Source organism: Gluconobacter sp. OJB, from assembly GCF_039638275.1.
GTDB lineage: Bacteria > Pseudomonadota > Alphaproteobacteria > Acetobacterales > Acetobacteraceae > Gluconobacter > Gluconobacter cerevisiae.
On sequence record NZ_JBDIWH010000001.1, the window covers coordinates 689,467 to 920,152 of the forward strand.

Genomic DNA, 230,686 nt, shown 5'->3' on the forward strand with positions numbered 1-230,686 from the left:
AGGAACCGGAAGCTGGGCGCACGCTCCAGTCTCAGCACACCGTCCGACGCAGCGCTGAAAACCTCTCCGTCGAGCACAAAATCGCTTTCCGTCACCAGCGTCATGTCATCCGTACGGCCACTGACGTAATCGGGGTGACGACGCAGCCAGCGCGGTGCACGACCACACAGGAGCGCCCATGTGGCTCGCAGGAGATTTTCGGGCTGTGCGCTGACATCAAGGTATCGAAGACCCTCAACATTGGGTTCAGCATCCCAGAACGGCCAGATCCCACGTGACAGACATGACAGCCCCGTTGCAAGAAACATGAAGCTCTGCCCGTCATAGACATGCCCGCCCGTTTCGATCCGGAGCGGATCTCCCCGGAGCCACGCTTCGCGGCTTTTGCGGAACATGAGGCTGACGAACGTGGTGAGAAGGGTGATCCCTACGGCCAGATCATGCGGCGCAAAACGCAGGACCGTTGGTGAATGAGCGATGCGAACGGCCCGCGCAAATCCGGCACATCCCCCGAAAAGCCCAAGTACAGGCATGCGGTCGGTTCCGGGCCAGGACAGGCGGATCGGTGTGCGGATGCTGGAGCGCAGGGCGCCTGCCTTCAGGCGACGGATGGCTTCCATACCCCGCAGGCCGAACCCAACGTCACTGGCAATCAGGTTCGTATTACCCGACGCCAGAACCACAATATCGGGCAGACGGTCGGGAGGGTAGGCGCGCGCGATCGCAGTCAGGGCCGTACTGACCGTTCCGTCTCCGCCATCGATGATGATGGTGTTGATACCCCGTTCGTAGAGCTGGCGAACATGAGCAGTGGTCCCTTCCCGACTGTCGGAGGGAACGAAATCCTTCCCCAGAAGGGCCTGGGCCTCGACAGCAAAACTGGAACCGTTCCGGCGGTTTTTCCGGCTACGGGCATTATGGATCAAGGCTATGCGCACTGGGGAGGCAATCTTCATATGGCGTTCGGCTATGCGGGCGGGTCTAGCACGGCTATGATGGAACTGCCAGAACGGCACATCCCGGCAGTCCCGGGTGCCGTCTCATGGCGTGGATACTGACAAGGCCTCTTTCTGATCATGACCCCTGACCTGCCCGCAGATCCCCTCTCGTCGCGGCACACGTCCCCTGTCACAACGCCTCATGTTACATTGGCCCATATTTCAGACCCGCACCTGCCTCCACCGCCGGTTCAATGGCGTGCGGCGCTCAACAAACGCGCCCTGAGCCTGCTGTCGTGGAAAAAACACCGCCAGTACGTCCATCTCGCTCAGACCTGTGCAGCATTGGTGAAGGATATCGGACGCGCAGGCGTGGATACCATCCTCGTAAGCGGGGATCTGACCAATTTCGGAACGCCGGACGAATTTTCAGAGGCCGCCCGCTGGCTTGAGGCGCTCCCCGCCCCGGCCCTCGTGATTCCCGGCAATCATGACTGCATGGTCCGGCAACCGGCTTCAGCCGGGCTCGAGCAGTGGGAACGCTGGTCCGCGCGGCAATATCCGTATGTCCGTATCCAGAACGGAACTGCGATCGTAGGTGTCAATTCCGGCATTCCCACAGCCCCCTTCATGGCATACGGCCGCGTTGGGCGCAGACAGCGGGAGCGGCTCGAAGCCCTGCTGACGCGCCTTGGAGAAGAAGAGCTGTGCCGGGTCGTGATGATCCATCATCCGCCGAAGCGCGGCCTCGTTCCCTGGCGCAAATCGCTACTGGATCACCGCCAATTTGCAGCCCTTCTGCGACGGGCCGGAGCAGAAATCGTCCTGCACGGCCATTCCCATGATGCGACGCTGACCCATATCGCCGGAACGGACATTCCACTGCTGGGCGTGGCGTCGGCCTCTCTGACCGATGACCGCCCTCATCGACAGGCCTGCTGGAATCATCTGACGATCCACCCATATGAGGAGGGCTGGCACATTGATCTGGCCCGCCACCGGTTGGATGGTTCGGTCAGCGAGCGCGCTTCATGGAAGCGAGCCGGATGGAAGCACACTGGAAGGACAGACGCGTGAAACAGCGGGCCAATATTCTGGACCGCTATCTGCTGACGCAGATGGCGCCGCCATTTGCGATCGCGCTTCTGGCGATGCTGGTCGCCCTGCTTCTCGAGCGCCTCCTATCGCTTTTCGACTATCTCGCATCCGCAGGAAGTTCCCTTGCGACCTGCATCGCGCTCCTGACGGATCTGCTGCCTCATTATTTCGGCATCGCCCTGCCTGCGGCCTTGTGCATCGCGGTCTTCCTGACTGTTCGCGGCATGAGCGACAACAACGAGATTGACGCCCTTCAGGCCGGTCGCGTCTCGCTCATGCGGATCAGCCGCCCCTTCATGATCGTCGGCCTTCTTCTTGGTGCTGCAAGCGTGTTCCTGTACGGCTATATCCAGCCCGTGGCCCGGTACGACTATCGCGCAGGCTTCTATTTTGCCGAGCATACCGGCTGGGCACCCCATCTTCAGGCCGGGATGTTCGCCTCCACCTCCAGCAAGGCCGTCATGACCGCAGACAGCGTGAGTCATGCCGGAACCCGCCTCAAACGCGTTTTCATTCGTGAAGTCAGCGCAAATGGGGTGGCCCACATTATCACGGCCCAAACCGGCGCGCTGACCATTTCGGAAAAAACGCGCAGCACGCGCCTCGATCTGTGGAACGGAGAAATCGTGGACGATCCGTTTCAGGCCACCCACCCCCACAAACCGACGGTCACACATTTCGAACATGTCGTTCGCGTCATTGACCGACCAGATAAGGAAACCGCTTTCCGAACACGCGGAGCCGACGAGCGTGAACTGACTCTGCTCGAACTTGCCCACGACCTGCGCTACGGCCTGCCGGGCATCGAATACCGTACACTCCGGGCTGAAATGGATTTCCGCATGGCGCGCGCCATCGCCATTCCCTTCATTCCCCCGCTCGCAGTCGCACTCGCCATCAGCGCGCGACGCCGGAAATCCGTCTGGGGTCTGATCGCCGTCGCCGTCATCCTGATCGGCTTTGACCAGACCCTGATGTTCGGGCACAGCCTGGCCTCAACAGGTCGTCTGCCAATCTGGCTGGCGATATGGGTGCCGGAAGCCATATTCTGCATAGGCTGTCTGGCGGCACTGCTGCGTCGGTCCCGCGGCTCATGGCGCCGCCGCTTGCTGAAGCGGGTTGCAGCATGAGCGACTCCCAGTCTTCCATGCCCCGCTTCGTGCTGCTCAGAGCGCTCAACCGGGCCCTGCTGGGACGGTTCATGCTCTGCGGTGTTGTGCTCGTCTCTCTGCTGGAAATTCTGGCACTCATGGAGAAGACAACACCGATTCTGAACCGGCACCTTGGTCTCCGCGGAATTCTGACCTTCGCCTTCCTGCACCTTCCGGCACTGAGCATCGACATCATGCCGCTGGCCTTCATGGTCGGCGCGCTTTTCCTCCTCACGCAAATGACGCTGTCGAGCGAGATCTCGGCCCTGCGTGCAGCCGGACTTTCAACAATTGCGCTGTACCGCCTGCTTCTGCCCGCAGTCCTGATTGTTGGTATCGGCGGAACCTGTGCCCAGTACTGGCTTGTTCCTCCTTGCGAAAATGCCCTTACCACATGGTGGAACCGAACGGACCCTCTGGCTGGACAGGCCGGGCAGCCAGAAGATGATATCCTCTGGTTTCGCGCGGGGCCAACACTGGTCCGGATTGGGCAGATCGCCCAGGGAGGATACTTCCTGCGGGACGTGACAATCTATCATCGTGACTCCACGGGGCTGCTTACAGGCACCGAACACACGAATACGCTGACCTACGCACAGGGTCAGTGGCACCCGGATGGGGCGCAGGACCTCTCCCTTTCCGAAGACAAGTCCTTCGTGAACGTCACCACGGGCGACAACACCTTTATTATTCCCGCCACCCCATCGACCATCATGACGCTGTCCCAGAGCGGGGCTTTTGTCACGCCAGGTCAGATCAGCGCCATTCTGCACAGGGGCGCCGCTGCAAGCCTGCCAAGGGCCACTTACCGTATGGCCCTCTTTGGCGGCATGATTTTACCGTTTGAAATTGCAGTAATGCTTCTATTGACGCTTCCGGTGATCTATATCCCTCCCCGTGCAGGACTTCGAAATCCTCTTCCGGTGTACGTTCTTGGCGCCGGAATGGGGTTCGTCATCCTGCAGGGAATGATTTCCGCACTTGGAAACGCAGGCACGCTGCCAGCCCCGCTGGCTGTCAGCGTCGGGCCACTGCTTGGCGCCCTCCTGGGTTTGACCTGGCTCCTGCGGATGGAGGAACGATGAGCATTTTCACTGCACCGTGGCGCAACATGTCCGCCATCCGGACAGGCCGCAGCTTTGATCTGGGAAAGATGAACCTCTCCCAGCTCTGGTTCGCCTATCTGACCTATCCGACGATCCTGCTTTATTTCGCCCTGATCGCAGGCGCGGCCTGGGCAGCCCTGCATTTCTCGGTCTCCCTGTGGGTGACGCTCCTTCCCGTCCCCGTCGTGATCGTGGTTTATCCGCTGGCCTGGTATGCGATCCACCGCTTCATTCTTCACGGACGCTGGCTCTATCGCAATCACTGGACTGCGTCCCTATGGAAACGCATCCATTTCGACCATCATCAGGACCCGCATCTGTTGGACGTTCTGTTCGGCTCACCGCTGAACACGGTACCGACGATGGCCATCATCACGATGCCGATCGGTGGTCTGATCGCAGGCTGGAGTGGTGCGTTCTGTGCGCTTTCAACCGCGCTGATCATGACCTGCGTCTATGAATTCTTCCACTGCATCCAGCATCTGGCCTACAAGCCGCGCTGGAAATGGGTGGCGGACATCAAGCAGCTGCACGTCCTGCATCATTTCCATGACGAAGACGGCAATTACGGCATCACAAACTATGTGCCGGACCGCCTGTTCAGCAGCTTCTACCGCGAAGCCCGCGACCGGCCCCGCAGCAAGCACGTCTTCAATCTCGGCTACGATCTTGAAGAGGCGCACCGCTATCCATGGGTCATGGACCTGACCGGCTCGCCGCCGAAAGATCGTCCCGACGGGGCCCGTCCGGCAGCATCGCGCAAAACGTCAGACCGTAACCCCGCGTCATGAGTCTTCCGGTTCTGGTGCTCGCTGGTTCGCGTGACGGCGAAAATGATGTTCTCGCAAAACTCGGGCGGGTTTCTCACAAAGCGCTTCTTCCCGTCGCGGGCCAGCCCATGCTGGCCCGTGTGCTGGACACCATTGCCCGCACGGCGGGCCTCGGCCCCGTCACGATCAGCATCGAAAACCCCGCCTGCATCAAGGACCTCGCTGGCAATGCCACGATCCTGCGCTCAGCCCCCTCTCCCAGCGAAAGCGTTGCCGAAGCTATCGACAGGATCGGCACGCCCTGTCTGGTGACAACGGCCGACCATGCGCTTCTTCGTCCGGAATGGATTGAAGAATTTCTGGCCAAGGCACAGGGTTGCGATCTGGCCGCCGGTGTGGCGTTACGTGCGACGGTTGAACGCGACGTTCCCAGCACGAAGCGCACCTATATCCACCTGTCAGATATGAGCTTTTCAGGCTGTAACCTGTTCCTGATCGGCACCCCAAAGGGGCGGAACGTCATTGCGCTGTGGAAGCGCCTTCAGCAGAACCGGAAGCGCCCGCTCCGGATGGCATTGACGCTCGGCCTCGGCACGCTGCTGCGCGCCATAACGCGTACGCTGGATTCCAACGCACTTTACGGCCGTATCCAGAAGCTCACCGGCGCGAATGTCCGGCTGGTGACACTATCGGACGGGCGCGCGGCGGTGGATGTGGACAAGCCGTCCGACCTGACGCTGGCTGAACAGATCCTGGCCCAGACGACCCCATGAAAATCGCCTACATCATCAATTCGCTCGAATGCGGCGGCGCACAGCTTCCCATTCCGGATATTGTTTCCGTCATGCGCGCCCGAGGCGGGGACGTGACTGTCTTCGCGCTGGCCCGCAAGGACGGATTGGCCATTCCGTTGCTGGAAGCCGCAGGAATACCCGTGCGAGTGCGCGAAGGCACAACGCGTGACCATATCGCGGCCTATCGCTGGCTGAGGGATGAAATGGAGGCATTCCAACCAGATCTGATCTGGACATCGCTAAGCCGTGCCACGCTTTTGGGACAACTGATCGCACTACGCCACAAGACCCCGACGGTTCACTGGCAGCATTGCGGACGTCTGAAAAAGGCCAACGCGTTCCTTCTCAGACTCTGCCGTCCCTACACCACGCTCTGGGTCGCCGACTCCCAGTCCGTCATCACCTTCGCCGCAAAAGAGCTCGGTCTCAGCGATAATTTCGTGGCCTGGCCCATTTTCCGCGCTAATCCTGACGCGCCCATCGCAACACCCTGGAAAGAGGACGAGGTCATTCGGGTCGGCTCTCTGGGACGGCTCAATCCGGTCAAAGCCTATGACATCCTCTGCGAGGCCGTGTCCCTCCTGAAAGATCATCCGGACCTGCCGCCGTTTCGTCTTCAGATTGCAGGCGACGGCCCTCTTCACGCGGCGCTTCAAGCCCGCATCACAGCCGGAAATCTGCCGATCGACCTTCCGGGCTATACGTCAAAGCCCATGGATTTCCTGAAAACCCTGCACCTCTACGTCCAGTCGTCGCACTGGGAGGGCATGTGCGTAGCAGGACATGAAGCCATGACCTGCGGGTTGCCTGTTGTCGCGACCCCGGCGGGAGAACTGCCGTCCAGCATCCTCGACGGCGAAACGGGTCGCATCGTGCCATTCGACAACGCCCCCGCACTCGCAGCCGCTCTGGCGGATCTGATTGGCAGACCCGCCGATCTGGCAGCAATGGGTGAACGCTCCCGCAAGCGGGTTCTGGAGCGCTTCGGCCCAGAAGCCTTCACCCGTAACGGCAATGCCGTGCTGGACCGTATTCCGGGCTTCTGAACGCCCGGAATACACGCTTTCAGGCCCCGAAGAGCCGCCGCTTCACATTCAGCAGGTCGCGCTTCGGGCCAAGTCCGATTTTCTTGACGTCAATCAGCGTCACCTGTCCGGCTGCGGAAAGCGTGTGCATTCCGTCCCCAAATCGCCGACGCAGGGAGGCTGGAATGGAGATCGTCAGCCCGGGCGTGACTTTCGGCAGACCACGCTCCAGCCCTTCAATTTCCAGCAGTCGAATGCCGCGCCCATAGGTTCCCTGACAGTCCTGCGTCGGCAGAATGATCTTTCCATCCACGACAACCGGCGTCCCTGCCGGACGCGCACCCGCACGGTCATTCAGAAAAAGTCCAAGATTTTTCCATGCACCCGTCAGCGTATCAGCCACGGAGATGTTCAGCAGACTTTGCCGCTCGGCTTTGCTGCCCGCAGGAGTCCAGAACATCCACCACCGACCGGCATGATGGAACGGCGTGGCGTCGATCGCGGCTTCAGGGAAATCGAAGGCCTCGACGCGCTCCCATCCCCGGGGAAATGACGTCGCACGATACAGCGAGAGACGCCCCGAGGCGCTCGCTTCCGGCAGCAGATAGATGTCGCCCTCATGCTCGAACACGAAGGGGTAAGACAGGTGCCAGGGCTCTTCCAGAACGGTCTCGCGGGACAGCATCCGCCCCGTACCGTCATAGATCAGAACTTCGATCGTGCCTTTTGGGTGGCGATAATCAAACGCTTCAGCAAAGACATACAGCTTTCCGTCTCGCCACAGGCCGAAAGGGTCCGCCAGAAAACGATGGTCCCCGATGTCGGGCAGCGTCGTGATAGGAAAACCGTTCAGACTGGCCGCATCGACGATCTCCGCCAGAGGCGCATGAACGATGGCGCATCGCCAGTGATCTGTCCGCAGAAATGGCATGAGGCACTCCTCCCGCAAAAATACAGCTTCAAAAAAATATCTGCCGGGGCAGACGTAGAGCGCAGATCGGGGCAGGATGGAACCATGAGTGAGGCTCTTTCCGCAATTCCCGCAGACATCGCCTGTGGTCTGCCCGAAACGCAACTGGCCATCCGGCGCGCCGTTCTCGGCCTGTGCCGGACGATGAACTGGGCGGCCATCAATGAATTTTCCCTGCCCGCCGGAGGCCGTCGCGCGGACGTGATGGCGCTGCTGCCCGACCACTCCCTGATCTGCATCGAGATCAAGTCCGGCCTGCGCGACTTTCAGACCGATCAGAAATGGCCCGAATACCGTGACTGGTCCGACCGCCTGTTTTTCGCCGTGGATGACGGTTTTCCCGTGAACCTCATCCCGCCGGACGTGGGTCTGATCGTCGTCAGTGTCAGCGCCGTCCCCCCTGCCTTGCGCGATGGCGTTCTGGCAGAATGCACGATCATCCGGGAACCGGCACTCCACAGACTCGCTCCCGCCCGGAGGCGGACGCTGCTGCATCTGTTCGCAACAACGGCCGCCAGCCGACTCATGGGCCTTGAAGACCCCGCCATCACGTCATCCCTTCGCGCTGCACGACGCGCTGAATAGGACTGTTCCATGACTTTTGATCCAATCGCCGTCCGCCTCGAAGCCGCCCGCAGCGTCGTCCGCGACGCAGCACAACTGGCCCTCTCCCTCCGCCCCGCTCCGGGTGGCCCGAGCGGAACTCTCAAGGGACGGCAGGACTATCTGACCGAAGCAGACGGCGCTGTCGAAGCCCTTGTCAGTCGTCGCATTCAGGAGCTGTTCCCCGAAGACGGTTTTCAGGGCGAAGAAAATGGCGCCACGCGTCAGGGCCGCTTCCGTTGGGTTGTGGACCCGATCGACGGCACATCGAACTATGCCCGCGGTCGTGACCGCTGGTGTGTCTCCCTCGGCCTTCTGGAAGGCGACGAACCTGTTGCGGGCGTGATTGAAGCCCCGGCTCTGGGTGAAGTCTTCACCGCCAGCAAAGGCAAGGGCGCGTTCCTTAACGGCAAGCCCATCAAGGCCTCTCCCATCACCAATACGCAGGAAGCCATGATCGAAATGGGCTGGTCTTCCCGCGTCCCTGCCGAAATTTTCAACGAAAAGATTGCCGCCATCATGGCGCTGGGTGCCATGCCACGCTCGGGCGGCTCCGGCGCGCTGGCTCTGGCGGATGTGGCCTGTGGACGCTCCGACGGCTATCTGGAAATTGTCATCCAGCTCTGGGATGTGGCCGCTGCGCTGGCCATTCTCGCGGAGTCCGGCGCGGCCATCTCACCCTTCCTCCGGACCGGCGGCCTGACGGGAGGGGCGACCATCCTCGCAGCCGCTCCGGGCGTCGCCAAGGCCCTTTCAGCCGCGGTTAACGTGGAAATCTGACATCTCCTTTCCCGCACTCGTGATTTGGCCGCATTTGGCGCATAGTGCGGGAAACGTCTTTTCGATGACTGCAGAAGGTATCTTCCATGACCCTGTCCGGTCTCCTGCGTACGACCACGCTCGTCGCTTCGGGCTGTATTGCCCTGTCGGCCTGCTCCGACGCACCCCAGACCACGGCCAGCCAGCAGCAGCTCGTGGTTGATCGTGCCACGCTGGCTGTTCAGGATCTCTTCGCGGGTACCACGCCCCAGTCGCGCTCGCAGAAGCTTCTTGCAGAAGCAAAAGCCGTCATGGTCTGTCCGTCCGTGCTGAACATGTCCTTCGGCATCGGCGGCTCTGGCGGGCGCTGCCTGCTGCTCAGTCGTGATGCACGCGGATCCTGGTCTGATCCGGCGTTCTATCGTCTGAGCACGGCCTCGCTGGGATTACAGGTTGGCGTCCAGAGCGCGGAAACCATTCTGTTCATCATGTCCCAGCGCGGCATTCAGGCCATTCTGGACAGTCAGTTCAAGTTTGACGCCTCTGCTTCTGCGTCCTTTGCCAGCATCGGTACGGGTGTCGAAAACAGCACGGCCGGCGCACACAACACCGATATTTATGCTGCCCAGAAAAACGAAGGCCTTTATGCTGGCGCCGCTCTGGGTGGCTCGAAACTGACCGTCGATAGCGGCGCGAACCGTGCCTATTACAACCAGACGGTCGGTCCTGAAGACATCGTTGTGACGATGCGCGTCAACAATCCGTCCGCTGATCCGCTGCGCCGCGCCCTTATGTCGGTCGCCCAAACTCCAGCAGCCTCCACAGTCTCATCGCGCGCAACGCAGGCGGCCACCACAGCCGCACAGGATGTGGTCGGCAACAGTCCTTACCCGACGACCTACGATGCGTCGCGCCCCTACTCGGCGCAGGCCGCAGGCGTCCAGAGCCAGAGCCTCGATCCGTTGAAGCACTGAAAAACCCGTCCCGCTCTCTTCCAAAGAGCGGGACATCAGTTCGGGTTCTGCGTTGCCCCGGACAGATGCGCGCGATAGGCGCGAATGTTTTTATCCTGATCGGCAAGGGTTTCGGCAAAATTATGCCCGCCCGACCCTGTCGCCACGAAATACAGCATTTTGCCATCAGCCGGATGCGCCGCCGCATCCAGAGAACTCTGCCCGGGTGAGCAGATGGGTCCGGGGGGCAATCCGGCCTGAAGATAGGTATTGTACGGCCCCGGTGTTTGCAGGTCCTCATGGGTCAGAGGCGCATCAAGCGTCCCGGCCCCGTTGCTAAGCCCGTAAATCACGCTCGGATCTGTCTGTAGTCGCATTCCCAACTTCAAACGGTTGAGGAATACGCGCGCCACCATGGGGCGTTCCGACGGCACCGCCGTTTCGCGCTCGATCAGGGACGCCAGAACCAGCAACTCCTGCGGAGACTGAATCAGTCCGTCCAAGGCCTCGACATTGCGCCCGTCCCAAGCTGCGGCCAGTCTTGTCGACATCATTTTCTGCAATTTTTCGGCCAAAGCCTGACGTGACGTTCCCCAGACATAAGAGACCGTCTGCGGAAAAACTGTTCCTTCAACGAGCGTCGGCAATTCACCACTCAGGGCCGGAGCCTTATCGAGAATGGCTGTGATTTTCAGCGCCGTCAGTCCCTCAGGCACCGTCACCTGATGGGAGACAGGCTTGCCGTGACGCAGGATTTCAAGAACGTGCGCGACCGAGACGCGAGAGGGAAACTGGAGTTCCGCCGCATGGATCTGGCCGTCGCGATGCGTCAGAAAGGCCGCGATCCGGAAAAAAGTGCCGGAAGCCCATGTCGGCGACAGGATGCCATCATCCTGAAGGGCTTTTGTCACACGGGCATTGTTGCCGTGCGGGATAACGAAAGTCTTCGGATCCTGTAGTGGCCCCGGATCGGTGTAATGACCATATCCCGCGACCAGTCCGGCCACGAGGAGCAGCGGCGCCCCGAAGAGCGCCAGCTTGCGGCCAGCCTTTGGGGGAAGAACGAGCTTCCGCGGTTCCTCGCTGTCAGACTGGCCTTCAGACATGGGAAACGAACCCTTCCTCAGTCCTTGAAGCGCTTGAGGATGATGCTCGCATTCGTGCCGCCAAAGCCGAAGCTGTTGGACAGGGCGACGTCGATCTTGCGCTGCTGGGCGACATGCGCCACGCGGTCGATCACGCTCTCACGCGCCGGATTATCGAGGTTCAGAGTCGGCGGCACGATGCCGTCACGGATGGCCTGAAGGCAGAAGATCGCCTCAACCGCACCGGCCGCCCCCAGAAGATGGCCAATGGCCGACTTCGTGGAGGACATAACCAAACGCTTGGCGTCCTCGCCGAAGAAACGCTCGACCGCATCCAGCTCAAGGTCATCCGCCATCGTGGAGGTACCGTGGGCGTTGACGTAGTCGATATCGGCCGTAGTCAGGCCACCGCTGTTGCGCAGCGCGGCCTTCATGGCACGGAACGCACCCTCATGCCCTTCAGCCGGAGCCGTGATGTGATGGGCATCGCCGGACATGCCGTAGCCGCCGATCTCACCATAGATCTTCGCACCACGGCGTTTAGCGTGCTCAAGTTCCTCAAGCACAACCACACCGGCACCCTCACCCATGATGAAGCCATCGCGGTCCTTGTCCCAAGGGCGAGAAGCCTTGGTTGGATCATCGTTGGAGGCAGTGGACAGGGCGCGGGCCGAGCAAAATCCGGCAATTCCGAGCGAGCAGATCGCGGCTTCCGCACCACCAGAGATCATAACGTCCGCATCGCCATACTGGATCAGGCGCGAGGCATCGCCGATGGCGTGAACGCCCGTCGCGCAGGCCGTTACGACCGCATGGTTCGGACCCTTGAAGCCGTAGCGGATCGAAAGATGCCCAGAAATCAGATTGATCAGAGCCGAAGGAATAAAGAACGGCGACAGACGGCGGGCTTTGCCGCTCGAAACCGTCAGAGAACCGTCATAAATCGTCTGAAGACCGCCGATACCCGAGCCGATCATAACGCCAGTGGCACAGCGATCGTCCTCGTCCTCAGGCTTCCAGCCTGAATCCTCGACAGCCTGAATGGCTGCGGCAAGGCCCAGATGGATGAAGCGGTCCATCTTCTTCTGGTCCTTGACCGGCACCCAGTCGGACAACGTGAGACCGCCCTCCGCCGTCGGGCCGTCCGGAACCTGTCCGGCGACCTGGGCAGGAAGTTCGGAGGGATCGAAATGCGTGATCCGGCCAATGCCGGACTGTCCTTCGATCAGCCGCTTCCAGGTCAGTTCCGCGCCCACAGCCAGTGGGCTGACAACACCGATACCGGTTACGACGACACGCCGCCCGTTAGTTGCAGTCCCGCTCATCGATGCCTCTTGTCTCACGTTATGTCCGGGTCTTGCAGCCGGGCCTCATGACAAGGCCTGACTGACCTCCCGCTCCATGGCGGAGCAGGAATCCGGAGCCAGAAAACCGGCCCCGGTCAGCTTGAGGACTAGCCTCAGGCTGCCTTCTGCTTTTCGATGTAGTCGATGGCATCCTTGACGGTTGCGATCTTCTCAGCTGCATCTTCCGGGATCTCGACGGAGAAGGCTTCTTCAAAAGCCATGACCAGCTCGACCGTGTCGAGGCTGTCTGCGCCCAGATCGTCGATGAACGACGCGTCCGGCGTTACCTTGCTTTCGTCCACACCGAGGTGCTCGACAACGATCTTCTTTACCTTGTCAGCAATGTCGCTCATCTGTTCGTTCCTTCTGCCCATCCGGGACCCTGTTGCCCGTCCGGTGCGTTACATCAAAACTCGTACTGCCGTCTGCCAGTCCGGAAGCCCAGTGGTTCCTCCAGAGCAGGGCCGCCCCCGTTGAAGGGGAGACGTTGCCGCCGGAAGAACCGGACATCAGCCTTCAGCAGGCCGGGCAAAGCAGCGCGCGATTAGCATGCTTTAACCAAAAAGGCCAAGCATTCACACCATCGCCATGCCACCATTGACATGCAGGGTCGTACCCGTGACCCATGCTGCCTCTTCGGAAGCCAGATATACCACTGCGGACGCCACGTCACCAGTATTCCCCATCCGACCGAGCGGAATAGAGCCGACCAGCTTTTCACGCACCGCGTCCGGCAGCACATCCGTCATCGGCGTTTCGATGAAACCGGGCGCCACGACATTGACCGTCACACCACGCGGACCGGCTTCCTGCGCCAGAGATTTGCTCATACCCACGATGCCTGCCTTGGCGGCGGCATAGTTGGCCTGACCGGCATTGCCCGTTGTTCCCACCACAGATGCGATCGAAATAATCCGCCCCGCACGACGGCGCAGCATCCCCTTGAGGGCTGCGCGCGCCAGACGGAACGGGCTTTCCAGATCCACGGTCAGAACCTGCGACCAGTCGCTGTCCTTCATGCGGATGGCGAGCGTATCGCGCGTCAGACCGGCATTATTGACAAGAATGTCCAAGGGAGCGCCCGCAACGGCTTCGGCCTTCGCCACAAGACCATCGGCCTCGGCAGGGTCGGACAGGTTGGCGACGGCGATATGGGCGCGTTCGCCGAGGCTGTCGGTTAGTTCCTGAAGGGCCGCTTCGCGGGTACCGCTGAGCACGATGGTCGCGCCCTGAGCGTGAAGCTGGCGGGCGATGGCAGCACCGATACCACCTGATGCGCCCGTCACGAGGGCCGTCTTGCCGGAAAGAGAAAACATGATCGGTTGTCCTTAAAGGGTCTTGAGCAGGGCTTCGATTTCGGCAGGCGTCCCGGCATTGCTGGTGGCCAGTTCGGGAGCAATACGACGCGCCAGACCGCACAGGACCTTGCCCGCGCCAAGCTCGTGCATGTTCGTCACGCCCATCGCCACCATGGCCTCCACACTTTCGCGCCAGCGCACCGTGCCCGTCACCTGCTTGACGAGCAGTTCGCGGATAACGGCAGGATCGGTCACCTTGGCAGCCGTAACATTCGCAATGACAGGAACGGACGGTGCGTTCAGCGTTACGGTCTCCAGAGCATCTTCCATCTCACGTGCAGCAGGCGCCATCAGCGACGAATGGAACGGTGCCGAGACCGGCAGCTTCACGGCGCGCTTGATGCCATGTTCCTTGGCGATGACGATGGCGCGGTCGATCGCACTCATCACGCCGGAGACTACGATCTGACCGCCTCCATTGTCATTGGCGATTTCCAGCGTCTCGCCCTGAGAGGCTTCATCACAGATCGCACGAGCCTGCGACGCATCCACCCCCAGCAGCGCCGCCATTCCGCCTTCCCCGGCCGGAACAGCGCGCTGCATGGCCTGACCACGCAGACGCAGCAGACGCGCACCTTCCGCAATTCCCAGCGTACCAGCAGCGGCGAGCGCGGAATATTCACCCAGCGAATGCCCGGCCAGCAGAGCCGCCTTGTCCGCCAGTTTGAAGCCGCCTTCGCTTTCCAGAGCACGCACGGCGGCCAGCGAAACCGCGAACAACGCAGGCTGGGCATTTTCCGTACGTGTCAGTTCATCCGCATCACCAGTAAACATCAGGCGCGACAGATGATTGCCGAGCGCCTCATCGACTTCCTGAAAAACGGCGCGAGAGGATGCAAAAGCCTCGTGAAGGGCCTGTCCCATCCCGACGGACTGGCTCCCCTGTCCCGGAAAGACGAACGCGTGAACCGACATGGATCCCCCTGCTGGCAGTGAATTTAAGGTTTCGCGTGATGCGTCCTCACGGTCCATCTGTCAAATCCCGCATCAGTTTTTGCGCTTGAGCGTGAAGAATTCATCCGTCGGAATCTTCACGCGGATCATGGAAAATGGCCTGTCGGAGCGAAACACGGTTCCGTCCTGATAATTCTGAGGATGGAGAATGAATGTATAGGGCGCGGCACTCTGATTATCGACCAGAAGCCGTGCCTTGTCGTTTTCCACAGCTTCAAAATGCGCGCCGGGAGCGACATCAACCTTCAACCGGTGTGCATCAGGCGCCAGAAAGGCGAGGATCACGCCAAAGAAATCGCGAATGGCGGCATTGATCTCACCGAGCCATCCCTCAGCCTGCTCTTTCGTAAAAGACGGTGCCGGAAGAGGGTCAACCTCGATCGCCAGCTCAAGCTGGACTTTTCTGTTGGGCGGCAGGGTCAGCAGAACGGGAGGGTTTTCTGCCAAAAGCGCCACGGAACGGGGAAAGTGCATTTCCCGGTCCTCACCAACGAAAAGGGGAATATCGCCCTCTTTGGTATGGAGTACGACCCGCGCCTCAGACGGCACGGCATGGTCAGGCAGGATATCGCCCAGAAAATGCAGCGACAGATTCTTCCCGGCTTTTTCCGGCAGACGGTCAAACCGGTCATAGACGCGGTAAATGCCCTTGTAGCTCCCGACCCGTATGGCGTGCTGACCAGTGACGGTAACAGTTTCTTCTGGTTCGGCGGAAACACTGGAAAACGGCGCAGTTAGAAGAACAGCAAGCAATCCCATGCTGATACAGGCTTTGTTCAAACCCTTTCCCTCCCGCTCCGTCACAGTGTCATGACAAAGAATGACTATCCGATCTTCTGCATTACAATCAGAACCTGTGGCAACCGCACAGGATTGTCCATGTATTCGATCAGGCGGAACAGGCCGCCCCATGCCTTGATGATGTAATTCCGCGGAATAATCGCCTCGCCATAATGCGACTGGGGCTGAGGCGGTTTTGAGGAGGCTGCATGAAGAAAGCGTCCGGCCTCGAACTCCGCATTCGCACGTGCCTCATCGGTAAAGCTGTCGGCACAGGCTTCGTGCCACGGATGCTCCAGACGGATGCCGGAGGCGCGCTTGAGCCTTTGCTCGGCGCAGAAAGCGATGAACCGGCGGCTCTGTGTCGTCATCACTAGGATTCCGCCCGGTTTAAGGAGTCGATGAAATTCCCTCACCCAGTGCCCCGCAAGAAATTCATCCAGATGCGAAAACACCGACCAAGACGTTATCAGGTCAAAGCTCTCCGACGTCAGGAGCATGGGCGGCACCAGATCGCAGCCCAGAAAATTCAGCGCAGGATTAGCCCGCCGCGCCGCCATAAGAAAACGATCCGTGGTTTCCGCGCCATACAGGTTGGACGGACGGATATCTTTCATGAACAGCCGGGCGATACGCCCCCAGCCACATCCGAAATCCAGCAATCGCGTCTCGGGACGGACCGGACGCCCGGCATAAGCGCAGTACGCCTTGATTTCCCGAAAAAAGACGTGGGCTTCATGGATGGAAATTTCCCCATGATGGCCATGAATTTCCCGTTGCAGGTCGTCAGGGGGGAAAGATGGCATCATCACGCCCTGAATTTCAGGAATGCGCACGGACGACACCAGAACCTGAAGCCATTCTTCGTCACTGATGCCATCAAAGGCATCAAAAACGGCGCTAATGCTTTCAGAATGGCTCATCAATTCCTGCCAGAGGTGTTTCGTAACGTTTATTTAACGCATTCTTGCAGCCCCGGAAACACATGACCAGAGCCACTTCAGGAAAATCGCAACCTTCGTTTCATCTGCGCTCTGTGTCGGATCCTCTTGACACAATTCCGTGTAAGGTTTGGAAAACAGGCGGTTTTTTGTGGAATCCCAAAATTAAAGAAACGATGGTTTGGACCGTCATGGCATTCACATGCGGATGACGGACAATCGAAGGATCTTTTTTCAATGTCCCTTTCTGGAAAAGTAGCTGCCGTCACGGGCGCCGCCCAAGGCATCGGCAAGGCCATTGCCCTCCGTCTGGCCAAGGATGGCGCGGACATCATTCTGCTGGACGTCAAACAGGACATTCTGGCCCAGACCGCCAAAGAAGTTGAGGCGCTAGGACGACGCGCAGTTGCGCTCACTGCTGACATCAGCAACCGCGACAAATTCGCCACGACCCTGCGCGAAGCTGCGGAAAAACTGGGCGGGCTGGACATCATGGTCAACAATGCCGGGATCTGTCAGGTCAAGCCGGTTCTGGAGATCGAGCCTGCGGAAATCGAAAAGATCTTCAGCATCAACGTGCAGGGCGTGCTGTGGGGCATTCAGGCCGCTGCAAAGATTTTCCAGGAAAAGGGCACGAAGGGCAAAATCATCAATGCCTGCTCTATTGCCGGACATGAAGGCTATCCGCTGCTGGGTGCCTATTCCGCCACCAAGTTCGCCGTCCGCGCCCTGACACAATCAGCCGCCAAGGAACTCGCTTCTTCAGGAATCACGGTCAATTCCTACTGCCCCGGCATCGTCGGAACGGATATGTGGGTCACGATCGACCAGCGCATGGCCGAAATTACCGGCACGGAAGTCGGCGCGACCTACAAGAAATATGTTGAAGGAATCGCCCTCGGGCGCGTGGAAACAGCCGATGACGTGGCGGGTTTCGTCGCCTATCTGTCCAGCAGCGACGCCGATTACATGACAGGTCAGTCCGTTCTGATCGACGGCGGCCTCGTTTTCCGCTGAGACCAAAAAAGGGGGCCGGTTTCCCGCGCCCCCTGACGTGTCAGCGCCCGATCAGACGACCGCGCTGCCAGGCTTCGGCCGCTCCCTCAGGATCTTGTCCGTCAACGGAAATGACATAATCCAGGGCGCTCATGACCTTGTTGCCCAGCATCATTTCAGAAAGCTCGTCCAGCAGATCGCTGTCTGCCTGACGCGCCGCATCTTCGCGCAAAATCATCCGGGCAGACATTTCGCCTCCCAGAAGACGTGACGGATCTTCGAGCACGGTCAGTAGATCGGTATGAAACACCGCATGAGGTTGCGTTGCGACCACGAGCGGCTTCTCTCCGGCATCGCGCGCCTTTTCCAGACGCTCGATCAGAGCACCCTCACCGATGCTTTCAATAGAGAGAACCGAAAGCGCCGGAAGCTGCTTGAGGGCCACTTCCAGAGCCTGCCGACTGTCATCGGCAACGATAATCCGGTCCACGTCTGCCGAAGTCAGGGTTCCAATAGCGCCCAGCGGCGCCAGTGCAGCAAAACTGACGACCGGCTGATACAGGTCGCCCAGAACCCGAAATCCCGGCCCCGCCAGATGTTCATCCCGCGGGAACCAGGCGGAGACCAGAAGATCAACCTCTCCCTGCTCCAGGGCATCTTCGACATCATCGGGATCAAGATCGACATACTCGACCTCGACCTCATAGGCCTCAAGCACGCGCGCGACCGCGCTGGCACATCCCGCATGCAACGAGGTGTACAGATGGCCGATCGTCATTTGTGTCATGAGAATGGGTCCGTCAGGCAGAAAATTGAAACGTGAGACCGTGATTAGGCCCCACGTTCCAGTTTGTCACGACCTTACCAGATCTTTACGCGCTGATCCGGTGCCAGATAGAGCTTCTGGCCAGGTTTTACGTCAAACGCACCATACCAGGCGTCGATGTTGTGAGCCGGGATGTTGACGCGGGTGACTGCAGGGGCGTGTTCGTTCGAAAGCACCTGCTGACGCAGCGCATCGGGACGGTCCTTCTCCCGCCAGACCTGCGCCCAGCCGAGGAATACGCGCTGATCGCCCGTCAGACCATGCACGACCGGCGCGGGCTGACCGTGCAGCGAGTCATGATAGGCCTGAAGCCCGAGGTTCAGACCGCCGGAATCGGCGATGTTCTCGCCCATGGTCATCTTGCCGTTCACATACAGGCCCGGCAGGACTTCCTGTGCATCGTACTGCACAGCCAGACGATCGGCCAGCTTCTGGAACGCCTCTGTGGACGCCTTGCTCCACCAGTCATTCAGACGGCCATGCTCGTCGTAGTGACGGCCCTGATCGTCGAAGCCGTGGCTCATTTCATGACCGATCACGCCGCCGATACCACCATAATTGACGGCGGCATCGCCCTTCGGATCGAAGAATGGCGGCTGAAGGATCGCAGCCGGGAACACGATCTCGTTCATGGTCGGATCGTTGTAGGCGTTCACCGTCTGCGGCGTCATGCCCCATTCGTCACGGTCAACCGGCTTGTCGAGCTTGTCCAGATCGTGCTGCCAGCTGAATGCCGCACCACGCACGGCATTGCCGTAAACGTCGCCCTTGCGAATGTCGAGCTTGCTGTAATCCCACCACTTCTTCGGATAACCGACCTGAATGGCGAAATGATCCAGCTTGTTCAGAGCGGCCTTGCGGGTTGGCTCATCCATCCAGCTGTTATGTTCCAGACGGTCATGGAAGGACGCCTTAACCTTCTGCACCAGATCCGTGATCTGGGCCTGTGCGGAAGGCGGGAAGTAGCGCGCGACATATTCGCGGCCTAGTGCCCAACCCAGTGCACCATTCGTCACGCGCACAGCACGCTTCCAGCGCGGGGACTGCTGCGCCACGCCTGACAGCGTATGGCTGTTGAAGTCGAAGGACGCGTCATAGAAGTTGCTGGACAGATAACCGGCAGCATTGTCCCCGAGATGGAACGCCAGCCAGGCCCGCAGCGTCGCGGGGTCAGCAGCCTTGAGAACGGCCGTCATCGCCTTGATCCCGGCGGGTTCGCGCACGTCGATCTTGCGGCTTTCGAGCCCTTCTGCCGGAAGACCGGCACTGGTCAGGAACGTAACCCAGTCGAAGTCAGGCGCGAGCTTCTGGAGTTCGGACACAGGCATCGGGTTGTAGATCTTGAGCGGGTCGCGGGTCTGGTCGCGCGGCACTTCGACCTTGGCCAGAGCCGTTTCGAGATCGACGACTGCCTGCGCGTTCTTCGCAGCGTCCGGCCAGCCCTCAAGCGTCAGCATCTTGGCGATATAGGCCTGATAGGCCTTCTTCTTGTCCGCCAGCTTGGGGTTTGTGTAGTAGCTCGTGTCCGGCAGACCGAGGCCACCGCTCACGCCGATGCTCATGCCCTGATCGAGCATCAGCATGTAGCGTTCCGGGTCCTTCTGGTCCTGCTCCACGCCGATCTGGAACGTGGAGAACATCATGGACTTCAGGGACGCACCGAACGCCGCGGCAAGGGACTTGCCATCGTTGACATTACGAATTGTTTCAAGGTCGGCTGTGAGGGGTTTGCCACCCAGACGGTCGACGGCCTTCTGGTCAAGGAAGCTGGCGTAATATGTGCCGATCTTGCCCATGTCATCCGTAGGCTGTTCAGCAACCTTCTTCGCGGCTTCGTCGAGAATGGTCTTCTGACGCGCCAGGGAGAGTTCATACAGGATACGGAACGGGCCGTAGCTGCTCATGTCTCCGGGTATTTTGAGGTTCTTAAGGTAGGTACCGTTGGCGTATTCAAAGAAATTGTTGCCCGGCTGAACGGCGCGGTTCATTCCGGCTTCGTCAAAACCCCAACCTGCGTTGTAACCGGCGGCCTGCGCGCCGGAAACCATCAGGCCTCCAGCAAGAGCGAGAAGGCTGGCGCCATGTTTCAGAGCATGTCGTGACGTAAGGAATCGTTTCACAATGTACCTCATTCCAGAGTGGTGCCCCTAGAATGAGGTATAAAGTATCATTTCGTCAAAAGGACAAAATGTCCCTGCTTCGCTCAACGGGTTTTGCGGGCTTTTCGGGTTTTTGCACCCACACCTTCGGGCGCAACCACAGCCGCAACCGGGTAATCGAAAGCGACGACTTTTTCGAGGTACGGCGCAGCAAATTCCTTGAAGGCTTCATGCGCGGGGTCAATGAATGACACGTCGGTCACGACGGGTTTGCCAACATAATAATTCCGGTCCCCTTCGGAGCGGAACGTTACGAGGAATGCCTGCTGCAAGCCCGCATCGGCCCCTTCTCCGCTGTTCTGGAAGCCGGTTTCAATGCTTGCGACCACAGGCTTGCCATCCGAACGGCGACTATCCTGTGCAAGATGCAGGAAGCGCCCCGACACTTCAGCGCGCTGGGCCGTCGTGGAATCCTTGGTATAGCGGAACATGACCATGTGCCTGACCGGACCGACACGCCAGTCCGGGGCGGTGAAACGCGCGTAGCCGACCTGCCGGGCCAGTTGCTGCGCGGAAACTGTCGCAGGGCTCACTGTGTCGGTCTTCACCGGACCGGAGGACGCGATCGGCAGGGAATAAGGATCCGCTTTCGCTGTCGGAAACTGATACAGCCCGGCAGCGCAGAGGGTCAGGGTTGCGCCGTAGACGGCACGACGGGAGAAAATGGCGGAAACGGTCATCGAAATCTCCGGACGCAGGCGAAAGAAGCAGGCGTCTTTCATGGCACAGACGCCCGGTTTCGTCTTCTGTTTTCCAGTTTCCGGATGTTGTGCAGATGCCCTCAGGCCTGAACCTGCTTTCTGAAGACTTTCCGGCGCCACTGGATCAGTCGATAGACCAGCGAGGATGCCAGTTTCTGCAAGCGCGAATGCGGCGTAAAGCCAATCGTCTTGAAAATCATCGCCGTCACACGGTCGATATGTCGGGGCTGGTAGAACCCCATCGCCTTGGACATATACGCCGCAATGCAGCGCTGATGATCATAGGCCATGCCCGGCGGCTCATTGGTCGTGTGATAGGCTGAGGCGAGTTCATCGTCCTCGCTCTCCGTTACACGGCCCAGCGCAATCCGCGTCCGTGCCCACACTCCGAGCTTTTCGCGCTTCAGATAGCGGCGCATGTGGTCATAGAACAGCTTAAAATGCCGGTATTCGTCGGCCGCGATCTGCTTGCAGATGGCCTTGAGCAACGGCTCCTCCGTCGCGTCGGCCAGTGCGGTATAGAAGGATGACGTGCCTGTTTCGACCATACATCGCGCAATCAGCTCACCGGTACGAGAGCCGCGGATCGAGGCGTCCACATCGGCATCGATCTTGTACGATGCGCGATAGCGGTCGAAAGCCTGTTCATAGTTCCAGGACGGATCGGCCAGCATGGCCCAGCGGCCGAGCGCGTCCCCATGCTGTACTTCCTCCACGGCCCAGTTCGCAGCAGCTGCGCTGAAATCCGGGTCTCCCACGAAGACGCGACGCAGATATTCGGCATAGTCGAGACCGTTCTTTTCCACCACGGAAGCGGCCTTCACGAGGGGGATGATTTCGGGGTCCACGCGGGACGGATCAAAGGAGTTCCAGTCCATCTGATCGATATGCCAGTGTTTCATTCTGCAACCTCGTCCGTTTTCCGGCTCACCAATAGTGACGATCAGATGACACGATGGGACAATTTTGGGTAGGTGTGATCCAGCAACCCTTGGAGATTGATCCGTGACGGCCACCCATACACCCCACCCAGACGTCCGCCACGACTGGACCCGCGACGAAGTTGAAGCCCTTATCAGCCTGCCCTTCCCTGAGCTGATGTACCGCGCACAAACCCTGCACCGCCGCTATTTCGACCCCACAAAAGTGCAGATTTCCACGCTTCTTTCGATCAAGACGGGCGGCTGCCCCGAAGACTGCGCCTATTGTCCGCAGAGCGCGCTTCACGAAAAAAGCGTCAAGGCAGAGCGCCTGATGGCCGTGGAATCCGTCCTGAAGGAAGCACGCGCTGCCAAGAAGGCCGGTGCGGGCCGATTCTGCATGGGAGCGGCCTGGCGCACGCCGAAGGATCATGACCTCGATACCGTCTGCGAGATGATCGAGGGCGTGAAGTCGCTGGGACTGGAAACCTGCGTGACGCTCGGCATGCTCGACGCGCAGCAGACGGAGCGCCTGAAGACGGCGGGACTGGATTATTACAACCACAACCTCGACACGTCCGAAGAATTCTACGGCTCCATCATTTCCACCCGCACCTATCAGCAGCGTCTCGACACGCTCTCGAACGTGCGCGACGCGGGCATTAATGTCTGCTGTGGTGGAATCGTGGGCATGGGCGAAGACCTGTCCGATCGTGCCGGTCTGCTCATGACCCTTGCCAACCTGCCCAAGCACCCCGAGAGCGTGCCCATCAACCTGCTTGTCCGCGTTGAAGGCACCCCGCTGGGCGAGGCCGAGGCCGTCGATCCGATCACCTTCGTCCGCATCATCGCCACGGCCCGTATCATGATGCCGGAAAGTCATGTCCGCCTTGCCGCAGGCCGCGAGAACATGACCGACGAAGCCCATGCGCTGTGCTTCCTAGCGGGTGCGAATTCGATCTTCTGTGGCGAGAAGCTCCTGACCACGCCGAACCCGGCAGAACATCGCGACCGCCAGCTTCTCTCCGCCCTCGGCATGTCTCCGATGGTGCAGTCCGAAGTCGAAATGGGCACAATGCGCCCTGCCGTGGCGGAAGAAGCCATCTGTGAGATGGCCGCGTCCTGAGCGTCAAGTCCACGACTATGGGGAAGCGTTCGAAAGGGCGCTTCCCCTTTTTTATGCTTGGCGTGTGACAGCTTCTTCCCTAAACCCACGCCCTTTGCCCATACCGGAAGAAAGCAGAACCGATGACGACGCCCGGACATGACCAGACCAAAATCCGCGTCGGAATTGACTTCGGCACCACCAACAGCGTGGTCGTGATTGCGGATGAAAACGGCAATACCCACCCCGCCCGCTTCGTCTTCACGGATCACGCCACCAGCGAAACCTGCCGCACGCTGCTCTGCCTGTGGATGGATCAGGACGGAAGCCGCCGCGTTATGAAAGACGCGATCGGTCTGGACGCCATCGAGGCCTATCTGGACGACCCGGCCGAAAGCCGCCTCATCATGTCCATGAAGACCTACCTCGCGCAGGGATCCTTTCGTGAAACGCGAGTTTTCAGCAATGTCATGACACTCGAAGCCCTGATCGCACGCTTTCTGACGTCTCTCATGGACAAAGCCGGGCTGAACCCATCCGATGTGAGCGCCACGATCGGCCGCCCGGTGCGATTTGCGGGCGAACTGGCCGATGATTCGCTCGGTGTGGCCCGTCTGCGTGAAAGCTTTCTGGAAGCGGGCTTTCCCGAACCGAATATCGTCCTCGAACCCGAGGGCGCCGGCTGGCGCTTCATGCAGCGTCTGGACCGCCCGGCGACCGTTCTCGTTGGCGATTTCGGTGGCGGCACCAGCGATTTCTCGATCATGCGCTTTGATCCGCAGGCCAGCCAACGCGTCACAACGCTGGGCCATTCGGGCGTGGGCATCGCAGGCGACCAGTTCGACTATCGTATCATCAGCCATGCCGTCGCCCCGGCACTCGGGCGGGATGCGACCTATCGTGTCATGGGAGGACAGCCCCTGCCCGTCCCGGCTGAGTGGTTCGCAAGCCTCGGCCGCTGGCATCGCCTCTCGCTGATGCGCACACCCCAGACCCTGCGCGATATTGCGGACGTCGCCAAAACATCGTCCGAGCCGGGAAAATTGCGGAGCCTGCTGCGTCTGATCGAAGATCAGGAAGGCCAGAATCTTTATCGTGCGGTTGGACAGGCCAAGAGCGATCTGTCGCGTCAGGACAGCACTGTTCTGCGCTTCATCCACCGTGATCTAAAAATCGAAGAAACCATCACCCGCGCGGATTTCGAAAGCTGGATTGCCCCTGACCTGAGCCGTCTGGATGACGCGATCGAAGACGCCATGCGCCAGACCGGTCTGGAGCCAGACGACGTCGACCGGGTCTTCCTGACAGGGGGTACATCGTTCGTCCCGGCGGTCCGTAACCTGTTTGACCGGCGTTTCGGTGCGGAACGCGTGGATGGCGGATCGGAGTTTGTGTCGGTCGCTGAAGGTCTGGCCCTGATAGAGCGCGAGCGTCATCTGGCCTGACCCGGCCTCTATACTGTTAAAGAAAGCCCCCTGTCAGGAAGACACCAAAAATACCAAAGGCCAAATCAATATATTCTACTTTTTTATTTAGTGAAGAAAGTTCCGGATTATGTGATTGGGAATTTTCTTCATTACGGATTTTATCTTTCCTTGGAGAACCAGAAACGCGCCACGGGATTCCCTGAGCGTTCTGCTTTCACAGACCAGATTTACAGTCATGCATCATGCAGTCCATGATCGCAGGAAAGAAAAGCAGACATGTCTCGCCCGCGTTTTTTAAGAATATTCCTGCAACTCAATATTCTTTCAGTATTCAGCACGCTTCCCCTGGCCGCTCATGCACAAGATAACGCGCCAGTGCTTCAGAAAAATGCGCCTCAGCCAACGGTACGTCTGTTGCCTTCAACCGCATCGGCAATCTCACATCCGTCCAGCATGGCACAGCGTAAACATCCGCCCGCCCCTTCCGCCGATCATCTGGGGGCGATCTTTGACACTGAGAGCATTTCCTCGCTTCTTAACCGCAACAACGATGCCCTGCGCCGCAGCGATCTGACAGCAGGTTATTATGTGCCTGCCGAAGCCTTCGGCCATCTCGTGCCTCAGCTTTCGCCTTACCGGAACTGGCTGTCGGAACGGGGGTTCAGCTTTGAATTTTCCTACAAGGGAGAGTCCATGGCGAATGTCGGCGGCGGTATCAGCAAGGGCATGTCCTACGCTCATGAACTGACGTTCAACACACGCTGGGATCTGGGGCGGCTACTAGGACTGGATGGCTGGATCCTGCATGCCGTGATGATGGAACGTGCGGGCCGTCAGATCTCCTACGACCATGTCGGAGAACACCGCATCCTGTTGAGCGAAGTCTACAGCCTCTCGGGTCATGCGGCTGCGCATCTGGCAGATATCTATCTCGAAAAATCATTCTTCAATAATCGCGTTAACATCAATATTGGTCGCATCACGCTGACGCATACCTATGCAACGTCCGTGCTGCTCTGTACTTTTATGGTTCAGTGTTCTGCGCCTCCTGCAATCAAGGCTGACGAAGGCTGGAGCGTCTATCCAAAAGCCACATGGGGCGGCACGCTGCGTATCAAGCCCACACGTGACCTGACGCTGCGTACCGGCGTCTACAAAGTCGGTCCGCTAACGGACAATCCAAGCGGCTGGGCATGGGGCAGTGAAAGCTCCACGGGAGTCATGCTGCCCATTGAACTGACCTGGGAGCCCTTTATCGGTAAAGATAATCTGCCGGGCCATTACAAACTCGGCTTCGGCCACGATACATCCCCTTACGCCGACCGTCTGGGAACGATCCCGGCAATGTTCGCGCATGACGTTTTCCACGATGCCAACAAACCGCGGGACACATTCTATATCGAGGCCGACCAGATGGTTTATCGCAAAGGCGGCCAGCACCAGATGGCGGGCGGATACATCCTTGCGGGCTATGTACATAATACGCCCAGCGTCTCAACATTTTCCGATCAGGTCTATGTCGGTGCGTCACTTCTGGGCATTATTCCGCGCAGACCGTTCGACCGCTTCGGCGTGATGTATTCCTATTACCAGATGAGCCCCGCCATTACGCTCGGGCAGCGACTGAGACAGCTGGCGGGGATGTCCATGGGGGCTTTTGTTAACGGTCCGCAGACCCATTCCGCCATTCTGGAAGCGTATTATGGTATTCCCATCCATCCCGGCCTCGTGGTGCAACCTGAGTTCGAATACATGATGCGTCCCGGCGAGACCTCTATTATTCCAAACGCGACGCTGATCGGACTCAAGGTTCTCGGAAATCTTTAAGAAAAAATCACAGATAACCGATCCGTTACTTATGATTTGACAGAAGTGTTATTTTTGAACGCTGGAATTACCTGTTCGTGATTGGAGTATAAATCTTTATTTATATAACCTCATGACAGACAAGGGTACCTGACAGAGGACTTTCCGCATGAAAACGATGTTCGCTTCTTTTCTGCTTCTTGGACTTATGGGCGGAACGGCACTCGCACAGGACCCGAAGGTTGAGAATGCCGCTGTCAGCGTCTCTTCAGATACGAAAGCGCAGATTACGCAGGTCGCTGACACGAAGAACAACGAGACCTGCACGCAGGTCTGGGTCAACACTGTGACCCACATCTATCATGTCCCGGGCAGCTTCTGGTACGGCGCTACGGCTCATGGGACGTATATGTGCGAGGACGACGCCAAACGGACCGGCAATACCCGCGGCCGCTTCTGAAATTTCAGGGCGCTTTTGCTGACCCCTTCTCTCCCGTCTGCTTAGCCTCCACCTGTCGGCTGGCGCTTTCCTGTTGCCGCAGGGCCTCAGCCTGAGGCGAATGCCCTGCTGCTTCGGCTGCGTCAGCCGCCAGAATGAGCGCACTGCGCATTCCGCGATAATCCAGAGCATCACGACGGCTTTTCACAACCGAAAGTGCTTCGTCACAGGCCAGTTCAGGCTGACCGCGCAACAGATTCAGGCGGGCCGCGAGCTCATGCCGGTCGACAGTGGCGCTGTTATCACCAAAAGCCGCCAGATCGTTCACGCGCTGCGTCAGAAGGTCGCCCCGCTTCTGGTCGGCGGCAATCAGCCCGGACAGAAAAAGCGCTCTTTCGCGAATGCCCTTATCCGAGGATTGCAACGCGCGTTGCACGGCCTGCGACGCAAACACCGTATCATGTAGCCTGTACAGAGCAGCCGCACGGATCACTGCCAGATCGGACGTGTCGGAGACATTACGCAGACTCAGCGCAGTTTCCGTTTCGCCAAGGCTCTGAAGGGCCTTTTGAGGCTCGTCCTGCGCGAGAAGCACTGTAGCGAGATTGAAACCGGATTCATGAATAGCGACCGCATCGTCCCGCATCAGCGCACGATCCATAGCCGTCCGGTACTGCGCCTCGGCCTGAGACGCCTGACCGATCTCATAAACGGTTTTGCCCGTATCCATGGCGTCTTCGTAAGGCTGATCGGGCTTTGGCCCCTTCGTTGCGGTTGAGGACGAACAACCGCTCAAAGTCAGAGCGATCAGAGCCGTGCAGGCCAGAAAACCGTGCCTCATGGCCGCACCGCCTGCGCCGGCAGGCGACGCGAAGTCTCCTGTTTCGTGCCGCCACCTCCCAGCAGCCACAGACCCCGGAGCTGATCGGTCAGCTTGCGCAGACTGCTCGCGCTCGCTTCCGCCTGCGCCAGCAGGGCCGGAAGCTGGGCCGTGGCGGTATTGGCATGGCTGATGGTTTGCTGGATCTGGGGCATGCTCTGACGCAGACCCGCAGTCGCGGCCCGCGCGTTGTCCATCGTTCCGTCAGCCTTGGTCATGATCCCCCCGACCTGTTTTTCAATGGGCCTCAGATCAGCAATGACGGCGTCAAGATGCGCCAGAGCCGCATTGGCCTTGTCCAGAACATCATCCTTCACCAGCAGTCCGCCGATCGTGCCCTGCCCTTTGCGCATATCAGTCATCATGTCGTTCACCTGCGCCGTAATGAGCTGGACGTTGTTCATCGCCGGCACCAGCTTGGCGCGCAGATCCATGACGGTCTGGGTAATCACGTCCGCCGGGTTGGCTTCCACCGTGGCCTGAAGGACCGCATAGTCCCAGTCCAACGGTTTGCCCTTGCCGCGCCCCAGTTCGATATAACTCGCGCCAGCCACGATCAGGCGATGGCGAATGACGGCCGTGCTGTCCTGACGGATGAAGTTTGCGAATTGCGGGTCCAGATCCCCTTCCGCATACATTCGCCCCGTCTCGTTAAGTTTGAGGCGACGGATTTCACCGGCATGGACGCCCATGACTTCAATATCGTTGCCGATCGCAAGCCCCGCCACACCGCTTTCGGGCAGAATGAAGTGAATCTTCTTTTCAGGCGTCAGCCACTGGCGCAGGAACCCGGCTTCCACGACTGCCACCGCGAACATGACGATCGCAGCAAGGACAAGCAGCCCGACCCATTCATCCGCATAGCGGTTCTGAAAGAGCGGACGGGCGGTCTCGGTCTGGCGTAGGCGAAACATCAGGAACCTCGCATCGAAAACAGTCCATCATCATACAGTCTCAGACGAATGGTGGCATCGGACGCATAATCCCCCCATCCGCTTTCATCCGGAGCCATCCACACCACCGCGCAACCTCGATCCCGCAGATCGGTCACGAGAGACAGGAACGCATTCATCAGACTGGCCGAAGCGCCTTCCATCGGGTGCTCCAGAAGCAGAAGCGCAGGCTCCCCCAACATGGCCCGTATACAGGCCGCGCGCTGCCGGTCCATCGCCGATAGGCGCCCCGGAGGCACCACGGGTAAACCTGGCAGGCCCAGCATAACGGCCAGATGCACGGCCTGTGACTGAAGTTTTTCAATCGGGGTCCGTGTATGGTGAAGCTGTGGCCACAGGATGTTCATATGCGTCCCATACAGATCCACCCAGCCTCCCGTGACCACGATCCGCCCGATCCGGCCCCGCAAGGCATTACTGCGCCGTTCGTCCAGATCAGCCCAGTCCAGCCCCATGCAACGCACGTGTCCGTCATCCAACGGAATAAGACCCACACACATATCGGCAAACAGCCCCGCCTGCCCCATGTCTCGACACTCGATCAGCGCACATTCGCCGGGATTGAGACGCAGATTGTAGCGGCTCGATACCAGTCCGCTTTCATCAAAACGGGGACGTGCATCCACGAGTTCGAGCCGGGCTTCCAGCGCATCGGACAGGACGTCATCGTTTTCAGCCATCGAAACACACGCTGAAAACGACGTTGATGATCATGATCGAAAGCATTCCTCGTGCAAACCCGCGTGGAAGCATGCTCGCCAGATCGTCTTCGGTCGTCACATCCATGCCGGACAAGCAGGAACACACACCAACCGCATAACCACTGAAAATGAATTTGGCCGGAATGACGAAATAATCGATTGGCTTCACGCTGCCTGCGACCTGATCCATGAACGCCCAGATCGGCATCGTAATCGCATCTTCCACACGGCAGACCGCATAACCCACGACAAGGGCCGCCAGACTGAAAATGATGCCGAGCGTAAAGCCGCTGATCGTCATGGCGAGGCTGCGCGGCACCAGAAACGAAATGAACGGATCGACCCCCATTCCCGTCAAGGCACGCATTTGCCCGCCCGTTGTCAGGGTTCCGAGTTCGGTCAGCATCAGCATTCCCGAACGCCCCAGCAGGATCACACCCACCAGAACCGGTGCGATTTCACGCACCAGAACCGTGGACAGGATGGAGCCTGTCATCTGCGCCATGCCAGCAAAACCGAGCCAGTACACGGTCTGCGCCACGATGCCAAAACCCGTTAACGCTGCCGTCACGAGCGTACTCAGCAACCCACCGCCGACAGCCTGATGCAGAGACGCCCAGAATTCGATCCGTACTGTCCGGCGCCATGTGGTTAGCCGGGTGGCTTCGCGCATAATGCCCCATCCGGCCCCGATCATCAGCAGCGTGAAACGCATCTGCGTTCGGGAAAAATATCCCAGATGAACCAGCATGGTCCGGACCATCGTGATCCGGTCGAGATTGCGCAGCCCTTTCATCGACGACCCGCCAGAACGAAGCTGCGTGTAATGCCGCTATTGGGAAGATAGAACATCCCCCGTGCCCGGAAGAGAAAATGCTCTCGCAGGATCAGATAAGCCTGCTCGGAGACCTGAATCGTCCCCGCATCCGGTGCGCTACCGGTCAGCAGTTCAGCTCCGTTGAGCGCATCGCCCCAGATATTGAAGACTGAAGGCGCCTCTCCGAGTTCGGACGCCATGACAGACCCCACATCCATCCCGATCCGGAACACGGGGTCCAGATCCGCTGCAGCCAGCGATGACAGACAGGCTTCACGGATCGACACCGCCGCATCCGCGAGCCTCACAGCAGCAGACGGGTCCGGCGTCTGGGAGCAGCCACCAACGAGAACAAGCCTGTTGCTCACCACCTGTACGGAGAACAGCCCACTGTCACGTGCGATTTTCTGGATTTCCAGGCTGAGCGTGCGGATGACGGTCATGGCGCGCGCGATGCTGTCGCGATCCGGCGCATAAGGGTCCACGAAGGAAATGACCATGACCGGAACCTGCGGATAGAACCCCGCCGCAACCGGTTCTCCCGCTGTGGGCGATGGTTCCAGCAAAAAGCCTTCGCCAAAGCGCGTCTCATATTTTTCGCCCGGAACCGCAAAGCCGGACGTCCCCTCGGCCGCCGCATCAAACGGCTTGGCAAAACGCAGGGCAACGACGGACCCGACAATGGCAATGATATGCTCCATCGTCTCCGGTTGCCCCGGATCTTCCAGCACGATGGCGCCGACCGTGCGGTGTGCATTACGGACTGGCTGAAACAGCAGCGTACTGGTGCCGGCGGCACGCATGATGACGCGCTGGAAATTCTGCGTCCGCTCATCCTGAGAAGCATCCGCGATCGACAGCGTATGCCCTTCATCCAGAGCCTCGAAAAGCTTGCCGTTTTCGCGGCGGCTGATTTCAACGCCCGTACTATGAACATCACGCGATGGATCGAATGCATCCTCACACAGCAGACGGTCACCATCCGGCAGGAGCCGCCACAAGCTGGCGCGACGCGCGCTGGTTCGTGCTGTCAGAACTTCCGTCAGGATCGGTGCTTCATGAGCAGGATCGAACAGGTCCGGCGTGCTGGCGATTTCAAGAAGCGAGGCATTTTCCGCCCTGACCTGCTCGCGCCCACGCAGGAGACGCTTTCGCAGACGCTCCACATGCCGTCCCTGCGCCACCAGCGCGAACGCCAGAACGGACGCCAGCATGACGATTAGCAGTGAGAACCCGATATTCTGGCGCCGCGCCGTCTGTGCGAAATCGGCAAAATCGCTTTCGGGCGCATTCAGCAGCAGAACCCACTGCCGATGCACGAAAGGCAGTTCGGAGGCAATCGTGACGTAGTTCTTCCCGTGAGCCCGCACCGCACCCGTTCCCGGTCCCTCGATGCGATACCGGTTGAGGGCCTGTGTGAAGACCGGCTGCGTCTTGGGATCGAGGAAGACATTCCCCGGGTCGAAGGTTTTCGGGTCCTGTCCGGGGGCCATATTATGGCCGGCAATAATCTGGCCATGCATGTTCACGATCACGGCCTGACCACTGCGTCCGACCTGAAGTTTGTTGAGAAACGACGTCAGCTGATTCAGGGAAACATTGATCGCAAAAACGGATTTATGCCCGTCATGCCCATCATAGGCGAGAGACGCCGTGATGATGAACTGATGCGTGGAAACAAAGGCATAAGGATCGGTCCAGTGGAGCTGGCGACCCGGATCGTTCTGGTGCTTAACGGCTTTGGCGAACCACGGACGCACCACAACATTGTAGCCATCAGCGGGGTCCGCGGCCTCTCCCGTAATATTCCCGTCATGATCTGTATAGACGTGATGATAAACCTGTTTGCCGTCGTCGGTCTGGAAATGGGTCTGCTCGAAACCGTCCTTTCCATGCCGCGTGATCATCCAGAACTGGCCCTGATCGTTCGCAATATAGAAACTGTCCACCTGAGGCGCGTGGGCCAGAATGGAGCGTCCGTAGAGCATGAACGTGGCGGGGGTGGCGTTGGTCAGCGGATCGCGGAACATGTCCCGCGCGATCATGGCGCCGACAGAGGCCGGGGCCAGATAGTCGCTCACTTCCTGCGTCACATAGCGCTGCTGGCTGCGCAGGAGATCGTTGGACAGCGCAATCGCGCCTCTGCGCGTCGTCTGGTAATTGTGAAGACTGATGCCCGTGATCGCGGCAATAACCAACAGAACGCCCACGAACGGCCCCAGGATCTGAAAGATCCGGCGACGGTCGCTGGCGGGGCTCTGCGTAGGGTCCACGATCTCTGCGGCTGACAACGTCTTTTCTCTCCGGACAGGCACGGGGTCGCGGAACAGGGCCATACTGCCGCGGTAGGTTAATATCCTCCGAGTATTGCGAGACTGCAACCCGCCGTCACGGACTGAAACAACCCTGCGCCCGAAAATACTCTCACGTTCTCGAACTGGCGGTCTGCAGGGTTCGTCGTTATGGTCAGACGTTTTTCCGGCAGGATGGTTTTGCTGGACGCTGTCGGAATTGCGGTCTCTCCCATGAATCAACATCTTTCCCACCGCGCCGTCCTCTCATTCACAGGCGCGGACCGGACCAGCTTTCTTCAGGGCCTCATCACCAATGACGCTCAGGGCCTCACGTCCGCGACCTCTGTGTGGAGCGCGCTTCTGACGCCGCAGGGCCGCTGGCTGAGCGAATTTTTCCTGTATGACGTATCCGACCGCATCCTGATGGATTGTGCGGCCGACCATGCCGACATGCTGGTCAAACGCCTCTCCCGCTTCCGCCTTCGTGCAGATGTACAGATCGAAAAAACAGACCTGCGCGTCATCACAGGTGCAGAGAGCCGACCTGTTCCACCGGACACGATCGCCCGCGCGCCGGACCCGCGCTGTGATGACGCGGGCTGGAGGGCTATCGTGACCGAGACGGCGCAGGGCGGTGAGACGCCTGAAGAATTTTTGGAACGTCGCCTCACACTGGGTCTGCCGGACGTCATGGATTTCGAGAGCGAGCAGACACTGGCGCTTGAAGCGGACATGGATCTGCTGCACGGCGTTTCATGGAAAAAAGGCTGCTATATGGGGCAGGAACTGACAGCTCGCACCCACTACCGCGGCCTTGTCAAACGCCGCCTGTTGCCTGTGATGCTGTCGGACGGAATGTTTCCCAACGAAGGCGGCATCATCATCACGGGAGACCGCGAGGTTGGAGACATCCGCTCCCGCAGCGGCAACCGGGCGCTCGCAATGCTACGACGGGATGCATGGTCTTCCCCCGAACTGACCTGCAACGGACAACCGCTTTCTGTCGTCTGGCCCGCCTGGTTTCCCCCGGAAATGCGTTGAGGAGATGCGTTCGTGACCTATATTGCCCCTGCTCCTTCCACTGTCGATGAGATCATCGCGCAGGTGAAATTCGACGCAAACGGCCTGATTTCAGCCCTCGCGCAGGCGCCGGACGGCATGGTGCTGATGCTGGCGTGGATGAATGCGGATGCCCTGCGCGAGACGCTTCTGACCGGTCGTGTCTGTTACTGGTCCCGCAGCCGCCAGAAACTGTGGCGCAAGGGGGAGACCTCGGGCCAGCAGCAGAAACTGATCGAAGCGCGGCTCGACTGTGACATGGATGCCGTTCTCATGATTGTGGATCAGACCGGTGTGGCCTGCCATACGGGCCGCCGGAGCTGTTTCTATCATGGCGTAACGCCCGACGGGCTGCGCGACACCGCACAACCCGAAATCAGCGCCGAAGAGCTTTACGGAAGCTGAGCAGCCTGACCCGGCATGGTCCAGCCCGGTACGAGGAACGTGGCCGGGCAGCCATTCTGGTCGTCCGGTGAAGACAGATAAGCGCCCTCGTAAGGAAAGCGTGACAGCTTCTTTGGGTCCAGCGTGAACCAGAGCTGCGTCAGGACCATCTGCCCGTTATGGGCAGGTTCGCAACGGATCTGAAGCGCACGGTCGTCATGCACGTTCATCAGGCGCGCGAACATGGCGAGAAGATCGTCACGTTTGACCTGAAAGCCCGTCTGCTGTGACAGCCATAGTCCAAAAGCGGATGCCGCAAGCCGGTCCCGCATTTGCATGGATGTGACGAAAAAGCTGTCCGCATTATAGCCGAAGCAGCGAGCGTGCTTGGTGTACTCGTGCACATAAAGCGGCTTTTTCAGATGCGGCACAACGCCCCGCAACGCCTCGACCGTCGTCGGCAGAAGCTGCGGCGGCGTATCGTCATGGTCGTAAAGATCGCAACCCTTCGACCACCACTCCTGCACCGGCACACCCTGCGCTTCCAGCGCATGCGGTTCCGACGCCCACAGTCCGTGCAGACCAATCGAGATCCGATGCGTCTGGTCCCACTCGCACCCACCGCCCGTCGCGCAGAATCCCGGCTGCCAGGTCAGCGCCAGCGTATCGTGCCGGAAATCGGTATGGGCCGTGGGCGTGAGCGAAGGCCCTGTGGGAGCCTGCGAGACACAGCCTGCCATCAGAAGGAAAGCGGCAAGAACGGAACGCTTCACGCAAAAAGCCCTTTGGCATGATGGGTCAGATGGTCAGCAATAAAGCTCTGCACAAACCAGTAGGAATGGTCATAGGCGGTATGGCGACGCAGTTCGAGCGCCTGTTTGCCCTCTTTTGCCGCCGCCTCCAGCGCGTCGGGGCACAGATCTGCCAGATACTGATCCATCAATCCCTGATCCACGAGGATGGTGGAGGGATGCGTGCGCCCTGAGCGCAGAAGCAGCGTGGGATCGCAGCTCTGCCATTTCGCCGGATCGCCGCCGAAATAGGCATCGAATGCTTTCTGACCCCAAGGAACCGTACTCGGATGGCAGATCGGCGCAAAGGTCGAGACCGTCTTCCAACGCTCGGGATATTTCAACGCCTGTATCAGCGCGCCCATGCCGCCCATGGAATGCCCCATAATGCCGCGTCGGGTGCCATCCAGCGGATAGAGCCTTTCCGTCAGGGCCGGAAGCTCCTCCCCGACATAGGTTTCCATGCGGTAGTGGCTGCTCCACGGCGCGGACGTCGCATCAATATAGAACCCAGCCCCCGATCCCAGATCATAGGCGTCATCTTCACCTTTGATCCCCGTATGGCGCGGGGAGGTGTCTGGCGCGACCAGTGCGATGCCATGTTCGGCCGCAAAGCGCAGGGCGTTGGCCTTGATGAGGAAGGTCTCCTGCGTCGCCGTCAGCCCGGCGAGCAGATGAATGACCGGAACCTTCTGCCCTGCCAACGCCTCTTTCGGCAGAAACACGCCGAAAGTTGCTGGAACGCCGAGCGCCTCTGACTGATGGCGCACGAACCGCAATGAGCCGTCGAAACAGGCGTGTTGCGCCAGAACTTCAGTATCCGACATGCTCAGTACTCCACGACAGTACGGATGCTTTCGCCGCGGCTCATCATATCAAAGCCCAGATTGATATCCGCCAGCTTCAGCTTGTGCGTAATGAGAGAGTCGATATCAATGCGACCTTCCATGTACCAGTCCACGATTTTCGGAACATCGGTCCGGCCGCGCGCACCTCCGAAAGCCGATCCGATCCAGCGTCGTCCCGTCACGAGCTGGAACGGCCGTGTGCTGATTTCCTGTCCGGCTCCGGCAACACCAATGACGCAGGATACACCCCAACCGCGATGCGCACTCTCCAGCGCCTGACGCATCAGGGTCGGATTGCCGACACACTCGAATGTGTAGTCCAAACCGCCTCCCGTCATCTCGATCAGATGTCCGACGAGGTCTCCATTCGGCCCCAATTCCTTCGGATTCACGAAATCCGTCATGCCGAATTGGCGCGCAATCGCCTCGCGCTCGGGATTGATGTCGATGCCGATGATCCGGTTCGCCCCGACCATTTTCGCACCCTGAATGACATTAAGCCCGATGCCACCGAGTCCGAAAACGCCAACCGTCGCCCCGGCTTCAACCTGTGCCGTAAACAGCACGGCCCCGATGCCTGTCGTCACGCCGCATCCGATATAACAGACCTTGTCGAATGGCGCGTCAGAACGGATTTTTGCCAACGCAATTTCCGGCAGCACCGTGAAATTCGCGAAGGTCGAACAGCCCATATAATGATGAATCGGCTGGCCTTTGTAAGAGAACCGGGACGTCCCATCCGGCATCAGCCCCTTACCCTGCGTGCTGCGAATGGCCGTGCACAGATTGGTCTTGCGTGACAGACAGGACGGACATTCCCGACATTCGGGCGTGTAGAGCGGAATGACATGATCGCCGGGCTTGAGGTGCTTCACCCCGGCACCGACCTCCCGAACGATGCCCGCTCCTTCATGGCCGAGAATGGCCGGGAACAGGCCTTCAGGGTCCTGACCGGAGAGTGTGTACTTGTCGGTATGACACAGCCCGGTGGCCATGATCTCGACCAGAACTTCCCCGTCTCGCGGGCCTTCAAGCTGAACCGTGTCGATTTCCAGCGGCCTGCCGGCCTCAAACGCAATGGCGGCGGTCACGTCCATAACATCATTCTCCTCTGAAACAGTGATAACAGGGTGTCGTATCGGAGGGCATGGCGGCAAGAGGCGCTGCTGCAAAAGAAAGTAAAAAGACAGACACCCTTTGCTGTTGGCCGGGAACAGAGTTCGCCGCTACGCTAGTCTGGGACTTGTCTGCGTATTCCGCCCATCCGAGGAGACAGCCGTTTGATCGTCAACCGTCCACATGGACTGGCAATCCTTTTCCGGGAATCCCTGCCCCCGCTGTTCATCCTGACATTATGGGATTTCGTGGTCGTCATCCTGTTCCAGATCTATCATCAGAACTGGATGGAACAGCCCTCTCTGCCGATTTCCCTGATGGGAACGGCGCTGGCCATCTTCCTGAGCATGCGCAACAACGCAGCTTATAATCGCTGGTGGGAAGGGCGTACCCTTTGGGGGGCCATCACCAACAACTGCCGTTCTTTCGGACGTGAAGCCGCGACCCTTCTGGGTGGACGCCCGGATCTGGCCCGCGCCATGGCCGCGTATCCGCATGTCCTGCGCGCCGCCCTCAGAGGCGACCCACCCAATGAAGACGCCAAAAGACTCCTGACGCCCGACATGTACGAGAAGGTCTTTTCCTGCTCGAACACCGCTAACATGCTGCTCTACCAGATCGGTCTCGGCGTACGGGAAGAGGTCGAACTCAAGGGAATTGACGGCGCCGTTCACGGTACGGTGGACCGTATCCTGTCAGATATCGCAAACGCACAGGGCGGCCTTGAGCGTATCAAGAACACTCCACTCCCTGTTCAGTATTCGATGCTGCCGGAACTTGCGACACATCTGTTCTGCATCATTCTCCCGCTCTCGGCCGTGCAGACCCTTGGCTGGATCACGCCGCTGGGGTCAAGCATCATCGGCATGCTGTTCCAGATGCTCGACCGAAGCGGTCGTGACCTTCAGGAGCCGTTTACGAAGAGTCTTCACGCGCTGCCCATGCTGACTATGGCCCGCACGATCGAGCGCGATCTGCTTCAGCCGATCGGCGATACTCCCCTTCCGGCCATTCAGGCCAGCAATGGTGTACAGCCCTGACGTATCGTTAAAAAAAGTCCCGCCGCAAAAAGAATACCTCTTGCGATCAGACAAGACAGCAAGGGGTTTTTCTGCTATGAACCGGGCCTATGAACACGTTCAAAAGCCCCCAGAAGGGCGGCATGACCGATGAAATGGCTCGTGTCGCAGCCAACAACACGGCCCGTCAGACCGATCCCGAGCACGATGCGGATCCTTTCCACGAAGGTGACTCCATTGTCTACGCCGCTCATGGCGTTGGCCGCGTGGAAAAGATCGGCATGGTCGATGTCGCCGACACCGTGATCGAGATGATCCAGATCTCCTTCCCCGGCAACCAGATGATGCTGCGGATCCCACTGGCCAAAGCTCGCAAGGCCGGCCTGCGCAAGATCGTCACACGCGATATCGTCGACAAGGCGATGACCGTCATCAAAGGCAAGCCGCATGTCAGCAAAGGCATGTGGGCACGGCGCGCGGTGGCTTATCAGGAAAAGATCAACTCCGGGGACCTGATCCAGATTGCCGAAGTGCTGCGCGATCTGCGCCGTAATGTTGACAGCCTGGATGGCAGCTTCTCGGAGCGCAAGCTGTTTGAAGCCGCGCAGGAACGCTTCGTGGCCGAGGTGGCGGTTCTGGAAAATGTCGATCCTGCACAGGTTCTCGAAAACCTGACCAAGACGATGAAAGCCGCCTGACAAGCGGTCTGGAGCACGGTTTGAAAAACCTGCATGTCTCCAATATGGATCAGGATGTGGTTTTCTTCGCATCCCGGACGGGGTTTCTCGCGTTGGCGTCACGAGAAACCTTTTCCGTGATGTGTTTTCAGTCACGGTTTCACATCTGCATTCCAAAGGAGAGGTGAGGCCCCATGCCTGCCCCTTACAAAGACCGTTTTGCCGGCAAGAAAGTCCTCGTTACCGGGGCATCTCAGGGAATTGGCGAGGCCACCGCGCTTCGCTTTGCCGAAGAAGGCGCGCAGGTCGCTCTCAACGGCCGCAAGGAAGACAAGCTGATCGCTGTCCGCGAAAAGCTGCCCAAAGTCTCTGGCGGAGAGCACCCGATCGCCACGGGTGACATTTCCAAGGAAGACGACGTCAAACGTCTGGTTGCTGACAGCATCAAAGCCATGGGCGGTCTGGACATTCTGGTGTGCAATGCGGGCTATCAGATTCCGTCTCCATCAGAAGACATCAAACTCGAAGATTTCGAAGGTGTGATGGCGGTCAACGTCACGGGCGTGATGCTGCCCTGCCGTGAAGTCCTGCGTTACTGGCTGGAAAACGGTATCAAGGGCGCGATTATCGTGAACTCCTCCGTTCACCAGACCATCCCCAAACCGCATTATCTTGGCTACTCTGCCTCCAAGGGCGCAGTTGGCAATATCGTTAGAACGCTGGCGCTGGAATATGCCGGTCGCGGCATCCGCGTGAATGCCGTGGCACCGGGCGCCATTGTGACGCCAATCAATATGTCCTGGGTCGACGATCCTGAGCAGTACAAGGCCGTTTCGAGCCATATCCCGATGAAGCGCCCTGGTGAAAGCCGCGAAATCGCGGACGCCGTCACCTTTCTTGCCGCTGAGGACAGCACCTACATTACGGGTCAGACCCTGTATGTCGATGGCGGTCTGACCCTCTACGGCGACTTTGAAAAGAACTGGTCTTCGTAATCCAGATGCCCTCATCCCTGACCGTTCTGCTGATCGAAGATGATTTCCTCATCCGGACCTGTCTGGCGGAATTTCTGCTGGACAACGGCCTGACAGTCAGGGAAGCGGATCACTGCGCCGAGGCCCGCGCCATCATTGCGGCAGAGCCGAAGCTCGATGCCCTTGTGGCCGACATGACCCTTCCCGACGGGGACGGCATGACGCTTATCCATCCGGCCCGTGAACGCTGGCCGGACCTTCCGGTCATCTATATCAGCGGTCACGGCGACATGCGTCGGAACGAGACCTCCGGCGATCCGGCACGGGATCGTTTCATCTCGAAGCCTTATACGTTAGCAAGCATTCTAGAGGCTCTCGTGGATATGACATCAGTGGCCTCGGATTAGGAGATCCGTATGTCCGACAGTCTGGACAGACCCGCCCTCGACAATCCGGCCCCGATGATCGAGGAGAGTCAGTCCAGCCCGTCAGACTGCCTGATCAAAGCCCAGGAGGCCATGACCCGCGGCGCGCTCGAAGAAGCTTTGGCCATCGCGTATCTTCCCTCCGATGGCGCAGCCGAAATTCCGGCACTGCATTATGTACGGGCACGGGCACAGTTTCATCTGCGCCATTATCAGGACTGTGCGGTAGAGCTTGAACAGGCCAGCGCCAACGCGGGGCCTCACGCCATCTCCCTTCTGATGGACGAAGCCGTTGCCATGCGACGGAGAGACGACCTCCTTCCGCTTCTGAAAATCTGCCGTAAACGGAAACCAGACGACTTCCGCCTGATGAACGCCGGAGCCGCCGTCCTGATCCAGCTTGCGCGGTTCGATGAGGCTGAACTTCTCCTGCGGCTGAGCCTGCAAAGATGCCCCAATGATCCCGGTGCTCTCAATCTTCTTGCTTTACTCCTGACGGAAACCGGCCGATTCGACAGCGCGCTTTCGGTCATGGCCCGTCTGCGGGACGCGGACCCGGAGGACTGGGAGCCGCTCTGCAACATGGCCTGCATCCTCAGCAGCATGGGTCGAATGGAGGAAGCAGCCAATCTTTATCGGGAAGCGGTCCCGATGGCGCCCCAGGACCCACGCCTGCGTCTGAACCATTCCATCACCATGCTCAAAAGCGGACGCATGGCACAGGGCTGGATCGAGCATGAATGGCGCTTTGGCCTTCCCGGCCATACCAGCATACCGCTGGATCGCCTGCTGCCCAACATTTCTCCGTCGCTGGACCTGAGGGGCAAGCGCGTTCTTATCACGCAGGAAGAGGGCTTAGGCGATACGCTCATGTATCTGCGCTACATCCCGCCCCTCGCCCGCACGGGCGCCATTATTCATATCTGGGGTACGGAAACACTGGCTGCGATCTGCGAGCGCGTGGCCGGGGTCTCGGAAGTGCAGTTCGGGGGTGAGACGCCCGAGTATGACTATCACTGTCCGTTCATCAGCCTGCCCCGTGCCTTTTCGGGAACGCCTGACGCCATGGGCGCGCCCGTCCCATATCTCAGCGCAGATCGACAGAAAGCCGAGGCGTGGCGTCAGCGGTTTCAGGACGATCACAAGCTGAGAGTTGGACTGGTCTGGGCTGGTGCGGCACGGCCCGAAGATACGGCGGCGCTCATGGTGGATCGCCAGCGCTCAATGCCGCTGTCGGAGCTTGCGCCTCTGGCAGGGATTAAAGGTGTGAGCTTCTATTCCCTTCAGAAAGATACACCGGCCGAACAGATCCCGGATTTTCCGGGGTCTCTGGTGAATGTCATGCCCGAATGTCACACGATGGATGACACGGCAGCCCTGATGGTGAACCTCGACATCATCGTCTCGGTTGATACCTCAGCCGTTCATCTGGCGGGAGGTTTGGGCAAGTCCGTTATAATGATGGACCGCATCAACAACTGCTGGCGCTGGCTGCACGGGCGAGACGATACCCCCTGGTATCCGCAGATGCGGATCGTCCGCCAGACCCGCTTTCAGGACTGGTCGGACGTTGTAGAGCGGGTCAAACGGCTTCTTGAAGACGCCGTTTCTACCCGGAAACCCGGACCTCAGTAGCTGTAGCCGTAGGACAGGCCGATGCTCGACCCGGGATCGTTCTCCGGCGTCGTGAATCCCGTGACCTGACCACCCGTTCCAACCGTCGTGTTGAATTTCAGCCGTTTCGTCAGGTCGATCTGTACCTGAGCCTGTGTGCCCGAGCCCGATGTCGCCTGCTTGGCCCCGACATAGACGCCCTTCATGACGTATTTTCCAGCCTCGACACTGGTGCCACCGTTGTCCACACCGCTGCCTCCGCCAACAGCCAGACGATCCAGCCCCAGCATGTTCTGAACCTTGGCCAGCGGGTCGAAAGCCGAACCGCCCGCAAGCTGAACCACCGCCGCGCCCAGTTCCGCAAGCTGCGTGGTGGAGAGCGAATGGGTATCCGTTCCGAACAGCAGAATGGACAGGACCTGATCGCGCGGCAGACTAGGCGAAGAAACGAAATCCAGTTTCGGCGCGCTGGCATAGCCCGTGACCAGAAGACTTGCGAGCGTACCGCTGGCATTGCGGTCTGCCCGGAAATTCAGCGTCGGATCGAGCTTGTGGTTCACGCCCGAGCCGTTGAACGCCACACGCCCGTTCGTGAAGTTGAGGTTGATGCCGCCCAGATTGAAATTGCCGCGCTTGAGATCAAAACCACCATTGATCAGAGGCTCCGCACTTGTACCACGCACCCGCAGACGCCCCTGCATTTCGGCGAACACGCCATGTCCGCGCACGAAGAACTCGCCGGGCGAAATCACGTCCACGCCCAGTCCGATGATCAGGCTCGATCCTGTCCCAGAGGCTGGTTTCTGCCCCGGACGGATCACGTCAAGCTGCGGCACAGAGGCTGGCATGGAATTCGGAATATTGACGGTCGCGTTGGGAATATTGACCTTTCCGTCCACATCCAGCCGTGTCGTGGCCTGACCGTGGATGTGCAGATCGGTATTGATCGTCGCGGTCAGCAATTCGCTGGATACAGGACGGGCCTTGTCGGAGGTAATGTGAAGATCGACGGGCAGATCGGGCCGGAAAGCACCGACAGTGCCGTCCAGCGTGATCGTTCCGGGGCCTGCATGGGCGATGATGTGATTGACGTTGATCGTATCACCCGCAGCAACGAGTGCCCCGTTGATCCGGCTGAGATGCACGCCTTGCGCGTAGTTATCGAACGAGGCGTTCTCCAGCGCAATTTGACCTGACGCCCGGGGCTGCGAGGCTGTCCCCGCAACATTGAGGTTAATGCCGATTTTTCCAGCCGCAGCCATACCGTTCGCGCCCAGAACAGCATTTCCGACCGACAGATCGACATGCCCTGTGGTGGCAAGGGCGATCGCGCCCGTTTTGGAGAGCGGTGCGGTCCCGCGGACCGCCAGCGCGACGGACGGGCCTGCGCCAAACGTTGCATCCACCTTTGCGGACTGTCCCGCAAGCCCGATATTCGCCAGAATCTGCGCCGCTGGAAGAGATGCCGCCGGACCGGTCTTCATCCGCAGATCCCGGCCATTCAGCAAGACCGTTCCAGTCGGTGCGTTCAGCGTACCGCCGAGTTTTGCGTTCAGAGAGATCGTACCCGTTGCCGACAGATCCGGCGCAAAAGGTTTTGCGATGGCAGGAGTGATGTGATCCAGACGCGCTGTGAGCGCGAGTGCGGGTTTGAGTGTTCCCGCAATATCGACCGTGGCAGGCGCCACACCCTGCGGCGCGAGGGTCGCCACCAGATGGTCCACGCCCATCCTGTCCCCGAACGACACGACCGCGGGGCGGCTCAGACGCAGGCTCTCCCCCTTGACCAGAGCCGTCAGTTGCCCAAGGCGCACGGTCTTTTCAGGGACATTCAGAACAAGTGCGGTATCGATATTGGCCGGGGCGTCCATGACGTTCTGGAAGGCCGCGTTCAGCGCGATCGCCATCGCGGTCTGGGGTCCCTTGATCGTGGCGTGCGCCCGGCCCGTCATAGCCTGATAGCGCAGCCCGGCGAGATCCAGCACCAAGGAGGGTTCGGGGGCGTCGATCGGGTTTGCGATGGTCCCGCTGACCTTGAGAGACTGGACGGCGGCATCCGCCATCGCCAGCATTCCATCCAGCCCGACCTTGACGACAGGCGGCGCGCCTTCTGTCTCCGTCGTGTGCAGTCCCAGCGTCAGATGGCCGGAAATCGCCTGCCCGATCAGACGGCGGAAATCGCCCAGATTGCGGATCGACACGTCCAGATCCCCGAGCGGCACCTTCGCTCCTTTGGGGAGACGGAGTTTGCCTTTGCCGCTCAGGCTGTTCCAGTTCAGCGTGTTGAGATCCAGATGATAGGCCCCTGCGTCGTCCTGCTGAAACGCGGTATCGAGCACCAGTGGCGCGTGATCCAGCGTTCCCTTGGCCGTCAGCACGCCTGCCGGATGAGACGGCAGATGCTGCACATCGGCATGAAGCGCCACGGGGCCTTTCGCCACGTCTTTCGTGCCGAACTCCCCGCTCAGATCAGCTTTGACCGCGAGATCGTCGGTCGGGCCATCGGCGGTCGCTGTCAGTGTCGTATTGCCAAGGATGGCCGGACTGGCCTTTGCAAGATCCGGAAGCTGGACGGAGGCCTTCGTCTGTATCCGATTGCCATGCGCCATGTCGATCACGGACGACACCAGCATGTGCAGAGCCGCACCATCCAGCGCAAAGTTCTTCAGCGTCAGAATGTTTTCCGGAGATTTCGCCAGATCAAGCGAGAATGTGCCTCTTCTGCCGATCAGGTTCAGGGCCTGCGGCTGGCCGCCAGTGATCGCAAGCGTTCCTGTGCTTTTCAGCGTCAGGTCATCCTGTTTCGTCACCGGCATGGCAAAATCGGCATGCAGTCCGGCTGTGCCGCTCAGATCCGTGCTGCCCATTGCCGCCAGCGGGTGCAGATCCGGCAAAGCAAGGTCCAACTGAGCTTTCGGGGCAGGCTTTAGATCCGCCGTTGCGGCGGCATGCAGCAGCGGATGATCCAATTTCGCCACGACCGGAACCGAGGCTGCCAGCGGATGAGCCAGAACGTCCAGCGTCAGCGGCGCGGCCGCCAGAAGTGTGGGCTGCGACCCGGGAATACGCAGACCATCCAGCACAGCCGCCAGATGAGCAGTCGTGTCCTCAGGGCGTGCGCCTTCCACCCCGTCAAACCGGGCATGCAGATGCCCGATCCCGGCTCCTGCGGCGGTCAGTGCGTCGATATCCAGCACCCCCTGACCGTTCGGCGCCATGAGCGGACCATGCAGATCCGTGTCCAGCGCGATGCTGTTCCATGCAATGCCCGGACGCAGCGTCATGGACGGCGCATCCGCCTTCACATGCAGGTCCGCGGTCATGCTCAGCAGGTTCATCGTTCCGCTGGCGACAGCCTTCACCGACCCCGCACCCAAACCGAAATCCAGCACCGCCGCGGTGCGCGGTCCGTTGAGATTCAGATGCAGATCCAGCGGATCAAGCTGCGGCATCTGGCCCAGCGTGGTGGCAAAGCCGTTTTCGCCTTCCTGATATCGTACGCCCACCGCGATGCGGTTTTTGGGCGTCTGGACATCAAGCGTCAGACTTCCCGGCTGGTCCAGTCGTTTCAGACCCAGCGCGATGTCCATGACGGGGAGCGTACGCATCGTCACGCCGTCCAGAAACGGCGCGATGCTGTGGATATGAGCGTGTCCGTCCGCCAAAAAGACGGTCGGGATGACGGTATAATCCGGGCTGATTTCCAGCCGCCCGACATGCAGCGATGCCAGATCGACCCGCAGATGCAGCTTTGACGGCGCGGTACTGGCGGGTGTCGGCTGCGCGGGGGCGGTGTCCGGAGCAGACACCATCTTGCGCAGAACGGCCACACGTGACGCGCTCAGACTGGTAATCTTCGCGTCCAGATGCAGCAGCGACAGCGGCGACCAGCGCAGATCCGCATTGTCCAGTTCGATCCAGGGGCCTTTCTCATCCTTGATGAGGAGTTTCGTCACCGCCAGATGTTGCGGTAGAAAACCCGAAAGCCCGGAAATCTCGACCATGCCGCCTGTCAGCGGACCAATTTTCTGCTCGATCAGCCGCTGGCCAGCAGGCAGGTTGATCCCGATCAGAACTCCCGTAACCGCCACGACCACCAGCCCGGCAGGGACGATGACCAAGCCGGCCGCGACGCGGAGAAGAACCTTGCGAACCCGCATCAGAACGTCTCCCCGAGGCCAAAATAAAGTTCCCATTTATCGCCCTGCGGCGGCCGGTTCATCGGCAGTGCCACGTCCACGCGGATTGGCCCGATCGGCGTGAAATACCGCACGCCCCCACCATATCCGACCCGGAGCGTTCCCTGCCCTGGCCGCGATCCCGTCCCGACCTGGCCGGCATCCACGAACCCAGCGACCCCAAGATTCATCGGCAGACGCTGGCGGAACTCGACGCTCCCCGCATCCATGGACGTCCCGCCTATTGCATATTTCGTTCGACCATATTGCGGCCCAACGCCCTGATAGCGGAAGCCGCGCACCGTCGCCGGGCCACCAGCGTAGAGCCGCTGATCAGGCGGGATCTGATAGGTGGATGCGCCCTGCACGGAGCCGACGATGCCTCTGACCGCGATCACGCTGCGGCCGGGGCGGGAAATCCCGAGATGGTGCAGATCGAAATAGGTCGAGGCCTGCGCGGAGAGAAGCGTGAAGAACGTCGAACCGCTTTCCAGCGATTCCGATGGCGTGATGGACAGCGATGCCCGAACGCCATGGGTTGCCGGGTCGATCGGATTGGTCAGGCGCGTGTTGTCGAATGTCGCGTTCAAGGGTGCTGCAACGATGAAGTAGCTGCGTGTGTCGCCGAACTGTTTGATCTGTTCCTGCTCGCCCATCAGGCTGCCCGAGAGGTTCCAGTATTTCCCCACATGACGGTTCAGCCCTGCGCGGGCGATGATGGCGGTCTGGTGGTACGAGTACAGAAGCTGACGGACCCCTTCGAGACGCACGCTCAGATTCTGTCCTTTCGACAGGAAGTCCGGCTTCATGAAATCCGCATAAACATCATAGCCCAGCCCCTGCTGCGCGGAGCCGCCAAGCCCTGTAACCAGGGCCGTCAGTTTTAGCTGCTCGGCATTTCCGAACAGATTATGATGCGTCCAGCTTGCACCCAGACGGCCACCGAGATCGGTCGAATATCCAACTTCAGCTGACAATGTACGCCGTTTGGCTTCCTTGAAGCTGAAATCAATCGGCATGGCCTGAAGAATGCCGGGCATCAGGGTGCGACTGGGCGGAAGAGTAATGATTGGTGGGGCATTGCTGACCTGTACGGACGCAAACACGCCCGTGCTTGCCAGATCCTGCCGCGCGGCCTCGATCCGGGACGGGCGATAAAGCTCCCCTTCCCGCAGTTCCAGCCGGTTGCGCAGAAAGCTCTGGTTGGTATGGACCAGACCCGTCATTCCGATCGGGCCGATCACGACCCTCGGCCCACGCTGCACGCGGAACACAATATCGAGCTTCTGTGCCTGGGGCTCTAGATACGCCAGCGGCGTCGAGACATTTGCAGTCGCATAGCCGTTTTCCTGAAGCTGGTTAAGCAGCGTGTTCTGTGCGGCCAGAACGGTTTCCGCCACCGCAGGCTGCCCCGCAGACAGTGGAAACGCCTTGCGCTCATCCGGCGTGAGCGTGACGGGCTGGAACTGCGCAACGGCCTGCGCGAACGTCACCGGAGCAGCAGTCGCAGGATCTGCCTCCGTCGGGGTTTTGGCTTTTGACGCGGAAGTCTTCGCAACAGGTGCTTTCGCTACCGGAGCACCTGTTGCGGGGGTCGGCACTGCAGCTTTCTCGGGTGGGGCAAGCAGCGCGATGCTTCCAAGACTGAAACGCGGCCCGAGCGTGGTGGAAATCGTGATGGCGACTTTCTGGTTCTTCCCAAGAGCCTTGAGAATATCAGGCAGGGACGGGTTTTTTCCGTCCACGTCCTGTGCCCCGACCTTGACGCTGATCTGCACGGAACCCGCATAATAGCCCTGCGATTCCAGAGCGATATTCACCCGGTCGTAATCGCCGCGGATCCGCCCGGCGAGCGCATACGCCCCGACGGCATGAGATGTCTGGAGCGACTGAAGCTGGGACGATGCGCTGATTGCGGCATCCAGCTCCGGGTGCTTCGTCGGGGTCAGTGTCACGGTATAGGGGATGGCGGGGTCGGAGGTGCCATCTGAAACCGGCTGAGCGGGCGTCGCCGCTTTGGATGCCTTCGCATGCAGGGGCAACGGCGCGCAGAACACCGTTACGACGCCCAGCATGCAGGACATCGACGCGACTGACACAGAATAAGAAACTGAGCGGCGGCCTGACTTCACCGTGCGTCCTGAAAATCTGTCTTGAGGGCATTCCCGACCTGTGAAAGCCGGATACGGGCGCGCAGACCGAAGGACAGGACTGCATAGTCCGAGGAACCTTGCACGGCGCTCCCTGTCAAGCCCTCCCGGGTAGCGAGAGCCTGGAAAAACGCTCTGTATGGAGGACTGGAAACAAACAAGATTGTGTCGTCCCTGCGAAAACCGTATCACTCAGCACCCATGTCCCATCGTGATGCCAAGACCCCGAAGAGCCGACGCGGTCACAACCGTCCCGTCGTGGATGAAAATGCCGCCTTCCCGGCTTTTCAGCCGACGACGTCCACATCCTTCTACAGCCGCCTGCGCTGTGCGCTCCGCCTGTCTCTCGTCCTGATCTGGACGTTCTGGGCATGCAGCTTTCAGGCTGTTCTGGTGCGTCTGCCCGGACGGCTGAAAATCATGATGCCGCGTATTTTCTGGAGAGGCGTGTGCCGGATTCTGGGCATCAGGATAAAAGTCCTCGGCCAAAGCGCGGGGGGTGTACGGACGGCAAAGGATGTCCGTAACGGCAAGCGTCCGGTGGTCTTCGTCGCCAATCATTGCTCCTGGCTGGACATCGCCATTATCGGCAGCGAGCTTCCTGTCGTCTTTGTCGCCAAGGGCGAGGTCGGCAAATGGCCCCTCATCGGCACGGCATCCCGTCTGGGCCGCACGATTTTCGTCAGCCGCAACCGTCAGGATACCGGCCGCGAGCTTCAGGAAATGGCCGCACATCTGTGGGATGGGGACGATATTGTTTTGTTCCCCGAAGGCACGTCCTCGGACGGCTCGCGCGTTCTGCCGTTCCTGTCGTCGTTTTTCGCGGTCGCGAAACCCGGACGTCTGGAAAAAGTTGGCCTGCCCAAGGCCCCTCCCGTCCTGATCCAGCCCGTTTCCGTCGTTTATGACAGTCTGGAAGGCCTGCCGGTCGGACGAAGCCGCCGGAATGTGTTTTCATGGTATGGCGACATGGACCTTGCGCCGCATCTCTGGTCTTTCGGCCAATGGCGGACCATGGGAGCATCTCTGATGCTGCATGAACCGATCACGCCGGATGAGTTCCTCTCCCGCAAGGACCTGTCCCGCGCGACGTACGAGGCCGTCAATACCGGCGCAGCAGACCTCCGCCGCGGCCAGCCCAAAGCAGCCGGGGCCTGAAATGCAGGCTGCAATCCAGTCTGCCATCAGGTTTATCTTGACTTGAAGCCTGCCTCCACGCCACTTTCGGATTATGACACGGCGGCAACCCGGCTTTCGTGTCCGGAGGTGGTATTACCCATTCAGGCCCGTCTGATCATCCGTCGGCCCGTTGCGCTCGGCCAGCCGTTCTCCGGAACAGGCTTGACCCCGAGGATGTCTGCCCCGATGTGTGTGCCTGATTCTGCCATTCCCGGATCGAGACCTTGACCGCCACGCCGAACTCCCCAGCCATGCCCGCTTCTTCCGATCCCGCGTCTGCCGTGCAGCCTCCGCGCGGCCTTCATGTCATCACATGGGGCTGCCAGATGAATGTGTATGACAGCGCACGCATGGCCGATGTCCTGCGTCCGCTTGGATATGGTCCGGTCGAGCGTCCCGAAGACGCGGACATGGTTATTCTCAACACCTGTCACATTCGCGAACGGGCGACGGAGAAGGTCTTTTCCGAACTCGGACGGCTGCGCAAAATCCGCGATGAGCGGGTCGGCAATGGTCAGGATCGGACCATCATCGCGGTGGCAGGCTGCGTAGCGCAGGCTGAAGGCGAGGTCATTCTCTCCCGCGCGCCCTATGTCGATCTGGTGCTCGGCCCGCAGACCTATCACAAACTGCCCGAAATGGTGGCCCGCGCCGCCCGTGCGGGTGGTGCGGTGATCGAGACGGATTTTCCGGTCGAGCAGAAGTTCGATTTCCTGCCCACGGATGCTGCCCCCCAGACGCAGGGCAATCTCACGGCGTTCCTCACCATTCAGGAAGGCTGTGACAAGTTCTGCTCGTTCTGCGTCGTGCCCTACACCCGTGGCGCGGAAACGAGCCGTCCGGTTTCTTCCGTTCTGGCGGAAGCGCGACGGATGGCTGAAAGTGGCGTGCGTGAAATCACGCTGCTCGGGCAGAACGTCAATGCCTATCATGGCGATGACGGCAACGGCGGCAGTGCGACGCTGGCGGGGCTGGTCGAGCAGCTTGCACAGATCCCCGGTCTGGGCCGCATCCGCTACATGACGTCCCATCCGCGCGACGTGGATCAGAGCCTGATCGACGCACACCGGGACAATCCGGCGCTCATGCCGTTCCTGCATCTGCCGGTGCAAAGCGGCTCGGACCGGATCCTCAAGGCCATGAACCGCGGCCATACGGCAGATGAATACCGCGAGAGCGTCCGCAAGCTGCGCGAAGCCCGGCCGGATCTGGCCCTGTCGTCCGATTTCATCGTCGGTCATCCCGGCGAGACGGAAGAAGATTTCGAAGCAACCATGCAGCTCGTGCGCGATATCGGTTTCGCCATGGCCTACAGCTTCACCTATTCCCCCCGTCCCGGCACACCCGCCGCAGGCCAGCCGATGCAGGTGCCCGAAGACGTGAAGGACCGTCGTCTGGCTGAGTTGCAGGCGCTTCTGCGCGAACAGCAGGACGCTTTCAATGCCGATATGGTCGGGACGGTGCAGGAAATCCTGGTGACGAACCGGGGCCGCAAGCCCGGGCAGATCGCCGGGCGTTCGCCTTACCTCCAGCCTGTTCACTTCGACGGCCCCGATCATCTGATCGGCTCCACCGTCAAGGTCGCCATCACCACACGCCGCACCAATTCTCTGGGCGGCACCCTGATCCGGGAGACAGCCTCCGCTTGCTGACAACGCACCCGACCCGTCCCGTCGCCACCAGCAGTGGCTCCGAAGGCAACCGCACCGTTGCCCTGCGTTTCAACGACAACATCCTGCTCCAGCGCCTGTTGGGAGACCATGACCGGCATCTTGTCCGGCTTGAGGAAGGGTTCAACGTCAAGTTGTCCTGTCGTGGCAACAAGATTGCCATTTCCGGCGAAACGGACACGGTCGGACGCGCGCAGGCAGCCATCATCGCGCTGTACAACCAGCTTGAACAGGGCGGCACGATCGATGCCTCTCAGGTCGATGGCGTCATTCGCCTGACGGCCCTCCCAAGCCGCGCCGAACGGCCGGTCGATACACGACAGGCGCGTCCAGCTGCGCAGGAGCACCCGCGTGGCAACGCGCCCCACCGTCCGGAAAAAGCCAACGGCAAACCGCAGAATATGCCCGCCACTCCGTTCGGGGATCTGCCCGCCATCCGGACCAAGCGCGGCGTGATCGCCCCCCGTTCGCACGGTCAGGCCGCCTATATGGAGATGCTGGCCAATACGGACATGGTATTCGGCATCGGTCCTGCTGGCACAGGCAAAACTTATCTTGCAGTCGCACAGGCCGTCGGCATGCTGCTCGCCGGACAGGTGGACCGGATCGTGCTGTCGCGCCCGGCGGTTGAAGCCGGTGAGCGCCTTGGCTTCCTGCCCGGCGACATGCGCGAAAAAATCGACCCTTATCTGCGCCCGCTCTATGACGCCCTGCATGACATGATGCCGGGCGATCAGGTGGTGCGGCGCATGGGGACGGGTGAGATCGAAGTGGCCCCCCTCGCCTTCATGCGTGGACGCACGCTCGCTCATTCCTACGTCATTCTGGACGAAGCCCAGAATACGACCGCAGCCCAGATGAAGATGTTCCTCACCCGCATGGGCGAAGGCACACGCATGGCCATTACCGGCGATCTGAGTCAGATCGATCTGCCGAATGGTGTATCATCCGGTCTGCGCGAAGCGGTCGAGACCCTCGAAGGCATCAAGGGAATCGGCATAACGCGTTTTTCTTCCGAAGATGTGGTGCGCCATCCGCTGGTTGCCCGTATCGTCGATGCTTATGAACAGAAAGCGCCAGCCCCCCGGGACGTGTTCCGGAACAGGCTGCGCCGGGAAAACAATGGAACCTCCAAGTCGACACGCCGGCACTGACATCATTATCGAGGACGCGCGCTGGCGCGCCTCGGTGCCGGGAACGGAGCGCGCAATCCGGCGCGCTCTCGTCGCGGTCGCCCGTCAGGGTGGCCCCGATTTCACGCAGTCTCCGGCCCCTTCGATCCTTCTGGCAACAGACAGGGTCGTCAAGCGCCTCAATGCGCGCTTCCGGGACAGGAACAAGCCCACGAACGTCCTGACGTTCGAGCCGCTTTCGCCGGAGCATGGCGGAGACATCGTGCTGGGCTATGAGACCGTCCGACGCGAAGCAAATGCCGCACAACGCTCCCTGAAGGCGCACCTGTCGCATCTTGTGGTGCATGGCGCGCTACATCTCGCTGGCTATGACCACCATCATCCCGGTGAAGCCCGGGAAATGGAGGGCATCGAAACCCGGACGCTGCGCTCCCTCGGCTTTGGCGATCCATGGCAGCAGGGCAACGCACAGCAGGCGGGGAAAGTGCGGATATGAGCGACGATACAAACGACCGTTTGTCGGAAGAGTCGGGCAAAAGCCGCTCCTCGCGTGGACTTTTTGGACTTTTCAATCGTCGCAACCGCGATCAGGGCTTACGCGAATCCATCGCGACCCTCGTTCACGAAGCCAGCCAGCCGACTGAGGACGCCAGCGACGCGCCGGAACTCGACCGACAGGAACGCTCGCTCATCATGAACGTACTGCGTCTGCGCGACATCACGGCGGACGACGTCATGATCCCGCGCGCGGACATCATTGCCATGCCCGAGGCCCTGCCGTTCGGCGAGGCACTGGATCTGATGCGTCGGGAAAACCACTCCCGTCTTCCCGTCTATCGCGACCAGCTCGACGACATTGCGGGCATGATTCACGTGAAGGATCTGATCGCCTATGTCGGCGAACCGGATGCTTTCGACATCCGCCCGCTCCTGCGCCAGCCACTGATGATCGCGCCCACGATCCCGGTTCTGGACCTGTTGCTCCAGATGCGTCAGCGCCAGATGCACATGGCGCTCGTCATCGACGAATATGGCAGCATCGACGGTCTCGTGACGATCGAGGATCTGATCGAAACCATCGTGGGCGATATCTCGGACGAACATGACGACCCGGTCACAACAATGTGGGTCGAGCGTCCGGACGGTTCGTTCGACATCGATGCGCGTCTTCCTGTCCGACAGCTTGAGGAGCGGCTCGGTGCCGTCCTGACAGATGCCGAACGCGAAGCCGAGATCGAGACAGTGGGTGGTCTGGTGTTCCGTCTGGCCGAACATGTCCCGGCCCGGGACGAGGTTCTGACCCACGAAAGCGGCCTGGAATTCCGCGTTCTGGACGCCGATGCACGACATATCCGCGCCCTGCGCATGCGGGTTCCGGAAGGCTGGGAGAACAAACCGCTTCCTGCTCTCAAAACACAGGAAGACGACCGGGGCTCTTGACGGAGCCCCTCGTTCGTCGTTCGAGTATCACCATCGTTTCCAGCGGAGCCCCGTCCATGCCTGCCGCCCAGCCTCTCGGCCGCCGTACCCTTCTCGCCTCCGGCATAGCCTTCGCGGCCGCTGCGGCAGTACCGTTCGCACGTGCGGACGGTCTACCCGCCAGCGACCCGCGCATGGGGCCACGGGTTATCGGCTCGCCGGATGCGAAGATCATGGTGGACGAATGGTTCTCCATGACATGCTCGCACTGCGCCCATTTCGCGCAGGAAGTCTTTCCGCAGGTTCGCAAGAACCTGATCGACACTGAAAAAATCCGCTATCGTTTCCATGATTTTCCGCTCGATCAGGTCGCGCTGCTGGCCTCCATGGTCTCGCGCTCCCTCCCAGCCGACCGCTACGAAGCCTTCGTGACGGATTTGCTTGATCATCAGGACGAGTGGGCCTTCGCACAGAACATCGATCCTGTTGCCGAACTCAAAAAGCGCGCTGCCCTGTTCGGAGTGAATTCGGCAGAGTTCGACCGGATCAACGCCGATAATGCCCTGCGTGAAGCCATTATCAACAAGCAGGACCACGACGGCGCTTTCCTCCAAATCCAGGGCACGCCATATTTCCGCATCAATGATGTTCCCGTACCGAACGTGGTCGGGAGCTACGATGATTTCGCCAAAGCAGTCGCAAAGGCTTCCTGAATGACCCGTCTTTCCCTTTCCCGCCGCTTTTTCGTCTCCGCTGCTCCGGCCCTCGCTGTCGCGGGAGCCGCCGCTGGTACGGCCCGTGCCGCCGATGCGAGCTCCACTGACGCCCGACTCAACCCCCGCATTCTGGGCAACCCGAATGCCAAGGTTCTGGTTCAGGAGTGGTTCTCCCTGACCTGTACGCATTGTGCGCATTTCGCGACGGAAGAATTCCCCAAGATCAAGGAAAAGCTGATCGATACGGGAAAGATACGCTATCAGTTTCATGATTTCTGCGGCGATCGTGTAGGTCTGACGGCTGCCATGGTGGCCCGCTCTCTGCCCGAAGAACGCTACGTCCCGTTCATTGAGGCCCTGTTCTCCAGCCAGATGCAATGGGCTTTCGCGGCCGGTGGCGATCCGATGCAGCGCCTTCAGCAGATGTCTGCTCTCGCAGGCGTCTCCGCAGCCCAGTTCGATGCCATCAGCAAGGACAATGCTTTCGCCGAAGCCCTGTTCGATCAGGTCAAGAAGGACGCGGACACCTACAACATTCAAGGCACCCCATATTTCCGCTTCAACAATACGCACTACGATCAGGACCCGGAAACCTACGAAAAATTCGCCGATCTCGTCGCCAAGGCGTCCTGATCCACTCCTCTAGGACCGGTATTTCACTCCCCTGATGTCGAGCCGCACCACGACGATCGACCGCCTGAGCATTGGCGGTTTCAAGAGTTTCGCCGATGAGGTGCGTCTCGATATCCTTCCGGGTCTGACGGGGATCATCGGGCCAAACGGCTGCGGCAAATCCAATGTCGTCGAGGGCCTTCGTTGGGCGATGGGCGAAACCTCTGCTCGTGCGCTGCGCGGCGGAGAGCTCGATGATCTAATTTTCGCGGGGACGGGCGCACGCTCGGCCCGCAACATCGCGCAGGTCACGCTGCATCTCAGCAATGCGGCGGGACTGGCCCCCTCGCCGTTTCAGCACGCGGAAGAGCTGGAAATCAGCCGCCGGGCCGAACGCGGATCGGGCAGCGAATACCGCATCAACGGCCGCGTCATGCGGGCGCGTGAGGTTCAGACCCTGTTCGCCGACCTGGCTTCCGGCGCACGCAGCTCCGCCATCATCAGCCAGAACCGCGTCGGACAGCTCATCGCCGCCAAGCCCGAGGAACGGCGCCTGCTGCTTGAAGAAGCTGCGGGTATCACCGGCCTGCATGCCCGCCGCCACGACGCCGAACTCAAACTCCGCCAGACCGAAACCAATCTCTCCCGCGCCGAAGATCTGCGTCTGCAACTTGAGGAACGGCTTGCGAGCCTCGAAGGCCAGACGGTTCAGGCCCGGAAATACCGTGAGCTTTCCGAAAAAATCCGCGAGACGGAAACCGCGCTCCATGCCCTGCTTCATGCCCGCGCCAATCTGGCCGTCCAACGCAGCCGGGACGATCTGGCCAAGGCGCGCGAGGATCTGAAGAAAGCCGAACGCGCCGCAGAAACCGCAGCCATCGCAGAGTTCGAAGCCCGCAAGGCCGCCCCGCAGGCGCGCGAGGAAACAGACCGCCTCCGCAGCACGCTGGAGCGCCTGAAAGTGCAGTCCGAGACCCTGAAGCAGGATCTCGACCGCGCCCGACAGGCTGAATCCGAAACACGCCTGCGCCTCGAACAGGCGGAAGGAGATCTGGCCCGAAGCCATGCCAGTCTGACGGCGGACCGGGCGACACAGGAAACGACTGCCACAGACTGTGAGACGCTTGAGGCCGAAAGGACTGCTCTCCCGCAACTCCGCGCGGCCTGCAGCGCCGAATGCGAGCGCCTTGACGCCCTCGAAAAACAACAGGCCCTCACGCTGGAAGACGCGACGCGTCTGCGGGATGCCGAAGCCATCCGCAGGGATGCAATGATGGAAGGACTGGATACCCTGACGCTACGGCTGGACGCCGAAACCAGTGCACTCGACGCAATTCAGGCGGAAATCGCCGCTCTGGACGCAGCCACGCCCGATGATACGACACTGAATGCGCTGCGCCAGAATGCTGTGTCGATGCAGGAACAATCGGAAGCCGACAACCGCAGGGAGCAGAGCTGCGTAACGGCCTTGCAGGACGCACGCCTGAAAGCAGAGCTGGACGGACGGGCGCTACAGGAAGGCAAAAATCGTTTTCAGACGCTTGCAGCCACAGAAGCAGATCTGAACAGACGCCTACAGACGACACAGGTCCAGATCACACAGGATCGGACCACGCGTGAAACTGCTCAGGCCGGGCTCCTGACCGAATTAGCCCGAGCGGACCTTGAAAAAACCCGCGATGTCACGGCACAGGCCCAGCGCGAGGCCCACGCTCAGGAAGCGCAGGCAAGACATAAACAGGAACGCCTCGGCACCCTCTGGCTTGAAGCCCGTGCGGCAGCCGAAGAGGGCGCTCAGCGTCATAAAACGCTGCTGCGGGCTGTCGAACAGAGCCGCCATGCACGCGATCAGGCACGCCAGAAAGTGCAGCTCGCCGCAACGGCGGAGGTGACGGCCCGGAGCACTCTCGTTCCGGAACAAACGGTTCAGGAAGCCCGCAATACCGTCGCACAGGCAGAAGACTGCCTGAAAACCCTTCAACAGTCTCTTGAGGACGCGGACGCCACCCTCACGACCGCCCGTGAGCGGGAGGCACAGGCCCGGCAGGCACTTTCCGCTCTGGAGACGTTGGTCCTGCGCGCACAGGGCGAATGTGAAGGGCTGGAGCAGAGCCTCAATGCCGTGGCCGCGCAGCCCAACCCGCTTGAAGATGTGCTGGATCTTCCCCCAGGCATGGTACGGGCCGTCGCAGCAGTTCTGGCGGACGGGCTGGATGCCTCCCTCGCTGCGGACAGTATTCCAGCCGATCGGCGCTGGCGGCCGCTGGAGCGGCTTACTCCTGTGGAACTGCAGAACTGCGTTCGGCTTTCGACACTTGTGCAGGCTCCTGAAGCGCTGCAGCGCTGTCTGGACGCCGCATTCCTGCTGGATGACGTCGCTGCCGGGCCCGAACTGCAAAAAACCCTCCAGCCGGGACAGGTTCTGGTCTGCCGCAGCGGGGCGCTCTGGCGCTGGGACGGCTTCACGCGGTCAGCCGATGCACCGGATGCTGGTGCGGCACGACTGGAACAGCGTCGCCGTCTGACGGACGCCCGTGCGCTGCTTCAGTCCCATCTTGTCTCACAGCCCGCACTGGAAGAAAGTTGTGCCGCAGCCTTGCAGGCCCGTGAGCAGGCCGAAGCAGCCCTGACCACTCTGCGACAGGAACGCGCGACACTCGAACCCCAACTGGCCGAAGCCCGGGCCGTCTCGTCACGGATTGAACAGAAAGCGGCCCTTGCTCTCACGCATTGGGAACAGGCCAGCGAACGGATGAAAGACGCGGAAGGCGCGCTGACAGCCGCACAGACCAGCGTCGCACAGGCAGAATCCGAACTGGCCGCCCATCCCGATCCCGAGAACCTTCAGGCGCAGGCCCGAAACAGTACAAAGGATGCCGAAGCCGCCCGCGAAGCACTCCGTGTGGCGGGAACGAGGCTTCAGGACGCGCGGAATGCCGCAGATGCCGCTGCCCGGACGCTGGATCAGGCTCTTCTGCGTCACGATACCACGCTGGCGCGTCTGCGGGATCTGGATGAAGCCATAGCGCGATTGGAGACGGAACAGGCTCGTCTTGCAGAACAGCGCACCGTCTTTCAGCAACAGGAAAACCGCCCCGATATTTCCGCTCTGAGCGCCGCCGCCGAAACCTCACAGCAGGCTTTCGATCTGGCACGGTCTGCGGCGGAGACGGCGACACAAGCCGTACGAAACAGCCGCGAAGAAGCCCAGCGCCTGACGCGCGAACTCCAGACGCTGGATCAGACTGCCGCAACCGCACTCGCCCGCCGTTCGGCGCTACAACCGCGCCAGACGGAGCTTGAAGCGCTCGTCAGTCGCCTGCAGGATGACCATGCGAAACGAATGGCCGAACTGGCGGAGCGTCCTGAACCCGCGCTGCTGGAACAGTCTGTTCTGAACGCCACGCTCCCGCTCCATGCAACGCGCTCTCTGCTGGAAGCTGCACGCACCGAAAGCGCGCGTCTTTCCCTTGAAGATGTTCGCCTGACCGGCGCCTTGACTGCAATCCGTGCCAGACTTGAGGTGCTGGGAAGCCAGATTGCGGCTGGAGAAGCCAGCCTTACGCATCTGCGGGACCGACGGGACGAACTGCACACCAGATTCCATACAGCCAGCGCGGTTCCTACTGAGCTGGAGCGCAAACTCGCCGGACACGATCAGACCCTGACGGATGCCCAAGCCGCTTACGATACAGCACGGGCGGCTGATGAAGCGGCAGGCACAGCAGGGCTGGAAGCACAGGAGCAGCGCCGCAACGCCGATCTGGCGCTGGCTGCGGGCCGTGAGACGATTGCACGTCTGACCGAACGCGCGGAACAGGCTGTCGCTGCCCGTGAGCGCCTTCTGGCCGACAGCGAACCGCCAGAAGGCGGCGCACAGGGCGCAGCTTATCCGTCCGACCTGTCCGAACAGGCCGAAACCGCGACCCGCCGGCGCCTTTCCCGCCTTACCCGCGAGCGTGAAGACCTTGGCGCAGTCAATCTACGGGCCGAAACCGAATTCGAGGAAGCTCGCGAAACGGCGGAAACCATTGCCCGCGAGCATGCTGAGCTGACGGCTGCCATCAACAGGCTGCGCGGCGGGATCGGCACAATCAACCGCGAAGGACGTGAGCGCCTTCTGGCCGTCTTTTCGGAAGTGGACCGGCATTTCCAGTCCCTGTTCTCCAGGATGTTCGGCGGCGGACGCGCCCATCTGGGTATGGTCGGCAGCGATGATCCACTGGAAGCAGGACTGGAAATCTTCGCGCAGCCTCCGGGCAAGAAGCTCTCCACGCTCTCCCTGCTGTCGGGTGGCGAACAGGCCCTGACCGCACTGTCGCTGATCTTTGCGACCTTCCGCTGCAATCCTGCCCCAATCTGCGTGCTCGATGAAGTGGATGCGCCGCTTGATGACGCCAATGTGGAGCGGTTCTGCTCGCTTTTGTCCGACATGACCAAGGAAGCCGGGACGCGCTTTCTGGTCGTAACGCATCATCAGCTGACGATGGCGCATATGGATCGTCTTTATGGTGTCACGATGCAGGAGCGTGGTGTAAGCCGGGTGTTGTCAGTCGATCTGGGGCGCGCAACCGCGTTGATGGACGGGTAAGGTCAATTTTCTCAAACAGATAAATTGACCTTGGACCGTTCTGGCCCTTTGATAGAAGGAAAACCGGAAAGCACGCGCCATCTTCGTTGATCCTCCCCTTCCCAACCCCGTCATGACGCGAATCCGTGAACACGGCATCCGCGTGGTGGGGGACGTGCATGGCGATCTGAATGCTTTCCGGCACGCAACGGCGACGGAACGCTTCGTCATCCAGCTTGGAGACCTTGTCGATCACGGGCCGGACAGTGCGGGCGTGATGGAACTCATGCTCGACCTTCTGGAGCAGCAGCGCGGGTTGTTTATTCTCGGCAATCATGACCGTAAACTCGGTCGCGCCCTTGAAGGCCGACGCCTGAGACGCGATCCGCCTCTTGAGGAAACGCTCCGCCAGATTTCGCTACCGGAATATGATGGCCTTCCCGAACGCGTCTATCGGGCTATTGATCAGGCGCCGACATGGCTGCGGATCGGGCGCTCCCTGTTCGTTCATGGGGGGTTTCACACCGCCATGTTGTCCCACTCCCCCGTGCCGGGTCTGGGCGAGATGTCCGCGCCTTTGTCCCGCGCTCTTTTTGGAGAAACCACCGGCCGTATGCAGCCGGACGGCTATCCCGAACGCCGCCTGACCTGGATCAACCGCATTCCCGAAGGAATGACGGTCTATGTCGGCCATGACCGCCGCTCGACCGACGGACGCCCCTGGCGCCGGACGGGACGTCTGGGGGGCACGGCCGTCTTTACCGATCTTGGTGCCGGAAAAGGCGGCCATCTTGCATGGATCGATCTGAATGAGCCCTGAGCCTGTGTCCTCCTCCTCCCGCAATTCCGATCCCGCTCTGGCCGAACTCGAACGCCTGCGTGGCAGCATCGACAATATTGACGCGGCCCTGATCCACATGCTTGCGGAACGGTTTCGCTGTACGCAGGAAGTTGGACAGCTCAAGGCCCGTGCCCATCTGCCGCCTGCAGACCCGTCCCGGGAAACACGACAGATCGAACGCCTCCGCCAGCTCGCCCGTGACGCGCATCTTGATCCGGACTTTGCCGAAAAGTTTCTGGCCTTCGTCATTCACGAAGTCATCCGCCATCACGAGGCTATCGCCGCCGATGCGCGCAAGGCTTCGGAAGCCTGATGCCCCTGCACCGCCTTTTGCTGCTGCGCCACGCGGAAGCCGTCCCGCATGGCCTGACTCAAGACGGCGACCGCAGCCGTGCGCTGACGTCCAGAGGGTTTGAACAGGCCGCGAGCATTGGCAGACAGCTTGCCACACTCGACCTACCCGGCCCGCTGCAAATCCTGTACAGTCCTGCCATCCGCACCCGGCAAACTGCTCAAGGTGTGATGGACATGCTGAATCAGGCGACTGCATTTTCAGTCGAAGACAGCCTGTATCCCGCAACCCCGGACACGCTCTACGGCCTCGTGCATGGCACGTCCGAAACCGTACGAACGCTTCTGATCGTCGGACATAATCCGACCATCGGCGAGTTCGCCTGCGACCTTCTCGGCCCGGCTCTACAAAATACCCATTTCTCGACTCTTTACCGGGGATATCCGCTCGCGGGCCTGACAATTCTCGACGTTCCGGGACACTGGCTGGATGTCCGCCCCTCCACCATTCAGCCAGCCACACTCCTTCTGCCCTGAAAGATCCGTCCAGAGCGGCTCTCTGGACATAAAAAACCTTTCAGAGATAAAACAGAACAACATCCTTACATTTCAGACGGGTTATCTTCTGCATGTCCGAAAACCGTTCCGCGACCCTCTGCCTCGATGGCCTCAGCCGCCAGTTTCCGCTGCTGGAAGGAACGATCGGTCCGGACGTGATGGACATGCGCGCCCTGTCCCAGAAAACGGGCGTGTTTTCTTTCGATCCGGGGCTGGGCAGCACTGCCACCTGCACCAGCGCCATCAGCTATATTGACGGCGACAAGGGCGTTCTACTGCATCGTGGCTATCCGATCGAGGATCTGGCCCTTAACGCGAGCTTCACGGAAACGGCCTATCTGCTGCTTTACGGCGAACTGCCGACGGCCCCGCAGTATCAGGCCTTCAGCAAGGACATGAACACCCACCGGTTGCTGAACGAGCAGATCCGGAACTTCTTCAACGGTTTTCGTCGTGACGCCCATCCCATGGCTATCCTGTGCGGGACCGTAGGTGCGTTGTCAGCATTCCATCACGACGGGCTGGACATCTCCCAGCCTGCAGCGCGGGACCTTTCCGCACGTCGGCTGATCGCTAAAGTCCCGACCATCGCAGCCTGGGCTTATAAATACTCCATCGGCGAACCCTTCATCTATCCTGATGAAGACATGTCGTTCTCCGAGAACTTCCTGCACATGCTGTTTGCCCGTCCCGGTAACCATTATCGCGTCAATCCGGTTCTGGCCCGTGCGATGGACCGCATTCTGCTGCTGCATGCCGATCATGAACAGAACGCTTCCACGACCACTGTAAGGCTCGTCGGTTCAACCGGCGCGAACCCCTATGCGTGCATTGCGGCAGGGATTGCAGCCCTCTGGGGTCCTGCGCATGGAGGTGCCAATGAAGCGGCTCTGGGCATGCTGGAATCCATTGGCAGCCGTGACGGCATCCCGGACTTCCTCAATGAGGTCAAGAACCGTGATTCCGGGGTACGCCTGATGGGCTTCGGCCACCGCGTTTACAAGAACTTCGACCCTCGGGCAAAAATCCTTCAGGCCACCTGCCACGAAGTCATCGAAGAACTTGGCCTCAAGCGCGACCCGCTTCTGGATCTGGCGATGGAGTTGGAGCGCGTTGCGACCGAGGACGAGTATTTCGTCAGCCGCCGCCTCTATCCGAATGTGGATTTCTATTCCGGCCTGATCCTCAAGGCTCTGGGCATTCCCAAAAGCATGTTCACCGTCCTGTTTGCTGTCGCGCGGACGGTCGGCTGGGTCAGTCAGTGGAAGGAAATGATCGAGGAACCATCAGTTCGCATCAGCCGCCCCCGACAACTCTATATCGGTGCGGCGGAGCGGAGTTTCGTCGCGATGAGTGAGAGGAGCTGAGGCTCCTCTCTAAAATTCAGCAGTCGCAGCCCGGCGTCTGGCCTCTGGCCTGACGAACGACGTGATGGTCGATCCATTCCGCCACAAGACGGCGGGCTTCCTTGACGGAAGATTCGGGGTGATGGATGCGGTACAGCGTCGTGCATGCGGCGAAGGCCTGCATGTCCGGCTGACCGACCTCCCGCAGTTCCTGATAGGCCGTCACAACAGCGCGTTCGCATTTCCGGCCGATCCGGCTGGTCTCTATGCTCACTTCTGATCCTGCCGTAAATGAGAATGAATATCGATATCTCTCCCTAGAACTCCCGGGCCTTCCATGCAAGCAGGAAGATCGGAACAGCCTGTGACACTGACAGGCAGGCTGTAAAATTCACACAGTTCCTGACCGAGCGATATTGCCCCTACCCTTCCCGGCTACAGGCCGGTAAACCACGAGAAAACGACGTCAGCGGAGACAAGCATGACCCAGTTCGCCGAGAGCCCGATGGCGGGCCGCACCCAGTGGGACCGCGACGCGGCCCTCACCACGGCCCGTATCCTGCTTGAGATCAAGGCCATCAACTTCCGCCCGGAAGACCCCTACACCCTGACGTCAGGATGGAAGTCCCCGGTCTATATCGACTGCCGCAAAATCATTTTCTTTCCGCGTGCGCGCACCAAGATCATGGAACTGGCCGTCGAAAAGATCGGCCGTCATATCGGCTATGAAAGCATTGACGCCGTCGTGGGTGGTGAAACCGCCGGTATTCCGTTTGCCGCCTGGATCGCGGACCGGATGATGACGCCGATGGCTTATGTCCGCAAGAAGCCCAAGGGTTTCGGTCGCAACGCGCAGATCGAAGGCGACGTGCCGGAGGGGATGCGTACCTTGCTGGTCGAAGACCTGACGACGGACGGCGCATCCAAGATCCGATTCGCAAACGCCCTGCGCGATGCGGGCGCCATCGTGAACCATACTTTCGTCGTCTTCTTCTATGGTGTCTTTCCCGGCGCTCACAAAACGCTGGCGGATATGGACATTTCGCTCCATGCGCTGTGCACCTGGTGGGACGTGCTGGAAGCTTGCGCAGGCGGCGATTACTTCTCCGAAAAAGACAGCGCCGAAGTCCGCCGTTTCCTTGAAGACCCCTGCGGTTGGTCCAAGAAACATGGCGGCGTGAGCAGCGCCGAAGAGGCATTGGCCCTCAATGCCAAAGCTGAAGCCTGATGGAAACTGGCGCATCCGTGCCAGCAGGCCGGAGTCTGGTTTTTGACTCCGGCATCGGGGGGATGGGCGTCGTGCAGGCTCTGCGCCATCTCCTTCCTGCCCTTCATATCGACTACCTCGCCGATGCGGCGCTCTTTCCCTACGGCGAACAGCCAGACGATCTACTGACAGCGCGTATCGTCAACCTGCTGGTCGCGGCCTGTGACGATCTCCAGCCCGACGTGCTGGTCATTGCCTGCAATACCGCCAGCACAATCGCCCTCCCTGCCCTGCGCGAACGCCTTAGCATTCCTGTCGTTGGATGCGTCCCCCCCATCCGCTGGGCCGGGCGTGTTTCAGAAACCCGCGTGATCGGCCTGCTCTCGACCTCCGCCACCGCACGACGCCCCTACACACTCCGGCTGCATCAGGAGTTCGCTGCGGATTGTCGTCTGATTACTCATGGCGCGCGTAGACTGGCCGATCTGGCGGAACGTGCTTTTCTGGGTGAGGTCATTGCGGATGCGGACATCCAGCACGAACTGGACTGCCTGTTCAGACAGCCTTATGGCGACGAGATTGATACGGTTGGATTGGGCTGTACTCACTACACCTTTCTGATGGATGCTTTCGAGCGCCTGTCTCCATCCGGTATCCGCTGGCTTGACCCGGCTTCCGCCGTCGCCCGACAGGTCGGAACTGTCCTTCAGACTGCGCCTCACGGAGCAGAAACAGCACAGAAAGGCCGTTTCCTGATGACCCGACTGCCACATACCGCGCCGGGGCTTGAAGCTGCCACCGCGAGGCTCGGCTTCAGAGGGTGGGAGCAATTCACTGCTCCCATTCCGCTCATGGCGGCAGGAATCTGAAAGAGCCCCTGCCGATCGAAAGCAGGAGCTAACGCGCCTCAGCGGGCGCGGTCGACGGTATACTGGACCGTCTCGGCCATCAGACGCCGCAGCTCACTGTCCGGGAAAATGGACAGCGCTTCGACGGCCTCGGCAGCGTAAACCCGTGCACGGGCAATGGTCGTGGCAATGGCACCTGTCTTCTCGATCAGGGCCAGCGCGTGCGGCAGATCGGCATCCGTCTGCTCGCCCTTCTCAATAACACGCTCCCAGAAGGCCCGATCTTCAGGTGAGCCGGCTTCATAAGCTGCCAGAACCGGGAGCGTGATCTTGCCTTCACGCATGTCGTCGCCAACGGTCTTGCCCAAAATCTGCTGATCGGCAGCATAATCGAGTGCATCGTCAACAAGCTGGAATGCCATGCCCAGATTGGTCCCGAAACGGTCCAGCGCCACTTCTTCCGCTTCTGGACGATCGGCAACGACCGCTCCAACACGGCAGGCCGCTGCGAACAGCGCCGCCGTCTTGCCGTGAATGACTTCCAGATAACGCTCGACCGGCGTGGAGAGGTCGTTCTGCGTCACCATCTGAAGGACTTCGCCCTCGGCAATCGTCGCCGAGGCATCGGACAGGATCGCCATGACCTTGAGCGAACCATCCGCCGTCATCAACTGGAACGAGCGTGCGAACAGGAAGTCGCCCACCAGAACGGACGCCTTGTTACCAAAGACCGCATTGGCCGACGCCAGACCACGACGCAGATTGCTTTCATCGACCACGTCATCGTGAAGCAGCGTTGCGGTATGGATGAACTCCACACAGGCTGCCAGACCGACATGGCGCTGGTTTTCCGGAGTCGACTGATAACCACACAGGCGGGAGGCGGCGAGCGTCAGCAGGGGCCGCAGGCGCTTGCCGCCTGCTGCAACAAGATGGGCGCCAAGCTGCGGGATGAGTGGGACGGGGCTTTCCATCCGCGCAATGATGGCGCGGTTGCAGGCCTGCATGTCCTGTTCCAGATAGGCGGACAGAGCGGAAAGGGCGCTCTCGCTCCCTGCATCCCTGAGCACAGCTTTATCAACGGTCGCAGAAACGTCCGGTGCGGCAGAATCCAAGGGTCATTACTCCAGTTCCCGCAACGGCTCCGGGGGCTGGCCCAGGAGCGCACGGGCACGATATGATGTGGCGTAGCCCGTTCTTTCTCTCCTGTCGCGACAAGAACGAACGGACCATGTAACGCCGGACGACAGGTTGGAGAGACCATATGAGCGGCAGCAGGAAGACGGTCAACCCATTGCCCCCTCCGAACATCTTTTCCGGCCATGCATTTTCCGGTTCCGGTCCGGCCCGCGAAGAAGGATCGCTGCTGGGAGGACGCGTGCGCTACGACCAGTTCACCGAAGGTTACAGAACCGGTCTGGAACCTGTTCTCATGGCGGCCTCCATCCCGGCAAAAGACGGCGAGACGGTTCTGGAAGCCGGATGTGGGGTTGGTGCCGCCTTACTCTGCCTCACCGCGCGTCTTTCGGGCGTCCGTGGAGTCGGGCTGGAAGCCGACCCCGAAACCCTCGCACTGGCCCAACGCAATATCCAGGCCAATGCCTCTCCCGATGGTGAAATGCGGCTTCAAGTCTTTCAGGCCCACCTGCCCGACATCCCCAAAAGCCTGCGTGCCCTCACCCCGACTGCAAACGGTCGCTTTCATCATGTGATGGCCAATCCGCCCTGGCATAGCCCGCACGGCACACTCTCTCCCGACAATCGACGCCGCCTTGCCCTCAGTGCGGAGACGACCGCACCAGAAGACTGGGCCCGCGCCCTGACGAAGTGGGTTCTTCCGGGCGGAACGCTGACATTTGTCCTCTCGGCCGCAAGTGCGGACAGAATCTGTCGAACTTTACTGGAAAATGGATGTGGCTCGATCCAGCTTTATCCCTTTTGGCCACGAGCGGGCCGCGAGGCGAAGCTGGTTTTGGTCCGCGCCGTGCATGGCGGCCGGGGAATCTTCCGGCTTAGGGCCGGACTGGTTCTGCATGAAGCAGACGGTCGTTTCACCGCCGCCGCAGAACGCGTCCTGAGAGACGGAGAAGCCCTGCCAGAAAGTCAGGGCCTTTCCGGACCCCGTTTTTAGCTGAAAACGTTGCCTTCAAACGCTTCTTCCCAAGTGCCGGACGTAGAAGCACGGGAATATTCGGTTGAACGGTTTTCGAAGAAGTTGGCATGTTCGACGGCATTCAGCATATCGTCGATCCACGGCAGCGGATTGCTTTCCTGCCCATAGACCGGGTCCAGACCAAGCTGTGTCAGGCGGCGATCGGCAATGAAGCGGATATACGCCTTCACATCGTCGGATGACATGCCCTCGACCGGGCCCATCTCGAATGCCAGATCGATAAACGCATCCTCATGCTCGACCGTCGTGCGGCAGACCTGCGTGAGTTCCTCGCGGAAATCAGCCGTCCACAGTTCAGGATTCTCGCGGATGAACGTGCGGAACAGGCGGATCATGGACAGGCAGTGCAGCGTCTCGTCACGCACTGACCAGGACACGATCTGCCCCATGCCCTTGAGTTTGTTGAAACGCGGGAAGTTCAGCAGGATCGCGAAGGACGCGAAAAGCTGGAGGCCTTCCATGAACGCCCCGAAAGCTGCCATCGTCTTGGCGATTTCACGCTTATTGTCGATATTGAACGACTGCATGAAATCGTATTTGTCCTTCATCTCCTTGTACTTCAGGAAGGCCGAATACTCGGTCTCGGGCATCCCGATGGTGTCAAGAAGATGGGAATATGCAGCGATGTGAATCGTCTCGATATTGGAGAACGACGACAGCATCATCAGCACTTCGGTCGGTTTGAAAACCTGACTGTAATACTTCATGTACGCGGAATTCACTTCCACGTCGGCCTGCGTGAAGAAACGGAAAATCTGCGTGACGAGATGCTGCTCGGCCACGGTCAGCGTCCGGTGCCAGTCCTTCACGTCATCGGCCAACGGCACTTCTTCGGGCAGCCAGTGGACGCGCTGCTGGGTCAGCCAGGCATCATAGGCCCAAGGGTACCGGAAGGGCTTATAGACCGGGTTGGCAGTCATCAGGTCGAAATGCTGCTCAGCCTGATTTCCGGTCGTCGGAGTTGTGTCGCTCATGATCGCGTCCTTTCACATCCCGCCATTACTGGCAGGACAGGCACTCTTCGTAATCGCCGCTGCTCATCTCGCCACGCGGGGCGGCCTGGGCGGTGGCTTCGTATTTCTCGTCTTCCAGAATGTCGCTCTTTACCGCCAGTGTGGACACCGCATCGGCGCGCTGCACGGACAGGGAGCGGCAATAATAGAGAGACTTCAAACCCTTCTTCCAGGCCTGAAAATGGATCTGATGCAGGTCGCGCTTGTGTACATCTGCTGGGAGGAACAGATTGACCGACTGCGCCTGACAGATGAACGGTGCACGGTCGGCGGCATGTTCCACGACCCAGCGCTGGTCGAGTTCGAACGCCGTCTTGAACACGTCTTTCTCATCCTGCGTCAGGAAGTCGAGGTTCTGCACGGACCCCTTGTTCAGGGTGATCGCAGACCAGACTTCGTCCGTATCGTAACCGCGCTCTTCCAGAATCGTTTTCAGATGCCGGTTGCGCACCGAGAACGAACCCGAAAGCGTCTTCTGCAGGAAGACGTTGGCACTGATCGGTTCAATACCGGGGCTGGCATTGCCTGTGATGATCGAAATCGACGCCGTCGGCGCGATGGCGAGCTTGTGCGAAAAGCGCTCCATGAAGCCGTATTCTTCGGCATCCGGGCACGGACCACGCACTTCCGCCAGATGCTTCGACGCAGCGTCAGCCTGTTTGCGGATATATTCAAAAATCTTCCGGTTCCAGACCTTCGCCATCACGGACTCGAACGGAATCATCCGGGCCTGAAGGAAGGAGTGGAACCCCATCACGCCCAGTCCGACCGAACGCTCACGGGCAGCCGCGTATTTGGCACGCGCCATGTCATCCGGAGCGCGGTCGATGAAGTCTTGCAACACGTTGTCGAGGAACAGCATGACGTCCTCGATGAACTGCGGATCATCCTTCCACTCGTCCCAGGTCTCAAGATTGAGCGAGGACAGGCAGCAGACTGCCGTGCGGTTCTTGCCGTGATGGTCGATGCCGGTCGGCAGGGTGATTTCGGCGCAGAGATTGGATGTCTTCACTTCCAGCCCGGCCAGCTTGTGATGCTCCGGACGGGCGCGGTTCACATGGTCGGAATAGATGATGTAGGGCTCGCCCTGCTCCATCCGCGCCGTCAGGATGCGGATCCACAGACCGCGCGCCGAGACCTTGCGGATCGTGCTGTGATCCTTCGGTGACAGCAGCGCCCATTCCTCATCTGCCTCGACCGCACGCATGAATGCATCCGTCACGAGAATACCGTGATGCAGGTTCAGCGCCTTGCGGTTCGGATCACCACCCGTCGGGCGGCGCATCTCGACGAATTCTTCCACTTCCGGATGCCAGACCGGCAGATACACAGCCGCCGAGCCACGACGGAGCGACCCCTGCGAAATCGCCAGCGTCAGGCTGTCCATCACGCGGATGAAGGGAATGACGCCGGATGTCTTGCCGTTGCGACCAATATTCTCGCCGATCGAACGCAGATTGCCCCAGTAGGACCCGATGCCGCCGCCCTTGGACGCCAGCCAGACGTTCTCGTTCCAGAGCCCCACGATTCCCGAAAGGCTGTCCTCGGCCTCGTTCAGGAAGCAGGAAATCGGCAGTCCACGCTCGGTTCCGCCGTTGGACAGAACGGGCGTGGCCGGCATGAACCAGTGGCGGGAAATATAGTCATAGATTCGCTGCGCATGGCCCGCATCGGCGCCGTAATAGGAAGCCACACGTGCGAAAAGCGACTGATAGTCCTCGCCCGGAAGCAGGTAGCGGTTGTTCAGAGTCGCCTTGCCGAAATCCGTCAGCAGGGAATCGCGCGAGCGATCCACCCGCACGGCATGATGGCCGGGAAGCTGCACCACATCATCGAACATATCCGCAGAATTGGCATCTCCGGGAATCGGCGTCTCGCCCACGGGATGGTCGGAAAGCGGGCGCACGTCATGCGGTCGGTCGGACTGATCGGACACGTCCATCGTCACGTCATGAAGGGTCATTCGCTCTCTCCGCAGGGCATCTATTTTCGAAATCTTGAGCACTCATTTCCATCACTCCGAACCCGATCGCAAGCACGAAGTTCGCTTGCAAAATCGAAAGAGCTGTGAATTTGAACCATCCCATATCTAGGGAAGGAATTCGTTAATGCCCCTAGATATAGTGCTGATCGCAGAAAACTGCCCCTATCGGACTGTTATCCCAAGAGTTTTCCTCTAACGGGTTTTTCGGGTGTGTGATACCGGTCACAGAGTTGGGAAATTTCGTGAACATCGCGTCGGGCAACGATCCGAAGGGCATCGCGTTTGAGGTTCGAAACCCACATTGCGAAAGAACTCATCATGACGATCAAGAAATCAGCTTCGGCCCATTGGAGTGGCGGTCTCAAGGACGGCAAAGGCACGATTTCCACCCAGAGCGGCGCCCTGCACGATCAGCCTTACGGCTTCAACACCCGCTTCGACGACAAGCCCGGCACGAACCCCGAGGAACTGCTTGGCGCGGCTCATGCAGGCTGTTTCACCATGGCGCTGTCCATGATGCTCGAACAGGCTGGCTTCAAAGCCGAGTCACTGGAAACGAAAGCGACCATCTCGCTGGACAAGTCCGGCGAAGGCTTTGCCATCACCCAGTCTCATCTCACGTTACGCGGCAAGGTTCCGGGCGCGTCCGAAACCGAGTTCCTCGACATTGCGAACAAGGCCAAGGCCGGCTGTCCGCTGTCACAGGTCATCAAGGCGAACATCACGCTGGATGCCACGCTCGAACACTAAAACGTCGCTTGTGCTGGCCGGGGTCTAACGACCCCAGCCGCATTGCGCATGATCGCGCAGAAGATGATCGGCCAGCACACAGGCCATCATCGCTTCGGCCACGGGAACGGCGCGGATGCCAATACAGGGATCATGCCGCCCCTTGGTCATCACTTCGACAGACTCGCCATCGCGCGTGATGCTGGGAACGGGCATGAGGATCGAACTGGTCGGTTTGATCGCAAAACGCGCCACGATGGGCTGCCCTGTTGAAATGCCGCCCAGAATGCCACCGGCATGGTTGGATGCGAACTGCGGCCCCGGCGTGATCGGATCAGCATTCTGCTCGCCGCGAAGGGCAGCCACGGCAAAACCATCCCCGATCTCGACACCCTTGACGCCGTTGATGCCCATCATGGCGCCCGCCAGATCGGCATCGAGCTTGCCATAGACCGGCGCGCCGAGTCCGGCTGGCAGACCTTCCGCCACGACTTCAACGGTCGCACCGATGGAGGATCCATCCTTACGAACGGAGTCGAGCAGAGCCTCCCACGACACCACCGAACCCGCATCCGGGCACCAGAGCGGATTACGCTCGACTTCGTCCCAGTCCCAGCGGGATGGATCAATGGTCTGACCGCCGATCCCCGTCAGGGCGGCGCGGATTTTCACGCCTTCGCCTACCAGCACCTTCAGCAACACACGCGCCACGGCACCCGCTGCAACGCGCATGGCCGTCTCGCGCGCCGAGGAGCGCCCACCCCCGCGATAATCGCGGATGCCGTATTTCATGTCATAGGCAATGTCGGCATGACCAGGGCGATACCGGGTTGCGATATCGCCGTAATCTTTCGACCGCTGATCGGTATTTTCGATCATCAGCGAAATGGGCGTGCCGGTCGTCTGGCCTTCAAACACACCCGACAGGATGCGGACCTGATCCGCCTCCCGGCGCTGCGTGGTAAAACGGGACTGCCCCGGCCGACGACGGTCGAGCCAGGGTTGGATGTCCTCTTCGGACAGCTTCAGGCGGGGTGGGCAGCCATCAATGACGCAACCTATGGCCGGTCCATGACTCTCACCCCAGGTGGTAACGCGAAAAAGCTTCCCGAAGCTGTTGTCCGACATGTCAGGTCCCGGAGCCGACCGCTGCGATGTCCGGGGCATCCGGGTTCTTCATGCCGACCGTGTGGTAGCCGCAGTCCACATGATGGATCTCGCCCGTCACGCCGCTGGAGAGGTCGGAGAGCAGATACATGCCCGAACCGCCAACATCCTTGAGGGTTACGTTACGCTCCATTGGAGCATTGAGCTGGTTCCAACGCAGGATATAGCGGAAATCGCTGATCCCGTTGGCGGCCAGCGTCATGATCGGACCAGCAGAGATACCGTTGACGCGGATATCGTCACGACCCAGATCAGCAGCCATGTAGCGGACGGAGGCTTCCAGAGCCGCCTTGGCCACGCCCATCACGTTATAGTGCGGCATGACGCGCTCGGCGCCGAGATAGGTCATGCTCAGGAAAGAGCCGCCCGGATTCATCATGGCAGACGCACGACGGGCGACGGCCACGAAGGAATAACAGGAAATGTCCATGGCCTGCAGGAAAGCATCGCGCGGCGTGTCGATATAGCGGCCACGAAGATACTGCTTGTCGGCGAAGGCGATGGCGTGGAGCACGAAATCGATCTTGCCCCAGACCTTCTCGATCTCGTCAAACGTGGTGTTGATGGCGTCGTCGTCGCTGACGTCACAGGAAATGACGAGTTCGGACCCGACACTCTCGGCCAGCGGACGGACGCGCTTGCCCAGCGCCTCGCCCTGATAGGTGAAAGCAAGTTCCGCACCCTGTGCCGCGCAGGCACTGGCAATGGCCCAGGCAATCGAGTGCTTGTTGGCAACACCCATGATCACACCGCGCTTGCCCTTCATGAGGGTTCCGGTCACGGGGGCCGGGATATTGTCTTCCGTTTCAGACATGGTGATTTCCTGAATCGCGTTGGCGTATTGAGGGTCGTGGTTGCACAAGCGCCCGTTACAGACAAGACTTTGCGACGATTGCCCGGTTTTTTGCCTTCTGACAGGACATTAAGGCATCACTCCGGCGGACAGAAACTTCCTGGCCGTTTTCAGGAACAGGACGTCCTTTCAGTCATTCAGATACCGCTACCGGATATTGAAGCCATGGGTTTTCCCCACAACAGGAATGCGCCTGACGCAACCCTGCTGCGTTACTATCCCGTAGCGAAGAAGGGGTTTGAAACGCCCCTTCAACGGCGGCGAGATAGCTGCGAGGCGTCAGTCGCGTTATGATTACAAATAAAGCCGCCCGGTCCTGCACCGGTTCGTCATGCCGACCTCTTTTCCCAGGAGCCTCCGATGTCCGATCTCCCTCTGATTGATCTGAAGGCCGATCCCTTCGCCCTGTTCGCAACCTGGATGTCGGATGCCGAAGCCGCCGAGCCGAACGATCCCAACGCCATGGCCGTCGCCACCTCCACCCCGGATGGCCGTCCGTCCGTCCGGATGCTGCTGCTCAAGGGCATGGATGAGCGGGGCTTTGTTTTCTACACCAATCTAAACAGCCGCAAGGGCGGCGAACTGCGCGCCAATCCGCACGCCGCGCTGCTGTTTCACTGGAAATCCATCCGCCGTCAGGTCCGGATCGAAGGTCCGGTCGAAGCTGTTACCGCTGCCGAAGCCGATGCCTATTTCGCAAGCCGCTCCCGCATGTCGCGCCTTGGCGCCATCGCTTCCGACCAGTCGCGCCCGCTTGACGCGCGCAGCACGTTCGAGGAACGCCTGAGAGCCGCAGACGAAAAATACAGCGATGCCCCGATCCCCCGCCCCGCGAACTGGTCAGGTTTCCGCGTTCTGCCCGAGGCCATCGAATTCTGGCAGGACCGTCCCTATCGCCTGCATGATCGTGCCGTGTGGACGCGTGATGGAAACCAATGGAACGTCACACGACTTTATCCGTAAATACATCATAACGACGTCACAAAATTACGGCCGGGGAGCCTTCGCCCATGCTTATCGACATCAAGAACATCCTTCTCCCCCTGAACGGCACCTATGAGCTGGACGCCGTCATGTCGGTCGCGCTGGATTTCGCGCGCCGGTTCGATGCTCATCTGTCCGCTGTCGTGGTTGGTTCGGACCCGTCCGAAGTCGCAACGCTGGCCGGCGAAGGCATTTCGGCGAGTATGGTCAATGAAATGATCGACACGGCCATGACTGAGTCCCATCGCCGGGCGATCAAAATCCGCAGGGCTTTTGATGCTTTCATTCACGAGCATGGCATTCGTCGCATCGAGCCCTCACGGATCGGTTCTTCGGCTGGAGAAGGCGTCAGTGCGAGCCTCGACGTCCTTAACGGGACCGAGCACGATTCCCTCACCTGGCGCTCGCGTCTGGCCGACATGACTCTGGTCCCGAATCTTGCCAAGGACGGAGACCCGCGCGCATCCGAAACGCTTCATGCCATCCTGTTCGACAGCGGACGTCCTCTGCTGATTGCACCGCCGTCTCCGCCAAAGTCTGTCGGCAGGCGGATCGCCATTGCCTGGAACGGAACACCAGAGGCTTCGCTGGCCCTGCGCTGCATCCTGCCCTGGGCCCACAAGGCCGAAGCGGTGCAGGTTCTGACCTGTCAGGACTATCAGCGTCGCGGTCCGGGTGCGGACGAGGTCGTGACCTATCTGCGGATGCACGGCATTTCCGCCACATCCCGCGAGTTTGAGGCCGTCAACAGGGACATCGGTATGGGCCTGCTGAACGCTGCCACGGAGTTTAATGCCGACATGCTCGGGATGGGGGCCTATTCCCATTCACGCCTGCGGCAGATGATTCTGGGCGGCGTCACCCGTCATATTCTGGAACACGCCCAGATCACGGTTCTCATGAGCCGCTGAACACACCTGTTGCCGCTTTCTGCCTGCTGACCTGAAGGAACCGTCCCATGTCCCTGCCCCGCCTCCTCTGCGCCACCTGCCTGACCCTCACACTGGCAGGCACCGCGCTGGTTCCCGCATCGGCCATGGACACGCATGCCCCTCCACAGGCAGGCGGCTTTACCCTTCAGGAACCGCAGGCACGCCTGAAGCTGCGCCTCGTTCCGGGCCCCACGCTCGCGACTGGCTATCGCAGCCCGTTCTATGAGCAGAACGCTGCGACAGGCGCCATCACTCTGCGGACGGACGCCCTTCAGCCTTCCATCCGTGGCCAAACGGCCCCCGCAACAGTCCTGCGCGAAGGGACGGCATGGTATTTCCAACAGACCCCGGCGGACATGACCGCCACTCTGCACATCGATACATGGCCCAGCAATCAGCACGTTATCATCGGCCAGATCCAGAGCGCGCAGGGGCCTGTCGTGCAGTTGGTCGCGGACGGCAAGCGCTCGCAGGTCACGGCCATCATTCGTAATGGCACCGAGACGCGTCGCGTCGTTGCGGGGACGATCTATCCCGACCGCAGCATCAGCTACGGTCTTTCTTCCCGGCCCGACGGAACGCTGCTGGTCGTCGTGAACGGAACCCGCAATGTATTCGCCATGCCTGCGGCCGCAACCGCCCCTGCCATGTGGTTCGAGGCCGTTGCTGGGCAGACTGGCTGGCACATGCCTTGTCATAGCGATGCGGCACGTGTGACGTTCACATCCCTTGATGTAAGGCATCCGGCGCCCTGATGGCTCGATTTTCCGAAATACCCGGTCTTTGCCGCCTGTAACGTCGCGTGCTACCCGACGCGACATGACCCTGTCTCCACGCCTGCTCCGTCTGTGGCTGGGGATCTGCCTGCGCTCGACGCGCTGGCAGGTCAGCGGCTCTCCCCGCGCGGTCGAAACGTTGCTCACGCCCGCTCAGGGAAGCGTGGTCGCTTTCTGGCACCGCTCTTTGGCGCTCAGTCCGGCCCTCTGGTTCTGGGCACGTCCGCAGCAACCCCGTCTGGCGCTCCGCTTCCTCGTTTCACGCAACCCGGATGGTGTGCTGATCGCAAAGATCGTCCGTGCCTGGGGCATTATTGGCATCCACGGATCGTCTAGCAAAAAAGGCAAAGACAAGGGTGGCGCAGCGGCGCTTCGAACAGCACTGAAAGAGATCCGAAGCGGTTCGATTGTCGGAATCACGCCCGACGGCCCACGAGGACCCGCCGAACAGGTTCAGCCCGGCGCCGTTGTCCTGTCACGCCTTGCAGGATGCGCCGTGGTGCCTCTCGGTATGGCCTGCACGAGTCTGCGCCTGCCTTCATGGGACGGTTTTGCCCTCCCGCTCCCCTTTGGACGTGGTGCGCTCATTCTGGGCGAGCCTCTGTTCCAGCCCGACGTTCCTGTTCTTCAGAACGCCCTGAACGACGTCTCCCGACAAGCCGAAAGCCTTGTACGACACCATCAGTCCGGCATGAGCGACCGTCTGTGGCGCCTAACGGGAACCCTGCTTGCCCCGGCACTGACCGTCATGCTTCGCATCCGGCTGCACAAAGGCCGTGAACTCCCAGATCGTCTGCGTGAACGTATGGGTTTGGGCAGCACCCGTCGCCCCGCAGGCCGGATTCTCTGGCTCCATGCCGCCAGTGTCGGCGAAACCCTCTGCGCCCTGCCCTTAGCCGATGCCCTGCTGGAGACCAGACCAGATCTGACGCTGCTCTTTACGACTGCCACCGTCACAGGCAGCGAAATCGTCGCGCGGCACCCACTCGCCGGGCAGCGGATCATCCATCGCTTTATTCCGCATGACGTTCCCCGCTGGCTACGGCGTTTCTTGAACCTCTGGCAGCCCGAAGGCGCGGTGTTCGTTGAAAGCGAGCTCTGGCCGGGCATTATCGCGGCCTGTTCGGACCGGAACATTCCCGTCATGCTCGTCAACGGACGCCTGTCGGACCGCTCTTCCCGCCGCTGGAACCGCCTGCAAGGCCCCGCACGACGTATGATGTCACGCCTCTCCTGGGTTGCAGCCCGCGGCCCCGAAGATGCGGCACGGTTTCGCGCTCTCGGAGCCTCTCCGGTTTACGAAGACGGCGATCTCAAACAGGATGCCCCGCCCCTTCCTTACGACGAGGCGGAATATACCCGTCTGAAGGCCCTGCTCAGGGAACGACCGGTATTCGTTGCCGCGTCCACCCATCAGGGAGAAGAAGAACTTATCCTGCAAGCCGCAGAAAGCGCCCGCAACCTTCAACCCGATCTTCTGACCATCCTTGTCCCGCGCCATCCCGCCCGTGGGGCGGAACTGGCAGAGCGTTTCAATCTCCCCCGCCGTTCCGCAGGACAGGACCCAACGCCACAGACCTCTGTCTGGCTGGCCGATACTCTAGGCGAACTTGGTCTGTTCTACAGATTGGCCGACCGCTGTTTTCTGGGCAATTCTTTGGCTGGAAACGGTGGCGGCCACAATCCGTTCGAGCCGCTGCGTCTGGGGGTTCCGACAGCAACCGGCCCGAAAATGGAGAACTGGCGGGAGGCAATGGCCGCCATTTCTGATACCATCCATATCGTGAACGATGTGGAGTGTCTGACACGATGGCTCGAATCCCCCCTCCCGCCCGTCAGGACCACGGGATTGCAGCGCTCGGTCGTGAGCGTCCTGCGAGACCGTATCCTCAGAACGGTTGAACGATGAGAGGTCGCCCACCCCGTTTCTGGCTGCATCCGAGGCGCAGCCTTACCGCCCGCCTCCTTAGGCCGTTCTCTCTCTTTGCCACGACCCTTACCCGCCGCCGCCTCAAACGACCCACGTTTCATGCTCCTGTTCCAGTCCTGTGCTGCGGCAACATCACTACGGGCGGCACAGGCAAGACTCCGCTCGCCCTCGATCTCGTGCAGCGCCTCAAAGACCGCGGTCATCATCCCCATATCCTCAGCCGGGGCCACGGCGGGCGCGAACGAGGCCCCATCGACGTCAATCCCGGACGCAGCACCGCCCGCGATGTGGGCGACGAACCACTCCTCCTCGCACAGTCCGCACCGACCTGGATCGGCGCAAACCGCGCTGAAACAGCGCGTCTCGCCGTGGGTCAGGGGGCGGACTGCTTGGTCATGGATGACGGCTTCCAGAATCCGACGCTGCACAAGACCGTCTCCATTCTGGTGGTGGACGGCATAACGGGTTTCGGCAACGGATGCGTTCTTCCTGCAGGCCCGCTGCGAGAACCTCTCCCGGACGCCCTGTCCCGCGCACAGGCCGTCGTCGTCATCGGGGAAGACAGACACAACCTGCTCCAGACATTTCCGCGGTACCTCCTGACCGCACAGGCCAGACTGGTTCCCGGACCTGAAATCCGTACTCTTCAGGGACGCAGGGTCGTGGCATTCGCGGGAATCGGGCGGCCGGAAAAATTTTTCGACATGCTGCGTGTCGCCGGCGTCACGCCCATCCGCGCCCTCCCGTTCCCCGATCATCATGCCTATACGCCCCGCGATATTCAGCGCCTTGAAGCCCTCAGCCGGGAATCGGGCACCACACTGGTCACGACTGCGAAAGATGCCGTGAAACTGCCCTTTCCATTCCGCACACAGGTGAAGGTCATCAACGTCGAACTGCTCTGGGCTGATCCGAAAGCTCCCGAACGCCTTCTCGATCTGCTGTTCAGCGCTCCATGACGTCTTTTCTGTACCGCGCGGAAACCCTGCTGATTAGCGGGCTTCTGGCTCTGATCCGCGCCCTTCCCGCAGCCGCAGCCTCAAACCTCGGAGGCGCCGTGGCTCGTACGATCGGACCAGTGCTTCCCGTCTCAAAAATAGCGGACCGGAACCTGCAACTCGCCATGCCCGAACTCGATGCCGTCGCCCGACGACGCATCGTGCGGGATTGCTGGGAAAATCTGGGCCGGACGGTTGGCGAATTCCCCCATATTGGCCGCCTGAAATACAACACGCCCTCCGGAGCGGGATGGAGCGTCGAGGGCGCAGAACATCTTGAAGCCGCGAATAAATCGGGGCGACCGGTCATTTTCTTTTCCGGCCATATCGGGAACTGGGAACTCATGCCGCCGGTCGTTGCGCGCTACGGTATGCCGTTCGCCTCCTTCTATCGGGCGGCCAGCAACCCCGGCGTCGACGGTCTGATCCACAGCCTTCGTCAGGAGGCCATGGGGCAGAACGTACCAATGTTCCCAAAAGGAGCCAAAGGCGCACGCTCGGCCCTGAAACATCTCTCCAAAGGCGGTCACCTGGGCGTTCTGGGCGATCAGAAAATGAATGACGGAATCGAGGCCTCCCTGTTCGGACGCCCCGCCATGACAGCGTCCGCCGCAGCAGTTTTCGCCCTCAGGCATGATGCTCTGATCGTCACCGGCCATGTGCGCCGTGACGGACCTGCCAGACTCGTGCTTGTGGTTGATCCGCCCTTTTCGCCGGAGAAAACGGATGATCGCGCAAAAGACGTCCTCGCCCTGACGCAGCTTTTCAACGACCGTCTCGAGTCCTGGATCCGCGAGATTCCGGGGTCCTGGCTCTGGCTGCATCGCCGCTGGGACAAATCACTGTACCGGAATATGACAACATGATGTTGAGCTATGCGTTTATAGCATGGCAGATTTGTCACAGTAGGGATGGTTTGTGTCGCAAAACCTTCTCCAGACGTTATTAAAGATTGTGAATCGTCCCTTTTGAACCCTAGCCTGAACTCATCACCACGGCCCGGGTGCCTTGCCCGGCTTTTTGATGAGGACTTCCTGATGGCGCAGGTGGCTCACCTTCACGACCTTTCTCACAGCCGCAGCACGAGCAATATCGTGCCTCTGCGACAGGGCCTGCTTCCGCGTCATCGCGAATATCTGCTGCGCTGGCTTGAAGCCGGACAGCGCATGGGTGTTTTCGATGCGGAAATTGCGGATGCGTCCCACGACGTCATCAATGTGGATGGAAGCGCGCCTGTCGATCATGTTCTGGTCTGGGTCCGTGAAAATCCCGATCCCGCTTACATGCTGCGGCCACAGGGCATGCGCTGGGTGCTGATCGACCAGATCCGCGATCATGAACTGGGCAGCTATGCCAGCTTTGAGCTTGCCCTGCATGTCATCCGCCCGGTCCTGCCGCTCGCGGAGACCTGCGCCGCCTGAACCTGCGTCAGCCTTTTCTTGATCAGACACAAAAAAAGCGCGCCACTCAGAAGAGCGGACGCGCTTTTCTTTTGAATAAGACAGTCTCAGCTCGGACGGATCGCCACATCACGAGACGCCGGAACGACAATGCGCGCGCCACCGCCACGCTGGATCTGGTAAATCGCCAGCGCCCGCGTCACATGTCCATCCGGCCGCAGGCGGAAAAGTCCGTCAACGCCCATATAACCATCAGGCCGCGTCAGGGCATCGACCGTAACGCCACCCTGCCGGATCAGGCTGCCAGCCAGAGCTGCGGCGTCATACGCAAAATCACTGACGGGTGACGGTGCCTGTTTGTAGAGGGCACGGTACTGGGCGACATAGCCTAACCGGTCATGCGCGTCGGGCGCTGCATACCAAGCACCATGTAGCGCGCCGAGTTTGCCATCAAAGGCTTTCCACAACGCCGGTCCCATGATCTGAACCTGCGACGAATCGATATGATCGGCCTGGAGCGCCGTAATGACCCGTCCGAGCTCCAGCCCCGTATCGGCCAGCACCAGAGCATCAAACGACGGCGGCGCGATCGGCGCAGGCTGTGCCGCAGGAGTCGTGCCGGAAGATGGAGTCCCTGTTCCAGTCGTCGCAGCAGCGGCATCCGGAGAGGCCTCGCCCGTCGGATCAATTGCGGACGGACCGGATGGCGTCTCTGTAACCACCGGCGCAGCGGGCTGACGTGTTTCGATAGCGGAAAGCGTTTTCAGTCCGTCATCGATGTTCTGCACATCCATTGTATGGAAGATAATTTGCGGGTCCTTCAGGCCCGCATCCCGACAGGCCCGTGCCAAGCCGTCACCCATCGCATGTCCGAAAGCGTTATCCGGCAGGAATGCTGCAAAACTTTTCCGCCCCGTCGCGCGCGCAGCATCGACCATCCGGCGGACCTGCTGCTCCGGCGTCAGTCCCATAACCCAGACGCCCGGACGGGCCTGCGTGGAGTCGCTGGTGAAGGCAAGCTCTGGCTTGCCCGCATTGATCGCAAGTGGGGCTGCAGCGGCAGTTTCAGTAGCTGTCAGAGGCCCCAGCAGAATGGCGTCGCCACGCGCAAGAGCATCTCGCACGGCCTGTTCCGTCCCGCCCGGACCATTGGTGTCATGCACGTCAAGCGCAGGCGACCCCTTAGCAGAAAGAGCCAGTTTCGCCGCATCGCGCATCCGTGTGCCGTACGACGCATTGCGCCCCGTCAGCGGCAGGATCAGCCCGACATCGTGTGCGCCCGGCCCTTCGGAAACACCCGGAATACCGCCCACACCCGGCACGGAAGACGACCCTCCGCCTGAGCAGGCGGCAAGGGTCAGGAAGGTTCCCGCAGCAAGGCCGGTGCTTACACCCTTGCGCAGACGGCTCAAGGGGCGACAATACGTCCCTGAGTTTGTCACCGAGGATGCAGATGTCCGAAAAGTCATGTTCCGCTGAAACTCCCTTGAGCGATGCGGCTGAAACGTTACCGGCCGCCCCCCTGCCAGCACAGGGCCAGGCCGAAGGTGGATGTCTGATATTGGTTGCAACGCCAATCGGCAACCTGGCCGATATCAGCGAACGCGCGATCGAAGTCCTCGGCACCGTGGATGCAATCCTCTGCGAGGACACACGCGTCACGGCCAAGCTCCTTCTTTCGCGCAATATTGCCACACAGACCCGAACACTGCACGATCATAACGAACAGGACCGCACTCCGTTCCTGATCGAAAAGCTTCAGCAGGGCGCGCGCTACGCTGTCGTCTCCGACGCCGGCACGCCTCTGGTGTCTGATCCCGGCTACCGGCTGGTCCGCGCCGCCATCGCGGCCGGAATCCACGTCACGGCCATTCCCGGCCCGAACGCCGTCATCACGGCCCTGACGCTCTCGGGGCTGCCGCCTTTGCCCTTCATGTTTCTGGGCTTTCCAGTTCCGCGCAGCGAAGCCCGCAAGACCGGATTTTCCGCCCTGCGCGCCGCCGAGCAGGCCGGTTTGCACTCAACGCTGATCTGGTACGAAGCGCCGCACCGCCTGGTCGAAAGCCTCGAGGATCTGATCGACGTGTTCGGCCCCGAGCGCGAAGCAGCGGTCGGACGCGAACTTACAAAACGGTTCGAGGAAATGGTGCGCGGCACTCTTGCGGAGGTTCTGGAACATTTTCGCATAACGGCACCGCGCGGCGAAATTACGCTCCTGATCGGTCCGTCAGCTGAAGACGACAGTGGTGCGGCCGATCTGGATACGCATCTGCGCGAGGCTCTTGCCACCCACTCCGTCAAGGACGCGGCGGCTCTGGTCGCGGGCATCGTCAAGCTGCCAAAGCGCACAGTCTATGCCCGCGCGCTGGAGCTTTCACGCGAACTGAAAAACTGAAATCTCAGTCCGCTTTGGGTAACACGAACAGCGATTGCGGCACGGTCCCGCCGAGATGCACATCGGACAACGCAATCGTGGTCGTGCGCCCCTGCGCATCCACGACGCTCCAGCCTTCCAGTGCCAGAGGCGCATCGGAAAACACGAGCGTCAGGCTGCCTTCCCCGGCACTCTGCGTCCGGACAAGCTGAATCCGGATCTGCCCATCCCGGTGCTCGAACCCCGTTACAGTCACATCGCCTGACAGCTTGAATTCTGGACGTAACAGCAGCCCCAGCGGGGTACGATCCAGCGGAAGGGTCGTAACCTGATCGACACTGCGATCCTGAAACACCACACGGCCGTCATTGGCAACCAGCAGGAGCGGGCTCGGCTTGTCATAATCGAAGCGCATCCGACCGGGCCGATCGAGCGTCGCCGTCCCTTCCGTTACGCTGCCATCCGCAGCCGTCTGACGGAAGTGCGCCTGAAGCGTCGTCACCTTTCCGAGCGTGTCCTCAATGCGAGACACCCAACCCTGATCCACAGGACGAAGCTGTACGGGAGCGGTCTGTGCAAACGCCACGCAAGGCAGGGAGACAGGGAACAACGCTGCCAATACAGCCGCGCGGAGAAAGGAACGATTCATCATGTCTCAGGAACTGCCAATCAGCACGCCGGTTGCAAAAACAAGAGCCCCGCCCAGGAAAACCTGCACCATAGCCGAACCGAACGGTGTGTCCTGATACCGCCAGCGCACCCAGGAAATCAGCAAAAGCTCAATCGCCACGGCGACAATCGAAACGCCAAAGGCCAGACGGAAATCCGGCACCAGAAACGGAAGCGTATGGCCGATTCCGCCACCAAATGTCATGGCTCCGCAGATCAGTCCGCGCAGAAGCGGTGCGCCCCGTCCGGACAGCTTGCCGTCATCGGCAAGTCCTTCTGCCAGCCCCATGGAAATCCCGGCTCCCAGCGACGCTGCAAGCCCGACCAGAAAAGCAGCATGGGGGCTGTGGGTTGCAAAAGCCGCCGCAAAGACCGGCGCCAGCGTCGAGACGGAACCATCCATAAGGCCGACCAGACCCGGCTGGACGATCCGCAGCACGAAATCGCGGCGGCTGTGCTCGTCCTCGCGGTCACGGCTGTTGTCGTTTAAATGTGCGTCTTCAAGGCGACGAGCTTCCCGCTGATGGCGCTCTTCTTCCGTGGCCAGATCGCCCAGCAGCTTGCGGATTTCCGCATCCTGCGTTTGCCCGGCGGCCTGACGATAAAACCGCGCTGCCTGCCGTTCCATATCGGCAGCCTGCGCCCGGATCGCCTCGATCCCGCGATTCTGCATCTGCCAGGCCGATTTGCGGGACGGAAAGCCCTGCACATCCTGACGCCGGACCAGTGGAATATGATTACCGAAACGCCGGACGAACAGGTCGATCAGTGAGCGCCGATGATGGTTTTCCTCTTCCGCCATATCTTGAAAAATAGCGGCACTATCAGGATAGTCTTCTGCCAGCATCTGGCCGAAATCCGCGTAAATATGACCATCTTCCTCCTCGCTGGCGATGGCCAGCGCAAGGATTTCGCGTTCGGTCAGCTCGGAAAGTTTCGTCACGTAGGCAGCAGGTCCCGTCTCGTAAAATCAGATGGCAGCTTCGGTAAAGAGTGGCTTCACGCTCTGGCCCCATGCGCCATTATACAGATCCAGCCAATGCTGTGCCTGATTCGGACCACCATCGGCAATCAGATGCAGCGGATCGAGATAGCTGGCCTCGTTACGCACGCGAGCCCGCAGGCCCTGCTCTGCAAGCTGCACCACGCGCTTAGCCAACGGCTTCAGTCCACCCGGGAACGCAGCATCCAGCCCCAGACGCGGCACTTCGGCCCGAAGCTGCTGATAGGCGCTCCAGGGCTGTTCACGCACAAGCTTTTCTGCTGCTTCCAGCGTCGCCGGATCGTAAAGCAGGCCAACCCACAGGGCCGACTGCGCCACCATCATCTCCAGCTTACCAGCATCCGCGCCACGCATTTCAAGAAACTGCTTGAGACGCACATCCGGGAAAACCGTCGTCAGATGGTCTTCAAAATCGCCAACAGTCGGCGTCAGGCCCTTCAGCGGCTCCTGCACATCTCCCGCCAGCCAGCGGCGGAACGAACAGCCTGCCACATCGATGTTCTTCCCGTCGCGCGACACGAAATACATCGGCACGTCGAGCGCCCAGTCGACATACTGCTCGAACCCAAACCCTTCCTCGAGAAATACGGAGGGCTGGCCCGAACGCTGGTTGTCGGTATCCGTCCAGATCCGCGCACGGTTGGACAGCAGGCCATTGGCCTTACCCTCGACGAAGGGAGAATTTGCAAACAGTGCCGTCGCCAGCGGCTGAAGGGCCAGAGAAACGCGCATTTTGCGCGCCATGTCGGCTTCATCGCTGAAATCGAGATTGACCTGAACCGTGCAGGTCCGCGTCATCATGTCGAGGCCAAGCGCACCGACCTTCGGCATGTAGTTGCGCATGATCGCATAGCGACTCTTGGGCATCCACGGCATCGCATCGCGCGACCAGAGCGGCTGAAAGCCGAATGGCAGGAAACCAAGCCCCAGTTCCGCAGCCGGACCACGGACCTGATCGTAATGCGCCTGCATCTCCGCTTCCGTTTCCTGAAGCGATACGACCGGCGCGCCCGAAAGCTCGAACTGCCCGGCCGGTTCCAGCGAAATCGCCCGTCCGGCCTGTGCGTTCTGCCCTTTCAGCCCGATCAGATTTTCGCCGTCCATAATGGGCGACCAGTCCGGCCCCTGAAGTTTTTCCAGCAAAGCCCCGATTCCGCGCGGCGCGTAAGGCGGCGGCGAAAGCGGCTCGCGTCCATCAGCATCGTGCGGGAGGATGAAACCGAATTTTTCATGTTCGGTCCCGATCTTCCATTCCGATTTCGGTTTGCAACCACGCGCGATCGCCTCGACGAGCTGCGCCCGGCTTTCGATCGACGCAGTATTGGACGTGCCGGGATTGGACATGGCGTTTGGCCTCGGTCTGAATTCGTTGTTCGATAATGATTGAACTGTAGCAGGTCCGACGGTTCTGTCACCCTTAGACAGAGCCCTCGGCTCCCGCTGACAGACGGGCCAGCCCCGCACAGACTGCCGTCTCTGCTCGCAACACGAGCGGCCCCAGACTGAGCGCATAAACGGCACCATGCCGCTTGAGCATCTCTACTTCGGTTTCCGAAAAACCGCCCTCCGGTCCGATCAGCAGAGCGGCGGCCTCCACACTCGCCTCCTCGCCCGGACGACGCTCCAGCGCCGCAAAGAGCGGACGGTCCTCCGGCCACTCCGCCAGTACGACACGCAGCGATTCAGGCGGCAGGATTTCAGGAACATCCAGTCGCTCACACTGTTCGGCCGCTTCCGTCGCAATTACAGCCAGACGTTCCAGATTGAGCCGGTGCGTATTGGTGCGCTCCGTCACAACGGGTTGGAATCGCGTCACGCCAAGCTCCGTACCCATGCGGATCACCAGCTCCGTCGCATCCCGCTTGAGAGGCGCAAACAGCAGCTCCACACCTTCCGTCGCCATGGGCGACCGTTCGCGATGTTGCAGCAGGACGCTCCCACGATCTTTCTTCAGGGCCGCAATCTCTGCGCTCCACTCCCCGTCGCGTTCGTTGAAGACACGCACCACGCTTCCTACGCCCTGACGCATGACGTTGCCCAGATAATGCGCCTGCCCCGGGGGAAGCGACAGAGTCTGGCCCTCCACGAAAGCTGTGTCAGACGCAGGAACATAAAGACGGGGATCAGATCGGCTCATCCTTTTCCGATAGCGCGCCTCGGCCATTGACGGAAGCACGTCCACACAGCATCACATCTCCCCATGAGCCAGACCCGCGCCCATACCGATATCCATTTGAACGGCCGCATCGCCCGCCTCCCCGAGCCATGGCGCTCCTATGCGCTGCTCGCCCGTCTCGACCGCCCGGTTGGAACGTGGCTGCTGCTGCTGCCCGGCGTTTGGGGACTGTTCCTCGCTCCCGGTGCGTCCCTCCAGACGCGGCTGATCGACACGGCGCTGTTTGCGTTCGGCTCCCTCGTCATGCGTTCGGCAGGATGCGTCGTGAACGACATCTGGGATCGTGACATCGACGCAAAAGTTGCCCGGACCGCAGGCCGCCCCCTCGCCAGCGGGGCATTGTCGCTGAAGCAGGGGCTGCTGCTTTTGGCTGTCCTACTGCTGATGGGGCTGGGTGTCCTGCTCTGCCTGCCGCCGGTGTGCTGGGCTCTCGCTCCGCTCGCGCTTCTGCTCGTTGCGCTTTATCCGGCCGCCAAGCGCGTCACATGGTGGCCGCAGCTCGTCATGGGATTCACCTTCGGATTCGGCGCCCCCATGGGCTATGCCGCAGCCGCCGGGACGCTTGATGGCAATGGGCTCCTTCTCTACGGCGCCGTCATTCTGTGGCAGCTCGGATTCGATACGATCTACGGCTTTCAGGATATGGATGACGACGCCCGCATCGGTGTGCGCTCCACTTCCCGTCTGATGGAAAAGAACGCCCGCTCCTTTATCGGCACCTGTTACAGCCTCATGATTCTGGCTCTGGCACTCGTCGGCATCCATGCGCATCTGCACTGGATTTTCTGGCCGTTCCTCGCTCTCGCAACGGCCATGTTGCTCCAGCAGGTTCGTGTGCTGAACCCCTATGATGCTCCGGCCTGTCTCAGAGAATTCCGCCGGAATGTGCCCATCGGGTTCGTGCTGGCGGCAGGTTTTGTCGCTGCAAGATTTTTTGGATGATCACCACCCTGGGCGATCCCGTCCGCTTCATCCGCGACAACACTCTCGTGGCACAGGCCCCTCTGGTACCCGAAATTTCCCTGTATCTGGCGACTGAGATTACCCCGATCTGGCAGGCCAGCGAGGCCTATCTTGAACAGATCGGCATAGAGCCGCCTTTCTGGGCTTTTGCATGGCCGGGAAGCCAACTCATCGCCCGTTTCATCCTCGATAACCCCGAGCATGTGCGCGGACGGCGTGTTCTGGATGTGGCCTGCGGATGCGGGCTGGCCGCCATTGCCGCCGCCCTGTCAGGCGCATCTGTTGTGCAGGCTAACGATATTGATTTTATGGCGCTGGAAGCCACAGCCCTCAATGCGGGGCTGAATCAGGCGACGATCACTCCGCTTCCCGGCGATCTGATCGGAACGATCCCGGACTGCGATCTGCTGGTCATCGGAGACGTTTGCTACAACGAAGCCATGGCCTCACGCATTATTCCGTGGCTTCTTGATTGTTCGAAAACCTGCGAAGTCTGGCTCTGCGATCCAGGTCGGCACTATGCCCCGTCAATACCGCTCGAAGTTCTGGTGCGGCAGTCGGTCTCTGTCACGCAGGAACTGGAAAGCATAGAACAACGCGCAACCACATTGTTCAGGCTACGAGATATTTCCGCCCCAGACTGAGCGCAGCCCCCGTCAGAGCCGCGACCATTGCAGCCCCAAGGCAGATGAAGGCCGGATTGGGAAAGATTGTGAACAACGCTGCAACGAGAAGTGCGCCCGTCGTCTGTCCCGCCAGCCTCGCAACCGACAGCATGCCACTCGCCCCGCCCTCCCGTCCGGGAGGGGCCGTGACCATGATGGCGCGGTTATTAGGCGGCTGAAACAGGCCAAAGCCACATCCAGCAAAGAGCGTCCGCCAGGCGATATCCCAGTTGCCTGCATCAGTCGGCAGAAACCAGAGCAGACAGAATCCGCTTGCCGTAATGAACAGCCCGATCGACGAAAGCACCGACGCCGGAAAGCGGTCGGCCAGACGGCTGACCACAAAGGACATTGTCGCCACCCCCACGGCCCAGGGAGCGATCAGAAGACCGATCGTCCCAGCCCCGCGATGAAACACAGAAGCCAGGGTGAAGGGCATCGCTACGATATAGAGATTGGATGCCACAAACCCCATAAATCCAACCAGACAGGCCAGCAAAAAAGGTCGGCGCGCCAGAAGATCAACGGGTACGATCGGCTCAAGCCGCTCACGCTGATAATGCAACAGCATGGCCCAGCACAGCACACCCGCAACCGTGACCACAGCGCCAGACACGAAATCGGCGTGCATCAACCCGTCAAGCCCTACCCCGGTCAGAGCAAAAGACGCCACCGTCAGAAGCGAGCCGACCACATCGGTTGGAATATCGCTGCGAGGGGTCTCGGGGAGTGCTGCATTCGCCAGCGCCAGAGCAGCCAGTGCCAGAGGCAGATTGACCCAGAAGATCCAGGGCCAGCTTGCCACGGAAAGGATTAATGATCCCAGAGAGGGCCCGAGCGCCACGCCCAGCCCCACGAATAATCCGTTGAGCGCAATCCCGCGCCCCAGTTCGTTATGGGGATAGATGAAGCGGACGAGCGCGATGTTCACGCTCATGATACAGGCCCCGCCCACGCCCTGTAAGGCGCGCGCCAGCGTCAGTTCCAACAGGTTCTGCGAGAGCGCGCAGGCCACGGATGCGATCAGGAACAGGAAAATCCCGAACTGGCTCAGCCGTCCAAATCCCACACGGGCACCAAGAGACGCCAGCGGCAACAGACAGGACAGGTTTGCAAGCTGATAGGCATTCACGACCCAAATGGCCCGTGACGATGACGCATGCAGATCCACCGCGATGAGCGGCAAAGCCACATTGGCAATCGCATAATCCAGAACCGACAGAAGAAGCGCCAGAAGAACGGCGGACATCGCCTTGACCCGCTGCGCCCCGTAAAGCCCGGCATGACGTTTGGAGTCGTATTCTTCGTGTTGTTGCTCGTCTTCCGTCGTGGCCGTCATGGTATCAGCGTCCCAGATCACGCAGGCGCATGCCTGCAAAAAGATTGGCCTCCAGCTTTTCGAGCGAGACACCTTTCGTTTCGGGAACGAACAATACGGTCACAACAATGAAAAGACCATTGAAGAGAGCAAACATCAGGAACGTCACAGAAGCGCCCATCATAGCCATGCCCAACGGAAACATGTTGGAGATGGCCCAGTTCGCAGCCCAGTTCGTCACGGTCGAGCAGCCAATTCCGAAATCGCGCCCCCGCGTTGGCTGCACTTCAGAACACAGCGTCCAGACCAGCGGTCCTTCACCAATGGCAAACCCGGCCACGAACAGGAGAACAAAACCGCAAAGCAGAAGCTGGGACTCAAAACTGTTCGCCCCAATAGCCAGCAGCGTTCCGACCCCCGCCAGAGAAAAGGCGGCAATCGCACAGCTCAGGATCAGCAGCGGCCGCCGCCCCCAGCGATCAACACAGGCAATCGCAACCCCCGTCAGCGCCATGTTCGTCAGCCCGACAAGAGTCGTTGCCCAAATGGCAGCATTGGTTCCGAAATGTGCGGCCTGAAACACACGAGGCGCATAATACAGAAGCGCGTTGATCCCCGAGAGCTGCTGCATGATTTGAAGCAGCATGCCCAAAAAGACCGTCCGCCGGAAATTGGGGTTGCTTTTGAAAAGCCCAATCCCCGCATCGCTGCTTTTCTGAAGGCGCGACTGGATATCGATCAGCTCCGCTTCCGCCACTTCCTCATCGGATCGCAGGCTCTGCAAAACCCGGCGCGCGTGTTCTGTTTCTCCACGCATCATCAGCCAGCGCGGGCTGTGCGGCAGGATCAACACAATCACAAGGAAGAAACTTGCCGGCACGGCCATGACGCCCAGCATCCAGCGCCAGTGCCCTCCGGAGGCCAGCAGACTGTCCGAGACGAATGCCAAAAAAATCCCGAGAGAGACCATGAGCTGATAAAACGAAATCATGGCACCGCGAACGGATTCAACCGTAATTTCGGAAATATAAAGCGGTGCTGCGAACGCCGCCACGCCAACCGCAAGCCCCAGAAAAATTCGACCTACGATCATGATTGCAGCGCCGGGAGCCAGGGCGCAAAGCAGCGTCCCGATCAGGAAAAGAATCGCAGCACCGAGCATCGCACCAGTTCGCCCGAAACGAACTGAAATCCGACCGGCAAACAGCGATCCTACCGCCGCGCCCGCCATCATGGAGGATACGATCCAGCCCTGAAGGACGTCGCCCGCATGAAAATCGGTTGCAATGAAAGGAAGGGCCCCTGCGACGACGCCGGTATCAAGACCGAACATCAGCCCCGCCAGAGCGGCCAGAATACCGAGGGTTGTCGCCCGTGCCGTGCTGCGGGTCTGTCCCGTGGACAGCCCTTCGCTGGAAGACGCAGCAATCCCAACCATACCCTTAGTCACCCCAAACATATCCCCTCATACCGGCAAGGGGAGCAGAACCGAATGTTCCGAAATCGGAAACAGACGGTCCTGTATTTAATAATCGATCAGGGGTGTGGTCTATATCGAAACCAACAGAAAATCACTTTTCTGCGTAAGGATTTTTCGTTCCGCGTAATTGCACACGCACTGGAACACCCGGCATGTGGAATGTTTCCCGCAAGCCATTAACCAGATAACGCTTGTAGGAATCAGGAAGCTGTTCCGCTCGTGTACCAAACAGGAGGAATGTCGGCGGACGCGCCTTCACCTGCGTCATGTAGCGCAGCTTGAGGCGACGACCATCCACGAGGGGCGGTTGATGACGCTCCAGAGCATCCTCGAACCAACGGTTCAACTCACCCGTCGAAACGCGCGAGTTCCAGATCTCGTAAACTTCCCGCACAGCCGGAAGAAGACGATGCACGCCTGCTCCAGTCAGCGCTGAGAACGTCACGACCGGAATCCCCCTGACCTGCGCCAGCGAAATTTCCAGACGATCCAGAATCGCCTTTTTCGTCGCGTTCCGGTCTTCGACCGCATCCCATTTATTCAGCGCAATCACACAAGCACGGCCCTCACGCTCGATCAGACGACCGATCTGGAGATCCTGCTCATGAACGCCAAGCGTGGCATCAATTACCAGCACGACCACTTCCGCCATTTTCAGGGCTTCGATGGAGGCCGAGACCGACATACGCTCCAGATTTTGCTCAACGCGGGCACGCTTGCGCATTCCGGCCGTATCAACCAGCCGGATCTCGCCATGCTCGTCCCGCAGATCGACGGCAATGGAATCGCGTGTCAGACCGGCTTCAGGACCGGTAATCATACGCTCTTCACCGAGCAGACAGTTCAACAGCGTGGATTTTCCAGCATTCGGGCGCCCGATAATCGCCAGACGTAGCGGACCTGCCGGACGTTCGTCCTCGTCATTCCCCTCTTCGCCTTCGCTCTTGGAAACTTCCCGACGACGCTGTTTTTCAGCCGGAGGAAGACGCTCGGCAATCTCGCCCATCAGGTCGGCAATACCTTCGCCATGCTCCGCCGACAGTGCCAGCGGAGTACCAAGGCCAAGGGAATAGGCTTCAAGAGCCGCATTCGTGCCCGCCTGCCCCTCGGCCTTGTTCGCAATCAGCAGAACCGGGCGGTTTTGACGACGCAGCCAGCTTGCAAAATGCGCGTCCGCAGGCGTGATGCCAGAACGCGCGTCAATGCAGAACAGCACCAGATCCGCCATCGCAACAGCAGATTCTGACGAAGCGCGCATGCGCCCATACAGCGTATCGGGTGCTGCTTCTTCTAGCCCGGCCGTATCGATCAGCCGCACACGGCGACCACGCAGCAGGGCTTCGCCCTCCTTACGGTCGCGCGTAACACCCGGCATATCGGACACGATCGCCTGACGGCGGCCGACAAGCCGGTTGAACAGAGTGGATTTCCCGACATTCGGGCGCCCGGCAATAACAACAACGGGCAGGTTCTCAGAGGTCATTCGTTCAGCCATAGGCCCGCAGAACGGCATCCTGCGACAGAGCCAGCACATGACCGTCACAGACGATCGGCTGAACCTGACACGGGGCAACGGTCTTGCGGGTCAGTTCAAGTTTCCCGGTCACGGCGTTCACGACCGCCATGCCTTCTTTCGGAAAGGTGGAGAAGCAGACCAGCTTGCCATTCACCAGAAGCGGTCCCACCCAGGCAATGGCGTCCTTTTCCACATCCACACGGATAAAGCGACGGAGCTGCGTGATCCAGCGGACATGCCCGGACAGACGATCCAGACAGGCGATCTGCTGATCCGTGGACAGCACATACATCCAGTCGCCACAGATCGCCAGAGGACTCTGTCCGCTGACCTCACGTTCCCACAGGCGGCGGCCCGAACGCATATCGATTGCTACCAGCACACGGGACATGGACACAGCATAGGCCGTGCCGTCCTTGATGACCGGCGCACCCCGGATGCACGAGAAATCCAGCATGGCGCCCATACCGTTCGTGCCGCCCAGACTGTCGCTCCAGACCATCTCGCCAGAAGCTGCACGCAGCGCGACCAGATCGCCACTGCCAAAGCCCGCCAGAATGACGCCATCTACAAAGGCCGGAGCCGACTGGCCGAAAATGACCGTGTCTGCCGCCGTGGCCTGATACGCCCAGACTTGATGGCCCGTATTGGCATTCAGCGCGATCAGCCGCTCGTCAATGGTTCCGAAGACCATCAGGCCTTCCGCGATCGTGGGAGCGGAACGGCCCGGCGTTCCAGTACTCACACGCCATTTCACCTTGCCCGTCAGCGCCTCAACCGCAAGCGCCTGCGCCACGCCGTCCACGATGTAGAGCGTGTCCCCATCAAGCGCGAGACCACCGCCGATATTGGTGGAACGACTTGCCGATGATGCAGGCTGACGCGTCCAGACAAGGCGGCGCTCCGGCCATGTCCAGGCCTTTACCACACCCTGCGCATCCGTCGTGTAAAGATGGCCGTTTCCAATCACCGGGGGCGACTGGATGGCACCACGGTTGGTCGGCATGATGGCGACCATGGCCAGGAAGCTGGACGGATCAGTCGGTGCGCCGATAGTCTGGCTCCAGACCAGGTCCGGGCCGTTCCAGGCTGCATTCACCGCGACATGGGACGGGCGTCCACCCTCCTGAAGCCATTCCCGAACCGGTTGTACCGGCCCGAGATTGATTGGCGTATGGTCATCGTGATCGACCGTCAGCCCTGCACCCGTGGACAGCACATCCACACGATGCCCGGCCAGAGGCGGCTTCTTGTCGTCTTCAAACAGGCTGCACCCGCCCAGAACTGCGAGCGCACTGCCCGAACAGGCTGTCCGCAGCAGGCTGCGACGGTTCATGGACAGGGAGCGGGAAAAAGAGGAGCGGGAAAGAACAGGACGGCGCATCAACCGGCGTCTCCAAATGTCTCAAGCAGGGCCTGCGCACGCGCACGCACGCCCTCTGTCGCGTTTGTACTGCTGACAATCTGCGTCAGGATGCGGCGGGCTTCCTTCTGCTGGTCGGGCGTCGCACCGGACCGCAGATCCAGCGCCACAAGACCTTCCTGAGCGAGAGGCGCCCATGCCCCACCGCCCTGCGCCAGTGCTTCATAGCCCGAACGGATTGCCTTCGGGTCAGCAGGAGCCGCAGTCTGGGCATTCAGACCCATGTAGCGCGCCATGTCCCGCAGAGACGGCTCGGCTGTGGAATCATCCGCAACGCTTTTCCAAGACTGAAGAGCGGCAGCGTTCTGGTGTGCCTGAACCTGAAGGTCAGCAAGACGCAGCGCGGCATAAGAACGCGCACCCGCAGGACCATGCTCCGCCAGATCCTGCAAGGTTGCGGTGGCCTTACTGAGGGCCGCAGCGTCCCGCTTTGGATCAGACAGAGCCGCCATAGCCGTGAAATAGCGTGCCGATGCGGCTTTCTGCGCGACATGACGTGCATGGCTGTTCCAGCCCCACACACCACCACCAATGGCGCCGACGAGCACGACAACGCCAGCCACGGCACCAATCCGCCGCGCCATGGCTCGTAACCGCTGCGCCTGCATTTCTTCGTCAATCTGCGAGATGAAATCGTCTGCCACCTGGTCCCCTGCTGGATCGGTCTTCAAACTGTTTGCATGACCATACAGGTGCGGAACCGTCGCGGCAAACGCTTCACACACCCGGACAGACATTCACGGAGAGCGCAGTGCTGAAAAAGCGGTTTTTGCCAGAAAATCCGACCGGCCTTCAGACTTCCTTAACGCTCCCCGAAGCATCCTGACGGCCATGAAAAAGCCCGTCCCGCTCCTGCTGTTTCCACTGGTGTTTTGTGTCCTCGGCAGTTGTGCTCCGGACCGTATCGCGTCCGCCATCACCGGAAAGGACTGCAATACAGCGTATCTTTACGACGACGAAAGCTTCTGCGCGCGCCCGATCGGACCACCGCCGCCCCAGCCCTACTGTACGACGAGCTTTGAGGGCACCACCTGCTGGGCGCGTCCTGACCTCATGCCCAATGTTGCCCGCCAGACCTATGAAGGCCCGACGACGCTGACACCGCTCCAGAATCAGGAACGCATGGGGCAGTAAGAATCGCAGACTGCCCCCAACCGGGCTTCAGTGATGACCGAGCTTACGCCCTGCTGCTGCCAGATTGGCGGAAAGCGTCTGGAATGACGCCGCAATATGAGACTGAACGGCTGCGCTTCCGGCGTGGACATGAGCGATCCGCGCACTGGCTTCCTGACTGATGGCCGTTTCCTCGCGGTTGGCCTGAGCCGCAACACAGGCGTTATAGACGCGGGCTGCCTTTTCATAGGCCGTCACCCGATCAACGCTTTCGTTATACAGCGCGACCGTCCCGGCCTTGATCGCAGGCGCCTGAGGCTCGGCACCACATTTTGGAGCAGTCCATGCTGCTTCAGCCGCCTGTGCCGTGCCGGCACCGACAATCCCTGCGAAAACCAGTCCAAACAGCACCGCCTTACGGCTGGCGGCAACGCAACGTCTCATACAACTCCCTTTCCTGATTGAAGCGTTGCGCGCCCTACGCCCAGATCAAGGCGCAAATTTGGCAGGCTGCCCCGTGGGTGCACCCGGAACTTCATTGTCCTGCATGACGACAGTTCCACGGACGATGGTCGCCATCGGCCAGCCCGTGACGCGTGTGCCGTCAAAAGGCGTCCAGCCCGCAGGTGAGACAATCCAATCATTAGTGATTTCGCGCTCAGCCTTCATGTCCACGAGTGTGAAATCGGCATCGAATCCAACAGCCATTCGCCCTTTGGTCTGCAACCCGTAAACCCGCGCCGGACCAGCGGCCATCAGATCCACCAGACGCGACAGCGACAAACGTCCGGCATTCACATGATCGAGCATGACCGGCACGATCGTCTGCGTCCCCGTCAGGCCAGCCGGGCATTTCGGCCAGGGAAGCTGCTTGGCTTCAAGCGCATGCGGCGCATGGTCGGACGAGACCACGTCCACCCGCCCGTCCCGCACGGCTTTCCAGCTCGCTTCCCAATGCGGACGATCCCGCAATGGCGGGTTCATGACTGCCAGACCACCAAGCTTTTCATAACATTCCGGCGCAACCTGCGTCAGATGGTTCACCAGAACCTCAACCGTGGAAATATCCCGATATTCTGCCAGATACTCCAGTTCTTCCGCTGTCGAGACGTGCAGGATATGCGCCGGACGGTTGGTCTTGCGGGCCAGTGCCATGATGCGACGTGTGCCGAGAAACGCACATTCCACATCCCGCCACACACTATGCGTCTCGTAAGGCTGGCCTTCGTGAAACATCGGTTTGCGGGCCTGAAGGCGATATTCGTCCTCGGAATGATAGGCCACCCGGCGATGCCCGGAGCGCATAACCGCTTCAAGCCCCGCATCGTCCTCAATCATCAGATTGCCTGTGGACGACCCCGCAAAAACCTTCACAGCGCACACGCCCGGCTGCTGCTCCAGCATCGCCAGATCCGGCGTATTCTCGCGTGTCGCCCCCACATACATTCCAACATCCACATGGGCCGTCTTGCGGATATGATCGCGCTTCCAGTCAATCATCGTCACGTCCGTCACGCTCGGAGACGTGTTGGGCATGTCGAAAACCGTTGCAATGCCGCCCAGCGCTGCAGCCCGCGTTCCGGTTTCCAGTGTTTCGACCTCCGGCTTGCCCGGATCGCGCAGATGAACATGCGCGTCGATCAGACCGGGCAGAACATGCAGTCCACGTGCGTCAATGACTCGATCCGCCTCGTCCGTACCCGAAACTGACAGTGACGCCACCTTGCCGTTGCGAACCCCGATATCTGCTTCCGCTTCCCCCCAGGGAAAAACGCAGATTCCGCCGCGGATAATCAGATCGTAATGCATGTTCCGTCCTTGCAAATCAGTAAGCTATTCATAGAGCGCGCGAGAGAGTTTCGAACGTATCCCCGTCCACGGGAACACCTTCGATGTGATGGCGATGCCACAAAGCATAAAACAGTAATGTCCAGGCCTGCCGCGCGACGCCGCGCTGGCTGGCGCGGGCGAAAAGACGCTCCACATCCTGCTGCGGCATCATGGCGCGGATACAGGGCTGACGCGCGACCAGCGGCCCCAGACGCGGCGCCTGTTTCTCGATCCATGCCCCTACAGGCACCGTAAATCCCTGCTTTGGCGCAAACGGCCGGGCCTGAGTCAGTGCGTCCTGAAGCCAGCGACGCAAAAGCCATTTCCCATAGCCGTCACGCACTTTGAACGTCTCAGGCAAAGACCAGACCGCTTTGGCCACAACCGGGTCCAGAAGCGGGGTACGCCCTTCCAAAGAATGCGCCATCAGGCATCGATCCAGCTTGAGCAGCAGATCGTTGGGCAGCCATTCCGCAATATCCAGCGCCTGCGCACCCTCCAGCCCGGATGTTCCGAGCGCCAGTTCCGTCATGGCGATCCCGTGTCGCCACTGCCGCCCCCGCTGCGGAAAATTTCGGCCAAACGTCCCGGATCGGTAGGGCGCACGACCACCTTTCCACCAGGGTTTCATGACCCGCCGATAGCGACCATAGCCTGCAAAAAGCTCGTCCCCGCCCTCACCACTCAGGATGACGGTCACGTCCTTTTTTGCTTCGCGAGCCAGAAACCATGTCGGGATGATGGCATAATCCGCCGCCGGATCGTCCATACATGCCACGATGGATGGCAGATCGCGCCAGACCATGTCTTCGGTGACGGTCAGGACATGATGCCCCGCACCGACGGACGCGGCCAGAACTGCGGCATCGGCGGATTCGTCTGCTGATCCGGCATCAAAACGCGCGGTCCATGTTTTGGGGTGTGGCAGTCCCAGCCGATGAGCTGCCGCCAGGATGACGGAACTGTCGATCCCGCCCGACAGGAACAACCCAAGCGGCACATCCGCCCGCAGATGCGCTCCCACGCTGTCAAGAAGCGCCGTGTCCAGCCGCGCCAACGCGTCCGTATCCGTCAGACCGGCCGGAACCGTATCCCGTGCCTCGTGCAGAACGTGACGACGGCGTGACTCCACGATTCGCCCATCCACGATCCTGAGCGTTTCGCCCGGCAGAAGACGCCGGATACCTTCGAAAATGGTGTCCTGCCCGGTCGTGAACTGAAGCTGCATCAGTTCATCGCGCGCACTTTCGCGAACGTTGCGTCTGCCGAACCCGCCCGCCAGCAACGCCTGTGCTTCGGATGCGAAGGCGATGCCTCCTTCGTAAGCCGCAATATAGAGCGGCTTGATCCCGAACGGGTCACGCGAGAGCACCATTTCATGGCGCCCCTGTTCGTTCTCCACGATCGCGATGGCGTACATGCCCCGCAATGCATGGGTATAACCTGCACCGTCCTGTAACCACAGATGCAATGGCGGCTCGCAGTCACTATGTGTCTGAAAGCAGGTTGCAGGAAAACGTTTGCGAATGGCCGGATCGTTGTAGATTTCACCATTCGCGATCAGGGCTGCTGCACCAAGTTTAAAGGGTTGCGCCCCGCCTGCGATATCGACGATGGACAGCCGCCGATGACGCAGGGCGGCGCCCGCCAGATCCAGCCGCCCTTCCCCATCCGGTCCACGATGGAAAATCGCCTGTGACATGCGCTCCAGCGCAGCTTGATCCGGACGATGTCCCGGCAGACACGACAGGCCTGCGATGCCACACATCAGGCACGCACCCCATCCAGAAACGCTGACCATCGCGCCATAACCACGTTCTGGGAAAACTCCCGCTCGAACCGCGTCCGTCCGTTCACGGAAAGCTGCTGCGCCAGTGCAGGATTTTCCAGAATACTGCCAATCTGCGCTGCAAGATCCTTTTCATCCTCGACTGCGGCCAGAAGCCCGTCTTGTGTGCCTTCAAGGATTTCCTGCGGGCCCTGAATGCGGCTCGCTACGACTGGCACTCCGGCGGAGAGCGCCTCAATGACGACATTCCCCAGCGGCTCGATCCGGGACGGACAGACCAGCACGTCACAGGCCCGCAGCCATGGGCCGCTCTGCCCAATCCAACCGGGAAGATGTACACGATCCGCAACACCCTCCGCTTTCGCCAATGCCTCAAGCGCGGCACGCTCCGGTCCTTCGCCCGCAATGACGAGATGCACACCTGGAAGATGCGTCATCGCGCGGATCAACACGTCGAAGGCCTTGTTTTCATGCAGACGGCCCAGAGCGAGCACAAACGGCACTTCCTGCGGCAGAAAAGCGGGACGCTGCGGTGTCACGTCCGAAAAATCCGTCGCGAAATTCGGCAGGTGATGCACGCGATCGGCGGCCCAGCCCTGCGTTTTCATCCATTCCGCCAGCCCCCGCGTATTGCCGATCAGATGGTCACAGCGACGATAGTTCGACAGGTCGTAATATCCGCCCAGACGCCCGGCCATCTGCCACGGACCTGACGGCACCAGACGCGCCGCCCGGCTCATCCACGCCACAACGACATCCGGCCGGAACGCATTCAGACTGCGCCGCAGCGCCGATCGGGTGCGCAGATCCAACAGACCGCCGAACCGGTATGTCCGGGTATCGACTCCTGCTTCCTCAAGTCGTCCAAGCCGACCGACATCGTGTCGAATCAATGCCTGAACGGGGCGCCCGTCCCGCATCTGGGCCATCGTCAGGCGCTCGAAGAAAAGCTCTGCGCCCCCTCTGGGAGCCCCCGCCATCACATGGGCCACACGACCCCGGTATTCGTTGGACGATGCAGACATCATCTTTCTTTTATCGGGCATGACCGACAGGGCATCAAGTCAGTCTGTTTCAAGGTCCGGAATAAACACGTCTTTTTCATTGAGGATTTCCGTCGCGGCCTTCAGAACCCGCGCCACATCCAGTCCAGCCATTGGAGCATGACCTTCCGGTCCCGGCGCTTCTACAAACCGTGCAAGACAACCGGCTGGCGCATATTCCGACGCACGGGATGGCCCGAACAGCCCCAGCGTCGGCGTCCCCGCAGCGGCGGCCAGATGCATCAGGCCAGAATCGTTGCCTACAAACAGTGCGCAACGCTGAAGAAGCGCTGCCACATCGCCCAGCGCGTGGCTCCCGCCCAGATCCAGCGCATCGGGAAGCGCCTCCAGCACCGGCTCCGCCCGCGCACGTTCGCCCTCACCGGGTCCATAAAACACAACCGGACGCAGATTTTCCGACCGCAGTGCCTGCGCCAGCGCTACAAACCGTTCGGGTGGCCAGATCTTGCCGTCCCAGTTCGCCGTTGGCCCTAGCGCCAGCCAACGCCCTTCAGGCAATGTCGCAACTGCATTCGCTCGTTGTGCCTCGGACGTCCAGACCTTTGGCATGGGCGTGCGGCGATAACCCAGCGCCTCCCCGAGTTGCTCGACACGCCGTCCGGGCCGACGACCGCCCCGCACGATGATCCGACGTCGCGCCCGCAATGTCAGCCCGAGCAACGATCCGCGCAGATCCACGACCATGAACCATCGTGTTCGGAAACAGGTCCGCCACAGATCAATCCAGTGCCGGTCATGACGGCGCTTTTCCATGGTAATGATGCGCTCGCATCGCGGGTCCGCTTCAAAAAGCCCCGCCGCGACAGGGCCACAGACCACGGTGAACATTGCCGTCGGATAGCGCTTCTGCAACGCATCCAACACGCCTGTGGAAATTACCGCATCGCCCAGACGGTTGGACGTAATGAACAGAATTCGCATCATTCGCGATGCCACACCGCATCCTTGATAGTGCTCACGAATGCCTCATGCACCTGCAGTTCTTCCGCGGTCGGCGGGGCCATTGTCCGTGGCGGACGACTGGCCAGTGCGTTGATCCCATCCGTCATGCTGCGACTGCGGGACGGCCCTGCCAGACCTAAGCCACGCTGCCGCCCGCCCATCAGTTCGACATACACATCCGCAAGAAGTTTGCAGTCCAGCAGCGCGTTATGGGTTCCGCGCTGCGACAGGTCGATTCCGAAACGTCGGCATAACGCATCAAGACTTGCCGGAAGTCCCGGATATTTCTTCCGCGCCATTTCCACCGTGTCGATGGCCCGGCTGGCATAATCGAGCGGTTCGCGCCCACAGAACTTCAGCTCGGCATTGACGAACTTGAAATCGAAGCGGGCATTATGCGCAATCATCGGGCTCTCCCCGATGAACTCCAGAAAGCCGTCCGCCACTTCGGCGAATTTTGGCTTCCCTTCCAGATCCTCAATCCGAAACCCATGCACCTTCGTCGCCTCGGGCGGAATGTCGCGCTCGGGATGGACCAGCACATGATAGACCTCACCCGTCGGGAGATCATCAATCAGTTCAAGAGCCGCAATTTCGATGATCCGGTCGCCCATATCCGGGTCAAAACCCGTGGTTTCCGTATCGAATAGGATGGATCTTTTCATGACGCCTCACGCAGCCGGTGCAACAGGGCATGGACCTGCCGGGCGGCGTGTCCACGTGACAGGCCGGTTCGTATCACGATGTCGGCCCGGCGTCTGCGTTCATGGTCACTCATCTGACGCTTGAGCAATCCTTTGGCATCCATCACGCTCATACGCCCCCCGCTGCGTCCGCGCTGCCGGATACGCGACAAACGCGTGCTCATCGGGGCTTCTGCGACTACAACCAGATCGCACCGTCGGTCTTCGCCAATTTCCATCAGTAGCGGAATATCCAGCACACAGAATGGCTCTTTCCGTGCCCGGCACTGCTTCAGAAAACGCGCCCGTTCTGCTCGCACCAGTGGATGCATGATGGCTTCCAGACGTTTCAGCGCATCAGGCTGCGTTCGTACAACCTCTCGCAGTGCGCCTCGATCCAGACGTCCTTCAAGCACCGTTTCGGGGAATATTTTTTCGATCAAAGGAAGTGCCTTCCCTCCTTTGCCCTGAAGCCTCCGAACACACGCATCCGCATCGAAAACCGACACTCCGGCCCTGCGGAACAGCGTCGCAAGCGTGCTTTTCCCGGCTGCCATTCCACCCGTCAGGCCAATAATCCGCACGCTCTAGCGCAGGCTCGCCGCCAGAAGATCGAACGTCGTCTGGTCGGCCTGCGGATCGACGCCAAACCATGCTCGAAATCCCGCCCGCGCCTGATGCACAAGCATTCCCAGACCATCCACAGTCCGCAGTCCGCGCGCCTGAGCCGCCACCAACAGAGGCGTCTCGCGCGGCGTATAAACAATATCGGCTACGCACAACCCCGGGGCAGCTTCCCTAAGCGCGGAATCCCAGTCCATGCCGGGCTTGCCCCCCATCCCCATGGAGGTGGCGTTCACCAGAAGCGAACAGCCCGACAGCAAAGACGGCCATTCGTACCACGCAACGGCCTCGCCGCCGCCAAGTGCTGCCACCAGACCCTCGGCCCGCTCCAGCGTCCGGTTCGCGATCACGACTTCGCAACCCCGATCCAGAAGCGCTGCCGCCACGGCCCGCGCCGCACCACCTGCGCCGAGAATCAGGGCGCGGCCACCAATCGCGACATCATGCGCGCTCAGATTGTCGCAAAAACCTGTTCCGTCCGTGCAGTCACCAATGATTCGTCCGGCCACGAAACAGATCGTATTCACAGCCCCGGCCCGTTTGGCGGTGGGGGTGAGCTCGTCACAGGCGCGCATGGCGGCTTCCTTATGCGGAATCGTGACGTTCACACCCTGAAAACCCGCTACTGCCAGCCCGCGCAACGCCTGATCGAACCCTTCAGGCTTTGTCGGCAGCGGCACATATGCGCCATTCACCCCGTTCACCCGACACCAGTGATTATGCATCAGCGGAGAGCGCGAATGTTCGACAGGCCATCCCATGACGCCTGCGAGTTTCGTGTGCCCGTCAATCACGCTGCCAGCCTTTCCCAGACTTTCGGCAACAAGAGCGCCAGACGCTCGGCCCATGCCCGCTGCCCGTCTTTTTCAAGGATCAGATCCTGCCGGATTTCGATTTCCAGATAAGGCAGGCCCGCCGCTTCTGCGTGGCGCGGCACCGTATAGTCGGACGTATCGGTCAGGACGTAAGGCTCGTTATCGCCCACGCAGAGTGCGCTGTCTTCACGCAGCAGGTCCAGCGCGATCGACGCCATGCGGCTGTCCTGATTGTGCAGAATACCGATCTGCCACGGGCGGTCTTTCCCATTCATCTGCGGCGTAAAGCTGTGCAACGCAATCAGCGCTGTCGGACGCGAACCCCGCTCGGCCAGAACTTCCGCGATCGTGTCATGATACGGATGCAGAATTTCACGTTCACGCTTCGCCCGGCAGGTGTCCTGAGCGGTCTGATTGACCGGAACCGACGTGCCATCGCTCACACCCGGCATGGAGGTCGGATGGCCGGGCGCGCGGTTGCAGTCGATCACGAGGCGTGAATACACCTGCTCGATCAGCGCTGCGCCAAGCGTTTCGTGCAGCACGCGCCCGACACCGACGATACCGATATCCCAGGCGATGTGCCGCTCCCAGTCCTCGGTCCGCACCCCCATGTCCCCAAGCGCATCCGGCACTGCCCGTCCCGCGTGATCGCTCACGAACACAAACGGAGACGGTGTTTTTTCAGGAAAAAGAAGGAAGGGCGCCGGGTCATTGGCACCTAGAAGGGGAGCAGACATCAGGACTTCACTCTTACTACTATCCAGCCAGAGCCTGCACAGTATGCCTCACGGCGTCAGCAGACCAGTCCATGTTTCCGATGGATTCCGCGACGACTTCGCCTTTCGCATTCAGGATCAGTGACCGCGGCACGCCATGCAGGGACATGACATCCGGGGTCAGGCTCTTCAGATCATCGGGGCGTACCTGCCGAACCGACTGTATCAGCGCCGTCTGATCCGCCGTCTCCATCATCACGGCTGAAAGCGGGTCGACCAGTATCGGCAAAGCGTCGATCCCGTGGCTGTCATAAAATGCCCGGACCTTGGGGATCGTACTACCACGCACAGCCACGGCGACGATCTGCGGCCCCTCGGCCCCCAGCGCCTTGGCCGTCGCATTTACCGAAGGCAGTTCACGGATGCAGGGCGGGCACCATGTCGCCCAGAAATGCAGGATGAACGGCTTACCGTACCAGTGCGACAGCGGCACGTCCTGATCCTGCTCGTTCTTCACGCTCAGCGGCGGCAGAACTTTCGGCACAGCCAGTTTGCCGAAAGAATTCGGCTCGAAAGCCAGTCCCTTACCGACCTCTTCCTTCTCAGCCGTGGCAGCAATGGCCCGGCCCGAAACCAGAAGGGCACCGGCGCCCCCGAGGAGATGGCCCATGAGATGACGACGTGTCAGGGGAAAAGTCATGTTGGAAATCCGTTCTTTCATTAATCCCATCGCGTTCAGACGGTCGTGGCGGCAAACACCCGACGAAGCACGCCAACGGCATCGGAGCTTCCCCAGTCCAAAGGACCTGCCGCCGTCGCGCGAATGCGCCCTTCACCATCAATCAGGAATGTTACGGGGATGGCAAGTTCCGCAGTGCCGTACCAGTCTTTCAGAGCCGTCCCGTCCACTGTCCATACGAGTAAATCTGCGATGCCGTTTCGGTCCAGAAACGCCCGAACATCGCCTGGCGATCCGCTTGAAACCGCGACCGGAACAACAGGGCAATCTGGTCCCCATGCCCGCATGAATCCTGCCAAAGCAGGCAGTTCATGACGGCAGGGCGGACACCATGTCGCCCACACATGTAGCAGAAACGGCGCCCCCCGATGCGAGATAAGTGACGAATGTGCGCCCTCAGGGCCGGACAGTGAAAGCGCAACAGGCTCTGACACGGGCCGCCCCGGCATCAGCCGCTCAATCGGCATCCCACGACGCACAACCGTCCCGGCCAGTTTCGAAGCCCCGACCCCGACCAGAACCGCGAGACCAACTGTTCCGACAACAGCATTCCGCCGACTGATCAGCCCTTCCTTCACGCCGGTTTAGACGCCTGAAGGCCCGACAGGATCTTTTCAAAAGAAGCCTGACTGTCCGGCGCACTCCACGCCATTTCCCCTTCAACACTGGCGCGCATTCGCCCCTGCGAATCAATCACACAGGTCATGGGAAGGCTCGGCTCGCCGGAGGTGAACCATTGGGAAAATTCATGCTGGCCCAGTGTCCAGGGCGCGATATGCGGCAAATTGCCCTGCGCCAGAAAGATCATCACTTTCGGCAGCGGACTCGCTACGGCGACTGGAATGACAGGAATGCTGGCTCCGGTTCTCTCGATGAACGCATTCAACGCCGGAAGTTCGAGCCTGCAGGGCGGGCACCACGTTGCCCACAGATGCAGAATAAAGGGCCGCCCCCTCAACGAGGAGAGCGCCAGCGTCGTGCCGTCTGGCCCCTTAAGCTGGAAATTCACGGGCTCCAACTTAGGCGCAGCGGGCGCAAGCGAGGGCAGCACGGATTGTGCCCCCTCCGCCGCGCGGGCGGAATTCCCCAGCCCGCAATTGCAGAGGGAGGCCGCCGCAGCTAGGCTGGCCGCTCCTCCAAGAAGGGTTCGCCGGTCGATCTGCTTCCGAATCATCTGTTTACGGTTATCATGAAAAACGCTCCTGTCGACACACAATCAGATGCCGCCACGTCCTTTGAAGGCACTGCCGCCAATCCGCAATGGGGTGGCCGCTTTGCCTCAGGCCCTGCCGCCATCATGGGTGAGATCAACGCTTCCATCGGATTTGACAAGATCCTGTGGCGACAGGACATCCGCGGCTCCCTCGCCCATGCCGCCATGCTCCAGAAAGTCGGCCTGCTGACCGAGACGGAACTTGCCGAAATCCGGCAGGGCCTTGGCGACATCGCGCAGGAAATCGGCGAAGGCCGCTTCGAGTTCTCCCCGGCCCTCGAAGACATCCACATGAACATCGAGGCACGCCTGTCCGAGCGCATCGGCGAGGCCGGCAAGCGCCTGCACACGGCGCGCTCGCGCAACGATCAGGTCGCCACCGATTTCCGCCTCTGGGTGCGTGACGCCATCGACGGCCTTCAGGACCAGACCGCTGCCCTGATGCGCTCCCTCGCCACCCGCGCGCTGGAACATGCAGCAACGCCGATGCCGGGCTTTACCCACCTTCAGGTCGCCCAACCGGTCACGTTCGGCCATCACCTTCTGGCCTATGTCGAGATGTTGTCGCGCGATCGTGGCCGCCTGCGTGACGCCCGTGCGCGGCTGAACGAATGCCCGCTTGGCTCGGCAGCCCTTGCCGGTACTTCCTTCCCGATTGATCGCCGCATGACGGCTGCGGCGCTTGATTTCGATCGCCCGACCGCCAATTCACTCGATGCGGTTTCGGACCGTGACTTCGCGCTCGAATTCCTGTCCGCCCTGTCCCTTCAGGCCATGCACCTGTCCCGTCTGGCGGAAGAAATCGTGATGTGGGCCTCCGCGCCCTTCGGTTTCGTCACATTGTCGGATGCCTTCACGACCGGCTCGTCCATCATGCCGCAGAAGCGCAACCCGGACGCCGCCGAACTGGTCCGCGCCAAGATCGGCCGCATCATGGGCGATTTCGTGGGCCTGCTCACGGTCATGAAGGGTCTGCCGCTCGCCTATGCCAAGGACACGCAGGAAGACAAGGAACCCGTCTTCGACGCCACCGAGGCCATGACGCTTTCCCTCGCCGCCATGGACGGCATGATCCGCGATTTGAAAGCCAACGCTCCCCGGATGCGCGACGTCGCGGGCATGGGCTTCTCCACTGCCACCGACCTCGCCGACTGGCTGGTTCGTGAACTGCGTGTTCCTTTCCGCACTGCCCATCACGTCACCGGCCGTTTGGTCGGTATGGCGGAACAGAAGGGTTGCGATCTGGCGGATCTATCGCTCGAAGACATGCAGTCTGTCGAACCGCAAATCAACGCGGGCGTTTTTGATGTCCTGACCGTTGAGGCATCCCTCGCCTCCCGCACCAGCGAAGGCGGGACCGCACCAGCCAATGTGACGCAGCAGGCTCAGGCATGGCTCGTAAAACTCGGAGAATCCGCATGAAAACACTGCTGCTCGTCAGCATGGCGGTCATGGCTCTCAGCCTGACCGCCTGCGGCAAGAAAGGTGCCCCGCACGCCCCCGGCCCTGCGAAAGACATCACCTATCCGGGCGTCTATCCGCCGGAATAAAACTAGCCTCCAGAGCCTGCCGCACGAGTGGATGGTCCAGAACCTGTCGGGCCGTCCACCCTTCCTGCCGCAGAACTCTCACGCCTTCTGCCCCATCCCGTTTAGACAGTTTTTGTCCATCCGGGCCGATAATCAGCGCATGATGGGCATAGACCGGCTCCGCCCAACCCATCAGATTCTGCAACACCCGCTGGACTGATGTAGCCTCATACAAATCCCGCCCGCGCGTTACGGTGGTTACGCCTTGCAACGCATCGTCATGTGTGACGCACAGATGATACGACACGCCCGTATCCCGACGCGCCAGAACGATGTCGCCGAACGCATCGGCCCGGCCCGCGATCCGCCCGTGTCCAAGCTCCTGCCAGCCCGGCACGTCCTGTAATACCTCAAGCGCCCGCCCAATATCGAGCCGCCAGACCGGCTCCCGACCTGCATGAACCGCGCCATGCCGACAGGTTCCCGGATAGACGACACTCCCATCCGGCGCGGTCTGCGTTGCAGCCTCGGCAATCTCCCGTCGCGTGCAGAAACACGGATAGAGCAGCCTCCGCTCCCGCAGAGTCTCCAATACGGCCTGATACTCAGGCAAATGTTTGGACTGCTGCCGGGTTGGGACAGCCGAGACCAATCCAAGCCAGTCCAGATCTTCACGCAGCGCCGCCGTCAGTTCCGGCGTACAGCGCATCGTATCAATATCTTCGATACGGATCAGAAACTTTCCGCTCTCACCCGCCATGATCCGCGAATACAGCCCTGACACCACATGCCCCAGATGCAGAAACCCCGTAGGACTCGGCGCAAATCGTGTTGTGGCGGGAAACGTCATGAATGTGTCACCAGCGTTTGCTTGCGGTCAGAGCAGTTTACTGGAATAGTTTTTTCAAAGAAGCCGACGACACGTGTTTTCCCGCTGTTTGTCCCGTTTTCATTCGGCGCCGTAACCCCGCATGTGTCGTCCTTGCAGAAAGGATGCGTGTGGTGTCCGTCAGCGGTCAGCATTTTCCGGCTCTTGTCCTGAACGCGGATTTCCGTCCGCTGTCCTATTTCCCACTCTCGCTCTGGTCCTGGCAGGAAGCGGTCAAGGCCGTCTTCCTCGACCGCGTCTCGGTTCTTTCGGAATATGAAGACGCCGTTGTGCATTCCCCAAGCCAGAGTATGCGCCTGCCCAGCGTGATTGCCCTGAAGGACTATATCCCTACCGCCCGCAAACCGGCCTTCACGCGCTTCAACGTCTTTTTGCGGGACAATTTTTCGTGTCAGTACTGCCACGACCGATTGCCCACGCACGAACTGACTTTCGATCACGTTATCCCCCGTGCCCGCGGCGGACGCACAACATGGGAAAATGTCGTCACTGCCTGCAGCCCCTGCAACCTGCTCAAGGGCTCAAAACTGCCAAGCGAACTCGGGATGCACCCGCACCGCAAGCCGGTACAGCCCAGCAGTCGTCTTCTTCAGGAAAATGGTCGGACCTTCCCGCCCCATTACCTTCACGAAAGCTGGCGCGATTATCTGTACTGGAATACCGAACTCGAAACCTGAGCAGACGTTCTGTTGTTCCCAATTCTGTAAGGATGGACTTCCATGCGTACCGGACTTCTGCTGACGACACTCGCCCTCGGTCTCTCCGTCACCGCCCTGCCGGCTTCCGCCGAGACCCTGCATCTTTTCGGTCCCTTCAAGGGCGAACATGGTGCCACCACCCCGATCAAGGGTTCGGCGTCCGCCATGCTGGATACCACAAAAAACACCCTGACCTACCGCTTCGAGGATAATGGCCTGTCCGGTCCCGTCACAGCCATCCATCTTCATGGCCCTGCTGATGCAGGTGAAGACGCAGGCGTTCTGGCCCCGATCAACGGTCCCTACACCACCCGCATGACCGGTACGCTCCAGCTCACACCCGATCAGGTCAAGGACGTTCAGGCCGGACGAAGCTACATCAACCTCCACACGGAAAAATTCCCGGATGGAGAAGCCCGCGCCCAGCTCACCACGGAACTGACCGGCCACCATCATCACGCCGAATAAGACTGCCATCACGGTAAATTAGAAAAGGCCTGCCCCTCACAGGGCAGGCCTTTTTTATGAGACTGGCAACAGATTCAGCCCGTCAGGAAAGTGCGCTTACTCGCCTGTTGCCGAACTTTTCGTCTCGGGAGACTTGGCGGGCTGACCCGGATCAAGATCGTGAACGGCCTTCTTCGTCCAGACGCCGGTGTCATGCACCGCATCTTTCGTACCGTTCTTGGTCGCCTTCCAGCCCTTTTTGCTTTCCTTTCCGGTCCAGTGAGCCGCATCGGAAACGCCATTTTTCGTAGCGTCCCAGCCTTTGACGCTCTGTTTTTTCGTCCACTGCGCCGCATCGGACGTGTCGTGACGAACTTCGGCCCAAGACTGACGCACACTCCGGCACAGATCGGTTTCACATGGCTTTTCAGTAGAATCAGCCGCCATGGCCTGCGGAGCCATTCCCAGCGGCATCACGGCCAGAGCAGCAAGAAGCAGAGGGGCGGAAGAAGAAATGAACCGGATCGACATCGAGAGTCTCCTGTTTTCAGAGACATACACCCTGTCATCCTCCGCAGGGTCGGGCAAGTCCGACACTCCGTTTCCGTCGCAACCATAGTGGCAATAACAGAAAAACCCCGCATCACTGCGGGGTTTTCAACACATCAGACCTGAAAAGCTTCAGGCACTAACGAAGTAGAATCATTCCCACTCGATTATTTATTTACCAACAAAACTATTAAATATCAGTTATTTACAAAAATTAAAACAAACAATGCCATGATTTATGCCATGCGACGAGCTAAAGGGCCGTAGGTACTCCCTTTCACTCCACAACAAAAATCCACCACGACTACAAGCAGCCGTTGGAAGTATGGCTGGGACTGGGGCAAATCTGCCGTTCCCGGAATATCCGCCCAACGACAGGTTTCGTCGGACGCGGGCATCAGCTTCCTCAGGGCCACAACTTACCGCGAGGCTGAATCAGCTTGCCTGCTTCACACTTTTAGCGGGTATAAGAGACAGAGACCGATCCGCAAAAAAAGTGTCACAACTACCCGGTTGTGACCCGTTCCACTCCGCTCAGATGTCTGTCTCGTCGTCGATCCGGCTGTGGGCGCCATCCCTGGCGAGGAGGATCCAACGGCGCTCGCGGGTGAGTCTGAGCCGCTCCGGCTCGCTTGGCTTCATGGACGCATTTTCTGATCGTTGCTAGCCTAGCGCGGACTACGAATCGTTGGAGTAAACTATGTCGGCCTCGCCTGATCGAACGCCTCAGTCATTCGAAATCTGGACCCTTTTTGCGGGGGCAATGGGGCTGGATCTGGGCTTGGAGCAAGCAGGCCTGAAGCCTACCCTCGCGAATGAAATCGAGAAGGTCTACTGCAAGACAATCCGCCTTAACCGTCCAGAGATCACCTTAATCGAGGGTGATGCCGCTACACTGACGAATGAGAGCCTGCGAGCTGCGCGGGGAGGCTACACGGGTGAGGTATTCCTGATCGCCGGAGGCCCCCCCTGCCAGAGCTATTCGTCGGGTGGAAAGCGGGAGGCGTTGAACGACCCTCGCGGTGGCTTGGTGAAGGAATTTTTCCGCATCATCGGGGAAGTGCGCCCACGCTACTTCATCATGGAGAATGTGGCCAACTTGGCAACGGCCGCGCTCAAGCATCGTCCGATCGAGAAACGGCCGGGTAAGCGGTGGTCGCTCAAAAGCTACGAGAAATCGATTGGCCAGGCATCCTTATTGGAGGATGATGTTCCTCCGCTAGAGCCAGACGAAATGGCCGGTTCCGCCATCCGAGCCATCATCAGGGATGTTGTGGCTCCGCTCGGATACCACGTGACATTCGGAGTGCTGGACTCAGCCGACTACGGCGCTCCCCAGCACCGCCTCCGCCTAATCATGCTCGGAAGCCGGGACCTGCCGCCTCCTGTTCTACCTGAGGCCACTCATGGTCCGGGTCGGCTGCCCTTCGCCACCGTGCGAGACGCCATCTGGGCGCTGCAAAACGATCCCGGCCCCGGTTCTGAGTACACGCCCAATATGGCCAAGTTTTTCGACTTAGTCCCCGAAGGCGGGAACTGGCGCAATCTGCCCGTCGAAATGCAGAAGGAGGCTTTGGGCGGCGCGTTCGAAAGCGGTGGAGGCAAGACCGGATTCTTTCGGCGCCTCGCGTGGGACAAGCCTTCCTGCACCATGACGGGGAAGTCTAACCGCAAGGCGTCGGCTGTTTGCCATCCCACGGCTACAAGGCCGATTTCGGCGCGGGAATGCGCTGCGCTCCAGGGTTTTCCTTCCGATTGGCAGTTCGCCGGGGCCACAGGGCAGCAATTCATGCAGTCTGGCAACGCTGTCCCGGTGGCGCTCGGGCGTGCCGTCGGGGCCGCGATCCTGGCCCATGCAGCGTCTGCCAAGGACTGCCCAAAGACCATCCAGCACCCCGCGGATCTGGATGGGATGATCGAAGCCTCCATGAAGCGTCTCCGAGCGGCTGGGGCCAACAACAAATCCAAGAATGCCGCTAGAAAGAAGGCTGCATAAACGGGATGCACATAGAATTTCTCCCGATAAATCACCCGATACAATCGGTCGGGATGAGGAGCGCCCTGATTAAGGCGCAGCAATCCGTCATCGACCGTGAGTTCGGTACCGCAGCAGATTTCTTTGACCGTGTCCTGCGGGACCTCCGCATCTCCGGGCCCGTGCCTACCAATCTGCGAGGCCAGGATGTTCGGTCCTTTTCGGACATGCAGATGAATGATCTGGTAGAGTACTGGAGTGCCTACCTGACAGGTATCGGCATCGAACGCGATGTCGTCCATAATCTGGCGCGGGCCGCAGCCGAGCGGAGCCAGTTGCTGCGAGCCTTCGATGACCCAACTGCAATGCTCGAATGGACGATCTCCAAGGTTGCAGAGATCGTTGCCGACCTTCCTTCGGAAGCCAAGCACATCCAGGTCGGCCGGAACCCCGGCGACGTCCTGGACCCCTACATCCTAGCGGCGACGCAGAACCTCCTCTGCGGCGGGGACAGCCAGCGTGCTATCGAGGCAACCGTCGCCCACAAGGCTCTGATGGTCCTGGAAGGTCTGCTCGGACACCTGCATGAAGAGGTTCTCGGTCGCATGCGGGGGAACGTGCGTGCCCCTGAACCGCGTGGAGAACTGGCATCCATGATCGATGCCGTCAGCAACCCGTTCCCAGGAGCGGACGTCGTCACCCCTCCTCTGGCCAAAGGGGACCCGATTTGCTTCCACCAGGTAAAGTCGAAGACGGGTAGCATGAACAGCAGCGGCGGCCATCGGCTCGCCCTCCAGCTGGTCTCGTTGAGGCAGGCCTACCCTGGGGCAGAGCTCTATGCCCACTCTCTCGTAGGCACGACGCTCACTGGGCACCGCACCATGGGGGTGATCCATAGAGTGGACCCCTCGATTATCTGCACTGTGGGGAAAAGCGCATTTCGGATCCTGACCGGATCCGATAGTGGTCCAGAACTTCTCCTCCGGGTCTACCAGTCCGCGTTCAAGCTCGGCGCCGAGCGGGCCGCCTACGATATTGAGACTGCAAGCGCCCGGATCGTTGCTGCATTCGAAACTGAGGCCGCGGAGGCCGGAGAAGGCTTCCTGGAGTCCATCCTCCACCGCGCGACAGACGGATCGGCGGCTCAGCAGAGTTCCACAACCTATGTAAGCGCTCGCGCGGCACGGCTCGCAGCTCGGGCCTCTGCAAGCGTCGGAGACGCACCATCTACCCAGTCCCGTCGTAGGCGCTGATCCTGACAGACGCCGCCTCTCCGCTCATTGCATGCGGCGGGCGTCCGCTTTCGACTCAATAACCGCCGCCGCCCCGGCAGTACCAGTCGGTCTGATCCAAGTAGCCGGTTTGCCGTTTCATTGACACGACCGGACGTTGAAAACTTGACGAGAATGTTAACTCGACAATTGGAGCTCAGATAGCCACAGGCGTAGTTTTTTAACACGTTCAGGAAACCACCGTTTTATGAACAGCCGATTTCCGCTTGCGACAGAAAATTTCGGGTTGGCTCAATCAAGGCTTCGCCGGAATGATCTCCGAGAGCTGACTGATAAGATCAGTCAGTTCCGATTGCTTCATTAGGATCATGTCCAGTGCTGCACGGACTTCGTTATCCGAAACAGCCCTACCCGGCTCCTCAACCAGCCAGAGCTTCAAAAGACCGCCCAATCGTCCAAAGTCACCTCGGAGCTTGATGATCGTCAGCAGAGTTTCTTGGTCAATTAGGCTCGGCGGCTGATAGCCAAGCGCCAGCTTTCGTAACAGCGCCGAGACAGGCAAGCGGACAGCACGCGCGGTCTCGGTAATGGTCAGACGCTCCGCGTCAGTCACACCCACCCATATTGGTCGCGCTCAGCGCGCGGTCCTACATGCTTGTTCCGGCCTTTCTTGGCGTCATTCACCGGGCGAATCCCTCCTCTCTAGCGTGGAGACGAAGGCGACTAAGCACGTTGCCCCATAGGGGGCAACATATCTTGCTTTCAAACATCATGCAACAATATGCAATTATATGCGAACGCATCCTCGGTCTCACGATCAGGAAGATTTTCGCATATAATTGCATATATTGGATTATATTAGCGCATATCCGCGTTCTAACGCGGTAGGCATACCATGGGAGTATTTACAATGACACCAAATAAGAAGGGTATGGCTCGCGTGAGGTTTCTCACCCTAAAAACCGCCATCGCAGAAGAGATGGAGCAAGGTTACAACAGGTCAGATATCTTCCAAAAACATCACGATGTCCTTCAGATGAGCTATAGTCAGTTCACGCGGCACGTGAGGAAATTTATTTTGGGACTGCCCTCACAGCAGCCCAAAAGAGAGCTGCCACCTGCCTCCTCCATAGCCATTGAAAAACAAAGCCCGGAGGTATCTTCCAAACGCCGTGCTTTTAGCCCAAGGCCGATAAACTTCCATCCGAGCCCTGATCGTAAGCTCATTGCCCACTGGCTGTCCCCTGCGGAGGGCACAGAGAAATAATGAATTGCATGCCGTTTAAACGCTACGAGCAAAGCGTTTAAACACTCTCGCCCCCTCGACCGCCCCGGGCACAAAGAACGTCCCTGAAGACATATCCCCAGCAGGAAGAGCCCCGTAGACGTTAAAAGAATATATTTAAGTTAAAACGCGCGCGCGTGTTAAGGGTTAGAAAAACATATAATATTCAATATGTTATATACCACTCATGTGGGTGAAAGTACGTGTCGGGGCGTGGGTAAAGGTACGTGCTAATCCACAGGGAAACGTGGGTGAAGGTACGTGTCATTCCACAAAGCTATCACCACTTATCAACAGGATGTTTTGGGAGGATCAGCTCCTCAATATCGCCCTGCTACTGAGCAAGCGAGTGTTTCTTAGCTACAGATTGCAAACAGCCGCGTTTCAGCGCGCCCCTCTTTTGGCAAAGAAAGTTACATGGTCATGCTCTGTATCAAGCGACATCTGATAATCAGGTAGCAGGTTGATACCCGACAATTCCTTTACCTGCCGTCGAAACTCTCTCAAAGTCGCAGTACTGCCGCTTTTTGCGTACAAGACCGTCACAGACACGCGCCATTTTGGCTGAAGACCACAATGTTTACGAGCAAGCTCATATATGCGCCGCTCAAGCGGCTTGCGGAGTTTGAAATAGTCCCGCGACAGGGTGAGAACCCGCATGGTCGCAACAGAACGGAATAGCCAGTGTGGCAAATCCACCTCGATGGCTATCACACGATCATCTGTTGGCGACTTTTCTACGATCCGCCATGAATCGATCAACCCAAAGCCACGCCGCTCATGCTGTCCGTTCGTCTCAATGTTAGTCTCGATGCCAGTCCCTCTCAGCCTTGCCAGCATACCGACTATACGGCGGTAACCTACACCCCCTGTTGAGCGGTTTGTGCTACGGAGAAAATCATAGGCCGTAAAACGCACTGTTGGTGTTATGGGGCGCCCACGGTTCTTGGCCTCCACCAACTGACTGATGCAATAAATCCATAGATCCTTGTCATGTATGGTCGCACAACCATCCGAACCGGGCTTCACGGTCACCACGAGACCGTTACGCTCATAGGTTCTTACACGCCTATCACCCGCTTTTAATGCAAACAGTGGATGCTCCATGCTAACCGCGTCACCCTTTGGTGCAGCGGCCAGAATGTCTGCAACGAAAAAGCCTTGCCGATGGCGGGGGTCTGCTGGGAAACATTTTGATGCCTTGCCGACGGCATGCTGTTGTTCCCAGCGAATGAGAGACACAGGCGTTGCAAACAAGCTCTGGAATCAGAAGCGCATACCAGGACGCTGCGCCTGAGCCCCCTGTGCCTTGCGCGTCTCAATCCACGCCTCAACTTCACCAAGATCCCACGCCACGTTTCTACTTGTCAGCGCGATACGGCGGGGGAACTCGCCACGCTGCTCCATATTGAAGATGGTTCGTTCAGCAAGAGGAATCATCTCATGAAGCTTTTTGCGCCCGATCAGAACTCTGCTTGTCATTCCCACGTCTGTTATTCCTGTGTCAGCATAGCGTTATGCTTGACACTACCGGCCGATGCCCGCTGATGCCGGGAAAAAGATAGAATATGGTTGACATCGACTGTATGCTGAGATCATGTCTCGACGCCGCAAAACACAGCTTGCTTTCGATCCACATCTTGAGCGCATGGTTGTTCAATCAGATCCAACAGGTCGCATGAAAGCGAAACTAAGCGGATCGTTTTATGCATTTGACGCATACTTCTGCGAACTCTGTGAAAACCAGACAGAATATTCTGTGGTAACGAATTCCCCGGTAGTCGTAAAAAAACTAAAACGAGGAAACGCTAAGCTGGTCCCTCTGACCGACAAGATGATCGAAAGCGCCAGAGCCCGCTCACTTAAAGTAGCAGAGCGCTACCGCCTCGCCTTATCTGGAAAATATGGGCCTTACGAGGTGGGGAAAATGCTTATGCGCTATTGTGATTCTACTGAGCTGAGGGCGGATTATTCTTACGAGGGCTTTCTAGAACACATCGAACCCAAGATGAGGTTGAGCGAACACAGCCGACATGGTGATCTTGCGTGGCCCACGCGGTTATCTGGGAGTGACCCGAATGGACCGAAGCCAAGTAAACTGTATTGCGAGCATCACAACCCACGAAGAAGTACAGAATCTCGAAGGGCTTATCAGAGGGACAGGCGATTTATTTGGGAATATCGCGCCCTAATAGAGCAGATATGGAGCCTTTGTATCAACAACCTCACTCGCGCGCACTGGGATATCGAAGACCAAGTGTATGTCCGACGAGAAGCATACAGGCAGGTTCAAGCCATCCGATCTTCTGCGAGCATGATTCACGACTTAATATCCGAGGGTACGCTGAAGCAATCCGAAATAGCTCGAAAGCTGGGTATTTCGCGCCAGGCTGTTTCGGCAGCAGTCAAAAAGCGCGCTCAAAAAAAGGTGCGCAGACAAGAAAGCTAGCACTTGCGAACGGCCCACTCATCGATCATGTTGGCCCAATCCTGCAACATGGTGCTTCTTTGCTCGCGATATTCGGCCTTATTGTAGACGGCCCTGACGCCCTTCTGCTCATGGGCAAGGCACTTCTCGATCCAATCAGTATTATAACCAGCTTCGTGCAAAAGAGTACTCGCCGTGCGGCGTAGATCATGTGGCCCAAACTTCGCGAGCGATTGCCCCTCCTTCTGAGCAAGCCTATAGGTCAACGTTAGCACCTGATTGAGCGTGGCGCTGCTCATCGGCTGATCGGTGTCGTAGCGGGACGGCAATATATAATTTGAGCCCCCGGAAAACGTCTTCAAGGCAATGAAAATATCGAGCGCCTGTCGCGACAGAAATACTAAATGCGGATTACGCCGCTTCATCCGCTCTTTAGGGATCGTCCAAAGCGCTTGACTAAAACTGACCTCGCTCCACGTTGCGTTGGTCAGCTCGCTCTTTCGAACCATCGTCAGTAAAAGAAGCTTAGCTGCGGCCCGGATCGACGGGGTAGTGCCGATGCGCTCAATGTAATGATACATCAGGCCGATCTCATCAGGCGTCAGAGCACGATCCCTTGGCTCAAATTTTGCTATGCTAGTCGGACGAACCAGTTCAGCCGGATTTTCGACCTTCTGCTCTCGTTCGATAGCCCACCGGTAAACTTGAAACATCACCTCCCGGGCATGCACAGCGGTCGCCGGAGCACCACGCTCGACGATAGCATCGGTCAATGCTCGCAGGTCCTCGTGAGTGATTTCGATGAGCTTCTGGCTGGCGAATTTGGGCTTGAGCTCCCGCTCGTAAACGGATTTGCGCATATCACGGGTGGAGTCTGCCATCTGGTATCCGCGCAGCCACTTCTCGGCCCACGCGCCAAATGTCTCCACCCCCTTGACCCGTGCCTTATCGCGCGCTTTCTCCTTGGCTGGAGACTTACCCGCCGCGATTAGCTTCTTAGCCTCTCCCAGCTGCTCACGCGCTTCGGCGAGGGTGATGCCCCCAACGCCGTATCGCCCAAAGGTCAGCGTCTCTTGCCTGCCGTGGATCGCATAGTTGTATCGAAATGAGATACTGCCCGCAGGCGTCACCGCGACGTACAACCCATCCCGGTCGTTCACCTTGTAGAGCTTATCGGTAGGCTTCAGGTTGCGCAGTTTAGTATCGGTCAGCATCAGTTCGTGGCGCTCCACTTGGCGATACCATGACCAGAAACCATAAGAATAACAGGATAAAATCCCTTTTATTCAAATGTTTATCTGTTTTTGATACCATGAACAGCACTTGACAGCATACATGGTATCAACCGAAATCACGGCATCAGACTCAATCAGTGCCATGCATCATGCCATAAAAAGTTGCTGCTTGGCGATACCGTTCAGTGCCAGACAATGCCGGGTCAAAAAACAAAAAAGCCCGCATTTCTGCGGGCTTTAAGGCACTTTCATGCCGGTTGATGCCACCCTATGCCAGACGCAGGATCATTCCCACTCGATCGTGCCAGGCGGCTTGGACGTGATGTCGTAGGTTACGCGGTTGATACCGCGGACCTCGTTGACGATACGACCGGCTACACGATTAAGGAACTCGAAGTCGAAGGGATAGACTTCCGCCGTCATGCCATCCGTGCTGGTCACGGCGCGCAGGGCGCAGGCCTGATCGTAGGTACGACCATCGCCCATGACACCCACGGTCCGAACCGGCAACAGAACCGCAAAAGCCTGCCAGATCGCATCGTAAAGCCCAGCACGACGGATTTCTTCAAGATAGATCACGTCTACCTTACGAAGCAGATCGAGCTTTTCCTTCGTCACATCCCCCGGAATACGGATCGCCAGTCCCGGGCCCGGGAAAGGATGCCGTCCGACAATGCTCTCGGGAATCCCAAGCTCGCGGCCCAGCATCCGGACCTCGTCCTTGAACAGCTCACGCAGCGGCTCGACCAGTTCCATGTTCATGCGGTCCGGCAGACCGCCGACATTGTGATGGGACTTGATGGTCACGGACGGCCCGCCCGAGAAGCTCACGCTCTCGATCACGTCCGGATACAGCGTGCCCTGTGCAAGGAATTGTGCACCACCCAGCTTCGCTGCTTCTTCCTCGAAAACCTCGATAAACAGACGGCCAATCGTCTTGCGCTTCGTTTCCGGGTCCGTCACGCCAGCCAATTCCTTGAGGAACAGCTCGGAGGCGTCACGATGCACGAGACGGATGTTGAAGCGGCCACGGAATGTCTTAACGACTTCGTCCGTCTCACCCGTCCGCATGATGCCTGGATCAACGAAAATGCAGGTTAGCTGATCGCCAATCGCATCATGGATCAGCTTGGCAGCAACAGAGCTGTCCACGCCGCCTGACAGACCACAGATTACCCGACCCGAACCAACCTGCTTGCGGATACGCGCGATTTCCAGATCGCGGAAACCCGCCATCGTCCAGGTTCCGCTGCAACCTGCGACATTATGCGTGAAGTTGCGGATCAGGGCTGCACCATGCGGCGTGTGCACGACTTCCGGATGGAACTGCACGCCATACAGACGACGCCCCTCATCCGCGATGATCGCGAAGGGTGCACCTTCGGAATGAGCAACGGCACGGAAGCCCGGCGGAAGCTGCGTGACACGATCACCGTGGCTCATCCAGACCTGCTCACGCTTGCCGCGCGCCCAGACACCCCGGAACAGCGAGCAGTCTTCGGCAATATCAATATACGCACGCCCGAATTCGCGGTGGTCGTGGTTCTCGACCTTGCCACCCAACTGCTGGCACATCGCCTGCTGGCCGTAGCAGATCCCCAGCACGGGGCGGTTCAGCGCAAAAGCCACATCCGGAATCGGAGGCGCATTTTCGTCATGGACGCTGGCCGGGCTGCCGGACAGGATAATGCCACGCGGATTGAAAGCGCGGATTTTTTCCTCTGTCGCCGTGTACGGCCAGATCTCGCAGTAAACGCCGCTCTCGCGGACACGGCGCGCAATAAGCTGCGTCACCTGACTGCCGAAATCCAGAATGAGGATACGGTCTTCGTGAAGAGTTTCGTCGAGCTTTTCGACGGTGCTGGCGTCCTGCTGGGTCAATGTCATGGCCTCGCGTTCCGGTTTCATGGTGCCTTTTGAGGCTCTCCTATAAGGTGTTGTGTCGTCTGCGTCATCCATTCTGCAACATCGAACAGGAACAACATGCGCCTGCCAGCACTTTTCGCCATTTCCGCCACGGCCCTGCTTACCGCCTGCGCAGGCACGCCCGATCCCGGCCACGATCCGACCGGAACCTGGATAGGTGCCCTTGTCACGGATCAGGGCACCTGTCCGACCGCGCGCTCTTCGACGCTGCGGATAAGAGGCCGGGAAATCCTGTTCACACCGGCAGACGGGTCGCAGGTTCTTCACGGTACCTACACGCCGGGTAACCAGCATTATCATGCGGAACTCGCCATGACGGATCTGGACCATCATCCCACAGCCATCGTTTTTAATGGCTACCCCGTTGGACAGGCGATCGGCGGCATTTTCGGCTCACCGTCGTGCCGCGCTCATATCACCATGACGCGAAACTGAAATTTTTTCGAAAGCGGGGTTGCCAGGTCAGTTAAGCCTCTGTAAAACCCCGCTTCACAGCGCACCCGTAGCTCAACTGGATAGAGCACCAGACTACGAATCTGGGGGTTAGAGGTTCAAGTCCTTTCGGGTGCACCAGTCTTCTCTTGACGAAGACTTATACAATGTGTCCGCACCCGTAGCTCAACTGGATAGAGCACCAGACTACGAATCTGGGGGTTAGAGGTTCAAGTCCTTTCGGGTGCACCACATTGCCTTCCCTCTACGACAATTTACTAACCGTTCAGTGGCGCACGCGCTCGAGACAGCGATAGACCTCGTCCCATTCATAGGGCTTGGCCAAAAACATTGTGCCGCCCGGCAGATCTCCGAGCTCCTGAATCCGGGTTCCTGACGTCAGAACAAGTCCAATTTCAGGATGCTGTTCGCGAATCCTGTAAGCCAGATCCACCCCATCCATATCGCCAGGCATATTTACGTCGGAAAAAATGGTGCAGATATCAGGGTGCCGCGCGAGAACAGCCAGTGCTTCGTCTGCATCCGCCGCCAGCGACGTCTCGTAACCGGCTTCTTCCAGCATGTCCGCAGCAAGGAATCGCAGAAGCGCCTGATCTTCCACGACCAGAACATGCTTCCTGTCGACTTTTTTACTTTCCCCCTGCGTGTTTCCCTGCGGAACGACGCTGGATGATGCTCCCTTCATGGACATGACATACATGGCAATCACTTTCCGGGATTAAAAAACTTCCAACACCCATAATGGGGTCGTCCTCTCAACAACGCGGCAACACGGTTCATGTTTGCATGAGTGAATTTTTTCTGACGTGCGCTCACGTCATGCAACCCGCAAAACTTTCACAGACATCAGTGAGGCAATGGCGCGGCGAACCCACCCCGCCCCGGCGTCGCCAGGACATCAATGCCCACAATTCCCCACTGCCCGTCAGGCTGGCGCGCCAGAAGGGGGCCGCCGCTGTCTCCGCGTGTTGCCGAACAGTCGTGATGGATTAACCCATTCACTGCCAACCCATTGATATGACAGGAAATATCTCCATACGGCATCTCCTGCCGATCCTGCGGATATCCAACCAGCATTGCGGCCGCGCCCGTATGCGCCTCGCTATAAGGAACAAGCTCTTCAGACCCGATCACCTTCCGGTCCAGCAGCAGCGTTGCACGATCCTGGGACGCCGTGCCGCCCTCGTTCTGGGGGTCATAACCGGGCGCAATAACAAAGTGTGTCACCTGCGCATGAAGCCGGTAATGTCCGAGCATATATCCCATCAGGACGTGAACATCCTCAGGCTGGATATAACGCCGCGTTGCAGGCAGCCACAGACAATGTGCCGCCGTAACCATCACGGTCGGTGCTACGGCGAATCCCGTACAGCGACCACCCAGTGAAGTCTGAACGCGCCCCAGAATTCTCCAGGGCGCCGTATTCACATCCACCACACTGCGATGGCTGTCCGATCCGAGTCCCGGCAGCGCGACGTCCGGAGCCGCCAGCGCGCCTGCGCCGCACAGCCAGAATACCAGCAGTGCAGCGGCGCCTTTCATCCCAGATGGTCCGGGCCAAACGCATCAGGCAGCAGTTCGGCGAGCGTGCGGGTCAGAAGGATGTCCCCTTTGGGCGAAATCATATGCACCTGCAGGTCCGGCAGGCCGAACTCCCGCAGTTTCTGCCGACACCCGCCACACGGCGTACACGGCGCATCGCCGCCCACGACCACGATTTCCTCAATCCGCCGCCCGCCCGCGCGGACCATGGAAGCGATCGCACCAGCCTCTGCACACGTTCCCAGCGGATAGGCGGCATTTTCGACATTGCAGCCGGAATGGACAACACCCTCACACCGCAGAGCCGCGCCCACCTGAAAGCGCGAATAAGGTGCATAGGCACGCGAGCGGGCCTCAAGGGCCTCCCGGATCAGTTCCTGTATCATGTGGATGATACTATCCCCTGCGGGTTCAGCTTGGAACATGCTTCCAAGAGCGATACGGTATCTCCATCATGAGTGCACCGCTTCCTTCCGATCCCGCCACCGACCCGTCCTTCCACAACATGCTGGCCACCCGCCCTTCCCTGACGATGGACGCAAGGGACGGCCTCCTGTTCGAAAGCGTGCCCCTGCACGTCATCGCGGCCGCTGTCGGCACGCCTTGCTGGATTACGGGAGCAGAAACGCTGCGACAGCGAGCAAAAGCCTTGCGCGCCGCGTTCGAGGCGCGGAACCTGTCGGTCGGCATGCATTTCGCCATGAAATCGCAGGACCATCAGGCGACTCTGACCATCCTGCGACAGTGCGGTTACGGCGTGGATATCGTCAGCGGTGGCGAAATGCAGCGGGCGCTTCATGCCGGAATCCAGCCTTCGAGGATCGTTTTCTCCGGCGTTGGAAAATCCGATGCGGAACTGCGGGCCGCAGTTGAACACGACATCGCACAGGTCAATGTCGAGAGCGTCGAGGAACTGTATCGCCTCGACGACATCGCTCGCGCCTGTCGCCGCGTCGCGCGTGCAGCCCTGCGCATCAATCCGGACGTGGATGCCGACACTCATGACAAGATTTCCACGGGTCGCGCCGGAGACAAGTTCGGCATCGAACACCGCCGCGCCGTAGCTCTTTATGGTGAAGCCGCGAGCCTGAAGAACGTCCGCCTCGTTGGCCTTGCCGTTCACCTGGGCAGCCAGATGCTGACCGCAGGTCCTTTCCGCAAAGGCTATACCCGACTGGCCGAGATGGTCCGCGAAATCCGCGCCGCCGGTCACACCGTTGAAGCTGTAGACTGCGGCGGCGGCCTCGGTATCCGCTATCGTGACGAAATCGCTCCCTCGCCTGACCTGCTCGCAGGCGTTATTGCCGAGACGCTGGGCGACCTTGGTGTCCGCCTCAGCATCGAACCTGGCCGCTGGCTTTCCGCACCAACCGGCATCCTTCTGACCCGCGTGATCGAAACGAAAGCTGGCAATCCAGATTTCGTCGTGCTCGACGCCGCCATGAACGATCTCGCCCGTCCTTCCCTGTACGAATCCTGGCACGGTATCATGCCTGTCGCACCCGCAAGCCTGAACAGCCCAACGAAACTCTGGGATATCGTCGGTCCGGTCTGCGAAAGCAGCGATATCTTCGCCCGAGATCGCGCGCTCCCTGCGGATACGAAACGTGGTGACCTGATCGCCCTGCTCGACACCGGCGCTTATGGATCTGTCATGAGTTCCACCTATAATTCCCGTCCGCTCGCCGCGCAGGTTCTGATCGACAACGGGAAATGGGACATCATCCGCCAGCCCCAGAGCGTTGCGGAACTGATTGCCGCTGAAAGCATCCCCGAATGGCTGACGGCACCCGGGAATGACCATGGCTGAGCCAAACCCGGCCCTCCATCTCAAAACCCTGCGGCGCAAGGCCCAGCGCGTCCTGTGGTGGGAACGTGCGTGGGAACCCCTGCGCTGGCCACTGCTTCTGGTGGCGTTCTACGGCTTGGCCAGCCTGGCGCGCATTCCACAGTCCCTGCCCGACTGGTTGCACGCGTTGCTAGAAATCGGTGTGCTCGGCGCGGCTCTCTGGCTGACCGTTACCGGTTTGCGTCGCGTTGCCCCCGTCAGCATCCCGGCAGCAGACCGCAGAATCGAGCAGGATTCCCGCCTCGCCCGCCAGCCACTCCTCAGCCTGACGGACCGCCCGGCCTTTGCCGGAAACGGCGAACAGTCCGCCATCTGGGCGCGCCATGTCGAACGCGTCACCGCCTCTCTCGGAACACTCCGCGTCGGTCTTCCGCATCCCGAAACCAGCCTGCAAGACCGCATCGGTCTTATCGCCGTCCCTCTGGCCTTGATCAGCGCCGCGCTGCTGGCGAGCACACACACACCGTCGCGTCTATACGCCGGATTGCTCCCCGGCGTGGACGATGACAGCGTTCCGCTTCCGACCCTTCAGGCCTGGATCGACCGACCGCCTTACGCTCCCGGTGCGCCCATTTTCCTGTCCTCAACGGGCCGCACCTCGCTTGATGTGCCGCAGGGTTCGATCCTGAACGCCACCATCACCGGCGCTCACGGAAAACCCACTTTGTCCGGCATCGCCTCTCCTGAGCAGAGCCGTCTGGATGCCGGAAGCTGGAACACTCACGGTACGCTCCAGCAATCCGGGACAGTCCGCATCGTCGTTCGTGGCCGCACTCTTGGCGCATGGCATGTGACCGTTGAGCCCGATCTGCCCCCGACCGTCACGTGGGACGGCAAGCCGGGCCCCCAGAAAGACAATCAGAAAGACGACTGGCGCACCGGCCTGCCCTGGCACATCCACCAGACCTATGGCGTAAAGTCGCTGGAGGCCGAAATCCACCTGCCCGCCCTCTCCCGCGGTCGCGTGCTGCGCGTTCCAATCCCCCTCGACGGTCATCCGAAGGACGCGAAAGGGATCGCCACACCCGACCTCTCCTCAGATCCTTTTGCGGGAATGGACGTCGAAGGCCGTTTGCACGCCAAAAGCGTCTCGGGGCGCGAAAGCCGCAGCGATATCGTCAAATTCCAGATCGGCGCCCGCAAATTCACCGATCCGCTGGCCCGCGCCCTCGTGGCTTTGCGCCGCCGCCTCATGCTCGGGCAGGAACGCGCTTCAAAAGCCTCGGACGAACTCGCGCTCCTGACGCAGACAACTGACGAACGCGCGATTCTTGCGGCTCTGGGGTTGGAAATCGCATCCCTTCGCAAAGATGCCCCTGAAGGCTCGGCGGATCGCGTTCCCGGTGACCTCTGGGCGCTCGCACTTTATCTGGACGATCTACACCGTGACGGCCCCGAAATCGCCGATGCCGCAGCTGAAGTCCGCGCAGCCCAACAGGGCGTGCAGCAGCAACTCGATCATATGCGCGAGCTTGGGGAAAAGGGTCATACCCTCCCCGAGCAGGAAGAACTCCAGCGCCGCACACAGACCCTCAAGGATGCCCTGAACCGCCGGATGCAGCTCCTGTTCGAACGCGCTGCCCAGAGCGGGATCATGATGCCGCAATCCGGCACCAGTTCGGCCGATCCGTTCTCAGACGAAATGCGCCGCCTCCAGTCCGAAGCCAATCAGGGGCATGGCGACGAAGCCCTGCGGCGTCTCCAGCAGATGGAAGACATGGCCGAACGCATGCGTCAGGCGCGCCCTGAAGACCTCAAGGCGCTTGCCGCCCAGATGAAAGCACAGGCCGAAGCACAGGCGCAGCGTGCGGCCCTGCATGATCTCGTCCACCGCGAGACCACGCTGCTCGACCACACACAGTCCCGCCTTTCCGCCGCCCGCAAGGCCGCAGCACCGCCCGATGACGGCAATCCGCCCGATGTCAGTCAGATGTCCACGGCAGACCTGCTCCGCCAGCTTGGGATGCAGCCACCTGCCGGAATGGATCAGCCTGCCGACAAACCGCCCGCCCCGGTCGATCCGGCGACGGTCGCCGCCCAGTCTGACGGACGTCGTGCGGATCATGCCCTGCAACGCGCCCTTCAGCGCGTGAACGATATCCTGAGTCATCGCGTTAAAGATCTGACCGGCAAGCCCGCCACAGCTTTCGACAAGGCCAAAACGGACATGCAGAGCGCCCGCGAAGCCCTCGCGGACCGCAAGGACGCCGACGCGCAGACAGCCGAACAGAAAGTTCTGGCCGACCTGTCTGAAGCCGGAAAACAGATGCGCCAGAACCAGAAATCCGGCGGTTCCGGCAAAGGTGGACAGGGCGGAGGCAGCCTGAGCTTTATTCCCTCCGGTGGTGCAGGCGGTTCCGGTAAACCCCAGCACGGCGCAAAGGGCCAGCAGGGCGATGACGGTGACCAGCCGCAGGCTGGCGACGAAGATGGCGACGATGAGGATCAGAAGGATCAGGATCCGCTGGGTCGCAAACTCGGCGAAGGTGACAAAGGCAAGGATTCGGACGCCCATATCCCGGACAAAAGCGCCCGGGACCGCGCCCGCGACATCGAACGCGAACTCCGCCGCCGCGCCTCGGACCGTACGCGCCCGCAGAGCGAACTGGACTATCTGGAACGGCTTCTCAAATCGTTCTGAGACAAAAAAAGCCCGGTACCGTTATGGCACCGGGCTTTTTCAGAGGTGGCAAAGACGACCTCACCCCCTGAATTACATAATGTTACGGAATACGATAGAACGGATTCGGCAGCAGGAAAGTCTTTTCTGCAAAACCACCGCTCAGGTCGGACGGTTGATCCCCAAGACTTGCAATAATTGTATAGCCTTTACGCTCGATCCGCTCGCGGGTCGGCGCCTTGTACAAGGCTGCATATCCATGGGAGGTCATCGGTCGTAGATACAGCCCGTCCCAGTGCTGAATTCCCGCCAGATGCAGGTTCCGCTCGGTCGCGTCCCGCTCGTCCTCATGACGCCCTGTCACGAAAAACACCGCGACATGATTCGCCTGAGCCTCTTCTATCAGCGCCAGCGTGGACGCGAAAGCCGGTGCACGACCACTCTTTTCCCACGCGATCGCACCACAAGGCCCTTTGGGCAGGGCGTCGCACGGACCAGCCGGAATATAGCCGAAATCATCGGCGCGGATTTCGTCCCAGTTGGACAGCGTCGTTTCGTCGATATCCAGAACGATCGCGGGATGGCGCGTCTTGGGCGCCGTCTCGTTGATCCACTGGCGCGCCTGGGCAACCACGGCGTCGAAGTCGCGCTGATAATCGCCGCTGTCGTGATAGGCGCTGGCGGCCATAATGGCATCGCCAACATTCGCAGGCTGCGCGGCCAGTGCTGAAAGAGGCGCAATAAACAGGCTGGTGGCGAGCAGGAGGGAACGGATCATGGAGGAGCCACCTTTCGTGACAGAAGAACAAGCCCGACCCCGACCAGCGCCAGAGCCGTACCGATGACGGACACACCGCCATAGCCCAACCCCATGGACAGCGCGATCCCTCCCAGAGCCGCACCGATCGCATTGCCAAGGTTGAACGCCCCGATATTCATGGACGACGCCAGCGCAGGCGCATCATGTGCGGCCTGCATCACCCGCATCTGAAGCGCAGGCATGAGCGCAAAGGTCGCCGCACCCCACAGTAGCGCCGCAAAAAGCGCCCCCGGTACGCTCTGCGCCATCCACGGAAAAATCAGCATGATCACGCCAAGAATGGGGAAAAAGACCAGCAAGCTTCCATCCAGAGAGCGATCCGCACTCCGGCCGCCAATGGCGTTGCCGATCGAGAACCCGACACCGGTTAGCATCAGTGCCAGAGTGATGATGGTCGGGCTGGCATGGGTGATGTGTTCGAGGATCGGCGCGATATAGGTGTAGAGCACGAACATCGCGCCGGCGCCGATCGCGGTCGTCAGCAGCGCCAGAAGCACGTTGCCCTTCACGAGAACCCGCAATTCACGCCCGACTTCCGGTGCCGGACCAACCTCACGCGCAGGTAAAGCAAACTGTACGGCCAACATGGTCACGAGCCCCAGTATCGCCGTGACGCCGAATGCACTGTGCCAGCCGAAATTCAGCCCGAGCCACGTCATGGCCGGAACGCCGATAATATTGGCGATCGTCAGCCCCATAAACATGGACGCCACCGCGCTCGCCCGACGCGCTGGCGCAACAGACAGCGAAGCCTCCACGGCCCCCAGACCGAAAAACGCCCCATGCGCCAGACTGGTCAGGACGCGTGAGGCAAAAAGCAAATCATAGCTGGCGGAAACCGCAGACAGCAGATTCCCTGCCACATACAGCCCCATCAGCAGGATCAGGGCCAGTTTGCGCCGAAAGCGTGCCATCAGCAGCGTAATGACGGGCGCGCCCAGCATCACGCCCACCGCATAAGCCGTCACCAGCCCACCCGCCTTGGGTACACTGACCTGAAGACCATGCGCGATGACGGGCAGAAGGCCCATCGGCGTAAATTCTGTGGTGCCGATGGCAAAGGCGCCAACGGCAAGCGAGAGCAGAGGCCAGTTCGGGGACGATTTCGCTGCCAGGTTCAAGACCGATCTCCGGGAATGTCAATTGTTCGAGATTGATCGAACCTTGCCACACCCGGAATCCCCGGACAACCCAAAGCTGTCTTACATCATGCCGTTGGGATGCTGCCCCATATCCATACCATCCATGATCATGGATTTGTGGTGCGGATCATCGAGATGACATTCATGGTCCTGAAGCTCTTCGCCCGATCCATGATCGAGCACATGCGCCATGTCATCGAGCAGGATGAACCCGCCATGCTTTGCGGGCGTGATGACAAGCGTGTGGATGGACATATCATCAGCGGCAATCACCCGGAATGGTGACGGCTCCAGAGACGCCACAATCCGCGCCCGATAGGGATGCCCATACAGCGAGACCAGAGACCAGTCTTCGGTAATCATGTTCTTGTCGAGTTCGGCGCGCGCATAGGACGTCAGGCAATCCAGATGGATATGCAATTGGTCCTGCGTGCGCCCCGGACGCGAATTGATCGCCATCGACAGATGCGAATCAGGGATTTCAAACCCGTAGGACTGCGCCACATGCGCACGCTCGCCCCAAGCCTCCGCGAAATAATTCGGCGTCTCAGGCTTCAATAGGACGGAATCTTCAACGCCCGGAACCTTCTGCGTCGGGATCACCAGATACTGCCCGCGACCGGTCTGGTCCTTGAGAAGGGCGTAGCCGTCTTTCTCGTCATAAACCGTGCAGGGCTTATGATCCGCATCCACAGCGCAGCGTCCGTGAACGACTTTCCACAGCGCGCCCCGGTCATGGGATTTTCCGCAGCCGGACAGTCCGAAAACCGCTACCGCCGCAACAAGACCAAACCTGGCTGTCGTCCCGTAATCCCGCAAAGTCATTCTTCCCTAACCTGACATTCCAGCTGCATCGCAGCCGCGAGCCTCTCGAAGCGACGACGGACTGCACTGCCCGCTGCCCGCACGCTGCGCGCGCCCAGAACCAACACGAGCGTTCCGTCTTCCACAAGAAGCCTGCACTCATCCAGAAGGACTTTCGTCCCCGCGCAGAGTGTATAGGCCAGCCTGAGCGCGAGGCCCAGACGCACCGCACGCTCGATCTCAGAACGCGACAGAAGCTGCCGGGAAGGTTCGATGAGGGGAGAATCCATCGACACTTCATAACGCACGGCAAGCGTCAGCCCGATAAAAGCCCGCGCACTGTGATCGAAACCGACACCATGACCATACATCACCCGTCGATAGGTCTGTTCGACCCGATATTCGGGATGATCATAGGAGCCAATATCGGAGAACATGCACGCCAGTTCACGCAGGCGTTTCTGGGTCCGCGTCTCGTCCCGGAACAGCGGCGCTGTCCAACTCACCAGCGGTTCTGCAAGAGAGGCGCTGCGGGCAAGACGATTGGCCATCTCCGTCGCCAGATCCGTCATCGGATCAAGATCCGCGACAGAGGACGCCACATGGCGCATGTACCAGCCTTCGCGCAGTCCATCGACACTGAACACGACCTTGGACGGACGGACACGCTCCATCAGACAACGCAGCACCACTGCCGCAAATGGCGCATCCGCCAGACGCTTGCGGGGCGCACCGGGCATTTTCTCAAGGGTTCGGCGCGGGGAACTGATCACCCAGTCCGCCATTTCCCGCGCTTCCCCTTCCGATAGGGTAAACAGATGCACGAGGTTCAGCGGATACTGTGTCCGCGCGATCTGAAGCCGCGCCAGCGCACGAAACGCCCCGCCCACAAGATAAAGCGGTCGCCCGGTCATCCCCGGTAGCCAGTTCACCTCCGCCAGAAGCTCGTTCGCAATTTCCGCTGCCCGCTCAATGCTGCCCTTGGCGCGGTCATGCAGTCGGATCACGCCCAGCTTGGTCGTCACGGCTTCAAAATACTGGCTGTCCGCAACATGGATCAGTTCCAGAGAACCGCCACCAATATCCGCAACCAGTCCATTCGCTTCCGGCAGACCGCACAGAACGCCACGGGCCGCGTAATCGGCTTCTTCCGTTCCTTCCAGAACGCGGATCGGCACACCCGGCATCCGCGCACGGATGGCATCCACGAAATCCGGTCCGTTGGTCGCATCGCGAACGGCTGCAGTGGCGAGCACCTCGAAAGGCTCGGCCCCCATGGCACGGGCGACGGCATGGAACCGCCCCAGCACGTCCATCGCCAGCGTAACGCCCTCGTCATTGAGACGCCCGGTCACATCCAGCCCGCGCCCCAGCTTGAGCGTGGCTTTCTCGTTGAAAATCGGAAGGGGATTGCGCGTCACCCCTTCAAAAACAACCAGCCGGACCGAGTTGGACCCAAGATCGACAATGGCGGAACGCTGTGCAGATGAGGACATGAAAATCAGTCTTCCAGAATCCTGTCGGGCCGCTCACGGGGGCGATGTGCCTCCGGAAGGACCTTCTCCCGCGCAGCCGAGCCTCGGCCGGACAGGGACGGATTGTTCATGAAGTATTCGTGGGCGGAGAACGGATGTGCGCCCGGCGAAACCCGATGCCAGTAGCCGTCCCTCGTGAGCGTCCAGCTCTGAAGGTTGTCCTTGATGTTCATCGTCATGATCTGGCCAAGAATCTGCGCATGGACCGTTGGGTTCGTGATGGGCACCATGGCTTCTACCCTCCAGTCCATGTTCCGCACCATCCAGTCTGCCGAAGAAATGAAAACTTTTGCCTTGGCGGACGGCATCCGATGCCCGTTTCCAAAGGCGAAAACCCGGGAATGTTCCAGAAAACGCCCGACAATCGACTTGATTTCGATATTGTCCGAAAGCCCCGGCACACCGGGCCGCAGACAGCAGATTCCCCGGATAATCCCGATGATCTTCACCCCGGCCTGCGAGGCTTCGTAGAGCTTGTCGATCAGTTCGGCATCCACGAGGCTGTTCATCTTCAGCCAGATCCACCCCGGCCGCCCCTCCTTCACATGGTCGATTTCGTCCTGAATGAGCTGTTCCAGCGTGGAGCGGATGGTGATGGGCGAGAAGGCCAGCGCATCCATTTTCGCGGGGATGGCATAGCCCGTCATATAGTTGAACAGGCGCGCCGAATCTGAAGCCAGCTTCGGGTCACAGGTGAAGAACGACAGATCCGTATAAATCCGCGCCGTGATCGGATGGTAATTGCCCGTTCCGAAATGCGCATAGGACCGGAGCGAGCCGTTCTCGCGACGGACCACAAGACTCAGCTTGGCATGGGTCTTGAGATGCGCGAAGCCGAACACGACCTGCACGCCCGCCGCTTCAAGCGCACGAGACAGGCGGATGTTGGCTTCCTCGTCAAACCGGGCCCGCAGTTCGACCATCGCCGTGACCGACTTCCCGGCCTCTGCTGCTTCAATCAGCGCATGAACGATCGGGCTGTCGCGGGATGTGCGATACAGCGTCTGCTTGATCGCCAGCACATTCGGGTCCAGCGCGGCCTGACGCAGGAACTGCACCACCACATCGAAGCTCTCGAACGGATGATGGACCAGCATGTCTTTCGCCCGGATCGCTGCGAAACAGTCGCCGTCATAATCCAGAACCCGCTCGGGAAAGCGCGGTGTATAAGGCGGGAAAACCAGATCCGGACGGTCATCCACGATCAGCTGCTTGAGATCGGTCACACCCACGAAGCAAGGCAGGACGACAACGTCCTCCTCGCCCACCCCAAGCTCGTCACCCATCTCACGACCCAGCGTGTCCGGCAGCTTGCGGTCCAGCGCGAGATGAATGCACACGCCGCGCCGACGCTGCTTCAGCGCCGTTTCATAAGACCGGACCAGATCCTCGGCCTCGTCTTCAAACTCCACATCCGTATCGCGGATCACGCGCAGCACACCCGCCGCCCCGATCACCAGCCCCGGAAACAGGCGTCCGGCGAAGAGTGTAATGAGGTCTTCGAGCAGCACAAAGCGGATCTGGTCCGGCGTTTCCTGCCCTTCCTTCAAACGGGCCGGGAGCCGCAGGAAACGGGGAACCTGCGCGGGAAGCAGGATCAGACCATCCATGACATGGGTTGAGGACGTGGCATCCTTCAGACGCATATGCAGCGCCAGGCCCATATTCGGAATGAAGGGGAGCGGATGGGACGGATCGACCGCCATCGGTGTCAGCACGGGGAATACGCGTTCGTCGAACAGCGTGGAAAGCTGCGCCAGATCCGTCTCGTCCAACGAGTCGGTCGGCAGGATGACGATCCCCGCGTCCTTCAGCTCCCCTTCGAGCACATGCCAGACACGCTGTTGCTCGGCCAGAAGATGCCGCGCCTTCTGCCGCACCTGCGCAAGCTGCTGGATGGGTGTCAGCCCATCCGGGCTGCGCACGACCATGCCTTCGCGCACCTGTCCCACAAGCCCGGCCACACGGACAGAATAGAACTCGTCCAGATTACTGGAACTGATCGACAGGAACCGCACCCGCTCTAACAGAGGGTTATGGGCGTTCTCGGCCTCGTCAATGACACGTTCGTTGAAATCCAGCCAGGAAAGCTCGCGGTTCAGAAAGCGCTCCGGCGACGTTGCCATGCGCGCGTAATCTTCGGCCCGGATAGCGGGAGTCTGTCGGCGACGGCTGCGGTTCTGGGCGGGTGTCACTGCACTGCGGGGCTTGCGGGGGGAGCGGCGGCGCGGCGCGGGCCGGGAATCTTCAGTCGTCACAATGGGGCCTTCCGGAACACACGGATATACAATTCACATCAAAGGTCATGCCTCGGGATTGGCATGTCAAACAGAGTTTTTGTGTCACGTCCGTGACACCTACTCCTCCGGCGTCAGCAGATCCGGCAGCATCTCAAGCGCCAGCGCCCGCGTGATGGGCTGCTTTCGCACGAGTGCCGCTTCATCCAACCGCTCTACCGCCGAGACGAGCGCATTGCCCGTCCGCGGCAGATGCCGCCACAGCCAGTCCGTCACTGATTGCGACACAACAAGCTGCCGGTCCGCCAGCAGCGACAGAAGCAGCGTCGCCCGCAGATCGTCCTCGGGTTCACCCGTCGCAGTCGTGGCTGTCGCCCGCAGACGGCTCGCCAGATCGGGCAACATGAAATGACTGCGCGACGGCGGCAGGCGCCCCGCCATCAGAACACGATCGCCCTGAGAGAACGCATCGTTCAGCAGATGCAGCATGGTCGCCTCATCGCCCGGCGAATCGGCATTGTCGATCGCAAGATTTCCCTGAACCCGGATCCGGCCTCCCGCAGAGGACGTGGAGAACAGCCGGGCATCCAGCACCGTAGCGTCATGCTCGTGCGCCCATGCCGTCAGGAGATGCGTCTTTCCCGTCCCCGAAGGGCCCCACAGCCACAAACGCCCATCCGGCCACTGACTGCGCGCAAGCCATGCCCGTGCCGCCACATTCGACGGACCATTGATGAAACGGTCGGACGTCATCGCCGTCACCCGACGCAGCGGAAACGCCATCTGGGTGGCTGCGGGCCTTGCCGAAACCCCGCCCACATCCCGTTTCGTCATCGCAACCCCCTTTTTCATGCCGTAGCACCGTCAAACAGGCGTTCCGCCAGCGCGCAGGATGCTCTAGAACGGCGTCACGTCAACCAGCGGGAACCTTTCGACCATGACCGATCAGCCTGATATCGCCCCCGGATCGAGCCAGGGCACGAACCACAGCACGACTGGCGGCGCAAGCTACGCACAGGCTGGCGTGGACATTGCCGCAGGCGATGCACTGGTCGACGCGATCAAACCCGCAGCCAAAGCCACGAACCGTCCCGGCACGATGGGCGGCCTCGGCGGCTTCGGCGCGCTTTTCGATCTGAAGGCCGCAGGCTTTACAGATCCCGTCCTCGTCAGCTGCACCGATGGCGTCGGCACGAAGCTGATGGTCGCCATCGAGGCCGGAAAACATGATGACGTCGGGATCGACCTCGTCGCCATGTGCGTCAACGATCTTGTCGTGCAGGGTGCTACCCCGCTGTTCTTTCTGGACTATCTCGCGACCGGAAAACTCTCTGTCGAAGCCGCAGCCACGGTCGTGAAGGGCATCGCCAAGGGCTGCGCCGAGTCCGGCTGCGCTCTTGTTGGCGGCGAAACGGCTGAAATGCCCGGCATGTACGCTCCCGGCCACTACGATCTCGCGGGCTTCAGTGTTGGCGCGGCCGAGCGCAACAGCCTGCTCCCCGCCAACATCGCCGCAGGCGACACGCTGATCGGCCTGCCCTCCTCCGGCGTTCATTCCAACGGCTTCTCTCTGGTCCGCGAAGTCGTGCGCCGCTCCGGCCTCGGCTGGAACGCTCCCGCTCCCTTTGCCGAAGGTCACACACTGGCCGAAGCCCTGCTGACACCCACGAAGCTCTACGTCCGCACGGTTCTGGACCTGCACGCCAAGGGCCTGCTGAACGGCTGCGCCCACATCACTGGTGGCGGCCTGCCGGGCAATCTGCCGCGTGTCCTGCCCGAAGGCCTCGGCGTCCGCATTGACGGTGCCGCATGGGTCGTCCCGTCCGTCTTCCGCTGGCTGGCCAAAACTGGCAACGTAGCCGCTGACGAAATGCTCCGCGTCTTTAACTGCGGCATCGGCATGGTGCTCGTCACGTCCGAACCTGAAAAGGTCATGGCGGAACTGGACGCACGCGGCGAAACCGGCTTCCTCATGGGTCAGATCGTCCGCTCCGACGACGCCTACACCCTGACCGCACCGGTCTCCTTCGCATGAAGAAGCCGCCCGTCAGAAACAGAACCAAGCCCCCCGCCAAAAACGCGCCTAAAAAGACCGAGAAAGTCCCCGTCGCGATCCTCATCAGCGGTCGTGGCAGCAATATGCGTGCCCTGATTGAGGCCTGCGCCCGACCGGACTATCCCGCCGAAATCGTGCTGGTCCTCAGCAATCGCCCTGACGCACCGGGTCTTGAAGTCGCCGAAGAAGCGGGCCTTAAAACCCTTGTCATCGACCACAAGCCTTTCGGTACGGACCGCGAAGCCCACGAACGCGAAATCGATGCAGCCCTTCAGGCGTCCGGCGCCATGCTGGTCGTCCTCGCGGGATATATGCGGGTCCTGACACCGTGGCTGGTCAATGCGTGGGAAGACAGGATGCTCAACATCCACCCGAGCCTCCTGCCCGCTTTCCCCGGCCTGCACACCCACGAAGCCGCCCTTAAAGCTGGCGTGAAAGAACATGGCTGCACCGTCCACCTCGTGACTTCCGGCGTGGACGAAGGCCCCATCTTAGGACAGGCCAGCGTTCCCATTCTCGAGACCGATACGCCAGAAACCCTTGCCGCCCGCGTGCTGGAACAGGAACACCTTCTCTATCCGGACGTGCTCGAAATGATCTGCGACGTTTTTGCGAAGTAAAACGCGTCCAGCTTATCGGGACAAAAAAAGGCGCGGACCGAAGTCCGCGCCTTTTTTATTAAGAACAGACTATCTGTCGTAAAAATTACGGCAGGATTTCCGTCTCGGCGAAGAAGAAGGAGATTTCGTTCTTCGCGTTCTCAAGGCTGTCAGAGCCGTGCACGGAGTTGGCTTCGATGCTCTCTGCGAACAGCTTGCGAACGGTGCCTTCAGCAGCGTCGGCCGGGTTCGTCGCACCCATGACTTCACGGTTCTTGGCGACAGCGCCTTCACCCTGAAGAACCTGCACGACAACCGGCTCGGCAATCATGGAGGACACGAGGCTGCCGTAGAACGGACGGGCCTTGTGCACTTCATAGAAAGCGCCAGCCTGCTTCTCGGTCAGGTGGATGCGCTTCTGGGCAACGATACGCAGGCCAGCGTCTTCGAACACGGCATTGATCTTGCCGGTCAGGTTACGCTTGGTGGCGTCGGGCTTGATGATGGAAAGCGTGCGCTCGAGAGCCATCTTTCTTCTCCTGTTAGGACCGGTCCTCGCTGGACCAGCGGGTCAATACCGCCGTTCCACTAGAGCAAATTCATCGTTCCTGATAGGTCTGTCGCAGTATTTTAACCGACCTGTTTCTTTTCTCCCGACTGATCGAGGCGCCCGTGAGCCTGCTCACCATTACCGACCTGACCCTCCGCATCGCGGGCCGTTCCCTGCTGGACAATGCGTCCCTCAGTGTGGACCCGGGACGCAAGATCGGCCTGATCGGCAGGAACGGCGCCGGAAAATCCACCCTTCTGGCCGCAATCGCCGGTGATTTCGCCCCCGATGGCGGCACCATCACCCTCGCCGCCCGCGCCACAATGGGCCGCGTCAAACAGGAAACCCCCTCAGGCAGCACGTCCATTCTCGATACGGTTCTCGAAGGGGATCTCGAGCGTACACGGCTACTCACGGAAGCCGAGACCGCGACCGACCCTGCCCGTATCGCAGACGTGCACGACCGCCTCATCGCCATCGACGCCTACACGGCTCCTGCCCGTGCCGGTGCCATCCTGTCGGGCCTCGGCTTCGATCAGGATGCCCAGAATCGTGCCGTCTCGGACTTCTCTGGTGGCTGGCGGATGCGCGTCTCCCTCGCCACGGCCCTGTTCCTGAACCCCGATCTGCTGCTGCTCGACGAACCGACGAACCATCTCGATATCGAAGCCACGCTCTGGCTGGAATCCTGGCTCGCGAAGTTCTCTGGTGCGGCCATTATCGTCAGCCATGATCGCTCCCTGCTCGACAACACCGTTGATGCCATCGCCCATCTCGATCACCAGAAAATCAGCGTCACCCCCGGCGGCTACGATAATTTCGTCCGTATCCGCACGGAACAGGCCCTCCAGCAGAACCGGGCCGCAGAACGTATTTCCGCCCAGCGCGCGCATATGCAGTCCTTTGTAGACCGTTTCCGCGCCAAGGCCACCAAAGCCAAACAGGCGCAGGCCCGCCTGAAAGCCCTCGAACGCCTTCCCCAGATCGAGAGCGTCGTGGAAGACACCCCCACCCGCTTCTCTTTCCCCGAGCCGCAGCCTTTACCGCCGCCAATGCTGAGCCTGAACAATGTCAGCCTTGGCTATGACGGGCGCGTCGTGCTTAAAGGACTGAACCAGCGTCTGGATATGGAAGACCGGATCGCGCTGCTCGGCCAGAACGGCCGCGGCAAATCCACTTTTGCCAAGCTGCTCGCCGGTCGGCTGGAACCGATGTCTGGTACCTACAGCCATTCGCCCAAGCTGAAAATCGGCTATTTCGCCCAGCATCAGAGCGACGAACTCGTCCTGACCGACACGCCCATCGACCATATGAGCCGTGCCATGCCGGACGCGCTCCCCGCTGCGGTCCGCGCGCAACTCGCCCGGTTCGGCCTCGACGAAAATCGCGCCGAAACCAAAGTCGGTGAACTCTCTGGCGGTGAAAAGGCACGTCTGCTCCTCGCCCTTTCCACCCGCGAAGCCCCTCATCTGCTGATCCTCGACGAACCGACCAACCACCTGGATCTCGATGCCCGAGACGCTTTGATCCGCGCGCTTTCGGCTTTCGAAGGAGCGGTCGTCCTCATCAGCCATGACAGCCATCTGGTGGAATCCGTCGCCGACCGTTTCTGGCTGGTCGAGGACGGCACGATCTCACCGTTTGATGGTGACATGGCCGAATATCGCCTCTGGCTTCTCGAACGTGCCCGCAAAGCACGTGCCGAGATGGCGGAACGCAGCAAAGCCGCCACGGCGTCAGCAGATGGAAGCACACCTTCTGCCCAGAAACGCATCGACCGCAAGGAACAAACCCGCGCCCTCGCGCCGCTTCGCCGGAAAATCCGCGATGCCGAAGCCAAAATGACCCAGCTTTCCGGCGAAAAGAAAAAGATCGAGGCCCGACTGGCTGATCCTGCCCTGTATCAGTCCGGCGATGCTGCGGAACTGACCTCTCTGAACGTGCATCTTGCCGCACTCAACGCCACGCTCGAAACTATTGAGGAAAGCTGGCTCGAAGCGCAGGCCGAACTGGAAGATGCGACGCTCTGAGCCTTTCGGGGGCCTTCACGCAACACTGTCTTCTACGGGGGGTTATTGACCCTCCCTGCCACTCCCCATAAGCCAGTCGTCAACGACTGATCCCAGGACTGACTTCCCCATGCGCATCTCTTTTTCCGATCCGGCAGAACGCAGCGAAACGGAACCCCGCGCGCGGGAGCTGTCCAGAATTGCCGGGCTGATGCGGATTACGCTGGCCCTGACCCTGATGCTGCTCGCCATCTGGCTGATCGGCGATGTTCTGGCCGTGATCTTTGCGTCCGCTCTCGTGGCAATAGTCCTGCATGGACTTGCCCGCATGCTGCGGCGTCACGTTCCCGTCATTCCCTATCAGGGTGCGGTCGCCCTCGTGACCGTCGTGATCCTCGTCGCCATGATCGGCCTTGGCTGGAGCAGCGGCCCCTCCATCAGCGACCAGTTCATCCGTCTCAAACAGGCGCTGATCACCCAGTCCGGTGAACTCCGCGCCCATCTTTCCGGCTCCACGATCGGCCAGATGGTCCTAGATCACCTGCCCTCGTCACTCGGAGGCAATGCTGCTGGCACGGGAGGTCTCGGTTCGCTGGGATCAGGGCTGGCGGGCTCGGTCACGGGCCTTCTCAGCAGTGTTTTCGGCATCATCGGAACACTTCTGGTCATTCTGATCGCCGGTCTGTATTTCGCCCTTAGCCCCGCCGTCTATATCGACGGAATGCTGCGCCTCGTCCCTACGCAACACCGTCCTGCCGCGCGTGAACTGATGCTGACCGCCGGTGCCACTCTCTGGGCGTGGACTGCCGGGCAGGCACTGGACATGCTCGTAGTCGGCATCCTCTCTGGCATCGGCCTGTCGCTGATTGGCGTCCCGCTCGCACTGGCGCTCGGGGTCGTGGCGGGTCTGTGTAATTTCATACCCTATATCGGCGCCATTCTCGGTGCCGTGCCTGCTGTCCTGCTGGGCCTGTCCCTCGGCACACATGAGGGCCTGTTCGTCGCCATCCTCTATTGCGTGATCCAGTTCTTCGAGGGCAACGTCCTCGCCCCACTAATCCAGCGCCGCGCCGTCCACATGCCGCCCGCGATGGCCATCCTCTCGCAGACGGTCTTTGGCTCCATTCTGGGTGCCCCCGGCCTGATCCTCGCCTCTCCCATCACCGCCGCCCTTCTGGCCATGGGCGACAAGGCCACGGCCCCGCTGGAGGACGAAAACCAGACCCGCCGTGACGTCGGTGAAGTTACGGAAGAAGAAGAAAAACGGCAGAAGTAAATTTCTGCTTGCTCCTGACGTAACGTCATCACCCTTGATGTCGCGTCAGGAGCATGATGATGACCACACGAATCCTGACAATCGGCGAACTCGCGCTCGCAACCGGCGTCCCTCCCCGGGCACTGCGTCATTTCGAAGCTGCAAACCTGCTTCACCCACGACGCTCAGAAAACGGGCGTCGCGCCTATGAAGCAGCCGATATCGGAACGCTAACGCACATCCTGCTCCTGAAACGGGCCGGCTACACGCTGAAGGAGATTGCTTCCCTTTCGCGTGGACCCCTCGATGCAGAAAGACTCCTAGAAAGCCCAGCTCCGCGTTCTTGAGGCCCGGCGTACCGAACTCGACGCCATTATCGGCCAGATGAAGACCGCCTGCGCTACCATTTCAGGAGAAACGGTTCCGGACCTGACGTCTTTCTGCGCCCTCATCAGCAAAGGACAGCAGTACATGACATCCACAGCCATGAGAGACGTACTGGATCAGTATTTCACGTCTGACGAACAACAACGTTGGCAGGACATGGCCAACAGCCATTTCCCCCCGACGCAATGTACGACATACACGAAACAGTGGGAGACGCTCATCGGTCAGTGCGAAGACGCGCTGCGCCGTCAGGTCACCCCTGAAAGCGCCGAAGCCGCTAAACTGTTGGCGAACTGGAAGGCTCTACAGCAACCCTTGCAGGAAGCGACCGGTCCAGAACTTTGGGCCAAGGCGAACCGGATGTATCTGGAGCGGGATAACTGGGAAACGTCCGAGCGAAAGCTGCCTTTCAGCCCGGACGTTCAGGACTTCATTATTTCGGCCGCGCGCCATCAGGCTGCAACGCCATAAGCTGCGCATCGGGAAAAGCATTCATCCGATACGGGCCGTTCTTCTCAAGCTGAACGCCCACGATATCGTCCTGCTTCTTCTGTTTCCAGATGGACACAATCAACGGCTGTCCCTGCGCCGTGGACATTTCAAGAATGACCTGCCCCGGTGCAGGCGGCCGCTCGCCCGACGGGCCCCAGGCCGTCTCATGCGACTGAAGCCACAGATTGACCTTCTGAACTTCATCTGCCGACAGATCGCGACTGATGGGCGCGCTCATCTGTCCCGCAGTCACCTGCGGAAATTTCCAAGCATGCAGCAGCGGCCAGGTCACAAACCAGATAACGCCCACTGGAATAAGGACCAAGGCCCCAAAGACAAAAAGAAGTTTCTGCTCGCGTCTCACGCCTGTTCTCCTGCCCACTGATTAAGGGCTGCAATGATATGGCGAACGTCCTCGTCCGTCAGCTCGGGATGAATGGGAAGTGCCAGAACACGCGTACCAAGCTCTTCCGCGACCGGCAGGGAGGCTCCGTCATGATGCGGCGCATAGGCTGGCTGATGATGCAGCGGCTTGGGATAATAAATGGCGGTCGGAACGCCTGAATCCTTCAGAAACGCCTGAAGCGACTCCCGCTTCGCCGCATCCGGCAGCAGGACCGTATAGATCGCCCACGCACTCTCGCTGTCAGGCACGCGTGCGGGCGATACAATCCCCGCAGGCATCCCGGCATCATAGGCCGCCGCAATCGCATCCCGACGTTTCAGTTCTGCGTCAAACACATCGAGCTTTGCCAGAAGTACAGCCGCCTGAAGCGTATCCAAACGCCCGTTGATCCCGATCCGCTCGACTTCATAACGCGTGCGGCCTTCGCCATGCGTGCGGAGGGAATGATACAACGCCGCCAGATCATCATCGTCTGTCAGGATCGCGCCGCCGTCTCCATAACCACCCAGCGGCTTGGACGGGAAGAAAGACAAGGTGGTCGCCTTCGCCTCATGTCCCAGACGGCGGCCATGATAGGTCGCCCCAAAAGACTGCGCACAGTCGGCCACCAGCGTCAGACCTTCCTGCGCCGTCCAGAGCTTCAGTTCGTCCCAGGGCGCAGGTTGTCCGAACAGATCCACCCCGATTACGACTCGCGGCTCCAGATCCTCTGCCTGACGGACGGCCTCAAGCCGCGCCTTCAGCGATTCAAGACTGATCTGGAAGGTCTGCGGATCAACATCCACGAAAACCGGCGTCCCACCCAGCAGCAGAACGACTTCTGCCGTCGCGGTGTAGGTGAAGGCTGGTAGGAAAACCGCATCTCCCGGCCCGATTTCTTCAGCCATCATCACCATCAGCAGCGCATCCGTGCCGGATGAGACGCCGATTGCATGTTTCGCGCCTCCGAACTCTGCCAGACGCTGCTCCAGTTCCTGCACTTCCGGGCCAAGCACGAAACGGCAATGCGCCATGACGGCATCCACGCGCTTCTGGATGCTGCCGCCGAGGCGCGCCTGCTGGGCGGGAAGGTCGAGAAAAGCAATCTGCCGTGTCATGGCGCTATCATCTCCGGATCGGGATGGGAGACCGCAACCGGCATTCCGCCGTCACGGTTATGAAGGAATTCAGGAACCAGCCTGTACAGGATCGTCATAATCGCGCCCAGATCGTTTGCGCGACAGGCCATTTCCAGCTCGTCCATCGCAAGTTTCGCCACCCTGAAATCGACAGTCCGCGGAGACGCCATCCGCAAACCGGGCGCATCTGTCGGAACCGGGGCCTCGCGGCCGTGGAACAGTTCCTCGAACAGCTTTTCGCCCGGACGCAGCCCTGTGAAGCGGATTTCGATATCGGTTTCGGGACGCAGCCCGGCCAGCCGGATCATCTGGAATGCCAGATCCATGATCCGCACCGGATCGCCCATATCGAGCACGAAAATCCCGCCCTGCTTGAGGCGCCGATCCGTCGCATCGTGTTCCGCACGCTCATGCGTTCCGCGCACGGCCGCCTGCAAAACAAGCCCCACAGCCTCCGGAACCGTCATGAAATAGCGCGTCATGTCCGGATGCGTGACCGTCAGCGGTCCACCATGTTCAAGCTGCCGTTTAAAGAGCGGTACGACCGACCCCGTGGACCCCAGCACATTGCCAAACCGCACGGTCACGCACCGCATGCTGCCCTGCCCGGCCCGCGCGCGCATATCGAGCGCCTGCCCGTAAACCTCCGCACAGCGCTTGCTGGCCCCCATCAGACTGGACGGATTGACCGCCTTATCCGTGGAAATCATGACCATCGCCTGTGCACCGGCACGCTCAGCCTCATCCGCCACGATCCGCGTACCGATCACATTCGTCAGCACACCCTCGACCGGATTGTCTTCAACGATGGGCACATGCTTGAGAGCCGCCGCATGAAACACGATCTGCGGTCGGTACTCTCCAAAAATCTCTGCCATGCGCCGCCGATCGCGCACATCCGCGACGATCTGGTGGCGCGTCACGCTGCCAAAACGCTCGGAAATGTCCAAATTGATCTGCCACAGCGCATATTCGCTGCTTTCGATCAGGAGAAGCATAGCGGGCCGGAAAGACGCGATCTGCCGCGCAAGCTCTGAGCCGATACTGCCTCCCGCCCCGGTCACAGCGATAACCCGACCACAAATCAGCCGTGTCATACCCTGCGAATCGAGTGCAACGGGAGGACGGTTCAGCAAATCCTCAATCGCGATAGGCCGAAGCTCCACGCGATCCGCCGGCTGCAAAGCTGTCAGCGACGGCGTTCGCTGAACGTCGATGTCATAAACCCGCGCCGATTCAAGAATCCGGGCCAGTTCCCGCCCTTTGATTTCTCCAGTGGTCAGAACCAGGGCGTCGGGCAATTTTCCAGCGGCGAAAAGCCTCTCCAGAATAGCGGGGGTTTCGCTGATCGTTCCTAGAATGGGGCAGTCATGAATACGCCGCCCGGCCTGCTGTGACCCGCCAGTCAAAATTCCCACCACACTGCGACTGTTCTCGCTATCGCGCTCCATCGCCCGGATGAACAGATCCGCCTCATGATCCGCGCCCAGCAGCAGAATGCGCTGATTGGCCAGCGCGCTGCTCTTACGCCGCGCCGCCAGCCGCCACATCATGCGAACGGAGCCGAGAAACACCAGCAGAACCAGCGCATGAATGATCGGGAAGGTCGGCGTCGGCAGCGGATACCCCGCCACACGTAACAGCCCGGCAAACAGCAGTGCGCTCAGAACCGAGGCGCAGGCAATATTGAACAGGTCCGCCACGCCCGAGAACCGCCAGTACTGCTGCGGAACACGGAACGGCAACCCGCCAACCAGAAGCGTGATCCCACCACCCGCAATGAACCATAATGGATGGAGCCATCCTCCGGCCGGATCTGCCAGCCAGCGTGCAACAGGCGCCGCCGCCGCAGACACGACTCCGTCCAGCGCGACATTGAGCGCAATGCGCCGTGCCTGCATCGACGTACGCGAAGCCGGGCTGGCAGGCGGCCTGAAAGAAGGCTCCGAAGGGGGCATTGAGGCCAGGGATGCAGGGCCTGTAGGATCAACAGATGTCACCTGCCCCTTATAGCGCCAAAAACCTCTCTTCCATAAAGTCGTCAGATGCCCTTTTCTTTCCAGAATATTAATATTGGAATCACACTCCCCTGCCTTGCCGCAGTTGTGCTGTGTAATATCCTGATCCTGTTCATGATCCGCGCAGGCGTTCTGGATCATCCGGTTGCCCGTAGCTCCCATACGAGACCAACACCCAAAGGTGGCGGCATCGGCATCGTCGGGGCCTTCGTCCTCTGTCTGATCCCGGCCCTCCGTACAGCCCATACCCCCGTGTCCCTTATTCCCGCCATCACGGGATTACTGATCGGCATGATCGTACTCGGCGCCGTATCATGGCTCGACGACATGCGGCCGTTCCCCGCCCGCTACAAACTTGCAGCCCAGTTTTTGGCCGCTATCATCGCGGCATTCGGAGCAACATACGGCACGGATACTCCATTATGGATGTTGGTGCCCTTCGTCCTCGCTGCGGTCTTCATTACGAACGCCCTGAATTTCATCGACGGGATTAACGGCCTTGCTTCCGGCGTCATGGCTATCTCCGCCCTGTTTCTGGCCAGCGCAGGCATCATGCCCGTCGCGTTCATGCTGCTCGCCATCTGTCTGCTGAGCTTCCTGCCTTATAATTTTCCAAAAGCCCGGATTTTCATGGGCGACGTTGGCAGCCAGCCGATCGGCCTCGTCATCGCCTGGGGCGGCATGACAGGCTTTGGCACAGGGGGCAGCGTCCTCGTGATCGCGCTGCTCTCAGGCGTGCTGTGGGACGTGACGTTCACGCTCCTGCGCCGCGCCCGTGCCGGAGACAGACTCGCGCAGGCCCATCGCGGCCATCTCTATCAACTGGCCGTCCGCTCGGGTCTGCCCGTGCCGCTCGTTACTTTTTTATACTGGGGATTTGCCCTGTGGGGCGCTGCAGCATTCGCCACAGGTCAGATCATCACGACAGTTCTGATGATCGCCTTGCCACAGATTCTGTGGACAGGATATATCTGCACGCGAGCCAGAGCCCGCGTGCAGGATCGCTGGTAATCAGCCGGATCGTTCAACCAGCGCGGCGGCTGCTCAGACGCTCAACGGAAGCCGAAGCCCGCTCTGTGCGCGTCGAACGGGTGCCGGAGGCTTCCGTCATGACGGCGCGCATTTCACGCAGGAACGCGGAACCCTTCAGCGTCCGCTGAACGAGGACCGAACGACGGTCCAGCGGATCGACCTTACGACGGGCCAGATCCAGCTCGCCCAGACGATCAAGCGCGCGGGTGATTGCGGGCTTGGAAACCTTCAGCTCAAGGGCCAGACCGCGAACCGTGTGAGCACCGTCCCGCAGATAGCAGGTCAGGAAAACGGCAAGCTGTCGTGCCGAAAGATCGGGACCGTCACGACGGACCATGGAAACGATGGTGTCGCACAGAAGATTGAGCATCTGATCATTGGTAGCCTGGGGCATGATCTCTCTCCTAAACAGTTCGACGCCCTGTTGTCCGATCCCATAACGGGGAGCGGGCGGCTGGGGGCCAACATGAAATTTCTCTGCCTCTCCTTCCCGGGAGAGGCGTCAGTTGCACTCAGATGGTGATTCGGAACGCATACGCAAGCATACGGGTTCCAAAACATTCCAGTAGACGATGACTCTGCATCGAAACGATAAGGGGCATATGCCTCATTGAAACGCGTTTGACACCCTAATCTTTCAAGCCTTCTTCACACCGACACACTGTTTCCTGAGTGAAACGCTTCATGAAAGCTCAGGAATTGTTATGAATTCGTGACAATGTTTCCAAAATTGCCCGAAGACCAAGCACTTCTCCGCCTTCAGGACGGCCCGGACGCCCTCCGTCATTCCACGCATAAGTGTCGATATGTGCCCATTTCTGGCCATCCGGAACGAATTTCTGAAGATAAAGCGCCGCCGTAATCGCACCAGCCATGGGTTTTGACGTCACATTTCCGAAGTCAGCGACTTTACTATCAAGCCATGCATCATAGCCATGCCAGAGTGGCATTCTCCACATTACATCGGCCGTCGCTTTTCCCGATTCGAGAATAAGCGAGGCCAGTTCATCATCATTACTGAACAATGCCGGCACATCCGGGCCGAGTGCCACACGTGCTGCACCCGTCAGGGTTGCAGCATCAAGAATGACATCCGGACGATTTTCGGACGCTTCCGTTATCAGATCACACAACACCAGCCGCCCCTCTGCATCCGTGTTGCCAATCTCAACCATTTTTCCGCTGCGCGTTTTCAGAACGTCTCCAGGACGCATCGCATGTCCCGACACGCTGTTCTCCACGCAGCCCAAACGCAGTTCCAGATCCACATCCAGCCCCAAGTCGATTGCCGCGCAGGTCACCGCAAGCATCAGGGCCGCCCCGCCCATGTCTTTCTTCATCCGCAGCATCCCTGCTGCACCCTTGAGGTCGTAACCGCCCGTATCGAAACACACGCCCTTGCCGACCAGCGAAACCCGCGGCGCGCCCTCGCGAGCCTTCCAGCGCGCGACGACCACAACCGGCTTGCGTTCGGAGCCTTCGCCCACTTCCGCCAGACACGGATACGCACCGCGCAGATCATCCCCTTCGACGAAACTGACACTCGCCCCCCGATGCACCAGCGCCTTGCCTGCCATTTCCGCAAGCTCTCGCGGCCCCAGAAGATTCGCAGGCATGTTGATCAGGTCCCGCCCGAAGCACACAGCCTTCGATATCGCCACAAGGCGCGCCGCATCGTCAGGAACAACCATCCGTGTCGCGCACGGTTTTATTCCTCCGAGACCGAACCGATACGCCCCCATGCAGAACCCAAGCAGCGCACTCTCCAGCGCCCCGGCTTCCAGTCCATGCAGCACGGCCGTCCAGTCACCCTCGGGCAACGTCGTACCCAAAACCCCGAAAGCCTCCGGATCATTTGCCCGCGCAGAACCCACACACAGGATTGCAGCCCCGACCCCGCCTTCACCCGGCAGGAGGGTAAAAGCGCCGTCTTTTCGGGAAAATCCCTGCGCTTGCAGAAAAACGGCATGCTCTCCGAGAAGACCGGAAACCGCAGCACTGTCCTCACAGGCCACGAGATGCACCAGACGCGCCGCAGGCGCTTCAGCAGAGGTCACGAAGGGAAGCTGGGGATGCGAATTCATGTGATTTTCTTCCTCAAAGACCTGCCTTCCCCGAGAAAGATCTGTCGGGAGGGCTTCAGATGCTTGCTTTTGCTCCGCAGGCACCCGACCATTCAGACATGAAGGGTGCATTCCACGGAACCTCGTCCAGCGACCATACCATGCCAGCCAGCATCCGTGCTGCCCTTGGCCCCACCAATACCGGCAAGACCCATTATGCCCTGACGCGTATGATGGCTCATGCGTCCGGCATCATCGGCTTTCCCCTGCGCCTGCTGGCCCGGGAGAACTACGAGCGCCTCGTTAAAATCAAAGGGGAGCGTCACGTCGCCCTCATCACGGGCGAGGAAAAAATCGTTCCTCCCGGCGCGCGCTGGTTTTCCTGCACTGTCGAGGCCATGCCGCTGGACCGCAAGGCCGAGTTCATCGCCATCGACGAAATCCAACTCGCCTCGGACCCGGATCGCGGTCACGTCTTCACGGACCGCCTGCTCCACGCACGCGGCACGGTCGAGACGTTGTTCCTCGGTGCCGAAACCATCCGTCCGCTGCTTCAGAGACTCGTACCCGGCATCGAAATCGACATCCGCGCTCGCCTCTCGAGCCTCGCCAGCACAGGACATACGAAACTCTCCCGCCTGCCCCCACGCTCGGCCATCGTCGCGTTTTCCATGAGCGAAGTGTATGCACTGGCCGAAGTGATCCGCAGACGCCGGGGGGGCTGTGCGGTCATCATGGGCCAACTCAGTCCTCGTACCCGTAATGCTCAGGTCGAGCTCTACCAAAACCGCGACGTGGATTATCTCGTCGCAACCGATGCCATTGGCATGGGGCTGAACATGGACGTCGATCACGTCGCCCTGGCCCAGCTCAGCAAATTCGACGGCACCGTTCCCCGCCCCCTGTTCCCGCAGGAAATTGCCCAGATCGCCGGTCGCGCCGGTCGCGGCATGAAAGACGGTACCTTCGGCACCACGGCCGACTGCCCGCCCATGTCCAGCGCTCTCGTCGAAGCCGTCGAGCAGCACCGCTTCGACCCGATCCAACGTCTCTACTGGCGCAATCACGAACTGGACTTCACCAATCCTGCCAACCTGCTCAAAAGCCTGACCCGGCCGCCACCGCTGCGAGGCCTGACCGCAGGCCGCGTGGCCTCGGACGTCACCACCCTCGAATCCCTGATGCTCGACCCGGATGTTCGCGAGATCGCCCGAGGCAAGCGGGCCACGACCCTGCTCTGGGACGTTTGTCAGATCCCCGACTTTCGCAAGCTCGGCGATGACAGCCACACCCGCCTCTGCGCGCGTCTCTATATTCATCTGGTTAAGGAAGGGAGCATCCCTGCGCACTGGATGGAAGGCCATATTCGTGGTCTGGCCAAAACCGAAGGTGATATCGACACCCTCATGCACCGCCTCACCGGCGTGCGCGTCTGCTCCTATGTCGCCGCCCGCACCGAATGGAGCCGCCATTCCGCCATGTGGCAGGAGCGTGCCCGCGAAGTCGAAGACCAGCTCTCCGACGCTCTGCACGAACGCCTTACCGCACGTTTCGTGGACCGCCGCGCCACGACGCTTCTGCGCCGCCTGGACAGCGACGGCGACCGCACACTGCTGTCTGCCGTCAAACCCGATGGCGACGTTCTGGTAGAGGGTCACAGCATCGGACGCATACGGGGCTTCACACTGGAGACGGACGCGGCCTCTGGCCCTGAGCGCCAGATAATCCTGCGTGCCGGACGCAAGGCACTCATACACGAAATCCCTCGCCGCATCCGTCTCCTACAGGATGCGCCCGACACCGCCCTCAGACTGGACGCCACGACCGGACATCTTTTCTGGGATGAAATCCCTCTTGGCCGCCTCATCGCAGGCCCGTCCCTGCTCCGCCCCGCCATCCAGCTTTTTCCAGCCGAGTTCACCGACACGGTCCAGAAAACCCATGTCGAAACCCGTCTGCTGACATTTGTGGCAAACCTCATCCGCACGGATCTGAAAGCCCTTTATCGCGCCCATGCCGTCGCTGAACGCGAGCCAGGCCTCCGCGCCATTCTGCACCGCCTCATGGAAGACGGCGGCATCACCGAAACCCTACCAGAAGATCAGGCACTTCCCGCCGCCCTGCGCAGCAAGCTGCGGAAGAACGGTGTCGAGGTCGGACGTTTTTCAATCTTCTGCCCGGCTTTGTTCCGGACGCGCCCTCTGGATCTTCTGGGGCTGTTGCATGCCCTGCACCACCAAACGCTGCACCGTCCGACAGCCCCCGGTCGCGTCTCACTTCCATGGTCCGCCATCAGCGGGCAATTTGGCTGGATCCGTGCCGGAGATACGGGCCTGCGCCTCGACATTGCAGAACGCTGCATCGCGGAACTGCACCAGCTTGCACTTCGCCGCGACCACCTAGCACCGCCCGATCTGGCCTCACGACTGGGCGTAAAGACCGGCAGCCTTCCAGACGCCCTGAAAGGTCTGGGCATTGCGCATCAACCCGCCGAGACTCAGTCCCTAACCTATGCTGGCCCGCCACGCCCGCTCATGATTCTCCACGATCGCAAAACCCGAGCCTCCCGTCACCCCAGAACCGCGCAACATGGATCTGCGTCCAGACGCCCCTCCCCTCCACGAACTGACAGTCCTTTTGCAGCCCTCGCTATCCTCAGGGAAAAAGTCCGCCCATGAACGAACCCTATCAGCGGCTGGACCAGTGGCTCTATTACACCCGCATCGCCAAGACACGCCCGCTTTGCGCGACCATCGTCGGGAAAGGCCGCATCCGCATTAACCGGCAACCCACCAGTAAGCCCCATGCCAAGCTTCACATCGGCGACATATTGACTTTTCCCGCAGTTTCTGGCGGAGAAGTGCGCGTGTGGCGCGTCTTGGATCTTGGTGAACGCCGCGGTCCGGCAAAAGAAGCCGCACTTCTTTACGAAGTCATCACAGAAGACGGCTGACGATGCTTGCGTCTGACGCCAAACCTTCGCATATCATCCCGCTCGGATGAAACCGGCCGGATGCCGGACCAGCAAGACGATCGGAGACGTCAATGACCTATGTGGTCACAGAAAACTGCATTCGCTGCAAGTTCACGGATTGCGTGGAAGTCTGCCCCGTAGACTGCTTCTATGCAGGCGAAAACTTCCTTGTCATCAATCCTGATGAATGCATCGACTGCGGCGTATGTGAGCCGGAATGCCCGGCCGAAGCCATCTTCCCCGACAGCGACAACCGCGCCGCGCCGTGGATCGAGGTTAATGCGAAATATTCGGCTCAATGGCCGAACATGACCCGCAAGATCGACGCCATGCCAGATGCGGAAGAATGGAAAGACAAGCCAGGCAAAGCTGCCATGCTGTCTGAAGCACCGCATCAGGGCTGATCCTTCTCCGACACGAAGACGTACCCCACCCGGTCTCTCACGAGACCGGGTTTTTTCATGCCTGCTACCCTGATCAGCACCGCGATCCAGGACTGACGCAAGGCACAAAAAAAAGGCTGGCAGGATTTCTCCCACCAGCCCTTCCCTCAGGTTTCAAAAGAAACCTTAGCGGGACATCATGTTGATTGCAGTGTCATGCATGATGAAAAGCGTACCGCCGATGATAACGACCACCGTTGCCGCAGCAAAGATGAAGCACATCAGGTTCCAGCTCTGCTCGCTGCTGGTGTTCAGATGAAGGAAGAACACCAGATGAACAATGATCTGCACGACGGCAAGAACCGTCAGTGCGGCCAGCGCCATCCCGGGAGACAGGGCGTGGGTCATGACGGCGGCAAAAGATGCCACCGTCAGGATCACGGCCAGAACGAAGCCGATCAGATAAGCCGAATAGGAGCCGTGGCTACCATCGTGGGCTGTGTGTGCCTGAGCCATTACATCACTCCTGCGAGATAGACGAACGAGAAGACACAGATCCAGACGATGTCGAGAAAGTGCCAGAACAGGCTGAGGCAGGCCAGCTTGTTCATCATACGCTCGGACAGATCCTGCGGACCCATCATCTGCACCATCAGAACAGCCATCCAGATCAGGCCGCAGGTGACGTGCAGACCATGCGTTCCAACCAGCGTGAAGAACGCGGAAAGGAATGCAGAACGGTCAGGACCATTGCCTTCTGCGATCATGGAGCTGAATTCTTTCAGTTCCAGACCGACGAAGGATGCGCCCAGCACGAACGTAATGGCGAGCCAGACCAGAACCATCGTCTTGTTCTTCGCCAGCGCGTTCAGCGAGGCAAAGCCGTACGTGATGGACGAGAACAGCAGAATAGCCGTCTCGATCCCCACGTTCGTCAGGTCGAACAGTTCCTTGCCCGACGGGCCACCGGCATACTGGTTCCGGAGGACCGCAAAGGCAGCGAAGATCGACCCGAATAGGACACAGTCCGTCATCAGGTAGAGCCAGAAGCCGAACACGTTGGGGGATTCGTGATGATGTTCCCCGCCGTGATCGTCGGCGTGTGCCAGAGGCGACATTGTTGCTTCGTGAGCCATAAGTCTTATGCCTCCCTCTTACTCTGCTGCCTGCGCCGCAGCGATACGACGAGAATATACTTCCTCGTTGTGCTCGATTTCGCTCACCGGGACATAGTAGTCGACGTCGCGGTTTGCGCTGCGCAGGATCATGGTTGCAACGATACCGATCAGGCCGATGGCAGCGAGCCACCAGATGTACCAGATCGAAGCGAAACCGAGGATGAAGCTGAACAGACCGATGAAAACACCCGCAGATGTGTTCTTCGGCATGTGGATCGGAGCCAGCGGCTTGCCGTGAGCCTTAAGACCCAGCTGCTTCTCGGTGTGGAACGTGTCGAGACCATGAATGTCAGGAATGACCGCGAAGTTATAAGCCGGCGGCGGAGAAGAAATGGACCACTCCAGCGTACGACCGTTCCACGGATCACCCGTCAGATCAAGGTTCTCGGGCAGATTACGGTCACGGATGGAAACGTAAAGCTGCGTGAGCTGGCAGACGATACCAAGAGCAATAACGATCGCCCCGGCTTCAGCTGCAAGCATCCACGGATACCAGTCGGGATTGTCGTAATGGTTCATACGACGCGTCATACCCTCGAGACCGAGGACATACAGCGGAACAAAGGCGAGATAGAAGCCTACGAACCAGCACCAGAATGCCCGCTTGCCCCAGGTTTCATTCAGCTTGAAGCCGAAAGCCTTCGGGAACCAGAAACCCATGCCCGCGATGTAACCGAAATACACACCGCCGATGATGACGTTATGGAAGTGGGCAATCAGGAACAGGGAGTTGTGCAGGATCCAGTCGGCAGCCGGCATAGCCAGCATCACGCCCGTCATGCCACCGATGGAGAAGGTGATCATGAAGCCGATCGTCCAGTACATCGGAGCCGTGAATTCCACGCGGCCCTTATACATCGTGAACAGCCAGTTGAAGATCTTCACGCCAGTCGGGACGGCGATGATCATCGTCATGATACCAAAGAAGGTATTGACGTTGGCACCTGCACCCATGGTGAAGAAGTGATGCACCCACACGACGAAGGAGAGCACCATGATGGAGCACGTGGCGTACACCATCGTCTTGTAGCCAAAGAGCGGCTTCTGGGAGAACGTTGCCGTAACTTCGGAGAAAACACCGAACGCCGGAATGACGAGGATGTAAACTTCCGGATGGCCCCAGGTCCAGATCATGCTGAGATAAAGCATGACGTTACCGCCGGCATCATTCGTAAAGAAGTGCATGCCGAGATAACGGTCAAGGCTGAGCAGACCCAGCGTTACCGTCAGAACCGGGAAGGATGCCATGATCAGCACGGTCGTGCAGAACGCAGTCCAGGTGAAAACCGGCATCTGCATCCAGCCCATGCCAGGTGCACGCATTTTGACAATGGTCGTGAAGAAGTTCACGCCTGTCAGCAACGTACCGACACCGGAGATCTGAACAGCCCAGATATAGTAGTCAACACCGACACCGGGGCTGAACTGCATTTCGGACAGTGGCGGGTAAACCAGCCAGCCGCACTGCGCAAACTCACCGATGAACAGAGAGATGTTGATCAGCAGGGCTCCGACCAGCGTCATGTAGAAGCTGAGCGAGTTCAGGAACGGGAACGCAACGTCACGCGCACCGATCTGAAGGGGAACCACCAGGTTCATCAGACCCGTCATAAACGCCATCGCCATGAAGAAGATCATGATGGTGCCGTGAGCGGAGAAGACCTGATCGTAGTGATGCGGCGGCAGATAACCGGGGTTACCCTTATATGCCAGCGCAAGCTGGGTCCGCATCATGATGGCATCCGCGAAACCGCGGAACAGCATGACGATCGCCAGGATGATATACATCACTGCAAGACGTTTGTGGTCGACAGTCGTCAGCCAGTCACGCCAGAGATAGCCCCATTTACCGTAATAGGTGACAGCACCCAGTACGGCGAGACCGATAACAGCAACACCAAGGAATGTACCGACAAGAATCGGAACATCCAACGGTATGGCTGAAAAGGAGAGTTTTCCGAGCATCTGTCGGTTATTCCTTCATGCCGGTGTCGGACGGTGCAGCGTTGAGAACAGACTGCATGTGCATGACCTTGCCCGTCGTCTTGTCCACCACCATGCCATTGTTATACTTGGCAACGATGCCGTCGAAGAGATCCGGCTGGACATGCGCGAAATACTGTACCGGTGCAGCTTCCTGCGGTGCAGCATATTTCGGGTATGTGGTATCGTCGAGGTTTTCGCTTCCGGTCTTTACCTTCTCAACCCAGTCGTTGAACTGAGCCGGGTCCATGGCAAGCGTACGGAATTTCATATCCGAGAAACCACGACCACTGAACTGCGACGCTTCACCAAGGTAATCCCCGGGTTCGCTTGCGAGCAGATGCAGCTGTGTCTGCTGGCCCGGCATGGCGTAGATCATCGAGCCCAGACGGGGGATGAAGAACGACGTCATGACGGAATCAGACGTAATCTGGAAATCGAGCGGCGTGTTCGTAGGAACATCCAGCTGGTTGATCGTTGCGATCCCCAGGTCCGGATAAATGAACAGCCATTTCCAGTCGAGAGAAACCACCTGAACATTCAGCGGCTTGACATTGTCATCCGTCTGAAGGGGGCGGTAGGGGTCATAGGCATGCGTACTCCACCAGCTGATGGCGCCGAGGAAGGCGATCAGAATGGCGGGAACACCCCAAATGACGTATTCGATTGCGGTCGAATGATCCCAGTTCGGGAGGTATTCGGCCTCTTTGTTGGAAGCACGATACTTCCACGCAAAATAAAGCGTCGCGACGCAGGTTGGAACCACAACGAGCATCATGATGACGAATTCCGCCACCATGACATCGCGGTTCATTACTGCGACCGGGCCGCGCGGCTGAAGCAGATCAACCGTACAACCCGATAGCATCAGCGCCGGCAACGCTGGGAGATATCGCCAGAGTTTTTTCATCGGTCCTGCTTTCATCATCCGTTCCGGCTTGCAGTAGTCGCCGGGAAACGGTTTGACACGATAAGGTCCGCATCAGTGCCGCCGAACGCTGCCATAGTCTGCTACCTTTCTCGTTCGTATCCTGACGTCAGGAACCGGATCAAAGATCCGATCCTGAAGTTCATTCAGCATGGGACACGGCTGTCCCGGTTCCTCAGGTTTTTTCTGCCTGAATCGCCTCAAAGACAAGGCTTATCACGGATTTCGTGAGCCCTTCCCCAGCATGGACCTCAGGATGAAATGGCTGTTTTTCGCCACATTTGATCTAATTATGACTTTCATTAAGCATGAAAATTACAGATTTTTAATGTAAACCCGTTTAGAATTCACCGAAATAATTCAAGACTTTTTTAGTCCAAAAAGCAGAAAAGGGCGGCATCATCTGCCGCCCTTTCCACAAGATTCAATATCGTTCGAACAGTACTGTCAGTCACTGTTACCTGAACGCACCCCCATGAACTGGATGAGAAACTGAAACAGGTTTACGAAATTGAGATACATCGTCAGCGCATCATAGACACTCAGCTTCGCTACTTCTTCCGGACCGGCATAAGCCATGTACTGCTGGTACGTGATCTTGATCCGCTGCGTGTCATAGGCCGCCAGAAGCGTGAAAAGCCCCACCCCTATTACTGAAACCAGCATTGCAAGGGGGGAACTGTGCAGGAAGATGTTCACCACAGACGCCAGAACGATGCCGATCAGCCCCATGAACAGGAACGAACCGAGTCGAGCGAGATTGGCACCCGTCGTGTATCCCCACAGCGACATTCCTGCGAATGTAATCGCCGTCACAAAGAACGTCCGGGCCACGGAAACGCCCGTGTAGCTCAGCAGGATACTGGCCATGCTGGCACCCATCGCGACGCTGAACAGCAGGAAGATTCCCTGCACGGCCGGACGGGACAGGCGGTTAACGCCGAAGGACAGAACCATCACGAACACGAGCGGCGCAAAGATGCTGATGCCCCCCAGAAGGGTCGGCCGCAGAACGATTGCACCATTCGGCATTTGAGCCAGATGGAAGAACAGAGCGCGCAGGGATGTCTGTGCGACGCCGTAGGCGACCACTCCCGTGATCACCAGACCAAGCGCCATCCAGTTGAAGACCCGGCACATATAAGCACGAAGTCCGGCATCAAGACTGCCGGCTCCGGCCTGCACACCGGCTCTGCTGAAGTTGGAATTAAAAGCCATGACACCTTTTCCAATGAGATGCCCTTCTGAAAAGGGCGCTTGACGAACCAGGGAGGGCCGTCCGTACACTCCACCTGAATGTGGGAGTTTTGCCGGAGGGGTCAAGAATACTCCGCCGTCCCTTACTTATTTTTCATGGGAAACGCGCCTCTTGAGACTTTTTGTCGCACTCGACCTTCCTGTCGATCTCCGTGAAACGCTCGCGCTGATGCGCGGTTCCATGCCCGGCGTGCAATGGGTTCCTGCACAAAACCACCACATCACGCTCCGCTTCATCGGCGAAATCACGGACAGACACCGACTGGAGGAGATTGACCTCGCCCTCTCCCGACTGGCCTGGAAGCCCTTCGACCTATCGCTCGCGCAGGCCGACATCCGCGAGGGCCTCAATGCCGACAGCCTCCTGATCGGAGTTGAGCGCACGCCACAACTCGAGGCGCTTCAGTCTCAGGTCGAAAGCGTCCTTCGTCGCGCCGGGTGCCCTCCCGCGAAGCGACGCTTTCAGCCAGCCGTCACGCTGGGGCATTTCTCATCCAGCCAACGCGCCGACGCCATCCAGTGGGTGCAACGGCACAATCTCTTTCGCAGCAAACCGATGTCCGTAGAGCACGTTACGCTTTTCGAGAGCCTGCGCAGCCTCGGAGAGCATGTTTATGTTCCCAGAGCCGAATATGCCTGGCAACCGGACATGCCGCTGACGCCCGAGGAAGAATGACCCGATCCGTCCCCTCTCCTGAGGAGCGTCTTGACGCTCTCCTCAGGGAAGTCCGTGCCTGCCGTGTCTGTGAGGCCCATCTGCCTCTGGGCGCTCGCCCTCTGATCCACGCCTCCGCGACTTCCAGAATTCTGATTGCAAGTCAGGCACCGGGCACCAAGGCCCATATCGCAGGAAAATCGTTTTTCGATCCGTCAGGCAATCGGCTCCGAAGCTGGCTCGATATCCCGGAAGACATTTTTTACGACACCCGGCATGTCGCTATTTTACCTATGGGATTGTGCTATCCCGGCCGCCTGCCTCAGGGAGGCGACAAACCACCGCGTCCCGAATGCGCGCCTTTGTGGCGGCAGCGTATCCTGTCGCTCCTGCCGGACATCCGCCTGACACTTCTCGTTGGTAGCTATTCCCAGAACCATGTTCTGGGACGCGGTTCAGTCACGGAGCGAGTCAGGAATTTCAGAGATTACCTGCCCGAGTATTTTCCCCTGCCGCATCCTTCATGGCGGACCGGAGTTTGGGAAAAGAAAGCGCCATGGTTCCAGGAAGAGATCATCCCCGCCCTGCGCGAACGCGTTCATATGCTGCTCAGCGAACGCTGATCTTTAAGTGGCTCTGGCCTGCCTGAAAGCCTCGACCAGAAATCCTTCGACGCCGGACGAGAGAATCTGAACTCCGATCGCCAGCAGGATGAGGGCGGCCAGACGGCTGACAATCCGCGCACCTGTCACACCCAGCATTGCCACAACGCGCTCGGCATAGGCGTAAACGACGGCCACTACGACGGCCATAGTCGTCGCCGCAGCGGAAACACCCAGATAGTAATCTGCCGTTGGCATGTGGGGCGGCGTGGACGAACTCAGGGCGATGGCGACGGAAATACTTCCCGGCCCCACCGTGAACGGCATTGCCAGCGGAAAGAACGCCCTCTCCCGCAGATCCGGTGTTGTTACGGTGCGACCACCCTGAAGCGCCTGCTTTTCCTTGCGGGCCTCGGACGTTTCAGGCTGCAACAGCATCACCCATGCCCGGGAAGCCACCACGAGACCACCGGTAATGCGCAGGGCATTGATCGAAATGCCGAAAAACCCGAGAATCCAGCTTCCAAACCAGATGGACACCAGCATGATGCCCAGAGAATTCAGGGCAACCTGACGCGCCAGTTCGACGACTTCGCGGCGCTCACGCCCTTCCGTCGCCTGCGCGAAAATCAGCGAAGCCCCGAGCGGATTGATGATCGAAAACAGCGCGGGAAAGGCAATCAGCCAGCTGCTGAGCGTATTCCCCAGCCCGGGCGCCAGGCTCATGAGCCTGTTGCAGCCTGTGGTTGGCGCTTGCGTGCCAGACGTTCCTCACCCTTCAGAAAAGCCCGCAGCATCCGATAGTCCTCGGAAAAACAGCATACCGTCCCGGCTGTCCTGTCTGGACAGACCGTCAGTCCCAGATCGTTATAAACGGCCATCAGGGACTGGCCAACCTGTATGAAAGCGAGCTTGCAACCTTCCTGCAATGCCAGATCCCGCAATCGCCAGATCGCGGCCACACAGTTCCGTTCGGAGCCCGCCGGATCACCCAGTCCGATGATGAACTGACCCGTCCGCAGAAACGGAATGGCCGCACGTCCGGCCTCGTCCAGCAAAAGCCCGGTCGGACGACGCGTGCCCAGTTGCGGCAAGGCATGGGCCAGACTGTGATATCGGCAGGCATTCTCGGTCGTCCAGGCTTCAAAACGAATTCGCGTCCGACGCATTCCGCGCCACAGGACGTAAAATCCGCAAAGGGCCGAAAACCCCAGAAACCAGCGCCCGACAGCTGTATGGGCATCATAGATCATGGAGCGCCACCAGATCGGCCCCAGATGCCGCTGCACCGCAACCCAGCCCACCCCCATGAGCCCCAGTCCCCACAGCGAGAGGGGCGCTAGCGTGGCTGGCGTCAGAGGAGCGGTCAGAAGATGCGCCCGGCGATAATAGCAATTCCGGAACGGCAGCAGCAGGAGCATCACGAGCGCAATGACAACCGGCCCTTCCCACGGCGCATGACGCAAGAGCAGCAGCAGAACCGCCGATCCCAGCATCCCAAGAGAAAATTTCCAAGCCAACGCCACGCGCTGCGATAGCCCCCAGGACAGTGCCGCAAGCCCGACGCCAACCACCGTCAGCAGGAGATCCGCAATCTGCGACACCGCCGCCCAGAAGGACGTCTGGACAGGCGGCAGGTCCGCTACCAGCGCATACAGCAGCAACAGAAGCCCAACGACAGCCTGCACACTCGTCGCCACAGCCACAGAGAAATCTGCCTCTGATTCGCGGATGACCTGACTGGGCCTGACCCTGCGCGGCGTTTGCCCTGCCGAAACCAGCGCCTGCTCTCCTCGTAGGAAGAGTTCATGTCCCGCGAACATCAGCCCGGCAATCAGAAGAGGGATGATATAATAGAAAAGCCGGAAGACGAGGATTGCGCCCATGATCTGCGATGTCGGCAGATAGGCCTGCAATGCCAGCAGCATGGCCCCGTCGAAAACGCCTAAGCCCCCCGGAACGCTGGCCATCAGCCCGGCCGTGTAAGAAGCCAGATAGATCGCCAGAAAGGTCCCGAACCCGAAATGCGCTTCAGGCGGGAGCGGCGGCAGCACGCAATACGCAATCAGCGCCGTCGCTGCCATGTCCGCCGCACTGACGGCGATCTGTGCAATCGCAATCCCCGGCCCCGGCAACTCGATCTCATACTTCCAGACGCGCACATGCTTTCGGACGCGCACATGCTTTCGGACGCGCGACACCAGCACATAGGCCAGCAGCACACCCCAAAGCCCAAGCCCCACAAACCTGAGCAGAAATGTCGGCAGATGCATCAGAACCGGCACCGCGTGCGGCTCGACAATCAGAATCCCACCGATCAGCGCCATCGTGCCGAGCAGATAGGTCGCCGAGCAGAAAGCAATAATCTGCGCAATCGCACCCGGCGCCACGCCCCAGCTCCGGTAAAGTCGGAATCGCACCGCTGCGCCTGAAATCGCCGCACAGCCCAGATTGTGGGACAGCACATAGGAACAGAACGCCGCGAAAGCAGAACGCTGATACGACACGTCTGCCCGGACATGCAGACAGGCCAGACGGTCATAGAAAGTCAAAATGAAGTAGGACAGAAGTGTCGCCGCACCACCGGCCAGCAACGCAGAATCCGGAATAGCGCTCAGACTTGTGGTGATGTCATGCAGCGAAAGATGGCGCAGTTCCCGCCAGATGACGACCACAGCCGCCACCAGCAGAACCAGCCCCACGAGAGCCGGCGCACGTGACAGGAGAACCTGCCAGCGTCGTTTCGACGGACTGGCCTCTGCACACCCGCAATCCACGGGGTCCGCCTCCACCGATGCACAGACCTGCCCCTTCGCAGACGGAGCCTGAACATCGAGCGACCGAAACTCCGGTCTTTTATCTTTGGGCGCGCCCACGGCTCAGCCCTGTACAGGCTCTTCAACAGGCCGCGCGAGAGCTTCCCGGATCAGGCCAACCGTCTCCGGCAGCCCGAACAGGGACGCAAAAATCCCGAAACGCGGCCCTTCGGTCTGCCCCAGCAGAACCTCATACAGGCACCCGAACCACGACCGCAGTTCGGACTTCTCGAAATAACGTTTTCCGACTTCAAACACGACATCCTGTACGTCACCCGGCGACGTTTCCGGCGCGAGCTTGGCCAGTTTGTCCGCGAGGTCCACCAGCCCCTTGCGCTCGGTATCGGTGGGCGCACGATAGGTTTTGTTCGGGTAAACCTGCTCCTGAAAATATGTCAGCGCACAGCGTACGAGACGGTCCACATACGGATGCGTCTCAGGAGAGAGCGTCGGATCATAGCGCCGCAGGAACTTCCACAGCGTCTCCGGCTTGTCGGCATTGGCCACATTCGCAAGGTTCAGCAGCGCCGTGTAGGAAACCGGGCTGGTGTCTTCCGGACGGAGTGTTCTGCCATGAATGAACCACACCGGATTAGCCATCAGTTCCGGCCCTTCCTGCGTCTCGGCTTTCTGCACGAGCGTCAGGTAATCATCCGTCGCACGCGGAATGACATCGAAGAACAGACGCTTGGCCCGCGTCGGCTGCTGGAACATATACTGCCCCAGACTTTCCGGCGTGCCATAGCGCAGCCATTCCTCGACCGACAGACCATTGCCCTTGGACTTGCTGATCTTCTGCCCCTGCGAATCAAGGAACAGTTCGTAGGTCAGGCCCGCAGGCGGTTCCTTGCCCAGAATGCGGCAGATCTTCGAGGACAGCTTCACACTGTCGATCAGATCCTTACCCGACATTTCATAATCCACGCCCAGCGCATACCAGCGCATGGCCCAGTCGGCCTTCCACTGCATCTTGGCATGACCGCCCAGAACGGATGTCTCGAACGTCTTACCGGATTCGTCCTTCCAGACAACGGTCCCGGCATCCGGATCAACCTTGATGATCGGCACCTGCATGACCTGCCCGGTCTCGGGATGGATCGGCAGAACCGGCGAATAGGTCGCCCGACGCTCCGGACCAAGCGTCGGAATAATGGTCGCGACGACTTCGTCATGGACTTCAAGCATACGGCGCAGCGCCGCATCGAACGTGCCACTGGTATAATACTGTGTGGCGGACGCGAACTCGTATTCAAAACCGAAACTGTCGAGGAACTGGCGCAGACGCGCATTATTATGCGCGGCAAAGCTCTCGTATTCACCAAACGGATCGGGCACCCGCGTCAACGGCAGGCCGATATACTTCGCCAGAAGCTCCTGCTGAGGCACATTGGTCGGCACCTTGCGCAGTGCGTCCATGTCATCGGAGAACGCCAGCAGACGGGTCGGGCGGCCCGTGAGCGCCTCATAGGCCTGACGCACCCAGGTCGTACGCGCCACTTCGCCAAATGTGCCGATATGCGGCAGACCCGAAGGGCCATAGCCGGTCTCGAGAAGAGCCGGAGTCTGCTCTGGCGTCTGGTCCGACGTGCCCTGCGCGCGCGCATCCATGCGCGCGGTGATTTTTCGCGCCTCTTCGAACGGCCATGCTTTTGGAAGCGGCGCGTCAGAAGAGAGGGACGGAGCGATAGGTGTCTTAAATTTCTGCATGATTACACTAAAAAGTAGGGAGACACTTCTTCCCGGTCAAGCAATACGACACATTCCCGTTTCACTCTGACCAATCCTTCACATTACGAAATATTTCAGTAACTTTTTTGCTCTTCCTAACCCCTTGCAGACAGCCAGCTTTCACGTTCCGTTCGCAAAATCCGCAAAACATCCTCGCCGGAATTTTTCCTTCCCGCTACACTCACCACAATGCCCCGCGCCCCGACCTTCCTATCGCCATTCGACGCTCCGGCCCTCGTCGCCCGTCGTGGCCTGTCATCCCTCCTGACCCCGGATGGCGAACTGCTGGACCTGACAGCAGAAGAAACGCGCGAACGCCTCACACAACTTCCCCCGCCCCTTCTGGTCCATGGTCCCGCTGCCCTGCGCGCGCTGGATCTCTCCCCGCTGTCCCAACCCGTTCCGTGGTTCGACCTGCTGGACCTGTTCCTGTTCGTCCGCCCCGCCACGACCGTCGCCCCCACCCCGCGCGGGGTGGCCCTCGCCCTCGGAATCGAGCCGCCTGAAACCATCGGCGCGGACCTCCTGCCCGTTTTGTGCGAAACCCTGCTCGACGAACTGCGTCACAAGGCCGAAACACCCGAAGGTACACGTCTGCGTGCCCTGATGGTCCCTCTGACCCGCGCCGGATGGGCCTGGAGCGGCGAAGTCACGGACGCGCTCGGAACCCCGCAAGACACGACAGGCGCTCATCCCTACGAAGCCATCCGCATCTGGAAGCGCCTGCCGCGCTGGGAAGAGACCGCTCCGCGCCCGGCCCCCGGAAGTCAGTCCGTCTCACCAAACGCGGCCCGTCAACGCCTGCGAGAAATCCTTGGAGAAAACGCCGAAATCCGCTCTGGCCAAGCCGATTTCGCTTCTGCCGCCACTGGCGCGTTTGAACCACGCGAAAGCATCGGCTCCCCTAATGTCGTCCTCGCCGAAGCCGGAACCGGCACAGGCAAGACGCTCGGCTATATCGCACCCGCCAGCCTTTGGGCCGAACAGAATGACGGCGCCGTCTGGATCAGCACCTATACCCGCCACCTCCAGCGCCAGATCGAACAGGAACTCCGCCGCCTTTATCCGGATGAAAAGACCCTTCGGGAGAAAGTCGTCGTTCGCAAAGGCCGGGAAAACTATCTGTGTCTGCTGAATATGGAGGATCTGCTCAACGTCGCCAGTTCCCGTGGCCCTGACGGTTACGCCGCCCTTCTTCCGATGGGCCTGCTCGCCCGCTGGGCCGAAGCCAGCCGCGACGGCGATCTCATGGGCGGGGACCTCCCCGGCTGGTTCGGCGAACTCTTCGGCCATGGCACGCTTTTCGGCATTGCAGACCGGCGTGGGGAGTGCATCCACGCCGCCTGCCCGCATTACCAGACCTGCTTCGTCGAACACGGAATCCGCCGCGCCCGTCAGGCCGATCTGGTCGTCGCCAACCACGCCCTCGTTCTCTCACAGGCAGCCTGGGCCTCCCTCGCACCGCCGGGCCTGCCGGACGAAGACACCACGCCCACCCGATATGTTTTCGACGAAGGCCACCATATCCCCGACGCTGCCGACAGCGCCTTTGCCACAGCCCTCTCCGGGCTTGAAGCCGCCGAACTCCGTCGCTGGCTTCTCGGAGCAGAAGGCAGCCGTTCCCGCGCCCGGGGCCTGCAACGACGACTGGACGATCTGGTCGAACGCCTGCCCATGATCGACACTCCCCTGCAAGCCGCGCTTCAGGCCGCAAGAAGCCTCCCCGCCCCCGGCTGGAGCACACGCCTGCGCCCCGAGAGCCCCGCTGACGAAAGCGTCTTACCGCCTTCCGAGGATGCCCCCGCCCTGCTGATCCCTACAGACCCCACACCCGAAAACCCGTCCGAAGTCTTCCTCCGCGCTCTGGATCACCAACTCCGCGCCCGACAGACCAAGGACAACCGGGATGGCTATATCTCTGCGGAATGCGACCTACACCCCGTCAACGACGACGTAGCCGCTGCCTCCGAAACGCTCAGCCGCGCCCTGACGCGCCTGCGCGATCCCATCCGTCTTCTGGCGGACCGTCTCGCTGCACAGGTTGAGGACGATGCGGAAATGGACGCTCCTACCCGACAACGCATCGAAGCCATGATCCGCACCCTGCATCGCCGCGCCATCAGCCGCCTGTCCGGCTGGATCGGGATGCTCGACGCACTGCAAACGCCGCCAGAACCGGACGTCACCCCCACTTTCGTGGACTTCATCCGCACCGAACGCCTTCCCCGCACCCGGGCCACCCCCGGCAAAGCACAAAGCGACCATGACATCGGCCTCTACCGGCACTGGCTGGACCCGACCATCCCCTTCGTCTCGACAATCCAGACACCCGCTCACGGCCTGCTCCTGACCTCCGCCACATTGCGCGACCAGACCGGTCACGGCGACACGCAAAACGAAGCAAGCTGGCACGCAGCCGAACTGCGTCTGGGCGCCACGCATTTCCTCAAGCCGCCCATCCGCGCCTCGGTTATGAGCCCGTTCGACTACGCCACGCAGACACGCGCCTATGTGATTACGGACGTCTCGGGCGAAATTGCCTCGCTGGCGCATGCCTTCCGCGCTCTGTTCGAAACCGCCGGTGGTGGCGCGCTCGGCCTGTTCACAGCCATCCGCCGCCTGCGCGAAGTCCATCGCCGCATCCATGAACCTTTGGAAACGCAGGGCTTTCCGCTCTACGCACAGCATGTGGATGCGATGGACAACGCGACCCTCGTGGACGTCTTCCGCACCGAAACCCATAGCTGTCTGTTGGGAACGGACGCCATGCGCGATGGTGTGGACGTTCCCGGCGAAGCCCTACGCATGGTCGTGTTTGAAAAGACGCCCTGGCCCCGTCCCGACATCCTGCACCGCGAACGCCGCCGTCTGCTGTCCGAAGGCCGTCCTGGCGATTATGACGACCGCATCACCCGCATGCGTCTGCGGCAGGCGTTTGGCCGCCTGATCCGTCAGGGCAATGATCGCGGCGTTTTCGTCATGCTGGACCGCCGCATGCCCTCACGCCTGCTCTCCGCTTTTCCCGACGGCGTGGATGTCCGCCGCATGTCTCTGGCCGACGCGCTGGAAGACATCGCCCGCTTCCTGCGTCCCGAAGAGCAGGAAAACGAACCGCCCCTCCTTCAGGGCTGAGCCAAGGGCTGCACCGACTGTTGCGCCAGGCTGCGCATGCTGGTTGCCAGACGGTCGCGCAGTTGATGCAGTTCTTTTTCCTGCTCCTGCGCCCTTTCGGCTGCGAGCCTGTCATTCTGCGCCATTTCGCCCAGAGCCTGCGTGACCTTGTCCGCCGCCTGCGCCAGCGCTTCCATCTGTCGCGGGTCCACACCCCGGCTAGCGGCCGTCGTCCGCGCCGCATCCAGCGCACCATCGGCCACGAGTCCGAGGATTTTGCGATCTGCTTCGTTCAGCGCATCGCGCGCCGTGGCGGCATTGCGGTTGTCCACCTGCCCCACGGCCACCGCGCAGGCCGCTTTCAGGTTGGGAATGGTCTTCGTCAGCGCCGAATGCAGCGCCATAATCCGCGCTTCCGCGGCCTCGCGCGTGCTCTTGATCATCGGAATGGTCAGCGCCGCCCGCATCAGCCCTTCGCGCTGCTCGCTCAGATGCCCCGAGAAATTCGCCAGACGTCCGCGCAGTTCCATGACCTCGGCCGCATCAACAGGGTCCTGTGTCTCCAGCGCATGCTGTCGTAGCGATTCAACTTTTCGCTCGCCCTCTTCAAGCGCAAGCTGCCCGGCTGCGATATCAATGTTCAGTTCCCGCACCCCATGCCGAAGCGCCTGATACATGTCCTCGAAGGACGTGATGTTCCGCTTGAGATCGGCAATCGTCACCCGGGCCTTGGCCTCCTGCTGGTCCATCAGGGCGTTGAACTTCTTGCGATTTTCGGCAAACCCGCTGAGCGCATCCTTCGCGCCCCCCAGCAGACCGCCCATCTTCGCCAGAAAGCCCCCCGGCGCCCCGCCTTCGCCACGCGCCAACTTCTGCAAATCGCCGATCCGCAGGATCTTCACGCCATCCAGAACACCTGCCGCGATTTCCCCAACCGCATCGCTTTCGCCGAGGGTCCGTCCGGCCAGCATCCGATCCGAAACCTTCGCCAATTCACCAAGCGCACCCATTCCATGCGACAAAAGTGTGTTCAGGTCTCCGAAATCAATCGTCTCTGCGCGTCGATGCGCCTCCTCGACCATATCCGCTGGCAGACGGCTGATTTCCACCAGCCGTGTAAAAGCGGGCATCGGTTCCAGCGTGCCCATACCGCTGGGAGCCGGCGCTTCAACCTTCACAGGGACCGGCGCGGGCTCATCAGCATAAAGATCGCTCAGATCCAGCGGTCTGGTCTCATCAGCACTCATGTCAGTCATCCAGCGTCAGGGTGAAGGTCGGGTCGATACGGAAATTCGGATCCGGCTTTCCAGTGTCGTACATGGCCGTGCCGATGGCCAAAAACTCGACGATATGATCGCCCCAGACATGCGATTCCTCACGCAGTGTCGTCCCGATGATTTCATTGGCCCCGACCTCGGCCGCATGGGCCGACATCCGCTCCATGGCGTGCTCGCGCGCCGTGTAATAGGCCTGCGTAAACAGATCCAGTTCCACGCACTGCATGGCCTGTTTGAGCGTCGTCATCAGGCTGCGGCGCGGAATATGCTGCACGCAACATCCCAGAACCAGATCCAGCGGCCGCCGCCCCGAGCGCAACGCCAGCGCGAAATCCTGCCCCGACAGATCGGACGTGAACGGTCGTCCATCCGGTCGCCGATATCCGGAATGCCCTTCCGCATGGACGATCGCCGTTCCGAACGCCCGGAATTCCAGCATCCCGCTATCGGCAAGCTGTGAAATCTCCAGACGCGTTCCCACGATCCCGTCCGCGCCAAGCTGCTCGGCTTCCTCGCGCATGATTTCAACGGCCTTCTCACGCGCGCCATACATGGCGCCCGTCAGATCGGTCAACTCATAGGACGTATTGCGGAACTGCGTATTGGCCTGCACCTTCCAGATGCTGTTTCCCAGACACAGACCAAGCGCCCGGAACCCGGCCTGCTCGACAACCAGCAGTTCGCGCACACTGAAATCTGACGTTGTAACCCGGCTGCCGGAAGCCCTCATCGGCGGCACCTGTCCTCCATTCTGCGCTAGTTCGGAAGGGCCGCTCCCGCCCCAACCCGGAGGAAGCGCGTCAAAACCCGGAACCTGATCAAAGATACCCATGGGACTCCCGCCGTAAAATCCGTAACATTCCGAGGCCGCTCGGAACGAGCCTCAGAACAGATCATTCAAGCCGTCAAACAGGCCGCCAAGTCCCTCGGCCACCTCACTGACAACTTCACCGCCAACTTCAAGACCCAGAACAGTCGCCCCAATGCGGCCATCCCTGCCCCGTTCGCCAGGCTCGTCCTCAACCTCGATCCGGTTCGAAACCCCGGCGAAAAGCGGTCGATGCTGCAAGCCCGAACGGACCGCATCCTCCAGTCTGCACACCATCGTAGGAGACACAGAGCCCTGCGCGCCAATGCGCCGATACCCAAGAATGCTCACAGCCGCCCGAACCCGGAGCGACTTTACGACACCCCGTTCCGACTGCACCGTCAGTCCGACCATCTCATCGTGTCCCAACGCTCCGTCCCAATTCCGACAGGCCGGATCGTTCCGCAGGCTCATCGCCGCCGCATCCCGGGCCGCCCGCTTCGCCTGCGTCAGAAGAGCACTCTCCCCGATGCTGAACGCATCGAAAAATCCTTCAAGAAGTCCCGCATAGCGGATCTCCTCCCACGTCCCGACGCCATAATTCACAGGCACGATCCCGGCTGCAAGCGCCACATCCAGGGTCGCGGCGTTCCACGGCACACAGGGCAGCACATCCAGACGTTCAATCTGCGGCACACGCACGGCCTCGCCATGCAACATGAACCCAAGCGCTCCGCTATGATGCTCAAGCCGGTATCGCAGGTTCAGAACCGCCCCCGCCCCCAAAGCCCGCGCCTGCTCTCGAATGCGATCCGTCGCGGTGCGCCAGCCGGCTTCATGAACGACCTGCCAGTTCATCCCGGACTTCCACCAGGTTTCAGCATGAACGTTCCCTACAGGTGTAATCGCCATGGACGGTGTCAGTAGCGCCTGCCGCACCGACCCCAGACGCACCAGAGGACGTACCCGACTGCCAAGCTCGTGAAACGCCCGTACTTCGGCCTCTTTTTTCGGACCAGAAGACCACGGGAACAGGCGCATCACGGCCGAAAATCCGTCAGTTCGGCAGATGCGCGACCCTCGCCCGAAATAGCCAGTCCTGTCTCATGGATTTTCTGACGCAACTCCGTGATCCAGTCCCGGACCGGAACCTGTTTGCGACTGATCACCACCCCACGTACTTCGTGGGCAATCTCGGCCACCACTCCGTCCCTCTCACGCCGGAGCAGGAAAACGCGAGTTTCGAACCGAAGTGCAAGCTCATCGATATCGACCGTGCGTTTCAGCCATCCCCGGGTCTTGCGCGTTACGGTTGCCTGACGTGGAAAAGCCTGCTCGCAAAAGGCGGCGAACTTTTCCAGAAAGCGCTCCCGGCCATTTTCGGCTTCCCGGATCAGCGCCGCAAGATCGTCGATATTCCCAGTCATGAGCGCCTCTTCGATATCCCTGTCACAGTTCGACAGGTTTCAATTCCCGTCAATCAGGAAATTCCGTTTTCGAAAAAACTACACAAAAAAAAGCCCCCGACCATAAGGGCCGGGGGCTCTTGAGGACCAAAGGTCCAGACCGTTATTCAGAGTGTCAGGATCAGAAGTTCAGACCTGCCTGCAGGAAGAAATAACGACCCTGATAAAAGCTGCCATAAGTCGCACCGGCGCTGTTATCCACGCCACTGGCCACGAACGGGGGTTTCTTGTTGGTGATGTTGTTGATGCCGCTTTCGAAGTTCCACTTCTTCCAGCGATAGGCCAGCGTCAGATCCTGTTCGATCATCATCGGCGTCTTGTAACGGCCAGCCGTCGTAGCATTCAGGAACTCGGACTGATTGTTCCAGCGCATCCCACCAATGAACTGCACCATGTAGGTTGCGGTGAACGCACCATGTGTCCAGCCAAACGTCGAGTAGTCACGAACGCGCGGAATGCCATAGGACGCACTCGGGTTGTTCGGACCACCGCCATAAAGCAGGGCGCCAGTGTAGTTGGTGAACGGACCACCCGGAACGAGCTGCTGTGTGTAGTTCAGCAGATACTGGAAGTTGTTGGACACTGACAAGAGGTCGTGGGAAGTAACGCGGATACGATAATCGAAATCGAAATCAACGCCGCTTTCATGCAGGGCGCCAGTGTTCTGGTTCGTTGCCGAAACCGTGTTGATCTGACCATTCGCCAGACGGCTCACCGTATTGCACAGCGAAGGGCTGCTACCCGTGTAGCATCCATCCAGAATATACTGCGTCGGAAGCGCACTGATCGTGTGATTGACCGAGTAGTGCCAGAACTCACCGGAAATGGAGAGATTCGGAATCCAGCGCGGCGTAATGATCGTACCGAATGTGTAGGTCCGTCCGATCTCAGGTGCCAAATGGGCATTACCGCCACCCAGCGTCGGAACCTGGCCCGTACCAGACTGATGGAACGTGGAGGTATTGATACCCTGCTTCGCACAGGTTGCCGCAACCGTCGCCGACGCGCCGCCGTAGTTCCCGACCTGTCCCGCATCGCACGGATCGTTGGCAAGGTTGTAGCCCAGCGACTGACCACCATACAGTTCATAAACATTCGGCTGACGATAGGACGTGCCAATCGTACCACGGAAGCGGATGTCCTGCGTGGGTGCCCAGTTGATGGACGCTTTCCAGTTCTTCGCCGTCTCGGACGTCGTGCTGTAACCCGATGCACGACCCTGAGCATCGATCGTCAGATCTTTTGCAAGAAAGACGTTCTTCAGCAGCGTCGCCTTGGCTTCTGCATACCCTTCCGTGACGTCGAAGCCGCCACTGGTCGGCAGAACGGTGTTGGTCAGGCTCTGTCCGCTGCTGATCAGCTCGTCAGGCGTGTTGGTCAGCTGTTCGCCACGGTGTTCGAAACCAAACGCCATACCCAGATCGCCGCCGCCCTTCCAGGGCATCGTCGTCACGTGGTTGTTGTTGATGCGCAGGTTCCAGTCACGAAGCTGGTAATGTGAATGCGTGTTCGTGTTGTAATTGACGTAGGACGCAGCCTGCCTGCCCATCGTTCCGAACGGATTGCTGCATCCGAAAGCGGGGCAGACACCGGCATTATAGACCAGAGGGCTGGTGGAGCTGGACGGGTCAGTCTGCTGCAGGCCATAGGCATTCAGCAGGTTCGTGTAAGATCCGACGTTCTCCAGGTGATCCGTCGACATGTTGGAACCATAGGTATACGAAACGTCGTAATCCCAGCCGTAAGCAATCGCACCATTCATACCCACCTTGGCGGTGACAGTATCAGTGGCGTTCTCGTCGCGACGATCCCCGAGTTCCGTCAGACGCTTTGTGAGGTCGACGTTCTGGCCAAATGGATTGTTTGGGTCATTGGCAGGAACCGTCAGAACGGACGGCAGTGTGCTGGGCGGGACAGAACCGTTAAACGGTTCGGCGGCCATGTAGCTGGAGCTGGTCCGATGTGAGTACATCACATTGGAATAAAGGTTGGCGTGCCGATTGAACTCGTAGTGAAAATCGCCCGAAAGGCTGGAGTTCTGAAGCTGGTTGATCAGACTCTGATGCTCGCCATTCGCGTAGCGGTTGTTCGTACCCCAGGCACTGACCGTCTTTCCATCTGGTGCCACTGCCGCACTCAGGCCGGTCGCCTCATTCTGGACATGCGTATAATTCGAATAGCCTGAGCCGAAAACTTCCGGTCCTGAGCCGACGACGTTGTTCGAGACCTGCGTCGGGTTACCCCAGCCGCGGTTACGCTGGAGAACACCACCCTGGGTCATATACTGACCGAACAGCGTCAGGTTGCCCTTGTCATGATCGAAATTCCAGCCCTTGTAGGCGGAAATCATGCCAGTGTCGTTATCGCCATGACCGGTAATGCCACCACGGATGGTGATGTTTCCGTCCGACAGATCATGACGCATCTTGATGTTGATGACACCCGAAACGGCGTCGGCGCCGTAAAGCTCGGAACCGCCATCCTTCAGGATTTCGACGCTCGCAATCTGCTGCACCGGCAGGGCGTTCAGATCGATACAGTTCGTCTGACCGTTCAGCGTCGCACGCTTGCCGTCAATCAGCACGAGAACACGGTTAGAACCGAGGTTACGGATGTCAGTGCAGGCCGCACCACCCGTGCCGTTGGTTTCCGCGTTATTCGAACCCGTCCCACCAATGGACGGAATGCGCGCGAAAAAGTCGCTGAGGGTCGTGGCACCCGTCTGCTGGATCTGCTTGGCCGTCACAATCTGGACGGGGTTGGCGTTCTGGTTGTTCGAGGATGCAAGCGCTGATCCCGTAACGACCATGCGTTCGGTACCGCCCGATACACCCTGCGCCTCAAGGACCTCCGCGCGACGACGGCGGGAAGAGGCCGGAGCTGTCGCGGCGACAGGTACGGCAACGGATTGCGCAGGAACAGCAGCAGGTTTTGCAGCAGTCGTCGAAGCCGCTGCCTTGTGGTGCACAGCCTTGTGGGAACGGTGTTCCGGCTGCGTCGTGGAAGCGGCAACAGCCGTTCCTGACAGGGTCCCAACTCCGAGAATTGATGCACACAGCAACAGGTGGCGACGAGATGTGCTCATCAAAGAACAAAATCCTTCAGAAGAATGATGTTCCCTGTCTAAAGATCTCAGAGCGTGACTGTCACGAAAAATACATACCAGCCATGCTTTCAGAGGGCACTTGAATGCAACACGTGTGATAAATGCAACAGTTATACCCAGCCCGGGTTTTTCGTTTGGATTCAGCAATTAAACTGAAATTTAAAAAGCCTCTGACCCGAAGGCCAGAGGCTTTTTTGCAACATATTGGGCATCTCCGCCCCTTCACTGTGAAGAGGCGAAAGATGGACCGGACTTCGATTAGAAGTCCATGTCACCCATGCCGCCCATACCACCCGGAGCGCCGGCCGGAGCCTTCTTTTCCGGGCGTTCGGCAACCATGGCTTCCGTCGTGATCAGCAGACCACCAACCGAAGCGGCATCCTGCAAGGCCGTACGGACAACCTTGGTTGGGTCGATAATACCGGCTGCGACCAGGTCCTTGTACTCACCCTTCTGGGCGTCGAAGCCGAAGACATAGCCGTCATTCTCAAGCACCTTGCCTGCGATAACCGCACCGTCTTCACCAGCGTTGAACGCGATCTGGCGCAGCGGAGCCTGAAGCGCCTTGCGAACGATCTCGCCGCCCACGCGCTGGTCGTCGTTTTCGAAGGTCAGACCCTTCAGAGCGGACGATGCGCGGGCCAGAGCCGTGCCACCACCCGGAACGATGCCTTCTTCAACGGCAGCGCGGGTTGCATGCAGAGCATCGTCAACGCGATCCTTGCGCTCCTTCACCTCGACCTCGGTGCTGCCACCGACGCGGATGACGGCAACGCCACCAGCCAGCTTCGCCAGACGCTCCTGGAGCTTCTCGCGGTCGTAGTCGGACGTCGTTTCCTCGATCTGCGCACGGATCTGGTTGCAACGACCCTTGATGTCGTCGCTGTTGCCAGCGCCTTCGACGATCGTAGTGTTTTCCTTCTCGATGTGGATCTTCTTGGCGCGACCCAGCATTTCGAGCGTGACGGATTCCAGCTTGATCCCGATGTCTTCGGAAATCACCTGGCCGCCCGTCAGGATAGCGATGTCTTCCAGCATGGCCTTGCGACGGTCACCGAAGCCCGGAGCCTTGACGGCGGCGATCTTCAGGCCACCACGCAGCTTGTTCACGACCAGCGTGGCAAGGGCTTCGCCATCAACGTCTTCGGCAATGATCACCAGCGGACGGCCGGACTGCACAACGCTTTCGAGAAGCGGCAGCATCGGCTGAAGCGAGGAGAGCTTCTTTTCGTGGATCAGGATATACGGGCTGTCGAGATCAGCCGTCATCTTCTCCGGGTTCGTCACGAAGTACGGGGAGATGTAGCCGCGGTCGAACTGCATACCCTCGACAACGTCGAGTTCCGTGTGCAGGCCCTTGGCTTCTTCAACCGTGATGACGCCTTCAGAACCGACCTTCTGCATGGCAGAAGCGATCATCTCGCCGATTTCGCTCTCGCCGTTGGCGGAAATCGTTCCGACCTGGGCGATCTCTTCCGGAGACGTGATCTTCTTCGTGTTGTTCTTCAGCTCTTCAACAACAACGCCGACAGCCTTGTCGATGCCGCGCTTCAGATCCATCGGGTTCATGCCAGCGGCAACAGCCTTGGCGCCCTCACGGATGATGGCCTGAGCCAGCACGGTTGCGGTCGTGGTGCCGTCGCCTGCGATGTCGTTCGTCTTGGAGGCGACTTCGCGGACCATCTGGGCGCCCATGTTCTCGAACTTGTCAGCCAGTTCGATTTCCTTGGCAACCGACACACCGTCCTTGGTGATGCGCGGTGCGCCAAAGCTCTTGTCGAGAACAACGTTCCGACCCTTCGGGCCGAGCGTTACCTTGACGGCATTTGCGAGGATATCAACGCCACGCAGCATACGCTCGCGGGCATCAGCGCCGAACTTTACGTCCTTGGCAGCCATAATTCTTACTCCTGAATGAGGTTTTTACGAGAGGAAACGGGGACGGCTGTTCAGCCGATCACACCCATGATGTCGCTCTCTTTCATGATCAGCAGCTCTTCGCCGTCGATCTTGACCTCGGTGCCGGACCACTTGCCGAACAGCACCTTGTCACCAGCCTTGACGTCCAGAGCCACGATCTGGCCTTGCTCGTTGCGGGCACCCGGGCCGACGGAAACGATTTCGCCTTCGGTCGGCTTGTCCTTGGCGGTGTCAGGAATGATGATGCCGCCAGCGGTCTTCTCTTCGCCTGTGAGGCGACGGACCACTACGCGGTCATGAAGGGGACGAAACTTCGTCATGGATCGCTCCATTTTTGGTCACACCCTTGTAAAAAGCAGCGTGACCGGGTTGCTGCACTCAATGACTGCAGTGCATTTGGCACTCTCACATGGAGAGTGCCAAAGACATAGGCGTCCAACCCGTTTCCGTCAAGGTTTCTCGCTACCATCCCCAGACGGTCCAGAACAAAGTTTCCGTCCGTCGAGCAGGCTTTCCGACCGCTGTTTTTCTATGGTTTCAGCCAGTTTCTGGCCCTTGGTCCGTCCATACAAATGACGGTTCGCCTCCGCGACCTTTGCATCCTCAGCACCCTTGCGGCGTTTGCGTTCCCGGCGGAGATTGATGACGTCGCTCATGGCTCATGGCCTTTCGGGCATGACAAGACTGGATAGACAGACATGAAACACAGCCCATCGGACAAGAAAACCCCCGTATCAGGCCAGATGGTCAAACTGACGGCTGCAGACGGACACAGCTTTGGCGCCTGGGAAGCAGGTTCGGCGGAGTCGCCCCTCGCCCTCATCGTCGTGCAGGAAATTTTCGGCCTCACCGATCATATTCGCAATGTCTGCAACGACTTCGCGGCCGAAGGTTTCCACGTCATTGCCCCGGCCGTCTTTGACAGGGCAAAATCCAACGTCGTCCTGCCCTATTCACAGGCGGGTGTGACGGAAGGCCTCGAACTCCGCAGCCAGATTCCATCCGACAAGACGCTCACCGACATTGCCGCCTGCGCGAACGCCCTGCGTGATGCCGGACACGAGAAAGTCGGCATTATCGGCTTCTGCTGGGGTGGCCTGCTCGCCTGGCTGACGGCAACGCAGACGCATGATGTGGACGCTGCCGTGAGTTGGTATGGCGCCGGCATCGGCAATCATATCGATATCACACCGCACTGCCCGGTCGAGCTGCATTTCGGCGGCGAGGACGCCTCTATCCCACACACTGAAATCCAGAAGATCCGCGACGCCCGTCCCGAGATCGAAGAATATGTCTATGACGACGCCGGCCACGGTTTCGGCTGCCCCGAGCGTCCAAGCTTCAACCGTGATGCTCGCGATCTCGCCTGGTCCCGCAGCGTCGATTTTCTGAAAACCAACCTCGCCTGACTCGCCCCCTGATCACGGTGACACAGACTGTCGCAAAACCGTGAAAGAGGTCTATAATGATGGCAAACCCGGCGAATACCGCACCGGATCAGACAGGAGTTTCAAAATGAGCACCAATCCGCTCAAAGACGATCCCAAACACGACGCCGCGATCCGTCACGAAGCGCGCCTTCTGTGGGAAGCTGACGGCAAGCCGGACTGCGGCCCCGAAGGCTATCTCGAAAAAGCTGCGGACCTGATCTCCATCAAGGGCGTGCCACAGGGCACCCCGGTCAAGGACCTGCCGCCGGTGGAACTGGACGGCGTGGAAATTGATGATGCGCGTGCAGGCATCGATCTGAACGCAGACCCGAACCACAATCACGACTGATCGTTCTTTCAACCGCGCCTGCATGAAGCAGGCGCGACACTCACAGAACTTTAGCCCTGCTTCAGAACACGTCCCGCTACGGCGTCAAGCTTGGCCACCAGCTTTGGATCGCGTGCAGCCGGAGCCGTGATGATCGCATGATCCAGCGCGCGCTCGGCACTTGCATCGACCGGACGCTTCTTGCCCAGCACTGGAATGACGGCCTTCACAAGACGACGCGCATTCTCCGCATTGCCCGTCATGACCTTCACAACAGCCTCAACCGTCACGCTGTCATGCTCGCTATGCCAGCAGTCGAAATCCGTAACCATCGCAACGGTCGCGTAGTTCATCTCGGCTTCGCGTGCGAGTTTGGCTTCCGGCATGTTCGTCATACCGACTACCGAACATCCCCAGGAACGGTACAGTTCGCTCTCGGCACGTGTGGAGAACTGCGGACCTTCCATTACCAGATATGTCCCGCCCCGCGTGAACGGAATGCCAAGCGAGGCCGCCTCACCCTGCACCACGTCCAGTATGCGCGCCGAAACCGGGTCCGCCATGCCAACATGCGCCACACAGCCCGTGTCGAAGAAGCTCTTCTCACGTGCAAAGCTGCGATCGATGAACTGGTCCACCAACACGAAATGCCCCGGAGGCAGCTCTTCCTTGAGCGACCCCACTGCCGAAAGTGACAGAATATCCGTCACACCCGCACGCTTGAGCGCATCGATATTGGCGCGAAAGTTCAGACGCGACGGCGGAATGGGATGCCCCCGCCCATGACGGGGCAGAAACACACACTGCACGCCCTCGAACGTCCCGAACAGCAATTCGTCGGACGGCTCACCCCAAGGCGTTTCAACCTTGCGCCATTCCTTGTTTTCGAGTCCGTCAATATCGTACAGCCCCGAACCACCGATCACACCGATGACGGGCTGAATTTCCTGTTCCGAAGACATGTCTGTTCCTGACTGTTGTTTGATCCGCTCGCCCGTTCTGGACCACGAGAACGCACTGCGCGCAAGCCTTGCCCGCCGCACACGTCCCTTTCCCGCATTCAGCAAAATATTTTCACAAAAACCCGGCGTTTTTACGAAATGAAAACGTCTTTGCGCCATCGTCCCGCCACGGATGCTCGCCACCAATGAGCGTCAGTCATGCATCAGCCAACTGTTCGACGACGGCACGATTTGCTAGGACACTGCGCGTAACGAAGTTTTGTCCTGTATAAACGGGGGAAGAAAAAATGGACCAGATCAGCCCCGGTTTCGCCGAAACCGTTCGTCCAGACGTGCCTCACGACGCCCTCAAGCAGGACGCCAAAGCCTGGTTCGAAACCCTCCGTGACCGCATCTGCGCGTCCTACGAAAAACTCGAAGACGAAGCCGCGGAGGGTGGTTCGCAGGTCCTGCGTGACCGTACCGCCCCCGGCCGTTTCGAACGCACGGCCTGGAGCCGCCCGGAAGGCGGTGCCGGTGTGATGTCCGTCATGCGCGGCCGCGTGTTCGAAAAAGTCGGCGTCAATGTCTCGACCGTCTGGGGCGAGTTCTCCCCTGAATTCCGCAAAAACATTCAGGGCGCCGAAGAAGACCCGCGCTTCTTCGCCACCGGCGTCTCTCTCGTCGCGCATCCGTGCAACCCGCATGTCAGCGCCGCGCATTTCAACACGCGCATGATCATCACGACAAAGGGCTGGTTCGGAGGCGGCGGCGACATTACGCCCATGTTTCCTGACAGCGCAGAAGCCCGGTCCGACGCGGACTATTTCCACAAATCGTTCGAAGATGCCTGCAACCGCCACGATCCTGAGCATTATCCCCGCTTCAAGGAATGGTGCGACCGCTACTTCCATCTCTCCCACCGCAACGAACCACGCGGCCTGGGCGGCATTTTCTACGACCAGTTCTCTACCGGAAACGCAGATCTGGACTTCGCCTTTACGAAGGATGTCGGCATGGCCTTCCATGACGCCTACCCCGCCGTTGTGCGTCGCCGGATGTTCACCCCCTGGACCGAAGCCGATCGTGACGCCCAGCTCATCCGTCGCGGCCGTTATGTGGAGTTCAATCTTCTTCACGACCGAGGCACGTTGTTCGGTCTCAAGACAGGCGGCAACACCGAAGCCATCCTCATGAGCATGCCGCCGGAAGTCCGCTGGCCGTGAGACTGACCCGACGTGCAGCCCTGAAGGGGCTGGCGGCCCTTGGCGGAACCGCTCCCTTCCTGAACACCCCGGCCCGTGCCGGGAGCCTGACGGATGTTCAACTCCTTCTGGGCGGTACGCTCGCCTCTATTCCAGGCCAGTTCGCGGAACTGGCAAGTGGTGCCATTTCCCATGCGCTGGATCTGGTGACACCTCTCGCACTGACACCCGATATCGGACAGGACGGTGTTCGCGCCGCAAACCTGTTCGATGCCAACAGCGCCCCCGACGGCAACACGGCGCTGGCCTTTCCCGGCGCCACACTTCTGGCGTCCCTGACAGGCGATTCCCGCGTCCATTACGATTTCGGACGCTGGACTCCCGTCTTGGTGGCTTCCACCACAACCGTCGTCATTGCCCGTACCGAATTACATAAAACCCTGCGCAGCCGCCTGACGGGTTTCTTCCACGATCATCCCGTCCGCCTTGCCGTCTCCCGCATTGGCGGCCCCGAACTGAATGCCCTGATGGGCCTCTCACTTCTCGGCCTGCGCCCCATTCCCGTTCCGGGTTATGTGGATTCATCCAATGCCCTGACCGCCCTGCACGAAGGCACCGTCGATGCAGTGCAGATTTCTCCCTATACGCTTGACCGACCGCTTGATGATGTCCTCGCCAACCTGCCGGAAGGCACGAGTGCAATTTACTACACCGGCGATCTGACGGACACGCATTCGACGACCATCCCCATTTTCATGGAAGCCTATCAGCAGGCGCGGCACCGCGCCCCTGAAGGCCCGTTCTATCATGCCTGGCAGGCTGTTTCCGCTGCGGCAGACACCGCCATGGCCATCGCACTCCCCATGCTGACGCCGCCTGAAATCGTCACACAGTGGAACCGCGCCTGCACTGCTGCCACTGCGGATGCCGGTGTCAGGCGCTGGGCCGAAACACATCATTTCAAACTGGTCACGGGTGAGAACGCTGCACCGTTCCTCTCACGAGCCGTTCCCGATCTGGGGGCCACACTGGCACTGCGTCGCTGGCTCGCCGTCAATACGCCGCGCTGGCGCGAAGGGCAGGAAACACGCCACATCTGACAAGCTCAGCGCCGGCGTGTTTTCAGCAGAATACGGACTGATCCGTGATTGGCAGCATGAGGATGCACGACAGCCAGAACCATTGAGCGCAGATCCCCCCGCTGGAGCCACATCGGAAGCTCACGGCGAATCAGCCCGCTGGTCTGCCCGCTTCCAAGCCCCGTCACAACCTCCACACAGCGCCAGTTCCGCACCCGCGCGCGCTGCATGAAATCATACAGCCGCTCAAACGCCTCCTGCACGACATAACCATGCAGATCGAGCCGCGCATCCACCTTCATCTGCCCGCGTGACAGACGTTTCCAGCTCGTATCATCCAGCCCCGGCGCCCGGACACCCACTGAAAGCTCAGCAGGACGCGGTTTCGTCTGTTCAGACTGCACAGGCAGGAAAGAGCGTCCCGTCACGATAGGCATGGGGCGCGGGACCTCCGGTATGGACGACGCAGGAGGCTCGACCTTGGCCGCAGGCGCCAGACGACGTGGGGAGCGCAGAGACCGCAACGGCTTGATATCGCGGACAACCATCCGCCACAGCGTCGCTTCCTCCTCCCTCAGATCCCGCTTCGCCACACTATCCTCACTTCCTGTCCGGCCACCCTTGTCCATCAGACAATTCAAGCCACGAGCATGTAACGGCTTCGGGCATCATTGAACAATGTTCTTTCGGGACTTTCCGCCCGCGGATGCGTTTACGCCTCAGGTTCCATTTTCCGAAAGAACAGGACCATGAGCCATCTGACACAGGAAGAGCGCGACAGCCTCCCCGACAGCGCCTTCGCCCTGCCTGAAAAACGCGCCTATCCGATCGACACACGAGCCCGCGCCAGCAACGCCAAGGCCCGCGCCACCCAGGAATACGAACGCGGCCTGCTGACGGCGGAAGAGCGTGAGTGGATCGACAAGGCCGCCGACCGTCGCCTCGCGCAGGACGATTGATCGTCCCGCATCACTTCAGGCGCCATCTTTTACACAAAGCCATTTTAAATTCACTTGACGTTAAGGACCATGCCGTCAGTCTCGCTTGCAACGCCAGACCGGCCCAAGACCGACCTAGGATCTTCCATGCCCCTGCCTTTCCTGCGCAAATTCGCCCCCCTTCTCGCCAGCACCGCCCTTTGTTTCAGCGCGGCACAGGCCGCAGCCCCCTCCGGCGTCCAGAAACCCGGAACCATCACAGCCTCGGCACCCTTGGCCGCAGCACTCAGCCTTCCGGACGCCGGGCGCGCTCTGCGTATCACCTATCTTTCAACGAACGGTCTTACCGGGAAGGGTCTCGTTCCCATCACGGCGGAAATCATCCTTCCCCCCGGTCCCGCACCAAAAGGCGGCTGGCCGATCGTCGCCTGGGCGCATGGTACTGTTGGCGTTGACGATAGCTGCGCCCCCTCCCTCAACCCCTATAACGATCGCAACAGCACCTATCTTTCGACATGGATGAAGCGCGGTTTCGCCGTGGTCGCAACGGACTATCAGGGCCTCGGCGGACCCGGCACGCACGCTTATCTGGACACCCGCGTCGAAGCCTATAGCGTCCTCGACAGCATCCGCGCCGCACTGGCCAACGTGCCGGACCTGCAAAACAAAATCATGATCGTCGGCCAGTCTCAGGGCGGAGGTGCTGCCGTCGCCACGGCAGCTTATGCCCCCACCTATGCCCCCGAACTGGACATCCGCGGCACCGTGGCCACCGGTGCCCCTTACGTCACGCCCGAGCTTCTCGGGGAGCTGCTCAAGAATGCTGCCCAGCCTGACGCAGGCTACAGCCCGCTCGTCGATTACGTCCTTTACCTTGCCACCGGACTGGCAGGACACGACCCGCATTTCCGCCCCGAAGAAGCCTTCACCCCCAAGGCGCTGCCTCTCTACCGCAAAGCCGCACATGAATGCCTGACATCCCTGTCACAGCAGACGCAAGCTGCTGGCCTGACATTGCACAACATGCTCCAGCCGACCTTCCTCAATGCCATCAGCCCGGCACTAAAGGGTATGGAATTCCCAACCCTCAAGCTGGCGCAGCCCCTTTTCACCGGGACGGGCACAGAAGACCGTGACGTCCCGCCTGCGCTTCAGCTCGGGCTGGTTAAAGCCGCCTGCGCCGCCGGATCGCTTGTTCAGGCGCATCTCTACAAGGGTCTGAATCACAGTGAGACGGTCAACGGCTCTCTGGCGGACTCCGCAATCTTCACCAACGAAGTCATGACCGGTCAGCCCGTTCCGCCGCAGTGCAACCCCGTTCCGCAATAAGCCCTTACAGACACAGCCCACAAAAAAACGGCCCCGGATGATCCGGGGCCGTTTTTTTATTCCTGTATTTTCCGCAGACTTCAGTTTGAAGCGGGGGTGGCTGCCGGAGCCTGTAAAGGCTGATCGGCTGGCACATCCTTCAACGGAATACCTTCGTACTTGCCTGTCAGCGTCTTGAGGAACGCCACGATATCCGTGACATCCTGATCGGCAATATCCCGATCCGGCGTCTCGTAACGCGCCATTTCCCGCACGACCTGCTCCAGCGTAGTGGCCGAGCCATCATGCAGCCACGGTCCGGTCAGTTCGACATTGCGCAGATTCGGAACCTTGAACCGCGCCCGATCTCCTTCCGCATGTGTCACAGACAGACGCCCTTCGTCGGCAGCCGTCAGCTTCGTGTGACGGTTTTCGAAATACGGGCCTTCCAACCCAAGAATCTCGTAAGCGTCACCGCCCACAGCAATACCGCTATGGCAACCTGAGCAGCCGATTTCCTTGAAGCGCTCATAGCCGCGCTTTTCCTGCGCCGTGATCGCCTTCGCATCGCCCTTCAGATACAGATCGAAACGGCTGTCCGGCGTGATCAACGTCTTTTCATATTCCGCAATCGCGCCCGTGATCGTGTCCTTGTCGATCTGGTCGGAACCGAAAGCTGCCTCAAACTGCCCGGCATAGCCCGGTGTGCTCCGAACATGCTCGGCCACCGTCGCCCAGTCATGCGACCCCATTTCGAGCGGGTTCATGACCGGTCCTGCCGCCTGCTCCGCTAGATCCTTCGCGCGACCGTTCCAGAACTGCGACATGCTGAACACGGAATTATAGACGCTGGGCACATTGATCGGCCCCTTCTGGCCCCCAATACCCGTCGCGGTCGTCAGGTTGTCCACACCACCCTTGTCCAGACCATGACAGCTTGCGCAGTTGAGCGTTCCGTCACCCGACAGGCCCTTGTCGAAGAACAGCGCCCGACCAAGCTCAGCCTTCTTCCAGTCCACGCCCACATTCTCGGGAATTGGCTGGATCGGCTCGCCACGGAACTGCGCTGCCACGCCCGGCGTCGCATAATAACGCTCGCGCTGTTCACGCACCCAGTTCAGGATGTCCACGCGCTGCTTCTCGTTCAGATGGGCATGCGGATGCATCAGCAGATAAGCCGCAGGCGGCATACGGTTCTGGGTGATGACTTCCCCGATGCGCGAAAGCTGCTCGACCGAAGGCGGCTTGCCCTGCTGCAACGCGGCCAGAACAGGCGCATATTCGAAATGACGCTGTCCCTGCACCAGATCGCGCTTCATGATCTGGTTGGCCAGCGGCAAGCTGAAATAGAACGGCAGGTTCGCATTCTGCGTATGGCAGTAATCGCAGCGCACTTCGCGCAGGGCCGCAAATGCCGCCATGGCCGTCGGGTCCTGACGCGTTGGGCTGCTGGCAGGAAGCTGCGGTGCTCCAGCATGATCGAAATGCTCGAGATAAGTGACAGTCCCGCCCCAGGCGACAACGCCCAGCGCCACCAGACCGGCAATTCCCTTTGTAATCGTGCTGGAACGCACCACTTTTCTCCTCATACTCACGGTGTCGTGATAATGTCGAAAAGTGACACGCAAAGTCAAAGTGATTGAACCTGTCAGAAAAACAGGTGTCGTCGATTAATCTTCGTCCTCGTGATCGATCGCAGCCCGCACCCTCTTGCGCGCCACGTTCACATAAGACGTGTCGGTATCAATCCCGATCCCCACACACCCCATCCGCTCCGCCGCCACCAGCGTCGTCCCGGAGCCCATGAACGGGTCCAGCAACACACCACCCGGCCGCAGCCCGTGCAGCCGGATGCAGGCTTCGGGAAGCGCCACCGGAAACGTCCCCGGATGGCTGAACTTCTCCTTGCGGCTCCGCACCGTCTCGTAGGGAATGAACCACGTATCGCCACGACAACGCCGGTCCGTGATGTGCTGCCGCCGCACGATATTGCTCTTGTCCGTAAACGGCACACCCGCATCAAGTCTCTGAACCGGCACGTTTCCCGTCTTGGTCAGATGGAACACATGCTCATGGTTGCGGTTAACGAAGCGCGCAGAATTCAGCGGCTTAAAATGCCCGTACGTAATCTCGCCGACCGAAATCGACTTGATCCAGGTGATGTGATTCTGAAGCACGAACAGCTTGCGCAACCGTGTCATCAACTCGAACGGCAACCAGGGCTGGGACGACGACCCCGCAATATTCAGGAAAAACGATCCGTCATCTTTCATCACACGACACAGACTGGTGCAGACTTCTTCCAGCCAGTCCAGATACGCGTCTTCGGGCAGCCGGTCCTGATACGTGCGATACGACACGCCCAGATTATAGGGCGGGGACGTTACCACCACATCCACGCTCTGCGCTGGCATCCGCTTGAGAACCGTCGTGCAGTCTCCCCGGATCAGCGTATGAACACCGAGTTTTTCCCGGCGACTGCGGATCATTGCGCGGCAGGTTCTGCAGGCGGTCGCGGCAGGAACAGCACCATCCGGCCATGCGCATGAAGGTTCCCGGCAATGGACTGCGCACTCGCGCCCCAACCGGTGAACAGATCAGCCCGGCCCGCGCCTTTGATATCCGTTCCGATATCCTGCGCGAACACCAGATGATCCCATGTGACGGGCTGGCCCGCGTTATAGGGCAGCTTTGTCTCAACCCAAAGCGGCATCGCAAACGGCACCAGCGACCGGTCAACCGCTACGGAACGCCCGGCCGTCAGCGGCATCCCGAACGCCCCCTTTGGTCCCTGCGCCAGATTGCCGTCGTCACGACGGAAAAAGACATAGTTCGGATTACGCTCCAGCACAGACATCATCTGGTCCGGATGCGTCTCCAGCCAGTTCCGGATGCTGTCCATGCTGACGCCATCCGCAGGCAGTTCGCCCTGCTGCACAAGCACACGTCCCAGCGGAACATAAGCCTGCCCGTTGCGCCCGTCATAGCCCACACGTACCTGCCCGTCATCCGGCAGAATCAGCCGCCCTGAACCCTGAATCTGCAAAAACGACAGATCGATCGGATTTTTCAGCCAAGCAATTTCAAGGCCCTGCCCTTCCAGCGCACCGCCATCAATCGCAGCCCGATCGTAATAAGGCGCGAACTGTCCGTTCACCCATCGACCGCTCACCATCTGGCCATTGGTAGCCTTCGCCCGGACAAGATCATGCGGACGGCCATACACCGGCGTCTGATACTCCCCGCCGCGTGTCAGCGAGGCAGGAATTTGTGGCTCGAAGTAACCGGTATAGAACGCCTCAGTGCCAGTCTCGTAAGGCTGGAACCATGTTTCCAAATATGTTCTGGCATCCGTTGCCGTCGCAAGCGCCGTGCAGGCATTACTCCAGTCGGCAGCATGGCGCCCGTAGCTGATGGCGTCGCTTCCGCCGAGCAGCGTCTCAGGCGGCAGCTGCGCCAGCCGATGACACTCCTCCCGAAGCAGCGGCATCAGCGATGCAAAATCCTCCTGCCCCCATCCGGCAAGCGAATCATATCCTACGGGAGAAAGCGAAAGCGACGACGGCGCCTCCTGCGGCGTACAGCCGCACAGCACGCCGAGCGTCATCAGAGTCAGCAGTTTTTTCATCGGACAGGCAGAAAACTCGAACAGAAAAAATCTCGAAAAACGATCAGGCCGGGCAGGACGCCGCAAGACGCCATTGTGTATCGGATTGTCCAGTCACACGCTCGAACAGCCACAGATCATGGAATTCGGTGACGGCTTCGGTCCCGAGCACTGGCTCACCCTGACGATCGGTCAGGATATTCACCTGTCGCGACACGATCCGCACCTCGATTCGGCCCGTCTGTACGCCGCTCTCCATAGACACAAGCATCGCATCCAGAATGGAGAGGCTCTCAACGCCGCGAAGATCGCTCCGCTGCGTTTCACCAGCCTGCGTCCGCGCGTCGATCGCAGCCGAAAAGCTCTCCAGAGCAGCAGGCGTCAGCAGTTTTTCCAGCGCAGCACGATCTCCGACAGCGAAAGCCGGAACAACCTGCCGGAATGTGTCCTCGGCATCTTTTAGGAAGCCTGAAGGCGAAAAACCGGGGAAAATTGTTCCAATTTCAGCCAGAACGCCACCGACACGGGTCACGGGTGCGGGAATTTCATACTCCACATCCGGCACTGTAGCGGCGAACGCACCATTATCGCCCTTGCCCGAAGCCTGTCCCGGCAGCGGAGGTGGCGTACCGGGGCGTGCGGCATCAGGAGCAGAGCCCTTCTGCGATCCGAAGCCGAACCGGCCACCGCCCGGACGTTCCTGGCGCACACCCTGCATCCCGACGCGACGGCCGAGCACACGGTACAACCTCACACCCAGCACTATGGCGAGCACGAACAGGACCACGAGGTCCCAGGGGAAAGAATGGCCCGCATGTGCCATGAGGCCCGCGGGAAGGTGAATGTCGTCAGAAGACATGAAGCTCTGTTTCTCACTGTCCGGACTTTGCAGCGCCCGGTTAAAGATCTGTTGCCCTACAGATAGGGTGCAATCTCTCTGATCTCAACCATCTGTCGGCCAGAACCGTGTCTTGGCGCGCAGCAGACATCATGCTACCGCCGAGGGATCGCAATCGTTTCAATCGATGTCCGCCATGGGGTTCGCCCCTGCGGAACCGGAGACCGCATGTCAGAGAACACTGCCGACAACACCGTGATGGGTCAGGAAAACGTGCCGGCAATGCCGCTCGCCATCAACCTGCAATACACGAAGGACCTCTCCTTCGAAGTTCCGGCTGGCGCGTCCATTTTCGCAACGCTGCGCTCTGCCCCGCAGATTTCCGTCAACATCGACGTTCAGGCCAACCGTCTGGAAGAAGACCAGGCCGTCTATGAAGTTGCTCTGGCCGTCCGCGCCGAAGCCGCTGAACCGCCCGCACAGGAAGGTGGACAGGCCGGCCGTACGGTGTTCATCGCCGAACTGACCTATGCTGCCGTCGTGACGCTGACCAACCCGCCGCAGGAGTTGGTCGAGCCGATCCTGCTGGTTGAAGTGCCGCGTCTGATCTTCCCGTATGTCCGCGCCATCGTCAGCGATGTCACGCGTGACGGCGGTTTCCCGCCCGTCGTGCTTCAGCCGATCGACTTCGTGGCCCTGTGGCAGGCCAAGCGCGCCCAGCAGTTCCCGGAACCCGCCGGCGAAGCCTGATCTCAGGTAACTGGTCCGAGCTGCTTTAGCGGATCGGGCCACGTCACCGCGCGCCATTCCTTTGGGTTCAGGCGCGCGGCTACGGCCTCTGACAAACAGAGCGCCCGTACGGCAGACAGTGCCGTTACGTCTTCGGCTCCAAGCGCTTCCCGAAATGCTTCCGCCGTTTTCCCGGAATACAGCAGAACAGCTTCGACTCGCCGCTCCCGCAGGGCCGCAGCCGCTTCATCCGGCAAAGTCACACGCTTGCTGGCCGAATAAACCTCCGCCCGCTGCACCTCCAGATCTCTCGCCAGATCCAGACCGTAGCCTTCGCCGCTGGCCAGAAGCACATCCGCGCCCTTAATGCCCCGCGTCCGGCAGAATGCGGTCAAAGCCCGGGCATCCCCGTCTGCCGCTTCAACATGGATAAATCCGGCCTGACGCGCCCGCGCCGCCGTTTGCGAGCCTACGGCGACGACAAGCCGCTCCTTCGGCCAGTCCCGCAATGCAGGCAGCGCATTCGCGCTTGTCACCAGAACGGCTCGAAAGTTTTCAGGAGCTACCGGCACCAGTGCCGTGATGTCCAGCATCGGGCATGCCATCGCCTGCCAGCCCAGCGCCCTGACTTCCGCCATGGTAGCGGACAGTCCGGGCTCCGGCCGGGTCACCAGAACAACGCGGTCCGATAGAAGCGTCAGGGACGCCTCATGTCTTCAAAAATGTTGGACGGCGTATCGCTTCGCAGTTCGTCCGCAAGCTCCGTCCCCATCCGGGCAGCCTCAAGCGGTGCGCCTTCGATATGGCGCTGCAACAGGAACGTCCCGTCCTCGCTCGCAATCATGCCCGTCAGCTTCAGCACGCCCTTCTCGATCCGGGCATAGCCTCCGATCGGCGTCCGGCAGGAGCCATCAAGCTCCGCCAGAAGTGCGCGTTCGGCTGTCGAAACCGCCCGGGCCTCCGGGTCTTCGATCGCAGATAGTAGTTCACGCAGTTCCAGATCGCTCTCACGAACCGTCACGCCAACGATCCCCTGCCCCGAGGCAGGAAGCATCTGATGCGGCTCGAACACCACATCCACACGGTCTTCCATGCCCAGACGACGCAGACCTGCCAGTGCCAGAAGCGTCGCATCACACGCTCCGGCCCGCAGCTTGTCCAGTCGCGTCTGTACGTTGCCGCGCAGCAGGCCAAACCGCAGATCAGGCCGCACATGGAGCATCTGCGCCTGACGCCGCACGGACGCACATCCGATCAGCGCGCCTTCGGGCAGGCAGTCATACGGGCGTTCCGGATCGATCTTTACGGTCCGGTCCCGCAGGATCAGCGCATCGCGTGCATCCTCACGCTTGAGCGTGCAGGCCAGTACAAGACCAGGAGGCAGATTGGTTTCCAGATCCTTAAGGCTATGCACCGCGAAATCAATCCGTCCGGCTGCCAGTGCTTCGTGGATTTCCTTGGCAAACAGACCTTTACCGCCAATTTCAGCCAGACGCTGGACCTGATTGCGGTCGCCTTCTGTGCTGATCTGGTATTCCTGAAACGCGCCCATGTCGCGCAGGACCGGACAGAACCGGGTCAGGCGCGTCAGAAAATTGCGCGTCTGGACCAGCGCCAGCGGCGACGCCCGCGACCCGACACGAAGAGGGAGCTTGCGGCCAGTCGGCGGCTCAGCGGCATGGGAACGGCGGACGGCTTCCGCTGCAACTCGCTGGAGCGCATCGGAAGGCAGGACGGGAGCATTCATGAACGGCAGCTTTAGCCCATTCACACAGGACTGTCATGATATGACAGACTCGGCCATAATAAGGGCATGTCAGCCCCCTCCACCCATTCTTCCACATCCGTACGCCGCCTTCTCGCAATCGAGACGTCCTGCGACGATACGGCCTGCGCCATCCTCGCTTATGACGGCACGATCCTGGCCGAAGGCGTGCTGTCCCAGACCGACCACGCCATTCTCGGCGGTGTGGTCCCGGAAATTGCAGCCCGCGCGCATCTGGACGCCCTTCCCACTCTGGTGGCGGAAGTCCTGAAAAAAGCGTCTCTGACGCTCGCCGATATCGATATTTTCGCCGGCACGACTGGCCCGGGTCTGATTGGTGGCCTGATTGTTGGCAGTTCCTACGCCAAGGGACTGGCCATGTCGCTGAACCGTCCTTTCATGGCCGTGAACCATATCGAAGCCCATATTCTCACGCCCCGGCTCCCCAGCCTCGGAGCGGCGCTTCACTTTCCCTACCTGACGATGCTTGTCTCGGGCGGTCATTGCCAGTGCGTGTTGGTCGAACAGACGGGCCGTTATGTCCGTCTGGGCGGTACGATCGACGATGCCGCCGGTGAAGCCTTCGACAAGGTTGCCAAAATGCTTGGCCTCGGCTGGCCCGGCGGTCCTGCGCTGGAAAAACTTGCCACCGAAGGTCGGGACGATGCTTATGCGCTTCCCCGTCCGCTCAAGGGCCGCGAAGGCTGCGATTTCTCTTTCTCGGGCCTGAAAACTGCTGTCAGCCGCCTGATCGACACGCAGGACCCGACCGACCGTCGCGATGCCCTGCCCCGCCAGTTCGCTGCAGACGTCGCCGCCTCCTTCCAGCGCGCGGTGGCGGATGTGATGGCCGACCGTGCGGAACACGCACTCGCCCTCAGCCCGAATGCCACGGCCCTCGTGGTTGCAGGAGGCGTGGCGGCCAACAAAACCCTGCGTCATGCGCTCGAACAGGTCGCCGCCAACCACGGAATCCCTTTCTTCGCCCCGCCCCTGCGTTTGTGCACGGACAATGCGGTGATGGTCGCATGGGCTGCGCTTGAGCGTCTTCATGCAGGCGAGACGCCTAACGATATCGACATCGCCGCCCGCCCCCGCTGGCCGCTCTCTGAACGCACTCCCGCCATCCCGGAACAATTCTCTTGAACTACCGTCACATCTATCACGCCGGAAACTTCGCTGATTGCATGAAGCATGCTCTGCTTCTGGCGCTCATCAAGGCGCTAAAGCGCAAACCCGCAGGCTTCCTCGTCCTCGATACCCATGCAGGATGCGGACGTTACGATCTTACATCTGAAGAGGCCGAAAAAACCGGCGAATGGCGCGCAGGCATCGGTCAGCTCCTGAACAGTCCGGCCGCAGCACCGCTTGCGGAATATCTCGACGCCGTCCGCCCCAATGTGCAGGACCGACACCGCTACCCCGGCTCCCCCGCTTTCGCCCGCGCCGAACTGCGCCCGCAAGATCAGCTTATCGCCTGCGAACTGCACCCTGAAGACGTGCGCCCCCTTCGACGCCTTTTTCATGCCGACCCACAGGCCGCCGTTCATCATCGTGACGGTTACGAGGCCCTGCGTGCGCTCCTGCCACCCAAGGACTTCAAGCGCGGTCTCGTTCTTATTGACCCGCCGTTTGAAAAACCAGACGATTTCGCGCGCTGTGCAGAGGCCGTTGCCCTGATCCGCAATCGTTTCCGCGCCGGGATCGTCGCCGTCTGGTACCCGATCAAGCACCGCACACCCGTGCGGGCCTTCTATACGGCGCTTCAGGACGCGGGCATCCGGGATATGCTCGCCTGCGAGTTTCTGCTGCGTCCGCCGGTCGATCCGTCACGCCTGAACGGTTGTGGTCTGCTGGTCGTCAACGCGCCGTTCGGCTTCGAGAACGAAGCGCGCAATATTCTCGAAGCCCTTGCTGTCGGCCTGCGTTCTCCTGACACGGAAGATATCCAGATCCATATCGAACGGCTGGCAGAGGAATAATGATGAGCAGACGTCCGTATATCGCCGTTATTGGCGCTGGAGCCTGGGGAACCGCGCTGGCCTGCGCCATGGCGGCCACTGGCGCGGACGTCACGCTCTGGATGCGAAACCCGGTGCCGCCGGGAATTCGCACCCTGCCGCGTCTGCCTGACATCACCTTGCCCGACAATGTCACCATTACGGGCGATTTCCCACACGCCCCCGATGTCGTGTTGCTCGTGACCCCGGTGCAGACCGCCCGCGACGTCTCAACGCGGCTTCAGACTGTACTTGACCCGACAGTTCCAGTCGTGACCTGCTGCAAGGGGCTGGAACAGGCCACCGCCTTCCTGCCGCTCGATGTGCTGGCCCAGACCATGCCGAACCGCCCGACAGGCGTTCTTTCCGGTCCGAATTTCGCCATCGAAATCGCCAAGGGACTTCCTGCCGCCGCAACGCTGGCCTGCGCGGACCTTGCGCTTGCACAGACCCTCACGGCGCTCCTCAACACATCCAGCTTTCGTCTTTATGCCAGCGATGACGCCGCTGGTGTTCAGCTTGCAGGAGCCGCCAAGAACGTCATCGCCATCGGCGCAGGCATCACAATCGGCGCTGGACTGGGCGAAAACGCCCGTGCGGCTCTGATCACCCGCGCTGTCGCCGAGATCGGCCGCCTCGCCGAAGCCATTGGAGGCCGTGCCAGCACGCTTGCAGGGCTTGCGGGCATGGGAGATCTTATTCTGACCTGCACCGGACGCGGCTCTCGCAATTACAGTGTCGGTCTGGAACTCGGCGAAGGTCACCCGCTTGCGGATATTCTCGCTTCACGCACGACAGTTGCGGAAGGCGTTCTGACCGCCCCCGCGATGCTCGCCCTCGCCCGCAAACATAACGTGCGGGTACCGATCATTGAGACCGTCACCCGTCTCCTCAACGAGGGCGTTTCGATCGAGGAAGCGCGCCATCTTCTGCTGGACCGCCCGCCGACCCGGGAATAACGACGCGCTTCAGTGAAGAACGGCGCAGGCCACTCGATCGCCCGAGCCACCAATCGGCTGGGTCTGGTAATCATCCGGCTTGGCATGCACCACCACAGATGCGCCGTCGGCATCCATCAGCGCAGGCAGAGTTTTGCCGCCCTTCAGCGAAACCAGCGTAGAATAAAGCTCTACCGTCGCCGTCCCGTCCGCTGCGACATACAGATTCGGCAGATCCCCGGCGTCATTCGCATCCGCCTTCAGAAGACCATGCACCACCGGCGTTGTCGCATGGACATGCGCACCCGCACTGGTGAATTTCGGGGCCGCGCAATTGCCCTTTTCATGAAAATGAATGCCGTGCCAGCCCGGTGTCAGCCCCTGCACCTGGAGGCGCAGCAGAACGCCCTTTGGCGCGTCCGTCACGGTCACGATCCCATGAGACGCGCCATCCGTCCCCTTCAGTTCTCCCGAAACACTGTCTGCCGCACAGGCCAGAGAAGGGATGGCTATGGCGGAGGCCAAAAGAAGGGGCAGAAATCCGGAACGACGCATGGGAACTCACAGTCTTTTTCAGAGTCAGATGATAACTATTCTCATCTTAACTTAGGTAAGGCAAATCTTCCGATCAGAGATTCGTGATCCGCCCAAAATTAGACAAAGAGCCCCGCAATGACCGCGCTCATCGCATTGGACAGCGTTCCTGCCACAACAGCCCGCACGGCAAGCGATGCCACATCCGTCCGCCGACGCGGCTCCGCACTTCCAAACGCGCCAATCAGAATGCCGATCGTCGAAATATTCGCAAATCCGCATAGGGCAAAGGACAGGATCGTGATTGTCCGCTGAGACAGCGCATGGGCATGGATCAGCGGAGACAGGTTCACATAGGCCACGAACTCATTGAACGCGATTTTCTGTCCCAGCAGTCCTCCCGCCACGACACACTCGCTCCACGGCACGCCAAGCAACCAGGCAAACGGCGCAAATACCATTCCTAGAATCCACGACAGCGACAGCCCGAACGCACCGAGAAGCCCGTTCGCCAACGCAATCAGCCCCACGAAGGCAATCAGGACAGACCCCACCGCCACCGCGATCTTCGCACCGTTCATCGCGCCGTCGGCAATGGCCTCGAACATGCTGTGATGCCCGTGATCTGCGCCCGCAATCTGCGCGTCAGATCGGCGCGGTCCCGGAAACAGGATGCGTGAAAACAGCAAGCCGCCCGGGATAGCCATGAAAGACGCCGCCAGCAGGTTCTCCATCGGCACACCCAGCGACGCATATCCCGCCAGCACAGACCCCGCGATGGACGATGTTCCGCTGCACAGAACGGTCGCCAGTTCCCCCTCCGACATTTCTGCAAGACAGGTCTGAAGCGCGATCGGAATTTCGCTCTGTCCCAGAAAAATCGTCAGCACCGCTGCAAATGATTCCAGCCCCGTCGTTCCTAGGATCCGCGAGAGCGCCCCACCAATCAGCTTCGAGAGGAACTGCAACACGCCCCAGTGCTGTAAAAGCCCCAGAAGTGCCGCGACATAGACGATCTCCGGCAGCACCTTCAGCGCAAAGACGAAGCCGCCATTGCCGAACAATCCGTCCATCTTCGGTCCAACAAGACCACCAAACAGAAACGCACTGCCCACATCCCCGAAAGACAGAACTTTCGTCACCGCATCGGACACGACATGCAGTCCATGTGCGCCTGCCGGAATCCACAGCACGACCGCCGCAATCAGCACCTGCAACAGCAATGCCCGCCCCACCAGCGCCCAGTCGATGGCCCGGCGATTGGTGGACAGGAGCGCCCCCAGAAACAGAAGCCCGGCCATGCCGAAAAGGACGCGCAGGATCACTCAGGCAAACTCCTCATGAAAAACAGGTAGAACTGAACCTGAAACGACCCGAACCTGTCCATCATGTCACGTTCTGTCCACCCCTCCTCTCTCGCCTGCAAGCGTCCGAGCCGCTAGAATGCCGCCCGACTGATAGGGAAACGCCCCATGACCTGTGCCTATGATTTCAGCCTCCCCGGCCTGTCCGGCGATACGATCGACCTTTCGGCCTATCGCGGACGACCATTGCTGATTGTCAACACAGCCTCCAAATGCGGCTTTACCCCGCAATATGAAGACCTCCAGCATGTCTGGTCCCGCTATGGCCGCGACACTTCGGATGGTCTGATGGTCATTGGTATTCCGTCCAACGATTTCGGCGAGCAGGAACCCGGCTCTGGGGAAGACATCAAAACCTTCTGTTACCGCAATTACGGCGTCTCTTTTCCCATGACCGCCAAACAGCATGTCCGTGGCCCCGAAATCACACCTGTTTTTCAATGGCTTGATAAGCAGGGCGGTTTCCTCGCCCGCCCTCGCTGGAATTTCTACAAATACCTGATCGATCGCGACGGCAATCTCGCCAACTGGTTCACACCACTGGTCAAACCCGCCTCCAACCGGGTCGAAGAAGCCATCCGCAAGGTCATCCTGAGCAACTGACGGCCCGTCCTCACACAGGAGAGATACGGGCTGCCGTCTTTTTTCCTTGAATATCCGTATCGAAATCCGTCACAGTTCAAGTCAGAAATGTGACAGGAGATTCGTTATGAAGGATTCAGTACTCCGTCCAATCCTGCCCCTTCTGGTGGTTGCGGCCCTCGGCGCCCTGACCCCGGCCGTGGCGCATCACGTCACGTCATTTCTCGGCCTGTCCGGCATTTTCTGGGCCAGCGCCATGCTGATGCTGGAAGTCACGCTGCTCTGCATCGGTCTTGCCGCCGTCCGCCCCAGCATGGGCCAGTCGCAGCGCACCACGACGCCCCCGTACAACCGCGAAACGATCCTGCGCTGAGGCCAATCCGCCACGGCGTGTTTTTCCTGTCACGGAGCATATGTCGCGGCGCTGAATGATAGGCTAGGATCAGGAAATGCTTCGCAATTTCCTGACAGTCGGCAGCTGGACCATGCTTTCGCGTGTCCTCGGCCTCGTTCGTGACCAGCTTCTCGCCGCGTTCCTTGGTGCCGGCCCCGTTCAGGACGCCTACCTGATCGCACTGAGGCTGCCCAACATGTTCCGGCGTCTCTTCGGCGAGGGTGCGTTCAACGCGGCGTTCGTGCCGATGTTCACCGAGCGTTACGAAACAAAAGGCCCGCAGCCCGCCCTGCGCTTCGCCGGTCAGGCACTCTCCGGCCTGATGCTGTGGCTTGCCCTGCTGACTGTCCTTGCCGAAATCTTCATGCCGCTGGTTGTGAGCTTCATCGGTTCGGGTCTCACCGGCACCCGTTTCGAAATCGCGGTGCACCTGTCGCGAATCACGTTCCCCTACATGCTGCTGATCTGCGGTGCGGCTCTCGTCTCGGGCATTCTCAACGGGCTTGGGAAATTCACTGCCGCCGCCGCTGCGTACGTCACCTTCAACATCATCGGCATCGCAGCGATTCTTCTCGGCGCTCTGGTCTGGCATAATACGGCCGTCGTGAGTGCCTGGGGCGTGACGCTCTCCGGCATCGTGCAGTTTGGCGCTCTCTACTGGGCCGCCCATCGCGCAGGGATGGGACCACATCTGACATGGCCCAGCCTGTCGGCAGACATGCGGGCGCTTTTGCGCCGCATGGGGCCGGGCCTTGTCGGCTCCGGTGTCACCCAGATCAATCTGACCGTGGACATGATCATCGCAACCCACCTGCCTGTGGGAACGCCCTCGATCCTGTATTTCGCGGACCGCATCAACCAGCTTCCCCTCGGCGTTCTGGGCTCGGCGGCCGGGACGGCCCTCCTGCCGCTCCTGACCCGTCATATCGCCAATAACGACCGTGCCGCCGTCCATTCCAGCGTCAACCGCGCCATCGACTACACACTGCTTCTGACGCTGCCCGCCATGATCGGCATGATCGTCCTCGCCTTCCCCATCATGGCCGCTCTTTTCAGCTACGGCCATTTCACCGTCGCGGATGCTCTCCTCTCCGGCCAGTGCCTTCGGGCCTATGCGCTCGGCCTGCCTGCCTTCGTTCTCATCAAGGTTCTGTCCCCGGCTTTTTTCGCGGAAGGCGACACCGTCACACCCGTCCGCATCGGTTTCTTCACTTTAGGGCTGAACCTTGTCCTCAACCTGCTGCTGTATCGACCGCTCGGTCATATCGGGCCGCCGCTGGCCAGCACGATTGCCGCTTTCGCTAACTGCACCCTCCTCGCCGTCATCCTGCACCGGCGCGGCCTGTTCATCGCGGACCCGCTCCTCAAAGGACGCGCGCTGCGCATTACGGGTGCCGCCGTCATGATGGCACTCTGGGTCGCGGCTTCAGAAAAACTCGCAGCACCAGACCTGCCTTCTTGGCACGGCGTGTGGCGCTTCAGCATGCTTATGGCTCTGATCGTCTTTGGTATGCTGGTCTATGTCATGACGCTCGACGCCTTGAAGGTGGTGCGCCTGCGTGACGTCGCCGTGGCTTTCCAGTCACGCCTGAACCGCAGACGCACCCGCTGACCCTGCCCTGCTGGTTCACACACCGGCAGGAAGGCGGTATGGCCAAAGCACTGTTTTCCCCTTCCCCGACCTGACAGCCCGGAGACCGGACCCATCGGCACCTTCATGCCCCTGCCTACCGCCGAAAACGCCAGCCCTGCGATGGCCCAGTGGTTCGATCTCAAACACCGCGAACCCGATGCCCTGCTGTTTTTCCGCATGGGCGATTTCTACGAGCTGTTCTTCGCTGACGCACAAGCCGCCGCCATGGCGCTCGATATCGCACTGACTGCCCGCGGCACGCATCAGGGCGAGCCGATCCCCATGTGTGGCGTCCCGGTCGCGGCAGCTCCGGCCTATCTCTCGCGTCTGATCCGTCGCGGCTTTCGCGTCGCCGTCGCTGAACAGACGCAGTCCCCGCCGAAAAAAGGCGAGAAGCCCCAGAAAGGCCCACTCTCACGCGCCATTGTCCGCGTCGTTACCCCCGGCACCCTGACCGAAGACGAACTGCTCGAAGCCGGACGCGCCAATCTCCTGCTCGCCCTCGCCCGCAGTCCTGAAAAGCGCTCAAAAACGATCGGCGCGGCTTGGATCGATATTTCCACTGGTGCCTTCGAAACTGCCTCCGTTACCGATGCCGCTTTGCCGGAACTTCTGGCGCGGCTGGACCCTGCCGAAATCCTGTCCGAACCCGACCTAATTCCGCCCGACTATGCAAACCGACTGGCCCCTGTCGCTGTTCCGCCCACGCTCGACAGCGCCCGCACCCTCGTCGCCCGCGCCTATGGCGTCGCCCAGATTGATGCCCTCGGAGACTTCCCGCCCGAACAGGCCATCGCCTGCGCCATTGCCCTGAACTACGTCCAGCGCAGTCAGGCCGGAGCGCTCCCACGCCTCTCCCGCCCCATTCCGCAGGGCACGGATGGCGTTCTCGGTATCGACCCCGCCACCCGCACCAGCCTCGACATTCTCCGCACCCGCGACGGGGAGACAAAACACAGCCTTCTCGGCGCCGTCACCCGCACCACTACAGCCGCAGGCTCGCGCCTCCTCGCCCAGTGGCTGGCTTCTCCGCTGACGGATGCCACCGCAATCACGGATCGTCAGAATGGCTGGCTTTGGCTTCAGTCCATTCCCGGCCTTTCCAGTGCGCTGGGCGACATTCTGCGCCGCACACCTGACCCTGCCCGCGCGCTCGGTCGCATCTCCGCTGGGCGGGGGCAGCCACGCGATCTCGCCGCCATCCGTGACACGTTGGTCGCTGCCAACGACATAACAGCCCTGTTCCAGCCCGTTTGCGACGCTTCCACACCCACGCTGATCCGCACGCTCACCGCTGGTCTGTATGGCCGCGCCGATACCTTGCTGGAGCAGCTTCAGGCTGCTGTCGCCGAAACACTTCCCGCCCGCATCGAAGACGGCGGCTTCATCGCACCCGGCTACAATGCGGAACTGGACCGTTATCGTGGCCTGCGTGACGAAAGCCGACGCATCATTGCCGCCATGCAGGGCGAATTGTCTGAAAAATTCGGCGTCACGACGCTGAAAATCAAACATCACGCCCAGCTTGGCTATGTCATCGAAGTGCCGTCCGCGGCTGGCACGAAACTGCGCGACAACCCCGAACTCTCGTTCCGCCAAGGGACTGCCAGTCTCGCCCGCTTCTCCACCGAAGAGCTTGCCGGTCTGGATCGTGCGATCCTCGAAGCCGCCGACAGAGCCTCTGCGCTGGAACGCCGCATCTTCGCCGAACTCTGCGCCCGCATTCTCCAAACCCCGGCCCTTGATGAAGTGGCGGAGTTCCTCGCCCTCGCCGACGTGTTGCGCTCCTGCGGTCTGCTCGCCGAAGGTGGATCATGGTGCCGCCCCGTTGTCACGGATGGCACGGAGTTCAGTCTTGTCGCCTGCCGACATCCAGTTGTGGAAGCTGCACTGGCCGAGTCGGGAAGCGCTGATGCTCGCTTCATCCCCAATGACTGCGCCCTGCCGCCCGAACACCGCGCCATGTTGCTGACGGGTCCGAACATGGCGGGTAAATCGACCTTTCTGCGCCAGACCGCACTCGCTGTCATTCTGGCGCAGGCGGGCCTTCCCGTTCCGGCAAAATCCGCGCAGATCGGCGTGGTGGACCGCCTGTTCTCCCGCGTTGGCGGAGCGGACGACCTTGCCCGGGGCCGCTCCACCTTCATGGTCGAAATGACCGAGACGGCTGCGATTCTCAATCAGGCCGGACCGAAATCCCTCGTGGTCGTGGACGAAATCGGACGAGGCACCGCAACCCTCGACGGATTATCTATCGCATGGGCCACCCTCGAAGCCCTGCACACACAGCTTGGCTCGCGAACAATCTTTGCCACACATTTCCATGAACTCGGGGCACTGACCGAATTCCTGCCCCGCCTCGCACCCTACACGATGGCCGTCAAAGAATGGCGGGGTGAGGTGATCTTCCAGCACGAAGTCCGCCCCGGTGCCGCCCGCAAGAGCTGGGGCCTGCATGTCGCAAAACTGGCGGGAATCCCCACTTCCGTCATCAACCGTGCCAGCCGTCTTCTGACCCAGTTCGAGCGCGAACAGGCCGATTCCCGTTCCTCTCTGCCGCTGTTTGAAGCCGTTGCGGAGCCAGAGTCGGCACCGCCTGCCGCAGTTCCCGCACCCACCCCGCTTGAGGACGCAATCCGCGCTCTGAACCCCGATGATCTCTCTCCACGGGACGCGCTGGATGCGTTATACTCTTTGAAACGCCTCGCCTCAGGAAACGGCACTTGAAAGAAAACTCTTTCTGGGGCGAAACTCTCCCTCATTCCTTCGCTGACGATACGGATAAGCCCCTGTCTGACCGAACCGCACCCCTCCCGTATAGCCCGGCCTCCTCCCTGCAGAGCGCTCTCGATACGGCTGCGGAACAGGGCCAGACAAGCCGCGAGGCCGTGCTGTCCATCCTGCGGCGACATCTCGGTAACGGGAACGCTTCCGTCCGCTACCAGTTTGAAAAACGCCGGATCTCGGGAATCGATGCCGCCCGTGCGCTCGCCCATCAGGCCGACGACATGGTCTGCGCTCTGGCCGACCTCGCAGCCAGAAAGCATGAGGCTCCCGAAGGCTCCCCACACGAGACCCTGTGTCTCTGTGCCACCGGCGGCTATGGCGCTGGCCTTCTGGCGCCATTTAGCGACATCGATATCCTGTTCCTGATCCCCGGCGATCCTTCAGCAGCCATGACTGCTCGGATCGAGTTCATTCTTTATGCCCTGTGGGATCTCGGCCTGCGCGTTGGCCATGCCACGCGCTCCATCGCCGAATGCGTCCGCGACGCCGACACCGACCTGACGATCCGCACGGCCCTGCTGGACCTGCGCTTCCTGCATGGCGACCGCGCACTGGCCCGCAATCTGCGCTGCGCTCTGGGCGCCGACCTTCAGAACGACCGTCTGTGCGACTTCGTCATGGGCAAGATCGGCGAGCGCGAGCAGCGTCACCGCCGCTTCGGCGACAACCCCTATATGGTCGAACCCAACATCAAGGAAGGCCGCGGCGGCCTGCGGGACCTGCAAACCCTGAACTGGATGGGTCGTGCAGCTCTCGGCTGTGCCGTCTCGACCCCCGAACATAATGGCCGCCCTGCCGAAGCCCCCCAGACACCGTCCTTCGCATCCTTCGGCCTGCTGACAGAGCGTGAAGCCCATCGCGCCCGGCGCTCATGGGACTTCCTGTGGACGGTCCGTCTGCATCTGCACTACATCACTGGCCGCGCGGAAGAACGCCTGACCTTCGATGTCCAGCCCGTCATCGGCGGACGCATGGGATACGCAACCCATGGCCGACAACGCGGCGTCGAACGCTTCATGCGGCATTATTTCCTGACCGCCCGCGACGTCATGCGTTTGACCAGCGTACTGCAACCCGTCGTTCTGATGCATCTTCAGGACCAGACGACCGGCGAGCCGCCCAAAACCGTTCCCGGTCCTGAAGAATTCCAGACGATCGCAGGGCGCATCTGTCCCATCGAGCCCGTCCCCTTCGCATCCCAACCCCGCGAAATGTTCCGCCTGCTCGATTGCGGCCGCCGCCACGACCTGCCGCTGCATCCCATCGCGATGCAGCAGATCATTCGCAACGAACGCCACGCCGTTGTCCTCCGCGACGATCCAGAAACTGCGAAAATTTTTCTGGACCTGCTCTGCGAGCCGAGTGCGGACGACACCAAAGCCGTGCCGTTCTGGCTCCCGATCCTGAATGAAACCGGCCTTCTCGGCCGTCTCCTGCCGGACTGGTCTCGGGTTGTCGGGCAGATGCAGTTCGACAGCTATCATATCTATACGGTCGATGAGCATATCGTCGAAGCCGTGCGGATGATGGGGCAGATCGAAGCTGGTCGCATGGCGGACGAGATCCCGCTGGCCTACACGCTGGCCAGCGATCTCCGCTCCCGCCGCGCGCTCTACGTCGCGGTTCTGCTGCATGATATTGGCAAGGGACGCGGCGGCGATCATTCCGAGATCGGCGCCGACCTTGCGCTGACGATCTGCCCACAACTCGGCCTCGACCCCGAAGAAACCGACACCGTCTCCTGGCTGGTCCTGCACCATCTCCTGCTGTCCCAGACCGCCTTCACCCGTGACATCGACGACCCCCGCACGATCCTCGATCTCGCCGACACCATCCAGTCCCCCGAACGTCTGCGCCTGCTGCTTCTGCTGACCATTGCCGACATGCGCGCTGTCAGCCCGAAGGTTTGGAACGCCTGGAAAGCCACCCTCCTGCGCGAGCTTTTCTCCCGCGTCGCCGAGGTGCTGGAAGGCGGACTGGCCGCCACCGAGCGCGACAGCCGCGTCAACCATGCCCGGGACCTCGCCCGCGATGGCCTCACCGGCACATTGCCCGAAAGCAGCATCGAGCGCTTTTTGGAACTCGGTTATCCGAGCTACTGGCTCGGTTTCGATACCGATACCCAGATGCGCCACGCCCGTATGGTCCACGATTCGGACCGATACCGCTCCCCTGTGACGGTTGAAGCCTTCCCGATCCCCGAACGCGGCGTTACCGAACTCACCGTCCTCTGCGCCGACCATCCGGGCCTGTTTTCCCAGATTGCGGGCGCACTCGCGGTCGCGGGGGCCTCCATTGTGGATGCCCGTATCCACACCCTCAGCGACGGCATGGCGCTCGACACATTCTGGGTACAGGATGGCGAAGGCTGCTCCTTCGAGGAGCCCCATCAACTCGGGCGCCTCAACCATCTCGTGGAACAGGCACTGTCAGGCCGCCTCGACATTCGCAAGGGCATCGAAGATGCCAGCCACCACAGCACCTCGCGTCGAATGCGCGCGATTCACGTCCCTCCCCGGGTCGTTATCGACAATACGGCCTCGGACCGTCATACCGTCATTGAGGTCAACGGACGCGACCGCCCCGGCCTGCTGCACGACATCACATCAACGCTTAGCAGCCAGTCCCTCCAGATTTCCTCGGCCCATATCACGACCTATGGGATGCGCGCCGTGGACGTCTTCTATGTGCGAGACCTGCTGGGCCTGAAAATCACCGATCCGACCCGTCTCGCTCGCCTGCGCGAAACCCTGTTGGCATCCCTTACGAGCCCTCCAGTCACTGCCCCTGCAAACTGAACGCCTCTACCACTTCCTGCAGTACAACCGACCATCCTTCAGTAATGCCTGCTCCCGCAGGCGGTCGGAACTGACGGACATCGCGGTACCAGTTCACGTCTTTCCAGCGCCAGTCCCCGCCTTCACGGTTCAGCAGCCAAAGCGGACGCCCCAGTGCTCCTGCCATATGCGCCACCAGCGTATCCACACTGATCACCAGCGCACATCGCCCCACTTCCTGCGCCAGATCTTCTGTAGTCTCGAGCGGCACGCGCTCCATCCATTCCGGCGCATCCCCGGGCTGAAGCGCTACAAACCGCATCCCCGAAATCTGTCGCAAAGCGTCCAGACATACGACCGGAACGGAGCGTCTACGGTCAAACCGGTAAGACGGATTCCCCGACCAGCAGAGTCCGATACGCCCCGCTTCAGGCTTCTCCCCAACCATAAGATAGGGCTCAACCGCAGGCGGCATCTCAAGCCCCAGAACAGCGGGCAGACTTAAAAGGCTGATCTCCGCTGCCACAGGCCCTTCCGCTGGCAAAATCCGCTCCTGATCCAATTCATGCATCAGTCCCGCCAGCACCGCCGTTCGAAACCGCAAGCGCAACGGTCGCAGCCGAGCCGCCTGCGTCAGAAACCGCATAAACTGAACCTCATCGCCCAGTCCCTGCTCCCCCACGACGGCAACAGGCTCCTCTCCAGACGAGCCATCCCATTGCGGATTGTCCGAAACCGGTCCCAGAAGCGAGCGGCGGCTTTCAAAGTCCCGCCAGCCTTCCGCAAACCGTCCCTGTCCTAATAAAATGGTCGATCGGTTGAAGCGCGCCCGTTCGGCTTCTTCTCCCGATTCACGCGCCGCAATCATTTGGAACAGAGACTCCGCCTCCTTAATCCTCCCGATTTCCATCAGGATCGTGCCGAGATTATTGGCAATCCGCGCATCCGAAGGCCGCAATTCCAAGGCCCGCCGCAATGTATCGGACGCAGCCGCAAGCTCGCCCCGGGCCATTTCAACAAGGCCCAGACTGTTGAGCGTCTCCGCAGTTTCAGCACCAAGTTCGCAGGCCCTCAACAGGACGTCCCGGGCCTCATCAAACGCATTTCCGGCAAAAAGCGCCGCTCCCAGATTGGCCAGTGCTGCGCCGTCATCCGGCCTGTCGCGCACGACACGCCGGAACTCCCCGACCGCCTGCATCACCAAACCATCATCCAGGAAAAGTTCCCCGAGTCGGGTTCTCACATTACTTTCATCTGCCAGAAGGTCCGTCGCTTTTTGCAGAGCCTCCCGCGCATCCCCCCGACGCCCCAAAGCCACCAACGCCTCTGCCTGACCAATATGGGCGTTTGGATCAAAAGGCTGCAACAATACAGCCACCTGAAATGCAGCCCTTGCGGCCTCGAGATGGCCCTGATCGAGCAGAGCAAGCCCTAGAGTTGTATGCATCCATGCTCTGCGATCGGGGGAAACAGCCGCTTTCTGCAACGCCCGCCCCAATAGTGCTATTGCCGTGGCACTCTGCCCGCGCGCGCGAGCCAGACACGCCATGCCATGCAAGGCATCTGGCTGCCCCGGTTGAGCAGCGAGAATGGTTCGAAAACCTGATTCCGCGTCCGAAAAGTTTCCTTTATTGAAACAAAGAAAAGCATCTTCGGTCGGATCGGGAGAAAACAGATTCGTCATCAACTCTTCGTGCTCTGAAATATACACAAAATCCAGAAAGATGGTGTTAACGAAGTTTTCACACTTCTTTGGCCAATACTACAAATCCGAGACAGAGGCAGGGGTTTTTTAGGCAATGCATCTTGAGCAACGAACCGGCCCTGTGCCGGGCTTGGTGTACGCGACTGTCCGGCAAGGAATGACCACACGTACGTTTCCCATTGAAGTTCGCCGCACGGCTTCCGGACATTATATTTCCCGCATGCCCGACAATCGTTGGTCAATCGAGTGTCTGACTATCGAAGCCGCCCTGCTTATGCACGCTGCAGTTCTCTTTCCGATTGAACAGGAGCTGTCCCCCTGGCTCTCCAATCCGAAGCCTGCTCCGTCTGCAATCCGCCACGCTGCCGGACCAATCAGGAGTCCTATCGCCGACGGGCAAGGCTCGTATCAGAGACCCCTGAAAAACCCCAAGCCAAAAACCGAAGTCAGCTCCTGATCTTACTTCATCCTTGCCAAACAGCGCTGGCAAGGCAATGTCAGTCTTATGAAAACCCGTCTCCTGCACGTCGCCGCCGCAACAGGTCTGGCAGCACTGGCTTTTGTCACTTCTCCTGCCAGAGCGGATCATCCTTGGCAGGACGCTCCCGCTCAAGCCTCTATCACAGCCGACGCGGCCCTCTCCGGGCTTCAGTCCACCGCGCTGCTTGCAGGTCAGAATGGAACCTGTTTCGCCATTGATGCCAGCGGGCATCCCGTCCAGATCGATGCCACCAACATATCGACTCCTCTGGCAGGACCTGACGTCCCTACCGAACGTCTGATTGCCATCACGATTTCTGGCGACGATTTGTGGGGCCTTTCGGCAGGCGACCAACCCACCCTCATCCGCATGTCTCTGGATGGATCGGTCCGGTCTCGCCTCCCGCTGACAGGCGCCACCATCGCGGGCAGCAATCTTGTCGCGCTTCAGGTTCACGGCACACAGGCCTATCTGGCCGACGAAGGCAAACCTGCCCTCATCGCCGCCGACCTCAAGACGGGCAAGGCAAAACGCTTCCTGTCCTATGACCTCTCTCTCACTGGACGCCATCCGCTTCTGCGTGCGGGTCAACCCCGAATGGGAGCAGACGGTCATCCCATGGCCGGTGGCAATGTGCGCTTCCTGCTTCTGGACGGAAAAGGCCAATGGTTGTTCTATCAGCCACCCACCGGCCCCATGTCCCGCATTGACACAGCCCTGTTGACTGACACGGATTTTACCCCCGTCGAGCAGCTTGACGGCATCACCGAATGGCGGACGACCCCCAGCATTGGTGGGGAAACCCTAACACCAGACAATACGTTTTATCTGTCTGACATCACAGGCGGCAGTATCCTGAAATTCGGCACTGACCGAATCCCCCTGCGGATTCTCAAAGACCCGCGCCTGTATGACGCAGGTGCACCTGCCGTCTCTGACAACCACCAGATGGCCGTTCTGGTCACGGAAGATGGTATAACGCACATTCTTCGCATCGCCTTGCCCTGACAGGACGTGATATAAAATCCCCCATGCGCTACCGATCGACCCGCGGCGAGCTGACCGCCGACGCCCCGAATTTCTCTGACATCCTTCTTGCCGGCCTTGCGGGAGATGGTGGTCTTTACATGCCGGAGAGCTGGCCGAAGATCAGCCCACAGACCCTGCGTGAGTGGCGCGCGCTCTCCTATCCGGACCTTGCCGCAGAAGTCATCGCTCTCTTTACGGAAGGCGCAATCGACGTCGATACCCTGCGTGAGATGACTCGGGACGCCTATGCCGGTTTCGACCATGCCGCTGTCGTTCCAATGGTCGAAGTTGAGCAGGATCTCTACTCCCTCGAACTGTTCCACGGCCCAACGCTCGCCTTCAAAGACATGGCGATGCAGATGCTCGGCCGCCTGTTCGATCATGTCCTGACCCAGCGCAATCGCCATGTCACGATTGTTGGCGCGACATCTGGCGACACCGGTTCAGCCGCCATTGAAGCCTGCCGTGGTCGCGAGCGCCTCTCCGTTGTCATCCTGCACCCCAAGGGCCGCACCTCGGACGTCCAGCGGCGCCAGATGACAACCGTTCAGGACGACAACATCCTCAATATTGCCGTCGAAGGCGATTTCGATACCTGTCAGGATCTGGTCAAGGCGATGTTCGCTGACCACACTTTCCGCGACGAGGTTTCGCTCTCGGCTGTCAATTCCATTAACTGGGCCCGTATCGCCGCCCAGATCCCTTATTATGTCCGCGCAGCTCTCGCGCTTGGCGCGCCGGACCGCGAAATCTCGTTCTCGGTTCCGACCGGCAATTTCGGCAATGTCCTCGCCGCATGGGCTGCAAAGCAGATGGGCCTCCCCATCAAAAAGCTGTGCATCGGTTCGAACCGCAACGACATCCTGACACGCTTCGTTATCGACAACGACATGAGCGTCCGTACGGTCGAGCCAAGCCTGTCGCCGTCAATGGACATTCAGGTCTCATCCAATTTCGAGCGCCTGCTGTTCGAACTGCTGGATCGCAATTCCACGCGTTGCGCCGCCATCATGCGCGAGTTCCGCGAGACCGGTCGCATGGCCGTCCCGCACGACGCCTGGACACGCATGAAGGACGTCTTCGAGGGCATGACCCTCACCGATGAACAGACCAGCGAGGCCATGCGCCTGTTCTATAACGAGAGCCTCTATCTTGCGGACCCGCACACCGCGATCGGCCTCGCCGTGGGCAAGCGCTTTCAGGAACCCGGCATCCCCATGGTCGCAGCAGCCACGGCTCATCCTGCCAAGTTCCCGGATGCCGTCATCGCCGCCACCGGCATCCATCCCAAGCTGCCGCCGCATCTGTCGGACCTGTTCGAGCGCACCGAGCGTTACGACTGCATGGACAGCCAGATCGCTGGTCTTCAGAACGCCGTCCGCGCTCATATCAAACGCGCCTGATCTTCAGAAAAACACAGGCTTCCCAGCCGGGGGGCCTGCCTTCCTTCGACATTACGGAACCTCATGCCCGATACGATTGAAGTCACCAGACTCGATAACGGCCTGACCATCATCACCGAACGGATGGACCGCGTTGAAACCGTGTCTTTCGGAGCCTATGTCTCCATCGGCACACGCGACGAGACCGCCGCCAATAACGGCGTCTCCCACTTCCTCGAACACATGGCCTTCAAAGGCACTGAGCGTCGTTCCGCCGCGCAGATCGCGGAAGACATCGAGAATGTCGGCGGCTACATCAACGCCTATACGGCCCGCGAAACCACCGCGTATTACGTCAAGCTGCTCAAGGATGATCTGGCGCTGGGCGTGGATATCATCGGTGATATCCTGACCCACAGCACATTCCTCGATGCCGAAATCGAGCGCGAACGCGGCGTGATCCTTCAGGAAATCGGTCAGGCCAACGATACCCCTGACGACATTATTTTCGACCAGTTTCAGGAACGCGCTTTCCCAGAACAGCCCATGGGTCGTCCCACATTGGGTTCGGAAGAACTCGTCTCGACCATGACGCGTGAAACGCTCATGTCCTACATGCGTGAACATTACACGACCCACAACATAACCATCGCCGCGGCCGGAAATCTGCACCACCAGCAGGTCGTCGATCTGGTGCAGGAGCATTTCCGCGACCTGCCGTCTCATCAGACACCCCGTCCCCGCGCGGCGGCCTATGAGGGCGGCGAACTCCGTACGACGCGCGAACTGGACCAGGCCCATCTCGTCATGGGGTTTCCCTCGGTCAGCTATATGCACCCCGATCATTACGCGGTCATGATTCTCTCGACGCTGCTCGGTGGCGGCATGTCCTCACGCCTGTTTCAGGAAATCCGGGAGCGGCGTGGACTGGTTTACAGCGTCTATTCTTTCGCCTCCCCCTTCAGTGACAGCGGCCTGTTCGGCCTTTATGCCGGTACGGGTGAGGATCAGGCTGCCGAACTTGTCCCCGTCATGATTGACGAGCTCAAGCGGCTTCAGGACGGGCTGAGCGAAGCGGAAGTATCCCGCGCCCGCGCCCAGCTCAAATCCTCGCTCCTGATGTCGCTGGAAAGCACTGGCAGCCGCTGTGAACAGCTTGCCCGCCAGATTCAGGTCCATAACCGCCCGATCCCGACCTCCGAGACCGTCGCGAAAATCGACGCCGTAACAGAAGCCGACATCCTGCGCGTTGCCCAGACCATTTTCTCCGGCACGCCCACCTTCACCGTGATCGGTCCTGTCAGCACCATGCCCTCTCTGGAGGACATCACAGCAAGGCTCGCCGCATGACTTCAACGCCCGTCGAAGCCCTTCTCGCCGCCGCCCGTCGCCACGGCGCAGACCACGCGGACGCCATTTTCATCCGTGACGAGTCTGAATCCGCCCTGATCCGCAAAGGCGTTCCCGAAGGCATCGAGCGCTCCGAAAGTGTCGCCCTTGGTTTGCGCGTCTTTCGCGGCAAACGGGCCGCCACGGTTTCGACGAGCGTTCTGAACGAGGCCGAATTTGACCGTCTGGCCGAACAGGCCTGCGCCATGGCCCTCGTCATCCCCGAAGACCAGTATGCCGGACTTGCCGAATCCGCCCTTCAGGGCCGTTTTGACGCCGCCGGACTGGATCTCGAATGCAGTGCCTCGCCGAGCATGGACGACCTCCTCGCCCGCGCTCGCGAAGCCGAGGACACTGCATTGTCTTTTGAGGGCATCACCAACACCAACGGCGCCTCCGCCGGACACGGTCGCACTTCGGTCGCACTCGGCACCTCGGCAGGGTTCTTCGGTGCCTACAGCCGCACCGCACATTCCACCAGCGCCAGCGTTCTTGCTGGCGAAGGGGCAACGATGCAGCGCGACTACGCGTATCGCAGCGCTGTTCATCTCGAAGACCTCGAAAGCCCAGCCATCATCGGTCGCGAAGCCGCCGAACGCGTGTTGGCTCGCATCAACCCCGGCCGTCCCCGCACTGGCACCTACAGCGTTATCTACGACCCGCGCGTCTCGGCATCACTGCTCGGCCATCTGGTCGGTGGCGTCAACGGCGCGGCCATTGCACGCGGAACGTCATTCCTCAAGGAAAGTCTTGGCAAGCAGATCCTCTCCGCTGGTCTGACCGTCCATGACGATCCGCGCCGCATCCGGGGGGCAGCGTCCCGACCCTTCGATGCCGAAGGCTGTGCTGCTCTGCCGCTGGACCTGATTGCAGATGGCGTCCTCCAGACATGGCTGCTTGATTCCCGCAGCGGTCGCCAGCTCGGTCTGTCCACAAACGGCCGTGCCAGCCGTGGCGTCGCATCTCCGCCTTCTCCGAGTGTGACAAATCTTCATCTCGCAGCCGGAACCCTTTCTTCCGAAGCCCTGCGTTCCGATATCAGTGAAGGGATCCTGATCACCGAACTCATGGGCTCGTCAGTCAACATGCTGACCGGCGATTACAGCCGTGGCGCTTCGGGTTTCATGATCCGCAACGGCGAAATTGCCGAACCCGTCGCCGAACTCACGGTTGCGGGCAATCTGAAAGACATGTTTGCCCGCATGATTCCGGGCAGTGACCTGATGTTCCGGCAAAGCGTGAACGCGCCCAGCATCCGGATCGACGGCATGAACATTGCAGGACTTTGATGCGTAATTTTCGACTTCTCCCCATCGCTTTCGCAGTCTTCTGCCTCCTTGGAACGGCAGATGCCCGTCCGGGCGGCGGCAGTTCTATTGGAAGCCGTGGCTCCCACACCTGGAGCGCCCCGCCGCGTACCTCCATCACGCCCGGCTGGGCGCGCCCGATGGATCAGTCCGCAACCCCACGCCCCTCGCCCAATTACGGCGGCGCACCCGGCTATGCTGCTCCGGCCCGTCCAATGCCGGGCTACGGCGCTCCGGCCTACAGACCATCCTATCCCGTGCGTCATCCGTTTCTGAGCGGATTTGCAGGCGGCTTTCTGGGCGCGGGCCTTTTCGGTCTCCTCAGCGGTCACGGCATGATGGGCGGCATGACCGGCGGAACCTCGTTCTTCGGCTTTCTGTTTCAGGTCCTCATTATCGGTGGTCTGATCGCCTTCGTCCTGCGTATGTTTGGAAACCGCCGTCAAAGCCAGATGGGTGGCAGTTCTACAGGAATGCCCGCGGGTGCCCCGGCTTTCGGCAATAGCGGCGGCGGCACACCCGTGACGCTTACCAATGACGACTATACGAGCTTCCAACGGCTCCTGCTCGACATTCAGGCGGCCTGGAGCGCACAGAACATGCGCGCGCTTGCCAGCATGGCTACCCCGGAAATGACGGGCTATTTCAACGACCAGCTTTCCGAGCTCGCCAGCCGTGGCGCACGGAATATCGTCTCCAACGTTCGCTTCCAGCGTGGAGACCTTTCCGAGGCCTGGCGTGAAGGTAATATGACCTACGCCACCGTCGCCATGCGCTACACCATGACGGACGTCACGACGGACTCCATGGGCAATGTCATCGACGGTAGCTCCACTGAAGCCGTAACCGTGACTGAACTCTGGACCTTCGTCCGTGCCGATGGCCGCGGCAACTGGATCCTCTCCGCCATCCAGCAGGCGGGCTGAAAGGCACCTAAACGAAAAAAGGCCCGGGGAAAACCCCGGGCCTTTTTTATTGCCTGAATGCTTCTTAAAGCCGCGTCAGCGTAATCACATAAAAAATTACGGCCAGCAGCACTACACCGCTGACAATTCCCGTAATCCGGCTCAACCGTCTCTTGCGGGCAAGATCAACATTCGTCGTCATGGTCATCCGATTAGAACCCGGTCAACAAGAAGTCCGCAGAACAGCAAAAACAGATAGGCCAGCGAGTAACGGAATGCGAAGCGCGCTGGCTTGTCTTTTGTCAGGCTCACACCCTCTGCATCCTGCTTGTCCATCAACACCCGGAACGCGCAAAGAATGAAGCCCAGATCCAGCAGACTGGTCACGATCGTATAGGTCAGCCCGACTTCATGAACGAACGTCGGCACTAGCGACACAGCCGTAAGAATGAACGTATAGATCAGGATCTGCCATCGTGTATGGCGCGCACCCTTCACGACCGGCAGCATCGGAATGCCAGCCTTGTCGTAATCCTTGCAGGCATACAGCGACAGCGACCAGAAGTGTGGTGGCGTCCACAGAAACACAATCGCAAACATGGCCACTGGCAGAACTGCCATGGAATTCATGCTCGCAGCCCAGCCGATCATCGGCGGAAAGGCGCCCGCAGCTCCACCGATCACGATGTTCTGCGGCGTGCTACGCTTGAGCCACATCGTATAAATGACGCTGTAGAAGAAAATCGAGAACGCCAGAATTCCGGCTGCCAGTGCATTTGTCGCCAGCCAGAGCACAACCACTGACAATACCGACAGGACGACGCCATAAACCAGCGCTGCCTGTTCCGGCATACGCCCGTCAGGAATAGGCCGCACCACCGTCCGCTTCATGATCGCGTCGATGTCGCGGTCATACCACATGTTGATGGCCCCTGCGGCCCCTGCCCCGATGCAGATGCACAGGATGGTAATCAATCCGATGGGAATGGACGGCCAGTGCGGCGCCACGGCCATGCCCGCAGCACCGGTAAACACCACCAGCGAAATCACCCGCGGCTTGAGCAGCGCCAGCCATTCACGCAGGGACGGATCATTATCCTTCCCCGGAACGGAAAAAACCCCCGAAGGGGCCAGAGGTGTTGTCGTATCACTCATGCCGAGACCCGGGCACGCCCGGTCTCCCTCAGCAGGAACAGTCCTACCAGCCCAAAAGCCAGAAGACTGACACCCATCAGAATCTCACCATAGATCATCATGCCCGGCACGATCGAGCAAAACGCGCCTGCCAGCATGAGACCCGCATGCACCCGGCTTAGAAGCGCAGGAACCCGACCGGGGAGAAGTCTCTCGACCCAGGCGTAAAACCCGCCGCACAGCGCCATGATCCCGCCAAATGCAACAGCCGTATGATCGCCCGAATGGGCCGGCAGACCGTCAGACAGCCAGCCCGCCGCAAACAGAAGAATGCTGCCAATCGCCCAGAGCGCAGCGCCATCCAGATCACGCTTCTGCTGCCACACATCCCGACACAGCGCCCCGATCAGCACCACTGACGGCACGATCTGCGTCACCAGAACAAGACTGGCCCCCACTCCGGATGCCAAAGACCCATACAGTCCGTCCATCCAGAACAGCGGTCCGCCAATCCCCATCACACCGAACACATAAGGCGCAACCGTCCAGGACGCTCCGCCACGGGCAGAACGCGACAGAAGAGCGGACGTGACCAGTCCAAGCCCGGGAGTCAGCATCAGCGCCATTTCAGGCAGATGAAGCGTCTCGATCAGAGCATCGGGGGTAAGTGCATCCATCATGCCGCGTGTCACGACAGCAGCTAAAACCGGCGCCACCAAAACAACGCTGCATGCGGTTGCGAGAAGAGACCACGCCAGCGGCGCCATGTCCCGGAAGCGGCAGGTCCGCCCTTCGAGGCACGTGGTAATCACGTCAGTCGCCACGGCCAGAATACCAGCAGACCAGAGCAGCATGGCGACGAACGGCAGGAGGGGCAGAAGGACCACGCCCGCCGAGAGAGAGCCGAAACCCGCCAGCGTCAGCCCGCGAAGCACAGTCCGGTCTGTCCCGAGTGCTGCCGGAAGAAGCCACTGCCCAAATCCGCCCAGCGCCGCAGGACACATGACGAAGAACGTCATGAGAATACCGTGGCAGAAAGCCTGCCCGTTTGTAGGATGTGTCTGGAGAATAGGCAGGGCCAGCGACCCACCCAGCAGGCCCGCAAACAGGGCCAGCAGAATGAAGGATGTCCCGACTCGGCGGCTGGAACGGGCCGAGGCAGTATCCGGAGCAGTATCGACGGCCTGATAAGTCATGATCGCGTAGTCGGTCCCTGAACTTAGGAATACCGCAGCGAGCGTCGGAATACTCGGCGCCGACACACGTGCGGAACCAAACGCCGATCAGGCGACCAGGGCTGCTGCGTCGCTTTTACTCTCGCATTGCGGCAATGTCACGAGTGTAAACAGCCCTGCGGGCGGAACCGGCATCAGCGTCGCACGACGCAGGTCTTCCGGGGGCAGAAGCGACTCAATTGCGAAATCCGGATGCCAGCCCAGCGAGCGGGACGCCCGGGCCATGCCACGCTCTACCGACAGACGCACGCCGCCAGTCGCCAGAAAATGATTCACGAACAGGATATGCCCGCCCGGTTTCACGACGCGCTTGAGTTCAGCCAGCAGCCGGTCAGGGTGCGGGACGACCGATGCCACAAACATCGCTACCGCAATATCGAAGCTGTCATCTTCAAACGTCGTGGCTTCCGCATCCATTTCCAGAAGATCGTCCACATTCGTCAGATGCTCCTGAAGCACCCGCATCCGTGCACGCTCAAGCATGTCTTCGGAAAGATCGATTCCCGTAATGCGTTTGCTCTGGGAATAGGCAGGCAGGGCCAGCCCTGTTCCGACACCGACTTCCAGAACCCTCTCTCCTGGCAGAGCATTGACCGCAGCCACTGCTCTTTTACGCCCGTAACCCGAAATACCGCCAAAAACAGTATCATAAACACGGGCCCAACGACGATAAGCCGTTTTGACGGCTTCCGCGTCCAGTGCCGAACGCGGGGAAAGGGTTGAGGACATTGTGATATACGACCTTCTTTGTCCGCCCGACCTTCGCAGGCCAGAGCTATCCAGAACATGTTCAATTCGCACCTTCTTGCCCTCCCCGATAGGCATCTGGCAAGACACGCAGTGTGCATGACGTTTCAAGCCCATGTTTCCGACGGGGCCAAGGAGGACAAACATGCTGGTCTATTGTATTGTGGCGGTCACTTTCGTGATTTGGGGCACCATCTATTTCCTGTATTTCCGCGTGCAGCTTCGGGACTGGTTCGGTAATCGTTTCGGTCGGGACAGCGACGCCAAAATAGAGGAAACTCTGCCCGATGAACCCAGAATGTCCCTCACCTACACGTCGAATTCAGAAGATAGTCGGCAGCGTTAGCCTTTTCTTTTCCTGATCGCAGATCACTCTGACGCCAGAACGCGCCCTTCGATTGCATCCCAGATCAGCCCCGCGCTGTTGATGCCATCAAAACGGTCCAGCTCCTGCAGCCCCGTCGGTGATGTGACGTTGATTTCCGTCAACCAGTTCCCGATCACGTCGATCCCGGTAAAAATCAGACCGTGTTCGCGCAGATATGGTCCGATCGACTCACAGATTTCCCGGTCGCGGGCCGTCAGCTCAACACTCATGGCCCGACCGCCGACATGCATGTTCGAACGTGCTTCTCCCGTTGCGGGAACCCGGTTGATCGCACCGATTGGCTCGCCATCCACCAGAATGATACGCTTGTCCCCCTGACGCACGGCCGGCTCATAACGCTGGATCATGAGCGGTTCACGCGAACGTGCGAAATGCATCTCCAGCAGCGCACCCAGATTCTCATCATCCGGCTTAATCCGGAATATTCCGGCTCCACCATTGCCGAAGAGTGGCTTGACGATCAGGTCGTGATATTTTTCCCGGAATGCCAGAATTTCGCGCGTATCCCACGTCACAAGCGTCGGGGGCATCAGATGTGGGAAATGCGTCACCAGCAGCTTTTCCGGCGCATTCCGCACCGCCACCGGATCGTTCACCACGAGCGAGCGTCCCTCGCCCACACCATGCACGTGCTCCAGCATATGCGTGGCCGTGATGTAGCCCATGTCGAACGGCGGGTCCTGACGCATCAGGATCACGTCCGTCTGCCCCAGATCCAGAACCTGTTCTTCGCCGAACGTCGCATGATTGCCACGCTCGCGCCGCACCTCGACCCGGCGCGCCCGCGCTTGCACACGGCCGCCGCGTCCCTGCCCTTCAACGAGGCTCAGCGTCGTCACCGGATAGACCCACAACTCATAGCCACGCGCCTGCGCCTCAAGCATCATCGCAAACGTGGAGTCGCCATCAATATTGACGGACTCCAAGGGGTCCATCTGAACAGCAACGCGAAGAGAACGGGACATCAGGAAACTCCGGTCCGGGGAAATGGGAGTGGAACAGTCTGTGTAAACGCAGGTCGTACTTTTTCAAAGCCACGCCCCTGCCGTACGCCCAAACGTCAGGCCGCTACCGCCACGGGATAGGCGATCTTCAGGATTTCGATCTCGACCGGGCCGCCCGGCGTCTGCAACATCGCCACGTCCCCAATGCGCGTTCTCATCAGCGCCCGCGCCACCGGCGAGACCAGACTGACCTCGCCACGCGCCAGATCGGACTCGTCCACGCCGAGGATCGTCACCGTGTGTTCGACGTCATCTTCGTCCACATAGGTCACGGTAGCACCGAAAAACACACGATCCCGCGTGGTTTGCCCGGCGGGATCGACGATCACCGCATTTTCCAGACGCTTGCCCAGAAACCGCATCCGCCGGTCGATTTCCCGCAGTCGGCGCTTGCCGTACTGATAGTCCGCGTTCTCCGAACGGTCGCCATTGCTGGCTGCCCAGGACACGATCTCCACAATGCGCGGCCGTTCCTTCTGTGCCAGTTCCTTCAGTTCAGCCCGCATGACAACCGCACCTTTCGGCGACAGGTAATGCGACAGCGGCGTCTTCTCAGCCATCTCAGCGACCTCCCCGGCCGCGTTTCTTCTTCGCTGGATCATACCCGCCTCCGCCCGGCCCCAGAGGAACAGGCGTCTTCGGAGCCTTTCGTGCACCCGGACGTCCGGCGGTCGAGTTCGCAATCGGTGGCGGCTCCAGCCCCATATCGATCGCCTCAAGCCGCTTGACCTCGTCGCGCAGTCGGGCGGCCTGTTCGAAGTCCAGATTGGCCGCGGCCTCCCGCATCCGCTTTTCCAGATCCTGAATGGTGGCGGGGAGCGATTTACCGACGAACTGTTCCGTATCACCCGAGCCGTCCGGAGCGACCGTCACATAATCCTGCTCGAACACCGAAGAGAGCGCATCGCCGATCTTCGACCGCACTGTCATCGGCGTAATTCCGTGCGCCTCGTTCCATTCCGTCTGCTTGGCCCGACGCCGCGCCGTCTCTTCGATCGCGTATTTTAGACTGTCCGTCATCTTGTCCGCATACAGCAACACACGGCCATCGACGTTACGCGCCGCACGCCCGATCGTCTGGATCAGCGACGTCTTGGACCGCAGGAATCCTTCCTTGTCCGCATCCAGAATAGCCACGACCGAACATTCCGGAATATCCAATCCCTCACGCAGCAGGTTAATCCCCACCAGCACGTCAAAGGCCCCCAGTCGCAGATCGCGGATGATCTCGATCCGCTCCAGCGTATCCACATCTGAGTGCAGATACCGGACCTTGATGCCCGCTTCGCCCAAATAATCCGTCAGATCTTCTGACATCCGCTTGGTCAGAGTCGTGACAAGCACACGTCCGCCCTTGCTGATCGCGTCCCGGCACTCATGCAGCAGATCATCGACCTGCCCTTCGACCGGACGCACATCCGTTACCGGGTCAATCAGCCCCGTCGGACGGATGATCTGCTCGGCAAACACACCGCCTGTCTGCTCCATCTCCCACGGTCCCGGCGTCGCAGAGACGAAAATCGACTGCGGCCTGAACGCATTCCACTCCCCGAACGCCAGCGGACGGTTGTCGATACAGGACGGAAGACGGAACCCGTAATCCGACAGCACGCTTTTCCGCGCCCTGTCTCCACGCTCCATGCCACCAATCTGCGGCACCGTGACATGGCTCTCATCCACGATCAGCAGCGCATCTTCTGGCAGATATTCGAACAGAGTCGGCGGCGGATCTCCCGGACCACGCCCGGACAGGTAGCGGGAGTAGTTCTCGATCCCCTTGCACGCTCCGGTCGTCTCAATCATTTCCAGATCGAAGGTGGTCCGCTGCGACAGACGCTCCGCCTCCAGCAGCTTTCCATCCTCGGTGAACTGCTGGAGGCGCCCGCGAAGTTCATTTTTGATCCCGATCATCGCCTGATTGAGCGTCGGACGCGGCGTCACGTAATGCGAGTTCGCATAGACGCTGATTTCCGCCAGATCCGCCGTCTTGTTTCCCGTCAGTGGATCGAACTCCACGATCTGGTCGATCTCATCGCCAAACAGCGACACGCGCCAGGCCCGGTCCTCATTCTGCACCGGAAAGATGTCGATCTGCTCGCCGCGCACACGGAACGTCCCGCGCTCGAATGCTGCGTCATTGCGACGGTACTGCAACTCCACCAGCGCCTTGATCAGCCGCTCGCGGTCGATGGAGCCACCTACTTCAAGCCGCACCACCATCTTCGAATACGTTTCGACCGAACCGATACCATAAATGCAGGAAACGGACGCCACAATGATGACGTCATTGCGCTCCAGCAGTGCCTGCGTGGCGGCATGGCGCATTCGGTCGATCTGTTCGTTAATCTGGCTGTCCTTCTCGATATACGTATCCGACCGTGGCACGTAGGCCTCCGGCTGGTAGTAATCGTAGTACGACACGAAATACTCGACCGCATTATCCGGAAAGAACTGCTTCATCTCCCCGTAAAGCTGCGCCGCCAGGGTTTTATTGGGGGCCAGAATGAGAGTCGGCTTCTGCGTTGCCTCAATGACTTTCGCCATGCTGAACGTCTTGCCCGAGCCGGTCACACCCAGCAGGACCTGATCCCGCTCGCCGCCCTCAACGCCCTTCACAAGCTCCGCAATCGCCGTTGGCTGATCGCCCGCCGGATCGTAATCCGATTTAACGACGAGTCTGCGCGTCTTGGGTTTGACAGGCTGTCTCTCGGGGAGAAACTGCGTCAGGGGCATGGATGCGGCATTGCGAACGGAAGAGGTCGGTTTTTTGGCCATCATCGCAAGATGGGAAACCGCGCGACACAGGGCAAGAGGCATCTGCACAGAGGCCCCTTCGGACAACATTCCGCCCGCATATCTTTATGACATTTTATTGCTGAAAGGGATGGAGAGACTCGCCGTCCAGCGCTATCAACACCCATGTCTCTTTGAAGGAAAAACCGTCATGGACGTCCAAACGATCGAACAGACCTATATCCAGCTTCAGCAGCAGGCCCAGCAAACCGCTCAGGCGCTTCAGGCTCTCGGCTCCAAGATGCAGGCTGCTGTCCAGAGCGGCGACATGCAGGCTCGGGAATGGTCCCTCGATCTGCGCGAACTCGCCCTCGCTTTTCAGGCTGAGCAGCAGCAGGTCACGAACCTTCTGCAACAGCTTCACGCAGCACTGTCCAACGCCCAGCCCGATTACGGCGCACAAGCCGTCTATCAGGCCCCGACACAGCAGATCCCCGTGCAGCCCGTTCAGGCTCTTCCCGACAATAATTTCGTCTCTGACATCCTCAATTCCGGCTTCGCCCGCTCTGTCGAGGCTGGCGCAGGATTCAGCATCGGCAACGACCTCATCAAAGAAATCTTCTGATTTTTCGTACACTCTGACACGGTATATTTCGCAAAATCATGATCAGACCCGACTTACCCCCGGGTCAGATCTTAGAAACCGTTAAAAACGGGCAATTTTCTGATCGGTATTTTTAAAATTGACAAACAATATCAATTAAAATCCAATAATATAAACTATTACAAGTAAATAAGATGATTTATTATCTTTAGACCTATTTTTTATTTATCAATTCCCTTTCAATCCCTTTCCCGCAATAATTCGTTTCATATGTGGCGCATTTGCCAAGCCAGCATAGATTATGACTTATTGTTTAATAATCATGTTGCAATGTTTCAATTCCATGACATAGCGTGAATTCCAGAATTTTATGAACAGAAACTGGAACTCGCTCGTGCAGTCAGCCTTGGGACGATATCTTTTATCCGGTGTCGCATTGATCGGCCTCCTGGTCAGCCCGACGCGGGCTGCCAGCACAACGCACAAAACACATCATGCAAACCACGCCAAGACCACCACGCCTGCACACCGCGCACTCCCGGCGCACAAACATGCAACAGTGGCATCCGGCACTGAAGACATGACGGTTCATGCGCAGCGCAGAGGCTCGCATAGTGCGGTGGAAGTCGTCACACGAGAAACAATGGATCATTTCGTCGCCGGCACAAGCCCGATGCAGATCCTTGCTCTGACGACACCTGGCGCAAACTTTGCCTCCGATGATGCTTTCGGACTCGATACAGTCGCCAATACCCTCTATGTTCGCGGCTTCAATCAGACCCAACTCGGTGTCTCGCTCGACGGAATCCCGATGGGCGGACAGGGCTTCCACAACTGGAACGGCCTCGGTGTCGACCAGATGGAAATTCAGGAAAACATCACCAGCCTGACCATGTCGCAGGGCGCAGGCGCACTGGACACTCCATCAGCCCAAATGCTTGGCGGTGCCATCACCTTCACCTCTGCAGATCCTTCAGACAAGGCGGGCGGCCAGATCAGCCAGCTTTTCGGTAGTTATAACGGCTTCAGAACTTTCGGCCGTGTGGATAGTGGAAAGCTGAATTCCAGCGGCACAAAATTTTATGCCGCCTACGCCCGCACCGATCAGGATCTCTGGAAAGGCTATGGCGATCAGCAGGAACAGCAGGCTAACTTCAAACTGGTCCAGCCCGTTGGTGATCGCGGTAAAATCACGGCAGTTTTCGACTATTCAAACTTTGAACAGTACAATTATCTCAGCCTGACCAAAAACATGTGGCAGAAGATGGGGCGCAATACGACCTATCTGAAACCCAACTATGCCCTCGCCAAAGAATACGCTTACTACGCCCAGAATGGCGGCGTACCTCCGGGACTTGAAGGAGTTCTGTCCAACGATGAAATTGGCGATTACGCTTATGACAGCTCCCAGACACAGCGGAACTATCTTTCCGCCATTACGGGTGAGTTCCAGCTTTTCCCCAACGTCACATCCAAGACAATTGCTTACGCCCATGTTTCGAACGGAGATTACAGTGCCTCCAATCCGTTCCTGACATCCCCGACCTCACAAGTTCCGATGGCGATGGAAACGGGCCATCCCGATGTCCGACGTTTGGGTTTCGTACAGAACTTTGACATCCATGCCGGTCATAACAACGACATCAAAACCGGTATCTGGTACGAAAACGACCGCTTTAACTATCCGATGATGATGTATGAAGACGGGGTTAATACTCCGCATTCCTCCATTGCCGATTTCAAGAACGGAACAACATGGTGGGCAGATTCTTTTAACACCAACACGTTTCAGTTCTATCTGCAGGACACCTACCGAATCATTCCGGGCATGACCGTTGAAGCAGGCTTCCGTTCGCTGTTGCAAACGACGCATGGTGGAACCAGCGTCGACAATACGAGTTCGCTTTCTTCATGGGGTGTTTATTACAGCCACCCTGCGTCCGGTAATCTGACGGCAGCGAACGCCTTCCTCCCGCATTTCAACTTCGACTACCACTTCCTCAATCAGCACGAAGTTTATTTCGATATTGCTGAAAACATGCGCGCTTATGATTACTCTGCACAGAGTTCAAGCGGATCGGCCTGGTCAGGTCTCGGAAGCGCGTCCAACCCTGCGCAGACCGTCTTCGACGAAAACAAGAAGTCGCTGCGCCCGGAGCGGACCTGGAATTACGTCGTTGGCTACCGCTTCAACTCCCATTTCTTTTCCGGAAGCGCGGATTTCTACCATACAGATTACTATAATCGCCTCGCCGCCATCACCAGTGGCTCAACGGGAAACACCTACAGTTCATTCATGAATGTGGGACATGAAACCATGAACGGCGCAGACGTCGCGGGGACGTTCCGTCCGCTTCCCGGACTGGCCATCACCAACAGCTTCAGCTGGAATGATGCGACCTATGAAGATACGCATCTTCCCTATAATGGTGGTTATGTCAGCATCAAGGGCAAGCAGCAGGTCTATTATCCGAAATTCATGTACAAGGCTGATGTGAGCTATACTTGGCATCGTGCAACATTTAACTTCAACACCACATACACAAGCGCACGCCAGATGACCTATACCAATGATGAGCAGATTCCTGCCTATTGGACATCAAACCTCAATGTTGCTTACGATTTCGGCAAAGTCGGCTTTGCCCAGAGCCTGAAGACGTCCTTTGGGGTCACCAACCTCTACAATCAGAACTATATCGGTGGCGTTTATGGCGCAGCTTCGGTTGCGGGCGATGACAACGCAAATCTGTTTGCCGCAGCACCGCGCGAATTCTTCGGAACGATTGCAGCCCAGTTCTGAACCGATATTCGCAACCTAGAAACAAAAAGGGCGCTTCCTTTGTAGGAAGCGCCCTTTTTTGCGGCTGAACCCTTCAGAGTGACGACAGCGCCGGTGGCACCTTCGCCTTCTCCAGAGCCTCTTTCTGACGCGCCGCCAGAATAGTCACATCGAAGCCCTCGATCAGTTCCTCGAACATATTGTGCCAGTTCAGCCGCGCCTCCAGACGCAGGAACGCACTGCCGAGCCCGATCGCAGAACGGTCCATCAACACGAATTCACGCGGCAGCTTCACACCGCCTGTGCGCTTGAGCCCGTCATAGACTTTCTCCAGAACCTGACGCGCTTCCGCCGGATCGTTGCTCTCCTGCATGGAACACACGCGGTCCGTCATCAGCGGACGATAGAAGAACCGTGCCCATTCATTCAGAATACCCGCCGTCTCACGCGAGATCCCGACGAAGCCCCACTTGCTGTAGGCATGGAAGGCGAGTTCCTCGTTGTTCTCCCGCAGTGCCTTGAAGAGATCGATGATCCCTTCCACAAATCGCGGCGAGAAAATCCGGACAGCTCCGAAATCCAGCAGGTTCAGACCGTAATCCTCACGCACGGTGAAATTGCCCATATGCGGGTCACCGTGAATGACACCGTAGTGATAGACCGGCGTGTACCAGGCCTTGAACAGCGCCGTGGCCATCGCATTGCGATCTTCCAGTGGCACGTTTTCGCCCAGAACGGCCCGCATACTCCGGCCACTCACCCAATCCATCGTCAGCAACCGCCCGGTGGACATCTCTTCGACTGGCGCAGGAACCGTAACCTCGGGCGTTTCCGAGAGCATGTCCCGATACAGCCGCAGATGGCTCGCTTCCCGTCGGTAATCCAGTTCCTCGCGCAGTCGATCCGCGAGTTCGGTATAAACTTCGTCCTGCCGGATCGTGGTCTCAAACTGCTTGTAAATACCGAGTGCGGCCCGGAACTGTCGCAGATCCGAATCCACGGCCGCCTGCATGTCCGGATACTGCAACTTGCAGGCGACTTCCCGCCCGTCGACCAGACGCGCCCGATGCACCTGTCCGAGCGAAGCTGCCGCGACGGCTTCATGGCTGAAGGAGCGGAAATGCTTTTCCCAACCCGCTCCAAGCTCCGCCTGCATGCGACGGCGCACGAAGCTCCAGCCCATCGGCGGCGCATTGGACTGCAAATGCGCCAGTTCTTCAGCGTATTCGTCCGGCAGCGCGCCGGGAATGGTGGAGAGAAGCTGGGCCGCCTTCATCAGCGGCCCTTTGAGGTTTCCCAACGCCGACTTCAGGCCCTCTGCATGAACGCCCTTGTTCGTCTTGAAGCCCAGACGGTTGCCCGCCATCCGCGCCGCAATACCGCCGACCGCGCCGGAAGTCCGCGCCATGCGACGCAGCTCCCCCATAAGGCCGGTGTTGTCGAGATCCCTCGCCATGATGCTCCTCAGTCCTCCTGCTCGAGCTGATCAATCAGCCCCGAGATCACATCCAGTCCTTTACGCCAGAAACCCGGATCTGTCGCATCAAGTCCGAACGGCGCGAGCAGTTCTTTGTGCCGCAGCGTTCCACCGGCTTCGAGCATAGTGCGGTATTTCGCAGAAAAACCCTCGGGTTTTTCCTGATAAACGCCATAGAGCGCATTTACCAGACAGTCCCCGAAAGCATACGCATAAACATAGAACGGGGAATGCACGAAATGCGGAATGTAAGACCAGTACAGGTCATAATCCGGTGTGAAGTGGAACACCGGCCCCAGACTCCGCACCTGAACCTCCCGCCAGATTTCTCCCAGACGCTCCGGCGAAAGTTCGCCCTTCGCCCGCTCGTCATGGACCTTCACTTCGAACTGATAGAACGCGATCTGCCGGACAACCGTGTTCAGCATGTCCTCGACCTTCGCCGCCAGCATATGACGACGGCGCTTCGGATCACTCTCCGCATCCAGCAATGACTGGAACGTCAGCATCTCGCCGAACACCGATGCCGTCTCGGCCAGAGTCAGAGGCGTATCGGCATTCAGATAACCTTGCTTTTTCCCGGCCAGAGTCTGATGCACGCCATGCCCCAGCTCATGGGCCAGCGTCATGACATCGCGCGGCTGCCCACGATAGTTCATCAGAATATACGGGTGCACGGACGGTACGCAGGAATGCGAGAACGCCCCGGAGGACTTCCCAGCCACGGGTGCGGCATCAATCCACGGATTGGTCAGGAAGCTCTGGACAATCTCGCCCAGAGCCGGATCGAACCCGGCATAGGCCGTCCGCACGATCTCCTTGCCCTGCTCCCAGTCGATCTGGCGCGTCTCCACACCCGGCAGCGGGGCATTGCGATCCCAGTGTTCCAGCGTCTCCAGCCCGAGCCACTTCGCCTTGAGCGCATAATAGCGGTGCGCCAGACGCGGATAAGCCTCGTCCACCGCGCCCACCAGCGCATCGACAACCTCGTCCTCGACCATGTTCGCTAAGTTCCGCGAACTCGTCGGGCGCGGATAGCCGCGCAGCTTGTCCCCGATCGCCTTGTCCTTGGCGAGCGTGTTGGTAATCATCGTCAGCAGACGCGAGTTCTCGCCCAGAACCGCACTGATCTGCTGCGCCGCAGCCTCGCGCTTCGCACGATCCGCGTTCGTCAGCAGATTAAACGCATCGCCCAGCGGCTTCTCCTCACCGTCGATCGTGACACTCAGCGTCGCCATCGTCTCGTCGAACAGCCGGTTCCAGGCATTCCGCCCCGTCACCGACTTGTCCATCAGCACCTGCTCGACCTCATCGGAAAGCTGATAGGGCCGGTACATCCGCAGATCCCGCAGATACGCACCCCACTTACGCATTTCCGGTGCTTCGCAGATCCGTGCCAGATTCTCGTCCGCAATCCGGTTCAGTTCCAGCGTGAAGAACATTAGATCGGAGGCCACCTCCGTCATCCGCTCCTGCACACCCTGCGCAAACCGTCCCCAGACCGGATCGGTCGTATGCGCGGCAAAACCGAGGCTCGAGTAGGACCCGATCTTCCCGAGTCCTTCTTCGATTTCTTCATACTCCGCAAAAGCCGCCGCAAGTTCTGCACCGCTCAGACTGTCCAGACGCCCCTTATACGTCTCGCAGAAACGACGCGCCTCCCCCGCCCAGCGATCGAAATCCGCCGCCAGAGCCGGATCTTCTGGCGAAACATAGAGATCGGACAGGTCCCAGCGGGGCGGTATCTGCTCCCCGGAGGACGAATTGGGCGTGCCGTCAACGGCAGAAAAGAGCATGGTCATATCCCTGACCTTAGAGCCACAATCCTCGCCGTCAAACGGGATGTTGATGACAAATCCGTAGTGTAAAACCGCTCTCAGACTGCGATGCAGCCCCAAACCGGATTTTTCGCCACATCATGCAAGAATACCCCTCCTACGCATCTGAACGGCTCACATCCTTTGAAAACCTGCGTCAGCGAATCGCAGGTCCAGATCTGGTGCGATCGGTCGCCATTCTCGACGTTCTGATCTGCCATGACGGAATCATGTTCTCATCCTGGTGGCACCGGGATCTCCCGTTTCATCTGGCGGTGCTCGGCTTCTACGGCGTGATGCTGTTTTTCGTACTCAGCGGCTTCCTGATTGGCACCATCATGCTGGATCTGCTGGAACGCGGAACCTCAGTAAAAGGCTGGAGCATTTTCCTCATCCGCCGATGGATGCGAACCCTTCCGGCCTATTATGCGTGGCTGTTCGCACTGCTGATTCCGCTCGCCTATTTCGGCCCCTACGGCGTGACATGGGACGAAGCCAAGCGCGTGCTGCCCTGGTTCCTGACCCTTACGCAAAATCTGGGCTGGCCCATGGTCTCGAACTGGTATGACGCCACATGGTCGCTCTGCGTAGAAGAGTGGTTCTATATCGCCTTCCCGGCGTTGCTGCTCATACTTCTCGCCTGCCGCCTGAAACCGGTGTTGGCCTTCGGAACCACTCTGGCGGCTTTCTTTATCGTTCCACTCTACTGGCGCCTGTCTCTCCCCACGGACGTCAACTGGAACGAAGTCACCAGCAAAATTATTCCCTGCCGCTTCGACTCCATCGCATGGGGCATTGCGGCTGCCTGGCTGTACCGATGCAAGCCCGCAGTCACCCGCTACAGCACATCTCTCGCAGCATTGGGCACCGTCATCGTGCTCACAGTCTGGTGGTGCAACACCGGAGACAACACGCTCTGGCCGCCACGCTTCGGCGCCATGGGATCATTTGATGTCGTGGGCTTCGGTTATGCACTCTGCATGCCCGCAATGATGCGCCTGCGAACGCTACCGCCCCTGATCGGCCTGGCGGTCCGCAGCCTCAGTACCCATAGCTACGGGCTCTATCTGTGCCATCTCCCACTGGTGATGATGGCGAGTGACCTTCAGACCCGCTACGGCCTCGGTCGCCGCCACGCCGTGATCCTTACGATCCTCACCACAATCGGCGGCGCGATCCTGTCATGGCGTTTCGTGGAACGCCCCTGCCTGAGACTCCGTCCCAAGCAGGGGTAGTATCCTTCCTCAGGCCGAAAGCTGCGACAGATCTTCCTGAACATAGCCGATGATTCGCGCATAATCGCGCGGCACGATATGCCAGAACCGCTCCAGTGTCCGCTCCCAGCAATGCAGCAGATCTTCGGCATAGGTGCTGCCCGTCTCCGCTACATGACGCTCCACCAGCGCACGCAGTTCCTGATCCCAGCGGCTACCAGCCTGAACGCGGCTCCACATCACCGTATCGGGGTTGATCTGCGCCTCGAACCGTCCCTTCACATCCAGCACATAGGCCATCCCCCCCGTGAAACCGGCGCCGAAATTGTCGCCTGTCTTTCCAAGGATCACGACCTTGCCGCCGGTCATATATTCGCAGGCATTCGAGCCGCAGCCCTCGACCACCGCCGTCGCCCCCGAATTACGGACCGCGAAGCGCTCACCCGCCTGTCCAGCTGCAAACAGCGTACCTGCCGTCGCTCCGTACAACACCGTATTGCCGATAATCGCGCTCTGCTCGGATGCCCACTGCGCCGCCGGTGACTTGCGGACAACAATCGTCGCCCCCGAAAGCCCCTTGCCGACATAGTCGTTGGCATCGCCCTCGACCTCGATCTTGAGCCCCTGCACACCGAACGCGCCCAGAGACTGCCCGGCAGACCCGCGAAGCGACAGTGTAAGCTGGCCTTCCGGAAGCTCCTTCATGCCGAACTTGCGCGTAATCAGCCCCGAAACCCGCGTGCCGATCGCACGATGGGTGTTCTGCACCGTGTAGTGCAGATGCAGCTTTTCCCGACGTTCGAACAGCGCCGTCGCATCGGGAATGATCTGCCCGTCCAGCGTCTCCGGCACTTCATTGCGTCCCTCACGGGTGCAGAACCGCGCATGTTCGCCCGGATCAGCCTGAACCAGCAGGGAGTTCAGATCCAGATCATCCAGATAATCCGCACCACGCGACACCTGACGCAGCATATCCGTCCGCCCGATCACTTCTTCAAGCGACCGCACGCCCAGATCTGCCAGAATATGCCGGATGTCTTCCGCAATCAGCGTGAACAGGTTGATGACCTTCTCCGGCGATCCCCCGAACTTCTCCCGCAGCTTTTCATCCTGCACACACACACCCACCGGACAGGTGTTGGAGTGGCACTGGCGCACCATGATGCAGCCCATCGCGACCAATGCTGCCGTGCCGATACCGAATTCTTCGGCCCCCAGCATCGCCGCCATGACAACGTCACGTCCCGTCTTGATGCCGCCATCCGTCCGCAGCACCAGACGATGACGCAGCCGGTTCAGCATCAGCACCTGATGTGCTTCCGACAGCCCCATTTCCCACGGCAGACCCGCATAATGGATTGAAGACTGCGGGCTGGCACCCGTCCCGCCTGAATGACCGGAAATCAGGATCGCATCTGCCTTGGCTTTCGCCACACCGGCCGCAATCGTGCCAATGCCTGTCCGCGCCACCAGCTTGACCGTGACGGTCGCCGTCGGGTTGATCTGCTTGAGATCGTAAATGAGCTGCGCCAGATCCTCGATCGAATAGATGTCGTGATGTGGCGGCGGCGAAATCAGCGTCACCCCCGGCGTCGCATGACGCAGACGCCCGATCAGTTCCGTGACCTTAAAGCCCGGAAGTTGCCCGCCCTCGCCGGGCTTCGCACCCTGCGCCATCTTGATTTCGATCTCGCGGCAGTCGTTCAGATACTGCGCCGTCACGCCAAAACGCCCGGATGCCACCTGCTTGATGGCCGAAGACGCATTGTCCCCGTTCGGGCGCGGCTTCGAGCGTTCCGCATCCTCGCCGCCTTCACCGGAATCGGATTTCGCGCCGATCCGGTTCATGGCAATTGCCAGCGTCTCATGTGCCTCGGGGCTGAGCGCGCCGAGCGAAATTCCCGGCGCCACCAGACGGCGACGGATCTGCGTGATGCTCTCCACTTCATCCACCGGAACCGGCGCATGAAGCGGCTTGAAATCCAGCAGATCGCGCAGCGCCACAGGTGGCATCTGACGCACCGCATCCGCATAACGCCGGTACAGGGTAAAGCTGTTCGCCGTCACTGCGCTCTGGAGCATGTGTACAAGCTGCCCCGAGAACGCATGCGTCTCACCCTGACGCCGCAGCTTGTAGCGTCCGCCCACGGGGAGCGCCTCAACCTTCCGGTTCCACGCCGCCGCATGGGCGCCAAGGATGTTGCGCGCAATGCCCGGCAGACCGATCCCCGAAATCCGCGACGGCATGCCCGGGAAGAACTCGGCCACCAGCGCGCGGGACAGCCCGATCGCCTCGAAATTATACCCGCCACGATAAGCCGAGATAATCGAAATACCCGACTTAGACATGATCTTGAGGAGCCCCTTGTCCACGGCCTTGCGATACCGCTCCATCGCCTCACGCAGCGACATCTTGCCGAACAGACCACGCCGCAGCCGGTCCGCCACACAATGCTGCGCCAGAGCCGGGTTCACCGTCGTGGCACCAACGCCGATCGTCACAGCAATCGCATGGACATCGATCGCCCCGGACGTCCGGACGTTCAGAGACGTGAACGTCCGCAGCGAATTGCGCACCAGATGAATATGCACGGCAGCTGTCGCGAGGATCATCGGAATCGCAACCCGCGTCGCATTCGTATTGTCATCCGTCAGGAACAAATGCGTGCATCCGCCGCGAACATGATCTTCCGCCTGCACGCGGATGGACGCAATCGCCGCCCGTAGACCTTCCTCGCCCTCTTCGGCAGGGAAGGTGCAGTCGATCACGCCCGCGTTCTCGCCGCAGACTTTTCGCAGTTCGTCGAACTCACCAATCGTCAGGACCGGGCTCGGCAGTTGCAACAGATCGCACTGCTCCGGCGCCTGATCGAGAATATTCCCCAGATTGCCCAGCCGCGTGATCAGGCTCATCACCCGCGTTTCACGCAGGGAATCGATCGGCGGATTCGTGACCTGACTGAACCCCTGACGGAAATAATGCGCCAGCCCGCGATAGATCTGCGACAGCACCTGAAGGGGCGTATCGTCGCCCATGGAGCCCAGAGCCTCGGCAGCGGTTTCCACCATCGGATGCAGGATCGTCTCCAGCTCCTCATGCGTCAGACTGACCGCCACCTGATGCCGCCGCAGCACATCCGGGTCCAGCGCCTCGGGCTCAACCACATCCCGCACGATTGGCTCAATATCGCGAATGCGCTTCACCCAGCCCTGAAAATCCTGACGCGAGGCCAGCATTTCCAGTAGTTCTTCAGACTGGTAAAGTCGCCCTTCCTTCAGATCGAGCGCCAGCGTCTGCCCCGGGCCAAGTCGTCCACGACTTTTGACCCGCGCATCCGGCACCCGGACCATTCCGGTCTCAGACCCTACGATAAGCAGCCCATCCTGCGTGATGCTGTAGCGCAGCGGCCGTAGCCCGGCGCGATCCAGTCCCGCCACAACCCAACGCCCATCCGTCGCACACAAAGCCGCCGGGCCATCCCACGGCTCGATCACGGCATTGCAATACCGGAATAGTGCGCGTGCCGCGTCGGACATTGCCGAGTTCGCGCCGCCAGAGGCAGGCACCAGCATCGTCTTCGCCATCGGCGCATCCCGCCCGGCGAAGGTCAGCAGCTCGAACACATTGTCCAGAACCGCCGTATCCGAACCCGCAGCCTGCACGACAGGCTTCAAATCCGCCATGTACGGGTCCAGATCCGGATGGGCGAGCCGCGTTTCATGCGAGCGCATCCAGTTTGTATTGCCCGAAATCGTGTTGATCTCGCCGTTATGCGCCACCTTGCGGAAGGGCTGGGCGAGCTTCCAGGTCGGGAACGTGTTGGTCGAATACCGCTGATGGTAGATCGCAAACCGCGAAACGAACCGCTCATCCAGCAGATCCGGATAAAAATCCGTCAGGTTCTCCGCAAGGAACATGCCCTTGTAAATTACCGAGCGGCAGGACATCGAACACACATACAGATCAACCTGCTGCGCCGTGGCCTGCTTCTCGATCCGCCGACGCAGAACATACAGGTCACGCTCGAACTCGTCCTCCGATCGGCCAAGCCGGTTGCGGATCATAATCTGTTCGATCTCCGGCCGCGTCTGGTTGGCCTTCTCGCCAATGCACGCCGTATCGATCGGCACCTGACGCCAGCCATAGATCCCGTAACCGAAGTTCAGGATTTCCGTCTCAATGATCTGACGGCCACGCTCCTGCGATCCCAGATCGGTCTTGGGCAGGAACACCATGCCGACCGCAATGCGCCCATCGATTGTATCGTCGCTGGAACCGTTATGGATCGCCTCGGCAAAGAAATCCTGCGGGATTTCCACATGAATGCCTGCGCCGTCGCCGGTCTTGCCATCTGCGTCGACCGCGCCGCGATGCCAGATATTGCCCAGCGCCTCGATGCTCGCCAGCACCACGCTGCGCGACGGCTTGCCATCCAGCGATGCAACCAGACCCACACCGCAGGAATCGCGCTCCTGCGACGGGTCATACAGCCCCTTCAGGCGTTCGACGTTCTCAGCATACTCGCGGATGAAATCGTTATTCTGTGTCATTCCGCGGCCTCCAGAGAACCGGTCACTGTTTCAGTCAGATGATGATGGATCACATCGGCCGCATCCCGGCCATCCTTGATCGCCCAGACAACAAGGCTTGCACCGCGCACAATATCGCCCCCAGCGAACACACCCGGAAGGCTCGTCTCAAAGCCCCCCGGCGGCACCGTCAGCGTGCCCCAGCGCGTCACAGCGAGATCGGGAGCGGCAAACTGTTCCGGCAGATCCTCGGGATCGAATCCCAGAGCCTTGATGACCAGATCGCCCTCGATCACGTCATGCTGCCCCGTGCCCTCGATGGACCGACGGCCCGACGCATCCGGTGAGCCCAGACGCATTCTTAGCACCCGCACGCCCGACACGCTGCTGTCTCCAAGGAACGCTTCCGGCGAGCCCAGCCATTCGAAATGCGCGCCTTCTTCCTCGGCATTGTAAACTTCCTGCCGCGATCCCGGCATATTCGCCCGGTCCCGACGATAAACGCAGGTCACACGCTCGGCACCCTGACGGATCGACGTGCGCACGCAGTCCATGGCCGTGTCACCACCGCCAATCACCACGACCCGACGCCCCTTCGCGTGCAGCGCCGCATCTTCAGCCGGATCTTCGTCGTAGCCTCGGCGGTTCGACGCCGTCAGGAAGTCGATCGCATCGACAACACCCTCAAGCCCGGCCCCCGGCACCTTCACGTCGCGCGAGCGGTACACACCTGTTGCCAGAAACACCGCATCATGCCGCGCCCGCAGATTCTCAAGAGACGTCTCACCTGCACCCGAACCAACCGGCGTGGAGAGATGGAACACAATCCCCTGCTCTTCCAGCAGCGCGTGACGGCGCGCCATGACGTGCTTTTCCAGCTTGAAGCTCGGAATGCCGTAGGTCATGAGTCCGCCCACACGGTCCTGACGTTCATAGACATGAACCTCGTAACCCTGTGCCCGCAGCCGCTCCGCACAGGCCAGTCCTGCCGGGCCGGAACCAACGATCCCGACACTTCGTCCCAGTTCCCGGTCCGGAAGTGCGGGCTTTACCCAGCCCTGCTCAAACGCATTTTCGGTAATGAACCGCTCGACAGCGCCAATGGTGACGCTCTCAAAGCCTTTGTTGATGACGCAATTGCCTTCGCACAGGCGATCCTGCGGACAGATACGCCCGCAGATTTCCGGAAACGTATTCGTCGCGGACGACATTTCATACGCTTCCTCAAGCCGGTCCTCAGCCGTCAGCTTCAGCCAGTCGGGAATGTTGTTCCCCAACGGACAATGCACGGAGCAGAACGGGATGCCGCACTGGGAACACCGCGACGCCTGCTCTTCCGCCCGGCTGCGCGCGAACCCACGGTAAATCTCCCCGAAATCCTGGCGGCGTTCGGCCGCGTCGCGCTTCTCGGGAAGCACCTGGGGGTGGGTGACGAACTGCAACATCCGTTCGGCCATGCGTCGTGTCTCCTGCAAACATGCGAGTAAGAATGCAGCTATTCCGTCACTTTATCCAATAACAGTCAGTAATGCTGACCTTTCATGCGAAATGACCCATCTTCTCATCGCATGAGCTATTTTTCACACAGATTTTAAGGTCCGTATCGGACCAATCACCTCCGGAACCGCCGCCAGCTCTCACAAACGCTCCCCCTCAGATAGTCCGGAACGATACTCCGCATTGCTGCAGGTCTGATCCCGAGCGTCTGAAGATCAACCGCTCCCTGCTGCACCACATTGTCCACGCCCATCATCGCAACCTGATCACGCGTCAGCAGATGTCCCGGCAGCGATTCAAGGATATCGGCTTCCAGCCTCGCAACCCACCCCGGCACAGACACCAGAAGCCTGCGACGCCCCGACGCCTCCAAAACAAACACCATTAAGTCCTTCATGCTCAAAACATCCGGCCCGCCAGCTTCAACAGTCAGGCCTTCGTGCCCCGGCTCCACCAGTGTGACGATCGCCCGTGCCACATCTCCTACATAGACCGGCTGAAACAGCGTCTTTGGCGCAAACACCGGCAGAACAGGCAAGAGCTTCGCAATCAGCGCGAACATGTTGAAGAAACTGTCCTGCGGACCGAAAATCACCGAAGGCCGCAGCAACACTGCCTCGGGAAAGACCTCCCGCACCACATGCTCAGCCGCCCCCTTGCTGCGCCCGTAATTCCCCGGCGACGCCAGAGACGCGCCAATAGCCGACATATGCAGGTACTGCCTCACGCCCTCACGCCGCGCCACAAGCGCCGCCAGCCGTGCGCCTTCCACATTGACCCGATGCATTGCCCGCACGTCCGGCGACATGATGGACACCAGATTGATCCCCACATCTGCCCCGTTGAACACACGCTCCAGCGAACCCTCATCATCCACCGACGCCTTGATGAACTCCACACGTCCATCGCCCGGAAAGCGCGCCAGAGCCTGATCGCCCTCAGGGTTACGGCTCCCCACCCGGACGACATGCCCCAAAGCCACGAGCCGTCCGACAAGTTCCCGCCCGACAAAGCCTCCTCCGCCCAGAACCGCCACAACCCTTGGACTGCGGCCTGTTCCCTCTCCACTCGACATACCGTCCACGGAAAAATTTCTACGCATTTGCATTTTTCTTTCAGTTTGGCTGTTGACGCCCCACACGTGCAGGGGTAAACGCCTCTTCACCGAGCCGGGATGCTTCAGGAAACTGAAAAAACTCCGGTGCTTTCTGAGCCCAGATGGCGGAATTGGTAGACGCGCAGGTTTCAGGTACCTGTGTCCGAAAGGACGTGGAAGTTCGAGTCTTCTTCTGGGCACCACAGACGATCAGGCGATAAATCGCCTCGATCCTCTGGTGATTAAAAAAATTTGGTGACGACAAATGAGTTCGCAGACCGCCATCCATCTTCATGACGGCGATCTGCCGGATGACTTTGATCTTGGTCCTGTCGTTGCCATCGATACCGAGACCATGGGTCTCAATCCCCATCGTGATCGCCTCTGCCTCGTCCAGCTTTCCGCCGGTGATGACGAAGCCCATCTCGTGCAGATCAAACCGGTCTCCATGGGCGGCCGCGGCTATGATTGCCCTAATCTCAAAGCGCTTCTGACAGACGATTCCGTCACCAAGCTGATGCATTTCGCACGCTTTGACGTCGCAGTCCTGCAGAACGCCTTCAATATTACGATCCCCTCTGTCATCTGCACCAAAATCGCCGCCCGGCTGGTCTATACATTCACGGACCGTCATGGCCTGGCCTATCTGTGTCGGGACCTTCTTGGGGTTGAAATCTCCAAACACCAGCAGAGCTCAGACTGGGGTGCGGAAACTCTCACCCCTGATCAGCTTCGCTATGCCGCATCGGATGTGCTGTATCTTCACGCATTGTGGGATAAGCTCGAAGCCATGCTGATCCGTGAAAACCGCCGCGACCTCGCGCAATCCTGCTACGATTTCCTTCCGGCCCGCTGCCGCCTCGACCTGCTGGGCTATGACGAGTCCGACATTTTCTCGCATCGCGCCTGAATCCCGGCCCCGCTGATCATGCACCGTCCATCGCCCGGTTTTTCCCGCACCGCTCTGGAATCGGCCCTCCAAACCGTCTCCATCGAACGCAAAGGGCTGGAAGCGCTCGAACACGCGCTCTCCGGCCCTCTCGGAACTGCATTCAGTGAGGCCGTCAACCGCATCGCTGAAAGCCGCGCACGTCTGATCGTCACCGGAATCGGAAAATCCGGTCATATCGCTCGCAAAATTCAGGCGACTCTCGCCTCTACGGGCACACCGTCGCTATTCCTGCACCCTGCTGAAGCCGCACATGGCGATCTTGGGATGGTGGCGCCCGGCGATCTGATCCTCGCTTTCTCCAATTCCGGCGAAACCGCGGAACTTGCCGCAATTCTGGCCTATGCCGCCCGACAAAATCACTGTGTGATCGCCGTCACCGCCGTCGGCACCTCTGC

General features: G+C 60.1%; 212 protein-coding genes and 3 tRNA genes (2 of these 215 running past the window's edge). 101 read left to right on the forward strand and 114 right to left on the reverse strand.

All coding sequences use genetic code 11. The features are described from left to right. Positions 1-956 carry the 5' portion of a diacylglycerol kinase family protein gene (locus ABDK74_RS03115; protein ID WP_346002670.1) on the reverse strand. Its footprint begins 10 nt before the window's first position, so 956 of the gene's 966 nt are visible here — the first part of the coding sequence; its start codon is at positions 954-956; its stop codon lies beyond the left edge, outside the window. Positions 957-1,076: 120 nt separating this feature from the next. Here ABDK74_RS03115 and ABDK74_RS03120 point away from each other — a divergent pair, with 120 nt between their 5' ends. Genes ABDK74_RS03120 through ABDK74_RS03145 form a run of 6 tightly spaced genes read left to right on the forward strand, consistent with a single transcriptional unit; the run spans position 1,077 to position 6,903 of the window. Next, a complete protein-coding gene (locus ABDK74_RS03120) occupies positions 1,077-2,015 on the forward strand; it encodes a metallophosphoesterase (protein WP_346002671.1) in 939 nt (312 codons plus the stop codon). Next, positions 2,012-3,166: an LptF/LptG family permease gene (locus ABDK74_RS03125; RefSeq protein ID WP_346002672.1), complete on the forward strand. Its 1,155-nt coding sequence runs from the start codon at positions 2,012-2,014 to the stop codon at positions 3,164-3,166. Before ABDK74_RS03120 ends, ABDK74_RS03125 begins: the two co-directional genes overlap by 4 nt. Continuing rightward, positions 3,163-4,272, forward strand: a complete 1,110-nt coding sequence (locus tag ABDK74_RS03130) for an LptF/LptG family permease (RefSeq protein WP_346002673.1) — start codon at positions 3,163-3,165, stop codon at positions 4,270-4,272. The genes ABDK74_RS03125 and ABDK74_RS03130 overlap by 4 nt, the downstream gene beginning before the upstream one ends. Further along, complete coding sequence (locus ABDK74_RS03135) at positions 4,269-5,084, forward strand: sterol desaturase family protein (RefSeq protein WP_346002674.1); 816 nt, start codon at positions 4,269-4,271, stop codon at positions 5,082-5,084. The genes ABDK74_RS03130 and ABDK74_RS03135 overlap by 4 nt, the downstream gene beginning before the upstream one ends. Further along, positions 5,081-5,836 (forward strand): nucleotidyltransferase family protein, encoded by a 756-nt coding sequence (locus tag ABDK74_RS03140; protein WP_346002675.1) that lies wholly within the window; start codon positions 5,081-5,083, stop codon positions 5,834-5,836. Before ABDK74_RS03135 ends, ABDK74_RS03140 begins: the two co-directional genes overlap by 4 nt. Then, positions 5,833-6,903 (forward strand): glycosyltransferase, encoded by a 1,071-nt coding sequence (locus ABDK74_RS03145; protein ID WP_346002676.1) that lies wholly within the window; start codon positions 5,833-5,835, stop codon positions 6,901-6,903. The genes ABDK74_RS03140 and ABDK74_RS03145 overlap by 4 nt, the downstream gene beginning before the upstream one ends. Positions 6,904-6,922: 19 nt before the next feature. Here ABDK74_RS03145 and ABDK74_RS03150 read toward each other — a convergent pair whose 3' ends face one another. Continuing rightward, complete coding sequence (locus tag ABDK74_RS03150; protein WP_346002677.1) at positions 6,923-7,813, reverse strand: hypothetical protein; 891 nt, start codon at positions 7,811-7,813, stop codon at positions 6,923-6,925. An 84-nt stretch (positions 7,814-7,897) separates the two neighbouring features. Here ABDK74_RS03150 and ABDK74_RS03155 point away from each other — a divergent pair, with 84 nt between their 5' ends. From ABDK74_RS03155 to ABDK74_RS03165, 3 genes are all read left to right on the forward strand, one after another. Then, positions 7,898-8,437, forward strand: coding sequence for an MmcB family DNA repair protein (locus ABDK74_RS03155; RefSeq protein ID WP_346002678.1), 540 nt, complete (start codon positions 7,898-7,900; stop codon positions 8,435-8,437). Between the two features lie 9 nt (positions 8,438-8,446). Continuing rightward, the gene (locus ABDK74_RS03160) at positions 8,447-9,235 is read left to right on the forward strand and encodes an inositol monophosphatase family protein (RefSeq protein ID WP_346002679.1); all 789 of its coding nucleotides are present in this window, start codon (positions 8,447-8,449) and stop codon (positions 9,233-9,235) included. An 86-nt stretch (positions 9,236-9,321) separates the two neighbouring features. Further along, a complete protein-coding gene (locus tag ABDK74_RS03165) occupies positions 9,322-10,188 on the forward strand; it encodes a lipid-binding SYLF domain-containing protein (RefSeq protein WP_346002680.1) in 867 nt (288 codons plus the stop codon). Positions 10,189-10,223: 35 nt separating this feature from the next. On the opposite strand, the gene mltG is transcribed toward ABDK74_RS03165, so the two are convergent. From mltG to ABDK74_RS03205, 8 genes are all read right to left on the reverse strand, one after another. After that, a complete protein-coding gene (mltG, locus tag ABDK74_RS03170) occupies positions 10,224-11,273 on the reverse strand; it encodes an endolytic transglycosylase MltG (protein ID WP_346002681.1) in 1,050 nt (349 codons plus the stop codon). A 17-nt stretch (positions 11,274-11,290) separates the two neighbouring features. After that, positions 11,291-12,577 (reverse strand): beta-ketoacyl-ACP synthase II, encoded by a 1,287-nt coding sequence (fabF, locus tag ABDK74_RS03175; RefSeq protein WP_346002682.1) that lies wholly within the window; start codon positions 12,575-12,577, stop codon positions 11,291-11,293. A 134-nt stretch (positions 12,578-12,711) separates the two neighbouring features. Further along, positions 12,712-12,951, reverse strand: coding sequence for an acyl carrier protein (locus ABDK74_RS03180; protein ID WP_011253554.1), 240 nt, complete (start codon positions 12,949-12,951; stop codon positions 12,712-12,714). Then, the gene (locus tag ABDK74_RS03185) at positions 12,935-13,108 is read right to left on the reverse strand and encodes a hypothetical protein (protein WP_194255128.1); all 174 of its coding nucleotides are present in this window, start codon (positions 13,106-13,108) and stop codon (positions 12,935-12,937) included. The genes ABDK74_RS03180 and ABDK74_RS03185 overlap by 17 nt, the downstream gene beginning before the upstream one ends. 65 nt (positions 13,109-13,173) lie before the next feature. Then, complete coding sequence (gene fabG / locus ABDK74_RS03190; RefSeq protein WP_346002683.1) at positions 13,174-13,914, reverse strand: 3-oxoacyl-[acyl-carrier-protein] reductase; 741 nt, start codon at positions 13,912-13,914, stop codon at positions 13,174-13,176. Between the two features lie 12 nt (positions 13,915-13,926). Beyond that, a complete protein-coding gene (fabD, locus tag ABDK74_RS03195) occupies positions 13,927-14,871 on the reverse strand; it encodes an ACP S-malonyltransferase (protein ID WP_346002684.1) in 945 nt (314 codons plus the stop codon). A gap of 72 nt (positions 14,872-14,943) precedes the next feature. Beyond that, positions 14,944-15,690, reverse strand: coding sequence for a hypothetical protein (locus ABDK74_RS03200; RefSeq protein WP_346002685.1), 747 nt, complete (start codon positions 15,688-15,690; stop codon positions 14,944-14,946). 44 nt (positions 15,691-15,734) lie between these two features. Continuing rightward, positions 15,735-16,613 (reverse strand): bifunctional 2-polyprenyl-6-hydroxyphenol methylase/3-demethylubiquinol 3-O-methyltransferase UbiG, encoded by an 879-nt coding sequence (locus ABDK74_RS03205; RefSeq protein ID WP_194255132.1) that lies wholly within the window; start codon positions 16,611-16,613, stop codon positions 15,735-15,737. A gap of 255 nt (positions 16,614-16,868) precedes the next feature. Here ABDK74_RS03205 and ABDK74_RS03210 point away from each other — a divergent pair, with 255 nt between their 5' ends. Further along, positions 16,869-17,648, forward strand: a complete 780-nt coding sequence (locus ABDK74_RS03210; protein ID WP_346002686.1) for an acetoin reductase — start codon at positions 16,869-16,871, stop codon at positions 17,646-17,648. Positions 17,649-17,688: 40 nt separating this feature from the next. Here ABDK74_RS03210 and ABDK74_RS03215 read toward each other — a convergent pair whose 3' ends face one another. The 4 genes from ABDK74_RS03215 to ABDK74_RS03230 form a co-directional block, all read right to left on the reverse strand. Then, positions 17,689-18,414 carry a glycine betaine ABC transporter substrate-binding protein gene (locus ABDK74_RS03215; protein WP_346002687.1) on the reverse strand — a complete coding sequence of 242 codons (726 nt, stop codon included), beginning with the start codon at positions 18,412-18,414 and terminating at the stop codon, positions 17,689-17,691. 74 nt (positions 18,415-18,488) lie between these two features. Continuing rightward, positions 18,489-20,573 carry a M13 family metallopeptidase gene (locus ABDK74_RS03220; protein ID WP_408874461.1) on the reverse strand — a complete coding sequence of 695 codons (2,085 nt, stop codon included), beginning with the start codon at positions 20,571-20,573 and terminating at the stop codon, positions 18,489-18,491. Between the two features lie 83 nt (positions 20,574-20,656). Continuing rightward, a complete protein-coding gene (locus ABDK74_RS03225; protein ID WP_194255136.1) occupies positions 20,657-21,292 on the reverse strand; it encodes a Dabb family protein in 636 nt (211 codons plus the stop codon). Between the two features lie 101 nt (positions 21,293-21,393). Further along, positions 21,394-22,215 carry an acyl-ACP desaturase gene (locus tag ABDK74_RS03230; RefSeq protein ID WP_194255137.1) on the reverse strand — a complete coding sequence of 274 codons (822 nt, stop codon included), beginning with the start codon at positions 22,213-22,215 and terminating at the stop codon, positions 21,394-21,396. A gap of 103 nt (positions 22,216-22,318) precedes the next feature. Here ABDK74_RS03230 and bioB point away from each other — a divergent pair, with 103 nt between their 5' ends. The 4 genes from bioB (at position 22,319) to ABDK74_RS03250 (ending at position 27,031) form a co-directional block, all read left to right on the forward strand. Continuing rightward, positions 22,319-23,359, forward strand: coding sequence for a biotin synthase BioB (gene bioB / locus ABDK74_RS03235; RefSeq protein WP_346002689.1), 1,041 nt, complete (start codon positions 22,319-22,321; stop codon positions 23,357-23,359). A gap of 122 nt (positions 23,360-23,481) precedes the next feature. Further along, positions 23,482-24,783 carry an Hsp70 family protein gene (locus tag ABDK74_RS03240; protein WP_346002690.1) on the forward strand — a complete coding sequence of 434 codons (1,302 nt, stop codon included), beginning with the start codon at positions 23,482-23,484 and terminating at the stop codon, positions 24,781-24,783. A gap of 258 nt (positions 24,784-25,041) precedes the next feature. Further along, positions 25,042-26,592, forward strand: a complete 1,551-nt coding sequence (locus tag ABDK74_RS03245; protein ID WP_408874462.1) for a carbohydrate porin — start codon at positions 25,042-25,044, stop codon at positions 26,590-26,592. Between the two features lie 148 nt (positions 26,593-26,740). Continuing rightward, the gene (locus tag ABDK74_RS03250) at positions 26,741-27,031 is read left to right on the forward strand and encodes a hypothetical protein (protein ID WP_346002692.1); all 291 of its coding nucleotides are present in this window, start codon (positions 26,741-26,743) and stop codon (positions 27,029-27,031) included. Between the two features lie 4 nt (positions 27,032-27,035). On the opposite strand, the gene ABDK74_RS03255 is transcribed toward ABDK74_RS03250, so the two are convergent. The 6 genes from ABDK74_RS03255 to ABDK74_RS03280 are packed head-to-tail and all read right to left on the reverse strand — an operon-like array spanning position 27,036 to position 32,888. Continuing rightward, on the reverse strand, positions 27,036-27,851 hold the full coding sequence (locus ABDK74_RS03255; RefSeq protein ID WP_346002693.1) for a hypothetical protein: 816 nt from the start codon (positions 27,849-27,851) through the stop codon (positions 27,036-27,038). Further along, on the reverse strand, positions 27,848-28,804 hold the full coding sequence (locus ABDK74_RS03260) for an MlaD family protein (protein WP_346002694.1): 957 nt from the start codon (positions 28,802-28,804) through the stop codon (positions 27,848-27,850). Before ABDK74_RS03260 ends, ABDK74_RS03255 begins: the two co-directional genes overlap by 4 nt. Further along, complete coding sequence (locus ABDK74_RS03265) at positions 28,804-29,523, reverse strand: ABC transporter ATP-binding protein (protein WP_346002695.1); 720 nt, start codon at positions 29,521-29,523, stop codon at positions 28,804-28,806. The genes ABDK74_RS03260 and ABDK74_RS03265 overlap by 1 nt, the downstream gene beginning before the upstream one ends. Next, positions 29,516-30,340, reverse strand: coding sequence for an ABC transporter permease (locus ABDK74_RS03270; protein ID WP_346002696.1), 825 nt, complete (start codon positions 30,338-30,340; stop codon positions 29,516-29,518). Before ABDK74_RS03270 ends, ABDK74_RS03265 begins: the two co-directional genes overlap by 8 nt. Then, entirely contained in the window at positions 30,337-32,652 is a 2,316-nt protein-coding gene (locus ABDK74_RS03275; RefSeq protein ID WP_346002697.1) for a cache domain-containing protein, read from the reverse strand. Before ABDK74_RS03275 ends, ABDK74_RS03270 begins: the two co-directional genes overlap by 4 nt. 59 nt (positions 32,653-32,711) lie before the next feature. Next, positions 32,712-32,888 carry a hypothetical protein gene (locus ABDK74_RS03280; RefSeq protein ID WP_346002698.1) on the reverse strand — a complete coding sequence of 59 codons (177 nt, stop codon included), beginning with the start codon at positions 32,886-32,888 and terminating at the stop codon, positions 32,712-32,714. On the opposite strand from ABDK74_RS03280, the gene ABDK74_RS03285 reads away from it, so the two are divergent. Both ABDK74_RS03285 and hisI read left to right on the forward strand, forming a co-directional pair. After that, on the forward strand, positions 32,887-33,696 hold the full coding sequence (locus ABDK74_RS03285; RefSeq protein ID WP_346002699.1) for a folate-binding protein: 810 nt from the start codon (positions 32,887-32,889) through the stop codon (positions 33,694-33,696). The two genes, ABDK74_RS03280 and ABDK74_RS03285, sit on opposite strands and share 2 nt — an antisense overlap. A gap of 12 nt (positions 33,697-33,708) precedes the next feature. Beyond that, complete coding sequence (gene hisI, locus ABDK74_RS03290) at positions 33,709-34,119, forward strand: phosphoribosyl-AMP cyclohydrolase (protein WP_346002700.1); 411 nt, start codon at positions 33,709-33,711, stop codon at positions 34,117-34,119. Here hisI and ABDK74_RS03295 read toward each other — a convergent pair. The 3 genes from ABDK74_RS03295 to ABDK74_RS03305 are packed head-to-tail and all read right to left on the reverse strand — an operon-like array spanning position 34,107 to position 36,834. Beyond that, positions 34,107-34,871 (reverse strand): ribonuclease T2 family protein, encoded by a 765-nt coding sequence (locus ABDK74_RS03295; protein ID WP_346002701.1) that lies wholly within the window; start codon positions 34,869-34,871, stop codon positions 34,107-34,109. The genes hisI and ABDK74_RS03295 overlap by 13 nt on opposite strands. Further along, on the reverse strand, positions 34,868-35,716 hold the full coding sequence (gene fghA, locus ABDK74_RS03300) for an S-formylglutathione hydrolase (RefSeq protein WP_346002702.1): 849 nt from the start codon (positions 35,714-35,716) through the stop codon (positions 34,868-34,870). Before fghA ends, ABDK74_RS03295 begins: the two co-directional genes overlap by 4 nt. 2 nt (positions 35,717-35,718) lie before the next feature. Further along, positions 35,719-36,834 (reverse strand): S-(hydroxymethyl)glutathione dehydrogenase/class III alcohol dehydrogenase, encoded by a 1,116-nt coding sequence (locus ABDK74_RS03305; RefSeq protein WP_346002703.1) that lies wholly within the window; start codon positions 36,832-36,834, stop codon positions 35,719-35,721. 183 nt (positions 36,835-37,017) lie between these two features. Here ABDK74_RS03305 and ABDK74_RS03310 point away from each other — a divergent pair, with 183 nt between their 5' ends. The 5 genes from ABDK74_RS03310 (at position 37,018) to ABDK74_RS03330 (ending at position 41,583) form a co-directional block, all read left to right on the forward strand. Continuing rightward, positions 37,018-37,893, forward strand: coding sequence for a bestrophin family protein (locus ABDK74_RS03310; RefSeq protein WP_194255150.1), 876 nt, complete (start codon positions 37,018-37,020; stop codon positions 37,891-37,893). Between the two features lie 89 nt (positions 37,894-37,982). Next, a complete protein-coding gene (locus ABDK74_RS03315) occupies positions 37,983-38,570 on the forward strand; it encodes a CarD family transcriptional regulator (RefSeq protein ID WP_194255151.1) in 588 nt (195 codons plus the stop codon). A 173-nt stretch (positions 38,571-38,743) separates the two neighbouring features. Continuing rightward, complete coding sequence (locus ABDK74_RS03320; RefSeq protein ID WP_346002704.1) at positions 38,744-39,544, forward strand: glucose 1-dehydrogenase; 801 nt, start codon at positions 38,744-38,746, stop codon at positions 39,542-39,544. 5 nt (positions 39,545-39,549) lie between these two features. Then, positions 39,550-39,930, forward strand: a complete 381-nt coding sequence (locus ABDK74_RS03325) for a response regulator (protein ID WP_346002705.1) — start codon at positions 39,550-39,552, stop codon at positions 39,928-39,930. Positions 39,931-39,939: 9 nt separating this feature from the next. After that, positions 39,940-41,583: a tetratricopeptide repeat-containing glycosyltransferase family protein gene (locus tag ABDK74_RS03330; RefSeq protein ID WP_346002706.1), complete on the forward strand. Its 1,644-nt coding sequence runs from the start codon at positions 39,940-39,942 to the stop codon at positions 41,581-41,583. On the opposite strand, the gene ABDK74_RS03335 is transcribed toward ABDK74_RS03330, so the two are convergent. Next, positions 41,577-45,722 (reverse strand): translocation/assembly module TamB domain-containing protein, encoded by a 4,146-nt coding sequence (locus ABDK74_RS03335; protein ID WP_346002707.1) that lies wholly within the window; start codon positions 45,720-45,722, stop codon positions 41,577-41,579. The two genes, ABDK74_RS03330 and ABDK74_RS03335, sit on opposite strands and share 7 nt — an antisense overlap. Continuing rightward, a complete protein-coding gene (locus ABDK74_RS03340; RefSeq protein ID WP_346004149.1) occupies positions 45,722-47,824 on the reverse strand; it encodes a BamA/TamA family outer membrane protein in 2,103 nt (700 codons plus the stop codon). The genes ABDK74_RS03335 and ABDK74_RS03340 overlap by 1 nt, the downstream gene beginning before the upstream one ends. A gap of 267 nt (positions 47,825-48,091) precedes the next feature. Between ABDK74_RS03340 and ABDK74_RS03345 the strand changes: the two genes are divergently transcribed. Beyond that, a complete protein-coding gene (locus ABDK74_RS03345; RefSeq protein ID WP_346002708.1) occupies positions 48,092-49,048 on the forward strand; it encodes a lysophospholipid acyltransferase family protein in 957 nt (318 codons plus the stop codon). Between the two features lie 136 nt (positions 49,049-49,184). On the opposite strand, the gene ABDK74_RS03350 is transcribed toward ABDK74_RS03345, so the two are convergent. Then, positions 49,185-49,322, reverse strand: a complete 138-nt coding sequence (locus tag ABDK74_RS03350; RefSeq protein WP_346002709.1) for a hypothetical protein — start codon at positions 49,320-49,322, stop codon at positions 49,185-49,187. On the opposite strand from ABDK74_RS03350, the gene miaB reads away from it, so the two are divergent. From miaB to ABDK74_RS03405, 11 genes are all read left to right on the forward strand, one after another. Continuing rightward, a complete protein-coding gene (gene miaB / locus ABDK74_RS03355; RefSeq protein ID WP_346002710.1) occupies positions 49,321-50,721 on the forward strand; it encodes a tRNA (N6-isopentenyl adenosine(37)-C2)-methylthiotransferase MiaB in 1,401 nt (466 codons plus the stop codon). The genes ABDK74_RS03350 and miaB overlap by 2 nt on opposite strands. After that, positions 50,715-51,893, forward strand: a complete 1,179-nt coding sequence (locus ABDK74_RS03360) for a PhoH family protein (protein ID WP_346002711.1) — start codon at positions 50,715-50,717, stop codon at positions 51,891-51,893. The genes miaB and ABDK74_RS03360 overlap by 7 nt, the downstream gene beginning before the upstream one ends. Continuing rightward, entirely contained in the window at positions 51,862-52,368 is a 507-nt protein-coding gene (ybeY, locus tag ABDK74_RS03365) for an rRNA maturation RNase YbeY (protein WP_346002712.1), read from the forward strand. The genes ABDK74_RS03360 and ybeY overlap by 32 nt, the downstream gene beginning before the upstream one ends. Beyond that, positions 52,365-53,312 (forward strand): hemolysin family protein, encoded by a 948-nt coding sequence (locus tag ABDK74_RS03370; protein WP_346002713.1) that lies wholly within the window; start codon positions 52,365-52,367, stop codon positions 53,310-53,312. Before ybeY ends, ABDK74_RS03370 begins: the two co-directional genes overlap by 4 nt. 56 nt (positions 53,313-53,368) lie before the next feature. Beyond that, positions 53,369-54,004: a thioredoxin domain-containing protein gene (locus ABDK74_RS03375; RefSeq protein WP_408874494.1), complete on the forward strand. Its 636-nt coding sequence runs from the start codon at positions 53,369-53,371 to the stop codon at positions 54,002-54,004. After that, the gene (locus ABDK74_RS03380) at positions 54,005-54,640 is read left to right on the forward strand and encodes a thioredoxin domain-containing protein (RefSeq protein ID WP_346002715.1); all 636 of its coding nucleotides are present in this window, start codon (positions 54,005-54,007) and stop codon (positions 54,638-54,640) included. 34 nt (positions 54,641-54,674) lie between these two features. Next, positions 54,675-59,210, forward strand: coding sequence for an AAA family ATPase (locus ABDK74_RS03385; RefSeq protein WP_346002716.1), 4,536 nt, complete (start codon positions 54,675-54,677; stop codon positions 59,208-59,210). Between the two features lie 112 nt (positions 59,211-59,322). Beyond that, entirely contained in the window at positions 59,323-60,009 is a 687-nt protein-coding gene (locus ABDK74_RS03390) for a metallophosphoesterase (RefSeq protein WP_346002717.1), read from the forward strand. Then, positions 59,999-60,343, forward strand: coding sequence for a chorismate mutase (locus ABDK74_RS03395; protein WP_346002718.1), 345 nt, complete (start codon positions 59,999-60,001; stop codon positions 60,341-60,343). The genes ABDK74_RS03390 and ABDK74_RS03395 overlap by 11 nt, the downstream gene beginning before the upstream one ends. Next, positions 60,343-60,858, forward strand: coding sequence for a histidine phosphatase family protein (locus ABDK74_RS03400; protein ID WP_346002719.1), 516 nt, complete (start codon positions 60,343-60,345; stop codon positions 60,856-60,858). Before ABDK74_RS03395 ends, ABDK74_RS03400 begins: the two co-directional genes overlap by 1 nt. Positions 60,859-60,950: 92 nt before the next feature. Continuing rightward, the gene (locus ABDK74_RS03405; RefSeq protein WP_346002720.1) at positions 60,951-62,246 is read left to right on the forward strand and encodes a citrate synthase; all 1,296 of its coding nucleotides are present in this window, start codon (positions 60,951-60,953) and stop codon (positions 62,244-62,246) included. A 16-nt stretch (positions 62,247-62,262) separates the two neighbouring features. Here ABDK74_RS03405 and ABDK74_RS03410 read toward each other — a convergent pair whose 3' ends face one another. Next, positions 62,263-62,499 carry a hypothetical protein gene (locus ABDK74_RS03410; RefSeq protein ID WP_024716776.1) on the reverse strand — a complete coding sequence of 79 codons (237 nt, stop codon included), beginning with the start codon at positions 62,497-62,499 and terminating at the stop codon, positions 62,263-62,265. A 207-nt stretch (positions 62,500-62,706) separates the two neighbouring features. On the opposite strand from ABDK74_RS03410, the gene ABDK74_RS03415 reads away from it, so the two are divergent. Both ABDK74_RS03415 and murI read left to right on the forward strand, forming a co-directional pair. Beyond that, the gene (locus tag ABDK74_RS03415; protein ID WP_346002721.1) at positions 62,707-63,453 is read left to right on the forward strand and encodes an orotate phosphoribosyltransferase; all 747 of its coding nucleotides are present in this window, start codon (positions 62,707-62,709) and stop codon (positions 63,451-63,453) included. Beyond that, complete coding sequence (murI, locus tag ABDK74_RS03420; protein WP_346002722.1) at positions 63,453-64,301, forward strand: glutamate racemase; 849 nt, start codon at positions 63,453-63,455, stop codon at positions 64,299-64,301. The genes ABDK74_RS03415 and murI overlap by 1 nt, the downstream gene beginning before the upstream one ends. Positions 64,302-64,339: 38 nt before the next feature. Here murI and ABDK74_RS03425 read toward each other — a convergent pair whose 3' ends face one another. Continuing rightward, positions 64,340-65,395 (reverse strand): polyprenyl synthetase family protein, encoded by a 1,056-nt coding sequence (locus tag ABDK74_RS03425; RefSeq protein ID WP_346002723.1) that lies wholly within the window; start codon positions 65,393-65,395, stop codon positions 64,340-64,342. A gap of 149 nt (positions 65,396-65,544) precedes the next feature. Between ABDK74_RS03425 and ABDK74_RS03430 the strand changes: the two genes are divergently transcribed. Further along, entirely contained in the window at positions 65,545-66,411 is an 867-nt protein-coding gene (locus tag ABDK74_RS03430; RefSeq protein ID WP_346002724.1) for a methyltransferase, read from the forward strand. Here ABDK74_RS03430 and ABDK74_RS03435 read toward each other — a convergent pair. Together ABDK74_RS03435 and ABDK74_RS03440 are read right to left on the reverse strand one after the other, a co-directional pair. Beyond that, positions 66,408-67,427 (reverse strand): ribonucleotide-diphosphate reductase subunit beta, encoded by a 1,020-nt coding sequence (locus ABDK74_RS03435; RefSeq protein WP_194255169.1) that lies wholly within the window; start codon positions 67,425-67,427, stop codon positions 66,408-66,410. The genes ABDK74_RS03430 and ABDK74_RS03435 overlap by 4 nt on opposite strands. A gap of 25 nt (positions 67,428-67,452) precedes the next feature. Then, a complete protein-coding gene (locus ABDK74_RS03440) occupies positions 67,453-69,429 on the reverse strand; it encodes a ribonucleoside-diphosphate reductase subunit alpha (protein ID WP_346002725.1) in 1,977 nt (658 codons plus the stop codon). A 339-nt stretch (positions 69,430-69,768) separates the two neighbouring features. On the opposite strand from ABDK74_RS03440, the gene ABDK74_RS03445 reads away from it, so the two are divergent. Then, positions 69,769-70,200, forward strand: a complete 432-nt coding sequence (locus ABDK74_RS03445; RefSeq protein ID WP_194255171.1) for an OsmC family protein — start codon at positions 69,769-69,771, stop codon at positions 70,198-70,200. Between the two features lie 24 nt (positions 70,201-70,224). On the opposite strand, the gene aroC is transcribed toward ABDK74_RS03445, so the two are convergent. Then, on the reverse strand, positions 70,225-71,307 hold the full coding sequence (gene aroC, locus ABDK74_RS03450; protein ID WP_346002726.1) for a chorismate synthase: 1,083 nt from the start codon (positions 71,305-71,307) through the stop codon (positions 70,225-70,227). A gap of 1 nt (position 71,308) precedes the next feature. Then, positions 71,309-72,160, reverse strand: coding sequence for an enoyl-ACP reductase FabI (gene fabI / locus ABDK74_RS03455; RefSeq protein ID WP_346002727.1), 852 nt, complete (start codon positions 72,158-72,160; stop codon positions 71,309-71,311). A 399-nt stretch (positions 72,161-72,559) separates the two neighbouring features. Here fabI and pdxH point away from each other — a divergent pair, with 399 nt between their 5' ends. The 7 genes from pdxH (at position 72,560) to ABDK74_RS03490 (ending at position 79,240) form a co-directional block, all read left to right on the forward strand. Then, the gene (pdxH, locus tag ABDK74_RS03460) at positions 72,560-73,162 is read left to right on the forward strand and encodes a pyridoxamine 5'-phosphate oxidase (RefSeq protein ID WP_346002728.1); all 603 of its coding nucleotides are present in this window, start codon (positions 72,560-72,562) and stop codon (positions 73,160-73,162) included. A gap of 47 nt (positions 73,163-73,209) precedes the next feature. After that, a complete protein-coding gene (locus tag ABDK74_RS03465) occupies positions 73,210-74,094 on the forward strand; it encodes a universal stress protein (RefSeq protein ID WP_194255175.1) in 885 nt (294 codons plus the stop codon). Positions 74,095-74,141: 47 nt separating this feature from the next. Then, positions 74,142-74,870 (forward strand): polysaccharide lyase family 7 protein, encoded by a 729-nt coding sequence (locus ABDK74_RS03470; protein WP_346002729.1) that lies wholly within the window; start codon positions 74,142-74,144, stop codon positions 74,868-74,870. Between the two features lie 64 nt (positions 74,871-74,934). After that, entirely contained in the window at positions 74,935-76,800 is a 1,866-nt protein-coding gene (locus tag ABDK74_RS03475) for a glycosyltransferase N-terminal domain-containing protein (protein ID WP_346002730.1), read from the forward strand. After that, positions 76,797-77,780: a tetraacyldisaccharide 4'-kinase gene (lpxK, locus tag ABDK74_RS03480; protein WP_346002731.1), complete on the forward strand. Its 984-nt coding sequence runs from the start codon at positions 76,797-76,799 to the stop codon at positions 77,778-77,780. Before ABDK74_RS03475 ends, lpxK begins: the two co-directional genes overlap by 4 nt. After that, positions 77,777-78,685, forward strand: coding sequence for a lysophospholipid acyltransferase family protein (locus ABDK74_RS03485; protein WP_346002732.1), 909 nt, complete (start codon positions 77,777-77,779; stop codon positions 78,683-78,685). The genes lpxK and ABDK74_RS03485 overlap by 4 nt, the downstream gene beginning before the upstream one ends. A gap of 171 nt (positions 78,686-78,856) precedes the next feature. After that, positions 78,857-79,240: a hypothetical protein gene (locus ABDK74_RS03490; protein ID WP_194255180.1), complete on the forward strand. Its 384-nt coding sequence runs from the start codon at positions 78,857-78,859 to the stop codon at positions 79,238-79,240. 86 nt (positions 79,241-79,326) lie between these two features. Here ABDK74_RS03490 and ABDK74_RS03495 read toward each other — a convergent pair whose 3' ends face one another. Then, entirely contained in the window at positions 79,327-80,631 is a 1,305-nt protein-coding gene (locus tag ABDK74_RS03495; RefSeq protein ID WP_346002733.1) for a penicillin-binding protein activator, read from the reverse strand. 149 nt (positions 80,632-80,780) lie between these two features. Here ABDK74_RS03495 and rsmI point away from each other — a divergent pair, with 149 nt between their 5' ends. After that, positions 80,781-81,614, forward strand: a complete 834-nt coding sequence (gene rsmI / locus ABDK74_RS03500; RefSeq protein WP_346004150.1) for a 16S rRNA (cytidine(1402)-2'-O)-methyltransferase — start codon at positions 80,781-80,783, stop codon at positions 81,612-81,614. Between the two features lie 4 nt (positions 81,615-81,618). On the opposite strand, the gene ABDK74_RS03505 is transcribed toward rsmI, so the two are convergent. From ABDK74_RS03505 to ABDK74_RS03520, 4 genes are all read right to left on the reverse strand, one after another. After that, positions 81,619-82,245, reverse strand: a complete 627-nt coding sequence (locus tag ABDK74_RS03505; RefSeq protein WP_346002734.1) for an outer membrane lipoprotein carrier protein LolA — start codon at positions 82,243-82,245, stop codon at positions 81,619-81,621. Between the two features lie 3 nt (positions 82,246-82,248). Continuing rightward, complete coding sequence (gene mbfA / locus ABDK74_RS03510) at positions 82,249-83,205, reverse strand: iron exporter MbfA (protein ID WP_194255183.1); 957 nt, start codon at positions 83,203-83,205, stop codon at positions 82,249-82,251. A 27-nt stretch (positions 83,206-83,232) separates the two neighbouring features. Continuing rightward, positions 83,233-84,609: a glutamate--cysteine ligase gene (locus tag ABDK74_RS03515; RefSeq protein WP_194255184.1), complete on the reverse strand. Its 1,377-nt coding sequence runs from the start codon at positions 84,607-84,609 to the stop codon at positions 83,233-83,235. Between the two features lie 73 nt (positions 84,610-84,682). Further along, complete coding sequence (locus ABDK74_RS03520) at positions 84,683-85,429, reverse strand: 16S rRNA (uracil(1498)-N(3))-methyltransferase (protein WP_346004151.1); 747 nt, start codon at positions 85,427-85,429, stop codon at positions 84,683-84,685. 36 nt (positions 85,430-85,465) lie between these two features. Here ABDK74_RS03520 and ubiA point away from each other — a divergent pair, with 36 nt between their 5' ends. Together ubiA and ABDK74_RS03530 are read left to right on the forward strand one after the other, a co-directional pair. Then, positions 85,466-86,383 carry a 4-hydroxybenzoate octaprenyltransferase gene (ubiA, locus tag ABDK74_RS03525; RefSeq protein WP_194255185.1) on the forward strand — a complete coding sequence of 306 codons (918 nt, stop codon included), beginning with the start codon at positions 85,466-85,468 and terminating at the stop codon, positions 86,381-86,383. Continuing rightward, positions 86,380-87,048, forward strand: coding sequence for a methyltransferase (locus ABDK74_RS03530; RefSeq protein ID WP_194255186.1), 669 nt, complete (start codon positions 86,380-86,382; stop codon positions 87,046-87,048). The genes ubiA and ABDK74_RS03530 overlap by 4 nt, the downstream gene beginning before the upstream one ends. On the opposite strand, the gene ABDK74_RS03535 is transcribed toward ABDK74_RS03530, so the two are convergent. The 5 genes from ABDK74_RS03535 to ABDK74_RS03555 all read right to left on the reverse strand — a co-directional run bounded on the left by ABDK74_RS03535 (position 87,017) and on the right by ABDK74_RS03555 (position 93,450). Beyond that, a complete protein-coding gene (locus tag ABDK74_RS03535) occupies positions 87,017-88,408 on the reverse strand; it encodes an MFS transporter (RefSeq protein ID WP_346002735.1) in 1,392 nt (463 codons plus the stop codon). The genes ABDK74_RS03530 and ABDK74_RS03535 overlap by 32 nt on opposite strands. Positions 88,409-88,412: 4 nt before the next feature. Next, on the reverse strand, positions 88,413-89,825 hold the full coding sequence (locus ABDK74_RS03540; RefSeq protein ID WP_346004152.1) for a sugar porter family MFS transporter: 1,413 nt from the start codon (positions 89,823-89,825) through the stop codon (positions 88,413-88,415). Between the two features lie 133 nt (positions 89,826-89,958). Further along, a complete protein-coding gene (gene der / locus ABDK74_RS03545; protein WP_194255188.1) occupies positions 89,959-91,350 on the reverse strand; it encodes a ribosome biogenesis GTPase Der in 1,392 nt (463 codons plus the stop codon). 4 nt (positions 91,351-91,354) lie between these two features. Next, on the reverse strand, positions 91,355-92,767 hold the full coding sequence (locus tag ABDK74_RS03550) for a PQQ-binding-like beta-propeller repeat protein (RefSeq protein ID WP_346002736.1): 1,413 nt from the start codon (positions 92,765-92,767) through the stop codon (positions 91,355-91,357). After that, positions 92,767-93,450 (reverse strand): tetratricopeptide repeat protein, encoded by a 684-nt coding sequence (locus tag ABDK74_RS03555; RefSeq protein ID WP_346002737.1) that lies wholly within the window; start codon positions 93,448-93,450, stop codon positions 92,767-92,769. Before ABDK74_RS03555 ends, ABDK74_RS03550 begins: the two co-directional genes overlap by 1 nt. 187 nt (positions 93,451-93,637) lie before the next feature. Here ABDK74_RS03555 and ABDK74_RS03560 point away from each other — a divergent pair, with 187 nt between their 5' ends. After that, positions 93,638-93,940 (forward strand): hypothetical protein, encoded by a 303-nt coding sequence (locus tag ABDK74_RS03560; RefSeq protein WP_194255191.1) that lies wholly within the window; start codon positions 93,638-93,640, stop codon positions 93,938-93,940. Positions 93,941-93,967: 27 nt separating this feature from the next. Here the strand turns inward: ABDK74_RS03560 and ABDK74_RS03565 are convergent, their stop codons facing one another. The 12 genes from ABDK74_RS03565 to ABDK74_RS03620 are packed head-to-tail and all read right to left on the reverse strand — an operon-like array spanning position 93,968 to position 104,298. Then, entirely contained in the window at positions 93,968-94,363 is a 396-nt protein-coding gene (locus tag ABDK74_RS03565; RefSeq protein WP_346002738.1) for a hypothetical protein, read from the reverse strand. 45 nt (positions 94,364-94,408) lie between these two features. Then, positions 94,409-95,728 carry a dihydroorotase gene (locus ABDK74_RS03570; protein WP_346002739.1) on the reverse strand — a complete coding sequence of 440 codons (1,320 nt, stop codon included), beginning with the start codon at positions 95,726-95,728 and terminating at the stop codon, positions 94,409-94,411. Between the two features lie 28 nt (positions 95,729-95,756). Continuing rightward, positions 95,757-97,517, reverse strand: a complete 1,761-nt coding sequence (gene asnB, locus ABDK74_RS03575) for an asparagine synthase (glutamine-hydrolyzing) (protein WP_346002740.1) — start codon at positions 97,515-97,517, stop codon at positions 95,757-95,759. Continuing rightward, the gene (locus ABDK74_RS03580) at positions 97,517-98,566 is read right to left on the reverse strand and encodes a glycosyltransferase (RefSeq protein ID WP_346002741.1); all 1,050 of its coding nucleotides are present in this window, start codon (positions 98,564-98,566) and stop codon (positions 97,517-97,519) included. Before ABDK74_RS03580 ends, asnB begins: the two co-directional genes overlap by 1 nt. A gap of 36 nt (positions 98,567-98,602) precedes the next feature. Next, complete coding sequence (locus tag ABDK74_RS03585) at positions 98,603-99,523, reverse strand: glycosyltransferase family 9 protein (protein ID WP_346004153.1); 921 nt, start codon at positions 99,521-99,523, stop codon at positions 98,603-98,605. Continuing rightward, on the reverse strand, positions 99,523-100,209 hold the full coding sequence (dnaQ, locus tag ABDK74_RS03590; protein WP_346002742.1) for a DNA polymerase III subunit epsilon: 687 nt from the start codon (positions 100,207-100,209) through the stop codon (positions 99,523-99,525). The genes ABDK74_RS03585 and dnaQ overlap by 1 nt, the downstream gene beginning before the upstream one ends. After that, positions 100,206-100,811 (reverse strand): dephospho-CoA kinase, encoded by a 606-nt coding sequence (coaE, locus tag ABDK74_RS03595; RefSeq protein ID WP_346002743.1) that lies wholly within the window; start codon positions 100,809-100,811, stop codon positions 100,206-100,208. The genes dnaQ and coaE overlap by 4 nt, the downstream gene beginning before the upstream one ends. Positions 100,812-100,814: 3 nt before the next feature. Next, positions 100,815-101,645: a shikimate dehydrogenase gene (locus ABDK74_RS03600; protein ID WP_346004154.1), complete on the reverse strand. Its 831-nt coding sequence runs from the start codon at positions 101,643-101,645 to the stop codon at positions 100,815-100,817. Then, complete coding sequence (locus ABDK74_RS03605; RefSeq protein ID WP_346002744.1) at positions 101,642-102,406, reverse strand: N-formylglutamate amidohydrolase; 765 nt, start codon at positions 102,404-102,406, stop codon at positions 101,642-101,644. Before ABDK74_RS03605 ends, ABDK74_RS03600 begins: the two co-directional genes overlap by 4 nt. Before the next feature lie 19 nt (positions 102,407-102,425). Next, positions 102,426-103,085, reverse strand: a complete 660-nt coding sequence (locus ABDK74_RS03610; protein ID WP_346002745.1) for a TlpA disulfide reductase family protein — start codon at positions 103,083-103,085, stop codon at positions 102,426-102,428. Between the two features lie 35 nt (positions 103,086-103,120). Then, positions 103,121-103,702 carry a TlpA disulfide reductase family protein gene (locus ABDK74_RS03615; protein ID WP_346002746.1) on the reverse strand — a complete coding sequence of 194 codons (582 nt, stop codon included), beginning with the start codon at positions 103,700-103,702 and terminating at the stop codon, positions 103,121-103,123. Further along, positions 103,699-104,298 carry a TlpA disulfide reductase family protein gene (locus ABDK74_RS03620; RefSeq protein ID WP_346002747.1) on the reverse strand — a complete coding sequence of 200 codons (600 nt, stop codon included), beginning with the start codon at positions 104,296-104,298 and terminating at the stop codon, positions 103,699-103,701. Before ABDK74_RS03620 ends, ABDK74_RS03615 begins: the two co-directional genes overlap by 4 nt. Before the next feature lie 15 nt (positions 104,299-104,313). Here ABDK74_RS03620 and argH point away from each other — a divergent pair, with 15 nt between their 5' ends. After that, the gene (gene argH, locus ABDK74_RS03625; protein ID WP_194255201.1) at positions 104,314-105,759 is read left to right on the forward strand and encodes an argininosuccinate lyase; all 1,446 of its coding nucleotides are present in this window, start codon (positions 104,314-104,316) and stop codon (positions 105,757-105,759) included. Further along, positions 105,756-105,887, forward strand: a complete 132-nt coding sequence (locus ABDK74_RS03630) for a hypothetical protein (RefSeq protein WP_265588980.1) — start codon at positions 105,756-105,758, stop codon at positions 105,885-105,887. The genes argH and ABDK74_RS03630 overlap by 4 nt, the downstream gene beginning before the upstream one ends. On the opposite strand, the gene gluQRS is transcribed toward ABDK74_RS03630, so the two are convergent. Beyond that, a complete protein-coding gene (gluQRS, locus tag ABDK74_RS03635; RefSeq protein WP_346002748.1) occupies positions 105,856-106,716 on the reverse strand; it encodes a tRNA glutamyl-Q(34) synthetase GluQRS in 861 nt (286 codons plus the stop codon). The two genes, ABDK74_RS03630 and gluQRS, sit on opposite strands and share 32 nt — an antisense overlap. 143 nt (positions 106,717-106,859) lie before the next feature. Between gluQRS and ABDK74_RS03640 the strand changes: the two genes are divergently transcribed. Further along, the gene (locus ABDK74_RS03640; RefSeq protein WP_034953612.1) at positions 106,860-107,432 is read left to right on the forward strand and encodes an HNH endonuclease; all 573 of its coding nucleotides are present in this window, start codon (positions 106,860-106,862) and stop codon (positions 107,430-107,432) included. A 42-nt stretch (positions 107,433-107,474) separates the two neighbouring features. Continuing rightward, positions 107,475-107,921, forward strand: coding sequence for a CHRD domain-containing protein (locus ABDK74_RS03645; protein WP_194255203.1), 447 nt, complete (start codon positions 107,475-107,477; stop codon positions 107,919-107,921). 96 nt (positions 107,922-108,017) lie between these two features. Here the strand turns inward: ABDK74_RS03645 and ABDK74_RS03650 are convergent, their stop codons facing one another. After that, positions 108,018-108,431 carry a hypothetical protein gene (locus ABDK74_RS03650; protein WP_346002749.1) on the reverse strand — a complete coding sequence of 138 codons (414 nt, stop codon included), beginning with the start codon at positions 108,429-108,431 and terminating at the stop codon, positions 108,018-108,020. A gap of 718 nt (positions 108,432-109,149) precedes the next feature. Between ABDK74_RS03650 and ABDK74_RS03655 the strand changes: the two genes are divergently transcribed. After that, the gene (locus ABDK74_RS03655; RefSeq protein ID WP_346002750.1) at positions 109,150-110,445 is read left to right on the forward strand and encodes a DNA cytosine methyltransferase; all 1,296 of its coding nucleotides are present in this window, start codon (positions 109,150-109,152) and stop codon (positions 110,443-110,445) included. 53 nt (positions 110,446-110,498) lie between these two features. After that, entirely contained in the window at positions 110,499-111,677 is a 1,179-nt protein-coding gene (locus ABDK74_RS03660; RefSeq protein ID WP_346002751.1) for a hypothetical protein, read from the forward strand. A gap of 274 nt (positions 111,678-111,951) precedes the next feature. Here ABDK74_RS03660 and ABDK74_RS03665 read toward each other — a convergent pair whose 3' ends face one another. Then, the gene (locus tag ABDK74_RS03665; RefSeq protein ID WP_346002752.1) at positions 111,952-112,269 is read right to left on the reverse strand and encodes a plasmid mobilization protein; all 318 of its coding nucleotides are present in this window, start codon (positions 112,267-112,269) and stop codon (positions 111,952-111,954) included. Between the two features lie 297 nt (positions 112,270-112,566). On the opposite strand from ABDK74_RS03665, the gene ABDK74_RS03670 reads away from it, so the two are divergent. Further along, positions 112,567-112,923 (forward strand): TraK family protein, encoded by a 357-nt coding sequence (locus ABDK74_RS03670; protein ID WP_346002753.1) that lies wholly within the window; start codon positions 112,567-112,569, stop codon positions 112,921-112,923. A 402-nt stretch (positions 112,924-113,325) separates the two neighbouring features. On the opposite strand, the gene ABDK74_RS03675 is transcribed toward ABDK74_RS03670, so the two are convergent. Both ABDK74_RS03675 and ABDK74_RS03680 read right to left on the reverse strand, forming a co-directional pair. Next, positions 113,326-114,198 carry a replication initiator protein A gene (locus ABDK74_RS03675; RefSeq protein WP_346002754.1) on the reverse strand — a complete coding sequence of 291 codons (873 nt, stop codon included), beginning with the start codon at positions 114,196-114,198 and terminating at the stop codon, positions 113,326-113,328. A 9-nt stretch (positions 114,199-114,207) separates the two neighbouring features. Continuing rightward, positions 114,208-114,423 (reverse strand): AlpA family transcriptional regulator, encoded by a 216-nt coding sequence (locus tag ABDK74_RS03680; RefSeq protein ID WP_048843139.1) that lies wholly within the window; start codon positions 114,421-114,423, stop codon positions 114,208-114,210. Positions 114,424-114,538: 115 nt separating this feature from the next. On the opposite strand from ABDK74_RS03680, the gene ABDK74_RS03685 reads away from it, so the two are divergent. Then, on the forward strand, positions 114,539-115,390 hold the full coding sequence (locus ABDK74_RS03685; protein ID WP_346002755.1) for a helix-turn-helix domain-containing protein: 852 nt from the start codon (positions 114,539-114,541) through the stop codon (positions 115,388-115,390). Here the strand turns inward: ABDK74_RS03685 and ABDK74_RS03690 are convergent. Both ABDK74_RS03690 and guaA read right to left on the reverse strand, forming a co-directional pair. Continuing rightward, positions 115,387-116,583, reverse strand: a complete 1,197-nt coding sequence (locus tag ABDK74_RS03690) for a tyrosine-type recombinase/integrase (protein WP_346002756.1) — start codon at positions 116,581-116,583, stop codon at positions 115,387-115,389. The genes ABDK74_RS03685 and ABDK74_RS03690 overlap by 4 nt on opposite strands. A 306-nt stretch (positions 116,584-116,889) precedes the next feature. Then, a complete protein-coding gene (gene guaA, locus ABDK74_RS03695; protein WP_346002757.1) occupies positions 116,890-118,491 on the reverse strand; it encodes a glutamine-hydrolyzing GMP synthase in 1,602 nt (533 codons plus the stop codon). A 96-nt stretch (positions 118,492-118,587) separates the two neighbouring features. Between guaA and ABDK74_RS03700 the strand changes: the two genes are divergently transcribed. The 3 genes from ABDK74_RS03700 (at position 118,588) to ABDK74_RS03710 (ending at position 119,214) form a co-directional block, all read left to right on the forward strand. After that, positions 118,588-118,965 carry a hypothetical protein gene (locus tag ABDK74_RS03700; RefSeq protein WP_194255215.1) on the forward strand — a complete coding sequence of 126 codons (378 nt, stop codon included), beginning with the start codon at positions 118,588-118,590 and terminating at the stop codon, positions 118,963-118,965. 61 nt (positions 118,966-119,026) lie between these two features. Next, positions 119,027-119,103: transfer RNA gene (locus ABDK74_RS03705), tRNA-Arg, on the forward strand. A 34-nt stretch (positions 119,104-119,137) separates the two neighbouring features. Beyond that, positions 119,138-119,214: transfer RNA gene (locus ABDK74_RS03710), tRNA-Arg, on the forward strand. 34 nt (positions 119,215-119,248) lie between these two features. On the opposite strand, the gene ABDK74_RS03715 is transcribed toward ABDK74_RS03710, so the two are convergent. The 3 genes from ABDK74_RS03715 to ABDK74_RS03725 all read right to left on the reverse strand — a co-directional run bounded on the left by ABDK74_RS03715 (position 119,249) and on the right by ABDK74_RS03725 (position 120,911). After that, positions 119,249-119,683, reverse strand: a complete 435-nt coding sequence (locus ABDK74_RS03715; protein WP_346002758.1) for a response regulator — start codon at positions 119,681-119,683, stop codon at positions 119,249-119,251. 146 nt (positions 119,684-119,829) lie between these two features. Then, positions 119,830-120,525, reverse strand: a complete 696-nt coding sequence (locus ABDK74_RS03720) for a trypsin-like serine protease (RefSeq protein WP_346002759.1) — start codon at positions 120,523-120,525, stop codon at positions 119,830-119,832. Then, a complete protein-coding gene (locus tag ABDK74_RS03725) occupies positions 120,522-120,911 on the reverse strand; it encodes a cytidine deaminase (protein ID WP_346002760.1) in 390 nt (129 codons plus the stop codon). The genes ABDK74_RS03720 and ABDK74_RS03725 overlap by 4 nt, the downstream gene beginning before the upstream one ends. Positions 120,912-120,979: 68 nt before the next feature. Between ABDK74_RS03725 and lysA the strand changes: the two genes are divergently transcribed. Then, the gene (gene lysA / locus ABDK74_RS03730; protein ID WP_346002761.1) at positions 120,980-122,335 is read left to right on the forward strand and encodes a diaminopimelate decarboxylase; all 1,356 of its coding nucleotides are present in this window, start codon (positions 120,980-120,982) and stop codon (positions 122,333-122,335) included. Beyond that, positions 122,328-125,015, forward strand: a complete 2,688-nt coding sequence (locus ABDK74_RS03735; RefSeq protein WP_346002762.1) for a DUF4175 family protein — start codon at positions 122,328-122,330, stop codon at positions 125,013-125,015. Before lysA ends, ABDK74_RS03735 begins: the two co-directional genes overlap by 8 nt. An 82-nt stretch (positions 125,016-125,097) precedes the next feature. Here the strand turns inward: ABDK74_RS03735 and ABDK74_RS03740 are convergent, their stop codons facing one another. From ABDK74_RS03740 to ABDK74_RS03765, 6 genes are all read right to left on the reverse strand, one after another. After that, positions 125,098-125,772, reverse strand: coding sequence for an HAD family acid phosphatase (locus ABDK74_RS03740; protein ID WP_346002763.1), 675 nt, complete (start codon positions 125,770-125,772; stop codon positions 125,098-125,100). After that, entirely contained in the window at positions 125,769-126,935 is a 1,167-nt protein-coding gene (locus ABDK74_RS03745; protein WP_194255222.1) for an MFS transporter, read from the reverse strand. Before ABDK74_RS03745 ends, ABDK74_RS03740 begins: the two co-directional genes overlap by 4 nt. Before the next feature lie 81 nt (positions 126,936-127,016). Then, positions 127,017-127,781: a CDP-diacylglycerol diphosphatase gene (locus ABDK74_RS03750; RefSeq protein WP_346002764.1), complete on the reverse strand. Its 765-nt coding sequence runs from the start codon at positions 127,779-127,781 to the stop codon at positions 127,017-127,019. Continuing rightward, complete coding sequence (locus tag ABDK74_RS03755; RefSeq protein WP_346002765.1) at positions 127,778-129,256, reverse strand: Ppx/GppA family phosphatase; 1,479 nt, start codon at positions 129,254-129,256, stop codon at positions 127,778-127,780. Before ABDK74_RS03755 ends, ABDK74_RS03750 begins: the two co-directional genes overlap by 4 nt. A 5-nt stretch (positions 129,257-129,261) precedes the next feature. Further along, on the reverse strand, positions 129,262-131,421 hold the full coding sequence (locus ABDK74_RS03760) for an RNA degradosome polyphosphate kinase (RefSeq protein ID WP_408874495.1): 2,160 nt from the start codon (positions 131,419-131,421) through the stop codon (positions 129,262-129,264). 231 nt (positions 131,422-131,652) lie between these two features. Continuing rightward, entirely contained in the window at positions 131,653-132,366 is a 714-nt protein-coding gene (locus tag ABDK74_RS03765; RefSeq protein WP_408874496.1) for a DnaA ATPase domain-containing protein, read from the reverse strand. Positions 132,367-132,469: 103 nt separating this feature from the next. Between ABDK74_RS03765 and purM the strand changes: the two genes are divergently transcribed. Further along, positions 132,470-133,567: a phosphoribosylformylglycinamidine cyclo-ligase gene (gene purM / locus ABDK74_RS03770; protein ID WP_346002768.1), complete on the forward strand. Its 1,098-nt coding sequence runs from the start codon at positions 132,470-132,472 to the stop codon at positions 133,565-133,567. Further along, positions 133,564-134,208 carry a phosphoribosylglycinamide formyltransferase gene (purN, locus tag ABDK74_RS03775; RefSeq protein WP_346002769.1) on the forward strand — a complete coding sequence of 215 codons (645 nt, stop codon included), beginning with the start codon at positions 133,564-133,566 and terminating at the stop codon, positions 134,206-134,208. The genes purM and purN overlap by 4 nt, the downstream gene beginning before the upstream one ends. Before the next feature lie 85 nt (positions 134,209-134,293). Here the strand turns inward: purN and ndk are convergent, their stop codons facing one another. Beyond that, positions 134,294-134,716 carry a nucleoside-diphosphate kinase gene (ndk, locus tag ABDK74_RS03780; RefSeq protein WP_346002770.1) on the reverse strand — a complete coding sequence of 141 codons (423 nt, stop codon included), beginning with the start codon at positions 134,714-134,716 and terminating at the stop codon, positions 134,294-134,296. Between the two features lie 143 nt (positions 134,717-134,859). On the opposite strand from ndk, the gene ABDK74_RS03785 reads away from it, so the two are divergent. The 4 genes from ABDK74_RS03785 (at position 134,860) to ABDK74_RS03800 (ending at position 138,859) form a co-directional block, all read left to right on the forward strand. After that, entirely contained in the window at positions 134,860-136,767 is a 1,908-nt protein-coding gene (locus ABDK74_RS03785) for an ABC-F family ATP-binding cassette domain-containing protein (RefSeq protein WP_346002771.1), read from the forward strand. Between the two features lie 109 nt (positions 136,768-136,876). Then, positions 136,877-138,022: an AI-2E family transporter gene (locus ABDK74_RS03790; RefSeq protein WP_194255230.1), complete on the forward strand. Its 1,146-nt coding sequence runs from the start codon at positions 136,877-136,879 to the stop codon at positions 138,020-138,022. Positions 138,023-138,081: 59 nt separating this feature from the next. Continuing rightward, positions 138,082-138,348 (forward strand): MerR family transcriptional regulator, encoded by a 267-nt coding sequence (locus tag ABDK74_RS03795; RefSeq protein ID WP_346002772.1) that lies wholly within the window; start codon positions 138,082-138,084, stop codon positions 138,346-138,348. Between the two features lie 124 nt (positions 138,349-138,472). Continuing rightward, complete coding sequence (locus ABDK74_RS03800; RefSeq protein ID WP_346002773.1) at positions 138,473-138,859, forward strand: TipAS antibiotic-recognition domain-containing protein; 387 nt, start codon at positions 138,473-138,475, stop codon at positions 138,857-138,859. Here ABDK74_RS03800 and ABDK74_RS03805 read toward each other — a convergent pair. The 3 genes from ABDK74_RS03805 to ABDK74_RS03815 all read right to left on the reverse strand — a co-directional run bounded on the left by ABDK74_RS03805 (position 138,822) and on the right by ABDK74_RS03815 (position 142,305). Beyond that, positions 138,822-139,118 (reverse strand): hypothetical protein, encoded by a 297-nt coding sequence (locus ABDK74_RS03805; RefSeq protein ID WP_228120941.1) that lies wholly within the window; start codon positions 139,116-139,118, stop codon positions 138,822-138,824. The genes ABDK74_RS03800 and ABDK74_RS03805 overlap by 38 nt on opposite strands. Before the next feature lie 122 nt (positions 139,119-139,240). After that, entirely contained in the window at positions 139,241-140,383 is a 1,143-nt protein-coding gene (locus ABDK74_RS03810; protein WP_346002774.1) for a DegT/DnrJ/EryC1/StrS aminotransferase family protein, read from the reverse strand. Then, positions 140,380-142,305 (reverse strand): nucleoside-diphosphate sugar epimerase/dehydratase, encoded by a 1,926-nt coding sequence (locus ABDK74_RS03815; protein WP_346004155.1) that lies wholly within the window; start codon positions 142,303-142,305, stop codon positions 140,380-140,382. Before ABDK74_RS03815 ends, ABDK74_RS03810 begins: the two co-directional genes overlap by 4 nt. Positions 142,306-142,449: 144 nt before the next feature. Between ABDK74_RS03815 and ABDK74_RS03820 the strand changes: the two genes are divergently transcribed. After that, positions 142,450-143,433 (forward strand): UDP-phosphate alpha N-acetylglucosaminyltransferase, encoded by a 984-nt coding sequence (locus ABDK74_RS03820; RefSeq protein WP_346002775.1) that lies wholly within the window; start codon positions 142,450-142,452, stop codon positions 143,431-143,433. 13 nt (positions 143,434-143,446) lie between these two features. On the opposite strand, the gene ABDK74_RS03825 is transcribed toward ABDK74_RS03820, so the two are convergent. Further along, positions 143,447-143,848: a MarR family transcriptional regulator gene (locus ABDK74_RS03825; protein WP_194254442.1), complete on the reverse strand. Its 402-nt coding sequence runs from the start codon at positions 143,846-143,848 to the stop codon at positions 143,447-143,449. Positions 143,849-144,146: 298 nt separating this feature from the next. Next, positions 144,147-145,538, reverse strand: coding sequence for a leucyl aminopeptidase family protein (locus tag ABDK74_RS03830; protein WP_346002776.1), 1,392 nt, complete (start codon positions 145,536-145,538; stop codon positions 144,147-144,149). A gap of 59 nt (positions 145,539-145,597) precedes the next feature. Here ABDK74_RS03830 and ABDK74_RS03835 point away from each other — a divergent pair, with 59 nt between their 5' ends. From ABDK74_RS03835 to fdxA, 3 genes are all read left to right on the forward strand, one after another. Then, positions 145,598-148,195 carry a helicase-related protein gene (locus ABDK74_RS03835; RefSeq protein WP_346002777.1) on the forward strand — a complete coding sequence of 866 codons (2,598 nt, stop codon included), beginning with the start codon at positions 145,598-145,600 and terminating at the stop codon, positions 148,193-148,195. Next, positions 148,192-148,470: a S4 domain-containing protein gene (locus tag ABDK74_RS03840; RefSeq protein ID WP_346002778.1), complete on the forward strand. Its 279-nt coding sequence runs from the start codon at positions 148,192-148,194 to the stop codon at positions 148,468-148,470. Before ABDK74_RS03835 ends, ABDK74_RS03840 begins: the two co-directional genes overlap by 4 nt. Positions 148,471-148,562: 92 nt before the next feature. Next, positions 148,563-148,895 (forward strand): ferredoxin FdxA, encoded by a 333-nt coding sequence (gene fdxA / locus ABDK74_RS03845; protein ID WP_099285255.1) that lies wholly within the window; start codon positions 148,563-148,565, stop codon positions 148,893-148,895. 165 nt (positions 148,896-149,060) lie between these two features. Here fdxA and cyoD read toward each other — a convergent pair whose 3' ends face one another. From cyoD to ABDK74_RS03870, 5 genes are all read right to left on the reverse strand, one after another. Then, a complete protein-coding gene (gene cyoD / locus ABDK74_RS03850) occupies positions 149,061-149,390 on the reverse strand; it encodes a cytochrome o ubiquinol oxidase subunit IV (protein ID WP_194254439.1) in 330 nt (109 codons plus the stop codon). Further along, on the reverse strand, positions 149,390-150,010 hold the full coding sequence (gene cyoC, locus ABDK74_RS03855; protein WP_194254438.1) for a cytochrome o ubiquinol oxidase subunit III: 621 nt from the start codon (positions 150,008-150,010) through the stop codon (positions 149,390-149,392). The genes cyoD and cyoC overlap by 1 nt, the downstream gene beginning before the upstream one ends. A gap of 18 nt (positions 150,011-150,028) precedes the next feature. Then, on the reverse strand, positions 150,029-152,017 hold the full coding sequence (gene cyoB / locus ABDK74_RS03860; RefSeq protein WP_194254437.1) for a cytochrome o ubiquinol oxidase subunit I: 1,989 nt from the start codon (positions 152,015-152,017) through the stop codon (positions 150,029-150,031). Positions 152,018-152,024: 7 nt separating this feature from the next. Next, positions 152,025-152,963: a ubiquinol oxidase subunit II gene (gene cyoA / locus ABDK74_RS03865; RefSeq protein ID WP_194254436.1), complete on the reverse strand. Its 939-nt coding sequence runs from the start codon at positions 152,961-152,963 to the stop codon at positions 152,025-152,027. A 447-nt stretch (positions 152,964-153,410) separates the two neighbouring features. After that, positions 153,411-154,181 (reverse strand): Bax inhibitor-1/YccA family protein, encoded by a 771-nt coding sequence (locus ABDK74_RS03870; protein ID WP_346002779.1) that lies wholly within the window; start codon positions 154,179-154,181, stop codon positions 153,411-153,413. A gap of 151 nt (positions 154,182-154,332) precedes the next feature. On the opposite strand from ABDK74_RS03870, the gene thpR reads away from it, so the two are divergent. Together thpR and ABDK74_RS03880 are read left to right on the forward strand one after the other, a co-directional pair. Continuing rightward, a complete protein-coding gene (thpR, locus tag ABDK74_RS03875) occupies positions 154,333-154,896 on the forward strand; it encodes an RNA 2',3'-cyclic phosphodiesterase (RefSeq protein WP_346002780.1) in 564 nt (187 codons plus the stop codon). Then, positions 154,893-155,498 (forward strand): uracil-DNA glycosylase family protein, encoded by a 606-nt coding sequence (locus ABDK74_RS03880; RefSeq protein ID WP_346002781.1) that lies wholly within the window; start codon positions 154,893-154,895, stop codon positions 155,496-155,498. The genes thpR and ABDK74_RS03880 overlap by 4 nt, the downstream gene beginning before the upstream one ends. Before the next feature lie 3 nt (positions 155,499-155,501). Here the strand turns inward: ABDK74_RS03880 and ABDK74_RS03885 are convergent, their stop codons facing one another. From ABDK74_RS03885 to ABDK74_RS03895, 3 genes are all read right to left on the reverse strand, one after another. Continuing rightward, positions 155,502-156,203 (reverse strand): MarC family protein, encoded by a 702-nt coding sequence (locus ABDK74_RS03885; protein WP_346002782.1) that lies wholly within the window; start codon positions 156,201-156,203, stop codon positions 155,502-155,504. After that, positions 156,200-158,254: a lysylphosphatidylglycerol synthase domain-containing protein gene (locus ABDK74_RS03890; RefSeq protein WP_408874497.1), complete on the reverse strand. Its 2,055-nt coding sequence runs from the start codon at positions 158,252-158,254 to the stop codon at positions 156,200-156,202. The genes ABDK74_RS03885 and ABDK74_RS03890 overlap by 4 nt, the downstream gene beginning before the upstream one ends. Before the next feature lie 102 nt (positions 158,255-158,356). Next, the gene (locus ABDK74_RS03895; protein ID WP_346002784.1) at positions 158,357-160,000 is read right to left on the reverse strand and encodes a lysine--tRNA ligase; all 1,644 of its coding nucleotides are present in this window, start codon (positions 159,998-160,000) and stop codon (positions 158,357-158,359) included. A gap of 210 nt (positions 160,001-160,210) precedes the next feature. On the opposite strand from ABDK74_RS03895, the gene ABDK74_RS03900 reads away from it, so the two are divergent. Continuing rightward, positions 160,211-163,153: an ATP-dependent DNA helicase gene (locus ABDK74_RS03900; RefSeq protein WP_346002785.1), complete on the forward strand. Its 2,943-nt coding sequence runs from the start codon at positions 160,211-160,213 to the stop codon at positions 163,151-163,153. Here the strand turns inward: ABDK74_RS03900 and ABDK74_RS03905 are convergent. From ABDK74_RS03905 to ABDK74_RS03940, 8 genes are all read right to left on the reverse strand, one after another. Further along, positions 163,144-164,379 carry a toxic anion resistance protein gene (locus tag ABDK74_RS03905; protein WP_346002786.1) on the reverse strand — a complete coding sequence of 412 codons (1,236 nt, stop codon included), beginning with the start codon at positions 164,377-164,379 and terminating at the stop codon, positions 163,144-163,146. The genes ABDK74_RS03900 and ABDK74_RS03905 overlap by 10 nt on opposite strands. Before the next feature lies 1 nt (position 164,380). Continuing rightward, positions 164,381-165,241, reverse strand: a complete 861-nt coding sequence (locus ABDK74_RS03910) for a heavy metal-binding domain-containing protein (protein WP_346002787.1) — start codon at positions 165,239-165,241, stop codon at positions 164,381-164,383. Between the two features lie 51 nt (positions 165,242-165,292). Beyond that, on the reverse strand, positions 165,293-166,261 hold the full coding sequence (locus ABDK74_RS03915) for a hypothetical protein (RefSeq protein ID WP_346002788.1): 969 nt from the start codon (positions 166,259-166,261) through the stop codon (positions 165,293-165,295). Beyond that, entirely contained in the window at positions 166,258-166,644 is a 387-nt protein-coding gene (locus ABDK74_RS03920; RefSeq protein ID WP_346002789.1) for a hypothetical protein, read from the reverse strand. The genes ABDK74_RS03915 and ABDK74_RS03920 overlap by 4 nt, the downstream gene beginning before the upstream one ends. 160 nt (positions 166,645-166,804) lie before the next feature. Next, complete coding sequence (locus ABDK74_RS03925; RefSeq protein WP_194254425.1) at positions 166,805-169,768, reverse strand: TonB-dependent receptor domain-containing protein; 2,964 nt, start codon at positions 169,766-169,768, stop codon at positions 166,805-166,807. 279 nt (positions 169,769-170,047) lie between these two features. Beyond that, positions 170,048-171,688: a chaperonin GroEL gene (groL, locus tag ABDK74_RS03930; protein ID WP_194254424.1), complete on the reverse strand. Its 1,641-nt coding sequence runs from the start codon at positions 171,686-171,688 to the stop codon at positions 170,048-170,050. Positions 171,689-171,738: 50 nt separating this feature from the next. Beyond that, positions 171,739-172,029 carry a co-chaperone GroES gene (gene groES / locus ABDK74_RS03935; protein WP_194254423.1) on the reverse strand — a complete coding sequence of 97 codons (291 nt, stop codon included), beginning with the start codon at positions 172,027-172,029 and terminating at the stop codon, positions 171,739-171,741. 129 nt (positions 172,030-172,158) lie between these two features. Continuing rightward, a complete protein-coding gene (locus ABDK74_RS03940; RefSeq protein WP_346002790.1) occupies positions 172,159-172,365 on the reverse strand; it encodes a DUF4169 family protein in 207 nt (68 codons plus the stop codon). Between the two features lie 42 nt (positions 172,366-172,407). Between ABDK74_RS03940 and ABDK74_RS03945 the strand changes: the two genes are divergently transcribed. Both ABDK74_RS03945 and ABDK74_RS03950 read left to right on the forward strand, forming a co-directional pair. Next, a complete protein-coding gene (locus ABDK74_RS03945) occupies positions 172,408-173,118 on the forward strand; it encodes a dienelactone hydrolase family protein (protein ID WP_346002791.1) in 711 nt (236 codons plus the stop codon). Between the two features lie 106 nt (positions 173,119-173,224). Further along, on the forward strand, positions 173,225-173,488 hold the full coding sequence (locus tag ABDK74_RS03950) for a hypothetical protein (RefSeq protein WP_346002792.1): 264 nt from the start codon (positions 173,225-173,227) through the stop codon (positions 173,486-173,488). 50 nt (positions 173,489-173,538) lie between these two features. Here ABDK74_RS03950 and ABDK74_RS03955 read toward each other — a convergent pair whose 3' ends face one another. Beyond that, the gene (locus ABDK74_RS03955) at positions 173,539-174,429 is read right to left on the reverse strand and encodes an S-methyl-5'-thioadenosine phosphorylase (protein ID WP_346002793.1); all 891 of its coding nucleotides are present in this window, start codon (positions 174,427-174,429) and stop codon (positions 173,539-173,541) included. Positions 174,430-174,716: 287 nt separating this feature from the next. Here ABDK74_RS03955 and hemF point away from each other — a divergent pair, with 287 nt between their 5' ends. Beyond that, positions 174,717-175,634 (forward strand): oxygen-dependent coproporphyrinogen oxidase, encoded by a 918-nt coding sequence (hemF, locus tag ABDK74_RS03960; protein ID WP_194254420.1) that lies wholly within the window; start codon positions 174,717-174,719, stop codon positions 175,632-175,634. Continuing rightward, positions 175,631-176,713, forward strand: a complete 1,083-nt coding sequence (locus tag ABDK74_RS03965; RefSeq protein ID WP_346002794.1) for a hypothetical protein — start codon at positions 175,631-175,633, stop codon at positions 176,711-176,713. The genes hemF and ABDK74_RS03965 overlap by 4 nt, the downstream gene beginning before the upstream one ends. Before the next feature lie 5 nt (positions 176,714-176,718). Here ABDK74_RS03965 and ABDK74_RS03970 read toward each other — a convergent pair whose 3' ends face one another. Beyond that, entirely contained in the window at positions 176,719-177,321 is a 603-nt protein-coding gene (locus ABDK74_RS03970; protein WP_346002795.1) for a Smr/MutS family protein, read from the reverse strand. A gap of 120 nt (positions 177,322-177,441) precedes the next feature. On the opposite strand from ABDK74_RS03970, the gene ABDK74_RS03975 reads away from it, so the two are divergent. Continuing rightward, complete coding sequence (locus ABDK74_RS03975; RefSeq protein WP_346002796.1) at positions 177,442-177,651, forward strand: hypothetical protein; 210 nt, start codon at positions 177,442-177,444, stop codon at positions 177,649-177,651. Between the two features lie 126 nt (positions 177,652-177,777). After that, a complete protein-coding gene (locus tag ABDK74_RS03980; RefSeq protein ID WP_346002797.1) occupies positions 177,778-178,959 on the forward strand; it encodes a lipase family protein in 1,182 nt (393 codons plus the stop codon). Between the two features lie 80 nt (positions 178,960-179,039). Here the strand turns inward: ABDK74_RS03980 and ABDK74_RS03985 are convergent, their stop codons facing one another. The 4 genes from ABDK74_RS03985 to ABDK74_RS04000 all read right to left on the reverse strand — a co-directional run bounded on the left by ABDK74_RS03985 (position 179,040) and on the right by ABDK74_RS04000 (position 183,404). After that, positions 179,040-180,527: a cytochrome-c peroxidase gene (locus tag ABDK74_RS03985; protein ID WP_408874463.1), complete on the reverse strand. Its 1,488-nt coding sequence runs from the start codon at positions 180,525-180,527 to the stop codon at positions 179,040-179,042. Positions 180,528-180,608: 81 nt separating this feature from the next. After that, positions 180,609-181,427 (reverse strand): site-specific DNA-methyltransferase, encoded by an 819-nt coding sequence (locus ABDK74_RS03990; protein WP_346002799.1) that lies wholly within the window; start codon positions 181,425-181,427, stop codon positions 180,609-180,611. Further along, on the reverse strand, positions 181,424-182,566 hold the full coding sequence (locus tag ABDK74_RS03995) for an MltA domain-containing protein (protein ID WP_346002800.1): 1,143 nt from the start codon (positions 182,564-182,566) through the stop codon (positions 181,424-181,426). The genes ABDK74_RS03990 and ABDK74_RS03995 overlap by 4 nt, the downstream gene beginning before the upstream one ends. A gap of 43 nt (positions 182,567-182,609) precedes the next feature. Continuing rightward, positions 182,610-183,404, reverse strand: coding sequence for a Tim44/TimA family putative adaptor protein (locus ABDK74_RS04000; protein ID WP_346002801.1), 795 nt, complete (start codon positions 183,402-183,404; stop codon positions 182,610-182,612). 207 nt (positions 183,405-183,611) lie between these two features. Between ABDK74_RS04000 and secB the strand changes: the two genes are divergently transcribed. Beyond that, positions 183,612-184,133 carry a protein-export chaperone SecB gene (gene secB / locus ABDK74_RS04005; protein ID WP_062033330.1) on the forward strand — a complete coding sequence of 174 codons (522 nt, stop codon included), beginning with the start codon at positions 183,612-183,614 and terminating at the stop codon, positions 184,131-184,133. A 2-nt stretch (positions 184,134-184,135) separates the two neighbouring features. Here secB and ABDK74_RS04010 read toward each other — a convergent pair whose 3' ends face one another. Both ABDK74_RS04010 and hemC read right to left on the reverse strand, forming a co-directional pair. Next, positions 184,136-184,783 carry a uroporphyrinogen-III synthase gene (locus tag ABDK74_RS04010; RefSeq protein WP_346002802.1) on the reverse strand — a complete coding sequence of 216 codons (648 nt, stop codon included), beginning with the start codon at positions 184,781-184,783 and terminating at the stop codon, positions 184,136-184,138. Positions 184,784-184,809: 26 nt separating this feature from the next. Continuing rightward, positions 184,810-185,859 (reverse strand): hydroxymethylbilane synthase, encoded by a 1,050-nt coding sequence (gene hemC / locus ABDK74_RS04015; protein ID WP_346004156.1) that lies wholly within the window; start codon positions 185,857-185,859, stop codon positions 184,810-184,812. A gap of 66 nt (positions 185,860-185,925) precedes the next feature. Here hemC and tsaD point away from each other — a divergent pair, with 66 nt between their 5' ends. From tsaD to ABDK74_RS04030, 3 genes are read left to right on the forward strand one after another with little or no spacing between them, the layout of a single operon-like run. Next, positions 185,926-187,023: a tRNA (adenosine(37)-N6)-threonylcarbamoyltransferase complex transferase subunit TsaD gene (tsaD, locus tag ABDK74_RS04020; RefSeq protein ID WP_346002803.1), complete on the forward strand. Its 1,098-nt coding sequence runs from the start codon at positions 185,926-185,928 to the stop codon at positions 187,021-187,023. Then, a complete protein-coding gene (locus tag ABDK74_RS04025; protein ID WP_346002804.1) occupies positions 187,020-187,859 on the forward strand; it encodes a 23S rRNA (adenine(2030)-N(6))-methyltransferase RlmJ in 840 nt (279 codons plus the stop codon). The genes tsaD and ABDK74_RS04025 overlap by 4 nt, the downstream gene beginning before the upstream one ends. A gap of 2 nt (positions 187,860-187,861) precedes the next feature. Further along, positions 187,862-188,836 (forward strand): NAD(P)H-dependent glycerol-3-phosphate dehydrogenase, encoded by a 975-nt coding sequence (locus tag ABDK74_RS04030; RefSeq protein WP_346004157.1) that lies wholly within the window; start codon positions 187,862-187,864, stop codon positions 188,834-188,836. 9 nt (positions 188,837-188,845) lie between these two features. Here the strand turns inward: ABDK74_RS04030 and sodC are convergent, their stop codons facing one another. Both sodC and ABDK74_RS04040 read right to left on the reverse strand, forming a co-directional pair. After that, a complete protein-coding gene (gene sodC / locus ABDK74_RS04035) occupies positions 188,846-189,370 on the reverse strand; it encodes a superoxide dismutase[Cu-Zn] (protein ID WP_346002805.1) in 525 nt (174 codons plus the stop codon). 98 nt (positions 189,371-189,468) lie between these two features. Further along, positions 189,469-190,674 (reverse strand): nucleoside transporter C-terminal domain-containing protein, encoded by a 1,206-nt coding sequence (locus ABDK74_RS04040; RefSeq protein ID WP_211563120.1) that lies wholly within the window; start codon positions 190,672-190,674, stop codon positions 189,469-189,471. Between the two features lie 147 nt (positions 190,675-190,821). Here ABDK74_RS04040 and ABDK74_RS04045 point away from each other — a divergent pair, with 147 nt between their 5' ends. The 5 genes from ABDK74_RS04045 (at position 190,822) to ABDK74_RS04065 (ending at position 198,907) form a co-directional block, all read left to right on the forward strand. Continuing rightward, a complete protein-coding gene (locus ABDK74_RS04045) occupies positions 190,822-191,316 on the forward strand; it encodes a glutathione peroxidase (protein WP_346002806.1) in 495 nt (164 codons plus the stop codon). A gap of 106 nt (positions 191,317-191,422) precedes the next feature. Further along, positions 191,423-191,668, forward strand: coding sequence for a hypothetical protein (locus ABDK74_RS04050; protein ID WP_346002807.1), 246 nt, complete (start codon positions 191,423-191,425; stop codon positions 191,666-191,668). A gap of 76 nt (positions 191,669-191,744) precedes the next feature. Further along, positions 191,745-193,301, forward strand: a complete 1,557-nt coding sequence (gene murJ / locus ABDK74_RS04055) for a murein biosynthesis integral membrane protein MurJ (protein ID WP_346002808.1) — start codon at positions 191,745-191,747, stop codon at positions 193,299-193,301. 105 nt (positions 193,302-193,406) lie between these two features. Beyond that, entirely contained in the window at positions 193,407-196,049 is a 2,643-nt protein-coding gene (gene mutS / locus ABDK74_RS04060; RefSeq protein ID WP_346002809.1) for a DNA mismatch repair protein MutS, read from the forward strand. Then, on the forward strand, positions 196,046-198,907 hold the full coding sequence (locus ABDK74_RS04065; protein WP_346002810.1) for a [protein-PII] uridylyltransferase: 2,862 nt from the start codon (positions 196,046-196,048) through the stop codon (positions 198,905-198,907). Before mutS ends, ABDK74_RS04065 begins: the two co-directional genes overlap by 4 nt. Here ABDK74_RS04065 and ABDK74_RS04070 read toward each other — a convergent pair. Further along, a complete protein-coding gene (locus ABDK74_RS04070; RefSeq protein ID WP_346002811.1) occupies positions 198,888-200,570 on the reverse strand; it encodes a tetratricopeptide repeat protein in 1,683 nt (560 codons plus the stop codon). The two genes, ABDK74_RS04065 and ABDK74_RS04070, sit on opposite strands and share 20 nt — an antisense overlap. A 526-nt stretch (positions 200,571-201,096) precedes the next feature. On the opposite strand from ABDK74_RS04070, the gene ABDK74_RS04075 reads away from it, so the two are divergent. The 5 genes from ABDK74_RS04075 (at position 201,097) to ABDK74_RS04095 (ending at position 207,105) form a co-directional block, all read left to right on the forward strand. Then, positions 201,097-202,080, forward strand: coding sequence for a hypothetical protein (locus tag ABDK74_RS04075; protein WP_346002812.1), 984 nt, complete (start codon positions 201,097-201,099; stop codon positions 202,078-202,080). A gap of 23 nt (positions 202,081-202,103) precedes the next feature. Continuing rightward, on the forward strand, positions 202,104-203,504 hold the full coding sequence (thrC, locus tag ABDK74_RS04080) for a threonine synthase (RefSeq protein ID WP_346002813.1): 1,401 nt from the start codon (positions 202,104-202,106) through the stop codon (positions 203,502-203,504). A gap of 63 nt (positions 203,505-203,567) precedes the next feature. Further along, positions 203,568-204,833, forward strand: coding sequence for a pitrilysin family protein (locus ABDK74_RS04085; protein ID WP_346002814.1), 1,266 nt, complete (start codon positions 203,568-203,570; stop codon positions 204,831-204,833). Continuing rightward, positions 204,830-206,161, forward strand: coding sequence for a TldD/PmbA family protein (locus ABDK74_RS04090; RefSeq protein WP_346002815.1), 1,332 nt, complete (start codon positions 204,830-204,832; stop codon positions 206,159-206,161). The genes ABDK74_RS04085 and ABDK74_RS04090 overlap by 4 nt, the downstream gene beginning before the upstream one ends. Continuing rightward, positions 206,161-207,105, forward strand: coding sequence for a TIM44-like domain-containing protein (locus tag ABDK74_RS04095; protein ID WP_346002816.1), 945 nt, complete (start codon positions 206,161-206,163; stop codon positions 207,103-207,105). The genes ABDK74_RS04090 and ABDK74_RS04095 overlap by 1 nt, the downstream gene beginning before the upstream one ends. Before the next feature lie 183 nt (positions 207,106-207,288). Here the strand turns inward: ABDK74_RS04095 and ABDK74_RS04100 are convergent, their stop codons facing one another. The 3 genes from ABDK74_RS04100 to ABDK74_RS04110 all read right to left on the reverse strand — a co-directional run bounded on the left by ABDK74_RS04100 (position 207,289) and on the right by ABDK74_RS04110 (position 210,182). Further along, positions 207,289-208,239: a heme o synthase gene (locus tag ABDK74_RS04100; RefSeq protein WP_408874464.1), complete on the reverse strand. Its 951-nt coding sequence runs from the start codon at positions 208,237-208,239 to the stop codon at positions 207,289-207,291. Then, positions 208,236-209,414 (reverse strand): cbb3-type cytochrome c oxidase subunit I, encoded by a 1,179-nt coding sequence (locus ABDK74_RS04105; protein WP_346002817.1) that lies wholly within the window; start codon positions 209,412-209,414, stop codon positions 208,236-208,238. The genes ABDK74_RS04100 and ABDK74_RS04105 overlap by 4 nt, the downstream gene beginning before the upstream one ends. An 87-nt stretch (positions 209,415-209,501) precedes the next feature. Next, complete coding sequence (locus ABDK74_RS04110) at positions 209,502-210,182, reverse strand: class I SAM-dependent methyltransferase (RefSeq protein WP_194254394.1); 681 nt, start codon at positions 210,180-210,182, stop codon at positions 209,502-209,504. Between the two features lie 163 nt (positions 210,183-210,345). Between ABDK74_RS04110 and ABDK74_RS04115 the strand changes: the two genes are divergently transcribed. Beyond that, complete coding sequence (locus ABDK74_RS04115) at positions 210,346-210,546, forward strand: hypothetical protein (protein WP_346002818.1); 201 nt, start codon at positions 210,346-210,348, stop codon at positions 210,544-210,546. Between the two features lie 23 nt (positions 210,547-210,569). Here ABDK74_RS04115 and gshB read toward each other — a convergent pair whose 3' ends face one another. From gshB to uvrB, 3 genes are all read right to left on the reverse strand, one after another. Continuing rightward, positions 210,570-211,553, reverse strand: coding sequence for a glutathione synthase (gene gshB / locus ABDK74_RS04120; protein ID WP_346002819.1), 984 nt, complete (start codon positions 211,551-211,553; stop codon positions 210,570-210,572). A 95-nt stretch (positions 211,554-211,648) separates the two neighbouring features. Beyond that, positions 211,649-212,152: a transcription elongation factor GreB gene (greB, locus tag ABDK74_RS04125; protein WP_346002820.1), complete on the reverse strand. Its 504-nt coding sequence runs from the start codon at positions 212,150-212,152 to the stop codon at positions 211,649-211,651. Position 212,153: 1 nt separating this feature from the next. Next, positions 212,154-214,367: an excinuclease ABC subunit UvrB gene (gene uvrB / locus ABDK74_RS04130; protein ID WP_346004158.1), complete on the reverse strand. Its 2,214-nt coding sequence runs from the start codon at positions 214,365-214,367 to the stop codon at positions 212,154-212,156. Positions 214,368-214,536: 169 nt separating this feature from the next. Here uvrB and ABDK74_RS04135 point away from each other — a divergent pair, with 169 nt between their 5' ends. Together ABDK74_RS04135 and ABDK74_RS04140 are read left to right on the forward strand one after the other, a co-directional pair. After that, positions 214,537-214,950 carry a hypothetical protein gene (locus ABDK74_RS04135; protein WP_194254391.1) on the forward strand — a complete coding sequence of 138 codons (414 nt, stop codon included), beginning with the start codon at positions 214,537-214,539 and terminating at the stop codon, positions 214,948-214,950. Between the two features lie 559 nt (positions 214,951-215,509). Then, positions 215,510-217,729 carry a TonB-dependent receptor domain-containing protein gene (locus tag ABDK74_RS04140; protein WP_346004159.1) on the forward strand — a complete coding sequence of 740 codons (2,220 nt, stop codon included), beginning with the start codon at positions 215,510-215,512 and terminating at the stop codon, positions 217,727-217,729. Between the two features lie 73 nt (positions 217,730-217,802). Here ABDK74_RS04140 and ABDK74_RS04145 read toward each other — a convergent pair whose 3' ends face one another. Together ABDK74_RS04145 and ABDK74_RS04150 are read right to left on the reverse strand one after the other, a co-directional pair. Continuing rightward, the gene (locus ABDK74_RS04145) at positions 217,803-219,164 is read right to left on the reverse strand and encodes an AarF/ABC1/UbiB kinase family protein (RefSeq protein ID WP_346002821.1); all 1,362 of its coding nucleotides are present in this window, start codon (positions 219,162-219,164) and stop codon (positions 217,803-217,805) included. 8 nt (positions 219,165-219,172) lie between these two features. Beyond that, positions 219,173-220,981: a M3 family oligoendopeptidase gene (locus ABDK74_RS04150; RefSeq protein ID WP_346004160.1), complete on the reverse strand. Its 1,809-nt coding sequence runs from the start codon at positions 220,979-220,981 to the stop codon at positions 219,173-219,175. A gap of 122 nt (positions 220,982-221,103) precedes the next feature. Between ABDK74_RS04150 and ABDK74_RS04155 the strand changes: the two genes are divergently transcribed. Next, positions 221,104-222,237, forward strand: coding sequence for an acyltransferase (locus ABDK74_RS04155; protein ID WP_346002822.1), 1,134 nt, complete (start codon positions 221,104-221,106; stop codon positions 222,235-222,237). Positions 222,238-222,246: 9 nt separating this feature from the next. On the opposite strand, the gene gltB is transcribed toward ABDK74_RS04155, so the two are convergent. The 3 genes from gltB to ABDK74_RS04170 all read right to left on the reverse strand — a co-directional run bounded on the left by gltB (position 222,247) and on the right by ABDK74_RS04170 (position 229,345). Beyond that, complete coding sequence (gene gltB / locus ABDK74_RS04160) at positions 222,247-226,767, reverse strand: glutamate synthase large subunit (protein WP_346002823.1); 4,521 nt, start codon at positions 226,765-226,767, stop codon at positions 222,247-222,249. Next, the gene (locus ABDK74_RS04165; protein ID WP_346002824.1) at positions 226,764-228,203 is read right to left on the reverse strand and encodes an NAD(P)-dependent oxidoreductase; all 1,440 of its coding nucleotides are present in this window, start codon (positions 228,201-228,203) and stop codon (positions 226,764-226,766) included. The genes gltB and ABDK74_RS04165 overlap by 4 nt, the downstream gene beginning before the upstream one ends. A 155-nt stretch (positions 228,204-228,358) precedes the next feature. Continuing rightward, on the reverse strand, positions 228,359-229,345 hold the full coding sequence (locus tag ABDK74_RS04170; protein WP_346002825.1) for a complex I NDUFA9 subunit family protein: 987 nt from the start codon (positions 229,343-229,345) through the stop codon (positions 228,359-228,361). Positions 229,346-229,455: 110 nt separating this feature from the next. Between ABDK74_RS04170 and ABDK74_RS04175 the strand changes: the two genes are divergently transcribed. The 3 genes from ABDK74_RS04175 to ABDK74_RS04185 all read left to right on the forward strand — a co-directional run. Continuing rightward, positions 229,456-229,542 (forward strand) — tRNA-Leu (locus ABDK74_RS04175). Between the two features lie 62 nt (positions 229,543-229,604). After that, positions 229,605-230,249 carry a ribonuclease D gene (locus ABDK74_RS04180; RefSeq protein WP_346002826.1) on the forward strand — a complete coding sequence of 215 codons (645 nt, stop codon included), beginning with the start codon at positions 229,605-229,607 and terminating at the stop codon, positions 230,247-230,249. Positions 230,250-230,267: 18 nt separating this feature from the next. Next, on the forward strand, positions 230,268-230,686 hold the beginning of the coding sequence (locus tag ABDK74_RS04185; protein WP_346002827.1) for a KpsF/GutQ family sugar-phosphate isomerase. Its footprint extends 580 nt past the window's final position; 419 of the gene's 999 nt are visible here — the first part of the coding sequence; it begins with the start codon at positions 230,268-230,270; its stop codon lies beyond the right edge, outside the window.

Excerpts from the sequence above, each read along its gene's own strand:
- ABDK74_RS03835 (WP_346002777.1), top strand. The coding sequence starts at position 145,598 with ATGCTTGCTTTTGCTCCGCAGGCACCCGACCATTCAGACATGAAGGGT.
- ABDK74_RS03470 (WP_346002729.1), top strand. The coding sequence starts at position 74,142 with ATGTCCCTGCCCCGCCTCCTCTGCGCCACCTGCCTGACCCTCACACTG.
- ABDK74_RS03945 (WP_346002791.1), top strand. The coding sequence starts at position 172,408 with ATGAAACACAGCCCATCGGACAAGAAAACCCCCGTATCAGGCCAGATG.
- cyoC (WP_194254438.1), bottom strand. The coding sequence starts at position 150,010 with ATGGCTCACGAAGCAACAATGTCGCCTCTGGCACACGCCGACGATCAC.
- gltB (WP_346002823.1), bottom strand. The coding sequence starts at position 226,767 with ATGACACAGAATAACGATTTCATCCGCGAGTATGCTGAGAACGTCGAA.
- ABDK74_RS03640 (WP_034953612.1), top strand. The coding sequence starts at position 106,860 with ATGCGTGTGGTGTCCGTCAGCGGTCAGCATTTTCCGGCTCTTGTCCTG.
- ABDK74_RS03760 (WP_408874495.1), bottom strand. The coding sequence starts at position 131,421 with ATGGCAACGTCGCCGGAGCGCTTTCTGAACCGCGAGCTTTCCTGGCTG.
- ABDK74_RS03895 (WP_346002784.1), bottom strand. The coding sequence starts at position 160,000 with ATGCAGAAATTTAAGACACCTATCGCTCCGTCCCTCTCTTCTGACGCG.
- ABDK74_RS03825 (WP_194254442.1), bottom strand. The coding sequence starts at position 143,848 with ATGCCCCAGGCTACCAATGATCAGATGCTCAATCTTCTGTGCGACACC.
- mltG (WP_346002681.1), bottom strand. The coding sequence starts at position 11,273 with ATGTCTGAAGGCCAGTCTGACAGCGAGGAACCGCGGAAGCTCGTTCTT.
- ABDK74_RS03970 (WP_346002795.1), bottom strand. The coding sequence starts at position 177,321 with ATGGACAAGGGTGGCCGGACAGGAAGTGAGGATAGTGTGGCGAAGCGG.
- ABDK74_RS04070 (WP_346002811.1), bottom strand. The coding sequence starts at position 200,570 with ATGACGAATCTGTTTTCTCCCGATCCGACCGAAGATGCTTTTCTTTGT.
- argH (WP_194255201.1), top strand. The coding sequence starts at position 104,314 with ATGAAAAACGCTCCTGTCGACACACAATCAGATGCCGCCACGTCCTTT.
- ABDK74_RS03415 (WP_346002721.1), top strand. The coding sequence starts at position 62,707 with ATGACCCAGTTCGCCGAGAGCCCGATGGCGGGCCGCACCCAGTGGGAC.
- fabG (WP_346002683.1), bottom strand. The coding sequence starts at position 13,914 with ATGTTTTCTCTTTCCGGCAAGACGGCCCTCGTGACGGGCGCATCAGGT.
- ABDK74_RS03955 (WP_346002793.1), bottom strand. The coding sequence starts at position 174,429 with ATGTCTTCGGAACAGGAAATTCAGCCCGTCATCGGTGTGATCGGTGGT.
- ABDK74_RS03880 (WP_346002781.1), top strand. The coding sequence starts at position 154,893 with ATGACCCGATCCGTCCCCTCTCCTGAGGAGCGTCTTGACGCTCTCCTC.
- ABDK74_RS03795 (WP_346002772.1), top strand. The coding sequence starts at position 138,082 with ATGACCACACGAATCCTGACAATCGGCGAACTCGCGCTCGCAACCGGC.
- ABDK74_RS03320 (WP_346002704.1), top strand. The coding sequence starts at position 38,744 with ATGCCTGCCCCTTACAAAGACCGTTTTGCCGGCAAGAAAGTCCTCGTT.
- ABDK74_RS03180 (WP_011253554.1), bottom strand. The coding sequence starts at position 12,951 with ATGAGCGACATTGCTGACAAGGTAAAGAAGATCGTTGTCGAGCACCTC.
- ABDK74_RS03160 (WP_346002679.1), top strand. The coding sequence starts at position 8,447 with ATGACTTTTGATCCAATCGCCGTCCGCCTCGAAGCCGCCCGCAGCGTC.
- ABDK74_RS03735 (WP_346002762.1), top strand. The coding sequence starts at position 122,328 with ATGGCTGAGCCAAACCCGGCCCTCCATCTCAAAACCCTGCGGCGCAAG.
- miaB (WP_346002710.1), top strand. The coding sequence starts at position 49,321 with ATGCCCGCTTCTTCCGATCCCGCGTCTGCCGTGCAGCCTCCGCGCGGC.
- ABDK74_RS04045 (WP_346002806.1), top strand. The coding sequence starts at position 190,822 with ATGACCTGTGCCTATGATTTCAGCCTCCCCGGCCTGTCCGGCGATACG.
- ubiA (WP_194255185.1), top strand. The coding sequence starts at position 85,466 with ATGAGCCAGACCCGCGCCCATACCGATATCCATTTGAACGGCCGCATC.
- ABDK74_RS03285 (WP_346002699.1), top strand. The coding sequence starts at position 32,887 with ATGAATCAACATCTTTCCCACCGCGCCGTCCTCTCATTCACAGGCGCG.
- groL (WP_194254424.1), bottom strand. The coding sequence starts at position 171,688 with ATGGCTGCCAAGGACGTAAAGTTCGGCGCTGATGCCCGCGAGCGTATG.
- hemF (WP_194254420.1), top strand. The coding sequence starts at position 174,717 with ATGGACCAGATCAGCCCCGGTTTCGCCGAAACCGTTCGTCCAGACGTG.
- fdxA (WP_099285255.1), top strand. The coding sequence starts at position 148,563 with ATGACCTATGTGGTCACAGAAAACTGCATTCGCTGCAAGTTCACGGAT.
- ABDK74_RS04085 (WP_346002814.1), top strand. The coding sequence starts at position 203,568 with ATGCCCGATACGATTGAAGTCACCAGACTCGATAACGGCCTGACCATC.
- cyoA (WP_194254436.1), bottom strand. The coding sequence starts at position 152,963 with ATGATGAAAGCAGGACCGATGAAAAAACTCTGGCGATATCTCCCAGCG.
- ABDK74_RS03245 (WP_408874462.1), top strand. The coding sequence starts at position 25,042 with ATGTCTCGCCCGCGTTTTTTAAGAATATTCCTGCAACTCAATATTCTT.
- ABDK74_RS03685 (WP_346002755.1), top strand. The coding sequence starts at position 114,539 with ATGTCTCGACGCCGCAAAACACAGCTTGCTTTCGATCCACATCTTGAG.
- thrC (WP_346002813.1), top strand. The coding sequence starts at position 202,104 with ATGCGCTACCGATCGACCCGCGGCGAGCTGACCGCCGACGCCCCGAAT.
- ABDK74_RS03755 (WP_346002765.1), bottom strand. The coding sequence starts at position 129,256 with ATGTCCTCATCTGCACAGCGTTCCGCCATTGTCGATCTTGGGTCCAAC.
- murI (WP_346002722.1), top strand. The coding sequence starts at position 63,453 with ATGGAAACTGGCGCATCCGTGCCAGCAGGCCGGAGTCTGGTTTTTGAC.
- ABDK74_RS04165 (WP_346002824.1), bottom strand. The coding sequence starts at position 228,203 with ATGGCCGAACGGATGTTGCAGTTCGTCACCCACCCCCAGGTGCTTCCC.
- ABDK74_RS03810 (WP_346002774.1), bottom strand. The coding sequence starts at position 140,383 with ATGACACGGCAGATTGCTTTTCTCGACCTTCCCGCCCAGCAGGCGCGC.
- ABDK74_RS03840 (WP_346002778.1), top strand. The coding sequence starts at position 148,192 with ATGAACGAACCCTATCAGCGGCTGGACCAGTGGCTCTATTACACCCGC.
- der (WP_194255188.1), bottom strand. The coding sequence starts at position 91,350 with ATGACCTCTGAGAACCTGCCCGTTGTTGTTATTGCCGGGCGCCCGAAT.
- ABDK74_RS04030 (WP_346004157.1), top strand. The coding sequence starts at position 187,862 with ATGAGCAGACGTCCGTATATCGCCGTTATTGGCGCTGGAGCCTGGGGA.
- ABDK74_RS03645 (WP_194255203.1), top strand. The coding sequence starts at position 107,475 with ATGCGTACCGGACTTCTGCTGACGACACTCGCCCTCGGTCTCTCCGTC.
- ABDK74_RS03690 (WP_346002756.1), bottom strand. The coding sequence starts at position 116,583 with ATGCTGACCGATACTAAACTGCGCAACCTGAAGCCTACCGATAAGCTC.
- ABDK74_RS03435 (WP_194255169.1), bottom strand. The coding sequence starts at position 67,427 with ATGAGCGACACAACTCCGACGACCGGAAATCAGGCTGAGCAGCATTTC.
- ABDK74_RS03670 (WP_346002753.1), top strand. The coding sequence starts at position 112,567 with ATGACACCAAATAAGAAGGGTATGGCTCGCGTGAGGTTTCTCACCCTA.
- ABDK74_RS03405 (WP_346002720.1), top strand. The coding sequence starts at position 60,951 with ATGTCCGAAAACCGTTCCGCGACCCTCTGCCTCGATGGCCTCAGCCGC.
- ABDK74_RS03490 (WP_194255180.1), top strand. The coding sequence starts at position 78,857 with ATGGCGCAGGTGGCTCACCTTCACGACCTTTCTCACAGCCGCAGCACG.
- ABDK74_RS04090 (WP_346002815.1), top strand. The coding sequence starts at position 204,830 with ATGACTTCAACGCCCGTCGAAGCCCTTCTCGCCGCCGCCCGTCGCCAC.
- ABDK74_RS03655 (WP_346002750.1), top strand. The coding sequence starts at position 109,150 with ATGTCGGCCTCGCCTGATCGAACGCCTCAGTCATTCGAAATCTGGACC.
- lpxK (WP_346002731.1), top strand. The coding sequence starts at position 76,797 with ATGAGAGGTCGCCCACCCCGTTTCTGGCTGCATCCGAGGCGCAGCCTT.
- ABDK74_RS04170 (WP_346002825.1), bottom strand. The coding sequence starts at position 229,345 with ATGCGTAGAAATTTTTCCGTGGACGGTATGTCGAGTGGAGAGGGAACA.
- ABDK74_RS03820 (WP_346002775.1), top strand. The coding sequence starts at position 142,450 with ATGCCCTTTTCTTTCCAGAATATTAATATTGGAATCACACTCCCCTGC.
- ABDK74_RS03385 (WP_346002716.1), top strand. The coding sequence starts at position 54,675 with ATGTCGAGCCGCACCACGACGATCGACCGCCTGAGCATTGGCGGTTTC.
- ABDK74_RS04105 (WP_346002817.1), bottom strand. The coding sequence starts at position 209,414 with ATGACTTATCAGGCCGTCGATACTGCTCCGGATACTGCCTCGGCCCGT.
- guaA (WP_346002757.1), bottom strand. The coding sequence starts at position 118,491 with ATGACATTGACCCAGCAGGACGCCAGCACCGTCGAAAAGCTCGACGAA.
- ABDK74_RS03150 (WP_346002677.1), bottom strand. The coding sequence starts at position 7,813 with ATGCCATTTCTGCGGACAGATCACTGGCGATGCGCCATCGTTCATGCG.
- ABDK74_RS03715 (WP_346002758.1), bottom strand. The coding sequence starts at position 119,683 with ATGTATGTCATGTCCATGAAGGGAGCATCATCCAGCGTCGTTCCGCAG.
- ABDK74_RS03255 (WP_346002693.1), bottom strand. The coding sequence starts at position 27,851 with ATGAGGCACGGTTTTCTGGCCTGCACGGCTCTGATCGCTCTGACTTTG.
- ABDK74_RS03535 (WP_346002735.1), bottom strand. The coding sequence starts at position 88,408 with ATGACGGCCACGACGGAAGACGAGCAACAACACGAAGAATACGACTCC.
- fabF (WP_346002682.1), bottom strand. The coding sequence starts at position 12,577 with ATGAGCGGGACTGCAACTAACGGGCGGCGTGTCGTCGTAACCGGTATC.
- gshB (WP_346002819.1), bottom strand. The coding sequence starts at position 211,553 with ATGTCCCGTTCTCTTCGCGTTGCTGTTCAGATGGACCCCTTGGAGTCC.
- ABDK74_RS03140 (WP_346002675.1), top strand. The coding sequence starts at position 5,081 with ATGAGTCTTCCGGTTCTGGTGCTCGCTGGTTCGCGTGACGGCGAAAAT.
- ABDK74_RS03515 (WP_194255184.1), bottom strand. The coding sequence starts at position 84,609 with ATGTCCAATCCCGGCACGTCCAATACTGCGTCGATCGAAAGCCGGGCG.
- ABDK74_RS03940 (WP_346002790.1), bottom strand. The coding sequence starts at position 172,365 with ATGAGCGACGTCATCAATCTCCGCCGGGAACGCAAACGCCGCAAGGGT.
- asnB (WP_346002740.1), bottom strand. The coding sequence starts at position 97,517 with ATGTGTGGCATCGCAGGCCTGTCGTGTCTGCCGGGACATCGTCCGGAT.
- sodC (WP_346002805.1), bottom strand. The coding sequence starts at position 189,370 with ATGCGTCGTTCCGGATTTCTGCCCCTTCTTTTGGCCTCCGCCATAGCC.
- ABDK74_RS03830 (WP_346002776.1), bottom strand. The coding sequence starts at position 145,538 with ATGAATTCGCATCCCCAGCTTCCCTTCGTGACCTCTGCTGAAGCGCCT.
- ABDK74_RS03185 (WP_194255128.1), bottom strand. The coding sequence starts at position 13,108 with ATGTCCGGTTCTTCCGGCGGCAACGTCTCCCCTTCAACGGGGGCGGCC.
- cyoB (WP_194254437.1), bottom strand. The coding sequence starts at position 152,017 with ATGCTCGGAAAACTCTCCTTTTCAGCCATACCGTTGGATGTTCCGATT.
- ABDK74_RS03885 (WP_346002782.1), bottom strand. The coding sequence starts at position 156,203 with ATGAGCCTGGCGCCCGGGCTGGGGAATACGCTCAGCAGCTGGCTGATT.
- ABDK74_RS03165 (WP_346002680.1), top strand. The coding sequence starts at position 9,322 with ATGACCCTGTCCGGTCTCCTGCGTACGACCACGCTCGTCGCTTCGGGC.
- ABDK74_RS03440 (WP_346002725.1), bottom strand. The coding sequence starts at position 69,429 with ATGACCCTTCATGACGTGACGATGGACGTGTCCGATCAGTCCGACCGA.
- ABDK74_RS04150 (WP_346004160.1), bottom strand. The coding sequence starts at position 220,981 with ATGCTCTTTTCTGCCGTTGACGGCACGCCCAATTCGTCCTCCGGGGAG.
- ABDK74_RS03700 (WP_194255215.1), top strand. The coding sequence starts at position 118,588 with ATGCGCCTGCCAGCACTTTTCGCCATTTCCGCCACGGCCCTGCTTACC.
- ABDK74_RS04100 (WP_408874464.1), bottom strand. The coding sequence starts at position 208,239 with ATGAGTGATACGACAACACCTCTGGCCCCTTCGGGGGTTTTTTCCGTT.
- purN (WP_346002769.1), top strand. The coding sequence starts at position 133,564 with ATGAAGAAGCCGCCCGTCAGAAACAGAACCAAGCCCCCCGCCAAAAAC.
- fabI (WP_346002727.1), bottom strand. The coding sequence starts at position 72,160 with ATGTCTGAAACGGAAGACAATATCCCGGCCCCCGTGACCGGAACCCTC.
- ABDK74_RS03475 (WP_346002730.1), top strand. The coding sequence starts at position 74,935 with ATGACCCTGTCTCCACGCCTGCTCCGTCTGTGGCTGGGGATCTGCCTG.
- ABDK74_RS03920 (WP_346002789.1), bottom strand. The coding sequence starts at position 166,644 with ATGACTGGGAATATCGACGATCTTGCGGCGCTGATCCGGGAAGCCGAA.
- ABDK74_RS03270 (WP_346002696.1), bottom strand. The coding sequence starts at position 30,340 with ATGAAAGGGCTGCGCAATCTCGACCGGATCACGATGGTCCGGACCATG.
- ABDK74_RS04180 (WP_346002826.1), top strand. The coding sequence starts at position 229,605 with ATGAGTTCGCAGACCGCCATCCATCTTCATGACGGCGATCTGCCGGAT.
- tsaD (WP_346002803.1), top strand. The coding sequence starts at position 185,926 with ATGTCAGCCCCCTCCACCCATTCTTCCACATCCGTACGCCGCCTTCTC.
- ABDK74_RS03750 (WP_346002764.1), bottom strand. The coding sequence starts at position 127,781 with ATGACTTTGCGGGATTACGGGACGACAGCCAGGTTTGGTCTTGTTGCG.
- uvrB (WP_346004158.1), bottom strand. The coding sequence starts at position 214,367 with ATGGCCAAAAAACCGACCTCTTCCGTTCGCAATGCCGCATCCATGCCC.
- ABDK74_RS03925 (WP_194254425.1), bottom strand. The coding sequence starts at position 169,768 with ATGAGCACATCTCGTCGCCACCTGTTGCTGTGTGCATCAATTCTCGGA.
- ABDK74_RS03505 (WP_346002734.1), bottom strand. The coding sequence starts at position 82,245 with ATGATGAATCGTTCCTTTCTCCGCGCGGCTGTATTGGCAGCGTTGTTC.
- aroC (WP_346002726.1), bottom strand. The coding sequence starts at position 71,307 with ATGTCGGACAACAGCTTCGGGAAGCTTTTTCGCGTTACCACCTGGGGT.
- ABDK74_RS03465 (WP_194255175.1), top strand. The coding sequence starts at position 73,210 with ATGCTTATCGACATCAAGAACATCCTTCTCCCCCTGAACGGCACCTAT.
- greB (WP_346002820.1), bottom strand. The coding sequence starts at position 212,152 with ATGGCTGAGAAGACGCCGCTGTCGCATTACCTGTCGCCGAAAGGTGCG.
- ABDK74_RS04000 (WP_346002801.1), bottom strand. The coding sequence starts at position 183,404 with ATGTCTTCTGACGACATTCACCTTCCCGCGGGCCTCATGGCACATGCG.
- ABDK74_RS03630 (WP_265588980.1), top strand. The coding sequence starts at position 105,756 with ATGAAAACACTGCTGCTCGTCAGCATGGCGGTCATGGCTCTCAGCCTG.
- ABDK74_RS03155 (WP_346002678.1), top strand. The coding sequence starts at position 7,898 with ATGAGTGAGGCTCTTTCCGCAATTCCCGCAGACATCGCCTGTGGTCTG.
- ABDK74_RS03350 (WP_346002709.1), bottom strand. The coding sequence starts at position 49,322 with ATGGCTGGGGAGTTCGGCGTGGCGGTCAAGGTCTCGATCCGGGAATGG.
- ABDK74_RS03560 (WP_194255191.1), top strand. The coding sequence starts at position 93,638 with ATGAAAAAGCCCGTCCCGCTCCTGCTGTTTCCACTGGTGTTTTGTGTC.
- ABDK74_RS03445 (WP_194255171.1), top strand. The coding sequence starts at position 69,769 with ATGACGATCAAGAAATCAGCTTCGGCCCATTGGAGTGGCGGTCTCAAG.
- ABDK74_RS03330 (WP_346002706.1), top strand. The coding sequence starts at position 39,940 with ATGTCCGACAGTCTGGACAGACCCGCCCTCGACAATCCGGCCCCGATG.
- cyoD (WP_194254439.1), bottom strand. The coding sequence starts at position 149,390 with ATGGCTCAGGCACACACAGCCCACGATGGTAGCCACGGCTCCTATTCG.
- ABDK74_RS03395 (WP_346002718.1), top strand. The coding sequence starts at position 59,999 with ATGAGCCCTGAGCCTGTGTCCTCCTCCTCCCGCAATTCCGATCCCGCT.
- ABDK74_RS03240 (WP_346002690.1), top strand. The coding sequence starts at position 23,482 with ATGACGACGCCCGGACATGACCAGACCAAAATCCGCGTCGGAATTGAC.
- ABDK74_RS04110 (WP_194254394.1), bottom strand. The coding sequence starts at position 210,182 with ATGTCCTCAACCCTTTCCCCGCGTTCGGCACTGGACGCGGAAGCCGTC.
- ABDK74_RS03540 (WP_346004152.1), bottom strand. The coding sequence starts at position 89,825 with ATGGTTGGGATTGCTGCGTCTTCCAGCGAAGGGCTGTCCACGGGACAG.
- ABDK74_RS03250 (WP_346002692.1), top strand. The coding sequence starts at position 26,741 with ATGAAAACGATGTTCGCTTCTTTTCTGCTTCTTGGACTTATGGGCGGA.
- fghA (WP_346002702.1), bottom strand. The coding sequence starts at position 35,716 with ATGTCGGATACTGAAGTTCTGGCGCAACACGCCTGTTTCGACGGCTCA.
- ABDK74_RS03345 (WP_346002708.1), top strand. The coding sequence starts at position 48,092 with ATGTCCCATCGTGATGCCAAGACCCCGAAGAGCCGACGCGGTCACAAC.
- ABDK74_RS04140 (WP_346004159.1), top strand. The coding sequence starts at position 215,510 with ATGACGGTTCATGCGCAGCGCAGAGGCTCGCATAGTGCGGTGGAAGTC.
- ABDK74_RS03725 (WP_346002760.1), bottom strand. The coding sequence starts at position 120,911 with ATGATACAGGAACTGATCCGGGAGGCCCTTGAGGCCCGCTCGCGTGCC.
- ABDK74_RS03340 (WP_346004149.1), bottom strand. The coding sequence starts at position 47,824 with ATGTCCTGCATGCTGGGCGTCGTAACGGTGTTCTGCGCGCCGTTGCCC.
- ABDK74_RS03815 (WP_346004155.1), bottom strand. The coding sequence starts at position 142,305 with ATGCAGGCACGGCGCATTGCGCTCAATGTCGCGCTGGACGGAGTCGTG.
- ABDK74_RS03390 (WP_346002717.1), top strand. The coding sequence starts at position 59,323 with ATGACGCGAATCCGTGAACACGGCATCCGCGTGGTGGGGGACGTGCAT.
- ABDK74_RS03120 (WP_346002671.1), top strand. The coding sequence starts at position 1,077 with ATGACCCCTGACCTGCCCGCAGATCCCCTCTCGTCGCGGCACACGTCC.
- ABDK74_RS03375 (WP_408874494.1), top strand. The coding sequence starts at position 53,369 with ATGCCTGCCGCCCAGCCTCTCGGCCGCCGTACCCTTCTCGCCTCCGGC.
- ABDK74_RS03905 (WP_346002786.1), bottom strand. The coding sequence starts at position 164,379 with ATGAGTGCTGATGAGACCAGACCGCTGGATCTGAGCGATCTTTATGCT.
- mutS (WP_346002809.1), top strand. The coding sequence starts at position 193,407 with ATGCCCCTGCCTACCGCCGAAAACGCCAGCCCTGCGATGGCCCAGTGG.
- ABDK74_RS04095 (WP_346002816.1), top strand. The coding sequence starts at position 206,161 with ATGCGTAATTTTCGACTTCTCCCCATCGCTTTCGCAGTCTTCTGCCTC.
- ABDK74_RS03985 (WP_408874463.1), bottom strand. The coding sequence starts at position 180,527 with ATGAGGAGAAAAGTGGTGCGTTCCAGCACGATTACAAAGGGAATTGCC.
- groES (WP_194254423.1), bottom strand. The coding sequence starts at position 172,029 with ATGACGAAGTTTCGTCCCCTTCATGACCGCGTAGTGGTCCGTCGCCTC.
- ABDK74_RS03430 (WP_346002724.1), top strand. The coding sequence starts at position 65,545 with ATGAGCGGCAGCAGGAAGACGGTCAACCCATTGCCCCCTCCGAACATC.
- dnaQ (WP_346002742.1), bottom strand. The coding sequence starts at position 100,209 with ATGAAAAGATCCATCCTATTCGATACGGAAACCACGGGTTTTGACCCG.
- gluQRS (WP_346002748.1), bottom strand. The coding sequence starts at position 106,716 with ATGACGTTTCCCGCCACAACACGATTTGCGCCGAGTCCTACGGGGTTT.
- ABDK74_RS03565 (WP_346002738.1), bottom strand. The coding sequence starts at position 94,363 with ATGAGACGTTGCGTTGCCGCCAGCCGTAAGGCGGTGCTGTTTGGACTG.
- ABDK74_RS03520 (WP_346004151.1), bottom strand. The coding sequence starts at position 85,429 with ATGGCCGAGGCGCGCTATCGGAAAAGGATGAGCCGATCTGATCCCCGT.
- ABDK74_RS03990 (WP_346002799.1), bottom strand. The coding sequence starts at position 181,427 with ATGATCCGCAGTCGCCGGGAAAAACTCGGTGTTCATACGCTGATCCGG.
- ABDK74_RS03380 (WP_346002715.1), top strand. The coding sequence starts at position 54,005 with ATGACCCGTCTTTCCCTTTCCCGCCGCTTTTTCGTCTCCGCTGCTCCG.
- ABDK74_RS03790 (WP_194255230.1), top strand. The coding sequence starts at position 136,877 with ATGCGCATCTCTTTTTCCGATCCGGCAGAACGCAGCGAAACGGAACCC.
- ABDK74_RS03870 (WP_346002779.1), bottom strand. The coding sequence starts at position 154,181 with ATGGCTTTTAATTCCAACTTCAGCAGAGCCGGTGTGCAGGCCGGAGCC.
- ABDK74_RS03210 (WP_346002686.1), top strand. The coding sequence starts at position 16,869 with ATGTCCCTTTCTGGAAAAGTAGCTGCCGTCACGGGCGCCGCCCAAGGC.
- ABDK74_RS03400 (WP_346002719.1), top strand. The coding sequence starts at position 60,343 with ATGCCCCTGCACCGCCTTTTGCTGCTGCGCCACGCGGAAGCCGTCCCG.
- ABDK74_RS03205 (WP_194255132.1), bottom strand. The coding sequence starts at position 16,613 with ATGAGCCATTCTGAAAGCATTAGCGCCGTTTTTGATGCCTTTGATGGC.
- ABDK74_RS03135 (WP_346002674.1), top strand. The coding sequence starts at position 4,269 with ATGAGCATTTTCACTGCACCGTGGCGCAACATGTCCGCCATCCGGACA.
- ABDK74_RS04075 (WP_346002812.1), top strand. The coding sequence starts at position 201,097 with ATGAAAACCCGTCTCCTGCACGTCGCCGCCGCAACAGGTCTGGCAGCA.
- ABDK74_RS04155 (WP_346002822.1), top strand. The coding sequence starts at position 221,104 with ATGCAAGAATACCCCTCCTACGCATCTGAACGGCTCACATCCTTTGAA.
- ABDK74_RS03145 (WP_346002676.1), top strand. The coding sequence starts at position 5,833 with ATGAAAATCGCCTACATCATCAATTCGCTCGAATGCGGCGGCGCACAG.
- ABDK74_RS04135 (WP_194254391.1), top strand. The coding sequence starts at position 214,537 with ATGGACGTCCAAACGATCGAACAGACCTATATCCAGCTTCAGCAGCAG.
- ABDK74_RS03305 (WP_346002703.1), bottom strand. The coding sequence starts at position 36,834 with ATGGACGTGACCGCCGCCATTGCGTTTGAGGCCGGCAGGCCGCTGGAA.
- ABDK74_RS03975 (WP_346002796.1), top strand. The coding sequence starts at position 177,442 with ATGAGCCATCTGACACAGGAAGAGCGCGACAGCCTCCCCGACAGCGCC.
- ndk (WP_346002770.1), bottom strand. The coding sequence starts at position 134,716 with ATGGCTCTCGAGCGCACGCTTTCCATCATCAAGCCCGACGCCACCAAG.
- lysA (WP_346002761.1), top strand. The coding sequence starts at position 120,980 with ATGAGTGCACCGCTTCCTTCCGATCCCGCCACCGACCCGTCCTTCCAC.
- ABDK74_RS03370 (WP_346002713.1), top strand. The coding sequence starts at position 52,365 with ATGAGCGACGATACAAACGACCGTTTGTCGGAAGAGTCGGGCAAAAGC.
- ABDK74_RS03620 (WP_346002747.1), bottom strand. The coding sequence starts at position 104,298 with ATGATTCGGAAGCAGATCGACCGGCGAACCCTTCTTGGAGGAGCGGCC.
- ABDK74_RS03550 (WP_346002736.1), bottom strand. The coding sequence starts at position 92,767 with ATGCGCCGTCCTGTTCTTTCCCGCTCCTCTTTTTCCCGCTCCCTGTCC.
- ABDK74_RS03215 (WP_346002687.1), bottom strand. The coding sequence starts at position 18,414 with ATGACACAAATGACGATCGGCCATCTGTACACCTCGTTGCATGCGGGA.
- hemC (WP_346004156.1), bottom strand. The coding sequence starts at position 185,859 with ATGAATGCTCCCGTCCTGCCTTCCGATGCGCTCCAGCGAGTTGCAGCG.
- ABDK74_RS03335 (WP_346002707.1), bottom strand. The coding sequence starts at position 45,722 with ATGCGGGTTCGCAAGGTTCTTCTCCGCGTCGCGGCCGGCTTGGTCATC.
- ABDK74_RS03995 (WP_346002800.1), bottom strand. The coding sequence starts at position 182,566 with ATGAAAAAACTGCTGACTCTGATGACGCTCGGCGTGCTGTGCGGCTGT.
- ABDK74_RS03765 (WP_408874496.1), bottom strand. The coding sequence starts at position 132,366 with ATGACGAAACGGGATGTGGGCGGGGTTTCGGCAAGGCCCGCAGCCACC.
- ABDK74_RS03130 (WP_346002673.1), top strand. The coding sequence starts at position 3,163 with ATGAGCGACTCCCAGTCTTCCATGCCCCGCTTCGTGCTGCTCAGAGCG.
- ABDK74_RS03485 (WP_346002732.1), top strand. The coding sequence starts at position 77,777 with ATGACGTCTTTTCTGTACCGCGCGGAAACCCTGCTGATTAGCGGGCTT.
- ABDK74_RS03580 (WP_346002741.1), bottom strand. The coding sequence starts at position 98,566 with ATGATGTCTGCATCGTCCAACGAATACCGGGGTCGTGTGGCCCATGTG.
- ybeY (WP_346002712.1), top strand. The coding sequence starts at position 51,862 with ATGGAACCTCCAAGTCGACACGCCGGCACTGACATCATTATCGAGGAC.
- purM (WP_346002768.1), top strand. The coding sequence starts at position 132,470 with ATGACCGATCAGCCTGATATCGCCCCCGGATCGAGCCAGGGCACGAAC.
- ABDK74_RS03740 (WP_346002763.1), bottom strand. The coding sequence starts at position 125,772 with ATGATCCGTTCCCTCCTGCTCGCCACCAGCCTGTTTATTGCGCCTCTT.
- ABDK74_RS03325 (WP_346002705.1), top strand. The coding sequence starts at position 39,550 with ATGCCCTCATCCCTGACCGTTCTGCTGATCGAAGATGATTTCCTCATC.
- ABDK74_RS03900 (WP_346002785.1), top strand. The coding sequence starts at position 160,211 with ATGCCCCGCGCCCCGACCTTCCTATCGCCATTCGACGCTCCGGCCCTC.
- ABDK74_RS03660 (WP_346002751.1), top strand. The coding sequence starts at position 110,499 with ATGAGGAGCGCCCTGATTAAGGCGCAGCAATCCGTCATCGACCGTGAG.
- secB (WP_062033330.1), top strand. The coding sequence starts at position 183,612 with ATGTCAGAGAACACTGCCGACAACACCGTGATGGGTCAGGAAAACGTG.
- ABDK74_RS03315 (WP_194255151.1), top strand. The coding sequence starts at position 37,983 with ATGAACACGTTCAAAAGCCCCCAGAAGGGCGGCATGACCGATGAAATG.
- ABDK74_RS03605 (WP_346002744.1), bottom strand. The coding sequence starts at position 102,406 with ATGTCTGCTCCCCTTCTAGGTGCCAATGACCCGGCGCCCTTCCTTCTT.
- fabD (WP_346002684.1), bottom strand. The coding sequence starts at position 14,871 with ATGTCGGTTCACGCGTTCGTCTTTCCGGGACAGGGGAGCCAGTCCGTC.
- ABDK74_RS03805 (WP_228120941.1), bottom strand. The coding sequence starts at position 139,118 with ATGAGCGCGCCCATCAGTCGCGATCTGTCGGCAGATGAAGTTCAGAAG.
- ABDK74_RS03530 (WP_194255186.1), top strand. The coding sequence starts at position 86,380 with ATGATCACCACCCTGGGCGATCCCGTCCGCTTCATCCGCGACAACACT.
- ABDK74_RS03980 (WP_346002797.1), top strand. The coding sequence starts at position 177,778 with ATGCCCCTGCCTTTCCTGCGCAAATTCGCCCCCCTTCTCGCCAGCACC.
- murJ (WP_346002808.1), top strand. The coding sequence starts at position 191,745 with ATGCTTCGCAATTTCCTGACAGTCGGCAGCTGGACCATGCTTTCGCGT.
- ABDK74_RS03800 (WP_346002773.1), top strand. The coding sequence starts at position 138,473 with ATGACATCCACAGCCATGAGAGACGTACTGGATCAGTATTTCACGTCT.
- ABDK74_RS03265 (WP_346002695.1), bottom strand. The coding sequence starts at position 29,523 with ATGGCTGAAAACGATGACGTCCTGTCCGATGCGCTGGAAGCCCGGCTC.
- ABDK74_RS03280 (WP_346002698.1), bottom strand. The coding sequence starts at position 32,888 with ATGGGAGAGACCGCAATTCCGACAGCGTCCAGCAAAACCATCCTGCCG.
- ABDK74_RS03950 (WP_346002792.1), top strand. The coding sequence starts at position 173,225 with ATGAGCACCAATCCGCTCAAAGACGATCCCAAACACGACGCCGCGATC.
- ABDK74_RS03650 (WP_346002749.1), bottom strand. The coding sequence starts at position 108,431 with ATGTCGATCCGGTTCATTTCTTCTTCCGCCCCTCTGCTTCTTGCTGCT.
- ABDK74_RS03570 (WP_346002739.1), bottom strand. The coding sequence starts at position 95,728 with ATGCATTACGATCTGATTATCCGCGGCGGAATCTGCGTTTTTCCCTGG.
- ABDK74_RS03260 (WP_346002694.1), bottom strand. The coding sequence starts at position 28,804 with ATGTTTCGCCTACGCCAGACCGAGACCGCCCGTCCGCTCTTTCAGAAC.
- ABDK74_RS03230 (WP_194255137.1), bottom strand. The coding sequence starts at position 22,215 with ATGAAACACTGGCATATCGATCAGATGGACTGGAACTCCTTTGATCCG.
- ABDK74_RS03720 (WP_346002759.1), bottom strand. The coding sequence starts at position 120,525 with ATGAAAGGCGCCGCTGCACTGCTGGTATTCTGGCTGTGCGGCGCAGGC.
- ABDK74_RS04145 (WP_346002821.1), bottom strand. The coding sequence starts at position 219,164 with ATGGCGAGGGATCTCGACAACACCGGCCTTATGGGGGAGCTGCGTCGC.
- ABDK74_RS03910 (WP_346002787.1), bottom strand. The coding sequence starts at position 165,241 with ATGGGTATCTTTGATCAGGTTCCGGGTTTTGACGCGCTTCCTCCGGGT.
- ABDK74_RS04115 (WP_346002818.1), top strand. The coding sequence starts at position 210,346 with ATGCTGGTCTATTGTATTGTGGCGGTCACTTTCGTGATTTGGGGCACC.
- ABDK74_RS03680 (WP_048843139.1), bottom strand. The coding sequence starts at position 114,423 with ATGACAAGCAGAGTTCTGATCGGGCGCAAAAAGCTTCATGAGATGATT.
- pdxH (WP_346002728.1), top strand. The coding sequence starts at position 72,560 with ATGTCCGATCTCCCTCTGATTGATCTGAAGGCCGATCCCTTCGCCCTG.
- ABDK74_RS03610 (WP_346002745.1), bottom strand. The coding sequence starts at position 103,085 with ATGACTTTTCCCCTGACACGTCGTCATCTCATGGGCCATCTCCTCGGG.
- ABDK74_RS04050 (WP_346002807.1), top strand. The coding sequence starts at position 191,423 with ATGAAGGATTCAGTACTCCGTCCAATCCTGCCCCTTCTGGTGGTTGCG.
- ABDK74_RS03225 (WP_194255136.1), bottom strand. The coding sequence starts at position 21,292 with ATGACCGTTTCCGCCATTTTCTCCCGTCGTGCCGTCTACGGCGCAACC.
- ABDK74_RS03585 (WP_346004153.1), bottom strand. The coding sequence starts at position 99,523 with ATGCGAATTCTGTTCATTACGTCCAACCGTCTGGGCGATGCGGTAATT.